This is a genomic window from Vibrio sp. 1978, assembly GCF_033344345.1.
In genome coordinates this window covers 1-176,179 of sequence record NZ_JAWPOP010000011.1, presented here as the reverse complement: position 1 = coordinate 176,179, position 176,179 = coordinate 1, and the positions used below count along the sequence as shown (strand labels likewise).

General features: G+C 44.2%; 155 protein-coding genes, 1 tRNA gene and 2 pseudogenes. 88 read left to right on the top strand and 70 right to left on the bottom strand.

Features of this window, described 5'->3' with window-relative positions; translation table 11 throughout:
• The first annotated feature begins 211 nt into the window (after positions 1-211).
• The 5 genes and pseudogenes from bcsQ (at position 212) to R8N49_RS13110 (ending at position 10,771) form a co-directional block, all read left to right on the top strand.
• Positions 212-991: a cellulose biosynthesis protein BcsQ gene (gene bcsQ, locus R8N49_RS13130; protein WP_005382068.1), complete on the top strand. Its 780-nt coding sequence runs from the start codon at positions 212-214 to the stop codon at positions 989-991.
• Between the two features lie 3 nt (positions 992-994).
• Positions 995-3,634, top strand: coding sequence for a UDP-forming cellulose synthase catalytic subunit (gene bcsA / locus R8N49_RS13125; protein WP_258489520.1), 2,640 nt, complete (start codon positions 995-997; stop codon positions 3,632-3,634).
• Positions 3,624-5,910: pseudogene (gene bcsB / locus R8N49_RS13120) on the top strand (cellulose biosynthesis cyclic di-GMP-binding regulatory protein BcsB). Before bcsA ends, bcsB begins: the two are co-directional and overlap by 11 nt.
• Positions 5,910-7,016: a cellulose synthase complex periplasmic endoglucanase BcsZ gene (bcsZ, locus tag R8N49_RS13115; protein WP_054575226.1), complete on the top strand. Its 1,107-nt coding sequence runs from the start codon at positions 5,910-5,912 to the stop codon at positions 7,014-7,016. The pseudogene bcsB and the gene bcsZ overlap by 1 nt, the downstream one beginning before the upstream one ends.
• Entirely contained in the window at positions 7,007-10,771 is a 3,765-nt protein-coding gene (locus tag R8N49_RS13110; protein ID WP_258489519.1) for a cellulose synthase subunit BcsC-related outer membrane protein, read from the top strand. The genes bcsZ and R8N49_RS13110 overlap by 10 nt, the downstream gene beginning before the upstream one ends.
• 60 nt (positions 10,772-10,831) lie before the next feature.
• On the opposite strand, the gene R8N49_RS13105 is transcribed toward R8N49_RS13110, so the two are convergent.
• The 3 genes from R8N49_RS13105 to R8N49_RS13095 form a co-directional block, all read right to left on the bottom strand.
• Positions 10,832-11,686 carry a co-chaperone YbbN gene (locus tag R8N49_RS13105; protein WP_033906924.1) on the bottom strand — a complete coding sequence of 285 codons (855 nt, stop codon included), beginning with the start codon at positions 11,684-11,686 and terminating at the stop codon, positions 10,832-10,834.
• A gap of 472 nt (positions 11,687-12,158) precedes the next feature.
• Entirely contained in the window at positions 12,159-12,986 is an 828-nt protein-coding gene (locus tag R8N49_RS13100) for an SDR family oxidoreductase (protein WP_017634824.1), read from the bottom strand.
• A 44-nt stretch (positions 12,987-13,030) separates the two neighbouring features.
• Positions 13,031-13,945 (bottom strand): TIGR01777 family oxidoreductase, encoded by a 915-nt coding sequence (locus tag R8N49_RS13095; RefSeq protein WP_005382076.1) that lies wholly within the window; start codon positions 13,943-13,945, stop codon positions 13,031-13,033.
• Between the two features lie 254 nt (positions 13,946-14,199).
• Here R8N49_RS13095 and R8N49_RS13090 point away from each other — a divergent pair, with 254 nt between their 5' ends.
• From R8N49_RS13090 to yfcE, 6 genes are all read left to right on the top strand, one after another.
• Positions 14,200-14,934 (top strand): DUF1538 domain-containing protein, encoded by a 735-nt coding sequence (locus R8N49_RS13090; protein ID WP_005382077.1) that lies wholly within the window; start codon positions 14,200-14,202, stop codon positions 14,932-14,934.
• Positions 14,931-15,722 (top strand): DUF1538 domain-containing protein, encoded by a 792-nt coding sequence (locus R8N49_RS13085; RefSeq protein ID WP_186584426.1) that lies wholly within the window; start codon positions 14,931-14,933, stop codon positions 15,720-15,722. Before R8N49_RS13090 ends, R8N49_RS13085 begins: the two co-directional genes overlap by 4 nt.
• Positions 15,712-16,062: a P-II family nitrogen regulator gene (locus R8N49_RS13080; RefSeq protein ID WP_005382084.1), complete on the top strand. Its 351-nt coding sequence runs from the start codon at positions 15,712-15,714 to the stop codon at positions 16,060-16,062. The genes R8N49_RS13085 and R8N49_RS13080 overlap by 11 nt, the downstream gene beginning before the upstream one ends.
• Positions 16,059-16,466 carry a CBS domain-containing protein gene (locus R8N49_RS13075; protein ID WP_005382085.1) on the top strand — a complete coding sequence of 136 codons (408 nt, stop codon included), beginning with the start codon at positions 16,059-16,061 and terminating at the stop codon, positions 16,464-16,466. The genes R8N49_RS13080 and R8N49_RS13075 overlap by 4 nt, the downstream gene beginning before the upstream one ends.
• 149 nt (positions 16,467-16,615) lie before the next feature.
• A complete protein-coding gene (locus R8N49_RS13070) occupies positions 16,616-16,825 on the top strand; it encodes a hypothetical protein (protein WP_005382086.1) in 210 nt (69 codons plus the stop codon).
• A gap of 75 nt (positions 16,826-16,900) precedes the next feature.
• A complete protein-coding gene (yfcE, locus tag R8N49_RS13065) occupies positions 16,901-17,446 on the top strand; it encodes a phosphodiesterase (RefSeq protein WP_047102892.1) in 546 nt (181 codons plus the stop codon).
• A gap of 38 nt (positions 17,447-17,484) precedes the next feature.
• Here the strand turns inward: yfcE and R8N49_RS13060 are convergent, their stop codons facing one another.
• Genes R8N49_RS13060 through R8N49_RS13045 form a run of 4 tightly spaced genes read right to left on the bottom strand, consistent with a single transcriptional unit; the run spans position 17,485 to position 19,992 of the window.
• Positions 17,485-17,763 (bottom strand): SelT/SelW/SelH family protein, encoded by a 279-nt coding sequence (locus R8N49_RS13060; protein WP_186584425.1) that lies wholly within the window; start codon positions 17,761-17,763, stop codon positions 17,485-17,487.
• A 21-nt stretch (positions 17,764-17,784) separates the two neighbouring features.
• Positions 17,785-18,540 carry a sulfite exporter TauE/SafE family protein gene (locus tag R8N49_RS13055; RefSeq protein ID WP_047102891.1) on the bottom strand — a complete coding sequence of 252 codons (756 nt, stop codon included), beginning with the start codon at positions 18,538-18,540 and terminating at the stop codon, positions 17,785-17,787.
• A 46-nt stretch (positions 18,541-18,586) separates the two neighbouring features.
• The gene (gene toxS, locus R8N49_RS13050) at positions 18,587-19,102 is read right to left on the bottom strand and encodes a transmembrane regulator ToxS (protein ID WP_005382091.1); all 516 of its coding nucleotides are present in this window, start codon (positions 19,100-19,102) and stop codon (positions 18,587-18,589) included.
• 11 nt (positions 19,103-19,113) lie between these two features.
• Entirely contained in the window at positions 19,114-19,992 is an 879-nt protein-coding gene (locus R8N49_RS13045) for a transcriptional regulator (RefSeq protein WP_005382092.1), read from the bottom strand.
• A gap of 271 nt (positions 19,993-20,263) precedes the next feature.
• Here R8N49_RS13045 and htpG point away from each other — a divergent pair, with 271 nt between their 5' ends.
• The 3 genes from htpG (at position 20,264) to hemH (ending at position 24,263) form a co-directional block, all read left to right on the top strand.
• Complete coding sequence (htpG, locus tag R8N49_RS13040) at positions 20,264-22,168, top strand: molecular chaperone HtpG (RefSeq protein WP_017819957.1); 1,905 nt, start codon at positions 20,264-20,266, stop codon at positions 22,166-22,168.
• Between the two features lie 320 nt (positions 22,169-22,488).
• A complete protein-coding gene (adk, locus tag R8N49_RS13035; RefSeq protein WP_005382094.1) occupies positions 22,489-23,133 on the top strand; it encodes an adenylate kinase in 645 nt (214 codons plus the stop codon).
• 167 nt (positions 23,134-23,300) lie between these two features.
• The gene (hemH, locus tag R8N49_RS13030; RefSeq protein WP_064353706.1) at positions 23,301-24,263 is read left to right on the top strand and encodes a ferrochelatase; all 963 of its coding nucleotides are present in this window, start codon (positions 23,301-23,303) and stop codon (positions 24,261-24,263) included.
• Positions 24,264-24,312: 49 nt separating this feature from the next.
• Here the strand turns inward: hemH and R8N49_RS13025 are convergent, their stop codons facing one another.
• Positions 24,313-25,701, bottom strand: a complete 1,389-nt coding sequence (locus R8N49_RS13025; protein WP_005382097.1) for a peptide MFS transporter — start codon at positions 25,699-25,701, stop codon at positions 24,313-24,315.
• 333 nt (positions 25,702-26,034) lie between these two features.
• Between R8N49_RS13025 and rfaH the strand changes: the two genes are divergently transcribed.
• On the top strand, positions 26,035-26,535 hold the full coding sequence (rfaH, locus tag R8N49_RS13020; RefSeq protein WP_005382098.1) for a transcription/translation regulatory transformer protein RfaH: 501 nt from the start codon (positions 26,035-26,037) through the stop codon (positions 26,533-26,535).
• Between the two features lie 115 nt (positions 26,536-26,650).
• Here the strand turns inward: rfaH and asnB are convergent, their stop codons facing one another.
• The 4 genes from asnB to nagA all read right to left on the bottom strand — a co-directional run bounded on the left by asnB (position 26,651) and on the right by nagA (position 32,570).
• Entirely contained in the window at positions 26,651-28,315 is a 1,665-nt protein-coding gene (gene asnB, locus R8N49_RS13015; RefSeq protein ID WP_005384979.1) for an asparagine synthase B, read from the bottom strand.
• Between the two features lie 230 nt (positions 28,316-28,545).
• A complete protein-coding gene (locus R8N49_RS13010; RefSeq protein ID WP_005384981.1) occupies positions 28,546-30,135 on the bottom strand; it encodes a cation:proton antiporter family protein in 1,590 nt (529 codons plus the stop codon).
• An 81-nt stretch (positions 30,136-30,216) separates the two neighbouring features.
• Complete coding sequence (nagC, locus tag R8N49_RS13005; protein ID WP_025766988.1) at positions 30,217-31,431, bottom strand: DNA-binding transcriptional regulator NagC; 1,215 nt, start codon at positions 31,429-31,431, stop codon at positions 30,217-30,219.
• A gap of 2 nt (positions 31,432-31,433) precedes the next feature.
• Complete coding sequence (gene nagA, locus R8N49_RS13000) at positions 31,434-32,570, bottom strand: N-acetylglucosamine-6-phosphate deacetylase (protein WP_025766987.1); 1,137 nt, start codon at positions 32,568-32,570, stop codon at positions 31,434-31,436.
• Between the two features lie 489 nt (positions 32,571-33,059).
• On the opposite strand from nagA, the gene nagE reads away from it, so the two are divergent.
• Positions 33,060-34,553, top strand: coding sequence for an N-acetylglucosamine-specific PTS transporter subunit IIBC (gene nagE / locus R8N49_RS12995; protein WP_005384985.1), 1,494 nt, complete (start codon positions 33,060-33,062; stop codon positions 34,551-34,553).
• Between the two features lie 276 nt (positions 34,554-34,829).
• Positions 34,830-36,500: a glutamine--tRNA ligase gene (gene glnS, locus R8N49_RS12990; RefSeq protein WP_005382124.1), complete on the top strand. Its 1,671-nt coding sequence runs from the start codon at positions 34,830-34,832 to the stop codon at positions 36,498-36,500.
• Positions 36,501-36,722: 222 nt separating this feature from the next.
• Here the strand turns inward: glnS and fcrX are convergent, their stop codons facing one another.
• On the bottom strand, positions 36,723-37,172 hold the full coding sequence (fcrX, locus tag R8N49_RS12985; RefSeq protein ID WP_005382141.1) for a ferric iron uptake transcriptional regulator FcrX: 450 nt from the start codon (positions 37,170-37,172) through the stop codon (positions 36,723-36,725).
• A 200-nt stretch (positions 37,173-37,372) separates the two neighbouring features.
• Between fcrX and R8N49_RS12980 the strand changes: the two genes are divergently transcribed.
• Positions 37,373-37,876, top strand: a complete 504-nt coding sequence (locus R8N49_RS12980) for a DUF4442 domain-containing protein (protein WP_005382144.1) — start codon at positions 37,373-37,375, stop codon at positions 37,874-37,876.
• Between the two features lie 52 nt (positions 37,877-37,928).
• Here the strand turns inward: R8N49_RS12980 and fldA are convergent, their stop codons facing one another.
• The 3 genes from fldA to R8N49_RS12965 form a co-directional block, all read right to left on the bottom strand.
• Positions 37,929-38,462, bottom strand: coding sequence for a flavodoxin FldA (gene fldA / locus R8N49_RS12975; protein ID WP_005382146.1), 534 nt, complete (start codon positions 38,460-38,462; stop codon positions 37,929-37,931).
• A gap of 48 nt (positions 38,463-38,510) precedes the next feature.
• Positions 38,511-38,732: a DUF2788 domain-containing protein gene (locus tag R8N49_RS12970; protein WP_005393038.1), complete on the bottom strand. Its 222-nt coding sequence runs from the start codon at positions 38,730-38,732 to the stop codon at positions 38,511-38,513.
• A 112-nt stretch (positions 38,733-38,844) separates the two neighbouring features.
• Positions 38,845-39,612, bottom strand: a complete 768-nt coding sequence (locus R8N49_RS12965) for an alpha/beta fold hydrolase (protein WP_017819953.1) — start codon at positions 39,610-39,612, stop codon at positions 38,845-38,847.
• A gap of 92 nt (positions 39,613-39,704) precedes the next feature.
• Here R8N49_RS12965 and seqA point away from each other — a divergent pair, with 92 nt between their 5' ends.
• Together seqA and pgm are read left to right on the top strand one after the other, a co-directional pair.
• A complete protein-coding gene (gene seqA, locus R8N49_RS12960; RefSeq protein WP_005382149.1) occupies positions 39,705-40,247 on the top strand; it encodes a replication initiation negative regulator SeqA in 543 nt (180 codons plus the stop codon).
• A 92-nt stretch (positions 40,248-40,339) separates the two neighbouring features.
• Positions 40,340-41,986, top strand: coding sequence for a phosphoglucomutase (alpha-D-glucose-1,6-bisphosphate-dependent) (pgm, locus tag R8N49_RS12955; RefSeq protein WP_025766986.1), 1,647 nt, complete (start codon positions 40,340-40,342; stop codon positions 41,984-41,986).
• A gap of 61 nt (positions 41,987-42,047) precedes the next feature.
• Here pgm and R8N49_RS12950 read toward each other — a convergent pair whose 3' ends face one another.
• A complete protein-coding gene (locus tag R8N49_RS12950) occupies positions 42,048-42,821 on the bottom strand; it encodes a DUF1853 family protein (RefSeq protein WP_186584424.1) in 774 nt (257 codons plus the stop codon).
• A gap of 232 nt (positions 42,822-43,053) precedes the next feature.
• On the opposite strand from R8N49_RS12950, the gene R8N49_RS12945 reads away from it, so the two are divergent.
• Positions 43,054-43,812, top strand: a complete 759-nt coding sequence (locus R8N49_RS12945) for a Nif3-like dinuclear metal center hexameric protein (RefSeq protein ID WP_005382162.1) — start codon at positions 43,054-43,056, stop codon at positions 43,810-43,812.
• 92 nt (positions 43,813-43,904) lie between these two features.
• On the opposite strand, the gene R8N49_RS12940 is transcribed toward R8N49_RS12945, so the two are convergent.
• The gene (locus tag R8N49_RS12940; protein ID WP_005382163.1) at positions 43,905-45,194 is read right to left on the bottom strand and encodes a citrate synthase; all 1,290 of its coding nucleotides are present in this window, start codon (positions 45,192-45,194) and stop codon (positions 43,905-43,907) included.
• Positions 45,195-45,590: 396 nt separating this feature from the next.
• Here R8N49_RS12940 and sdhC point away from each other — a divergent pair, with 396 nt between their 5' ends.
• The 8 genes from sdhC to sucD all read left to right on the top strand — a co-directional run bounded on the left by sdhC (position 45,591) and on the right by sucD (position 55,300).
• A complete protein-coding gene (gene sdhC / locus R8N49_RS12935) occupies positions 45,591-45,983 on the top strand; it encodes a succinate dehydrogenase cytochrome b556 subunit (RefSeq protein WP_017634811.1) in 393 nt (130 codons plus the stop codon).
• Positions 45,977-46,321 (top strand): succinate dehydrogenase, hydrophobic membrane anchor protein, encoded by a 345-nt coding sequence (gene sdhD / locus R8N49_RS12930; RefSeq protein WP_005382169.1) that lies wholly within the window; start codon positions 45,977-45,979, stop codon positions 46,319-46,321. The genes sdhC and sdhD overlap by 7 nt, the downstream gene beginning before the upstream one ends.
• Positions 46,322-48,088, top strand: coding sequence for a succinate dehydrogenase flavoprotein subunit (gene sdhA / locus R8N49_RS12925; RefSeq protein ID WP_005382172.1), 1,767 nt, complete (start codon positions 46,322-46,324; stop codon positions 48,086-48,088). It begins immediately after the preceding gene.
• Between the two features lie 15 nt (positions 48,089-48,103).
• Positions 48,104-48,814 carry a succinate dehydrogenase iron-sulfur subunit gene (locus R8N49_RS12920; RefSeq protein ID WP_005382174.1) on the top strand — a complete coding sequence of 237 codons (711 nt, stop codon included), beginning with the start codon at positions 48,104-48,106 and terminating at the stop codon, positions 48,812-48,814.
• Positions 48,815-48,985: 171 nt separating this feature from the next.
• Positions 48,986-51,811 (top strand): 2-oxoglutarate dehydrogenase E1 component, encoded by a 2,826-nt coding sequence (gene sucA, locus R8N49_RS12915; protein ID WP_005382176.1) that lies wholly within the window; start codon positions 48,986-48,988, stop codon positions 51,809-51,811.
• 28 nt (positions 51,812-51,839) lie between these two features.
• Positions 51,840-53,048, top strand: coding sequence for a 2-oxoglutarate dehydrogenase complex dihydrolipoyllysine-residue succinyltransferase (gene odhB / locus R8N49_RS12910; RefSeq protein WP_186584422.1), 1,209 nt, complete (start codon positions 51,840-51,842; stop codon positions 53,046-53,048).
• A gap of 213 nt (positions 53,049-53,261) precedes the next feature.
• The gene (sucC, locus tag R8N49_RS12905) at positions 53,262-54,428 is read left to right on the top strand and encodes an ADP-forming succinate--CoA ligase subunit beta (RefSeq protein ID WP_005382179.1); all 1,167 of its coding nucleotides are present in this window, start codon (positions 53,262-53,264) and stop codon (positions 54,426-54,428) included.
• Positions 54,428-55,300, top strand: coding sequence for a succinate--CoA ligase subunit alpha (gene sucD / locus R8N49_RS12900; RefSeq protein WP_005382181.1), 873 nt, complete (start codon positions 54,428-54,430; stop codon positions 55,298-55,300). The genes sucC and sucD overlap by 1 nt, the downstream gene beginning before the upstream one ends.
• A 119-nt stretch (positions 55,301-55,419) precedes the next feature.
• Here sucD and znuB read toward each other — a convergent pair whose 3' ends face one another.
• Together znuB and znuC are read right to left on the bottom strand one after the other, a co-directional pair.
• Positions 55,420-56,205, bottom strand: a complete 786-nt coding sequence (gene znuB / locus R8N49_RS12895; protein WP_005382183.1) for a zinc ABC transporter permease subunit ZnuB — start codon at positions 56,203-56,205, stop codon at positions 55,420-55,422.
• Complete coding sequence (gene znuC, locus R8N49_RS12890) at positions 56,198-56,986, bottom strand: zinc ABC transporter ATP-binding protein ZnuC (protein ID WP_017634809.1); 789 nt, start codon at positions 56,984-56,986, stop codon at positions 56,198-56,200. Before znuC ends, znuB begins: the two co-directional genes overlap by 8 nt.
• A gap of 78 nt (positions 56,987-57,064) precedes the next feature.
• Here znuC and znuA point away from each other — a divergent pair, with 78 nt between their 5' ends.
• From znuA to R8N49_RS12865, 5 genes are all read left to right on the top strand, one after another.
• Positions 57,065-57,952 (top strand): zinc ABC transporter substrate-binding protein ZnuA, encoded by an 888-nt coding sequence (gene znuA / locus R8N49_RS12885; protein ID WP_176310841.1) that lies wholly within the window; start codon positions 57,065-57,067, stop codon positions 57,950-57,952.
• Positions 57,953-58,154: 202 nt separating this feature from the next.
• Positions 58,155-61,532 (top strand): AraC family transcriptional regulator, encoded by a 3,378-nt coding sequence (locus R8N49_RS12880; RefSeq protein WP_213893643.1) that lies wholly within the window; start codon positions 58,155-58,157, stop codon positions 61,530-61,532.
• An 832-nt stretch (positions 61,533-62,364) separates the two neighbouring features.
• Complete coding sequence (locus R8N49_RS12875) at positions 62,365-62,592, top strand: FeoA family protein (RefSeq protein ID WP_005382190.1); 228 nt, start codon at positions 62,365-62,367, stop codon at positions 62,590-62,592.
• Positions 62,592-64,868 (top strand): Fe(2+) transporter permease subunit FeoB, encoded by a 2,277-nt coding sequence (gene feoB, locus R8N49_RS12870; protein ID WP_206953973.1) that lies wholly within the window; start codon positions 62,592-62,594, stop codon positions 64,866-64,868. The genes R8N49_RS12875 and feoB overlap by 1 nt, the downstream gene beginning before the upstream one ends.
• Positions 64,865-65,095 (top strand): FeoC-like transcriptional regulator, encoded by a 231-nt coding sequence (locus tag R8N49_RS12865; RefSeq protein ID WP_005382192.1) that lies wholly within the window; start codon positions 64,865-64,867, stop codon positions 65,093-65,095. The genes feoB and R8N49_RS12865 overlap by 4 nt, the downstream gene beginning before the upstream one ends.
• Before the next feature lie 109 nt (positions 65,096-65,204).
• On the opposite strand, the gene R8N49_RS12860 is transcribed toward R8N49_RS12865, so the two are convergent.
• The 3 genes from R8N49_RS12860 to argS all read right to left on the bottom strand — a co-directional run bounded on the left by R8N49_RS12860 (position 65,205) and on the right by argS (position 68,163).
• A complete protein-coding gene (locus tag R8N49_RS12860) occupies positions 65,205-65,726 on the bottom strand; it encodes a YqhA family protein (RefSeq protein ID WP_258489518.1) in 522 nt (173 codons plus the stop codon).
• A gap of 150 nt (positions 65,727-65,876) precedes the next feature.
• Positions 65,877-66,305, bottom strand: coding sequence for an HIT family protein (locus R8N49_RS12855; RefSeq protein WP_005382194.1), 429 nt, complete (start codon positions 66,303-66,305; stop codon positions 65,877-65,879).
• 124 nt (positions 66,306-66,429) lie between these two features.
• A complete protein-coding gene (gene argS / locus R8N49_RS12850; protein WP_005388349.1) occupies positions 66,430-68,163 on the bottom strand; it encodes an arginine--tRNA ligase in 1,734 nt (577 codons plus the stop codon).
• 220 nt (positions 68,164-68,383) lie between these two features.
• On the opposite strand from argS, the gene R8N49_RS12845 reads away from it, so the two are divergent.
• Positions 68,384-68,980, top strand: coding sequence for a VOC family protein (locus R8N49_RS12845; protein WP_017819945.1), 597 nt, complete (start codon positions 68,384-68,386; stop codon positions 68,978-68,980).
• Between the two features lie 72 nt (positions 68,981-69,052).
• Here the strand turns inward: R8N49_RS12845 and R8N49_RS12840 are convergent, their stop codons facing one another.
• From R8N49_RS12840 to purU, 3 genes are all read right to left on the bottom strand, one after another.
• On the bottom strand, positions 69,053-69,421 hold the full coding sequence (locus tag R8N49_RS12840; RefSeq protein WP_017819944.1) for a hypothetical protein: 369 nt from the start codon (positions 69,419-69,421) through the stop codon (positions 69,053-69,055).
• Between the two features lie 4 nt (positions 69,422-69,425).
• On the bottom strand, positions 69,426-71,045 hold the full coding sequence (locus R8N49_RS12835) for a S1 family peptidase (protein ID WP_186584418.1): 1,620 nt from the start codon (positions 71,043-71,045) through the stop codon (positions 69,426-69,428).
• 206 nt (positions 71,046-71,251) lie between these two features.
• Positions 71,252-72,085 carry a formyltetrahydrofolate deformylase gene (gene purU, locus R8N49_RS12830; RefSeq protein WP_005382206.1) on the bottom strand — a complete coding sequence of 278 codons (834 nt, stop codon included), beginning with the start codon at positions 72,083-72,085 and terminating at the stop codon, positions 71,252-71,254.
• Positions 72,086-72,303: 218 nt separating this feature from the next.
• On the opposite strand from purU, the gene R8N49_RS12825 reads away from it, so the two are divergent.
• From R8N49_RS12825 to rnd, 7 genes are all read left to right on the top strand, one after another.
• The gene (locus R8N49_RS12825; RefSeq protein WP_005382210.1) at positions 72,304-74,244 is read left to right on the top strand and encodes an ATP-dependent DNA helicase; all 1,941 of its coding nucleotides are present in this window, start codon (positions 72,304-72,306) and stop codon (positions 74,242-74,244) included.
• Positions 74,245-74,273: 29 nt separating this feature from the next.
• A complete protein-coding gene (gene tsaB, locus R8N49_RS12820) occupies positions 74,274-74,975 on the top strand; it encodes a tRNA (adenosine(37)-N6)-threonylcarbamoyltransferase complex dimerization subunit type 1 TsaB (RefSeq protein ID WP_017819943.1) in 702 nt (233 codons plus the stop codon).
• A gap of 60 nt (positions 74,976-75,035) precedes the next feature.
• Positions 75,036-75,341 carry a hypothetical protein gene (locus R8N49_RS12815; RefSeq protein WP_017819942.1) on the top strand — a complete coding sequence of 102 codons (306 nt, stop codon included), beginning with the start codon at positions 75,036-75,038 and terminating at the stop codon, positions 75,339-75,341.
• Positions 75,342-75,382: 41 nt separating this feature from the next.
• On the top strand, positions 75,383-75,940 hold the full coding sequence (locus R8N49_RS12810; protein WP_005382214.1) for a Slp family lipoprotein: 558 nt from the start codon (positions 75,383-75,385) through the stop codon (positions 75,938-75,940).
• A 6-nt stretch (positions 75,941-75,946) separates the two neighbouring features.
• Entirely contained in the window at positions 75,947-76,801 is an 855-nt protein-coding gene (locus R8N49_RS12805) for an alpha/beta fold hydrolase (RefSeq protein ID WP_005382215.1), read from the top strand.
• Between the two features lie 106 nt (positions 76,802-76,907).
• On the top strand, positions 76,908-78,599 hold the full coding sequence (gene fadD, locus R8N49_RS12800; protein WP_005382216.1) for a long-chain-fatty-acid--CoA ligase FadD: 1,692 nt from the start codon (positions 76,908-76,910) through the stop codon (positions 78,597-78,599).
• Positions 78,600-78,678: 79 nt separating this feature from the next.
• Positions 78,679-79,797 carry a ribonuclease D gene (rnd, locus tag R8N49_RS12795; RefSeq protein WP_031777213.1) on the top strand — a complete coding sequence of 373 codons (1,119 nt, stop codon included), beginning with the start codon at positions 78,679-78,681 and terminating at the stop codon, positions 79,795-79,797.
• A 77-nt stretch (positions 79,798-79,874) separates the two neighbouring features.
• On the opposite strand, the gene minE is transcribed toward rnd, so the two are convergent.
• From minE to minC, 3 genes are read right to left on the bottom strand one after another with little or no spacing between them, the layout of a single operon-like run.
• Positions 79,875-80,138, bottom strand: coding sequence for a cell division topological specificity factor MinE (minE, locus tag R8N49_RS12790; protein ID WP_005388332.1), 264 nt, complete (start codon positions 80,136-80,138; stop codon positions 79,875-79,877).
• A 2-nt stretch (positions 80,139-80,140) separates the two neighbouring features.
• On the bottom strand, positions 80,141-80,953 hold the full coding sequence (gene minD, locus R8N49_RS12785; RefSeq protein WP_005388331.1) for a septum site-determining protein MinD: 813 nt from the start codon (positions 80,951-80,953) through the stop codon (positions 80,141-80,143).
• Between the two features lie 17 nt (positions 80,954-80,970).
• On the bottom strand, positions 80,971-81,633 hold the full coding sequence (gene minC / locus R8N49_RS12780) for a septum site-determining protein MinC (protein WP_005382304.1): 663 nt from the start codon (positions 81,631-81,633) through the stop codon (positions 80,971-80,973).
• A 197-nt stretch (positions 81,634-81,830) separates the two neighbouring features.
• On the opposite strand from minC, the gene R8N49_RS12775 reads away from it, so the two are divergent.
• The 4 genes from R8N49_RS12775 (at position 81,831) to R8N49_RS12760 (ending at position 85,621) form a co-directional block, all read left to right on the top strand.
• Positions 81,831-82,112: a YcgL domain-containing protein gene (locus R8N49_RS12775; protein WP_005382303.1), complete on the top strand. Its 282-nt coding sequence runs from the start codon at positions 81,831-81,833 to the stop codon at positions 82,110-82,112.
• 48 nt (positions 82,113-82,160) lie between these two features.
• Positions 82,161-83,132 (top strand): lytic transglycosylase domain-containing protein, encoded by a 972-nt coding sequence (locus R8N49_RS12770; RefSeq protein ID WP_005388330.1) that lies wholly within the window; start codon positions 82,161-82,163, stop codon positions 83,130-83,132.
• An 87-nt stretch (positions 83,133-83,219) separates the two neighbouring features.
• The gene (locus R8N49_RS12765) at positions 83,220-84,164 is read left to right on the top strand and encodes a LysR family transcriptional regulator (protein WP_025766976.1); all 945 of its coding nucleotides are present in this window, start codon (positions 83,220-83,222) and stop codon (positions 84,162-84,164) included.
• 257 nt (positions 84,165-84,421) lie between these two features.
• Positions 84,422-85,621 (top strand): NupC/NupG family nucleoside CNT transporter, encoded by a 1,200-nt coding sequence (locus R8N49_RS12760; RefSeq protein WP_005382298.1) that lies wholly within the window; start codon positions 84,422-84,424, stop codon positions 85,619-85,621.
• 68 nt (positions 85,622-85,689) lie between these two features.
• Here R8N49_RS12760 and folD read toward each other — a convergent pair whose 3' ends face one another.
• Positions 85,690-86,550 (bottom strand): bifunctional methylenetetrahydrofolate dehydrogenase/methenyltetrahydrofolate cyclohydrolase FolD, encoded by an 861-nt coding sequence (gene folD, locus R8N49_RS12755; RefSeq protein WP_186584417.1) that lies wholly within the window; start codon positions 86,548-86,550, stop codon positions 85,690-85,692.
• 203 nt (positions 86,551-86,753) lie between these two features.
• On the opposite strand from folD, the gene R8N49_RS12750 reads away from it, so the two are divergent.
• The 3 genes from R8N49_RS12750 to R8N49_RS12740 all read left to right on the top strand — a co-directional run bounded on the left by R8N49_RS12750 (position 86,754) and on the right by R8N49_RS12740 (position 88,413).
• A tRNA-Arg gene (locus tag R8N49_RS12750) sits at positions 86,754-86,830 on the top strand.
• A 395-nt stretch (positions 86,831-87,225) separates the two neighbouring features.
• On the top strand, positions 87,226-87,417 hold the full coding sequence (locus tag R8N49_RS12745; protein WP_047462752.1) for a hypothetical protein: 192 nt from the start codon (positions 87,226-87,228) through the stop codon (positions 87,415-87,417).
• A 48-nt stretch (positions 87,418-87,465) separates the two neighbouring features.
• On the top strand, positions 87,466-88,413 hold the full coding sequence (locus R8N49_RS12740; RefSeq protein WP_153645966.1) for a hypothetical protein: 948 nt from the start codon (positions 87,466-87,468) through the stop codon (positions 88,411-88,413).
• A 111-nt stretch (positions 88,414-88,524) separates the two neighbouring features.
• Here R8N49_RS12740 and R8N49_RS12735 read toward each other — a convergent pair whose 3' ends face one another.
• From R8N49_RS12735 to R8N49_RS12715, 5 genes are read right to left on the bottom strand one after another with little or no spacing between them, the layout of a single operon-like run.
• A complete protein-coding gene (locus R8N49_RS12735; protein WP_318095522.1) occupies positions 88,525-88,956 on the bottom strand; it encodes a hypothetical protein in 432 nt (143 codons plus the stop codon).
• Between the two features lie 28 nt (positions 88,957-88,984).
• Complete coding sequence (locus R8N49_RS12730) at positions 88,985-89,212, bottom strand: hypothetical protein (protein WP_318095521.1); 228 nt, start codon at positions 89,210-89,212, stop codon at positions 88,985-88,987.
• Between the two features lie 11 nt (positions 89,213-89,223).
• The gene (locus R8N49_RS12725; RefSeq protein ID WP_318095520.1) at positions 89,224-90,225 is read right to left on the bottom strand and encodes a hypothetical protein; all 1,002 of its coding nucleotides are present in this window, start codon (positions 90,223-90,225) and stop codon (positions 89,224-89,226) included.
• A 2-nt stretch (positions 90,226-90,227) separates the two neighbouring features.
• Positions 90,228-91,994, bottom strand: coding sequence for a restriction endonuclease subunit S (locus R8N49_RS12720; protein WP_318189999.1), 1,767 nt, complete (start codon positions 91,992-91,994; stop codon positions 90,228-90,230).
• The gene (locus R8N49_RS12715) at positions 91,994-93,484 is read right to left on the bottom strand and encodes an N-6 DNA methylase (protein WP_318095518.1); all 1,491 of its coding nucleotides are present in this window, start codon (positions 93,482-93,484) and stop codon (positions 91,994-91,996) included. Before R8N49_RS12715 ends, R8N49_RS12720 begins: the two co-directional genes overlap by 1 nt.
• Positions 93,485-93,647: 163 nt before the next feature.
• Here R8N49_RS12715 and R8N49_RS12710 point away from each other — a divergent pair, with 163 nt between their 5' ends.
• A complete protein-coding gene (locus R8N49_RS12710; RefSeq protein WP_318095517.1) occupies positions 93,648-94,046 on the top strand; it encodes a hypothetical protein in 399 nt (132 codons plus the stop codon).
• Positions 94,047-94,213: 167 nt separating this feature from the next.
• Here R8N49_RS12710 and R8N49_RS12705 read toward each other — a convergent pair whose 3' ends face one another.
• Entirely contained in the window at positions 94,214-94,363 is a 150-nt protein-coding gene (locus tag R8N49_RS12705; protein ID WP_318095516.1) for a hypothetical protein, read from the bottom strand.
• A gap of 75 nt (positions 94,364-94,438) precedes the next feature.
• On the opposite strand from R8N49_RS12705, the gene R8N49_RS12700 reads away from it, so the two are divergent.
• Complete coding sequence (locus R8N49_RS12700) at positions 94,439-94,807, top strand: elongation factor Ts (protein WP_318095515.1); 369 nt, start codon at positions 94,439-94,441, stop codon at positions 94,805-94,807.
• An 81-nt stretch (positions 94,808-94,888) separates the two neighbouring features.
• Here the strand turns inward: R8N49_RS12700 and R8N49_RS12695 are convergent, their stop codons facing one another.
• The 4 genes from R8N49_RS12695 to R8N49_RS12680 form a co-directional block, all read right to left on the bottom strand.
• Positions 94,889-96,217: an MATE family Na+-driven efflux transporter gene (locus tag R8N49_RS12695; protein WP_318095514.1), complete on the bottom strand. Its 1,329-nt coding sequence runs from the start codon at positions 96,215-96,217 to the stop codon at positions 94,889-94,891.
• Between the two features lie 3 nt (positions 96,218-96,220).
• Positions 96,221-97,507 (bottom strand): nucleotidyltransferase domain-containing protein, encoded by a 1,287-nt coding sequence (locus tag R8N49_RS12690; RefSeq protein WP_318189998.1) that lies wholly within the window; start codon positions 97,505-97,507, stop codon positions 96,221-96,223.
• A 56-nt stretch (positions 97,508-97,563) separates the two neighbouring features.
• The gene (gene hsdR, locus R8N49_RS12685; protein WP_412034902.1) at positions 97,564-100,008 is read right to left on the bottom strand and encodes an EcoAI/FtnUII family type I restriction enzme subunit R; all 2,445 of its coding nucleotides are present in this window, start codon (positions 100,006-100,008) and stop codon (positions 97,564-97,566) included.
• A gap of 191 nt (positions 100,009-100,199) precedes the next feature.
• A complete protein-coding gene (locus R8N49_RS12680; protein WP_130546566.1) occupies positions 100,200-100,430 on the bottom strand; it encodes a helix-turn-helix domain-containing protein in 231 nt (76 codons plus the stop codon).
• Between the two features lie 141 nt (positions 100,431-100,571).
• Between R8N49_RS12680 and R8N49_RS12675 the strand changes: the two genes are divergently transcribed.
• Positions 100,572-101,096 (top strand): hypothetical protein, encoded by a 525-nt coding sequence (locus R8N49_RS12675; protein ID WP_011079931.1) that lies wholly within the window; start codon positions 100,572-100,574, stop codon positions 101,094-101,096.
• 536 nt (positions 101,097-101,632) lie between these two features.
• On the opposite strand, the gene R8N49_RS12670 is transcribed toward R8N49_RS12675, so the two are convergent.
• Positions 101,633-101,824: a helix-turn-helix transcriptional regulator gene (locus R8N49_RS12670; RefSeq protein WP_151514602.1), complete on the bottom strand. Its 192-nt coding sequence runs from the start codon at positions 101,822-101,824 to the stop codon at positions 101,633-101,635.
• 94 nt (positions 101,825-101,918) lie between these two features.
• Between R8N49_RS12670 and R8N49_RS12665 the strand changes: the two genes are divergently transcribed.
• Positions 101,919-103,091: a hypothetical protein gene (locus R8N49_RS12665; RefSeq protein ID WP_212755480.1), complete on the top strand. Its 1,173-nt coding sequence runs from the start codon at positions 101,919-101,921 to the stop codon at positions 103,089-103,091.
• 933 nt (positions 103,092-104,024) lie between these two features.
• Here the strand turns inward: R8N49_RS12665 and R8N49_RS12660 are convergent.
• Positions 104,025-106,058 (bottom strand): ATP-dependent nuclease, encoded by a 2,034-nt coding sequence (locus R8N49_RS12660; RefSeq protein WP_170890731.1) that lies wholly within the window; start codon positions 106,056-106,058, stop codon positions 104,025-104,027.
• A 500-nt stretch (positions 106,059-106,558) separates the two neighbouring features.
• On the opposite strand from R8N49_RS12660, the gene R8N49_RS12655 reads away from it, so the two are divergent.
• The 4 genes from R8N49_RS12655 to R8N49_RS12640 all read left to right on the top strand — a co-directional run bounded on the left by R8N49_RS12655 (position 106,559) and on the right by R8N49_RS12640 (position 110,029).
• Positions 106,559-107,686, top strand: a complete 1,128-nt coding sequence (locus R8N49_RS12655; RefSeq protein WP_170890732.1) for an ImmA/IrrE family metallo-endopeptidase — start codon at positions 106,559-106,561, stop codon at positions 107,684-107,686.
• 5 nt (positions 107,687-107,691) lie between these two features.
• The gene (locus R8N49_RS12650; RefSeq protein WP_170890733.1) at positions 107,692-108,045 is read left to right on the top strand and encodes a hypothetical protein; all 354 of its coding nucleotides are present in this window, start codon (positions 107,692-107,694) and stop codon (positions 108,043-108,045) included.
• A gap of 422 nt (positions 108,046-108,467) precedes the next feature.
• On the top strand, positions 108,468-108,707 hold the full coding sequence (locus R8N49_RS12645; protein WP_170890734.1) for a helix-turn-helix domain-containing protein: 240 nt from the start codon (positions 108,468-108,470) through the stop codon (positions 108,705-108,707).
• Complete coding sequence (locus tag R8N49_RS12640) at positions 108,701-110,029, top strand: type II toxin-antitoxin system HipA family toxin (RefSeq protein ID WP_170890735.1); 1,329 nt, start codon at positions 108,701-108,703, stop codon at positions 110,027-110,029. The genes R8N49_RS12645 and R8N49_RS12640 overlap by 7 nt, the downstream gene beginning before the upstream one ends.
• Before the next feature lie 191 nt (positions 110,030-110,220).
• Here R8N49_RS12640 and R8N49_RS12635 read toward each other — a convergent pair whose 3' ends face one another.
• Complete coding sequence (locus R8N49_RS12635; RefSeq protein WP_140087470.1) at positions 110,221-111,543, bottom strand: tyrosine-type recombinase/integrase; 1,323 nt, start codon at positions 111,541-111,543, stop codon at positions 110,221-110,223.
• 397 nt (positions 111,544-111,940) lie between these two features.
• Between R8N49_RS12635 and R8N49_RS12630 the strand changes: the two genes are divergently transcribed.
• Complete coding sequence (locus tag R8N49_RS12630) at positions 111,941-113,632, top strand: class I SAM-dependent methyltransferase (protein WP_132936501.1); 1,692 nt, start codon at positions 111,941-111,943, stop codon at positions 113,630-113,632.
• A 94-nt stretch (positions 113,633-113,726) separates the two neighbouring features.
• Here R8N49_RS12630 and R8N49_RS12625 read toward each other — a convergent pair whose 3' ends face one another.
• Genes R8N49_RS12625 through R8N49_RS12545 form a run of 17 tightly spaced genes read right to left on the bottom strand, consistent with a single transcriptional unit; the run spans position 113,727 to position 128,941 of the window.
• On the bottom strand, positions 113,727-114,950 hold the full coding sequence (locus tag R8N49_RS12625) for a beta-ketoacyl-ACP synthase (protein WP_042523982.1): 1,224 nt from the start codon (positions 114,948-114,950) through the stop codon (positions 113,727-113,729).
• A complete protein-coding gene (fabG, locus tag R8N49_RS12620; RefSeq protein ID WP_005388326.1) occupies positions 114,947-115,672 on the bottom strand; it encodes a 3-oxoacyl-ACP reductase FabG in 726 nt (241 codons plus the stop codon). Before fabG ends, R8N49_RS12625 begins: the two co-directional genes overlap by 4 nt.
• A complete protein-coding gene (locus R8N49_RS12615; protein WP_017634799.1) occupies positions 115,669-116,133 on the bottom strand; it encodes a hotdog family protein in 465 nt (154 codons plus the stop codon). The genes fabG and R8N49_RS12615 overlap by 4 nt, the downstream gene beginning before the upstream one ends.
• Positions 116,126-117,313 carry a beta-ketoacyl-[acyl-carrier-protein] synthase family protein gene (locus R8N49_RS12610; RefSeq protein ID WP_054578011.1) on the bottom strand — a complete coding sequence of 396 codons (1,188 nt, stop codon included), beginning with the start codon at positions 117,311-117,313 and terminating at the stop codon, positions 116,126-116,128. The genes R8N49_RS12615 and R8N49_RS12610 overlap by 8 nt, the downstream gene beginning before the upstream one ends.
• A gap of 20 nt (positions 117,314-117,333) precedes the next feature.
• On the bottom strand, positions 117,334-117,945 hold the full coding sequence (locus R8N49_RS12605; RefSeq protein WP_054578010.1) for a DUF3261 domain-containing protein: 612 nt from the start codon (positions 117,943-117,945) through the stop codon (positions 117,334-117,336).
• Positions 117,942-120,284, bottom strand: coding sequence for an MMPL family transporter (locus tag R8N49_RS12600; RefSeq protein ID WP_064376296.1), 2,343 nt, complete (start codon positions 120,282-120,284; stop codon positions 117,942-117,944). The genes R8N49_RS12605 and R8N49_RS12600 overlap by 4 nt, the downstream gene beginning before the upstream one ends.
• Positions 120,256-120,876 (bottom strand): LolA family protein, encoded by a 621-nt coding sequence (locus R8N49_RS12595; protein ID WP_064376295.1) that lies wholly within the window; start codon positions 120,874-120,876, stop codon positions 120,256-120,258. Before R8N49_RS12595 ends, R8N49_RS12600 begins: the two co-directional genes overlap by 29 nt.
• Entirely contained in the window at positions 120,876-121,322 is a 447-nt protein-coding gene (locus tag R8N49_RS12590) for an acyl-CoA thioesterase (protein WP_064376294.1), read from the bottom strand. Before R8N49_RS12590 ends, R8N49_RS12595 begins: the two co-directional genes overlap by 1 nt.
• Complete coding sequence (locus R8N49_RS12585) at positions 121,322-122,875, bottom strand: HAL/PAL/TAL family ammonia-lyase (protein WP_064376293.1); 1,554 nt, start codon at positions 122,873-122,875, stop codon at positions 121,322-121,324. The genes R8N49_RS12590 and R8N49_RS12585 overlap by 1 nt, the downstream gene beginning before the upstream one ends.
• Complete coding sequence (locus tag R8N49_RS12580; RefSeq protein WP_165935336.1) at positions 122,859-124,565, bottom strand: glycosyltransferase family 2 protein; 1,707 nt, start codon at positions 124,563-124,565, stop codon at positions 122,859-122,861. Before R8N49_RS12580 ends, R8N49_RS12585 begins: the two co-directional genes overlap by 17 nt.
• The gene (locus tag R8N49_RS12575) at positions 124,558-124,926 is read right to left on the bottom strand and encodes a 3-hydroxyacyl-ACP dehydratase (RefSeq protein ID WP_132936503.1); all 369 of its coding nucleotides are present in this window, start codon (positions 124,924-124,926) and stop codon (positions 124,558-124,560) included. The genes R8N49_RS12580 and R8N49_RS12575 overlap by 8 nt, the downstream gene beginning before the upstream one ends.
• Before the next feature lie 10 nt (positions 124,927-124,936).
• Positions 124,937-126,337: an AMP-binding protein gene (locus R8N49_RS12570; protein WP_186584415.1), complete on the bottom strand. Its 1,401-nt coding sequence runs from the start codon at positions 126,335-126,337 to the stop codon at positions 124,937-124,939.
• Positions 126,338-126,341: 4 nt separating this feature from the next.
• Positions 126,342-126,902, bottom strand: coding sequence for a hypothetical protein (locus tag R8N49_RS12565; protein ID WP_132936505.1), 561 nt, complete (start codon positions 126,900-126,902; stop codon positions 126,342-126,344).
• On the bottom strand, positions 126,902-127,159 hold the full coding sequence (locus R8N49_RS12560; protein ID WP_025766966.1) for an acyl carrier protein: 258 nt from the start codon (positions 127,157-127,159) through the stop codon (positions 126,902-126,904). The genes R8N49_RS12565 and R8N49_RS12560 overlap by 1 nt, the downstream gene beginning before the upstream one ends.
• 15 nt (positions 127,160-127,174) lie before the next feature.
• Complete coding sequence (locus tag R8N49_RS12555) at positions 127,175-127,435, bottom strand: phosphopantetheine-binding protein (protein WP_005382278.1); 261 nt, start codon at positions 127,433-127,435, stop codon at positions 127,175-127,177.
• Between the two features lie 13 nt (positions 127,436-127,448).
• Positions 127,449-128,216 carry a lysophospholipid acyltransferase family protein gene (locus R8N49_RS12550; RefSeq protein WP_005388305.1) on the bottom strand — a complete coding sequence of 256 codons (768 nt, stop codon included), beginning with the start codon at positions 128,214-128,216 and terminating at the stop codon, positions 127,449-127,451.
• Entirely contained in the window at positions 128,213-128,941 is a 729-nt protein-coding gene (locus tag R8N49_RS12545) for a beta-ketoacyl synthase chain length factor (RefSeq protein WP_054865733.1), read from the bottom strand. Before R8N49_RS12545 ends, R8N49_RS12550 begins: the two co-directional genes overlap by 4 nt.
• 76 nt (positions 128,942-129,017) lie before the next feature.
• On the opposite strand from R8N49_RS12545, the gene R8N49_RS12540 reads away from it, so the two are divergent.
• The 13 genes from R8N49_RS12540 (at position 129,018) to R8N49_RS12480 (ending at position 145,597) form a co-directional block, all read left to right on the top strand.
• Positions 129,018-129,416: a hypothetical protein gene (locus R8N49_RS12540; protein WP_005382272.1), complete on the top strand. Its 399-nt coding sequence runs from the start codon at positions 129,018-129,020 to the stop codon at positions 129,414-129,416.
• A 27-nt stretch (positions 129,417-129,443) separates the two neighbouring features.
• The gene (locus R8N49_RS12535; protein ID WP_053307501.1) at positions 129,444-130,511 is read left to right on the top strand and encodes a class I SAM-dependent methyltransferase; all 1,068 of its coding nucleotides are present in this window, start codon (positions 129,444-129,446) and stop codon (positions 130,509-130,511) included.
• Between the two features lie 7 nt (positions 130,512-130,518).
• Entirely contained in the window at positions 130,519-131,763 is a 1,245-nt protein-coding gene (locus tag R8N49_RS12530; protein ID WP_025766964.1) for an NAD(P)/FAD-dependent oxidoreductase, read from the top strand.
• Positions 131,764-131,974: 211 nt separating this feature from the next.
• Positions 131,975-132,715: a transglycosylase SLT domain-containing protein gene (locus R8N49_RS12525; RefSeq protein ID WP_318189996.1), complete on the top strand. Its 741-nt coding sequence runs from the start codon at positions 131,975-131,977 to the stop codon at positions 132,713-132,715.
• 99 nt (positions 132,716-132,814) lie between these two features.
• The gene (locus tag R8N49_RS12520; protein WP_005382264.1) at positions 132,815-134,023 is read left to right on the top strand and encodes a DEAD/DEAH box helicase; all 1,209 of its coding nucleotides are present in this window, start codon (positions 132,815-132,817) and stop codon (positions 134,021-134,023) included.
• 250 nt (positions 134,024-134,273) lie between these two features.
• The gene (locus R8N49_RS12515; RefSeq protein ID WP_005388291.1) at positions 134,274-134,936 is read left to right on the top strand and encodes a potassium channel family protein; all 663 of its coding nucleotides are present in this window, start codon (positions 134,274-134,276) and stop codon (positions 134,934-134,936) included.
• The gene (locus R8N49_RS12510) at positions 134,933-136,300 is read left to right on the top strand and encodes a TrkH family potassium uptake protein (protein WP_064353721.1); all 1,368 of its coding nucleotides are present in this window, start codon (positions 134,933-134,935) and stop codon (positions 136,298-136,300) included. The genes R8N49_RS12515 and R8N49_RS12510 overlap by 4 nt, the downstream gene beginning before the upstream one ends.
• A 360-nt stretch (positions 136,301-136,660) precedes the next feature.
• Positions 136,661-139,645 (top strand): M6 family metalloprotease domain-containing protein, encoded by a 2,985-nt coding sequence (locus R8N49_RS12505; RefSeq protein WP_186584413.1) that lies wholly within the window; start codon positions 136,661-136,663, stop codon positions 139,643-139,645.
• Between the two features lie 172 nt (positions 139,646-139,817).
• Entirely contained in the window at positions 139,818-140,630 is an 813-nt protein-coding gene (locus tag R8N49_RS12500) for a sugar transporter (RefSeq protein WP_318189995.1), read from the top strand.
• Positions 140,631-140,806: 176 nt separating this feature from the next.
• A complete protein-coding gene (locus tag R8N49_RS12495) occupies positions 140,807-142,276 on the top strand; it encodes a protein adenylyltransferase SelO (RefSeq protein ID WP_053303268.1) in 1,470 nt (489 codons plus the stop codon).
• 212 nt (positions 142,277-142,488) lie between these two features.
• Positions 142,489-143,487, top strand: coding sequence for a TRAP transporter substrate-binding protein (locus R8N49_RS12490; protein WP_130546585.1), 999 nt, complete (start codon positions 142,489-142,491; stop codon positions 143,485-143,487).
• A gap of 70 nt (positions 143,488-143,557) precedes the next feature.
• On the top strand, positions 143,558-144,232 hold the full coding sequence (locus R8N49_RS12485; RefSeq protein WP_005384308.1) for a TRAP transporter small permease: 675 nt from the start codon (positions 143,558-143,560) through the stop codon (positions 144,230-144,232).
• Between the two features lie 3 nt (positions 144,233-144,235).
• Entirely contained in the window at positions 144,236-145,597 is a 1,362-nt protein-coding gene (locus R8N49_RS12480) for a TRAP transporter large permease (RefSeq protein WP_171346064.1), read from the top strand.
• 33 nt (positions 145,598-145,630) lie between these two features.
• Here the strand turns inward: R8N49_RS12480 and R8N49_RS12475 are convergent, their stop codons facing one another.
• The 3 genes from R8N49_RS12475 to R8N49_RS12465 all read right to left on the bottom strand — a co-directional run bounded on the left by R8N49_RS12475 (position 145,631) and on the right by R8N49_RS12465 (position 149,039).
• Positions 145,631-145,813 (bottom strand): hypothetical protein, encoded by a 183-nt coding sequence (locus tag R8N49_RS12475; protein WP_021034161.1) that lies wholly within the window; start codon positions 145,811-145,813, stop codon positions 145,631-145,633.
• A 78-nt stretch (positions 145,814-145,891) separates the two neighbouring features.
• Positions 145,892-147,229 (bottom strand): sigma-54-dependent transcriptional regulator, encoded by a 1,338-nt coding sequence (locus R8N49_RS12470; protein ID WP_005382254.1) that lies wholly within the window; start codon positions 147,227-147,229, stop codon positions 145,892-145,894.
• A 4-nt stretch (positions 147,230-147,233) separates the two neighbouring features.
• Entirely contained in the window at positions 147,234-149,039 is a 1,806-nt protein-coding gene (locus R8N49_RS12465) for a sensor histidine kinase (protein WP_171346065.1), read from the bottom strand.
• A 39-nt stretch (positions 149,040-149,078) separates the two neighbouring features.
• On the opposite strand from R8N49_RS12465, the pseudogene R8N49_RS12460 reads away from it, so the two are divergent.
• The 8 genes and pseudogenes from R8N49_RS12460 to R8N49_RS12425 all read left to right on the top strand — a co-directional run bounded on the left by R8N49_RS12460 (position 149,079) and on the right by R8N49_RS12425 (position 158,503).
• A pseudogene (locus tag R8N49_RS12460) lies at positions 149,079-149,291 on the top strand (hypothetical protein).
• 274 nt (positions 149,292-149,565) lie between these two features.
• Positions 149,566-150,873 (top strand): trigger factor, encoded by a 1,308-nt coding sequence (gene tig, locus R8N49_RS12455; RefSeq protein ID WP_005382251.1) that lies wholly within the window; start codon positions 149,566-149,568, stop codon positions 150,871-150,873.
• Positions 150,874-150,978: 105 nt separating this feature from the next.
• Entirely contained in the window at positions 150,979-151,605 is a 627-nt protein-coding gene (gene clpP, locus R8N49_RS12450; protein WP_005382347.1) for an ATP-dependent Clp endopeptidase proteolytic subunit ClpP, read from the top strand.
• 70 nt (positions 151,606-151,675) lie between these two features.
• Entirely contained in the window at positions 151,676-152,956 is a 1,281-nt protein-coding gene (gene clpX / locus R8N49_RS12445; protein ID WP_005382345.1) for an ATP-dependent protease ATP-binding subunit ClpX, read from the top strand.
• Positions 152,957-153,086: 130 nt separating this feature from the next.
• Positions 153,087-155,438, top strand: coding sequence for an endopeptidase La (gene lon / locus R8N49_RS12440; protein WP_005382343.1), 2,352 nt, complete (start codon positions 153,087-153,089; stop codon positions 155,436-155,438).
• A 191-nt stretch (positions 155,439-155,629) separates the two neighbouring features.
• On the top strand, positions 155,630-155,902 hold the full coding sequence (locus R8N49_RS12435) for an HU family DNA-binding protein (RefSeq protein WP_005382341.1): 273 nt from the start codon (positions 155,630-155,632) through the stop codon (positions 155,900-155,902).
• Positions 155,903-156,103: 201 nt separating this feature from the next.
• On the top strand, positions 156,104-157,963 hold the full coding sequence (gene ppiD / locus R8N49_RS12430; RefSeq protein ID WP_005382334.1) for a peptidylprolyl isomerase: 1,860 nt from the start codon (positions 156,104-156,106) through the stop codon (positions 157,961-157,963).
• A 255-nt stretch (positions 157,964-158,218) separates the two neighbouring features.
• The gene (locus tag R8N49_RS12425) at positions 158,219-158,503 is read left to right on the top strand and encodes a ComEA family DNA-binding protein (RefSeq protein ID WP_031777211.1); all 285 of its coding nucleotides are present in this window, start codon (positions 158,219-158,221) and stop codon (positions 158,501-158,503) included.
• 98 nt (positions 158,504-158,601) lie between these two features.
• On the opposite strand, the gene rrtA is transcribed toward R8N49_RS12425, so the two are convergent.
• Positions 158,602-159,153 carry a rhombosortase gene (gene rrtA / locus R8N49_RS12420; protein WP_005382331.1) on the bottom strand — a complete coding sequence of 184 codons (552 nt, stop codon included), beginning with the start codon at positions 159,151-159,153 and terminating at the stop codon, positions 158,602-158,604.
• A gap of 3 nt (positions 159,154-159,156) precedes the next feature.
• On the opposite strand from rrtA, the gene R8N49_RS12415 reads away from it, so the two are divergent.
• A complete protein-coding gene (locus R8N49_RS12415) occupies positions 159,157-159,771 on the top strand; it encodes a tRNA-uridine aminocarboxypropyltransferase (RefSeq protein ID WP_318189994.1) in 615 nt (204 codons plus the stop codon).
• A 6-nt stretch (positions 159,772-159,777) separates the two neighbouring features.
• Here R8N49_RS12415 and R8N49_RS12410 read toward each other — a convergent pair whose 3' ends face one another.
• The 3 genes from R8N49_RS12410 to R8N49_RS12400 all read right to left on the bottom strand — a co-directional run bounded on the left by R8N49_RS12410 (position 159,778) and on the right by R8N49_RS12400 (position 163,005).
• Positions 159,778-161,100, bottom strand: a complete 1,323-nt coding sequence (locus R8N49_RS12410) for an anti-phage deoxyguanosine triphosphatase (protein ID WP_115385831.1) — start codon at positions 161,098-161,100, stop codon at positions 159,778-159,780.
• A 15-nt stretch (positions 161,101-161,115) separates the two neighbouring features.
• Positions 161,116-161,700 carry a 5'-deoxynucleotidase gene (gene yfbR / locus R8N49_RS12405; protein ID WP_186584410.1) on the bottom strand — a complete coding sequence of 195 codons (585 nt, stop codon included), beginning with the start codon at positions 161,698-161,700 and terminating at the stop codon, positions 161,116-161,118.
• Positions 161,701-161,790: 90 nt separating this feature from the next.
• A complete protein-coding gene (locus tag R8N49_RS12400) occupies positions 161,791-163,005 on the bottom strand; it encodes a pyridoxal phosphate-dependent aminotransferase (RefSeq protein WP_053303263.1) in 1,215 nt (404 codons plus the stop codon).
• 217 nt (positions 163,006-163,222) lie between these two features.
• Between R8N49_RS12400 and R8N49_RS12395 the strand changes: the two genes are divergently transcribed.
• The 7 genes from R8N49_RS12395 to R8N49_RS12365 all read left to right on the top strand — a co-directional run bounded on the left by R8N49_RS12395 (position 163,223) and on the right by R8N49_RS12365 (position 170,734).
• Complete coding sequence (locus tag R8N49_RS12395) at positions 163,223-164,530, top strand: isochorismate synthase MenF (RefSeq protein WP_053303262.1); 1,308 nt, start codon at positions 163,223-163,225, stop codon at positions 164,528-164,530.
• Complete coding sequence (menD, locus tag R8N49_RS12390) at positions 164,527-166,245, top strand: 2-succinyl-5-enolpyruvyl-6-hydroxy-3-cyclohexene-1-carboxylic-acid synthase (protein ID WP_186584409.1); 1,719 nt, start codon at positions 164,527-164,529, stop codon at positions 166,243-166,245. Before R8N49_RS12395 ends, menD begins: the two co-directional genes overlap by 4 nt.
• A complete protein-coding gene (menH, locus tag R8N49_RS12385; RefSeq protein WP_149191943.1) occupies positions 166,232-167,059 on the top strand; it encodes a 2-succinyl-6-hydroxy-2,4-cyclohexadiene-1-carboxylate synthase in 828 nt (275 codons plus the stop codon). Before menD ends, menH begins: the two co-directional genes overlap by 14 nt.
• Complete coding sequence (gene menB / locus R8N49_RS12380) at positions 167,052-167,918, top strand: 1,4-dihydroxy-2-naphthoyl-CoA synthase (RefSeq protein WP_005382318.1); 867 nt, start codon at positions 167,052-167,054, stop codon at positions 167,916-167,918. The genes menH and menB overlap by 8 nt, the downstream gene beginning before the upstream one ends.
• A 125-nt stretch (positions 167,919-168,043) precedes the next feature.
• Positions 168,044-169,033, top strand: coding sequence for an o-succinylbenzoate synthase (gene menC / locus R8N49_RS12375; RefSeq protein WP_186584408.1), 990 nt, complete (start codon positions 168,044-168,046; stop codon positions 169,031-169,033).
• Complete coding sequence (gene menE / locus R8N49_RS12370; protein ID WP_065274282.1) at positions 169,018-170,445, top strand: o-succinylbenzoate--CoA ligase; 1,428 nt, start codon at positions 169,018-169,020, stop codon at positions 170,443-170,445. Before menC ends, menE begins: the two co-directional genes overlap by 16 nt.
• A gap of 100 nt (positions 170,446-170,545) precedes the next feature.
• A complete protein-coding gene (locus R8N49_RS12365) occupies positions 170,546-170,734 on the top strand; it encodes a hypothetical protein (protein ID WP_005382314.1) in 189 nt (62 codons plus the stop codon).
• On the opposite strand, the gene R8N49_RS12360 is transcribed toward R8N49_RS12365, so the two are convergent.
• From R8N49_RS12360 to R8N49_RS12350, 3 genes are all read right to left on the bottom strand, one after another.
• Complete coding sequence (locus R8N49_RS12360) at positions 170,731-171,660, bottom strand: YeiH family protein (RefSeq protein ID WP_114139466.1); 930 nt, start codon at positions 171,658-171,660, stop codon at positions 170,731-170,733. The two genes, R8N49_RS12365 and R8N49_RS12360, sit on opposite strands and share 4 nt — an antisense overlap.
• A gap of 114 nt (positions 171,661-171,774) precedes the next feature.
• On the bottom strand, positions 171,775-173,649 hold the full coding sequence (locus tag R8N49_RS12355) for an MFS transporter (protein WP_186584406.1): 1,875 nt from the start codon (positions 173,647-173,649) through the stop codon (positions 171,775-171,777).
• Positions 173,650-173,662: 13 nt separating this feature from the next.
• On the bottom strand, positions 173,663-174,253 hold the full coding sequence (locus R8N49_RS12350) for a TetR/AcrR family transcriptional regulator (protein WP_005382308.1): 591 nt from the start codon (positions 174,251-174,253) through the stop codon (positions 173,663-173,665).
• 391 nt (positions 174,254-174,644) lie between these two features.
• Here R8N49_RS12350 and R8N49_RS12345 point away from each other — a divergent pair, with 391 nt between their 5' ends.
• Entirely contained in the window at positions 174,645-175,517 is an 873-nt protein-coding gene (locus R8N49_RS12345) for a Tim44 domain-containing protein (RefSeq protein WP_005384268.1), read from the top strand.
• Positions 175,518-176,179 lie beyond the last annotated feature (662 nt).

Sequence of the window (176,179 nt, the reverse complement as noted above, 5' to 3'; positions counted from 1 at the left end):
GAGCGTACCACTTTCAGTAGTTGACTTCCTCTTCTACACCTATCCATGAATGTCGCACTTATTATCTGAAATCGGGCACGTATATTGAAACAACAGAAAACGAGTCTTACGTACAAGTTAAAAATAAGTGGCAAGTCTTCAAAGCCAACGGTGCTCGTAATGTTCTATCTTTGGTACGTAATACGCAGAAAAATTCAGAAACGGAAGCGATATGAAGCGCCTTCTATTTGTTAGTTTAAAAGGCGGCTGTGGCTCAACGACCGTCGCTGCGAATTTGGCACAAGCGTTAGTTAAGATAAATAAACAGGTACTGGCCATTGAGGTGGTGCCTAATAGTTTACTGCAAGCTCATCTTGGCTTGCCGAGAGAAGAGCAAGGAGGCTGGGCGAAACAACTTCTTTTAGATAAGCCTTGGACCCAGGCTGGTTATGAAAGCCCACAAGGTGCACTTTTTTTACCGTTTGGCCATCTGAATTCTGAGCAGTTAAAAGCGTTTTTTAATGAGCGTTCTCACTATCTATCAATGCTAGGTGAAATGACGTTGCAAGTGAGCGAAAACCGTGGTGAGCAGTGGCTGCTTTTTCACGCCGACTTAGCAGAGCTTACTGATCCTGAAGTGCGATCTTTTGTCGACTCAATGGATATGATTGTGGTGGTGGTAACGGCAGACGCCCTGAGTTATCTCACTCTTCAATCTTGGCTACAACATGAAGAGCTATCGAGATTGCTTCGCTCTGATAAATTACGTTTTTTGGTGAATAAATATCAGCCAGAAACCGAAATTGGTCGTGATTTCATGTTGGTGCTGAAAAAGGAACTTAGCGAATCCTTGATTCCTGTTTCGATTCATCGAGATACGGCATTGCTTGAATGTGTGGCAAACCTGACGACCGTTCAACACTATTCGCCATCGAGCCAAGCCGCAAAAGATTTTCAGTCTTTTGCTTTTTGGTGTGTATCAGCGTTATCAAGCGCTCAGGACCAAAGCTAATTTATGCGAAGTCTTAATCTGATTTTCCAACGTTGGGTAGTGGACCAATTCAGACTGCAGAAGAACGCTTACGAGCAAGCCTGGAATTGTAAAACAAACTGGGTTGGTGAGTGTGCTTTGTCTTTTTGGTTTTCATTGAGTTTTGTATTTTTAAAGCCGGTTATTTCGGGTGTTCCCTCATGGAAACTGCCTTTGGTTTACTATCCAAACGTTAATTTTGCTGCGCCAAGATGGTTTGATCCTGTACGTTTTATTATCCAAAGCGTGTGGTTGCTTTGCTTCAGGCAAAACGTAAATGTAAATACAGCATGGTCCAAAAAAACCAGCAGCTTAGCGATGACTTTAGCCGAGCAAATTCGCAATGCGTTCTACTTGCCATTTGAATTGGTTGCAAAAGGCGTCCGCTGGTTAGAACAGACAGCGAACAACATCAAAGATCCACAAGTTCGAGAGCGTATTAAAGCAAGTAAGTCAGCGATGGCGTTGAACTACACCTTGTTGTTTTTCGTGGTGTTAATCGCTTTGCTTTGTTTTACGGTGCCATTTGGTTATCAGGCTCAGACTGTCTTTGTGCTGTTACTCTGGGCATTAGCGATGATGGTCCGTCGCATGCCGGGTCGTTTTCCTACCATGCTTTTGATCATCTTGTCGGTTACGGCCTCATGTCGATACTTGTGGTGGCGTTATTCGTCTACCCTGAACTGGGACGATCCTGTTGCTTTGTTTCTAGGGGGCGTTTTACTTCTAGCTGAGACGTATTCTTGGATTGTGCTGATGCTTGGCTATTTCCAAAATATCTGGCCATTGAATCGCAAACCAGTATCGATGCCACCGGATCAGTCAACTTGGCCAACCATTGACTTGATGATCCCTACTTACAACGAAGATCTCGATGTTGTGAAAGCGACGGTTTATGCCTCGTTAGGTGTCGATTGGCCGAAAGACAAACTTAACATCCACATTCTGGATGACGGCAAGCGTGATAGCTTCCGAGATTTCGCCAAAAGTGTAGGGGTGAACTACATCCGCCGCCCAACGAATGAACATGCGAAAGCCGGTAACATTAACTATGCGTTGAAGCAGACCAGCGGTGAGTTTGTTGCGATTTTTGACTGTGACCATATTCCTACACGAGCATTTTTTCAGCTCACAATGGGGATGTTCCTGAAAGATCCAAAGTTGGCGCTTATTCAGACGCCGCACCATTTTTTCTCACCGGATCCTTTTGAGCGTAACTTATCGAACTTTCGTAACGTGCCAAACGAAGGCAACTTGTTTTACGGCCTGATTCAAGATGGTAACGACTTATGGGATGCGACTTTCTTCTGTGGCTCGTGCGCTATTTTACGTCGAGAGCCTTTAGAGGAAGTCGGTGGTATTGCAGTCGAAACCGTGACGGAAGATGCGCACACGTCTCTGCGCATGCACCGTTTAGGCTATCGTTCTGCATATCTTAAGCAGCCGATTTCTGCTGGTTTGGCGACAGAAACATTGTCTGCACACGTTGGGCAACGCATTCGTTGGGCTCGCGGGATGGCGCAGATATTTAGGGTCGATAATCCATTGACTGGAAAGGGGCTTAAGCTCTCTCAACGGCTTTGTTACGTCAATGCCATGCTGCACTTTCTATCTGGTATCCCGAGGATTGTATTCCTGATCGCACCCTTGGCTTATTTGTTGCTGCATTCCTACGTGATTTATGCGCCAGCGCTGGCGATCATTTTGTACGTATTACCCCACATGATTCACGCCAGCATGACCAACTCTCGTATGCAGGGTGACTACCGTTATTCGTTTTGGGGTGAGGTATACGAAACCGTGCTTGCTTGGTATATCGCAAGGCCAACAACGGTGGCTTTGTTTGCGCCCCATAAAGGGACATTCAACGTAACGGCAAAAGGCGGTTTGGTTGAAAAGTCTCACTACGATTGGGTGATCTCTCGACCATATTTGGTTTTGGTTGCACTCAACATTTTGGGCTTCGCTGTAGGGATTTACCGAATGGGGTGGGGGCCTCAAAATGAAATCGGTACAGTTATCGTGAATCTCGTATGGACGATGTACAACCTGTTGATTTTAGGTGCTGCCGTTGCGGTTGCAGTAGAAGCTAAACAAGTGCGAAAAGATCACCGAGTAGAGATGGCGATTCCTGTCGCGGTTAGGCTTAATTCTGGGCATTTAATACAAGCGCAGATGAAGGATTTCTCTTTGGGGGGCGTGCGCATAGAAATTGACGGGGTCGATGAACCAACCTGTGCTTACTTACTCGGTCAAACCTTAGAAGTGATCCTCAATCGAGGTGGCCAAGAATTCGTGTTCCCTATGACGGTTGCCTATGCTCATAAGGGGATATTTGGTTTACAACTCAACGAATTGTCTCATCAACAACAAATCCAATACGTCCAATGTACATTTGCACGTGCAGATACATGGGCGAAATGGCAACAAGGTTATCAATCAGATAAACCTCTATCGAGTATGCAGGCTGTACTGCAAGTCGGCTTTAATGGATACAAACGCTTGCTGCAACATTGTCCTAAGTTTGTTCAGGTCAGTGTGGATGCACTTTTATTTTGTATCGAATTTATTTGGTCACTAAGACCTCGTTATGTCCCAATCAGGACCTCAAGTCATGCTAAATAATAAAAAACTAACAGCGTTGACAACGGCTATCACTCTCATGTGTATGTCGTGCAGTCTCGCGGCACAAGAAGTAAGTCAGCAACAAGCAACGCCTTTGGCACAGCAAGATGCTGAAGATTCGACCGTGTTTAAGCGCGTCATCCCATTTAGTCAATTAGGTTACAGTGGTTCAATTGCTATCCAAGGTAGTGAGGCCAGTGCTTATATTGGTTTCGGTTCGCGACTCGATGAGGTGGTATCTAAAGCAACGTTGCACTTTGATATCACACCTTCGCCAGCGTTGCTCTCTTTGGTTTCTCACGTCAAAGTGTATTTGAACAACGAACTTATGGGAGTAGCGTCAATCGTCGATGGCCAGCAAGGCAAAAAGTTGAGCTTATCGATGCCGCTGGACACTCGTTACTTTAGTAATTACAACCAAATTCGCTTTGAGTTGATTGGGAATACTCAGAAAGAGTGTGCCAATCCAAATGACTCGAGCATTTGGGCTGAGATTAGCCAAAGTAGTCGAATTGAGATGCTTGCTCAAAAGACAGTGCTGGAAAGTGACTTGAGTTTGTTACCGGCTCCTTTTTTTGATGTCCGTGATTTCAGCCAGTTAAATCTGCCTGTCGTGATGGGTAGCAAATACGATTTAGATGATGTCAAGGCTGCCGGTGTCTTGAGCTCTTACTTTGGTGCTCTTGCGGGTTGGCGTGGTGCTCAATTCCCTTTTAGTGTCGACACGTTACCTAAGCGCAACGCCATTGTCTTTGTTACCAATGACAACAAACCTGAGTTTCTGAGAGATTTTCCAGACACGGATGGCCCTCGTCTTCAAGTCATCACTCATCCAACAGACCCGTACGTGAAGCTTCTTCTAGTGATAGGCCGTGACAGTAAGGATCTTAACATTGCGGTGCAAGGTTTGGCGTTGGGAAACCAACTTCTTACTGGACCAATCGCGAAGATTAATGAAGTCAAACAAATCAAACCACGAGTCCCGTACGATGCGCCAAACTGGGTGAGTACGGCTCGTCCTGTTGCATTGTCTGAGTTAGTCGAACAAAAAAAGCATGCTGCAAGTGGAAGGCCGAACGCCTCCACCAATCAACGTAAGTTTGCGTTTACCACCCGATCTCTTTACTTGGCAAAGCCGTGGTATACCGATGGATCTTAACTATCGTTATTCACCGCCTGCTGCGGATCATTCCGGCTCTCGTCTGACTTTGAGTATTAATGACCAATTCATTGAGGCGTTCAACCTAACCACAAAAGGTCAAGGTGGAGAATCTAACCGTATACGTGTTCCTTTGTTAGATGATGGCATTCTAAGTGGTGATACGTTTGTTCGCATTCCGGCTTTTAAGGTGGGTAGTCAAAACCGAATTGAGTTTGAGTTTGGTTTTGCGTCGGTGACCGATGGGCAGTGCCAGGTAACGCAGCCAAGTAAGCAATACGCGGTTATTGATGGTGATTCTACTATTGATTTTAGTGGTTTCCCCCACTACATCGAAATGCCGAACATGCGCGCTTTTGCTACATCCGGTTTTCCTTACACTCGCATGGCTGATTTGTCAGAAACTGCTATTGTTGTTCCAGAGAGTGCTCCAAAAGAAGTGTTGCAAACCTTCTTAAACGTCATGGGGTCATTGGGACGTGACTCTGGGTACCCAGGTATTCAGGTGCTTTTGACAGATAAATGGAATGCTGAGAAACTAAAAAATAAAGATATCCTGACGATTGGTGTTGTGGATGCATTAGAAGAAGCCGCTAATAATCCTGACCAAGTTAACTTAGTGGTTAAAGAGGGTCAGAGACAAATTCGCCTACCAAGCAAAAATGAAAAGCAGCTCGGAATGAACTGGATGAGTCCAAGTGATGCTCGTCAAGCCGCCGCAGATTATGTTTCTGTCGAGGCAGAAGGCTCTTTTGCTGCTATTTATGGTGCAGAATCGCCATTTACGAAAAAACGCAGCGTCATTTCTATTATGGCGGCTCACCCGTCAGATTTTTCGTCGGTTGATCGCGCGTTGGCTGACTCCGGTAAAGTGGAGCACATGTTTGGCTCGGTGGTGACGTTGAGAAATAACGAAGTAGCAAGCTACAACGTGGGTTCGCACTACTATGTCGGTAAGCTTCCTGTGTGGCAGCTCGTTTGGTATCACTTCTCTAATCACCCAGTCATCGTTGCGTGCTTTGCCGCCTTGCTAGTGGTGATCGTAACCATTGTGCTTTGGCGCGTATTACGTCAAGTCGCGTCTAGACGTTTAGAAAAAACTGAGGAAGAGGAATAATGAAAAAACTCATCTCGTTCCTTATGTTGTTCGTGTCTCCTTACTTGTGGGCTAACACCTGCGAGTGGCCACAATGGGAAACATTTAAGTCGGTATACATGGAGCAAGGCCGAGTCGTTGATGGCAGTGACGAGCGTATGATTACAACCTCGGAAGGCCAATCTTACGCATTGTTCTTTGCCTTGGTTGCCAATGACCCTAAAACCTTCGATCAGGTTTTAAAATGGACTCAATCACATTTGGCTGGTGGGGATTTGACGGCAAGGCTTCCTGCTTGGTTGTGGGGAAGAAAAGAAAATGGTCAGTTCGGAGTCTTGGATTCTAACCCAGCGTCAGATTCTGATTTGTGGATAGCTTACTCCCTTGTTGAGGCGGGGAGATTATGGAATAACTACTACTATCAGACCCTTGGACATCTGATCGCGAGTCGTATTTTACGTGAAGAAACCGTCAACATAGCGGGAGTTGGAACGGTATTGTTGCCAGCTCCAACGGGCTTTGATGCCGACGGCCAGTACCGTGTGAATCCGAGTTATGTTCCGTTACAACTGATTGCTCGTATGCAGTCGCTGTACCCGCAATACAACTGGGACTCAATGTATAAGGCAAGTGTTCACATGCTAGAGAAAACGATGCCAGCTGGCTTTAGCCCAGACTGGGCAGTATTGAGAAATGGTCGTTATAGCTCAGATGTGGTTACAGGGCCGATGGGCAGTTACAACGCGATCCGCACTTATCTTTGGGCGGGTATGCTAAATGACCAAGTTTCAGAAAAAGCAGTATTAGTACAAAAAATGCAGCCGTTTGTCGCGGCAACCAAAGCCCTTGGTGCGCCAGCGAGAGAAGTAAATACTGAAACGGGTAAATATACCCAAGCAGGAAGCGCAGGTTTTTCTGCTGCGGCTCTTCCGTTACTCGCGGCTTCTGGTGAATCTGCGCTGTTGGAGACGCAGTTTCGTCGTGCTCAAAATGAACTTGTGGTGGACAAAAACGATCATTATTACGACAACGTATTAAGTCTATTTGGGCTTGGTTGGCATGAAGAACGTTACCGTTTTGGTGTGCAAGGTGAATTGCTTCCTGTATGGAGCGAGAGATGTCAGTAACAGGATACGTGTTATGGTGGATTCCACTGGTTGCTTTGGCGGCTGGTGGCGTCGGCACTGTGCATGCAGAAAGCTTTAGCTCAAAACCTCTGACAAAGTCGCAGCTCGCACAGGTCTACAAGCCTATCGAGCTGGTTCAATTTTCCACATCATTAGCACGAGTTGACTCGGTTGAGTGGTTGGTTGAGCAGCTAAAACTGGCGGATGCGATTGGCCGAGATGATATTGTCGAGAGTACTCTGGAGAGGCTGTTCGCGATTGAAGAAAGCAATCCAACGGGGCTTTTCTATCAAGCGAATATGTATCTGAAACGTAAGCAGCCAGAATTAGCAAAACCGGTATTTGAGCGCTTAATCAGACAGGCGCCTCATTCGACTCAAGCGAAAAACTTGTCATCGATTATGGCTATTCAGGGAGAGAAAAGAGCGGATTATCAGCGCGCTCAGTTGCTTGCAAAATCTGGTCGTTACGATGAAGCGATTCAAGCTTACAAAGCCCTTTTCCCAAATGGAATGCCATCACCAGCGTTACAACTTGAACTCCTACAGTTGCAAAGTAATTTGCCTGGCAGTTGGATCTCGGTGAAACAGGGACTGGAACGTTTAAATGCAAATTATCCTAGTGTTCCGTCTTTTCAACTCGCGTTAGCCAACCATATTCGCAAAGAGAATCCTGCTGATCCATGGATTCTCGATACCTATAAAAAGTTAGCGCTTGCTCCTTCGGTTGGAACAAATGCGGCAACGTCGTGGTTGCGTGCATTGGATCAATTGCCTATTTCAGATCAAGTTGTTCAGCAATATGCCATCTTAGCTAGCTACTACCCGTCTGACATGGAGATACAAAGAGCGAATCAAAGCGCGAAAGAACGCTGGAAAAAGGAAAAGGAACTACGCAAAGACCCCACCTATCTCGCCAAGCTCAAAGGGTTAGCGTTGCTCGAGGAAGATAAAACCGACCAAGCAGAAGCTCAGCTGCGTTATGCGTTGACGACTCGTCCGCAAGATCCTGAATTGCTTGGTGCTATGGGTAAGGTTTATCTACGTAGAGGGCAGCAACAAAAAGCGCTCGGATACTTTAAACAGGCTCAGCACTTAGATCATAATCCTGACTCGGCCTCAAAATGGGCAGCGCTAATCGAGACTTCTCAATATTGGGCGTATCTTGATCAAGGTGATGCCTTGGTCGAAAAAGGCCAGTTTAAGCAAGCAGAAAGCGCTTATCAAAAAGCGATTCAAGTAGATAAATCCCAACCTTATGCTTATTCATCATTAGGCTCTTTGTATCTGGTACAAGAAAATTATGCCGCGGCAGAGAAGGTTTTCAAACAAGCTTTGCAACTGGATAGCAGCAATAGCTCTGCATTGCGTGGTCGCTTAGATGTTCGTATTCAGCAGCAAGATTGGTCTGGCGCGGAAGCACTCGCGCGCAGTTACTCAGCCCCACAGCAGAAAGTGGTCGCTGAAAAAATAGCGAGCATCAAGTCGGAAGTTATTTTGACTCGTCTGCGGATCGCAATCGCTCAAAATGATCAGGCAACGATGAAAGCGTCCGTAGAGGAATTGATTGCGCTACAGCCAACCTCCCCATGGTTAAGGCTTGATATTGCTGACGTGGTTCATTCAATGGGCGACAAAGTACGCGCGGATACGCTGATGTCCGATTGGGCTACATCTAGTAATGACCCTGAAATGAAATTTGCTTACGCGCTTTATCTCGCGCAGGACTTCAACGTGAATGAGGCCATCGCTGAGCTAGAGAGTATCGCACAACATGACATGACAGACGCAATGCAGCGCAATTTAACCCGCTTGAAGCTTGATGCTCAGTTGAGAGACATTCAAACGCGTTACTTAGCTTCTCCCGAATCAGTAATGGCGACATTACGTGCGCTAGAGTCGGATTATCAAGGTCAAATTCAACCGCTCGCTCGTCTAGTGAGTGCGTGGTTAGACATTGATGAAGTTAAGGAAGCTGAGAGGATTTTCCAAAACATTTCGCTTTCAGAAGATTGGTCAACCGATGACAAACTGGCTTACGGCAGCATGATGGTAAGCTTGAATCACTTTGAAGATTTTGATCGTTGGTACGTGGACTTAGCATTAAATTCCGCAACACAAGATTTAAGTGCTTCGGAAGCATTACAGCTTGATGAACTCAAAACCCGTCGACTGTTGAGTCAAGCGGATCTGATGCTGGTTAATCAACAGCCTAAGCTTGCGTTGGATTTGTATGAACAAGTTTCTTTAAAGCCTGAGCCATTTAAAACTCAAGCAGAAATTGGCATGTTGCAAGCTAGTGCTTTGACTGGATATGAAGCGACGTATCACGACATGCACCTCATTTTGAATAAAAAGCGCGATAGCTTAACTGCGGCACAGTTGATGACAGTGGCCGCGGTGTTTAATCAACAAGGCTATCGAAATGACGCTAATGCGCTAAATCAGTTGTTGGATGCGATGCCTGATGCTGACGCATTAGCATTTCGCAATAGCATGTCTATAGCAATGGAAAATCAACAGTGGGCGTTAGCTGAAACACGCGCCTATCAAGCCTTAAATCGTGACCGAATGGATAAAAATCGTGAAACTGAAGAGGCGAAAAAAGAACCCCTAAGCTTACGCGAGCTATATGATACTGCTGACGACTACTGGTTGACTCGTAACGTCAAATCGGACATCGATAAACTGCATGATCGGAGTGATGGGCATGTCATGATTGGCTGGGATTACAGTGCACGAGATGGCCGTAATACTTCGAATCAAGTGCCCATAGAAGCCCGAATCCCGATAGAGAGCTGGGATGGGCACCTGTTGCTAAAAGCCGATTATGTTTCTATCGATTCAGGTCAGTTGGACTATTATGAAAAAACCACCGATTCTGACAGCACTTCGTTCCAAAATGACGCATCAGGTATGGCATTTGGAGTGGGCTGGCAGGCTGAAGATTGGTTGGTCGATATCGGCACGACACCAATTGGTTTCGACCATACCACATGGGTTGGTGGTGTGCGCATCAATGGGGACCTGGGTGAGTTCGGTTGGACGGCAGAAGCTTCGCGTCGCCCAGAGACCAGTAGCGCGCTTTCTTATGCTGGAATGTCTGTCCCTAGCGGCACGACTGACCCTCAAGGGACTAAATGGGGCGGAGTTGCTCGTACTGGTGTGAAGTTGAGCTCAAGTTGGGACATTGGTGGCCCTTACGGTTTTTGGAGTAGCTTGCAGTATCATGTTTTGACTGGTGAAAAGGTTGAAGACAACACTCGTTTAGGCGTGTTAGGTGGGGCGTACTACAAGTTAATTGCAACGGATGACCAGCGTTTAAGTATAGGTACGAACTTAATGTACCTTGATTACGACAAAAACCTGGGTGAGTACACGCTAGGTCACGGTGGCTACTACAGCCCGCAAAGTTACTTCTCGGTGTCTTTACCTATCAACTTTTATGGCCGGTACAACAGTTCTTGGTCATATCAATTGAGTGCATCCGTCTCTAACTCTTGGACTAAGGAAGACGCGCCATACTTATCGACAGTAGCGGAGTCAGACAAAGGTGGTGGTTTTGGTACGTCGTTGCAAGCGGCGGTGGAAAAGCGAGTCAGCAAACGTTGGTACCTTGGGGCGTTAGTCGATGTACAACGTTCTGAGTTTTATACACCAAACCATTTCATGCTTTATGCCAAGTACACCTTTAATGATCGTTGGCAACCAATAGAGTATCCGCCAGCAGCACCAACGCTGTATAGCGACTTCTAACAAAAAACAAAGGCCGGAAGTCCCGGCCTTTGTTGTCTTATTCCTAGAAGAATGCGACGCTTAGTACAAAATTGAGTAAAGCTGGCGACGATATTTGCTTGCTAATGCGTTACCTTGACCTAGTGCACTGAGAATATCCATAAAAGTCTTCTTCACTTCACCGTCTTGGGCGCCCAAGTCTTTTTTAAGAATATTCCACAGCAGTTCCAACGCTTCTTCATCCCGACCAACTTGGTTGTATTGTACCGCCAATTCACAAGCGAGTTCGAAGTTTGCCATGTCTGCTGCGTATGCTTGTTCTAGTCGCTGTAATTCAGGGCTATCTGCAGCCTGCAAATGCAGCTCGAGCTTGGCTATTAGGCTCTTATAGTAGTTATCTTGATACTCGAGAGGGATAGCGTTCAGTAGTTCTTGGGCAATATCAAATTGTTTGGTTTCTAGCAAACAATCAGCCATCGCGAGTTTCACATCACCACGCTCTTGCAGCTCTGGCGGCAAAGTGTGGATGATGCTCAAAGCCTGAGCATGCTCACTTTGCTGAAGAAGTTCACTGACTTGTTTTAATAGTTGTTCATCTGGGCTTGGCAAATGCTTTTGTAGCATGGTGGCAATGGCATCAATTGGCTGGGGGCCTCCCAGACCATCGACGGCTTGACCATTTATAAACAGCGCGATAGTTGGCAATACTTGCACGCCAAATTGAGACGCTAAAGCGGGCTGAACTTCACAATTTAGTAGAGCAAGCGTAAATGCACCGTTGTACTGTTGAGCAAGAGATTGCAACTCAGGGAGTATCTGTGCGCTTTCTGGCTGAGCGTTGGCCCAAAAGTGGATCAAAACGGGCGTGTTCATTGAACCTTCAAGCGTTTCGCGAAAGTTCTGTTCTGTTATCTCAACGATAAATGGGGATTGCATCAGAGTATCCTTGCCTTGTGTCTTGTCGTTGATATTAGATATGGAGTTGATTTAGGTGAAATTCAAGCGACATTCACCATCAATAATGAATCATTCTATTTTGAGAAAACGTGAGGTAACAGAGTGAGGTTATTGCTGCTCAGGTGTTAGATAAAAAGAAAACGCTGCCGAAGCAGCGCAATTCTAATGCTATTTGTTAGTGCGGTATCAAAATAGGATGAACATGGTCAACACTACACCCACACTAAGCCAGTTAAGCTGATTTAATGTCATTGTTGCCTCACAGTAGTATAAACATTGCTACAAAACGTAATGGGTGGCGATACCAAATCTAAGCAACTCAATCACTTTGGGCGAAAGAATCCCCGCTGAATTGCGTAGAAATTGATTCGTTTAGTTGAGGTTTTTTTAACCTACATGTTCATAATGACATCACATTGTTACGATGAAATTACATTTCGACAAAACTTTTTTATGCAGCCTGTCGCAAAATTTTATCAAGTGCACGGGTTGGTAATAGTCTTTTCAAGACTGCGAATAATTTAGTCGGTGTAGTAATTCGATAACGAATTTTCGGTGAAACGCTAGTTAATGCATGAAGAACTGGTGCGATGCAAGACTCTGCAGGTAAAACAAATCGATTATTAGACTTGTCGTTGTTGAGTCGCTCTCTTTGTCCTTCATAAGCATGACGATGGGGGCTAGATTCAATATCAACCCACTTCTCAAAGGCTCGTAATGCATTGTTTCTAAATTGAGTTTCGATCGGTCCTGGTTCTATCAATGCCACTTTGATATTCGTATCCGCAAGCTCTAGCCTGAGCGTATCTGTCCAGCCTTCTAAGGCAAATTTTGATGCATTATAGGCACCACGGTATTTCATTGCGGCAAAACCAAGAACAGAGCTGTTTTGTATGATGCGTCCTTCGCCTTGCTGGCGCATATGAGGAAGCACCTCTCTGACCAACTGGTGCCAACCAAAAAAGTTGGTCTGAAATTGATCTTGAAGAGCCTCGGTGGGTAAGTCTTCCAGTGCTCCGGGCTGACCATAGGCACCATTATTGAACACTGCGTAAAGCTTACCTTCTGCTAACTCTAGCGCTTGCTTCACGCCCGAAGAAATGCTTTCTGGGCTATTTAGGTCTAGATTGATGCAGGTTAGCCCTTCATTAATTAGGCGCTGGACATCTTGTTCTTTCCTACAAGATGCAATGACATTAAATCCCTTGTTTTGTAGGGCGTGAGCGCACACGTAACCGATGCCGGTTGAACAACCCGTAATAAGAATCGACTTTTTCATAATTTAATTTAAGACTCAGAAACCTTGATTAGAGCCATCATTCATCAGCTCCGGTCATGAAGCAAGTGCTTGAGTGCTGGCTCTATTCTGGAGTAGCTAAATTTAAAGCCCAGTTCGGTGAGTTTTTTGGGTTTGGCTCTCATGCTATCAAACAATAAGCAGGAAGATTCTCCCATTAGGAGTTCCATCGCCCATTTAGGCGTGAACAAGATATGCGGACGTTTTAGCGTTTTAGCTAGTGTGCCGCTGAATATACGATTAGTCACAGGATGGGGGGCGCACATATTGAATGCACCGTGGGCATGTGGTGTTTCAAGCAAGTACATGATGGCGCGGACCATATCTAGGATGTGAATCCAAGGCATGTACTGATTACCGTTCCCGAGTGGGCCGCCTACGCCAAGCTTGTAAGGTAATAGCATTTTTGCCAACGCACCACCATTAAGGCCGAGTACCACGCCAGTTCTCAGTAGACAAACCCGTGTTTGTTCCGACTCTGCGCGCTTGGCTATTTGCTCCCACTTTGCACAAACCTCGTGAGGAAAGTCGTCGCTATTAACATGTAAGCACTCATCAAACGGATGGTCTTGTTGATCACCATAGTAGCCAACTGCCGAGCCACTAATAAAAACAGAGGGAGGTTCGGTACTTGCGTGGATCAGCTCAACAATTTGCTCGGTAATTTTCCAACGACTTTTGCAGATTTTTTCTTTTTGCTCGCTGGTCCACCTTTTATCCGCAATTGGCTCACCTGCAAGATTAATGACGGCATCAACGTGATTGAGATCGGCGAACGACTCGAGCGAGTCAAGGTATTCGATATTACCCAGATCAGCATGCTGTAGGCGTTGTTTTGCTCGCTCTGGAGAGCGTGTAAGTAGCATAACCTGGTGAGTTGATAGCAGCTTGAGCAACTCCGAGCCAATAAACCCAGTGCCACCTGTGAGTAATATCTTCATGTTATCTCTTTGAATGTACACGTATTAGAACATTATAGTCGTTTTGTGCTTAGCTTGATCATCTCAACACCATTATTTCTGGGATAGTGACAAGCTGGCAGAGATACTATTAACTTCACATATTAGAAAATATGTAACTAAATGTTATAGATGGCGCTAGTGCATTCACGGTAGAAGAGTGAAATCTATGCCAGACTAGAAGTTATCGCTCATTGGAATGGCGTAATCAGTTTGCATAATCAAGGAGGATAGGCATGGAAGCATTTGTTGCGCTTTTTCGAGCGCTCCTCAATAGTGCTCGTGACTTATTACCCATCATCATTGTTATCACTTTTTTCCAATTAGTCGTTTTGCAAGAGCCGCTGCCCAACCTGGTCTCCATTCTTTTTGGCTTGTTGCTTGTCGTTTTAGGATTAACCTTTTTTATCTTTGGCCTAGAACTTGGTCTTTTTCCTATCGGAGAGAGTATGGCTCAAGCCTTTGCAAAAAAAGGCAGCGTGTTTTGGTTATTAGTCTTTGCGTTTTGTTTGGGGTTTGGCACCACGATAGCTGAACCTGCATTAACCGCGGTAGCGGAAGAAGCCTCAGAAGTTGCGGCAGAGGGCGGAATGATCGCTAACTCAGAGCAGTCCATGCAGGATTACGGAGAAGGACTTCGAGTAACAGTAGCTCTCTCTGTGGGGATAGCCATCGTTATCGGCGTTTTGCGTATCTTAAAAGGGTGGCCGATTCATTACATGATCATTGGTGGCTACGTCGGCGTTGTAATACTGACGTGGTTTGCACCTGAAGCCATTATTGGCGTTGCTTACGATTCCGGAGGTGTAACCACGTCCACCATAACAGTACCTTTGGTCACTGCACTGGGTGTCGGTTTAGCGTCTTCTATTAAAGGGCGTAACCCTATGGTGGATGGCTTTGGTTTAATCGCTTTTGCCTCGCTGTTACCGATGATGTTTGTGATGGTTTACGGAATGGTCGTAACATGATTTCAATTGATCATTTCCTAGACACTTTATTATCGACCGTTAGAGACGTCGTTCCCATCGCCAGCATTATTTTTGGTTTTCAGTTAGCGGTGTTAAGGCGTCCTGTTAGCAACCTTAAGAAAGTTTTGCTTGGGTTCGTTTATGTGATTTTCGGGCTAGCTCTTTTTTTACTTGGATTAGAAATGGCGTTGTTTCCACTTGGGGAGACGATGGCTGTGCAATTAACGGCGCCGGAGTTTTTACAAGAGTTCAAAGTATCTGTAGGGAAAGCCTTAATGTGGGTCGACTATTATTGGGTTTACACCTTCGCCTTTTTTATAGGCTTTAGTACCACGATTGCAGAGCCTTCTTTAATCGCTGTAGCGATAAAAGCAAACCAAGTCTCTGGAGGCAGTATCAGTATTAACGGCTTGCGCGTAGCCGTTGCGTTTGGGGTAGCAATTGGTATTGCATTAGGGAGTTACCGGATTGTCGTGGGCGATCCCATTCATTATTACATCATCGCGGGTTACATCGTCGTTGTGATTCAAACGTTTTACGCTCCTAAGCTTGTTGTTCCACTCGCCTACGATTCTGGAGGCGTAACAACTTCTACCGTCACTGTCCCACTTGTAACTGCATTAGGGTTAGGGCTTGCTTCGACCGTCCCTGGAAGAAACCCAATGATTGATGGCTTTGGCTTGATCGCGTTTGCCAGTCTATTTCCTATGATCTCTGTGATGGGCTATGCGCAAATAACCCAGTGGCTGAATAAAAACGTCTCGGAGGAAGAAGAAAATGCGCTTTAAATTGATACTTGCGTTTGTTGAAGACAGCAAAACAGACAAGGTGCTGGACGCTGCACGCGATGCTGGTGCGACCGGTGCAACAGTGATTAACAATGCTCGCGGGCAAGGTTTAAATCAAAAGCGAACGTTTTTTGGTTTAACGCTAGAAGTGCAAAAAGATGTGCTGCTGTTTGTGGTCGAGGAACATCTCTCTCGACACATATTAGAAACCATTAATGAGGTTGGTGAATTTGACAGAGAGTCGGGACAGGGGATTGCTATTCAGATCGATATTGAAGATGCAGTCGGTGTCGCGCATCAAGTCGAGACATTGACCAAAGTGGTCGAGGATGAATTATGAGTGATCAAACGATAATTAGAGTTCGAGATGTTATGGCGGCAACGTATGTGATGGTTGATGGACTGATGACCGTATACGAAGGCATAACGCTAGCGAAAAAATACCAAGTCAAAGCGCTGGTGGTGAAAAAGCGAGATGATAATGATGAATATGGCATCGTGTTGATGAATGATATCGCCAAAAAGGTGCTGGCGAATAATCGTTCTCCTCAGCGCACAAATATTTATGAAATCATGACCAAGCCCGCTTTGTGTGTCGAACCAGATATGAACGTAAAATATTGTGCCCGTTTGTTTGAGCGATTTGGCATAAGCAGAGCGCCGGTCATTGAAAGTGGCGAGGTCATTGGGATGGTGAGTTATAACAATATTGTCATCAATGGTATGGTGCGAGAAGAAGTGTAATCGGTTGATATAAATGAAAAATCAACGAATTTTTTCTCAAGTCAGCGACTGTTACAAAGAACTAAAATATTTAATATATGTTAGGTTGCATATGTGTTAATTCACCATTATTCTTTGCGCCCTAAGCCTAATGTCGAGGAATCTGTATCATGCCTTTAGTCTCTTGCCCCGTGTGTGAGAAACAAATCTCAAAACGCGCTCATGCATGTCCAGGATGCGGAGAGCCCGATCCGCTGCACCATCTAGCCAAATCAAAATTTATGTCGATGGTGTTTTGGATACTGGTGTTGGTTGGAACAGCGTATGCAGCATGGTTCTATGTTTTGCCTATGGTCATTGAATCATTGCGCTATCAGTAGTATTCAAACCGTCGTAGGTTGAGCTGCTAAAAAAATGCCGTAGAATGACCTCATACTTTTTGAGGAGACGATGTCGTGAAACTATTTTTTGCCTCAGACCTGCATGGCTCTTTGCCAGCAACTAAAGAAACCATTGATCTATTTTTGGCTTCTGGTGCGCACCACCTGATTTTGCTAGGAGATACGCTAAACCATGGGCCGCGAAACCCTATTCCGGAAGGCTACAACCCTCCACAGGTAGCAGACTTATTGAACCAATACAGTGATCAAATTATTTCTGTACGTGGCAACTGTGATAGTGAAGTAGACCAAATGCTATTGAAGTTTCCAATGATGATGGATTACTCATGGGTGCTACTTGAATCTGGCAAGAGAATCTTTTTGACTCATGGTCACTTGTACAACTCTGAAAAACGGCCGCCACTGCGCGAAGGTGATATCATCGCCCACGGTCATACACATGTTCCCGTCGCAGAGATGCAAGATGGAGCCATTATATTCAACCCAGGCTCGATGACATTCCCACGTAATGGCTTACCGAGAAGCTTTGGTACTCTAGAAGGCAATAAGCTAACGGTAAAAACGCCAGAAGGCGAAGTATTAGCACAAACCATGATTTAACGGTTTTACTAAGTAAAAAATAGGGAGCGAATTGCTCCCTATTTTGTGTCTGAATGTCCTAAATCGCGTTCTGGGTCGATAATGTCTCTTACGCGCTGTTTTAGCACCTTGGCTTCAGGAAAGCCGTTGTCTTTTTTCCGTTCCCAAATTTGCTGGCCATTACAGAAAATTTCGAAGCGACCACCTGTGTCTGGGTGTAAGCTGATTGTTTCTATTTCTTCACTAAAAGTATGCAGTAATTCTTGCGATAGCCAAGTTGAACGTAACATCCAGTTGCACTGGCGGCAGTAATAAATATCAATGATTGCTTTATCCATGAAACTTTCCTTTTAATCTTTTTAAACCAGCAACTTGATGCCCACCGCAAACGTGAGAATTTCGAATGCAACTTTAATCACTCTGTTGCTGTATCGAGTCGCGGCCCATGCGCCTAAACTGCCGCCTAGAAAAGAGCTTAACAATAAAACAGGTAACCAAGCCCAGTGAATAGGCGCCCCTGCCTGTACGACGGCAATGCCTCCAATGCCATTCCAAAACAGGCCGACACAAATCATGGTGTAAGCAACGGCTTGTTTGTAGTCGTAACCAAACCAGCGCACCAAAAATAGTGTCACGAGCAAACCAGAACCTGCGGTAAGAGATCCGTTAATGATGCCGATAAACAGTAAGCCAATTCCACCGATAACCCAACCGATAGGATGACGGTTACGTATTACTTCAGCTTGGCCTAGCGATGTCTTAAATCGCGAGTAGATACCTAGCGCTAGGATCATCGTGCCGAGCATCTTTTCCGCGATACCATCAGGGATCTGTACAATTAAGTTAGCCCCTAAAATCACGCCAATACTACCGGACAAGATAAGGTAGAGCGCGATTTTCCATTTAATAGTGCCTGATCTTAAATGCGTGCTTGCTGCGCCTAAGCCTAAAGCGACCGAAGCCACCTTATGTGTGCCTAGCGCAACGGAGAACGGTAAGCCGAGAAAGATGAGTAAAGGGAATTGAAGCAAGCCTGCTCCGCCACCGGAAAGTGAAGCCAGCGTGTTGGCGATTAGTGAACCGAAAAAGAGAGTAGTGGTATCTAGCCAATCCATAAGCAAAACAAAGGGGGCGTCTTGCCCCCTTATCATCCAATCAAAATTAGTTTTTAAACAGTACCGAAGAACCGTGGTTCAAGCTAGTGAGCAAGAGTGTTTTTTCGTTCACGACGTCAATACGACGACTTTGCTCCGCATCTAGCTTAAAAATTTGAGTAATCAAACGTAGCTGTGCTTCGGAAAAGTCTTTTGATTGAGAAGATGAAATATCTTTAAACTCCGAAGGCGAGACCAACAAATAGTTGTCACTTACTTCCCAGCGGCCTTTTTCCGAGATATTTATCGTTGATTCTGCGGTTGAACCTTGAGCGAATAGTTTTATATTTGCTACGCGAATATAGTCACCATTAGGGAGATATTTCACGTTTGATTCAACATTAACTCGGCGTAGTGGGCCGACAGTATCGTCAGGCAAGCTGTCTGTAATGACTGTCACCATGGTCGACTGCCATTCGTTTGCTGTGAGGAGCTGCTCCACTTTTAGGTCACTTCCCCAATACAACCAACTACTGAAAAGAACGGATACGGCCAAAACCGCAGATGCTAATTTAATCTTCATATTGGCCTCCTTTATTTGCAGATGTCTGTTGGATCGTTTTGACCTGCGAAAATACGCAGTGTTACGTTCTCGTAAGAGTGGTTACTGTCATGAATGTAGTTCAGAATCAGCTGGTTATTTTGTCCACCAGTGGCAATCACTTCCACTGGCAACGAGTCTTCTGCATGGTGCTTCACGTAGCGCTCAATGCATTGCTCTATTGAAGGCAACCAGTTGTTGATTTGAGGGTGATTTACAGGTGTCATCACCGGTACACTTTGATACTCACCAATCTGACGGAATTGGGATTCCGCAGGGTTCGTGAATAACAATACGCAAACAGGAAGCAGCAGAGACAAAAAGATAATGACACGCGGTAGCCAGTTAATCGTGTTAGATGCTGGCTTCGGCTGAGTTTTAGTCGGCTCTACTTGAGGCTCAAGATCAGCAGTAGTATCGGTCACTATCTCTGTTGGTGGTGTATCGCTCGCTTCTAACTCCACTGCTGGCGCTTCTTGTTCAGAAGCGGTTTCTTCAACGTCAGTGTTAGAGTCAGTAGAAAATGGGCTCAAGCGTTCCACTGAACAAATGAGTTGGTAGCCACGTTTAGGTACCGTTTTAACAAACTCTGGAGATTTTGTTGAATCCTTCAACATCTTACGCAGAGTAGAAATCGCTTGAGTCAGGCTTGAGTCATCCACCTCAAAACCTTGCTCACGCCAAACAAACTCGTGAAGCTCGTTACGGGTTAAAACTTCGTTTGGTCTCTCTGCCAACATCAGAAGTATACGGCTTTCGTTGCTTCCTAATCGTACAACGTCGTTGCCGTTTTGTTGGTCAGCGAGCGAATTACTATTTGGATCAAAGGTGAACCTTTGAGCAAGTAGAAATTTGGTGCCAATGTTAGTCATTTAGTTCTTCTTAGATGGATGATGTTGTAATTATGGTGATTTATGTCACAAAATTACCGGGGCGCTTGGAGTGCGCACGACATTTTAGATGCTTTTAGACGGGTAGGATAATTAAAATTTTCTAAAAAAACACCGTTTTTAGCAATATTGACCTTGAATTTACATTTGTCAGCCACATGTTAAATGACACCTCGGTAAGGTGATTTCAAGGGGAAAGTCACAAACTTGTCCCTATGAAAAAGCCAATTAGTTTAGATGTTATGGAGCACACATGAGCGAAACCGTATCTCAAAATAAAGAAACTCGTGGTTTTCAATCAGAAGTAAAACAACTACTGCATTTAATGATCCATTCTCTTTATTCAAATAAAGAGATCTTTTTGCGCGAGCTGATCTCTAACGCATCAGATGCATCAGACAAACTGCGCTTTCAGGCGTTATCTAACCCAGATCTATACGAAGGTAATGCAGACCTTTGCGTGAAACTGTCGTTTGATGAAAGCGCAAATACCTTAACCATTTCTGATAACGGTATCGGTATGAGCCGTGATGATGTGATTGAGCACTTAGGAACAATCGCAAAATCTGGTACAGCTGAGTTTTTCTCAAAGCTATCTGAAGAGCAGAGCAAAGACTCTCAGCTTATTGGTCAGTTTGGTGTTGGTTTCTACTCGGCATTTATCGTTGCTGACGCCGTTACCGTGCGCACTCGCGCTGCGGGTCTAGCCGCTGATGAAGCGGTACAATGGCACTCAGCGGGTGAAGGTGAGTACACCATCGAAAACATTACCAAAGAGTCACGTGGTACCGACATCATTCTTCATATGCGTGAAGAGGGTAAAGAGTTTTTGAATGAGTGGCGTCTACGTGACGTTATCAGTAAGTACTCTGATCACATCGGCATTCCTGTTTCAATCCAAACTGTCGTTCGTGATGACGAAGGCAAGGAAACAGACGAGAAGAAGTGGGAGCAAATCAACAAAGCCCAAGCACTGTGGACGCGTAACAAATCTGATATTTCAGAAGAAGAGTATCAAGAGTTCTACAAACACGTATCACATGACTTTGCCGATCCCTTGGTCTGGAGTCATAACCGTGTAGAAGGTAAAAACGACTACACGAGCTTACTATACATCCCATCGAAAGCACCTTGGGATATGATGAACCGCGACCACAAATCAGGCTTGAAACTATACGTACAGCGCGTATTCATTATGGACGATGCAGAGCAATTTATGCCGTCATACTTACGCTTCGTACGTGGTTTAATAGACTCAAACGATTTACCGCTAAACGTATCACGTGAGATCTTACAAGACAATAAAGTGACTCAGTCTCTACGTAATGCTTGTACTAAGCGCGTGCTAACGATGCTCGAGCGTATGGCCAAGAATGACGAAGAGAAATACCAATCATTCTGGAAAGAGTTTGGTCTTGTGATGAAAGAGGGCCCTGCGGAGGACTTTGCAAACAAAGAGAAAGTTGCAGGTTTATTGCGCTTTGCTTCAACTGAAGTGGACTCTTCTGAGCAAACTGTGGGCTTGGCGTCTTACGTTGAGCGCATGAAAGAAGGTCAAGATAAGATCTACTACTTGACGGCAGACAGCTATGCAGCTGCGAAAAACAGCCCTCACTTAGAACAGTTCAAAGCGAAAGGCATTGAAGTTATCTTGATGTACGACCGCATTGATGAGTGGCTGATGAACTACTTAACTGAGTTTGATGGTAAACAGTTCCAGTCAATCACTAAAGCTGGGCTTGATCTAAGTCAGTTTGAAGATGAAGCAGAAAAAGAGAAGCAAAAAGAAACCGAAGAAGAGTTTAAGTCGGTTGTAGAGCGCACGAAGTCTTACCTAGGCGATCGTGTGAAAGAAGTTCGTACGACCTTCAAACTCGCATCTACGCCTGCTGTTGTGGTAACGGACGATTACGAAATGGGCACTCAAATGGCGAAGCTTCTTGCGGCAGCTGGTCAAGCTGTGCCGGAAGTGAAATACATCTTTGAGCTAAACCCTGAGCACGAATTGGTTAAGCGTATGGCTGACGAAGCCGATGAAGAAGCGTTTGGTCGCTGGGTTGAAGTTCTGCTTGGTCAAGCAATGCTAGCGGAGCGAGGCTCTATTGAGGATCCAACAGAGTTCTTAGGAGCCGTTAATCAACTTTTGACTAAGGTGTAATAACCTCTGCAAATCAAAAAGCTCGCATTTCGCGAGCTTTTTGTTTGTTGTCGCAAAATTTTGCATCTCAAGTGCTGAGTTAATAATCAATAGGGCGTGAAAGAGGGTACTGTTAACATTCTTTAGTCTTAATACACTCTTTGCTCAGAGAACCTGTGATAGAATCTGCGACTTGAATGTGAGTAATAAGGCGTGTATTTTTGCTCGCCTATATACGTTATACCGAAACTTATCGTTGCAGGTGCTTCTCAGGTTTGATGTCTAAGAGGTCAGCTATTGTGAGCTTCGGTATAAATCTTAAATATTAAAGAGGATAAATCATGCGCATCATTCTTCTAGGTGCTCCAGGTGCAGGTAAAGGCACACAAGCAAACTTCATCATGGAAAAATACGGTATTCCACAAATCTCTACTGGTGATATGCTTCGTGCTGCTATCAAAGCAGGTACAGAGCTTGGTAAACAAGCTAAAGCTGTTATTGACGCTGGTCAGCTAGTTTCTGATGAAATCATCCTTGGTCTTATCAAAGAGCGCATCGCTCAAGAAGACTGTGCAAACGGTTTCCTACTAGATGGTTTCCCACGTACTATCCCTCAAGCTGACGGCCTAAAAGAAATGGGCGTAGACGTAGACTACGTTATCGAATTTGACGTTGCAGACGATGTGATTGTTGAGCGTATGGCTGGTCGTCGTGCTCACCTTCCTTCTGGTCGTACTTACCACGTGGTTTACAACCCGCCTAAAGTGGAAGGTAAAGATGATGTAACTGGTGAAGATCTTGTTGTTCGTGATGACGACAAAGAAGAAACAGTACGTGCTCGTCTAGGTGTTTACCACGAGCAAACTGCACCGCTAATCAACTACTACGGCAAAGAAGCTGAAGCAGGAAAGACTAAGTACCTTAAGTTTGATGGTACTAAGCAAGTAGCTGAAGTTAGTGCGGATATCGAGAAAGCACTATCTTAATTTGCTGAAGTCAAAAATTTAATATTTTGATATATTGAAAGCGGCCCAAGTGGTCGCTTTTTTTAGTTTACTCGTAAACATATATCTAATTAACTTCAGCTCGGCTATTCGTTACTTCGAGGTTACTTAAATATATGAACCAAGCCGTTTACCATGAATAGGATGTTATGAAAGAGAATAATAAACAGGGTGTACTCCTAGTTAACCTGGGAACTCCTGACGCACCAACCGCTCCTGCCGTAAAGCGCTTTTTAAGTCAGTTTCTTCATGATCACCGAGTGGTAGACATGACTCGATGGCTTTGGTGTCCACTATTGCACGGCGTTATCCTTCCTATCCGAGCTCCTAAAGTTGCCAAACTCTATCAATCAGTATGGATGGAAGAGGGCTCGCCGTTGATGGTGTACTCTAAACGCCAAACGGAAAAGTTGGCACAAAAGCTTGATATACCTGTAGAGCTTGGTATGACGTATGGTAACCCAAGTTTGCAATCAGGCTTTGAAGCCCTATTGGCGCAAGGCGTTGATGAAGTCATTGTTTTACCGTTGTATCCGCAATACTCGGGCACAACAACGGCAGCGGTTTCTGACGGAATCACTAAAGCATTTAAGAACCTGCCTGTGATGCCAGGCTTTAGCTTTATTCGTGATTATTACAATCACCCGAAATATATTGAAGCGTTAGCGCATTCAGTTCGTGAACATTGGCAAAAGAATGGTCAGGGAGATTACCTGCTGTGTTCTTATCATGGTATTCCAAAACGTTATGCTGACAATGGTGATGTTTACCCACAGCATTGTGAAGAGACGACTCGCTTGCTTGGGAAAGCGTTAGGTTTAAGCGAACAACAAATTGGCATGACGTATCAGTCCCGATTTGGGAGAGAAGAGTGGCTTCAACCTTATACCGATAAGACCCTAGAGGCACTTCCTGCAAAGGGTGTGAAAAATATTAATGTTGTGACCCCTGCATTTTCTTCAGATTGTTTAGAGACGTTGGAAGAGATCTCGGAAGAGTGTAAAGAGATTTTCCTTGAAGCAGGTGGTGAAAACTTTACCTACATCCCTTGTTTGAACGATAGTGAACTTCATATCGAGATGATGGTTGAGTTAGTTCAATCTAAACTTTAGATACAAAAAAGGGTCGCAATAGCGACCCTTTCTACGTTTAGTTGAGCGATCAAGCAACTTGTACTTGCTGCTCTTCTACTTGCTCTGCCGTGCTGTGCGTATTTTCAGCGCCATGCATCCAGCGAACGAGTGTATTAGAGAATAGGAGCAAAATTACGCCACTTACGGTTGCGCTGACCGCAATACCACTAAAGATAGCCATAGCGCCTAACTCGCCTACGTGAGAACCCACATAGCCCGCAACATAGTTAGCAATCGCATTACAGCCAAACCATGCACCCATCATAAGTGAAGCTAAGCGAAGCGGTGCTAATTTAGTCACCAATGAAAGACCAATTGGAGATAAACACAGCTCGCCTAATGTGTGGAAGAAGAAAGCGCCGACCAACCATAACATCGATGTTTTTACTGTTGTATCTCCACCTTGTTCTAGCACTGCGCCAACCATACAAAGGAAACCAATCGCTAAGAAAAATAGTGCCATTGCAAATTTCACTGGCGAAGTGGGTTCACGTTTACCCAATTTTACCCAAAGGACAGCCAGAACTGGCGCTAGAGTAATAATGAAAAATGGGTTTAGTGATTGGAACCACGCAGCAGGAACTTCAAAACCACCAATCATGCGATCAGTATATTGTTGAGTGTAGATGTTCATCAGGCCACCTGCTTGTTCAAAGCCTGCCCAGAAGACAATAGTGAATAAGCTCATGACCAGAATTACTTTTAGTCGATTCACTTCTTCTTTGGTGAGTGGCTGCTTCGTGGTGGCGTTTTTGTTATTTAGATCTCGTTTCGCCGCTGGTTCGCGGCCAATATCACCAAGCCATGATTGAGCCAGTACCATTTGCATCACTAGGCTAACCAGCATACCCACACCAGCGGCAACAAAGCCAGCTTTCCAACCGTAAGAGGTTGTCACAGAGCCAGAAACGACGCCGGCAAGTAATGCACCTAAGTTGATACCCATATAAAAGATAGTGAATGCGCCGTCACGACGGTTGTCACCTTCTTGATAAAGGTCGCCAACCATGGTTGAGATATTTGGCTTAAAGAGACCGTTACCAGTGATAAGTAGGCCAAGACCTAAATAGAAACTGTGTAGCGAACCAATACCTAAAGCATCAGCAGGAAGTGCAAGAGTAAACTGGCCGATGGCCATTAACGCGCCACCAAGCAAAATTGAGCGACGTTGACCTAAATAGTTATCTGCTAGGTAACCACCGATAAGAGGCGTGATATACACAAGCCCTGTGTATATGCCGTATAGGTCTAATGCGTCTTTGGTTGACCAGCCAAGGCCGCCATTCATTGTTGTATCAGTAAGGTAAAGCACGAGAATGGCACGCATTGCGTAGTAAGAAAAGCGTTCCCACAGTTCTGTACCGAACAATAAGAACAGGCCACGTGGATGACCAAAATATTGATGTTGGTTTGACATAAGCTCTTCTAATAATAGTTATTACATTTTTTAACGACTTCTACGTATACAATGCAATTCAACGAGTGACAAATAATAAAATTTTGCCATTCAACTATTTTTGTTTGTTAAGTGGCTGTTTTTGATTAGATTTGCAGATTATATGATGGTGTATTGGTTGTGTTACAAACTTAATTTCCATTTTTGCCTATGGACTTCTTTATCGTAAGTTGCTGAAAAATGTCGTTAATGCGAGCGATGTATAATCATACTTTTATAGATAAACTGAATATCAATGACTCAACTTTGGCTTAATGCTAGGATAAAAACAAAATAGAATTGGCTAGTAAAAAGATGAAACGTTGGTATCTACTTTATTGTAAACGTGGGGAGCAGGTTAGGGCGAAACAACACCTTGAAAATCAAGGTGTAGAGTGCTTTTATCCAACTGTAGAAGTTGAGAAGATTTTGCGCGGTAAAAGACAAAAAGTCGAGGAACCGCTGTTTCCTTGTTACGTATTCGCTTACTTTGATTATGAGCAAGGGCCAAACTTCACCTCAGTCCGCTCTACTCGAGGTGTTGTTGACTTTGTGCGTTTTGGTGCTCAACCGAAAGAAGTTCAAGGTGACTTGGTCTTCGAATTGATGCAGCTAGAAAAGTGTTGTAATGACAATACCGTTTCTGAATGTATGCCAAAACCAGGCGATCAAATTAGAGTTAAAAGCGGTCAATTTGCGGGCATAGATGCCATCTTCCAAGAACAAGATGGTGAGAAACGCTCAATTATGCTAGTTCAGATGATTACCAAGCGTGTGCCTGTCAGCATAGACAATAGTGATTTAGATTTAAAATAGCCTAATTCCATCAAACATAAAAAGAGGTGCAAAAGCACCTCTTTTTGATCGTATCTAATTTTTTGTCTGTTTTAAAAGGGTTGGACGAACCAACCCTTATCTTTATCGTAGAGAATTAGTATGAGTCGTTGTGAACGGTCTGTACTGCACGACCTGATGGGTCAACACAGTTTTGGAACGATTCATCCCATTCAATCGCCTTCGCTGAAGAACACGCTACTGAAGGGCCTCCTGGTACACACTCTGCTGCTGATGGAAGTGGGAATAACTCTTCAAAGATTTCACGGTACACGTAGCCTTCTTTTGTCGTTGGCGTGTTGTATGGGAATCGATATTGAGCTGTTTCCATCTGCTGGTCTGTCACTTTCTGTTCTGCTACTTCTTTCAGCGTATCGATCCAGCTGTAGCCAACGCCATCAGAGAACTGCTCTTTTTGACGCCATGCGATCGATTCTGGCAGGTAGTGCTCGAAGCACTCACGAAGGATGTGTTTCTCCATTTTACCGTTGCCACACATCTTGTCTGCTGGGTTCAAGCGCATTGCTACATCAATGAACTCTTTATCTAGGAAAGGTACGCGTCCTTCAACTCCCCATGCTGCCAGCGACTTGTTAGCACGAGCACAGTCGAACATGTTCAGAGCAAGCAGTTTACGCACAGTCTCCTCGTGGAACTCTTTCGCGTTTGGCGCTTTGTGGAAGTAAAGGTAGCCACCAAAGATTTCGTCAGCGCCCTCACCAGACAATACCATCTTGATACCCATCGCTTTGATCTTACGACCCATTAAGAACATAGGTGTTGATGCGCGGATAGTCGTCACGTCATACGTTTCAATGTGGTAAATCACGTCACGAATCGCGTCCAAACCTTCTTGAATCGTGTACGTCATTTCGTGGTGAACGGTACCAATTTGGTCGGCAACTTCGCGAGCGGCTTTCAGGTCAGGCGCGCCTTCTAGGCCAACAGCAAAAGAGTGCAGTTGAGGCCACCAAGCTTCAGACTTTTCATCATCTTCAATACGCATCGCTGCAAAGCGTTTTGCTACCGCAGATGTAATAGAAGAATCTAGACCGCCCGAAAGAAGTACACCGTAAGGCACGTCAGTCATTAGTTGGCGTTTAACAGCCGCTTCTAGCGCTTCAGTCAATTCTTCTTTGCTAGTGCTGTTACCTTGTACTGCTGCGTACTCGTTCCAGTCACGAACATAGTAACGTGTTGGCTCAGTATCTTTAGAGCTGTAATAGCTACCAGGAGGGAATTCACTTACTGTTTTACATACTGGAACAAGAGCCTTCATCTCTGATGCCACATAGTAGTTACCATGCTCATCGTGACCTTGATAAAGAGGGATAATACCAATATGGTCACGTCCGACTAAATACTCATCTTTTTCTTCGTCGTAGAGCACAAAAGCGAAAATACCGTTTAGTTCTTCAAGGAGATCTGCACCCATATCTTGGTAAAGTGCAAGAATGACTTCACAGTCTGAATCGGTTTGAAATTCGTACTTTCCTTCGTAACGAGCACGAATTTCTTTATGGTTGTAGATTTCACCATTGACGGCAAGGATGAGCTTCTTATCAGGGCTGTATAGCGGCTGTGCACCACTATTTAGACCAACAATCGCCAAGCGCTCGTGCGCTAAAATAGCACGCTCTGAAGAGTAAATCCCAGACCAGTCTGGGCCACGGTGACGAAGTTTTTTCGACATCTCTAATGCGATAGGGCGCAATGCGGCTGCATCGCTTTTAATGTCTAAAATGCCAAATACTGAACACATACTACATCCTTACTAAACTAAACAATTTCTAATCGGTATGGTTTAAATTTGCCATTACTAATAAAAAAAGCAACGTTTTGTGATTAAAAAAATGATAAAAGGCCTTGTTGTATGGAAAATATTTAACTCAACCGTTGTTTTGGTGAATGAGATCAAGGTTTGGTATAAAAACTATACAAAAAAGGCTTTCTATCAATAGAAAGCCTTCCGAAAAATATCAGTGCTGTTGCTTATTTAATTGGTGTGAATTTAGGTTGAAGTTGTTTACAGACGTGTCGAGCAAAACCGCTACCAGCTTCACTATAAATATTGAATGCTGCGTCAACGCCATTTTCAAGTAAGCCTTCCAATTGATCTGGGTATTCGGCGATAGCGGCAATTTGCCCCTTATATTTTCTGCGTTTAAGCTGCTCAAGTGCTGTTTGGTTTCCTTGGTGATGTGGCATTGCAAGCAGAACCAGTTTTACATGACCTGTATCTAAAATTCGCTCCCAGAAATCCGGGTCGGTGGCATCACCAGAAATCACATTTCTTCCTTCTGAACGATGATGATGTGCAGCGTCTTCACGAATTTCTATACCCAATGAAATTTTGCCATAGCGTGAACGTAGCTCATCATAAGCGCCCGTTCCAATACGCCCCATACCTAAGATCAATACTTGGGCATGACCTGGGTTGATGAGTTGGTCGCGTTGATTGAGCTTTTCTACCGCTGTCTCTTGCAGCCACTTACCTGAATGTTGATAAATTTTATGGCTAAGGCGGTTAAGTGGCGCGGAAATTACAAAGGATACCGACACCGCAACCGCAATCGCAGCAAGCATATCACTTGGCATCCAGCCCATTTTATAGGCCAACCCAGCAACAATAAGACCAAACTCACTGTAGTTAAATAGTGATAAAGAGGCGAGCAAAGAGGTACGTACTCGAAACTTAAAATGATTAATAGTGACGAAGTACAAGAGTCCTTTGATTGGTAGCAGTAAGATAAATAGCAGGGCGAGAACGACGCCATTCACGCTCAATGAGGCGGATAAACCAATGTTCAAAAAGAAGCAGACTAAAAAGAGCTCCTTCATATTGAATAATGACTTGGATAGTTCTGAGGCTTTTGGGTGACCTGCGAGTAGCATGCCTAAAATTAGCGCGCCCAAGTCTGGTTTCATCCCGACCAACTCGAATAGCCCAGCACCGACAACAAGCGCGAAGAAAATACCGAATAGCACCAGCATTTCGCCGTGGCCAACTTTATCGAGCAGCTTATAGAATAGGGGACGAAGGAAAGGCAGTGCGAACAAACCGATGGCATACCATTCTGGGACTTTTCCGGTTGAAGCAGTCAGGAATACTACGGCAAAAATATCTTGCATAACCAAGATACCGATCGCGAGTGTGCCGTAGGTCGCGTTCATTTCGCCTTTTTCTTGCAATGCTTTTACGGCAAAAACGGTACTAGAGAACGATAGTGCAAAAGCTAAAAGCAGGATTTGGCTGCCGTCCATACTGGCTAGCGAAGTCAAGCCCAGTAGTTTTAAGCCGGATAACGCTAGGGCAAAAAAAGCGGTAGAGAGTATGTTGTGGGCGGTTGCCCCTCCCCATATTTCTTTGGACAGCAGGGTTTTTACATCGAGTTTGAGTCCAATAGTAAACAGAAGAAGAGTAACACCAAGATCTGCGAGAGTGACAATAACGTCATTGCTTTGGTAACCAAATGCATGCAAGCCAAATCCAGCTAGTAGAAAACCAACGAGGGGAGGGAGGCTGCATTTAAGCGCAATAAAACCAGCTAAAAAAGCGGCTGTAATTAGAATAATTTCCATACTGTTGAGCTGTATTCCTGATATACAAAAACGGGCTGTGAAAACACAGCCCGAGATTGTAACTCAATTGGTTGTATAAACTTAGTCTTCCAGTAACTTTTGTAACAAAACTCCGTTTAGCATAGCGCGTTTAATCATCGCAAATGCGCCCATCGTTGGCTGCTTATCAATGTGAGAAGCCACGATAGGGAGGTCGTTATGGAAAGTTTTAAGAGATTGATTCTCTACGTTGCGTTGAATTGCAGGGAAAACAATATCTTGTGCTGCAGTAATATCGCCAGCAATTACAATTTTCTGTGGATTAAATAAGTTAACCGTAATCGCAATCGCTTTACCTAGCTGGTTGCCCACTCGCACTAAACTCTGTTTCGCAAGTTCATCACCATTCATTGCGTGCTGACATACCGCTTCAATTGTGATGTTTTCAAGGTCGGTTAAGCTTGATTCGTATCCTTGAGTAATCAGTTGCTTCACTCGTTGAATAATCGCTGGGTTTGCAGCTACGGTTTCTAAACAGCCAAAGTTTCCACATTGGCATTGCTCACCAAGCGGGTCAATTTGGATATGACCAATTTCACCGACGTTGCGGTTAAAACCAAGAAAAACCTGGCCGTTAACGATAATACCTGCGCCAGTACCGCGGTGGACGCTAACCAAAATAGAATCCTGGCAGTCTTGGCTTGCTCCAAAGTAGTGCTCAGCCAACGCCATGCCACGTACGTCGTTGCCAACAAAGCATGCTGTATTAAACTTCTCTCCAACAATTTCACCGAGAGCAAGATTATCGATATCGGTATTAGGCATGTATTCGACCACGCCAGTTGTTGGGTTAACAAGGCCCGGTAAAGTGATGCCGATAGCGATGAGTTGATCAATTTTGTCTTCGCAACGGTTTACGAAATCTTTTAATAAATCGATAAGTCCTGCGATTAAGTCTGCTTGGTTAGTGTAGTGCAGTTCATGCTGATCTTCTGCCAGCGCGGTACCACCTAAATCGTATAAACTGAACTGTACGTAATCTCGACCTAAGCGAACGGCAATCGAATGAAAAGGTTTGACTTCAGTAGTCAAAGAGATCGCACGACGACCACCAGTTGAAGCTTGTTGGGCGACCTCCTTAATAAGGCCGCGCTCTAAAAGTTGGCGGGTTATTTTGGTAACACTAGCAGGCGCGAGCTGACTCACGTCCGCGACTTGAATACGGGAGATAGGACCTTGCTGATCAATCAGCCTATATACCGCAGCGCTGTTAAGCTGTTTTACTAAATCTACATTACCAATCTGTCCGCCATTCATGCTTAATTTTGCTCGTATTGTCCGTTAACAACCGTCGCTTTTACTTTAAAGTCACGATCGAAAATAGTCAGGTTTGCAACCATCCCTTTTCGAACTCGGCCAAGGCGATCCTCAACACCAATTGCTGTTGCTGGGTATAACGTGGCCATTCGTAGAGCTTCGTCTAAAGCGATCCCCGCGTGCTCAACTGAATTCTGAACTGCTTCAATCATTGTCAAAGCTGAGCCGCCTAGCGTGCCATTTTCATCAACACACTTACCATCTCGGTAATATACTTTCTTACCGACAAAAATAAAGTGATCAATGTTAGCACCTGCTGGAGCTGTGGCATCCGTCACCAAAACAAGCTTTTCACCTTTGATTTTATGAGCAATTCGGATGTTTGCGTAGTCGACGTGAAAACCATCAGCAATAATGCCAGCATATACGTCAGGAGTATCGTAAATTGCACCAACAACTCCTGGTTCACGACCAACCATTGGTGTCATTGCATTAAAGAGGTGTGTAGCAAAAGTAATGCCTGCTTCAAAGCTTTTACGTGCTTCGGCGTAGGTTGCATTTGTGTGGCCAATTGAAACTACGATGCCAGCAGCCTTTAATCGCGCAATATGCTCTGGGTCGTTATGCTCAGGTGCTAGTGTTACTTTCGCTACGATATCGGCGTTTGTGCAGATAAGGTCGATCATGCTTTCGTCTGATGGGCGAATAAAATCTACGTTATGGATGCCTTTTTTCGCGACGTTAAGGTAAGGACCTTCGAGGTGTAAACCAAGCGATTGATTTTGATACTTGTTGTGGTACTCACGAGCTGCGGCAATTGCAGTTCGCATATCTTCATCAGATGACGTAATGAGTGTTGGCAGGAAGCTAGTACAGCCAGATTTGAGGTTTGCCTGGTGCATGATTTGCATGGTTTCAGGGGTAATTGCATCGTTTAGCATTACACCGCCACAACCGTTCAACTGCAGATCGATAAAGCCTGGACTTAGATTAGCGCCTGCAAGGTCTTTTAGTTCGATGCTTTGAGGTAGCTCAGAAACCGGCACAATAGATTGAATAAGATCGTTTTCGATGATGACCGCATGATCGGTAAGAACATCACTACCGGTATAAATTTTACAGTTACTTAGCGCGTACATAGTCAGCTAGTCCTTATAGATGAGAATTCAATTTCTATATCGTTATCTAAGTAGAGACTGCTTCAGTCATATGGGTACTTAGTTTGTATCACTGAATTAGATAACGAGTCACATACAGCAAGTCGCGTTTTATCGATGTTATTGTCATAGTAACTAACTGAAAAGTAATAATTGTATGGTTTTTTATGATTCTTTTTCAGAGCAAAGTTACAGTGATTTACCCGCCTAGATACCAAAATAACACTGATTCTGCCTTGCATAAAGTGCGAGAATATTATCTTTAAAACGCCATTTTTTCGTATAATAAAATAAGTTTTATGATCTCGCTAGCAAAAACCTTCCGAAAGGGCAAATTGTGGTGATTATGATCACAAACGGTGAGCTTTTAATTTGCGGAGCAAAATTAATATCATAAACTTAGGATGACTAAATTGGACGGCTGAAATAAGTCATTCAACATAACATCTAATCCTATAGGGGGAACTTAAGGTGAACATTCTCGGATACTTCCAGAAGGTGGGTAAGGCGCTTATGGTGCCGGTTGCCACACTTCCTGCAGCAGCAATACTCATGGGTATTGGCTACTGGATCGACCCAAATGGCTGGGGCGCAAACAGTGCACTTGCTGCATTTCTTATTAAAGCTGGTGCAGCGATCATTGACAACATGTCAGTATTGTTCGCTGTTGGTGTTGCTTACGGAATGTCTAAAGACAAAGATGGCGCCGCTGCACTTTCAGGCTTCGTGGGCTTCTTAGTTGTCACAACGCTTTTGGCCCCTGGTGCAGTATCACAAATTCAAGGCATTGACCCAAGTGAAGTACCTGCTGCATTTGGTAAAATCAATAACCAGTTCGTAGGTATCTTGGTTGGTATTGTTTCTGCTGAGTTGTACAACCGTTTTTCTCACGTAGAGCTGCACAAAGCACTGGCGTTTTTCTCTGGTAAGCGTCTTGTACCTATCCTAACGTCTTTTGCTGGTATCGTTATTGCGTTCATCCTGATGTACGTTTGGCCATCAGTTTACGGCGGTCTGGTCAGTTTTGGAGAAAGCATTCAAGGTATGGGTGAAGCAGGTGCAGGTGTTTATGCATTCTTCAACCGTCTTCTAATTCCTGTTGGTCTGCACCATGCACTAAACTCAGTGTTCTGGTTTGATGTTGCTGGTATTAATGACATTCCAAACTTCCTTGGCGGTGCGAAATCATTAGCTGAAGGCACGGCAACGGTAGGTGTTACAGGGATGTACCAAGCGGGCTTCTTCCCAATCATGATGTTTGGTTTACCAGGCGCTGCTCTAGCGATGTACCATACTGCGAAATCAAAGAATAAAGAGAAAGTGGCATCTATCATGATTGCGGCTGCGTTTGCTTCATTCTTTACAGGTGTAACAGAACCACTTGAATTTGCATTCATGTTCCTTGCTCCAGGACTGTACGTTCTTCACGCAGCGCTGACTGGTCTATCAGTTTATATCGCGGCATCAATGCAGTGGATTGCAGGTTTCGGTTTCTCTGCTGGTTTAGTCGACTTAGTATTGTCGACTCGTAACCCGCTAGCGGTAAACTGGTACATGCTCATTGTACAAGGTCTTGGTTTCTTTGCGGTTTACTACTTCGTGTTCCGTACCGTGATTGTTAAGTTTGGCCTTAAAACACCGGGACGTGAAGATGATGAAGAAGCTTCATCTAACGTGGCTGGATCAAGCAATTCTTCAGAGCTTGCTCGTCAGTACTTGAAAGCACTTGGCGGTCATGACAACCTAAGTTCTATCGATGCCTGTATTACTCGTTTGCGCCTTTCTGTGAAAGATATGAGCGTTATCAATGAGAAAACTCTGAAAGATCTTGGAGCTATGGGAGTTGTGAAGCTAGGTACAAACAACCTACAAGTTATCCTTGGTCCACTAGCAGAGATTGTTGCTGGTGAGATGAAGAATGTATCTAAAGATGAAGACTTAAGTGGTGTTCAGCTACCAGCTTAACTGTTTAATAGTGGTGTGATTGTTTGTTATTGGTATTGCAAACAATTGATACTACAACATCGCAAAAGGCCTCCGCAGGAGGCCTTTTTTAGTTTAGGCCCTTTGAATCTGCTTTGCTTTCACGCTAACTCGATAAATATTGTCGTTTTAGAGCGAGTTCTTGTTGTCTAATTGCTTAGAATTGTGGATCATTAGGAACAATGTACTCTGTGAAACCATACTTGGATACAGGGTTCCGTTTTCTCTGACAATACTAATATTTTTGAGGTGCTATAGATGAGTGAAGCTGATGCTCGTCCATCAAACTTTATTCGCCAGATCATTGATAAAGATCTAGCGGATGGTAAACACACTAGCGTGCATACTCGATTCCCGCCGGAGCCAAATGGCTACCTGCATATCGGTCATGCTAAGTCTATCTGTTTGAACTTCGGTATTGCTCAGGACTACCAGGGTCAATGTAATCTGCGTTTCGACGATACAAACCCTGAAAAAGAAGACATCGAATACGTTGAGTCTATCAAGAAAGATGTAAACTGGTTGGGCTTTGAGTGGAGTGGTGAAGTATGTTACTCATCAAACTACTTCGATAAGCTTTACGAATATGCAATTGAATTGATTAACAAAGGCTTAGCGTACGTAGATGAGCTAAGTCCAGAGCAAATTCGTGAATACCGCGGCACACTAAAGGCGCCAGGTAAACCAAGTCCATACCGTGACCGTTCTGTTGAAGAGAACTTGGCGTTGTTTGAAAAAATGCGCGCTGGTGAATTTGAAGAAGGTAAAGCGTGTCTTCGTGCTAAAATCGACATGGGTTCTTCATTCATGGTCATGCGCGATCCAGTTTTATACCGAGTGCGTTTTGCTACGCACCACCAAACTGGTGATAAGTGGTGCATTTACCCAATGTACGACTTTACGCACTGTATTTCTGATGCATTAGAAGGCATTACGCACTCTATTTGTACGCTTGAATTCATGGATAACCGTCGTCTGTACGATTGGGTTCTAGACAACATCACGATCGAAAGCCGTCCACATCAATACGAGTTCAGTCGTTTAAACCTTGAATACACAGTGATGTCTAAGCGTAAGCTTAACCAGCTAGTTACTGAAAAACTGGTTAATGGTTGGGATGATCCACGTATGCCGACTGTCTCAGGTCTGCGTCGTCGTGGCTTCACACCTGCATCTATTCGTGAGTTTTGTAAGCGTATTGGTGTAACGAAGCAAGAAAATATGATCGAGTTTAGTTCATTAGAATCTTGTATTCGTGATGACCTAAACGAGAACGCTCCGCGTGCAATGGCTGTACTGGATCCTGTTAAAGTTGTTATCGAAAACTTTGAAGCAGGCGCAGTAGAAAACTTGACAGTTGCCAACCACCCAAATAAACCTGAAATGGGCGTGCGTGAAGTGCCATTCACGCGTGAATTGTGGATTGAGCGTGAAGACTTCCGTGAAGAAGCGAACAAAAAGTACAAGCGTTTAGTGCTAGGTAAAGAAGTTCGTTTACGTGGTGCTTACGTGATCAAAGCTGAGCGCGTTGAAAAAGATGCCGAAGGCAACATCACAACGATCTTCTGTTCTTACGATGCAGATACGCTAGGTAAAAACCCAGCAGATGGTCGTAAAGTGAAAGGCGTTATTCATTGGGTGTCAGCTGATAAAGCTCTTCCTGCGGAAATTCGTCTGTACGATCGTTTATTTACGGTGCCAAACCCAGGCGCAGCGGAAGATTTTGCTTCTACTATCAACCCTGAATCATTAGTTGTGATCAATGGCTTCGTCGAGCCTAGCCTAGCTTCTGCAGAAGCAGAAAAAGGTTACCAGTTTGAACGTATGGGTTACTTCTGTGCAGACTCGAAAGACTCTTCAGCAGATAATCTAGTATTCAACCGCACGGTTGGTCTACGTGATACCTGGGCAAAAATTGAGAATCAATAATCTCAATTAATGCTGAGAACGATGAAAAAATGCCAGCAAACGCTGGCATTTTTTATACCTAATCCCACAGAGTGCTATATAGATGTGCAAAACTGTGGAGAAAAAAGATGGGTGTTTAGTAGCTTTTGTTCTGTAACCAAAGTACTGACGTCTAAGGTTCTGACTTCTAGAAACAAAAAACGCCAGCATGTGCTGACGTTTACTTTTTAAATTAACAAACCCTTATTTTTTCGGTTTGTGTGCATCTGGATTGTCTTTACAACCACCATCGCTACACTTGCCGTACAAGTATAAGCTGTGGTTTGTTAGTGTGACATTGTACTTAGCTGCAATCTCTTTTTGACGTTCTTCAATAAGATCGTCAGAAAATTCAATTACCTCACCACAGTCTAGGCACACTAGGTGGTCGTGGTGATGTTGAGTCGATAATTCGAAGACTGACTTTCCACCTTCAAAGTGGTGGCGAGTTACAATACCAGCATCGTCGAACTGGTTTAGAACTCGGTAAACAGTTGCTAGGCCAATTTCTTCACCTAGATCAATCAACTTTTTGTACAAATCTTCAGCACTGATGTGCTGGCAGTCTGGCTGCTGAAGTACTTCTAGAATTTTTAGCCTCGGAAGGGTTACTTTTAAACCCGCATCCTTCAGCGCCTGATTATTATCTGACATATACTTTCCCGTTGGATCATCTGCAGCGATTTAACAGAATTCAATCTTCCTACCATTATAGGATAAGCGTTCGGAACATTAAACCACGAACTTCAAAGGGTTAATAGAATCTTTTTGTAAATTAGAAACAGGTCCATTATATTACAGCTCTGACCAGTTACAATTGTGTAACATTAAGCTTGGAGAGGGCAGGGATAGCGATGAATAGGCGACTAGCGAAGATATACAAACCAGGAATTGTAAAGTTCGCACTCAATATTTGGCCTCCTTTTTGGGGGGCGGGTATTAAAATCTTACATATTTCTCAAGACTTCCGTACTGTAAAGGTACGTTTAAAGCTTCGCTGGTGGAATAAAAATGCCAATCGCACCCAATATGGCGGCAGTATTTTCTCTTTAACTGATCCTATTTACTCGTTGATGCTGATGGGGATTCTACGAGAGGAATATTATGTGTGGGATAAAGAGGCAAGCATTAACTTTATTAAGCCGGGGCAAAGTGATTTGTTTGCAGAATTTGAGGTCACTGAAGGGATGCTGGAAAACATTTATCAAATGACACGGAATGGAGAAAAGTGTTTTCCTGAGTTTATTACTCATGTAAAAGATAAACAGGGGAATGTGGTTTCAGAGGTTCAACGCAAGCTTTATGTAAGAAAGAAACCTCAGTATCGCGAAGAGGAAGTACTTACCGATGCTGTGTGACAATACATACAAAAAGACCTCCAAGTGGAGGTCTTTGCATCATTCAATTTGATTAGCCTTCTAGCTCAGCTAAACACATCTCTTCATAGATCTGTTTAACCCAGCTTTCAACACGCTCGTCAGTCAATTCTGGTTGGCGGTCTTCATCAATACATAGACCTACGAATTGGCTTTCGTCACCTTCAACAAGTGCTTTAGACGCTTCAAATTCGTAGCCTTCTGTCGAGGTATGGCCAAGAATTGTGCCGCCTTTAGACTCAACGATATCACGGACTGTGCCCATCGCGTCACAGAAGTATTCTGCGTAGTCTTCTTGGTCGCCACAGCCAAAGATAGCCACTAGCTTAGTAGAGAAGTCGATTTGCTCAAGTTCAGGGAAGAAGTCATCCCAATCACATTGTGCTTCGCCGTAGTACCAAGTTGGGATACCTAGAAGAAGAAGATCGAAGTTATCAATGTCTTCTTTGCTGCTTTTCGCGATGTCTTGAACGTGAACTAGATGTTTACCTAGTTGCTTTTGAATCATCTTTGCAACGGCTTCAGTATTACCTGTGTCGCTACCGAAGAAGATACCTACACTTGCCATAGAGTCTATACCTTTACATTGTTTGTTATTGGCGATGCTACTAAGGGTTTAACCTAACCCTGAGCCTTCCCAAGTTAGCTGAATTACACCTTTTGCAATAAAGCCAGCACAGCCTAGGAAAAGGACTAACCACACAATACGACGACCAAAAACAGGTACATTGCCTTGCTTTAGCACATCTTTTATCGCCATCCCGATGAAAAAAAAGATAGCAGCAAAAAGAAGATCGAGCCCAATAGACTCGAGCATATCCATATAGTCGTAAAGCATTTTAGCCCTTCATGCCGAAAAATCTTGGGCGCACTATACCACTGTTAAACGGTAAAGTTAATGCACTACAAGAAGGGTTATTTCAATAATCTAGTGTTGCTTTTCGAATTTGTTAACTCGAAATGTATTTTCGAATGACTCTCATTACTTCTGTCGGTTTCTCGGCGTGTAACCAGTGACCAGTGCCAGCGATAATGTGTGCTTTAGCATGGTTAAATTGTCGCTTCACTGCCGGCTGATGTTCTGGCATTAAGTAGTCAGAGTCGCCGCCTTTGATAAATAAAGTTGGGATATCTGTTGGTGTGATTTCTTGCCAGCCAATAATTTGGTCATAATTCTCAAAAAGGCTCGGTACGTTAAACCGCCAATCCATCTTATCGCCATTTTTGTACAGTGATTTAGAGAGAAATTGTCTTACACCATCGAGTTCAATATGTTGAGCTAGGATATCCATGGCTTGCTGTCGATTTGCTGGTTTTTCATTAATAACAGCATGTAAGCCGTTAAAAACATTATCGTGACGGTTCGTAGTGTAGGCTACAGGCGCCATGTCGAGAACGACTAACTGCTTGACTACATTTGGAGCAATGTCCACAAGAGCCATCGCGACTTTTCCGCCCATGGAGTGACCAATAACAATAGATGGCTCAACGTTTAAGTGCTGAAGGAGCTGAGCCACATCTTTTGCCATATCGGTATAGTTATGGACTTCGGAGTGGAAAGAGAGGCCGTGATTTCTCAGATCAATACTGATCACCGTGTGATCTTTAATAAGATCGCGGGCGAGTAGACCCAGATTACTTAAACTACCAAACAATCCGTGAATCAAAACAACTGTTTGGCCTTGGCCTTCCTGCTTATAGTTGAGTAATGCTGACATTTTATCTTATTCGTGATGGGTTTAACGTGGAGTATCCGCGTGGATCTCGTTATAATCCCCCAGAGTTTAAACATTGAGAATGTGAAAAGCGAATGAAAACAATTGAGGTTGATGAGGATCTATACCGTTATATAGCTAGTCAAACTAAGCATATCGGTGAAAGCGCCTCGGATATTTTGCGACGCCTTTTAAACCTTGATGGTCAGTTGCAGGAAGCTAAAGCCGCGCCTGTAGTAGAGAAGCCACAAGGGATTGTAGTAAGTAAAGATGCGGGTAAAACGGAATCTGTTGATGTAGTGAAAGAAATGCGTTCGCTGCTTATTTCTGATGAGTTTGCCGGTCTAAAAAAAGCGATTGATCGCTTTATGTTGGTATTATCGACCTTACATAAATTGAATCCAGAAGGTTTCGCCCAGGCTACGAATGTAAAAGGACGCAAACGCGTGTACTTTGCAGATAATGAAGAAACCTTGCTAGCAAACGGTAATACGACCAAGCCAAAAGCCATTCCTGGCACACCGTTTTGGGTTATCACGAATAACAATACAAGTCGTAAAAGACAGATGGTTGAACAAGTGATGGCACACATGGGGTTCCAACCTGACTTAATAGAAAAAGTAACAGGTTCAATCTAAGAAACCTGATAGAAGCCTCATAATGCGTCGCAGTGAGCGGATATTATGAGGCTTTTTTAATTTTATTTGTATTTAAAGAAAGGATGTCAAACATGGCTATGCACCCTCGTGCTGGGCAAAAAGCGCAGCAGGAAGATCTTCACAATATCCCAGCACTCGTTGCTAACTACTTCTTACTTCAACCAGACGCGGCAAACGCAGAACACAAAGTTCAATTTGGTACTTCTGGCCACCGCGGTACTGCAGACAAGCACACTTTTAACGAAAACCACATTTTAGCGATCGCTCAAGCGGTAGCAGAAGTTCGTGCTGAGCAAGGCACAACTGGCCCGTTGTTTGTGGGTAAAGACACGCATGCGCTATCTGAGCCTGCTTTTTCAAGTGTGATTGAAGTATTGATTGCAAATGGTGTGAAAGTGATTGTCCAGCAAGACAACGGTTACACGCCAACACCGGGTATTTCACACGCGATTCTGACTTACAACATCAAACACGATGAAAAAGCAGACGGTATCGTTATTACCCCATCACATAACCCACCACAAGACGGCGGTATCAAATACAATCCGACACATGGTGGTCCTGCAGAAGCTGAGTTGACTCAAGCTATCGAAGATCGTGCGAACGAATTGATTGCTGAAGGTTTACAAGGTGTGAAACGCCTACCACTAGCAGAAGCAAAAGCATCGGATCTGTTTGTAGAGATGGACTTGGTGAAGCCATACATTGATGACCTGGTGAACGTTATCGATATGGAAGCAATCCAAAAAGCGAACCTGAAGATTGGTGTAGATCCATTGGGTGGCAGCGGTATCGATTACTGGCGTCAAATTGGTCAGGCATACAACCTAGACCTAACGCTAGTAAGTGAATCGATCGATCCTTCTTTCCAATTCATGTCGCTAGATAAAGACGGCGTTGTGCGTATGGACTGTTCTTCTCCTTACGCAATGGCGGGTCTATTGGCACTGAAAGACGAATACGATTTAGCATTTGGTAACGATCCTGACTACGACCGTCACGGTATCGTTACGCCAAAAGGTTTGATGAACCCGAACCACTTCTTAGCCGTTTGTATTGACTACTTGTACCGTCATCGTGACGCGTGGGGTAAAGACGTCGCTGTTGGTAAAACACTAGTTTCAAGTGCGCTGATTGACCGTGTTGTTGCGGATCTAGGTCGTGAGCTATGTGAAGTGCCTGTTGGTTTCAAATGGTTTGTAGACGGTCTGTACACTGGTAAGTTTGGTTTCGGCGGCGAAGAAAGTGCTGGTGCGTCTTTCCTTCGTAAAGATGGCACGCCTTGGTCAACAGACAAAGATGGCATCTTGCTATGCCTTCTAGCAGCAGAGATCACTGCGGTAACGGGTAAGAACCCTCAAGATTACTATGAAGAGCTAGCGGCGAAGCACGGTGAGTCGAAGTACAACCGTATTCAAGCTGTAGCAAATGGCCCACAAAAAGACGTATTGAAGAAGTTGTCACCAGAAATGGTTGCGGCTGAAACTCTAGCAGGTGATGCGATCACTGCTCGTCTAACGCATGCACCAGGCAATGGTGCTGCGATTGGTGGCCTTAAAGTAACGACAGCTAACGGTTGGTTCGCTGCTCGTCCATCAGGTACAGAAGATATCTACAAGATTTACTGTGAAAGCTTCAAAGGTGAAGAACATCTGAAACAAATCGAAGCTGAAGCACAAGAGATCGTTAATCAAGTGTTTGCAGCCGCTGGTTTGTAAAACATCCAATGGTCAATGTATCTAGCAAAGGGTTGATGTGAAAACATCAACCCTTTCATGTTTAAGTGCCCCGAACCGCTTTATCTCCGGGCCATGAATCTGGTACCACAAACCAGAATTGACCGTCTTCCGTTTGTGCGTGTATGAATCGATCTAAAGGCTTTTCAATAGGTTGAGAGAAATCATCTGTACCGGTCGCCCAGCATGGTTTATGTAAATGATAAAGGGGTTTACCAATTAAATCCCATTGACGTTGATAGCACCAGTAACCACTAATCTGACTTGGATTTAATTCATAACCCAAGCACTCCTTAGGAGTTGGCTCTGGAGTAAACGGATTAATATAGAGTCGTCCTTGCATCATTAGGCGCTCTTCTGGAGAGTCGTTTAAAGGAATTATTTTTTGAAATTCCGGGCGATCGCTCATTTTCAGCTGATGCGTGAGCATTCTATCCAATTTTGCATGTAACTGGTCGTGAGCATTCGGGCCATACCAAATGCCGTTGTAAAGAAGATAAAACTTAATCGCCACTTCCCAATGTTCTATCTGATTTGATTCTGTATTCCTCAATACCAAATCGACAGCACCAATGGTCTTACCTTCCGCGTCGTTTAACTGAATTTCTTCGGCAATAATCTGATATCGTCCTGAATTAGAAAGAGCCGCAGTGCATAGGTGCTGATATAAAAAACCCAGTCTCGGATTACCATTGTATTGTTCTGAGCTATTCAAAGGTTTGACCGAGACATCTTCTAAGGTTGCAAACGGAGGGCGTAACTTGAAAAGCGGAGGTGAAGTGGCGATCCATTGGTAAAAGCGTTGCAGTTGGTTCATCCGTATCCCTAAATCTATGGTGAGGCGACAAGCTTTGTTATTGTAACTAAATTTGCTTTTGAGGGTAGGGTGGCTAGCATCGATATTAGGGTTCGAGATACACTTTAAAGACCTAAATGATATCAAGGTGCCAGATGTCAAAAACGTTGCTGTATCAACTAGGTTGCACTCTTTCGTCTGATTCCATCGAGAGGTTATTTAGGTTTACATGCGCTAGAAATTGGAAGTAATAATGAATAACTTAAAGCTAGAACAGATTCTTAATGACAAACTGTCACCGCAGTTAATTAAAGATTACGCACCAAATGGGTTACAGGTAGAAGGGAAATCAGCGGTAAAGCGTGTTATCACTGGCGTAACCGCCTCTCAAGCCTTAATCGATAAAGCGATTGAGCTTAATGCAGACGCATTGCTTGTTCATCATGGCTATTTTTGGAAAGGTGAGCCTGAGCCAATTCGTGGCATGAAAGGTAAACGAATTCGTAGCCTGATCAAAAATGATATCAACTTATATGGTTATCACCTTCCTCTAGATATTCATCCAGAGCTAGGCAACAACGCTGAATTAGCTCGCTTACTTGAAATCGAAGTAGAAGGTGGGCTTGAAGGGCACCCTCAGTCAGTTGCTATGTTTGGGCGCTTGAAAAAGCCGATGTCTGGTGTTGAATTTGCGAGTAAGATCAACCAAGTTCTTGAAAGAGAGCCTCTGCATATCGCTCCAGAGAATACTGATAAGATGATTGAGACAGTCGGCTGGTGTACTGGTGGAGGGCAGGATTTCATTGAACTTGCTGTACAGCACGGGCTGGATGCATTTATCTCTGGAGAAATTTCAGAGCGCACCACTTATACTGCTCGTGAAATGGACATTCATTACTTTGCTGCAGGTCATCATGCTACTGAGCGTTATGGTGTTCAGGCCTTAGGCAAATGGCTAGCGGATGAATATGGCCTACATGTGGAGTTTATCGATATTGATAATCCGGTTTAGCGTTCTCCATTAATAACGTTAAACGCAAAAAAGAAAAAAGGGTTGAGACGAAAATCTCAACCCTTTTGTTTGTCTATCTTCGTACTAAAAGATCATTCACGTTCGTGAAGTGGAGAAAACTCACGTTGTGTTTCGCCAGTGTATAGCTGACGAGGACGACCGATGCGGTTCAGTGGATCGCTGTGCATTTCGTTCCAGTGAGCAATCCAGCCGATGGTACGAGAAATCGCGAAGATAACCGTAAACATAGAAACTGGAATACCAATCGCTTTAAGAATGATACCTGAGTAGAAGTCTACGTTCGGGTACAGCTTCTTAGACACGAAGTACTCATCAGAAAGTGCAATGCGCTCAAGTTCCATTGCAACGTCTAGCAGAGGGTCTTGAATGTTTAGCTCTTTGAGAACTTCATGACACGTTTCGCGCATTACTGTCGCACGTGGGTCGTAGTTCTTGTAAACGCGGTGACCAAAGCCCATTAAGCGGAATGGGTCATCTTTGTCTTTCGCGCGGTCTACATATTCAGGGATGTTATCGACGCTGCCAATCTCTTCTAGCATTCTCAAGCAGGCTTCGTTTGCACCACCGTGAGCAGGCCCCCAAAGGGATGCAATACCAGCGGCAATACATGCAAATGGGTTCGCACCAGAAGAGCCAGCTAGGCGTACAGTTGATGTCGACGCATTCTGTTCGTGATCCGCGTGTAGAGTGAAAATCTTATCCATCGCACGGGCAACCACAGGATTTACTTCATATTCTTCGCAAGGGTTTGCGAACATCATATGCAAGAAGTTCTCAGCGTAGCTAAGGTCGTTACGAGGGTAAATAAATGGCTGACCGATAGAGTATTTGTAACACATCGCCGCCAGTGTTGGCATTTTTGACAGCAGACGGTACGCTGCAATTTCGCGGTGTTCGTCGTTGTTAATGTCAAGAGAGTCGTGATAGAAGGCTGCAAGTGCTCCAACTACACCACACATTACCGCCATTGGATGAGCATCGCGTCGGAAGCCATGGAAAAAGCTTGCGATTTGCTCGTGTACCATTGTGTGACGAGTAACGGTCGTTTTGAATTGCTCGTATTGTTCTCGGGTAGGGGCTTCACCATAAAGAAGGATGTAACATACTTCTAAGTAATCTGCGTTATTGGCTAATTGATCAATCGGGAAACCGCGGTGCAAAAGAATACCTTTGCCGCCATCGATGTACGTGATTGATGATTCACAAGATGCAGTGGCAAGAAAACCTGGGTCAAAAGTAAAGTAACCATTGGCTCCCAGCTTACGAACGTCAATTACAGGTGTACCTAGCGTACCGTCCATAATTGGCAGTTCGATTGGCGCTTGACCTTCAACATGAAGGGTCGCTTTCTTATCCGCCATAACAATCTCCTTTGTTTATTATTTAATCCGTCCAGGATGTTTATGTGCCATTTTTGTACTGTTGTTAAAGCTTAAAGTCAATTTTTCTCCATCTTTGTGTGCACTTGTTATGATTTTTCTCATGAAAATCGTTAAAAATCTGTTCTATGTAGCATAATTTGTTACACCAATTGTATTAGAATGTTGCTCGCCGTATATTGGCAAAGAAAATTTTAGTTAAATCCTTATAAATTCGGGGCTAGAAACAAAGAGTGAGGTTTGTTGCTGGATTCCGTATGTTAACAAATTGTTTACAATTATCTGGGTGGTTACTCGCGATATTTGTTAAATAGATGTTAACTTTTGTACGTTTGGAAGCTGAAATTGGTTATAACAATAAATGCTCAATGGAGCTGAGTGAGCAAGCCCGTGAAAGAAAGAAAGTCAAGACCTGTTAATTTAGATTTACAGACCATCCACTTTCCTATCACAGCAATCGCATCCATCCTACACCGTGTGTCTGGGGTAATTACGTTTGTTGCGGTGGGTATATTACTGTGGTTACTATCCATTTCTCTGTCATCCCCAATGGGTTTTATGGAAGCCGCTGACATCGTCGATAGCTTCTTCGTAAAATTCATCCTGTGGGGAATTCTTACTGCACTTGCCTACCACATCGCAGGTGGTATCCGTCACTTATTGATGGATCTAGGTCACTTTGAAGAACTAGATTCAGGCACGATGAGCGCTAAAGTCGCGTTTGGTGCAACAGCAGTATTATCATTATTGGCGGGGATCTTGGTATGGTAAAACACGTATCTTCATTTGGTCGTAATGGTGTACACGATTTCCTACTAATTCGTGCAACTGCAATCATTATGACGCTATACACGATTTATCTGATTAGCTTCTGTGCATTTTCAGATATCTCTTACGCATCTTGGACCCAATTCTTTGGTGGTACCTTCACTAAAGTATTCACCATGTTGGCACTTGTCTCGATCCTGATTCACGCTTGGGTTGGTTTGTGGCAAGTATTAACTGATTACATTAAGTGCGCGAAACTACGTGGCGCACTACAACTTGGTGTTATTGCCGTGCTATTCGGCTATGTCTTCTCTGGTCTATTTATTCTGTGGGGTGCGTAAGTGTCTATTCCAGTTCGTGAGTTTGATGCCGTAGTAATCGGCGCTGGTGGTGCAGGTATGCGCGCTGCACTACAAATTTCAGAGCAAGGCCTATCATGTGCTTTGTTGTCAAAAGTATTTCCAACACGTTCTCATACTGTGTCTGCACAGGGCGGCATTACCGTTGCTCTGGGTAACTCGCACAAAGACGATTGGCAATGGCACATGTACGATACCGTTAAAGGTTCCGACTACATCGGTGACCAGAACGCGATTGAATACATGTGTAAAAATGGTCCTGAGTCAGTTATCGAGCTTGAAAAAATGGGTCTTCCATTCTCTCGTTTCGATAACGGTACCATCTACCAACGTCCATTCGGTGGTCAATCTAAAGAGTTTGGTGGTGAGCAGGCTGCTCGTACAGCCGCTGCTGCAGACCGTACTGGTCACGCACTTCTTCACACGCTTTACCAGCAAAACGTAAAACACAAAACAACCATCTTCTCGGAGTGGTACGCTTTGGATCTTGTGAAAAACCAAGACGGCGCAATCATGGGTTGTACTGCGATTTGTATGGAAACGGGTGAAATCTGTTACTTCAAATCAAAAGCAACCATTCTAGCTACAGGTGGTGCAGGTCGTATTTACGCATCGACCACTAACGCGCACATCAACACGGGTGATGGCGTTGGTATGGCACTTCGCGCAGGCGTTCCAATGCAAGACATGGAAATGTGGCAGTTCCACCCAACAGGTATTGCTGGCGCGGGTGTTCTAGTGACGGAAGGTTGTCGTGGTGAAGGTGGTTACCTTCTAAATAAAGATGGTGAACGCTTCATGGAGCGCTACGCACCAAACGCGAAAGACCTTGCTGGTCGTGACGTGGTTGCTCGTTCAATGATGATTGAAATTCGTGAAGGCCGCGGCTGTGATGGTCCTTGGGGGCCACATATCAAGTTGAAACTTGATCACCTTGGTAAAGAAGTACTTGAATCACGTCTACCAGGTATCTGTGAACTGTCTCGTACATTTGCACACGTTGACCCAGTGAAAGAGCCAATTCCAGTAATTCCAACTTGTCACTACATGATGGGTGGTGTACCTACTCAAGTCTCTGGCCAAGCAATTAAGCAGAAGGCCGACGGTAGCGAGATGGAAGTACAAGGCCTTTACGCATGTGGTGAGATTGCTTCTGTATCGGTACACGGTGCTAACCGTCTGGGCGGCAACTCATTACTAGACTTGGTCGTCTTTGGTCGTGCTACTGGCTTGCACCTTGGCGAAACGCTAGCAGCGCAAGCGGAAGCTCGTCCTGCAACAGAATCTGATATTGAAGCGTCTCTAGCGCGTACTATGCGTTGGGAAAACAGCACTGGTGGTGAAGATCCAGTTCAGATTCGTAAAGACCTACAAGCATGCATGCAAAACAGCTTCTCGGTATTCCGTGAAGGCGATGCGATGGCAACCGGTCTAGAAGAGTTGAAAGTGATTCGCGAACGTTTGAAAGACGCGCATCTAGCGGACAAGTCTTCAGAGTTCAACACGCAGCGTATCGAGTGTCTAGAACTTGATAACCTGATGGAAACCGCGTTTTCAACTGCCGTTGCAGCGAACTACCGTACAGAGAGTCGTGGCGCACATGCTCGTTTCGATTTCCCTGAGCGTGATGATGAGAACTGGCTATGCCACTCTATCTACAATCCGGAAACAGAAGCGATGACTAAGCGTGATGTGAACATGACGCCAACGCATCGTGAAGCTTTCCCGCCGAAAGTACGTACATACTAAAGGGAGGATACGACTATGAAATTAAACTTCTCTTTATACCGTTACAATCCGGATGTGGATACTAAGCCTTACATGAAAGAGTATACCCTTGAGGTAGACGAAGGCTCAGACATGATGGTGCTTGATGCATTGATTCTGCTAAAAGAGCAAGATCCAAGCATCGCGTTCCGTCGCTCATGCCGTGAAGGGGTATGTGGTTCTGATGGTTTGAATATGAATGGTAAAAACGGCCTAGCGTGTATCACACCGTTATCTGCTCTACAAGGCGATAAGATAGTTATTCGTCCACTACCAGGGTTACCTGTCGTGCGCGATCTTATCGTTGACATGACGCAGTTCTATGATAACTATGCGAAAGTTAAACCATTCTTGATTGATGATGGTGCATTACCACCATCACGTGAGAATCTACAATCGCCTGATGACCGTGCGCATTTAGATGGATTGTACGAATGTATCATGTGTGCATGTTGTACAACGTCTTGCCCATCATTCTGGTGGAACCCTGATAAATTCATCGGCCCAGCTGGTCTTCTCGCAGCGTACCGTTGGCTAATTGATAGCCGCGATACGGCAACAGATGAACGTTTGTCTGATCTTGATGATGCATTTAGCGTTTTTCGTTGCCATGGCATCATGAATTGTGTAAGTGTTTGTCCTAAGGGATTAAATCCGACGAAAGCCATCGGTCACATTAAGTCGATGTTGGTTAATCGTTCGGTTTAATTTACTCGCTCTTAGGAATGTCGCAGTGTTGCGGATCACCCGATATGACCGCTTCACTGCTTCAGTAATATTCGAGTAAAGAATACAAAAATTGCCGACCGTATTTTTAGTCGGCTCTTATAGCTCGGCAAAGACCGAAGCAAACGTGAAAACTACTGGTTAAGGGAAAATATGCACAACGGCGTGATGAAGGCATGGCTCGAGTCTTCACACTTGGCTGGCGCCAATGCAACGTATGTAGAGGACCTCTACGAACTGTATCTAAGTGATCCCGATCTGGTAAGTGAGGAGTGGAAACGTGTTTTTGAAGGCTTGCCTAAGCCATCAGAAGAAGTGGCAGAACAACCACATTCACGTGTCCGTGACTACTTCCGACGACTCGCTAGAGAAACAAAGCATTACAATGTCCAAGTTAGTGACCCAGATGTCGATGCAAAACAAGTAAAAGTTCTACAGCTAATCAACGCATACCGTTTCCGCGGGCATGAAGCTGCAGAATTAGACCCACTAGGTCTATGGCAACGCCCAACCGTGGCGGAGTTAGACCCTGCTTTTCATAATCTTACCGAAGATGACTTCGAAGAAACTTTCAACGTAGGTTCTTTTGCTGTTGGGCAAGAAACCATGAAGTTGAAAGATATCTATGAAGCCCTCAACAAAACTTATTGCGGTTCCATCGGTGCTGAATACATGCACATGACTGACACAGAGCAAAAGCGTTGGATTCAGCAACGCCTTGAGTCTGTCGTAGGCCAGCCATCATTCAACAAAGATGAGAAGCGCACATTCCTAGAAGAGCTAACAGCCGCTGAAGGTTTGGAGCGTTACCTCGGGGCGAAATTCCCAGGTGCAAAACGTTTCTCTTTAGAAGGTGGTGATGCGCTGATTCCGATGACGAAAGAGTTGATCCGTCATGCGGGTACAAGTGGAATGCGTGAAGTGGTTATCGGTATGGCTCACCGCGGTCGTTTGAACATGCTGGTGAACGTACTTGGTAAGAAACCTCAAGACCTGTTTGATGAGTTCGCAGGTAAACACGACGAAACTTGGGGTACGGGTGATGTGAAATATCACCAAGGTTTCTCTGCTGATTTTGCGACTCCAGGCGGTGATGTTCACTTAGCACTTGCATTTAACCCGTCGCACCTAGAAATCGTAAACCCGGTAGTCATGGGCTCAGTTCGAGCACGTCAAGACCGCTTGGGTGATAATCAAGGTAGCAAAGTGCTTCCTATCACCATCCATGGTGATTCAGCAATCGCTGGTCAGGGTGTGGTTGCCGAAACGTTCAATATGTCTCTTGCTCGTGGGTTCCAAGTTGGTGGTACGGTACGCATCGTCATCAACAACCAAGTAGGCTTTACGACGTCTAATCCTCGTGACACGCGTTCTACGATGTACTGTACCGATATCGCGAAGATGGTGCAGGCGCCAATTTTCCATGTAAATGCAGATGACCCAGAAGCAGTTGCTTTTGTTACTCGCATTGCATTGGATTACCGTAACGAGTTCAAGCGTGATGTCGTGATCGATCTTGTATGTTACCGTCGCCACGGTCACAATGAGGCGGATGAGCCAAATGCGACTCAGCCTTTGATGTACCAGAAAATCAAAAAGCATCCTACACCACGCAAATTGTATGCAGATGTTCTGATCGATAAAAATGAATCAGATATCGAGACAGCGACTCAGTTAGTCAATGAGTATCGCGATGCATTAGATCGCGGTGAAGTGGTTGTTAAAGAATGGCGTCCAATGGCGTTGCACTCTGTAGACTGGTCCCCTTACTTAGGGCACGAATGGGATATGGAGTGGGATTCAAAATACGACAAGACACGCCTTATTGAGCTAGGCAATCGTCTGTGTCAGTACCCAGAAAGCCATAAACTGCAAAGCCGTGTTAATAAGCTATACAACGATCGTCTAGCAATGATGACCGGTGAAAAAGCTATTGACTGGGGTATGGCTGAAACATTGGCGTATGCTACATTGGTTGACGATGGCAAGCGTATTCGTCTTTCTGGTCAGGACTCGGGTCGTGGTACTTTCTTCCACCGTCACTCGGTTCTTCATAACCAAACCGATGCAAGCACTTACATTCCATTAGCGAATATTCATGACAACCAAGGGCCATTCCAAGTCTTTGACTCAGTATTGTCAGAAGAAGCTGTGTTGGCGTTTGAATACGGTTACGCAACAGCCGAACCAGGTGGTTTAACTATCTGGGAAGCACAGTTTGGTGATTTTGCCAACGGTGCACAAGTTGTTATCGACCAGTTTATCTCGTCAGGCGAGCAAAAGTGGGCGCGTTTGTGCGGTCTTACTATGCTTCTACCTCATGGTTATGAAGGTCAAGGTCCTGAGCACTCATCTGCACGTTTAGAGCGTTACCTTCAGCTTTGTGCTGAGCAAAATATGCAGGTTGTGGTTCCTTCAACACCGGCTCAGGTGTACCACATGATTCGTCGTCAGGTTGTACGCCCAATGCGTCGACCTCTCATTGTTATGTCACCGAAATCTTTGCTGCGCCACCCTCTATGTACTTCAACGATTGAAGACTTGGCGGATGGTACATTCCAATCTGCAATTCCAGAAGTAGATGATTTAGAACCAAGCAAAGTGAAACGTGTCGTGTTCTGTGCTGGTAAGGTTTACTTTGACCTACTAGAGCAGCGCCGTAACAACGAGCAAGACGATGTTGCTATCGTGCGTATTGAACAGCTTTACCCATTCCCAATGGAAGAAGTACAAGCAGCAATTGCTCAATACACTAACGTTGAAGACTTCGTGTGGTGTCAGGAAGAACCTCAGAACCAAGGTGCTTGGTACTGTAGCCAACATAACTTCCGTGCCGCTATTCCTGCAGGTGCAAATCTTAAATACGCAGGTCGCCCAGCTTCTGCTTCGCCAGCAGTTGGCTACATGTCGGTGCACTTGAAACAACAAAAAGCGTTGGTTGAAGACGCTCTGAACGTGAACTCAAAAACTTCGAATTAAGAATTAGAAGTTAAAGGAAGAAACAGATATGACAATTGAAATTCTGGTTCCAGATTTACCTGAATCAGTTGCTGATGCAACCGTAGCGACATGGCACAAACAACCAGGCGACGCAGTAGAGCGTGACGAGGTTTTGGTTGACATCGAAACAGACAAAGTTGTGCTAGAAGTTCCAGCTCCGGAAGCTGGCGTTTTAGAAGCTATTGTTGAAGCAGAAGGTGCGACAGTACTTTCTAAACAAATCATTGCTAAATTGAAGCCAGGCGCAGTTGCAGGTGAACCAACTGCAGACAAAACAGAAGGTACTGAAGCATCTCCTGATAAGCGTCACAAAGCTGCGCTTAGCGAAGAAAGTAATGACGCATTAAGCCCAGCAGTGCGCCGTTTGTTGGCTGAACATGGCTTAGAAGCAAGCCAAGTGAAAGGCACTGGTGTTGGTGGTCGTATTACGCGTGAAGATATTGAAGCGCATCTTGCGAACGCTAAATCTGCGTCAAAAGAAGACTCGCCAGCAGTGGTTGACGTGCCGACAGCGGCTCGCAGTCAGAAGCGTGTTCCAATGACTCGCCTTCGTAAGACAGTCGCTAACCGTCTGCTAGAAGCGAAGAACAACACGGCAATGCTAACGACGTTTAACGAAGTGAACATGAAACCAATCATGGACCTTCGTAAGCAGTACAAAGATCAGTTCGAAGAGCGTCACGGTATTCGTTTGGGCTTCATGTCTTTCTACGTGAAAGCAGTAACAGAAGCGCTTAAGCGTTACCCAGAAGTAAATGCTTCGATTGATGGCGATGACATTGTTTACCACAACTACTTCGACATTAGCATGGCGGTATCAACTCCACGTGGTCTAGTTACACCTGTCCTAAAAGACTGTGACAAGCTTGGTTTCGCTGATGTTGAAAAAGGCATCAAAGAGCTGGCTATTAAAGGTCGTGATGGCAAGCTAACGGTAGACGAGCTAATGGGCGGTAACTTCACTATCACAAACGGTGGTGTGTTCGGTTCACTAATGTCTACACCAATCATCAACCCACCTCAATCAGCGATTCTTGGTATGCATAAGATCCAAGAGCGTCCGATGGCAGTGGATGGCAAAGTTGAAATCTTGCCGATGATGTACCTAGCGTTATCTTACGATCACCGCCTAATTGATGGTCGTGAATCAGTTGGCTTCCTAGTAACGATTAAAGAGTTACTAGAGGACCCAGCACGTCTCCTATTAGACGTTTAATATCGCTAAAACGTCTAGTTATCGTAGGTAGCTAGACGTTAAAAATTTCAATGGCTAGACTAGCTCAACGTTTGGCCTTCATTTGAATCCTTCAGTATGAGAACTCATGATGAAGGATTGATTTGAGAAGACCCTACAGACGTACAAGCAGCCAAGACTGCAGCGTTATGGAAATAATAAATCCCTTAAGGGAAAAACAAACGGAATATCGAAATGAATTTGCATGAATACCAAGCCAAACAGCTGTTTGCAGAATTCGGTTTGCCTGTGCCAGAAGGCTACGCGTGTGATACACCACAAGAAGCTTTTGAAGCCGCAGGCCGTATTAGTACAGCCAAGAAAGTAGTTAAATGTCAGGTTCACGCTGGTGGCCGTGGTAAAGCGGGTGGCGTAGAGCTACACGATACAAAAGAAGGCGTTAAAGAGTTTGCACAGAAGTGGTTAGGTAAAAACCTAGTGACTTACCAAACTGACGCTAACGGTCAGCCAGTAACAAAAATCCTTGTTGAAGAAGCTTCAAATATTGCGAACGAACTATACCTAGGTGCGGTAGTTGACCGTGCTAGCCGTAAGATCGTTTTCATGGCTTCTACCGAAGGTGGTGTGGAAATTGAAAAAGTTGCGGAAGAAACGCCGGAACTCATCCACAAAGCAGCAATTGACCCACTAGTAGGTCCACAAGCTTACCAAGGTCGTGAGCTAGCGTTCAAACTTGGTCTTGAAGGCGACCAAATCAAACAATTCGTTAAGATCTTTATGGGTCTTGGCACTATGTTTTCTCAGTACGATCTTGCTCTGCTAGAGATCAACCCACTTGTGATTACTGGTGAAGGCAACTTGCTATGTCTTGACGGTAAGATCAACATCGACTCAAACGCACTGTATCGTCAGCCTAAGCTTCGTGAAATGCACGATCCTTCACAAGAAGATGAGCGTGAAGCACACGCAGCTCAGTGGGAGCTGAACTACGTAGCACTAGACGGTAACGTTGGCTGTATGGTTAACGGTGCAGGCCTAGCAATGGGTACGATGGATATCGTAAACCTACACGGCGGCAAACCAGCTAACTTCTTAGATGTAGGTGGCGGCGCGACGAAAGAGCGTGTTGCTGAAGCATTCAAGATCATCCTATCTGATGACAATGTGAAAGCGGTACTTGTTAACATCTTCGGTGGTATTGTACGTTGTGACATGATCGCAGAAGGTATTATCGGTGCGGTTAAAGAGGTAGGCGTAAGCGTACCTGTTGTTGTTCGTCTTGAAGGCACTAACGCTGACCTAGGTCGCGAAGTTCTTGCTAATTCTGATGTTGATATCATTGCTGCTGAGTCGCTAACTGATGCTGCTCAGAAAGTTGTTGCTGCTGCGGAGGCTAAATAATGTCTGTATTAATTAACAAAGACACTAAAGTAATCTGTCAGGGGTTCACTGGTGGTCAAGGTACTTTCCACTCAGAGCAAGCTATCGCATACGGTACGCAAATGGTTGGCGGTGTGTCTCCAGGTAAAGGTGGCCAAACTCACCTAGGTCTTCCTGTATTCAACACAGTTCGTGAAGCAGTAGAAGCGACTGGCGCAACAGCGACAGTCATCTACGTACCAGCACCTTTCTGTAAAGATGCAATCCTAGAAGCGATTGACGCGGGTATCGAGCTAATCGTAACGATTACTGAAGGTATCCCTACTACAGATATGATCGACGTAAAAGTGAAGCTAGAAGAAACTGGCGTTCGCATGATTGGTCCTAACTGTCCGGGCGTTATCACTCCTGATGAGTGTAAGATCGGTATCATGCCTGGTCACATCCACAAGAAAGGCAAAGTAGGTATTGTATCTCGTAGCGGTACTCTAACTTACGAAGCAGTTAAACAAACCACTGACGAAGGTTTCGGCCAGTCTACTTGTGTTGGTATCGGTGGTGACCCAATCCCGGGTTCAAACTTCATTGATATCCTAAAACTGTTCCAAGAAGACCCTGAGACAGAAGCGATCGTTATGATCGGTGAGATCGGTGGTACTGCAGAAGAAGAAGCAGCAGCATACATTAAAGAAAATGTAACGAAGCCAGTGGTTTCTTACATTGCTGGTGTAACTGCACCTCCTGGTAAGCGTATGGGCCATGCTGGTGCGATTATCTCTGGTGGTAAAGGTACTGCTGAAGACAAATTTGCTGCACTAGAAGCGGCTGGCGTTAAAACTGTGAAATCTCTAGCAGAGATTGGCCAAGGTCTACGTGAAGTGACGGGTTGGTAATCGACCACACTACTTAATAAGTATTAAAAAGCCTGCGATTTCGCAGGCTTTTCTTTTTCCGTTTCCGTGGATTTATGTTTGTTGTTAGCAAGGTCTTTCGCGTTTAATACTCAATGCGATTATGCTTTGCTTTTAATCAGCTGGCTCAGCATAAATAAGGATGTTGCGCTGATCACTACGGAAGGGCCGGCCGGTGTATCGAAGTGCCATGATAGGCTAAGCCCCATCAGTACTGCCACAGAGCCAATAATGGATGCGAACAATGCCATTTGCTCTGGTGATGAAGAGACTTTACGTGCTGTTGCGGCTGGGATAATTAGGAGCGAAGTCATGATCAACGCGCCAACGAACTTCATACCTACTGCGATTACTACACCCACCATTAGCATTAACACCAATCTAACTAAGTCTGTATTCACGCCCTCAACAGCGGCAAGTTCTTCACTGACAGTGCTAGAAAGCAGTGGGCGCCAGAAGACGTACAAACACGCGCTTACCGCAACAACACCTGCGTAAATAAACATCAGATCTTGTGGAGAGACGGCAAGTAAGTCCCCAAATAGGTAGCTCATTAAATCGACGCGCACGTTTTCCAAAAAGCTAACCGATACTAAACCGATAGAGAGTGCACTGTGTGCCAAGATACCTAACAACGTGTCTGTAGCCACAAGTTGTTGCTTTTGCAGAGTGACAAGCAAAACGGCCAGAGCTAAACAGCAGACGAGTAGCGCAAGGTAGAGATTTACGTTGAGCAAGAAGCCCAGCGCTAGGCCCATTAACGATGCATGAGCTAGGGTATCTCCGAAGTAAGCCATTTTACGCCAAACGACAAATGACCCAAGTGGACCGGCAATGATCGCGATACCAATACCAGCAAGAATAGAAGGTAGGAGAAACTCAATCATGATGGTGATGTCCGTGTTTATGGTGGGAGCATGATATCGCATCACCGCTTACTGGCGTTCCGGATAAATCGTGATGATGGTGCTCATGGTCGTGATGATAAAACGCGAGAGACTCTCTCGCTGCATTGCCAAATAGTGCGATGTAAGAAGGGTGCTGAGTAATAGTGGCAGGTGAACCTGAGCAGCAAACATGGTGATGCAGACAAATAACATCGTCCGTTTTCGCCATCACTAAATGTAAGTCATGCGATACCATAAATACGCCACAATCAAAGCGGTGACGAATGCTCTCAATTAAGTCATAGAGATCGATTTGACCTTGGATATCCACCCCCTGAGCTGGTTCGTCTAATACCAATAGCTGAGGACGTTGAAGCAGAGCGCGAGCCAGTAACACTCGTTGGTTTTCACCACCGGATAAGCGATGCATATTACTATTAAGTAAATGTTCAGCGCCAACAAGCCGTAATGCATCAATGCACTCCTGCTTACTGTATTTTCCTGCTAAATTTAGAAAGCGGGTTACATTCAGTGGAAGGGAGTCATTGAGCTTCAACTTTTGAGGAACGTAACCAATTTTCAGTTTTCTTTGTCGGTTCAACTTGCCGCTAGTTGGCTTTTGAAGACCTAAGATAACTTTGACTAACGTTGATTTTCCCGCTCCATTGGGACCAATTAGGGTAGTTATTTTGCCCTTTTCTAATTCCATACTAATGTTATCGAGAACTCTGCGGCCATCGAACTCGACGCATAACTGCTCAAGATGGACTAAGGAAGACATGAATGAAACTCATTTGCAAATCAATAATGTTATAATGTAACATTATCTCACTTTCCACGCCATATCCCAAGTAAAACTATGAAAAGAGCATTAATTCTTGCTGCCTCAGCAATGTTAACACTGCCAGCACAGGCGGTAACGGTACTGACGAGTATCAAACCTATTCAGTTGTTAGTAACAGAGCTTACTCAAGGAGTAACTTCACCAGACGTGCTATTGCAGTCTAACACATCACCCCATGACTATGCTTTGCGTCCATCGGATGTTAAAAAGGTCGCTTCGGCTGATTTGGTTATCTGGTACGGACATGATCTTGAACCGTTTCTAGAGAAAGTTGTTTCGGATAGATCGAATACTTTGACTATTAGTCAAATTCCAAATCTAGAATTGCGTGAATTTGATAGTGAGCACAACCATGACCATGATGGGCACGATCATGGCTCACATGATCCGCACTTTTGGCTAGGTGTAAGCCAAGCACAACAAGTGGCCAAGGCTGTTGTGAATCAACTTGTATCACTTGATCCGGAAAATGCAGCTCAATATCAAGCGAACCTCAAAAAGTTTGAACTCGAGCTAAAAGACACTGACCAACAGATAAAGCAGAAGCTGGCACCAGTAAAAAGCAAAGGTTACTTTGTATTCCATGATGCTTACGGTTATTTCGAAGATCGTTATGAACTAAATCAAATGGGGCATTTTACTGTGAGCCCAGAACGCAAGCCAGGAGCGAAGACCTTAATTCAAATTCGTCAAAAGCTAAGTGGTGGAGATGTGGCTTGTGTATTTTCTGAACCTCAGTTTACCCCGGCTGTCGTTCAGAGCGTAATGAGAGGCAGTGATGTCGCTAAAGGCGAGCTTGACCCGTTAGGGAGTACAATTGAAGCAAAACCTGGCAGTTACTTTACTTTTCTCAACAATATGGCGAATAGTTTTGAGCAATGCTTGAACAAAAAGTCAGATTAAGTGCTGTCGTAATGTAGGAGTAGTCTTTTTAACGTGATCCAGTAGTAAGAATTACAACCTTTGGTAAGGCGAGCCTTTTCTCAGAAAGTAATTGAGATATCATTACCAATAATTATCAGCTCAAAATAACCGTATAAATCCATGTTTTACAAACGATGAACGGTCACTTTCAGAGCACAAATTGATACAAAAGGTTTTCGTCTTGCTACGCCAATTAGCCCTTGCTCTGTTGGGCTTTATCTTATCCTACCAAGCATTTGCGCTTCATAATGCAAATGCAATCTTTTACCCTTTGCCAACTCAGGCAAAGGGTACTTTTATCGCGGCTAAAAAGTTGTTCTTGGGTGAAAAGGGCGGTTTGTGGATTCATGACGTACACGGGAGAGTCCTGTTTTACGATGGTCAAACTATATTGCCTAAATCAGGTAGCTTCCTACAAACGTCGGCCAAGCAGTTGGCTTATCATAAAGGTGCTTTTTGGACCTTTATTGAAAATGAGGTCTATCGAACTTATCCAAATCAGGAGCGACGTTTAGTCTTTAGTTTAAATCCAGGCTCACAAATAAGAAAAATAGGGTCTTCAAAGAACTATATTTGGGTGAGTGATGGCGCGCATTTCTATACCTACAATATCGACACTAGCGAGTTAAACTCTTTCTCTCTATTGCAGCTCTATCAACATAGTAATAATAGCTACGTTTACATTAATGATGCGGTGCTAGTTGAAACGAAGTGGGCACTAGCAACGACTTCCGGCTTCTATCTTTCTGAAGGTGATAAGTTTGACCATGTCGCTGCCTCAGGTCAAAACTACATTGAGAAAGTCTATTATTCACACACGCGAAGAGAAATTTTGATAGGTACATTGCGTGGCGCTTTAATTTTCAACATTTACCAGCCTGATAAAGAAGTGATTAGAATTGGCGGCTCACATGTTTTGACATTCGCAGAGACAAATCAAGAGTATTGGGTGGGGACAGAGCATGGCCTTTATTTGTACTCATTTTTTTCAGGTGAGGTCACCGAAGTCGCGCCTGCAAGCTTTCTTGAGTTAGAGTTAGATAACACGAAGATTTATTCGTTGTTGAGCGACAATATGGGAGGGATGTGGATTGCGACTAACCAAGGTATTCGTTATTACTCGCTATTTAGTAAAAAATTTGAACGAGTGACCTTTAGTAGTTATGACTCACACACCCTATCAGGACGAATTCGGCAAACTATTGAAGGTCCTGATGGTGCGCTTTGGTTTGCTGATGACCGAAAGATTTATCGTTCAGGAAAGAGTGGGATTAACCAAGTCTTAGAGTTGGAGTCGCAGATCAATGAATTTGCGTTTCAAAACGGCATGCTTTGGCTTGCAACCTCAAAAGGGCTGGAAATATTTGAGCTAAATGGTCTCAACAAGATTACATTTCCTTATTTACAGGTTATGGCTGGACATGCCGTAGAGCATGTGACCGTTGATGGTGATGACCGTCTTTGGGTATCAAGCGGATACCATCTTTACAATGTTGATACTGCTGCACAAAGCGTACGAAACTTTGGAAGTGAGTGGCTAGTAAGTCAGTATTTGCCTGCTAAGGTTACGCGCCTATATGATACTGAAGACGCCCTATTAATAGGCACCGATCATGGCGTATACCAATACAGTAATGACAACATCCAGTTTATCCGTTTTTCAGAAAAGTTTGGTGAATCATTAGACATGACCACGGCGGTTGATGGCAGCCAGTGGTTTGCTTCATCTTATGGTGTGTTTAAAACTGATACACGAAGCGATGAAAAACGTGTTGTTGAAATGAGTGAGCCCAACGCCAGACCTGCTTGCTTGATCAGAGACAGGCAAGGTGTATGGTTAGCTTCCTCTGTCGGTTTAAGCTATTACCACCTTTCGGGTGAGTTAGTGAAACATTACTCATCGTCATCAGGCTTAATGAACAATGAGTTCCTCCCTGGTATTTGTAGCGTTATACAGCAGACAGAAATTGGTGAGCGAGAGCTTGTTCTGGGGTCGAAGTACGGACTCGTAAAAGCAGAAGCATCCAAGCTGCTTGTATCTAATCCCCCAGAGTCTAAGTTTATTGTTAGCCAAGTAGTGCTTGAAAATGAAGTTCTGCAAGTTGGTAGTGCCGATCTGAATGGGCTCACACTGCCATATGGATCTTCGCTGAGTTTTTTATTCGGTGTGATGCCAAAACCAGACAGTCAAAATTTGTACTATCGATTGAACAACGATGACCCATGGCAAACGTTAGAGGGGGGCCAACTGACACTCGAGCACCTTAGTTCCGGTGAATATCACTTGCAGGTCAGTAATGAGTCTCAAGTTGCCACTGGAGTCGTTGGTTTAGAATCTCACTTTATCGTCCTTCATCCTTGGTATCTATCGCGATTTGCTATTTTAGGCTTTGTCGTAGCTAGTATTGCGGTCGTCGCATTACTTGTTTTCTGGCGCTCTCGCTACGTTGTACAGGCTAACCGTGATCTAGCAGCTCAAGTGACTCTCAAAACGAATCAGTTAAGACATCAAAGTAGAGTGTTGCTTACGAGCAACCAGCAATTACGTAAACAGATTCAAGTTAGAAACCTACTCGTAGACCATGTAGCTCTATCCATAAAATCAAGCGTCGACTTTATTGTGGCGAAACTACCTATGCCTCTGGATACTGCGACAGAGGATCATTTGGCTAAAACGAATTGGCAGTTAAATGAACTCAAAAGTGTTCCAAGTGATGTAAGTGGTGGGAGTCAGAACTACAACTTGAGTCAGATAACTCAGTCAGTGGTTGATGTATGGCAAGATGACTTTGCAAAAGCGGGTATTTTGGTAGAGCTAGAAGATGAGAGCAAGCAGAGCCGGGTTGCTCTGGAAAGTTTTAATCTTGATGTTATTTTCAATAGCATTTTTGCCAATATCATCAAGCGCTCTTTCCGAGGTCAAACGGTTAGAATTATGCTAGAAGAGGGACATGATATTGTGTCATTGAGCTTTCTTGATTACGGGACGCAATTACCTAATAAAGTCGCGACTGGGCTTCCATCTAACTTAAATCACTCTGAGTTGAGTATTGACCACCTTGCCCAACTAGTGACAACGAGTGGTGGTTATTTGGCTGTCTTCTCTTCTGATGCTCAAAACAAAGTCGAGATTACATGGCCATCTGCGAAGGAAAGGAGTTATCTGGATGAACCGCAGCAAGAACTCAATCCTGTAACTATTGCAGAAGATCAAGTCACACCAGAGAAAGAGTGGTTGCAAAAAGTCTATCAATTAGTGGCAGAGCATTACCATGATCCTGAATTTGGCACTGCGTCAGCCGCTAAAATGCTGTATATGTCTGAACGCTCTTTACAGAGACGTTTTAAATCTGCCTCGTCAAGAACGTTAAAAGACTATGTCACAGAGGTTCGTTTGGAAACGGCGTGTGAAAAGTTATTGGCGGGTGAGAAAATCAGTGAAGTCGCCTTTAACTGTGGCTTTAATGATCCATCTTACTTTAGCCAAAAGTTTAAGCTGCATTTTGGTTTGCCCCCTTCCAAGTTTGCTCTGACTCAAGAAAGCCAAGAAATTAACTAGAAAACCTTCATTATACGCTCCCTAATTAATAGTTAAGATGCTGGGGAGCTGCATACAGTGCTCTATTATTGCTGCAGTTGCTAACGCAGTAAGTTTCATTGTTTCTTCATCACATCTAGCCTACAAATCCATTCTCAACACGTAAGCACGATCACGTTCTATCTGTTAGTCGCGATGTTCATAGCAATAAGCATAAATGGCTTCAAGAGAATGATTTACTGATAGTTGCAACAAATAAATGACAGTTGTATTGCTGTATCAAAAGAGCGTTGTTCATTTGGGGGAGTGATGGCATGCGACATTCGTGAAAACGAAAACTGTGTTGAAAAGATGGATAAGGTAAAGAAGTTTTGAAAGAGGTGAAAAAAATATCGTGGTATAGCCGGGGGGACTATACCACGGGTGTCAAGGACACCTTCGCTTGCTGCCGGAGTGACATGTTGCCATGCCACCTCTGGAATTTATTAGAGAGGTTGCCCTCTCGATGGAGTAACTATACGAGAGGTTACTTATTTTTCTTATAAAAATAACGCCATGTTTATATGAGAAAAGCGACAACGTTTTGTTTTTTAATTAACCCACTGTTTTAATTTGCATTTTTTGTTTTCTATCTTGGTTTGTGACATTTTTGTTTCGTTAGGTGTCATTTTTAATTGTTAATTTTGACGTAAATAACGAGAGGAAATTTACGAAGTTAACGTTTGAAAGCGTGAAAACATTTACGGAATCTTTGATTTCACACAAGGATTGAAGGGGTATAGGGGAGTAATATTGGCAACCTAAACTTATTAAATAATAATATTTCTCATTAGCAATACTCTTAAGGGCCACTATGAAGTTATCAGAGATTAATCCTGGCGATACGGTGACGATTCGGTTGTTAGATGGTCTTTCATCAGATATCAGAAAGAAACTCATGGTAATGGGGCTGCTTCCCAATACAGAAGTCAAAGTGATTCGACGTGCGCCAATGGGCGATCCTTTACAAGTCGAAGTCCGTGGTGTGTCTGTCGCATTGCGAGAAACAATTGCTCAGAAAATTGAAGTGGAGCGAGTGTAATGCAATATCAAGTGCTAACCGTAGGTAACCCTAATAGTGGTAAAACGACGCTATTTAATGGTTTAACTGGCGCAAAACAGCAAGTTGGTAACTGGGCAGGCGTCACGGTTGAAAAGAAAACGGGACAATTCAAGCATGCTGGGGATGAGTTTTTGCTCACTGACCTTCCGGGTATTTACTCATTAGACAGTGGTAATGATAGTAATAGTATTGATGAATCCATCGCATCGCGTGCGGTTCTAACTCATCCTGCTGATCTCATTATTAACGTGGTGGATGCTACAAGTTTAGAGCGCAGCTTATATATGACGCTGCAACTTCGCGAACTTGGTCGCCCTATGATTGTTGTCCTCAACAAGATGGATGCGCTAAAGCGTGAACGTCAGATGATTAACGTTGCAGAGCTTGAGAAAACGTTAGGTTGTCCGGTTGTCAGTTTATCTGCAACCAATAAAACTCAAGTGGCAGAGTTTAGAGAAAAGCTCCATAAATCCATCGTTCAAGGAGTGCCACTTAAAGAATTGTCTTTGCATTACGGTGAGAAGATGGAGTCGGCAATTCAAACGGTTTCCGCACTTTTTAACGACCAAAACGTCGCTCATCGTGCACTAGCGATTCGTGCGCTTGAAAAAGACACAATGGTGCTCAATAGTCTTTCTGATATTGATAGAAGCAAAGTCTTGGAAGTCATTACGACGTTAGATTTGGATATCGATTTGCATGTCGCGGATACTAAGTACACGCATCTGCATGAACAGTGTAAAAAAGTTCGCCGAAGCGAAGGCAAGTTAAGTCGTAGTGTGACTGAAAGACTCGACCAGTTTATTTTGAACAAGTGGATTGGAATTCCTTTCTTCTTTGTTGTTATGTACCTGATGTTTATGTTCTCGATTAACATCGGTAGTGCATTTATCGACTTTTTTGACATTGGTGTGGGCGCATTGTTGGTTGATGGTGGGCATCACTTGTTAGACGGTCATTTGCCTGTGTGGTTAGTGACGGTTCTTGCTGATGGTATCGGTGGTGGTATCCAGACGGTTGCAACCTTCATTCCGGTTATCGCGTGTTTGTACCTGTTCCTAGCGGTACTTGAGAGCTCAGGTTACATGGCTCGTGCAGCATTCGTACTAGATAAAGTGATGCAGAAGATCGGCCTACCGGGCAAAGCATTTGTACCGTTGGTTCTTGGTTTTGGCTGTAACGTACCGTCAATCATGGCAACTCGTACTCTAGACCAAGAACGTGAGCGTAAACTGGCTGCATCTATGGCGCCATTTATGTCATGCGGTGCTCGTCTGCCTGTATACGCGCTATTTGCTGCGGCATTCTTCCCAGGTTCTGGCCAGAACATTGTATTCGCACTTTACCTACTTGGTATTGTGGCAGCGATCTTCACAGGTCTTTTCCTTAAGCACACGCTTTACCCAGGTAGCAGTGATAGCCTAGTAATGGAAATGCCAGACTATGAGCTTCCGACGCTACAAAACGTGGTGATCAAAACTTGGCAAAAGCTAAAGCGCTTTGTACTTGGTGCAGGTAAAACCATCGTTATCGTTGTTGCTATTCTGAGTTTCTTCAACTCATTGGGTACTGATGGCAGTTTTGGTAATGAAGACAGCGAAAACTCGGTGCTTTCTAAAGCTGCGCAAGTTGTAACTCCAGTATTCGCGCCAATCGGTGTTCAAGAAGATAACTGGCCAGCGACGGTTGGTATCATTACCGGTATCTTCGCAAAAGAGGCGGTAGTTGGTACGCTTAACAGTCTATACACCACGCCAAGTGACGGTGAAGACGCAGAATTTGATCTAATGGGCAGCCTAGAAGAGGCAGTAATGAGTATCCCTGAAAACTTAGCCGGTTTGAGCTACTCAGATCCACTAGGCATTGAAGTGGGTGACTTAACTGACTCAAATGCCGTTGCCGAAGAACAAGAAGTCGATGCTTCTATCTTCGGTAACATTAAATCGCAGTTTGCTTCTGGCAATGCCGCATTTGCTTACCTAATCTTTATCCTACTGTACACTCCTTGTGTGGCGGCGATGGGTGCTTACGTACGTGAGTTTGGTCATAAGTTCGCACGCTTTATCGCGGTTTGGACAATGGGCTTGGCTTACCTATGTGCGACGTTCTACAACCAATTGACGCATTTCGCAGATAGCCCAGTGACAAGTGGTATTTGGATGGCTGTGATCGTTGCTATCTTCTTCGGTACCTACCGCGTGTTCAAACAAGTTGGTAAGAAACAAAACGGTGCATTAGAGGCGCAAGTAGCATGATTTTAAAAGAGCTTTATCAATACATTGCAGACAAAGGAACCGTCTCCCAGTCAGATCTGGCTAAACAGTTTGGGATGAGTGAAGATGGCGCCGACGCGATGTTAAACGTGTGGATTAAGAAGGGCAAAATTAGCCGCCTAGTCGACACTAATAAAGCTCATGACGTGACTCGTGTTCGCTACTCAGTGACTAAACAAGATGGTTTGTCTTTGACAGTCACCATGTAGCGATTGTCAAAATTAGTCACCTAAAAAGTTATTACGTAAAAACGACAAAGCCGCATCAGCAATGATGCGGCTTTTCTTTTGCTGGTTATTGTTTGTGAATACAGCGAAATTAATGCTCTTCAGAGTGTTTAGTCGCGCCTAACCCTAGGAACTTCAAACCAAGACTTAAAACTAAAATCGAAATAGGTAATGTTAAGATCGTCCAATCTAAGCTGTCGAAGTTAATCAGCACGAGCTCTAAGAACTTCACAAACAAGATCACGATGATGACTTCAGCCAAAATGTTTTTTAGGTGGCCGATGTTTGGGGTTCTGATCCAATGCAAAACCGACGGTTCTTGTGTTTTCGCTTTAGCTTTGTTGGAAATAAACAGTGTGTAGATGCCGTGAGCAAAGATGAACAAAACTAGTGCGACAAGAAACGTATCCAGTGACTTGATCAAATATGCGATCGCGATGTCTGCTTTATCTAAATGTGCGAGTGCTTCTGGAGGTGTTTGATTAAGAATGAAGACCGCAAATGCCGAATAGGTTTTTGCTGCGCCCATAAGAAAAAGCAAGAATGAAGCAGCCATAGAACAGATAATGGCGATCCAGCTGACGTATCGGAATGTGTTGAAGATTTGTTTCATGATGACCCTCTCTAACTGAGCTGGTAGTCTAAACAAGTTTTATTTTAGTGATAATCCCAGAAAAATGAGAAAGATTGTTACAAATACGTATTAATCTTTCTCTGTCTATTTCAGCCGTATTCAAAGGCGAATTATTTTCGCTAGCAGTGCTTATGCTTTTTGGAAAATAGAGCTCAGTGACAGCACATTTTTAATGCGACCAAGCAATTCGTTTTGCTCTTCTTCTGTACGGAATTCACCTTTGGTGTTCCCCCAAACCGGTCCCGGCCATGCTACGTCATCTTTGAAGCGAGCAATATGGTGAATGTGCAGCTGTGGCACCATATTACCTAGCGCACCAAGGTTTAGCTTGTCTGGACGGAATGTTGCTTCCAGTGCTTGGCTTACCGCTTGAGACTCTAGCAAAAACTGTTGCTGTTCTTGCATTGGCAAGTGGTGAAGCTCTTTTAGGTTTGCACGTTTAGGGACCAAGATAACCCATGGCACGGCGTTATCTTTATGCAGAAGCGCCACACACAGTGGGAAGTGGCCGATAACGGTGGTGTCTTTTGCCAGTTGAGGGTGCAGTTCAAAACTCATTATGTTGTCCGATTTGAATTGAATGACATCAGTATACGCCAGATAAAACAAAAGGTTGACGCTTTCACGTCAACCTTTGTCATCATTTAGCTTGTGCTACTTAAGCTACCTACGTAAAAGCGGATTACATACGCTCTAGAGTATCAATACCTAGTAGAGACAGACCTTGCTTGATGGTCTTCGCTGTTAGCGCTGCTAGTTTCAGGCGGCTTTGTTTCACTGCTTCGTCTTCAGCAACTAGGATAGGGCATGCTTCGTAGAAGCTAGAGAACTGACCTGCTAGTTCGAATAGGTAGCTACACATGATGTGTGGTTGGCCTTCGCGAGCGACAGATTGAACCGCTTCTTCGAACTGCATAAGCTTAGCAATAAGTGCTTTCTCTTTCTCATCAGTGATTTTGATGTCACCTTGGAGAGCGTCCATAGCAACACCAGCTTTAGCGAAAATAGAAGCTACGCGAGTGTATGCATATTGCATGTATGGTGCTGTGTTACCTTCAAACGCTAACATGTTGTCCCAATCGAACACGTAGTCAGTCGTACGGTGTTTAGATAAGTCAGAGTATTTAACCGCTGCCATTGCAACTGTTTTAGAGATCTTCTCTTTTTCTTCCGCATCTAGTTCAGGGTTTTTAGATTCGATCAGCTGTGCTGCACGAACTTCTGCTTCATCTAGAAGGTCGGCAAGACGAACCGTACCGCCCGCACGAGTCTTGAATGGCTTACCATCTTTACCAAGCATCATGCCGAACGCGTGGTGCTCAAGAGATACTGACTCAGGTACGTAGCCTGCTTTACGAACAATTGTCCAAGCTTGCATTAGGTGCTGGTGTTGACGTGAGTCGATGAAGTAAAGCACACGGTCTGCGCTTAGCTCTTCATAACGATATTTTGCACATGCGATGTCTGTTGTTGTGTATAGGAAACCGCCATCGCGTTTTTGAACGATAACGCCCATTGGTTCGCCATCTTTGTTCTTGTATTCATCTAGGAATACAACTTGCGCGCCATCATCTTCAACGGCAAGACCTTGTTCTTTTAGGTCTGCAACGATCTTAGGAAGCATGTCGTTGTACATGCTCTCGCCCATCACGTCGTCACGAGTCAGTGACACGTTTAGACGGTCGTAGTTGCGCTGGTTTTGGATCATGGTTACATCAACGAGTTTTTTCCACATTTCTGCACAGTACTCGTCACCGCTTTGCAGTTTCACAACGTAGTTTCGCGCCTTTACTGCGAAGTCTTCATCTTCGTCGTACAGTTTTTTCGATTCGCGGTAGAAGCCTTCAAGGTCCGCAAGTTCCATAGAAACTTCGCCAGACTCTTGTTGTACACGCTCAAGGTTTGCGATAAGCATACCGAACTGAGTACCCCAGTCGCCGATGTGGTTCGCACGGATCACTTTGTGACCTAGGAACTCAAGAGTACGTACTACCGCATCACCGATGATGGTTGAACGTAGGTGACCAACGTGCATTTCTTTAGCAACGTTTGGTGCAGAGTAGTCAGCAACGATAGTTTGAGCTTCGTCTGCTGCAACGCCAAGACGTGAGTCAGCCAGTGCTGCTTCCGCTTGTTTTGCTAGGAACTCTTCGCTTAGGAAAATGTTGATGAAACCAGGACCAGCGATTTCTGTCTTGCTTGCAATACCATCTAGGTCTAGAACATCCAGTACTTTCTGTGCAAATTCTCGTGGGTTAGTACCCAGTTTTTTAGCAACGCCCATTACGCCGTTTGCTTGGTAGTCACCAAATTGTGGCTTTGCTGATTGGCGTACTGCCGCAGGACTGCCTGCAGGTGCGCCAGCGGCTTCTAGAGCCTGAGATACTTTGTCATTAATAAGTGCTTGGATATTCACACGCGTTTCCTTCAATTCAAGGACGAAGAACTCGGCGAAGTAAGTGCCGAGTTCTGTTGGAGTTCACAAAAATGGGGCTAATGATAACAACTTTATTGCTTTTCATACAGAGAGGAATTGGGGAAATTTATACTTTTTCGATTGAATGGAAATGTGGTTTGGTTTGCGTTTACTATTGCGCTCAGAGTAATGAGATAAATCGCCCCATAAGAGAGCCACAATGACGACTCAACTAGTTGAAAAACGCCTAGCGCCTAAATTGATGATCCAAGATCTGGATGCATTTATGGCGAAGATTGAAGAGCTTGCATCCCTGTTAAAACTGGATCTGAGCTTTGCTCAAGCTGACCATATTGCGCTGCGAATTAATGATACTGAAACAGCAAAAGCCGCGCATGAAGCATGGAATCAATACGGTAAGGTGATTTCACAAGCGAAAATCAACGGTCGCCCAATCATCGTTATCGAATTCGATAAAGCGTTGGAAAGCCGTGGTTGGAAGATTGAGTGTCTGGAACTGCCATACCCTGCGGAAGGCAAAATCTACCCAAATGAAAGCTGGGAACATGTGGAGTTTGTGATTCCGTCTCATGCCGAAACTGCAGACGAGTTTCTTGCTGATTTGAAACACACTTACCCAGCGTTTGGCGCGCGTTTTAATGAGTTGGAAGAGCTGGGTGTGAAGATCAAACTGTCGAGCCCGAAAGGGGATGGCGAACGCTTGAATAACCCAACAGTGGCGTTTAAGTACCAAGGCATTTGTATCAAACTGCACCCGCATTCACTTAAGCGTATTGTGGAGTCTGAGCAGGCGTAAAACGCTAGGGTGAGAATTGCTGAGTTGCGATAGGCAAAAAGGGAGCCGAGGCTCCCTTTCGTAAGCGAATCACTATTTAGCCAGTGACTTGCTTTTTGGGTTGGTAATGGAAAGTTTTTTGCCTTTCAACTCTTCATCTAAAGGCAGTGTAAAAGTTTTGGCAAACGGCATTCGTTTACAATGATCCGCCTTGTCTCTAACGATAGTAATAAGAGCTTCTGTCTGTGAGCTTTGCTCTATTTTTAGGCTAAAGTCCTCGTTTTCACTGCAGCCGTTAGACTCTGTGATAAATGAAATTTGACTCTCACTTGTCCTATAAGTCTCTACCATCATTGCTTGGTGCTCAGACGTCTGGTTTGTTTGCAGTCCTGCGTTTGCTGAACATGCAGTTAAACTGATAGTGCCCAAACCAAGTAGGAATATCTTGAGTCTATGTTTCATCTCGTTACCTTTTTTTGCGTCGTACGAATGAACCTGCAGCCATTAACACCAGTAGGCCAATAGATAAACTGCCGCCTGAACTAGACTTTTTATTAACGTCGTTACCAGCATCGCCCGTATTATCTGTGCTGACTGACATATTTATGTTGCGAACAAATGCTTGCGCGCTGTAAATGCCACTTGAAAACGGGTGTTGGACGTATTCAAACGTTATCGTATTAGATGCTTTGTAAAGATCGATCTGGATCTCTTTATAATCGAGGAGTTGGTTGGTGCTATCGTAAATTTCACCATTAACTAAGATGAACAAGTAATCAAAACCATCGGACATTACTTTGAGATCCATGGTAAGTTTGCCCTTCGGAAGATCGGTCAAAACCAGCTCAGATACACCAGGATAAGCTCCCATATCCGCTGATTGCAGTTCACCATTTTCAGCCGTCCAAGCGTTTTGACCGGTATAAACATTTGCGTCTGCTAGCGGAATGGCATTACGCACTGATCTGCTTGCTTTATCTACACCTGAATACTCGAAAGTTGTTGTGAGTCTGGACAGTTTCGGATGATCGGTAAAGAGCTCTATCGTTGTTTCTGATCCCGAATAGCTAGGTTGGTAGCCGACGGTAATTTGACAGCTTTGCGAAGGCTTTAAGGTACCAGTACAAGTGCTTTTCTCGATGGTACTTCCGTATGATATTGTGCTTTGGTAGATGTTGAATGGGATAGTATCGTCATTACGAATAGTAAAGGTCTCTTGCTGCGCTTTTCGCTCAACGAAACGAAGATCTCGGTACTTAGTGAAGCTGATAGTATTGCGATGGCTATCTATCCATCCATTGTGTTGAAAATGAGCGACGTTGGCGTAAACACCATAAGCGTTTGGTTGAGCACATCCATCCCCCCAGCTGACCACGCCTAGCAATTTGTTGATACCGTTATCATCAACGATGAGTGGACCGCCGCTATCTCCTTGGCAGCTATCTTTTCCTCCCCAATAGTATCCCGCACAGATGCCATCATCTGATACATTAGAGTAGTTTCCTTTTAGGTTTTGGCAGGTCTCTCGATCCACATACTCTAAATCAACTTGTTGTAAAACAGCCGGAAATTCCCTTCCTGTCGTAGAGGTGTTTCCCCATCCTGCGACATGTACTTTATCTCCTGCGCGTACGTTAGCTAGAACTTCTGGCGTTGCAAGAGCAATAGTCGCGCTGTCGACACTGCGTTCCAACTCAATAAGAGCAATGTCATTGTTCGTTGTTATGTTGTTATATTCATCATGTGAATAGATATTTTTAATGGCGATGCGCTGTGCTTGAGACTCTCTGTTTTTGTCATAAAGACCAAGAACGATATCCAGATCGTCCGCATTAAGACCTTCCACACAGTGCGCAGCAGTTAATACGTATTTTCCACCTAGGAAACTGCCACCACAAAAGTGACCAATAGATGTAGGTTGTCCTTTACGTACCAGTGAAGCAATAAATTTCCAGTCGGAAGTGTTGGCAGGTTCGCCGCCGATAATGCGAGTGGATACATCATTCTGAACAGGCTCAAGAGTATCTGCGATTGTGGTTGCTGGTAAAGTCAGCCCAATCAGAAAAGCCACTAACGTTTTTTTCATTTTAATTCCGTAATATTAACGTGGTTTATTATAAGGAGGGCAAATGATAAACGGAATCATTCTCTCAGTAAATAGTTGTGGAGAAATGAAAAATTATAACGTATCGGTTTAACTTTGATGGTTAGAATTGGAGGGGGGATCTTCTGAAAAGATGAAACCCGCCAAGTTGGACGGGTTTCACTATCGTTGTAACTAGTACGGAGGGATTACAGGATCACTGTCTTATTCCCATAAACAAAGACGTGGTCATTGATCACTTTATTCAAAGCCTTACTCAATACGTTCTTCTCTACATCGCGTCCCGCTTGCGCCATATCTTGGGCATTGAATGTATGGTCGACAGGAATTACGTCTTGCTTGATGATCGGCCCTTCATCTAAATCATTAGTCACGAAGTGTGCTGTTGCACCGATGATTTTCACACCGCGATCGTAAGCTTGTTGATATGGCTTCGCGCCAATAAAAGCAGGTAAGAAGCTGTGATGAATATTAATGATTTTGTGGTGATATTTCTCAACAAACGTCGGCGTTAATACGCGCATGTATTTAGCTAGCACCAAAAAGTCAGCATCGTATTGATCGATCACTTCTAGCATCTTCTGCTCGTGTTCTTCACGGCTAAGGTTTTCATGGGTCACATGGTGGTAAGGAATGTCGAAGCGCTCAGTGAGAGTTTGCAGTTTGTCGTAATTCCCCACCACAGCGGCGATCTCAACATCTAGGCTTCCATCGTAGGTTTTCATCAGAATATCGCCTAAACAATGCGCTTCTTTTGTGACGAGAATGACGATGCGCTTACGGCGAGAGCCAACCAATTTACGCTTAGCACCTTGCGGGAGAGCTTGGTCCAAGTCGGCAAGAAACGTTTGATCGTTGAAGTATCCCTCTAGCTCCGTTCTCATGAAAAAGTGACCACTGGTATTATCAACAAATTCGTTATTGTGAACGATGTTGAGTTGGTGCTTGTAACAGATATTAGTAATTTTCGAGATGAGACCCGGGGCGTCAGAACAGTGGGTCAACAGTGTTTTCTTTTCCATAAATCAGGTACTTCCATGCATTAATATTTTAGCGTACGAATTTGTTATTATTCCCTGGCGGGTGTAACTGTACTGCCATGTTTCACCATAAATAATCTATTCTTACGTTGGTTTCAACAAAATATCCGCGTGTCGCCGCAAGCTGGTCAGATTGTGGGCTGATGTCACTCCTATTCCTCTGATATACTCTCGATAATTTTTCAAACTCAATACCAAGCATGATCGCAAAAACTTTTTCCTCTGATGGCGCGTTAGGTAAGGCCATTCCTGGCTTTCAAGCTCGTCAGCCACAAATCGATATGGCGGAAGCCGTCAGCAGTGCGATCAAAGATCAAACCCAGTTGGTGGTGGAGGCAGGAACCGGAACCGGTAAGACCTTCGCCTACCTAGTCCCTGCGCTGTTGAGCGGTAAAAAAGTGATTATCAGTACAGGCTCGAAAAACTTGCAAGAGCAGTTGTACCATCGGGACTTACCGCTCATGGTCAATGCGCTTGGTTTTTATGGTCAAGTGGCGTTATTAAAAGGGCGTTCTAATTATCTGTGTTTGGATCGTTTGAGCCGCCAAATGGTCGAAAGCCACACCAATGAATCTGACCCGACGTTATTAACTCAACTGGTTAAAGTGCGTGCTTGGTCATCAGAAACCAAAACAGGTGACCTTGGGGATTGTGATGATCTGCCAGAAGACAGCATGATCATTCCGACCATCACCTCAACCAATGATAACTGTTTAGGTAAAGAATGTCCGAGCTACACTGATTGCTTTGTATTGAAAGCGCGTAAGCGAGCCATGGATTCCGACATTGTTGTAGTGAACCATCACTTGTTTCTTGCTGATTTAGCGATTAAAGAAACAGGATTTGGTGAACTGATTCCAGAAGCCGATGTGTTTATTTTTGATGAAGCTCATCAGTTGCCAGATATTGCGAGCGAATATTTCGGCCAGTCAGTTTCAAGCCGCCAAATTCACGATCTTGCCAAAGACATTGAAATAGCCTATCGCACCGAAGCCAAAGATATGCGTCAATTGCAAAAAGTGGGCGACAAACTCATGCAAAGCGCAATGGACATGCGGATTGTATTGGGTGAGCCAGGCTTTCGTGGCAACTGGCGTGAGGCGTTGCAATCAGGTTCTATTAAGCGAGAATTATTGCGCTTAACTGACAGCCTCGAATTGGCGATTGATGTACTCAAAATAGCCTTAGGGCGCAGTCAATTACTGGATACCGCCTTTGAACGAGCCAATTTGATCAAAGGCCGTATCGACCGGGTATGTGATGTCGATATTACCGGTTACTCATACTGGTACGATACCTCGCCTCGTCATTTCGCTCTGCACATTACGCCTCTTTCTGTCGCGGACAAGTTCCATGAGCAAATAGAGATTAAACAAGGCGCGTGGATTTTCACGTCAGCAACCCTAGCCGTATCGGGCGACTTCAAGCACTTTACTGAGCGCCTTGGCCTCAAGCCTACAAAGCAATTTTCTCTGCCGTCCCCCTTTGATTATCAAAAACAAGCGCGCCTTTGTGTGCCAAGGTATTTGCCAGAGCCAAACAGTAACGGCTTAGCGGATAAGTTAGTCCGAATGCTTGCTCCGGTGATTGAAGAAAATGATGGTCGCTGCTTCTTTTTATGTACCTCGCACAGCATGATGCGTGAACTAGGTGAGAAGTTCCGAGAAGTACTTGAGCTGCCTGTGTTAATGCAAGGGGAGATGAGTAAGCAGAAAACCTTGGCGGAGTTTATGGAACTGGGTAACGCTTTACTCGTGGCGACGGGCGCTTTCTGGGAAGGGATTGATGTTAGAGGTGATGCGCTGAGCTGTGTTATTATCGACAAATTACCGTTTACCGCCCCTGACGATCCGTTACTCAAAGCCCGTATCGAGGATTGTCGATTACGTGGCGGTGAACCATTTGCTGAAGTACAAATCCCGGATGCAGTGATTACGTTAAAGCAGGGAGTCGGGCGATTAATTCGAGATCAGAAGGATCACGGTGCGTTGATCATTTGTGATAATCGCCTCGTCACGCGAGACTATGGTGGTATTTTCCTCGGAAGTCTACCACCTATCCCAAGGACGCGAGACTTAGATGGAATCAAAGCATTCCTGAAAGCAGAACAATCTGTCACAGACGCAAGTGCTGAGGCATAACCCAATAAATGAGAGTTGTAGAGAGTTAAATGAGCGCAAAAATTCTTGCTATCGATACAGCGACTGAAAACTGTTCAGTTGCGTTGTTGGCTAATGATCAAGTGATTTCACGTAGCGCGGTTGCACCACGCGATCACACCAAAAAAGTACTGCCAATGGTTGATGAAGTACTCAAAGAAGCTGGCCTGACTCTACAAGAGCTGGATGCGTTAGCGTTTGGACGTGGTCCAGGTAGCTTTACTGGCGTTCGTATCGGTATTGGTATCGCACAAGGTTTGGCGTTCGGTGCTGACTTACCTATGATCGGCGTTTCAACGCTGGCTGCAATGGCTCAAGGTAGCTATCGCTTACATGGTGTGACCGATGTCGCTGTGGCTATTGACGCACGTATGGGTGAAGTTTACTGGGCACGTTACACTCGCCAAGCAAACGGTGAGTGGGCAGAGATGGATGCAGAGTGCGTAATTCCACCAGCACGTCTCGTTGAAGAAGCACAAGCAGACGACAAAACGTGGACGACAGCAGGTACTGGTTGGGATGCTTACCAAGAAGTATTAGCAGACCTACCGTTTAATTTGACGCATAGTGACGTTCTGTACCCTGATTCACAAGACATCGTGATTCTTGCTGAACAAGAATTTAAAAAGGGTAATACCGTGCCGGTCGAAGATTCGAGCCCTGTTTATTTACGTGATAATGTGACATGGAAAAAACTTCCTGGTCGCGAATAGTCCGTTTTTCATTAACCTGACAAAAAGCAGGGCGTTTGCCCTGTATTTTTATGGAGTGCTATGGCGTCGATTAATGGCTTGCCTCCTTCTTTGATTCCCGGTGCAAATCGCACTCATAAAGCCAGTCAAAAGAAGCAGGTAAATAAATCACAAACAAAGCAGCCTGTAGGTCAGCCTTCAAAGGTTGCTAACGCCGTGGCGCACTCCATAAAACACGTGGATGAGTCCCAAATTCACCGAGCTCAAGTGCAATATGACCTTCCTGAAGGGGGCGCACGTAAAGCAATGGAGCAGTACATGGATGTCATGAATCGAGCTAAAAAAGAGGAACTGGCTCAATTACTTGGTGTCGATATTTACGTGTGAGATCTCCCCAGCTTGGGGTTACTAATATTGAAAGGTGGTTTATGAAGGTTTTTGGACGGTTTTTTCTCGCATTATTTGCTACGGTTGGTTTGTCTGCGTGTAGCTCTTTGCCAGAGGAGCTAAATGCAAGCACAGAATTGGTCGTTACAGACTATAAAGCGTTTGCTGAGTCTCAGGGGCAAGTGAGTGAAGATGTTCGCCTTGGTGGAATCATCGCTAAAGTGGATAACTTTAAAGATAAAACGCGTCTAGAGATTGTAAACCTTCCTATCAGTAAGTCTGGTAAACCTGATATTGATGAAGAGCCTACGGGGCGTTTTGTCGCCTATTTTGATGGCTATTTAGAGCCTGTCGCCTTTAGTGAAGGCCGTTTGGTGACGGTTGTAGGCAAAGGAGCAGGGGAAGAAGAAGGAAAGATCGGTGAGCACGGTTACATCTTCCCAGTAATTAAGGGGGAAGGGTACCGTTTATGGAAAATTGAAGAACGTGTACGCATGTATGACTCGCCAACCTACTTTTACCCATGTTACTCGATTAACTGCCGCATGTGGCGTAATGATTTCCCGCAAGACGGTAAAGTGATAAAACAGGTCAAATAATCTGCGATGCATGAGCGTCAATTCGAGCTTCCTGCCGGCAAAATGGCAGCCCTTGAGATAGGGAACGAGAAAACGGCTGACTTGTCAGTCGTTTTTCTTCATGGGTGGTTAGATAATGCGGGCAGCTTTAAAGCGCTCATGGAGCAGTTGAATCAACTTAATCCTCACTTACACCTCCTCGCCATCGATCATTTTGGTCACGGTTTATCGAGTCATAAATCTCACGATAATTATTACCCCTTTCACGACTATATTGCCGATTTGTATCAGTTTTTGGACGAATTATCACCAAACAGACTGATATTAGTAGGGCATTCACTTGGTGCTTTAATCGCAAGTTGCTATAGTGCAGCGTTTCCAGAGCAGGTCGAAGCTCTTGTGCAAATTGAGGGAGCAGGACCTCTTCATGAGGATCCTACTAACAGTTTGCCTCGTCTTCGCGATGGCGTTTTAAGTCGAATAAGACAGCAAAACAAGCCAGAGCGAGCCATTGCCTCCTTCGATCTGGCGTTAAAATTACGCATGCAAGCCAACCAATTAACCGCTGAGCAACTTCTACCGATAGTCGAGCGTGGAACAGAGCAGCGAGGAGATAAATGGTATTGGCGGCATGACGCCAAGTTAAAATGTGCGTCGCTTTACCGAATGGCGCAAGCGCATGCTAACTCGATTACCAGCCAAATACGTTGTCCTCATTTGATTGTATTAGGCGATCAAGGATTTCAGAATTTACCATCTAACCAAGCTGATTGGGGAGAGAACCCACCGCAAGTGGTTTCTGTCAAGGGTGGTCATCACTGCCATTTAGAGCAAATACTCGAGGTCGCAACGCGAATTCTTGGTGTAGTTAACAAAATTTAAACAAGTGTTTGAGAGTTGCGTGCTCAAGCACGTTCGCTGTGCTGTAATAGCTTTCAAAATAAAAAGGACGCTATTTTTTAGCCAGTTATAAACGAGGAGTAACATCGTGGATAAACCATGGCTTTCACGTTATCCAAGTGACGTACCTGAAACCATTAATCCAGAGCAATATGAGTCTTTGGTAGAAATGTTTGAACAGTCTGTACAAAAATATGCAGACCAACCAGCATTCATGAACATGGGCTCGGTTATGACCTTCCGTAAATTGGAAGAGCGTAGTCGCGCATTCGCAGCGTATCTGCAAAACGAGTTAAAACTGCAAAAGGGTGACCGTGTTGCTCTGATGATGCCAAACCTACTGCAATACCCAGTGGCGTTGTTTGGTATTTTGCGTGCAGGTTGTATCGCCGTAAACGTTAACCCACTTTACACTCCTCGTGAACTTGAACACCAATTGAATGACTCAGGTGCGACGACGATTGTGATTGTGTCTAACTTTGCGAATACGTTAGAACAAATTGTCGATAAAACACCAGTCAAACACGTAGTGTTAACCAGTCTTGGTCAAATGCTGCCACGAGCGAAAGGTACGATTGTCGATTTTGTCGTGAAGTACGTTAAGGGCATGGTGCCTAAGTACGATTTACCTGGTGCAATCTCAATGCGTCAGGCTCTACGTAAAGGTCGTCGTCTACAATACGTTAAACCGTTTATGTCTGGGGATGACATTGCATTCCTGCAATATACGGGGGGGACGACAGGTGTCGCGAAAGGCGCGATTCTGACTCACCGCAACATGATTGCGAACGTTCTACAGGCAAAAGGCGCGTACGGACCGGTTTTATCTCCGGGGCGTGAATTAGTCGTGACAGCATTACCGCTGTATCACGTATTTGCTCTTACCGTAAACTGTCTGCTGTTTGTTGAAATGGGTGGTCGTAACTTACTTATTACGAACCCTAGAGATATTCCAGGGTTCGTGAAAGAGCTACAAAAGCATCCGTTTACTGCGATTACGGGCGTGAATACCTTATTTAATGCATTGGTCAATAATGAAGATTTCCACGAGTTGGATTTCAGTAATCTACGTTTAGCCGTTGGCGGCGGCATGGCAGTGCAGCGCTCAGTGGCAGAAAGATGGCAAAAGACCACGGGTTGCTATTTGCTCGAAGGTTACGGTCTAACAGAGTGTTCTCCGTTGGTGGCGGCATATCCGCATGATCTTGTTGAATACAATGGCTCTATTGGTCTGCCGGTACCATCAACAGAAGTTCGTATCGTGGACGAAGAAGGTAACGCTCTTGCGAATACTGAAACTGGCGAACTTCAAGTTCGTGGTCCTCAGGTTATGCAAGGTTACTGGCAACGACCTGAAGCAACGAAAGATACGATTAACGAAGACGGCTGGCTATCAACCGGCGACATCGTTAAGTTCGATGACGAAGGCTTCCTGCATATCGTTGACCGTAAGAAAGACATGATCTTAGTATCAGGCTTTAATGTTTACCCGAACGAAATCGAAGACGTTGTAGCACTACACGGCAAAGTACTTGAAGTTGCTGCTATTGGCCAGCCGCATGAAGTGTCTGGTGAATTAGTGAAGATTTATGTCGTGAAACGCGATCCGAGCTTGACCAAAGACGAAGTGATCGCGCATTGTCGAGAACACCTAACTGGCTACAAAGTTCCGAAGTTGGTTGAGTTCCGCGAAGACTTACCTAAAACCAATGTCGGTAAGATCTTGCGTCGTGTTTTACGCGAAGAGAATGACGCTGAACTTGCGAAGAAAAGCGCATAAGCCGATTTCGTCGAGTCGAGAGATTTAAAAAATGATAGAATGCCAGCGTTTTGCTGGCATTTTTTATAGCGAGAAGTATGTGAACTATCAAATTATTACTAAAAACAAAGACCTAGAAGAGGTTTGCACTCATGCCCGAGAGGCAGACGTAGTGATGCTGGATACCGAATTCGTTCGTATTCGCACTTTCTACCCGCAGTTAGGTCTGATTCAGCTTTTCGATGGTAATCGCCTCTCGCTGATTGATCCGACTGAATTAACGGATATGACGCCGTTTGTAGCGCTATTAAAAGATACTTCTGTGCTAAAAGTGCTGCACGCATGTGGTGAAGATTTAGAAGTTTTCCAAAACGCTTTTGGTTGTACACCATTCCCTATGGTGGATACGCAGCTGATGGCCGCTTTTCTCGGTCACGGCCTATCGACAGGCTTCGCATCGCTGGTGGAAGAATATTTAGGCGTAGAGCTCGACAAAAGTGAATCACGTACCGACTGGATGGCTCGTCCACTGACACAAAAGCAATTAGATTATGCTGCCGCAGATGTTCATTACTTGTTACCGTTATACGAAAAGCTGTTCGATAAGGTGACGCAAGCAGGTTGGTGGGAAGCTGTACAGCAAGAAAGTGATTTACTCGTTTCGAAACGTATTCGCGTAACCAATGAAGAGAATGCCTACCTTGATATTAAGGGCGCTTGGCAATTAAAACCTTCTGAGCTGGCGATTTTAAAGCCATTGGCGACGTGGCGTTATCGTGAAGCAATCAAACGAGATTTAGCGCTGAACTTTATCTTCAAAGAAGGTGATCTATTAACGGTCGCTCGTCTTGGTTTAACGAACTTTAAGAAGATGGAAGCAGAAGATATTGATATCCGAGCGATTAACCGCCATGGCGCGAAGATTGCCGCGATTGTTAAACAAGCGAAGCAAACACCTTCTGAAGAGTATCCTGCGAAAATTGAGCGTTTAATGGACTATCCGGGTTACAAGCAGGTCTTCAAAAATATGAAAGACTTGGTGAAATCGGCTTCGCAGAAGTCAGGTTTAGCCACGGAGTTCCTTGCCTCTAAAAAGCAGATCAACCAGTTGATCAGTTGGGTTTGGAAAAAAGATCGTGACCCAGAAGTATTGCCTGATTTGATGCAAGGGTGGCGCTTGGATTTACTCGGCGACAAGATGAACAAAGCATTAAAGTAATGAAAGATGAAAAAGGTTGGCCTCGATGCCAACCTTTTTCGTTCTAATTAGAGCATTCGTCTTGCGAGAGAAACTGATTACTTTTCTTCGTCTGGTAGCTTCACATTCAGCTCAAGAACTGAGATATCGTCGTCTTTGTGCTCAAATGTTAAGTCAACCATATTTGGATCAATTGCCACGTACTTGCTGATCACCTTCAAGATGTCTTCTTTTAATTGAGGCAAGTAAGACGGCGCAGGATCATTTTGGCTGCGGCGCTCTGCGACAATGATTTGCAAACGCTCTTTAGCTAGATTCGCAGAAGTTTTCTTCTGTGGACGGAAAAATTCTAATAATGACATGTCTAGCCTCCAAAGAGTCGTTTAAAGAGTCCTTTCTTCTCCTCAGTAAGGAAACGAAATTCAACCTGATTGCCTAATAAGCGATCAACGGTGTCAGAATAAGCCATACCCGCATCGGTGTTATCGTCAAAAGTGACTGGCACACCTTTGTTTGACGCGTTAAGCACGGCTTGGCTTTCTGGAATCACGCCCAGTAGTGGAATATGTAAGATCTCCTCAACGTCTTCAACGCTTAGCATTTCGCCTTGAGTGACGCGAGATGGGTTGTAGCGAGTCAGTAACAGATGCTGTTTTACTGGCTCTAGCCCTTGTTCTGCACGCAGTGACTTAGAATCTAAAATACCGAGAATGCGGTCAGAGTCACGTACAGAAGAGACTTCTGGGTTCGTTGTGACAATGGCTTCATCGGCATAGTACAAGGCCATTAACGCGCCTTGCTCGATACCTGCTGGTGAATCACAAATAATAAAATCAAAGCCCATTTCATCAAGTTCACCGAATACGCGCTGAACACCATCTTTTGTCAGTGCGTCTTTATCACGAGTTTGAGAAGCAGGAAGAATAAATAGGTTGTCCGTGCGCTTATCTTTGATCAGCGCTTGGTTTAATGTCGCTTCGCCGTTAATGACGTTTACAAAGTCATACACGACGCGGCGCTCACAGCCCATGATTAGATCGAGGTTACGCAAACCGATGTCAAAATCGATCACCGCGGTCTTTTTTCCCTTAAGAGCTAGACCAGAGGCGATGGCTGCGCTTGAAGTGGTTTTACCAACGCCACCTTTACCAGACGTTACTACAATAATGCGTGCCATTTTTTTTCCTTTTTAGATTAAATCGCGAGAACTTCTAAATGTAATGATTCATCGGCTTTACTGATCATTACTTTCTTTTGCCAGTACTCGCTTTCAATTTGATCGCTTAACCAGTAGTCACCCGCAATGGATACCAGTTCTGCTTGTAAATCGTGGCAAATAATACGCGCTTCCTGCTGACCACTTGCTCCTGCAATCGCACGACCTCGAAGTGTGCCATGGATATGAATAGAGCCGTCAGCAATGACTTCAGCACCTGCACTTACGTGCGCTAGCACCACCAAATCACCATCTTTTGCGTAGATCTGTTGTCCTGAGCGGACAGGCGTACGAACTACTTTCGTTGGTGCCATTTTGGCAGGTGCTTGGCTTGGCGATTTGCTCGCCGACATAATGGCGAAGCCAGCTTCGGAAGCAAGGTTTTGTACACGCTTGTCTTTACAGCCCGTTACACCGACCGGAATAAAACCGGCATCTGAGATGCCTTGTTTAAGCTTAGGGAAATCAATGTCGCCTTGTACTTTTGCTATATTGATTACCAAAGGCGCGGATGCAAAAAAAGAAGGTGCTTGAGAAACTTTTTCTTGCAAAAATTCGACAGTCTTTGCGATCTCATTGTCAGAAAGGTGTAAAACTGACAATGTAAAACTGCTACCTTTAAGGTCTGGTGAATGGGTCATCGTGGACTTCTTGCCTTTATTGAAAGAGCGTTGCCTTAAACTAGGTATGTCATGTTATATTTCATCCTTTGACGCAGCAAGTTCTCTCGTGGGCAAATAGGTGAATTAATCTCAAATTTGCTATTAAGTTTGCGAGAATTTGACGTTTACAACCTAATCCGCACTCAACGCGGCTAAATCAGCATAAAAGGCGTGTCATGCTTTGTTCTATTTATAAAAGCTCGAAAAAAGAAGGTACTTATCTCTATATTCCGAAAAAGGATGATTTTTCACAGGTTCCTGACACCTTAATGCAGATGTTCGGTAAGCCTATCGCTGTCATGACGATTAAACTTGATGGCCGTAAATTGGCACAAGTTGATATCGAAAAAGTGAAGGCTTCATTACAAAATGATGGCTTCTTTCTTCAGGTTCCACCGCCGCCGGAGAACCTATTAGAAAAGTACAAAGAACAAAAAGCCCAGCAGAAAGGCGAATAACGTCATCGTTTTTCATCTGGGATTTCTGCCTTGCTCAAGGAGGGCAATATGAAAAAGATACTGGCTACCATGCTTAGCGTTGGTATGTGTACCTCGGCTTTTGCAAGTAGCGAGGGTTTTGATGAATACTTGAATAAGCTGCGTGCTGAAGCTCGTGATAAAGGTATCTCAGAGCAGGTCATTAGTGCTGCTTTTGCTAATGTTGAGTACAAGCCCCGAGCAGTAAAAGCGGACCGAAACCAACCAGAAAAGAAACTGACATTGGATGAGTACATTCCTCGCGCGGTGCCTGAGTGGAAGGTGAAGCAAGCCAGACAACTCTACAAAGAGCATTACACTGAGCTAAAGCGTATAGGCGATGAGTACGGTGTCCACCCGCGCTTTATTGTGGCACTTTGGGGAGTTGAAAGTAACTTTGGTAAGTTTACCGGCAACTTTAAAGTGATTGATGCACTATCCACAATGGCATTTGAAGGCCGTCGTGAAGAGTTTTTCCGTAAAGAGACCATGTCGGCACTGCAGATCCTCGATCAAGGCCATATTGAGCTAGAGAACTTTAAAGGCTCATGGGCTGGTGCGATGGGTCAATGCCAGTTTATGCCAAGCTCTTTCCTTCGTTTTGCTGCTGACGGCAACGGTGATGGTAAAAAAGACATATGGCAATCTGAAGCGGACGTGTTTGCATCAACCGCTAACTATTTGAGCAAGTCTGGTTGGGATGATAAATATACTTGGGGTCGCCAAGTTAAGGTTCCTAAAAATATTGATCGCAGCCTGGAAGGGCGCACGGCTGAAAAAGGCAAATACCTTCAAGAGTGGAGCCAATTAGGTATCACAAAATATGACGGTAGCCCGTTGCCAAAACTGGATGAAGACATCAAAGCATGGTTGATCATGCCGGACGACGAGAATGGTCGTACGTATCTGGTTTACAATAACTACAACGTATTGATGAAGTGGAACCGCTCTTACTACTTCGCACTTGCTGTGAGCCACTTGGCTGACCGCATTAAATACTGATCTGCCACAAACAATTCGGCATCCAGTCTTCAATACAAGGGCTCTTCGGAGCCCTTTGTTTTTTCTATAACCAAATCGAGGTAAAGCGTGTTATCTGAACGTGCCGCACAAATGGTGATTTTCTCCGCTCTTCTTAAACACAAAAGCTTCACAGCTGCTGCAAAGAGCTTAGGCGTGTCGGTGTCTCATGTGAGTAAACAGTTGAGTCAGTTAGAAGCGTCTCTTGGTATCAAGCTTGTTCAACGCACTACGCGAAGCTTTACGCCGACAGAGGCAGGGAAAACCTTTTTTCATCACTGTGAGCAAGTGGTACAAGCGGTGAGCAGCGCCACATTAGAGATGGAAACCCAGCGGGATGAAGTGGCAGGTTTGGTACGTCTTGGGTTGTCGCAATCATTTGGTACCTTACACATTATTCCAGCGATTCAAGAGTTACGCGAACTGTATCCTCAACTTCAAGTGGAAGTACATCTGTTTGACTATAAGGTCGATATGTTAGCCGAAGGGCTCGATTTATGGGTAACCAACAACGAGCATTTGCCTGAAGGTTACATTGCGCAGCGTTTGACGGATTGCCAGTTTGTTGTTGCGGCATCGCCAGATTACTTATTGAAACATGACTCGCCAACAGAACCGGATGACCTATCTGCTCACAACTGCCTCATATACAGAAGCTGGGAGCGTGACTATACGGGGTGGGCGTTTACCAAAGATCAGCAAGAATTGAACGTAAAAGTCTCGGGTAACTATTCAGTGGATCTGGCAGAAGCCGTCCGGGACGCGGCTATTGCAGGTTGGGGTATTGCCTACCTTGCCACTTACTTGCTGGGTGATGAGTTCAGAACGGGTAAGTTAATACAGCTGTTACCTGACTGGAAAGCCAGCCAGTCGATGCCGTTTTATGCGGTATACCCAAGCCGCCAACATATGCCAAAAAAAATATCCGCAGTGATTAACTTTATCAAACAGAAGATCGGCAACCCTTGTCATTGGGACCAACGTTTAGCACCTTACATCTCTATTCCTAAATAACAGGATCAATGACGTTGTAGAACGACACATAAAGTGATTCACTTCACAAAAATTTTTCCTGAACCAGAAACATATTTTCCATATGGAAACAATTAAAATAAGCAAACGTTTATCTTCAATAAATTCAAGTGGTTATTTTATTGGTCAGTTATTGGTCTCTTAAACTTTTCACACTGTTAACATCCTCAACTTGCAGCATTTTGAGTCCGCTATACAATCCGGTGCCTTCCATATCCCCCTTCTGTCGGATTCATTTTATGAACTCAATTATTGGTATCGTAGCCATACTATTCCTAGCATGGCTACTTTCTACAAATAGAAAAAATATAAAGCTGAGAACGGTGTCGTTTGCGTTTGCTTTGCAGGTACTGTTTGCGTTGTTGGTTTTATATGTACCAGCAGGAAGAGATGCGCTGAATTCAGTGAGCAGTGTTGTGTCGAATTTGATCAACTATGGTCAAGAGGGCATTGCGTTTTTATTCGGTAATTTGGCGACAGGGGGCTTCACCTTTGCGATCAATGTTCTGGGTATCATCGTTTTCTTCTCCTCTCTTATCTCAGGTCTTTATCACATTGGTGTGATGCCAAAAATCATTAACTTTATCGGTGGTGGTATTCAAAAGCTGCTGGGTATCGGTCGTGCGGAGTCTTTGTCTGCAACAGCAAACATTTTTGTCGGTACCATTGAAGCACCATTGATGGTAAAGCCTTACCTAAAACACATGACTGACTCGCAGTTCTTTGCAGTTATGACAGGTGGTTTAGCGTCAGTTGCTGGCGGAACGTTGGTCGGTTACGCATCACTGGGTGTCGACCTCAACTATCTTATTGCAGCTGCATTTATGTCGGCACCTGCCGGCTTGTTGATGGCAAAAATTTTAATGCCAGAAGATACGGATAAAGCAGCAGATATCGACATTAGCCAAGTTGAAATTCCACGTGCAACCAACGTAGTAGAAGCATTAGCCGATGGTGCCATGGCGGGTGTACGCATTGCTGTATCGGTCGGTGGTACGTTACTGGCGTTTATTAGTGTCATTGCAATGCTAAACGGTATGTTAGGTTGGATAGGTGATCTGATTGGGACACCATTAAGTTTTGAGCTCATCCTAGGTTTTGTGTTTGCGCCGGTCGCTTGGTTGTTGGGTATACCATGGCAAGAAGCAACCACAGCAGGCTCGTTGATTGGTAACAAGATTGTTGTGAATGAGTTCGTCGCTTTCATCCAGCTTGCAGAAGTGAAGTCTCAACTTAGTGAACACTCACAAGCAATCGTGACGTTTGCTTTGTGTGGCTTTGCAAACATCTCAAGCATGGCGATGCTGATTGGTGGGTTGGGCTCTTTGGTACCAGAAAAGCGTGCATTTGTTTCTAAGCATGGTTTCCGTGCGATTATCGCTGGTGTCATGGCGAACTTAATGAGCGCTTCGATTGCGGGCGTGATTTTAAGTCTGTAATTGAAATAGATATCAACAATTAGCAAAAAGGCTCCTTGCGGAGCCTTTTTCGTATCTGAAGTTTTACGTTATTTGTCTGTGTGGAACTGTTCGCAAGCGAGCATCGTGTTCTCAATTAAACTTGCGACGGTCATTGGGCCAACGCCACCAGGAACAGGAGTAATAAAGCTCGCACTTTCACGTGCTTTGTCGTACTCCACGTCGCCAACTAGTTTGCCTGAGTCAAGACGGTTAATACCGACATCGACCACCACTGCGCCTTTTTTAATCCACTCACCAGGGATGAAGTTAGGCTTACCAACCGCAACCACGACAATGTCAGCTTGACGCACATGACTCTCTAGGTCTTTGGTAAAACGGTGACATGTTGTTGTTGTGCAGCCCGCAAGCAGCAGCTCAAGTGTCATTGGACGACCAACAATGTTTGATGCACCAACCACAACCGCATGTTTACCACGTAGCTCAATGTTGTAACGGTCGAGTAGGGTAATTATGCCCTTTGGTGTGCAAGAGCGAAGCTTTGGAATACGCTGCGCAAGACGACCAACGTTGTAAGGATGGAAGCCATCCACGTCCTTCTCTGGGTGAATGCGCTCTAAAACATGTGTTGTGTCTATGCCCGCAGGAAGGGGTAATTGCACTAGAATGCCGTCAATTTCATCATCGTTGTTTAATTCATCAATCAGAGCTAGTAACTCTTCTTCTGAGCTAGACGCAGGAAGGTCAAAAGACTTAGAAACAAACCCAACTTCTTCACATGCGCGGCGTTTGCTACCGACATAAACCTGAGAAGCAGGATCTTCACCAACTAGAACCACTGCTAAACCAGGAGCACGTAGCCCAGCTTCAACACGTGCTTTAACACGTGCAGCCACTTCGGATCGAACAGTTTGGGAAATGAGAGTTCCGTCTATACTTTGAGCAGTCATGACTTTCCTTATAAATTAAGAAGGCAGATTATCTGCAGCGCATTGTCGCAGAATTTCTTATTAACATCCATACGCAAACGTTTGCTTTGTGGTGTTTTTGAACATTAAGCGTTTTAATGGACTTTTTTTAGGCATTCAGATCAGAATGTTATGAAAACCCGTTGATTTACCCGTTTGAACTCGTATAATCCTGTCCCTGTAGCGCGCCCTTAGCTCAGCTGGATAGAGCACGTCCCTTCTAAGGATGTGGTCATAGGTTCGAATCCTATAGGGCGTGCCATATTCTATAAGGCCTGACAGCTTATTAAGTTGTCAGGCCTTTGTCGTTTTGGGTGTTTATAGTCGGCTAAGTAGTCGGTTAAGCTTGTAGCTTAATGTAATCATCTGTAATGAATACATAAGTTCGCTTGCTTCTCGCGGCTAGGTATTTGAAACTCAACATGCAAATCATCCCCTTTTCAAACATACACTTCATAAAGAAGCCTAATAGGACTTGTGTTTGGGTATAGAGTCTTGGGTTCCTTCGAGTCTGGTTACTACAGAAGAAGCAATGTCTCGAATTGACACAATGAGAAACACTGTTTTCAAGAAAATGTCGACATTGTCGGATAAATGTACAATTATTAACTTACTTGTATCGTGCTAGCCTTTTGATTTTGATGCACTGGAGAAATTATGGCCAAGACTAAACAAGATGTTCTTAGAGAACGTTATGAAGAGTTTCAAGCGCGTAAAAGGACAACTAAAGGTATTAAGTATGAGCTGGTTGATGGTGATGTGCTTCGTCTAGATACAGCTTCTGTCAAGCGCAATCAAGTTGTTAAGGCACAGATTGCTGCATCCAAAAATGTACCTTTAGAGGCTTGAGTTAAATGCCATACCATTAGGTGTGGCATTTCTAATTAGAGAGTAGGGATGATTAAGCCAACTGTATTGTTTTTATTGATACTCGGAATATCAGGATATTTCTTTCTTAATGGCCTATCTAAGTACCATTTCAAATTAAAACGAACTATTGGTTATCATACTTTTTTCGAGTCAACAGCCTTTGGTTTGCTCTTATTTGTATTCGCTTCTGTTATCCATATTATCATCCAGTATTGCGGTCGTATTCTGGGAGTTGAGCATGATTTAGGCTATTGGGCCTTATCAAAGGCTTTGCTTATTACCCCTAAGAGTGCAGACGTAGCGCTGTTCAATATTAGTTTGATCACCTTAATCCTTGGTTTCTCTTTACCGAAGGTACATATCCTCCTCGCAAGTTTCGGATGTTACAATAGTTTTAAAAATAAACTAATCGCTTTCAAGTGGGCAAGTTCATTAAATCACCGCTTATCAGAACTCAAGAGCAAAATTAAGATTCAAAAAGATGATGAGCTGAGAAAAGAGTTCCTGTCCGATGTAGAAAGCCCAGAGTTTTCAAGGCTAATAGATAAAGCTAGTGAATTATCACTTCCTATACTTTTTACCATGTCCGATAGTAAAGTTTACATCGGCTATCCGTATGAGATAACGGGAGGAGCAACAATTAACGATTTATTGGTCATTCCTTTAGTAAGCGGCTATAGGAGCAAAGATAAAAATAAACTTGAAGTAGTGACTCGATACATAGATGTTGTACAAGAGTTAAGAGTAAAGGAGAACATTGAATTTAAAAATATGCTTCTTCACGAGGGGAAGTATACTGAAGCTGAGATAGACGAACTCTTTCAACAATATCCAAGCCTCAGCTTAGATTCATCAGAAGTAGATGACTTGGATGAATTTGTCCCATACTTGGTCTCGCTACCGTACCGCGAAATAGTACATGCACACATTCACAACTTAGACCAGTATGAGCTATTCAAGTCAAAGGAAGATTGAGTGGCCTGCTATAAAGCCAATTACTTACCGTCTGTTTCCTTCATGTAATGAACGGATAGTTTGCATCAGGTGGGACATTTTTACATCGACGTTGACACTACTAGTGGAAGTTTAAAATCTGCCGACGAAAGAAACTCCCAGTTTATCAATTTTTTCTAGAGGGTGATAAAGTTGCGCATAATAGTTTTTCTCAGGATCTATTGTTAAATATCTATCATTGCCCACGATTTTAACTTTGTTGATACCTGGGGTACTTAGAGCTGAGATATAGCCTATAGGGTAGTCTGGCTCAATACTATAAGCATACCCAGCGTTATCAGTGCAAGATAGGCTTACTATATCAAAAGTGGCTACCATTTTATCTTTCTCGAGATTCGATGCTCTGACACCTAGGCGGCAATCTCCTCCATCAAAAACGTGTTCACTTGATGTGGAAGATATTGGAGAAACGGTTGTCACGATCGCAAATGTATAGTCGTGCTCAGTATTAGCAATGTGCGACTGGGGACTGTTCAGCCATGGCAATGAAAGAAACTCAATCACAGCGGCGGAACTACTTGGAATACTGTAGTTAGATGCCTTCCAACTTGGCTAATTTTAAGCGCTTTTCCACAGCACCATCACCTTGTACCGTTACGAGGATCGGCTGCTCATACCCAATAATCTGTTTTATATCTTGCACAAACCGCATCCCCGTATCTTTTGCTTCATAAACATAAGAGGTGGCAGTTAATAGCGCAGCGATAGAGATTACTATTTTGTTTTTGCTAATGATTTCCTTGAGTCTGGTAAAGTCCATTGGTCTCTCCATCAGATATTACTAACTTTCTCTACAACCATGCCACTTTGCTCTGCAAAGTGAATCAATCGAGTGATATTGCTGAGGCTCCACTGGTTGGTGATGGCTATCACCTCGTCGTTAGGCAGCGTAATCAGCGCGTCTTCATCGCTGTGAAAACGACGAATTCTACCTTGAGGGATATCATTCGCTAGGATGGCAATGCGTCGTCTTACAGGTTCGTTAAATGCGTTGAGTACATCATTCAAGCTTTGTGGTTGATGCTTCTCGATCCAGTCAGTGACTAACGCTAGCGCGAGGTGGCGCTTTTTGTAGGTATAGCCGTTATAGCGATACTCTGAGTAATCTTTTTCGCCTTTTTGAACGCTTGTGCGCTGCTCAGCACGCTTCTCTCGGAACTTCACCTGGTACTCTTCCACCTCGGGTACAGGGATGATCTGTTCGGCATTGATCAGTACATCTTCTTTGTAACGGTAGGGCGTGAGGCGCACGCAACTGATATCGATTCCTTTATCACGCAACCACAAGACAGAGGTGGTGAGTTCTTTACCGAAGTCCGCTGAGGTTAGAACGATTCGAACATCGTTACCAAAGTCATCTAAGCTGTTTTCATCAAGATCGACAAACTCCAGAATGGCTTTGCGGGCCTCAACCTCTTGACCTTCTTTTTTTAAGTACTGGGCATAGTAGTCACACGCTTTATCGAATGTCATGGTAGAGATCATTGCGGCATAGCGTAGCGCTTGCAGTTCCATATGCGCACCGATTTCATCCCGTTTAAGCTCGATGACCACTAAGTTGGCATTTTTATCGATGGCTAGAAGGTCTATTCGGCGACGGCTGTCTTCCCAGTCTGAAAACTCTTCTGATATCACCAAACAATCAGGAGCGATGGCATCAATACAGCCTTTCAGCGCTTCTTGTAAATCGTGCCGCTCTTGCAGCCCTTCGGCTGCAAAGGTGGTTGGTGTAAGTGCGGTGAGGTTTTTGTTGGCGATATTGTAGAGACTCATAGTTATACTGCTCGCTCAACAATTGCATCGGTGAGGTGTAATTGGGTGATTTGAGACTCTCGAAGTCTGACTTTTAAGCGCTCACATATACTGAGCAAGTCACTAACTTTTTCTGTGATACGGACTTGTTCATTTAGAGGAGGAAGCGGTAAGTGCATTTCACCAACATCACTCAACCTAAAGCTATTTTTAATACCTCGTTGTGGAGCATCAAACTGATATTTAGCTAGTGGAGACCTCATAAAATCAGGGAAGTATTTTCCTTGGCATTCTGGCATAAATCGTAATAAGCACGTATGTTGGTTTATGTATGCTTCACCAAACTCTTCAGGAATTAATCCCAAGTTACCGACATCACCTGTTATGGAAATTAATAGATCTCGCGCCTCCAATTTAGTTCGAGAGCCTTCGCCCCCTTTAGGTGGGCGTACAAACCTTAAATTGTCTACACGCAGCTCGTAGCTGCCTCGGGATAAATTGCCCATGGTGACAAATAGAGCACCAGAGTCAGAGTAATATTTAGCCCAATCTCGAGAACCCGATGTAGTAAATAGAGCTACATCTTGAATTCGACACCACTCCCATCCATTCGGTAGTTCAAACGGCTTTTCATCTTCAGCAATCGGTGGAAGAACTTTTTGCTTCTTGATTTTCTTCTCTTTGACTAACTGTGCTTTTTCTTCCGCTATTCTTTTCAGTAACTCAGCAGCAGGTTCATCGCTTGGATCTTGCGGAACCAACTTACCCATCACTGCCAGTTGCAAGATGGTTTGTTTAAGCTGGTCGATACTCTCTTCAGTGGTGAACAAGGTATCGAAATGCTCGCTGATTCGCGCCCAGTTTTGCATTAACTCGTCAGCATCGGCGGAGGTGGTGAGTGTGTCCAACAGAGTTGTTACTAGCACTTGATGCGCCTCGATACTGGCTTCGGTTTGTTGCTCAAGCTGATCGCAGAGTGCCATTAACTCATCGACTTTGGCGACGATGCGGTGTTGTTCTTTTAATGGTGGTGTTGGTAGCAAAATAGATCGACTTTTCGTCACAGATATATTGTCTTGCCCTGCTGTCCCGATTAAGTCAATTGCTTTAAGGAACGTACCAGCTCTTAAGTAGGTATAAATATATGTGTTTAGAGCAGTCTCTATCGGCCTAAAAAAAGTAATAGCCTGATTGCAGTTCCACTCAGGGTAATCATTTGAGATGATCGCAACTTTACCTAACGGTGGCCCCACGATATTCATAATGACATCGCCAGGGTAAAGGCAAGATCGTTTTAACTTAGTTAAGTGGCACTCAATATCCACAAACTGTGGTTTATAGTCAAAATCTACTTTCTGATCTCTAATGTTATAAACCTTCAGATACGGAATACCTTCACTTTCATTGAAACTACTTTTTGGCGGGGTTGAACCTGACGTGATTCCAAAACAGATATCATCTAGACGACACCACTCCCAATTTTCTGGTATCAAATATGGCAGTTCGTCATCAGAGATAGCTGGCAGATCTTTCTGCTTCTTAATCTTTTTTTCTTTGACCAACTTAGCTTTTTCAACCGATATTCGCTCAAGCAAAACAGAAGCAGGCTCGTCATTAGGATCTTGAGGAACCAGCTTTCCTTGCACAGCCAACTCCAGAATTAGCTCACGCAGCTTTTTAACGCCATACAGTTCTAACTTCTTACTGCTGCCTCTACCAGAGGTCGATTTAGTCTTTACTGCTGACGTCCAAATATCAATATGCTCGGTGATCAAGTTCTCTATAGCCATTATTGTTCTCCACCTTGCTTTTTATCTTGAATGGTAGAGCTAAGCGCATCGCCGAGAATGCCTTTCAGTTGGTCACGCAGTGCTTTGATGTCTTGTTGTTGCTGCTGATAGTTCGCCAGTAACTCTTCAGGATCATGGCTGATTACTTCGTCCTGATACGGGTTTTTAATATCAAGGTTAAAGTTGCGCTCGATTATATCTTCAATCGACACTTTCCAAGCTTGCTTGGTCTCGATGCGGCTAGTGAATCCATCGGCCTCGTTACCCCACCAATCGATCTCTGGCTGGAACTCCTCAAACTTCATCGGTTTGGTTTTGCTGTAGTTCTTCACGCCTTCTGGGTAAGGGTGCTCATAGAACCACACTTCTTTGGTCGGTTGGCCTTTGGTAAAGAACAGAATGTTGGTCTTAATACCTGTGTATGGGTTGAACACGCCATTAGGTAAGCGAACAATCGTGTGAAGGTTACACTCTTCCGTCAGCATCTTTTTGATTTTGGTTTTTACGCCTTCACCAAACAAGGTGCCATCAGGCAATACCACACCAGCGCGACCATCTTTATCCAATACTTCGACAATAAGCTGCAAGAATAGGTCAGCCGTTTCACGAGTTTGCATTTCGGCAGGGAAGTTCTTTTCAATCCCGTCCTCTTCTGTGCCGCCAAACGGTGGGTTAGTCGCAATCACATTGATATTGCTGTCCCAGCTTGAAAGCGGCTTGTTAAGCGTGTTGCCATGCTTAATCTGCACAGGGACTTCGATGCCGTGGAGCATCATATTGGTGATACACAGCAAATGTGGCAGTTGTTTCTTCTCTACACCATGGATTTGCTTTTGCAGCGTTTGGTGGTCGGCTGCGCTTGTTACGTAGTTCTCTTTGACGTGATCGAACGAGCAAGCCAGGAATCCGCCAGTACCGCAGGCGGGATCCATAATCTGCTCACCTAGTTTAGGGTCAAGACGATTAACGATAAAGCGAGTCACCGCGCGAGGGGTATAGAACTCACCCGCATTACCTGCACTTTGTAGATCGCGTAGGATTTGCTCGTAGATGTCACCAAACAAGTGACGTTCTTTAGAGTCAGTAAAGTCGATTTCGTTGAGCTTGTTAATCACCTGACGCAGCAGTGTGCCATTTTTCATGTAGTTGAAGGCGTCACTAAAGGCTTCTTTCACCACAAAACCACGTGGGTTGGTGTCTTTCGGTGCGGTTAGGTTTTTTAACGTAGGGAATAGGTCATCATTGATGAATTCCAGCAGCTCATCACCTGTAATGCCTTGGTTATCTGCCGCCCAGTTGCGCCATAGGTACTTGGCTGGGATGGGTTCGCGGTAATCATCTAACTCGAACTCTAGCTCTTCCTCTTGAGCATCAAACACTTTAAGGAATAAAAGCCACGACATTTGGCCTAGACGCTGCGCGTCACCATCCACACCCGCATCTTTACGCATGATGTCTTGAATAGACTTGATAACTGAACTGATTGACATGGAGTTCTACTACTAACTGACTGAAAAAATTGGGGCAGATTATAGCAGAAATGGGTCGAAGAAAATGAACTTATCGCTATGAAACTATGTTTGTAATTGTGGTTTAATAATGAATCAGTGATATAAATGAAATAATAAAAAATATAACCAGGTTGTCTAGAAAATGAAGGTTGAGTGTCCCCATTGTCACACTGACAATGTTATTGAATATGCAGAGAATATCTCGTGTGAGAAGTGTGAAAAAAGCTTCAAAGGCTTTAAATTTAGTAAACGGAAACTGGTATCTGCCAGTACTGCATTGGTCGTGGGCGTGGTTGGTGGTTATAAGGTGAATGGTGCTTTTGATGAAGAGCGTTACCCATTAGAAGTAGAGTATGCCATCGTTGATACCTGCATAAACTCGTCAAAAAATATGGTGTCGGTGAGTTGGTATGAGAGTAAGCGAGAAACGTGTTTATGCGCTCTTTCACAAACGGAAAAGTCTGTGCCGTATACCGATTACAAATCTGATCAAAACTTGTTTTTGAGTAATTTCAAGCTGAATGCAAGAAGTTGTTCATAATAGAAAAATGAGGCAGCTAGACTGCCTCATTTATATCTAATGTGCTTAGCGTTTAGGTGTGTTGCCACGACCTTTGCCTGAAGGCTTGCCAGTTGTGCTTGGGTAGTTTGGATTACCTTTCGGCGCAGTCTTTGGTGCAGAACTTGGTTTTGCCATGATGGTGACTCCTATTTACCTTGTTTTTGGTTGTTGGCAGCAGCGCGTTGAGCGCGAGCCGCGAATGAATCTTTAGAGACTTGTCCGCCATTTTGTTGTGCTTGATTCGCTTGAATACGAGCAGCGGCTCCTGGGGTCATTGGTGCTTTGTTTTTAGACATAGTATTTTCCTTTTCATTAATTGAATGCTTGTCTCCGCTGAGACCATTGCATAGTAACTAGTAGGGTAGGGACAAATGGGGACAGCCCAAAAACAAAAGCAGATTCGAACCATGTTGGATGCCTTAGGCTGGAGCCATAAGCAACTGGCCGATGTTCTTTACGAAGAACTTCAGTGTTCTGAACATGAAGATATAGAAGATGTTTCCCCGCAGGAAATTCGTAAGTTTAGAGAGACTCTCAAGAAGCAGTTACAAAGGGAATCGACGCCAGAGAGTAGGCTTGAGCAGTATGTAAAAGTGATTTCGGAACATCCAGATTTTATTGCATTAGGGCTAGATGTCGTGGTTCCAAAATACGTTAACCATAGCTGCTTGAGTGACTATTCACTTGCAGAGTTAGCAGAGGTATCCAGTTGGTTGGATGATAGGGAGCAGGTAGATTAAAAACGGCTAAATAGCCGTTTTGTTCTAATTTCTTGAGTTTGTTGGTTGGCCTAGTGAAGTCGAAAGTTAGACAAATTGCTGTCACGATTGGATTTCAGCGGCTTGTATATCATCCGCTTTGCTACGTAGAGCTAGGTACAACACCCAAGTGATTAGCGCATCAGCAGTAATGCCCAAGCCGAACATTATGGCGATTCGTTCAAGAGTCGGTACAAAGATACCGATTTGATAAAGCACAAAAGCACAACCGTAAAACAAGGTGTTTACGATAAGTGATTGATACAGCATTAAATCCGTGCGTCCAATACCATAAAAGTAACTGTCTATGACATTGTTTAAACTGAAAATGACATAGAACCCAACCATCAGCCAAACTAGACTGGTGATTGATTCTGGGTTCTCTATTCCCATGACATTGGCTATAAAGCTGTTCCAAAGCGGTGCGGTGAGTATCCAAACAGCAATGATTCCTAACGTTATCCAAAGGTAGCCATTGACTCGCTCAGATGTTAACCCATTGTTTGTCGCAGCATCTTGCTTAACCAGTTGTCCTAATGTCAAAACGGGAAGTAGTAGCCAGCCCCAAATAAATTGATTAGCAACCCAGAACGTTCCCGCTTGTTGTACTTGGTTAATAAGTTGAAGAATCATGACAATAAAGGCAGTATTTCGCACGAGTGACTCAAGCCCTGACTTCCATCCAATTTTTGCCCATTCTTTGAGCCATTGCGATTGATCTCCTTTAGAAAACTTGAAGCTCAGAGTGATCCCTGATTTCGATAAATAAATCAGGGCAAACAGCGCGAGAAGACTATTGACTACGATATTACTCAGAGCAATACCATTCACTCCTAACTGAAGGGAGTAAGGTAGTTGACTGACGAAGACGCTGTCACAAAGGACAGTCATGAGCATTTGTACTATTAGGAGACCATACAGCGCCTTTCGTTCATTTCTTAGGACTAGAACCAAAGACAAAAAAGCATAGAAGCTAGAGAGCAAAATAGCGGCAGATTCCAATCGAATGTATTGGATTGTTTGGGTCAATAATTCAGCCTGTTGCTGCATAGCATCTACAAAGTTCGGGGCTAGCCACAATACCATTAAGGTCACCACAAAGTAGCAAATCAAGGTAACCAAAAGAGATAGACTGGCTCTTTCGCGAAAAGCTTCATTACTATGAATAACTCTGCCTAGAATAAATGCTAGAGGGATAAGTAATGCTTCGCTGAGGACTTCATATCCTACATTTAGCCATGCAACTTGTGCTGCAATACTAAAAGTCCTTGGGCTAGGGATGCTGCCCAAGAAATGGATTCGTGTAGTTGAGTAGATTAATGGTATTAAGCTTGTCAGAATCAGCACTAGCCACAGTTGGTAGTTGATTGTTTTTATTTGATGATTTTTCAATTTTTAAGCCTTGTTATCTTCACTAGGGATCTCGTGGAGAAAGCGACTCTCCACAGAGAAATAGCCATTACTTTTAATCAGTTGTTTCTTTCTAAGCCGTTCGAACAGTGTGATGAGGTACTGATAAAGTTCAGTATATTGCACTGTACTGATATGAGTTGCTGAGCCTTTAAATACTTGCCATGGGAAGTCAATCAATGTTGTAGCAGCGTGTTTGGGAAGGTAGTTGTGTTTAAACTCACTTAGCAATAAATGTTCTAGCTGAACACAATAGTGCTGGATGATAGAGCAGTGAAAGTGGTACTTGTAACTGTCGTTGTTAGCGATAAGGTTCGGTAAGGAGCAAAATAAAAAGTAAACCTGAGCGGCCAACTCTTTGGCTTGCTTTCGCTCGCTTGTATGTGTTTTGGTAACGGCGTCTAATTGTTCTGCAAGACCAAGTTCACCCTTTAAAATAGTGAAGTGAACGTTGTAGATTTGTGACTCACGATAATAAAGAGAAATGTCAGACAGCGATTGGCCTACAACGATTTCTATAAGCAAACGGTCTTGTGTTCTAAGAGTGATTTTCGACCCCAAAATATCGGTATGAGCCAATTGTTCACCGAACAATCTGAGGAGCCTTTCATGCCAACCCTGAACCGAAATCGATGACTGAATAAATAAATCGATATCAGAGCGCTTTGTTAACTGATTAGCGCCCAAACTTCCGTAAAGTAGAGCTGTAGATACGCTTGTATCTGTGCTCAATACTTTATTAAGTTTACTGACCCAAGTGTGTTGAGATAATGGGAAGTCCGCCCAGAAGGCATCAAAGTTCTCAGAGAAATCAAAGCAGTAAGACTGCCAAATTTGTCTTTGCCAGTGAGTTTCTAGTTCCGTCGGTATGATTTTATCTTTCAAAAATCTAATAGTTTCATCAACAGCTTGCAGTTTTTTGTAGGACGATGGGTAAGGGATTTCTGAGTATCTCTCGTCATCAATTGCATTGATACTCTGCTCAATATCTCTAGTACAACAGATTAATATGCCTGTTTTCCTATCTAATTGACTGGTAAGAAGGCTAGCTGTTTGACCGTATCCTGTGAATTCAACAATCGCATTTTCCTGTTGTTTAACCGCAGCAAGGAAATGCTCACAAGCAAGTTGCTCACCTTGCTCGGTTCCATCGCCAAAGCGAATTCGATACTCATCTAATGATAAATAAATGAACTCAGGCAAACGTCCTTGTATTTGTTTGCTTAACGTTGTTTTGCCTGAATTTAGGTTACCAAAAATATAGATATGCATGATGACTTGAGGTCATTAACCAAGCTAAAGAAGCTCTAGCTTGGTTTAAATGGTGATTAGGCTGATTGATAAATCTCAGCTTCCAACTCAGAAATCGCTTCTAAGTATTGCTCTTTTCCGCCAAAGCACTTTTTGACGATTTCAGCAGGGCGTCCCATCTCGTCAAAAGGCTTAACTTTGAGTACATGAATATTCTCAATCTCTTGAACGCCTTCGTCTGCGTACTTGTCCAGTAAGTTGTTCAACACCTGCTGAGCCGTTTCACCGTACTTAGTGAAGTAGTTGCGCTTTTTGACGTTGTCAGCGCGTTCTTTTCTAGTGAGTGCTGGTTGGTCATACACGACATGACAAATCATGTCGAATGGGTCGAGATCTTTGCCGACTTCCAGCTCTAATGCTTCCCAGATGATGCCTTCCTCTGCCAGTTCATCAATGATTGCTTGCTTTTTATCGGCATCTTGCCAGCGCTTAACAAAGTCATCCATTGAGGTGAACTGTTTTGCCATCGTCTTGCGGGTATAGTCTTTGAACGATTCGGTTACGAGTTTACCGTCGGAATCGTAGTATTGAACACGTTCGGCAATGGCTTTCACCGTTACACCGTTGACATGGAACTTTCTAACTCGGTTTTCATCCTGCCAATCATCATCGGAATTGCTACCGTCAGAAGGAGATAAACCTGAGTCGTATGGAGCTTCTGGTTCTTGGATGCTTTCAGGGTCGATATCTTCCCCTTCAAATGGATCATCTTGTTCAAGTTCATCCTCACCATCGATGATCTCATCGAGTCCTTCATCGGTATCAAAGTCTTCTGGTTTTGTCTCTTTAACTCGCTCAGGGACACCATCAAAGCGCTCATCAGCGAACAGTTCAGTCGCTTTTTTAAAGTCGAGAATGGTAAACCATAGCTTTCCGTAACGATCATCAATACGAGTACCACGACCGATGATCTGCTTAAACTTGGTCATCGACTGAATGCCCTGGTCAAGAACAACCAGTTTGCAAGTTTTTGCATCGACACCTGTTGTCATGAGTTCTGAGGTGGTCGCGATAACAGGGTAAGCCTTTTTGGGGTTAATGAAGTTATCAAGCTGAGCTTTGCCGATTTCATCATCACCTGTAATTTTCATTACGTATTTTTCATTCTTAGCAACTTGCTCAGGGTTGCAGTTGATTAGTGCTCGACGCATACGCTCTGCGTGGTCAATGTCATTACAGAACACAATGGTCTTCGCCATCGGGTCGGTGCGCTTGAGGTAGCTGGTGATGGTCTGTGCAACAAGTTCTGTTCGCTCATCAATGACCATAGTTCTGTCGAAGTCTTTCTGGTTATAGATCCTGTCTTCGATAACTTCACCATGTTTATCGACTTGTCCTTTGGTTGGTCGCCAACCTTGTAAATCTACATCGATATCCACACGCACAACTTTGTAAGGGGCTAAGAAACCGTCTTCAATACCTTGCTTTAGAGAGTAGGTATAAATGGCGTCGCCAAAGTACTCGGTGTTAGACACGATATCGGTTTCTTTCGGTGTCGCGGTTAGCCCTATTTGAGTCGCAGAACCGAAATACTCAAGAATCTCGCGCCATGCGCTGTCTTCAGCGGCACTGCCACGATGGCACTCGTCAACGACAATAAGATCAAAGAAATCAGGATCGACCTGTTTGTATGCTTTTTGGTGCTCTTCTGGGCCAGTCAGAGCTTGATACAGAGCTAGGTGGATTTCGTAAGCGGGATCGACTGTTCGACCAGTGACTTTGGTCATAGCGGTGCCAAACGGCTGGAAGTCGTTGGTCTTAGTTTGATCGACCAGAATGTTTCTGTCCGCCAAAAACAGGATGCGTTTTTTGGCTCGGGACTTCCACAGTCGCCAAATAATCTGGAATGCAGTGTAAGTTTTGCCCGTACCCGTTGCCATAACCAAGAGTACACGGTTTTGTCCTGCTGCGACCGCTTCCACGGTTTTGTTTATCGCTTGTAGCTGATAGTAGCGCGGGGACTTGCCGCTACCATCATCATGGTAATCTTGAGTAATGACTGGAAGGTGCTCGGTTTTGTAGCCTTTCCAAACGCAATACTTGTCCCATAGTTGCTGAGGTGTTGGGAAGTCTTCAAGTCGAATTTCAGTTTCGAGTTGAGCTGGGTTGGTTTTGTCGTGGAAGATAAAACCGTCGCCATTTGAGGCAAAGACAAAAGGGACTTCAAGTAGGCTGGCGTAATCTAGACCTTGTTGCATACCTTTGCCGACTTCATGTTTGTTAGCTTTTGCTTCGACAACTGCTAGAGGCATGCTCGGTTTATGGTAAAGGACGATGTCCGCAGATTTTACCTTTTTCCTCGCTGCTGCCTGACCACGAACGATGACCTTACCGTCACGTAGTTTTACCTCTTGACGGATTTGAGACATATCATCCCATCCAGCATCTTTGATAGCAGGAAGAATGAATTTCGTGATGATGTCGGTTTCAGATAGCTTTGATTTATTGATTGTCGATTCCATGCGATTAGCCAGCTCAGTACAAATGCATTTCATGACTATACCAAAGGATGCATAAAAGCAGAAAAGATACTGACTTATCAGTGAAGTGGATGGTGTTTTTCTAAAATAGGCAAAGGAACTACACAGGTAGAAATCTACACTGCGAGAGCAGTGTAGTTGTTCGTGAAAAAGCTTAAGGGCTTAAGCCTCATCTATTCTAACAAGTCTGGACGGTCTACTGGTAAAAGATCAGTTACCTCACAATCGAGAACTCGAGCTAGCTGGTAAAGCTTTTCAACTGTGATTCGAACGCCATCTCTTTCTACCTTACCTAAGTAACCACGACTAAAGCCCGCCTTGATACTCGCATCGGAGCTTGATAGTCCGATTTTTGTTCGTTTATCAATGATATTTTGAGCTATTTCTTTCGCTAAATTATTCATATCGTTACATGACGAAGTTTTTTTTCAGTTTACATCAGTCATTGAATTGACTCCATGATAATCACTTGACTTAAATACGAGTGGGTAATATATTATCCACTGTGGATTGGATAATATATTACCCATTTGATAAGGAAGTATATGAGAGTAGGTACTAAAGAGTTGTACAAAATCGGTTTGGAAACTCTTCAGCATTATGAGCAAGAAGAGTATTTCAGCTTGTTTAGTTACCGAAAGCTATTGAGGCCTTTTCTCGAGACGCATTACTGCATTGATGAACATATTGAGCGGTTTAATAATCAGTCTTATCGAATTTTGAAAATACTAGAACAGGAAGGGAAGGTTGTGCGATTAAGTCCCCCTCGAATAAATAACGCTCAATTTGTTGCAGTCGGAGGCACAAAAGTCACACAAGAAAAGCATAGAGTAGGCCAAGGGTATTTAGAGTCTGAGCTAGTTAGCGAAGAGCGACAATACCAAGATCAGTTGAACACTAAACTTGTTGAAATTAATGACCAAATAGTTGCGCATAAAGAACTGCTAGATCTGTTTCCAGTTCATGGTGAACATTTGAACAACGAAATAGAAAAGCTAGAGCGTGAAGCATTACTTACTGAATATAAGAAAGAAATTATGGGGAAGATTATTAATCAAGAGAAACGCTAATCGTACATAAGGGTGGTTCTCGACCTGCGGTCCGCACTATAGGAACCAGTTCGTAGTTGGACTCTCTTTGTAGTCATTCCCATGCGTGGGAATGAGTCAGCGGTTCGATAGTGATTTGTGAGGTGCTATGGGATCTTGCTTTAATTTGTGGGGGAATTTTCTCTGCTTTCAATGACTAAGCTTTGTTCGGCTGCAAACGCTTCGAGAATTGAGTCTACGATGTCGACGTAGTAGGTATAGCGACAGAAAAATCTAATATGAGTCTTATTGCTGTTAATGATAGCGCGAACATTATTCATTCCATTGTCTATACAAAATTGATCTTTGCTAGACTCACTCTGAACAGCGCGTTGCCCATTAAATTTCGTTTTAGACAGGTTGTTTAACACCTCCCTAATGTTCATTTGTTGAGTAATTACCAACGCATTACTACATTGTTGCATCACTGTCTCCTAAAGTTTCGACTATAGGTAATATAGTATATCCATTCCCATGCGCGGGAATGGATCATCGTGATGTAGAGTTACTTACTCCTATTAGTACGGTAGCTCTGTTGTTTGTTCTTCGAGCCATAATTCAATCGTGTCTCGTTTCCAGCCCACAACTCTTGGACTGATTGAACAAGCCGCAGGGAGACGGCCTTCTTTCCGCCATCGCCAAACAGTAACTTTGCTTATATTTAGGTATGTAGCTAACTCATTTATTCTTATAAATTTTTTATTATTCATTTTATTAAGCTCTTATTTTTGTTATTGCTTGATGTAATCATACGAAAGAGTCTGTACTCTTCGTAGAGTAAGTAAAAGACACAATAGGGTTGACATGGTGGATGAGTTAGCTGCGCCTATGTTACGCAAGCAGTTGTTGAAGAATTTAGAATCATTAGAAGAGCAAGCTAAGATTGAAGGGAAACGACTAACTCAAAAAAAGAACGTAAACGGTATCTCGATATTAACTGCATTAGAAGTTGAGCTTGATCAAGGCGTAGCCGCAATTTTGGCTCAAAACATATCATTTTTAACTTCTTTCGTGGGAAAACCACCCGCGACAGTAAAAGAGTTTGTTCGGTTTGCTGGGGGGCTTAGTAATACGATTGAAAAGCTCATGGACTATAGGACTGGTGATAAGCCCTTGTTGCAACATCAGGAGTCAGCAGTAATAGACTATGTTGATGCCATTGAGCAAATGCTTGTCAAAGCAAAGGGGTTTACTCCCCAAAAGCCATCGTCTGACAAATCCAAGAAAGATTATACTGAACAGGCTTTACCGTTCTGTGCATTATGCTTTAAGCGAGTGAATCAGTCACCTTATTACTGTAAGGATCATCACTCTTCTAGGAGTGCTTTAGCATATAAGAAAGCCACAAGAAGATTGATTTCTGCCGTCTATCGCCATAGTGATGATGAAGATGCGCAAAGTAAGCTAGAAGACTATAAACAAGGTAAAGAACGCTTGGATGCAAGAACTCTTTATTCTTGGCTTAACTTATTCTCAGTAGAGCCGCGATTGGTGATGTCTGAGCTACTCAAACTGGATCGAGATAATGCAGGCTGGCAAAGCTATGCTGAAGCTGTACTTACATTTACACGGGAGCATTACCCCCATGCTTACGAGCAAATTAATGATATCGACAACATTACTTCTTGCTACGACGATTGGATTGTAAACGTTGCAAGGGTGCTAGGAGGGGACGTTGAGGCAAACTTGTGGAAAATTAAGGATGCTCTGATCTGGTTAAAGAGTGCGAATAACATTCAAAAATCGTTGACACTCCTAAACTGTATACGCAGATATGAAGCGTTTATGATAGTTAATAATTTCCCCGTTTTAAGCGGAGCGAAACAAGGCACCAATCCTAACATAGCGAAGCGTGAACAGTTGAAACAGCTATTAAAAGAAAGAGATGATGACCCATCTCTTACGATGAATGAGATTGCGAGAATATTAGGTGTGTCACGAACTGCTGTATACAAATTGAAGAATAAAGTTATTTAGCACTAGAGGGTCAACTATAATAATTTGATTGCCAAATAGGTAAATAACTAAATGTATTCATGCTGGCAAGCAGCATGATTTTTCGTGGAATAGTGTCTCTATTAAATGCCTTGAGTTTTCTTGTTTGAATAATAATTGTTTTTATATTGTCGTTTTTATTCAATGGTTATTAATCCTTGGACCTAAATAAGGCTACATTCCCTCAAAAAAATATGTTATAAATATTATGACTGTTATAACTATTATAACGGTTATAGCTTTTAATATAAGGAGCAAGACCGAAAAATTAAAAACAAATGAGCAAAGTTTGCTCTTGTTGATTTTTTTTCGTTGTCGCAGAGAGCAATTGCTGTGTCGCAAAAGACAGTTTTAGTGCTTCGTGTGACATTTTCTATTGCTTCGCACGTAAAGTGAACTTTCGTGCATCGAAAAAATCCGCTTTGCTCTTCATCGGATTTTTAGGGATAACTAAAGTAGTTTATGTTTCCATAAAGCCTTTATCCATAAGGGTGACTAGTATTACTTTAGGGATGTAAATAGGTAAGTTCAGGACTGAAAATGTTCAGAACAGTGTTCAAACATAACTTGTTTTTTCATATTAAAAAACAAAAAACAAAAAACAAAAAACTAATGTAGTTATGAACTTACGAGAACAGTGTTCTTGATAATACCGATAACGATTTAATTTGGTATTGTTCTCACTAGAAGCCCTGTAGTGCCTATTTCCCCACCTGTTCAGAGTTACCAATCTATCTATTGGCGCAGAGTTAGCTAGGCTACAGAGCTTAGCTCTGTAGCTTTTCTATTAAGAATGACCAGTGCTCTACTTAGTCAGTTAATCCTAGCCTAGATTCAAACTCGTGTTTGGACAAAGGCATGTTAGTGTAATAACACCAACATGCTCATAGTAGACTTAGAAAAGTATCTTGAAACCTAAGAGGTTGGCTCGAAGATTGTTTCTTCGGTGGCCGCTTCTTCCGCGCTAATATCACCGCTTGAGATACCAAGCATTAAATTTATCATTTGTACTAGAGAGCATGCCTTTTGCCCATCCTCCCAAGCCAATTCTAACGCATGTGATACTGCCAGAGGGTTTTTCAATAGGCCTTTAGCTTGACCATATTTAGATATCGCTGAATCTCTATGTCCTTTCCACTTTTCCCCTAATTCTTCTTCGAGCAAGTCTGTTATATTTGTTTTCCAAATGGTTATATTATCGAGAAAAACATGCTCTTCTGTAGGCCACTTGAACCCTTCAGGTTGCCCACAAAGTTTCAATATTGAACCATTATCTTTTTTGTGTTTAGTAATCTCCCCGTTTAGGAAGTTAGCCTTATCGGCTTTTTCTGGGTCATCCTTGATAGCATCATATGATGCTTGTTTGTTTGTATCGCCATCAATTAGAACAAATGTCGGAATGTCCAGCAACCGTGCAATGCAAAGAGGTCTTAAAATCTCGCTTTTCCCATGTACTGGTACAATATGACCACCTTGACGCCTAAATTCTCCGTACACACCCATTAAATGCATATAGGTCGTCAATATAGAAACGTCTTCTACGCCTTCAACAAATATTACCTTTTGTGAAAAAAACATTTCATTCAGCTCAGGGCTTAATGTTGGTGATACCTTGGCGACTAAAGCTGAAGGGTTAGTTGGCTTCGATTCTACCGTATTTAATTTGTCAGCGATTTCCTGATAAGTAACTCGCGAAATTATTGATTCACTTGGATTTCCAGTTTCACGAACCATTCGAATACTTGAAACATTATTCGATGGTACAAAGTATGGGCTATGGGAACATAGTAAAACCTGAGCTGTGTCCTCAGACAGTTTGAACAGGGTTTCAGCTAAATACCTAACTTGAGGGGGGTGTTGGTACAGCTCTGGTTCTTCAATAGCCATTAATAGCTTCGGGCTTTCCGAACTATCTATGTTTACAAGCTCTTGTAGCAAAGCAAAAATGTATGAGCGCTGCATTCCATGTCCGAAGCGTGCCAGTTCCCCTTCATATCCATTGTCACCGATCACTACTTGTGCGATAGGTTCTTCGACCTTAATTGTTTTTTGCTCTTCATAGTTCCATTTGACATGAGCCTGTATATCGGGTTTTGACCATACTTTGAGTCGTTTTTCTATGGAAGCGGAGACAGACTTAAGTACACTTTGCTGCGCTGCTAACATCTGATTATACGCACTTCTAGCATCGCTATAAATTTTAGATAACTCACCATCAAATGTAATTTGAGAGCGTACCGTCCTGTCTAATAGTATTCCTAAGGCAGAGTTTTTAGACTCTTCTGCTTCCTTTGAAATATCTTTAGTGGCAGGGATAAATACCCACTGTATATGAGGAGCAAGACGGTTACTGCCCTTGGAAGCACCATAGAACTGATCTTCACTAGGAATATATGTACAAAGATCAGAGTTTGCCTCTTCAAATTCTCGAAGTGCGCTTTCCATATCCGCCTTTGTTTTAACGTTCGCTAGAGTGCTGAACTGTGATTGTGCTTTGATTCCGTCATAAATAGTTTTTAAATCAACTACTTTTACTCCAGACTTTTGAGCTGAAAACCAAGAGGCAAACTCAGCAATTACTTTTCTTTGCCCGTACTGTTTTACCACTGCATTGCCGCTATCAGCATCATAAGTAGCTTCAGCAGTAATCGTGAGTTCGTCTTGACGAACATAAGCCGCAAGATCTTCCCTAGCTTGCTCCGTAAGTTCTCCAAACGTAACAGTAATCTTGATTGGGTCATTTGTATTTTTGTGGTGAAAATCATCTTCTGACAATTTAATTAAATCTGTTTGCGAGTTTTTGTTTTCTCTAAAGAAAAGATTTAGAGCATTAATCACTGTTGATTTACCAGAGCTATTAGCCCCAATGAAGCAACTATAGTCAGATATATCTACTTCTTGTTCTTTAAATGACCTGAAGTTTTCGATTTTTAATTTTGTGATTTTCATGATAGCCCCTAACCAAACATGCTGATTTTATGGCAACGCCTGACGCTCTTGCCTTATGTCCATGGTGAAGATATTGATTATGAAACTCAATGATTACCTATCTATAGTGTGAGTCTAGAGCAGATCAAAGGATGAAATTACGGAACAGTACTTGGATTAGATTAATGTGATCAAGCAGTAAGCTGTAAAACTACTGTGGGTAACTGCTCTAGCTAACTATAGGGCAGATCTGAACTAGGTGGCACTTTTTGATAAAAGTGCCACGAGTAAAATTTCAAGCCTATGAAGCCTCTGGACAGAAGTCGTTTAGAGTTCGGACTTAAATTAGTGTTTAAGCTGGAGATACACACGTCATAGTCTATTCTCAATAAATACTCATTAGGCTGAGTATGCTCAAACGTTGCTAAATTTAACGATATTTCATTTATTTAAACTATGTGGCACCAAATATTTTAATTTAGCAAAAGTGTAATAGTATTGATGAGTTATGTGGTGACGAGATGATTAATTTTTTTGCTGGATTATTAATTGATGACGAAGGTAGCTTTAATCGTTACCAGACAGAATTAATTAAGAGCATTGCGGGAAATGGTTCTGAAGAAGTAATTAAAGCTCGAGAATATTTTGATGACCCAAACCTTAACCCCGATGTTAAGAATAGGATTACTTTATGTTACATTCAACTACGATCATCGATTATTAAAACGGTAAATCTCGACATAAATGAAGTACGTGCTGTCGGAGCATTATGTTTCAAACTAGCCGTGGATAGTGTAAAGTTGGAGCTAAAATTTCAGCAAAAACCTAGTATTCCAATTTGGTTGAAGACCGCAAAAAAGGACTTTAATAAGACCATAAACAAAAAAGAAAAAGCACTGCGTGGTGTTGAAATAAACTTCATAAATGAACCGACTTTTAAGTTGATAGCGAGAAATAACACAATAAATGTATATGGTTTTACGAGAGAATTTCTAGTGGCATTTAACGCTGCAGCGATTTTTTGCATTTCATGTAATTCTGACATGGAAATGTATTCAACAGGGGAAATACTTTCCGAAACATCCGATTTATTTGTAAAGTTAGTTTTACCTTATTTCATGTTCCTAAATGACGAAATCCCAATGAGTAAACTACCTGATATAGCTTATAAAAATTTAGACGATGCTTTGTTAGTCATTGAACTGACTAAGATACAAATGTTCTTTTTGATATCACATGAGCTAGGACACAACTACTACAGGCATGAAGAGTCTCCTTTTATGAATCGTGAAGAATATCTAAAAAAAGAATTAGAAGCAGATGATTTTGCACTGAATAAATTAAAAGCGAGATTCGAAAAAATTAACAGTGACATTATAAAAACTTCATTAATTCTATTGTTCAAGTTTATTGAACTAGAAAACTTAGTATCAAATAGAAATAGAAAAAATAATGTTAAAGAGTTAGTCGAGAGGAAGCTAAATGTGTTTGGAAAACTAGATTTTACAGGTTCAGAATCAATAATCTATAACGATGTAAGTTCAATTATTGATAAGTCAGAATATAAAATTAGTAAAATTAGCCCCGAAAAAATAAATGATATGTATGACAACCTCGCTTATCATTCGGTTTTGCATTCTTGGAGATGAATAAAATGAATCAAAAATTAAATTTACAGGTAAACGTTTCAAAGTTGGAAAATTTTAAATCTATTTTTGGTGGGAATTTTGAACCTGGAAAGAGAATATCTTTAGGTGAAATAGATTTAAAAATAAAAGATATAGAGGTTGGTTCAGGATTCATTGAGAATATCAATGTCGAATTCATATTAACATATAGCTCTGAAATTGGTTCAACAGTTTTATCTACCGCGATAATTGAATTGCTTAAAAATGGTGTTAAAAAGGTTAAGATAAATGGGTCACCCACTAGAATAAAAGAAAAAGAAATCATAAAAAAAATAGAGTTAGAGCACAAGAAGAATAGAGAAAGTGATGATGTACAGTAACTCGTTCTAGCCAGAGGTTGGTTTATAGTACTTTTGGGCAAAAACCACAAATGATTATGAATGTCTTTGTTGCCAGCACGGAATGGGGCAAAGGTGATTTAGGCAACCGAGAAGGATTTCTTCCGAGTTGCGAACCATAGTGCGCTCTTGAGCTTTAGCATTACACCAGATATCGCAAACAATGTAGTTGGGCTATTTACTACTAGTCTATTTCACTAAGTCGTTTTACATAAAACCCTTGGAGGATATGTGCTCTGGACAGATTTCTGACTAACTTCTGCTCATATACTGTTTGGAGTATAAAAATTAAATATACTCTGTGAAGTATATTGCTTTAATATACCCTGTGGAGTATATTTTCGCCATATACTTTATGGGGTATATAATGCATACTATCTTCATATCTAACTAAGGGTATCATAATGCTAGTCAACACACCGACAGCCCTCGGCACTGCGTTACGCGAAGCCCGAAAGGAAAGCGGCCTAAAGCAAACAGATCTTGGTCTGCGACAAGCAACAGTATCTAATTTTGAAAGCAACCCTGAAAAATCCACGATAGAAACATTGTTCAAGCTCCTGTCTATCAATGGACTAGAAATGCATATTGTGCCGAAAGGCAAGCACATTACTGAAACTAAAGGGGCTGTTGACGAATGGTGAATCGACTTCATGCTTACATGAATGGCGTAAAGGTTGGGGTACTTGAAAAGCGCACAAACGGCGCACATGTTTTCACTTACGATTCGGGTTGGGTTTTAGCACCAAATGGTCGTCCTATCTCGCTTTCTATGCCTCTCAGGAAGGATGCGTATACTGGCAGTGAGGTTATTAACTTCTTTGATAACTTACTGCCAGATAATCAGCAGATACGAGATAGAATAGCTGCTCGCTATAAAGCAGATACTAAACAGCCATTCGATCTATTAGCTAAGGTTGGTCGAGATGCTGTAGGTGCTATCACGCTAGTTCCAGAGGGCTTTGATGTAGATGATCATCGAACCATAACCGCAAAGGCGTTATCCAAAAAGGAATTGGTTAGAATCCTAAAGGGATATATGGAGGACGCTCCTTTGGGGATGCTGAAAGAGGAAGATGATTTTAGGATCTCGATAGCGGGAGCGCAGGAAAAGACAGCCTTACTGTTCCACGATGGAAGATGGATGCTACCACAGGGAATGACTCCAACTACGCATATTATCAAGCTGCCAATAGGTGAAATTGTTTCTCAGAACAATGTTATTGATTTGTCTGCTAGTGTAGATAATGAGTTGATTTGTATGAGGCTAGCAAAGGCGTTCGGCATTCAAACGGCAAACTGTGACATTATTCGTGCTGGTGATGTTCGTGCCTTGTCTGTTGAGCGATTTGACCGAAAATTATCTTCTGATAACAGCTATTACTTGCGCTTGCCCCATGAGGATTTTTGCCAGGCAAAAGGGATTCCCTCAGCTAGAAAATATGAAATTGACGGTGGTATCGGCATAGAAGAATCTATTGATATTTTGCGATACTCATACGAAATCAAAGATACCGTTACTTTTGCACGTTCTCAGATATTGTTTTGGCTACTAGCTGCCATTGACGGGCATGGAAAGAATTTCTCTGTAAGTATAGCCGCATCTGGTCGATATCAGCTTGCACCACTGTATGACATTATTTCGGCACATCCACTGACAGGTGGGCGTGGTTTGAGTGAGCGTAAGATCAAGATGGCAATGAGCTTACGTGGCACCAGTGGTCGAAAATGGAAGTGGCACCAACTTCAACCGCGCCATTTCGAAGATACCTTTCACACTATGAACGTCCCGAACATAAGGCGAGAAAAGGTTCGCTTATTGCTCGATGAGTTTGAATCGACGGCAATGGAGGTGATTGATTCTGTCGGAAACTCGCTACCAACTGATATCAATGAAAGCGTAAGAGATAAGATATTTAACGGTGTCTTAAAGACCGTCAAGAAAATTCAATTGACAAAAAAATAAATCAGTATTTAAAGAAAAGCCTCACAGTCGTGCAAGTTATTGCACGACTGTTTTGATATTTTTGGGGATGGTCAAGCTACCGCTCGCTTTGTTAGTTGTCAGCCACGCCTGTAACTCGAAAGGGCAATGGCTTGGTTGTGATTGAGCTATCGAGTCTTTCTTGGCAGTTATCGTAGATAAAATTAGTTGTATTAGGAGGTAAGGCTCTTTTTCTTCCAAGGAAGCTCTCTCTCAAAAAATACTAGCTTATAATCTTCAAGGCGTGAATTGAGCGCCTTTTCCCATAGTTCAAGTCCCAATCGTTTTTCATCAATGTACTCATACATATCATAGTGCCTACCAGATACATCATTGATAGCATGCCCCTGTATACGATCACGGTACTCTTTGGGAATCTTGATTTCCCCTCCCAATGTTTTTACTGTTCTCCGAAAGTCCCTAGCGACAAAAGGCCTAATTTTTGTAACTTTTTTGTAAGTTAGCAGTGCTTGAGCAATAGTGTTGGTAGGCATATGTTCATTTGAATTTGTTTTCTTAAAGAAAACAAATGGGCTACCAATAGTAGCCGTTTGTTCTCTGATTTCTTCTAGTATTTGGATTGCAGAGTTAGTCAGAGGAAGCATGTGATTTTTCTTTGTTTTTTGGAAAGCTTCGCTGACAAGAACAGTTTTTTGATCAAAATTTATGTGCGACCATTTGATCGTTACCACTTCGTGAGGTCGTTGCCCTCCCAGGTAAAAACAAAGCCTTAGCACTTGTCTGGTTTGGTATGCAAGGTTTAAATCATCAAATCTATGTTCCATGTCATAAAGTAATTGGGTTACTTCATTCCAAGATAGGAAGTGTGAACCAATTTTTTCAGGTTGTTTTGGTATTTTCGATATCGGATTGTGGTCAAGAGCGAATTTGGTTTCTCTTTTTCTGAATTTAGGGTTATTTTCGTACCCTAAAGCGAAGTTGAATGCCGCATGCAGAATGGAGCGAATTTTATTACTCTTGTCCACAAATCCTTCTTCAATTGGGATTGCTAATATGTCCAAAAAATCTTCAGTTTCAAAATCTTTCGCTTTTCGATGTATGTCGAGATGAGGGAACACATTTTTCACTATGAGCTGATATTCGTCTTCGTGACTACGATTTCCATTATCTTGTTTGTTCTGCTTATGGAACTCAATAAGTTGCTCAAAGGTGCCTAATTGATCTTTTTCACGTTCTGCTGTTTTCTTCTCTTCAGACTGCCTTTCTAGCTCATTTTTTGGATCTAATCCTTTAGAGAGCATTTCACTGTACTCGTTAGCTAGATCACGTGCTTTAGATAAAGTTAGAGCAGGGAACTTACCCAAAGCGATGAAAACTTCTTTCTTCTCTTTATGGTATTTGAACTTGAAGATCTTAGAACCTGCGGGAGTTACTTGAACAGTTAAGCGCCCAGTTCCTCTTTCGCCTGTACTATCTGGTTTATAGTAAGCAGTTTTTTTTGCAGGAAATGCTTCTATCTCTTTTACAGTTAACATATTAGTTACCTTGAATGAACTGCTATTAGCTAAACTTCGTAGTCGGCTATGTAGTCGGGTTACTGTTTAATCTAGTGTAGCCAAATGTAACTATAAGTGATACTGTTATCTTATTGATTGTCATTAAATCGTTGATTTTAAATGGTAATGTAACTTTAGGTAATTGTGTGTAATCCTGTGGCTACATCACTTCTAAGGATGTGGTCATAGGTTCGAATCCAATAGGGCGTGCCATTTATTCAAAAGCCTCGATAACTCTTTGAGTTGTCGGGGCTTTGTCGTTTTTAGGTTTTTGGCTGTAATTGCCACTCTATCTACAACTTTTGAATGGCATTCTAGCCATTGCAATTTCTAGCAATTAATATGGACGCATATTAATTACCTTTCGTTAACCTTTATGCCTGCCACTTCTAACTTTTATGACCGACACGCCGACTCTTTCGCGAAGCAATACACATCGATCCAGTTTGAGGATGTCCACGCGAGTTGGAGAGTCTTCTGGCCCCAGGCTGGAGATCGTGTGTTAGATGTTGGCGCGGGCTCTGGTCGAGACGCGAAATGGATGGCTGAGCATGGGTGTGAAGTTGTTGCGATCGAGCCTGCTCAAGCACTTCTAAGGCTTGGTAAGTCTTACTGTGGCGATTCCGTTACTTGGCTTGAAGATGCATTACCTAAGCTTGAGAAAACCATTAATCTTGGCTTTCGCTTCGATTTAATTCTTGTCAGTGCGGTATGGATGCATCTTGCGCCTACGCACCGTGAACGTGCATTTCGCAAACTTGCAAATTTGTTAGCGCCTAATGGTCGATTGGTGATTAGCCTTCGTCACGGTGACTTTTCTGACGGTCGTAAAGCTTATCCCGTATCGGTTGAAGAGCTCGAAAAGTTTGCAAAGAATAGCGCTTTAATGGTGAGAAACGTATCTCTCGATGACGATCAGTTAAAGCGAACGGGTGTATCTTGGCAAACTGTAGTGATGTCTTTGCCTGATGATGGTTCCGGTGATCTGAATAAGGTTCGCCACATTATCGTCAATGATTCCAAATCGGCTACCTATAAGCTCGCACTACTACGTACTTTACTACGTATTGCAGACGCTCATTCTGGTGCAGTGGTTGATCGCAGCGAAGGTAAAGTTGCAATCCCATTAGGATTAGTTGGCTTATATTGGATTCGTCAATTTAAGCGTTTAATCGATAAAGAGAACATCCAGCAAGGCTCGAACTCGTCTAAAGGGCTAGGTTTTATAAAGCCCGATGGCTGGGGCAGACTTTCCCATTTAAGTCCTGATGATCTTGCTATAGGCACGACATTTTTTGGTGAAGATGCAGTGGCGCTTGATAAAGCGATAAAAGACAGCTTAAAAACCATAAAAGATGGTCCCGTCACTTTTACCTATCAAGGTGATAAATCAAACCCTTACTTTGAAATGATTCGTTCAGCTAAGAAGCCAAAACGTTCAATTGTTGTGGATAGCGAGTTCCTCGAAGGTTATGGGCTGTTTGTGTTGGATGAAAGCCTTTGGGATTGTTTTCGATTGTATAACTCTTGGATTGAGCCGCTGGTGGTCAACCAATGGATTATGGAAATGCAACGATTTCGGTCTAATCAAGAGCGGGGTATTCCACTGCAAACGTATCATGATTGTTTGGTCTGGATTGATAAAGACCATGATACGCGAGTCGTGCGAAAGAGAATTGAACAGTTGAAGCTCAGCCATTGCGACATTGTCAGTGTATGGAGTGGAAGCAAATTACGAAATGAGTATCACGTTGATCACTGTTTGCCATTTGCTTATTGGCCCAACAATGATAAGTGGAACTTACTACCAACATCTAAGGTTGAAAACCTAAACAAGCGTGATCGTATTCCTGCTAGCTATCGATTAAACGCATCCAAGCCGCGAATTTTGGATTGGTGGCAGTTAGCTTGGGGAGAGACGGATAATTTGAGTCGGACGTTTTTTACCGAGGCTTCATTGTCGCTACCTAATGTGCCTGCATCTTGTCAAGATTTTGAGCATGTCTTTGAAGCGATGGGATTACAAATTCGTGGTGTTAAAAGTCGCCTTTGTATCGCGGAATGGTAATGTCTTGTTTGCCGTTACAGCGTGATATATGAACCTGATAGGCAACCAACAAAAAAGCGCTGGTTAACCAGCGCTTTTGCATTTACTAAGGGCATTACATCTTTTTAAAGATGATGGAGGTGTTGATGCCGCCAAAGGCGAAGTTGTTACTCATCAAATATTTCACGTCCAGCTCTCGGCCTTGTCCGGCGATGTAGTCTAAATCACCACATTGCTCGTCGAGGTTTTTTAGGTTGAGCGTTGGGTTGAACCAGCCTGTGTGCATCATTTCTAAACCTAGCCACGCTTCAATCGCGCCACAGGCGCCTAGTGTGTGGCCAAAGTAGCTCTTGAGTGAACTGATTGGCACTTTGCCCAGAGCATTCGCTGTTGCGTTGCTTTCCGCAATATCGCCGCGGTCGGTGGCAGTGCCGTGAGCAGATACATAGTCGATCTTCTCAGCAGGAATGCCCGCATTTTGCAAAGCCATTTCCATACAGATTTGCATGGTTTCCATCTGTGGTTGAGTGACGTGTGCGGCATCACAGTTGCTGGCAAAACCGATGATTTCTGCATAGATTTTCGCGCCACGAGCGACGGCGTGTTCGTACTCTTCCAGAACTAGCGTTCCCGCACCTTCACCAATCACCAAACCATCGCGATCGGAGTCATAAGGTCTTGGTGTGCTTTTCGGGTCTTCATTCTTCAGACTGGTGGCAAAAAGGGTATCGAAGACAGCGGATTCCGTTGGGCACAATTCTTCAGCGCCACCAGCAACCATTACCGTTTGGTAGCCATGTTTGATCGCTTCGTAGGCGTAGCCGATTGCTTGGCTGCCAGAGGTACATGCACTGCTGGTTGGGATCACTCGGCCTTTCAAACCGAAAAATAGACCAACGTTCACTGCTGTGGTATGCGGCATCATCTGCACGTAAGTCGTTGCGGTGATCGCTTTGGTGGTTTTCTCATTCAGCATGACACCAAATGCACCGATTGCATCAGTACTGCCTGTTGATGAGCCGTATGCGATACCCGTTTGACCATTGGTGAGTACGTCGTTACCAATCAAACCTGCTTGGCTCAGTGCGTTTTCTGTTGCGACGGTCGCCAATTTGGAAACACGCCCCATGCCGCGTACTTGCTTGCGCTTGTAGTGCTTTGGCAGTTCAAAATCTAAAATTGGTGCCGCGAGCTTGGTGTTCAAACCATCATACTGTTCGTAAGAAGGCATGTATTGCGTCGCGTTCTGGCAGTCACGCAGTTTTGGTTCGACAGATTGCCAATCGTTACCAAACGCAGTCACGCCTGACATTCCGGTTACAACAACTCGATGGCTCATACTAGGCCTCCGTTTACCGAAATGACTTGGCGAGTTACATAGCCTGCGATGTCAGACATAAGGTAACTGACTAAACCAGCAACTTCTTCTGGCTCTCCCATGCGGCGCAAAGGAATTTGCGGCATCGCATGTTCTTTCACGTGTTCGTCTACCATGCCTGTGTCGATAAGCCCTGGAGCAACGCAGTTGACGGTGATTTTGCGTTTTGCCAGTTCAAGCGCGAGTGATTTTGTTGCACCAATTACGCCCGCTTTCGCTGCGCTGTAGTTAGTTTGACCACGATTCCCCATTAGGCCAGAGACTGATGCAAGCGTAACAATTCGGCCGCCTTTGCGCTTTTGCACCATTGGCATAACACAAGGGTGAAGAACGTTGTAGAAGCTGTCTAAGTTGGTATGAATCACACCATCCCATTCTTCTTCGGTCATCGCAGGGAAAGCGGTATCTTTTGTGATGCCAGCGTTGTTTACTACGCCATAGTAAGCGCCGTGTTCGGCGATATCGGCTTCTAGCTTCTCACGACAATCTGCACGGTCACTGATGTCGAATTGGATAAGACGACCGCTACCACCATGCTGTTCGATGGTGTTTAGGGTGTCTTGCGCGCCTTGTTGATCGCCCATGTAATGGACAATGACTTGGAAACCATCTTTGGCTAATTGAACGGCAATGGCTTTACCGATGCCTTTGCTGGCACCTGTAACGAGGACTTGTCGGGTCATTGTTGACTCCTGATTTTCATTTCTTGTAATTTTTCTTCTGATGGAACGTAAACGTTCAATTGGCAAGTCGCTACAACAGTTCCTTGTAGCTCAATACGGGCTGAAAAAACCGCCATACCGTTATCTTCCATAACTTTTTCAGCATACACATCGAGCACCTGTCCGCGAGAAAACGTATCGCATTCAGACGTGTATCGACGGCTACCAAGCAAAAAGCCAATCGGTGGCGCTTGTTCTTTCATTAATGCGTGGTAACCAGACCACGCCGCGACAGATTGCGCCATAAACTCAATGCCAACGTAAGCTGGCACAGTTTGAGAGGCCGAGTCGAAGAACGGGTTGTGTTCTGCGATATCAACCTGGCAGTGAATCGTATCTTGTTGAACATCCAAAGCACGATCGACCAAGATCATTGGTTTGTCGTGTGGCAAAAGTTGTTCGATGGGAGGAAGTTTAGTCATGAGCGTAACCAAAAATAAGACTAATATTATTGCCACCAAAAGCAAAAGAGTTGCTGAGAATCGCTTTGTTACCCAGTTTGGTTGGCGTCTCAACTAACGATATATGGATATCGTCTGCTTTGGTTTCGCAGTGTTGTATTGGCAAATCAAGGTTGTACTTGAGAATATGCCAAGCGATCGCGGCTTCCGTTGCACTTGCTGCGCCTAATGTGTGTCCGGTAAGTGGCTTTGTCGAGCTTACGGGAACGGAGTCACCAAAGCAGCGATGAATGGCTTTGCTTTCCATCGCATCGTTTAACGGCGTTGCTGTGCCATGCGCGTTGATGTAACCAATGTCTTGCGCTGTAAGTCCTGCATTGGCCAACGCTTTTTTCATCGCTTCTTCTGCGCCTAACCCTTCTGGATGTGGTGCGGAAATATGGTGTGCGTCTGAGCTGTCGCCAGCTCCGAGAAGAGCAACGGGCGCAGGTGTTTTGCTTAGCAACATTAATGCTGCGGTTTCACCGATATTGATGCCGTTGCGATGTTGGTCAAACGGCTTACAAAGGGTATCGGATAGAGCTTCTAAACCGTTAAAGCCGTTTAGTGTGAGGCGACAAATGGTATCCACACCACCCACAATAACTGCATCAACAATGCCAGAGCGAATCAGGCGTTGCGCGGTTAAAAAGACACGGCCACTAGAAGAACAGGCGGTTGAAACTGAGTAATGTGGGCCGCTCAAATCAAAGTAGGCGGCAATAAAATCGCTGCAGTTGCCAAGCTCTTGTTTGGTGTAATGGTAGTCGGCAGGAAAATTACCCTTTGCCAGCTTTTCACCAAATGCGATTTCGCCATCTGAAATGCCAGATGTGCTGGTGCCGATCACGACTGCGATACGGTCACGACCATATTTAGCAATGGCGTCACGCACGTCGCCTTCGATTTGCTGCAAAGCCGAAAGTGCGAGGCGGTTGTTTCTCGTATCAAACTGGCTGAGTGCGGGTGGTAATTGCGGTAACGTCTGTGCGATTCGACCGATTACTGTTTGGCGGCCTGAATTTAAAATATCTCGGTCAACCACCATGTTGGATGGCTTCGCTCCCGATAAACACTGGTGGATGAGCGCATCATCTTGTCCCATGGCAGAGTGAAAGCCACAGGCCTGAATATACAAAGGTTGAGAAGAGCGAATAGGCATATTGTTATTCTAAATTGTTCTTAATTAATCTGATGTTGCAGTGTTTGAATAGAAATTGAAAACTGATGTTTGAGGTGATGAAAATCAATCTTACCCTCTAACTTGTTAGAAGAGCTGTATTGAATCTCAATGATCTTTTCACCGTCGCTATCAAAGATGGCGCGAGAATTATTTTTATCAATAATTCGCCACCTTACCTCATTTAACGATCCTTCCCAAGCGGAACTCGGCCAGAGCGTGATCATCAGGTTAAATAATACCTGTTCTGGCTGCGGTAGCGAACCTTGTAAACCGTTGAGCACTTCGGTTTGAATTTGTTCTCCATCGTAAGACAGTGAGAGTACTCTTGTCCCCCAGGATGAAAAGCCTGCCAACACCACTTCGTTGTTGGTCACTTGCAGTTGTACCGGAAGTTGCTCAGATGTGGTTTTACCATCTATTGCCCAAGAAGCCGTAATTAACTGACTGGCAGACAACTGATAGCCCAAGCTTGCGGGAGTGGGCAAGCTAACTTGGGTGTGCTCGGCAATGTCGACCAGAGGCGTCGATTGGTGAGGGACCAAGCTGCATGCACTTAAAAACAGACTCAGTACGATTAACGTCGCGCAGCGAAAAGCATGGTTAAAAATCATGACGTCGTTTCCTCTGTTTTAATCGCAATCGGAGAGAGCAGCCAAGCAACAAAAATACCACTTAACACCGTAATGCCGAAACTGTGAATCGCGTGAGTTTGGCTGAGTGATAGCAACCCAAATGACAGCACAGTGGTTATTGCCGAAAGGGTGATCGCCAATAGTGTGCTCACGCTGCGGGCTTTCTCGGCAAAGAACAGAGTGTAATCGATCCCGATACCAAGAATGAGCACCAAGCCAAGCAAGTTGAATAGGTTTAATGTTGTTCCCATCGCGACTGCCGTTGCCAGACCGCAGGCGCAAGCAATCAATGATGGCAGTAAAACTCGCCAACTGTGTTGCAGACCGTACCGCTTGATTAATACCAGAAAGATCACAGCACTGGCGGCTGCCAATAGTTCCATGATTTTGATTCGGTATTCACCAAATAGGGCGGATATTTCCTCAGCTTTGTTTAGATAAACAACATCAGACTGCGATTTGGCAAATGCCTTAACAACGGCGGAGTCTTGCAATTGGTTTAACACCACTACCGTTGCAGATTTTCCTTTGATCTTACCCAAATGGAGAAAACGCACAGGCGCTGATACTGGGTTTTGCAAGTACTGATCAACCGTGACAGGGATAAAGTCGGCGTCCATTTTAGGCTTTTTACTTAAGCTCAGTCCGGAAGCTAGTGGGCTGGATTGTGTCGCGTAAAGATCGCGAATCAATTGATAGTCTTGTTGCTGACGCTCCACCGAGCTCAAGTAGCGGCTCAGACTTTGGTAGCTTTCGATGGTGCTGTCCGCTTTCCACGCTTCTAATGTTGGCGTCAAAGACTCCAGCTTTTTCATTAGGTTTTCGTCATCGTCGGCGGTAACGACCAACATTTGCTGCGAAGATTGCATGCCACTAAGCGTCGTAATCAAGGTTTCTTGCTGCTTGAGATCGTTCGGCATCGTTTGCAGTAGACGAATGTCGTCATCGTAGTTCAATTGCAGCAAGAAAAAGCCACTCGCAACCACACATAACATCGGCAATCCGACTTTAATTCGAGGTTGATTCCAAAGCGTTAACCATTTCGCCAACAGTGATTGTCCCGGTAATGTCGAAATGGATCGCGATGGGTTACGAGCCAGTATCGGATACCAAGCCACCACGGTGACGTAAGCGGCAATCAGACCAATGGATGAAAACAGAGCAAGCTGCTGCAAACCAGGAAACGGTGCCACTAACATGCCCAAATAGCCGATCAAGCTGGTGATTAAGCCAAGTGTGATAGCTATGAAAATATGCTTTAATCCTTGCTCGCTATCCCATTCATTTCCCGCCGCAAGACGTTCGGTTAGGTAGTGGAATGCGTAGTCGATAGACACGCCGATTAAACTTGCGCCAAACACTAAACTGAACAGATGGACTTTTCCAAAAATCCACGTTGTCACTGACAACGCAACGAGCAAACCAATGGTGATGGAAAGCAGTGCCAGAGACAGCGGCATCACACTCCGAAAGACCAGCAAGAACAATGCAATGATACCGAGTAGAGAGAATACACCGATGGTGCTGATCTCCGATTTTGCACTTTGCGTACCAAAGTCGGCGTAAAATAGAACGCCAGTATGTGCGACTTCAGCGCCATATTTCTGCGCGACGCTTTGTTCTAGCGCTTGAATATCAGGGACTGCAAGCTGCCCAGTTAGGCTATAAGGCGAGTCTTTTAGTTCGGCAGTAATAAGCAAGTATTGAGCATCGCCTTTTTCGACGGACAGATAGCCGTTATCCAATCGGAAAGAGGACGATTGCTGGGTAACTTGGCTTAAATAATCACGAAATAGCAAGAAAGGGTCATTTTGTAACTCTTGCCCAGTCACCCCAGAAAACGGGTTGTACAGCGACTGAATCACATGCTGCACTTGCTGTTCTGGATTTTGGCTTAAACGCTCTCGTTGTTCAGGCGTCAGCAATTGGAAGCGGTGCTTAAAGTAGTAACTCGCCCAAGCTTGCTGTTCTTGAGGTGAGATTTTTCCTACCACATCGCGAAAATGATTACTTTGGCGTAACCCCTTATCAAATTCAGCGGCCGCTGCAAAAAGGGCATTTTTGTCCGGCGCTGTGATCACGAAAATGACTTTGTCGCTCATACTTGCCGAGACCGACTCAAAGGCTTGCTCAGCCACCGGGTTTTGTTGGTTCTTCGGCAGCAGTTTTAAAATGTTGGTCTCAATCGGAGATTCTGCACTCCAAACCCATTGTTTGAGTAGCAACGCGCCCGCTAAAACAACGAGATTGAGCCAAACCAGAGCAAAGGTGTGAGTGCCAAGACTGAGTTTAGAAACGGAATTGAGCGTCTTCGGCATCCGTGAGTTCCTGAGGTAGAGAGGTCTGGTTCGTAAACGTGATTTCGGTTTTATCGCCGCGCAGCTCTTGTAGGGTTAGGCGATCAATGTGCGTTTTACCGGAAAGAGTGATGGATTGAAACACCGCATTTAATGGCGACTGTTTGGGCACTAAAACGAGCTGCCAATGATTGTTCTCAACTGAAAAATCGAGTGTGAATTGTTCTTGCAGTGCAGAAGTATCCCCGTGGAACACGGATAAAAACACATGGCTAAAGTAGAACGCCATTGGGTTTTCTTCTGCAGAGATCGTTTTCGGAGCTTGGTCGGCAAAAGTCTGACGAAGTTTGTTTTCCGTCAATACCAAATTGACTGCGAAAGGTTCTGTTTGTTGCCACAACAAGCCATGTGTTTTGCTCAGTGTGAACTGACCTTTAGAGGTTAAAGGTTGACTAAACATTTCCAGATGACGCTGCTGCGTAAAATCTCCGCGTACGATTTCATGCTGAGACAACTGCTGTTGAAGCGACGCCAAATCCGTTACGTTTGCTGTCGGTGTGGCCAGTGCTGGAACAGAAAATATCAACAAAAAAGAGAGTAACCACTTTTGCATTAGTTCCGGCTCCCATGGTTGTGCCATTGCTCTACTTTATCTAAAAAGACTGCTGGAGACACAAAGCACATCTCTTGCTTTTCAATGGATACGGCGACTTGCGTTGTATGCGCTTTGCACATACGTTGATTCGTTTCGGCGTCGTAAATCACGTAATCCACACGTAAGCGGTTTTCCCACTCCGTGAGTTGCGCGGTAATACGAATGGTGTGATTAAACGGAATCGCCTTCACGTATTTAACGCGCGTATCGATGATCGGCCACATGTACCCAGAGTCTTGCATATCGCGATAGCTGTATTGGAGCTTCTCCATCAGCACACGACGCGCTTCTTCAAAATATCGAAAGAAGTTGCCGTGATAAATCACGCCCATCGGGTCAGCATCTTGGAATGAGGTGACCATAGTCACCTCCGCTTCTAATGGGTAGAGAACCTGCTCTTGCATTATACCTCCACGTAGAGTGGCCAATGACGTTGCTGAATGCGTTCAATGAAATGACGCAAATCTTGTTCTAACGGGCGATCTTCAATCACAAACTCAAACTCGCTCAGTACGGCGTCACGAATTACTCGCAAACTCTGACTCATGTGGTGTTCGTCCAATTCGTTATGACGGCGACGAATCTCAACCGCTTGAACGCTTGCTAGGAGTGAAGCCGCAGCAACTTGCTCTGTTAACTCAAGTACGCGTAAGCAATCACGAGCCGCGATGGTGCCCATGCTCACTTTGTCTTGGTTGTGACATTCGGTTGAGCGAGAAAAAACGCTTGCTGGCATGGTGTTTTTCAACGCTTCTGCCGTCCAAGCTGAGATACCAATCTGAACCGCTTTAAAGCCGTGGTTGATCGGTTTACGCTCGCCTTCTGCACCGGTTAAGTTAAACGGCAGGCCGTTATTGAACTTGTAATCCATCAATTGCGCCATCTGACGATCCAGCAAATCAGCTAAGTTGGCAATGTTCACTTTCAACGTATCCATCGCCATTGCGATATGACCACCGTAGAAGTGACCGCCGTGCAGAACGCGCTCATTGTCGCCATCGATGATTGGATTGTCGTTGGCACTATTTAGTTCATTCTCAATCAATTGACGTAGCCAAGGCAGTGAGTCTTGCACCATGCCAATGACGTGTGGCGCACAACGTAGCGAGTAACGATCTTGCAGTCGGTCGCTATTGCGTGGCGGACGCTCAGCATTGAGATCATCACGCAGCCAAGCCGCAACTTGCTGTTGACCAGGATGAGGTTTTACCGCAAACAACGCTTCATCAAAGTGGAAGTCATTACCTTGCATACCCACAGAGACCATCGCGGTAATCTTGGTGCACAGCTGCGTTAGGTATTCTGCGCGTTTGTAGGCAAGACAGGCGAGGGCAGTCATCACGGATGTACCGTTCATTAACGCCAAACCTTCTTTTGGTTTTAGGCGAATTGGCTCAATGCCCAGCTCTGCAAACACTTCTTGTGTTGGTCGCACATCGCCTTTGTAAAGCACTTCACGCTCGCCAATTAAGGTCGCTGCTAGGTAAGACAGAGGCGTTAAATCGCCACTTGCGCCCACAGAGCCTTCTTGTGGAATACGCGGCGCAATATCGTGATTGATAAGCGTAACGATTTGGTTCAACAGACCGTGAGACACGCCAGATACGCCTTGCGACAATGAACATAAACGTGTCGCCAACACCGCACGAGCTTGCTCATGAGAAAGGATTTGACCTAAGCCACAGCCATGGAAGCGCGTAAGGTGCAACGGAAGTTCATCCACAAGAGCAGGTGGAATCGCCACAGTGCATGAATCGCCGTAACCCGTGGTCACGCCGTAAATAACGCCTTCTTCCTTCAGTAATCGTTCCAGAAACGCCACGCCACGATCAATTTTCGCGGTAAATTCTGGCGAGGTGTTCATGTGTGCCTTTGCACCTTGAGCAATGGCAACGACATCTTCGATGGTTAAAGATTGGGCACCAAAAGTGATGTTGTGATTATTGTTGTTTGTCATGTGGCTGATTACTTAAAGTCCAGAAGTTAAAAAAGTTGTACCACTGTAACGGCGCTTGCAGTGTGTGGTGTTCTAATCTTTGTGCGTACTGTTGAACAACGTGTTCTAGTGCCTGCTGACGTTCCTTGCGCGGTAGCGTGATTTGGTCACTAAAGTGTTCAAAGTACACATTAAAATGCGGAGTGTTTGCTTCATCGTCGCGTAGGCCGAAGAGTAGATAAACCGGCGCTTTTAATACCGAGGCCAGCATGAATGGGCCTTGCGGAAATGGCGCTGGTTTACCAAGAAAATCTGCCCAAACGACACGATTTTCTTTGCTGGTAGAAGTGCGATCGCCAACGATCACCACCCATTCGCCTTGCTCGATTTTTTGTTGAAGCAGAATCGCGGTGTCTGGTCCCATTGAGCTGACTTGAATCAAATTCAGTTCCGAGTTTGGGTTTACCGCCTTCATTACCGCATTAAATTGTTCAGCGTGTTGGGTAAATACCAAGGCGTTGATTTTGACATGAGAGTGTCGACGACCAAGCGCGCGGCAGAGTTCGATATTGCCAAGGTGCGAGCCTAAAATGAGCACGCCTTGTTTTTTCTGCGCCATCTCTTCGAAATGATGCTGGCCGTGAATGGTTAGGTTATCGACGTTAAAGTCACCTTGCCAGGCAGCCAGTTTGTCGAGCATGGTTCGCCCAAAGGAAAGCAGATGATGATAGCTGTCCAACTGCTTTGGCAGTGCGATGTTCTGCTGCGCTGCGTAGTGCTGTAAGTTGTTCAGGTAAACCTCAGACGCTTCACGGGCAGATTTACCCGTGAAGTGGTAGTAGCGCATGACTAGCTTTAAAATCAGGTCGAACGCTTTTCTACCGAACAAGCGGTAAACCGCGAGCAAGGTTTTGATGCCTAAAATCGTGCCTTGTTCTTTTCGTTTCGACCAGTGGGCATTGCTGTCGTCTGTGTGACGGCGCTTTCTGGCGAGTAGCGAGGGTATACGCGGCAACATGCCAAAAAATAGGCGAGTGTGCATCCAGCTTATCTTGACGTTATCCCACAATGCGTCGAAGTGGGAAATGCCACCTTCAGGGTAGATCACGCGCGTTGGAACAAAATCAATATCGACGCCTTCCCAGTACATTCGCACCAGAATCTCGATATCAAAATCCATGCGTTTGCCGATGTTGTACTTGTTCAACACGGCGACCGTTTTCGCCACTGGGTAGGCGCGAAAACCGCACATGCTGTCTTTGATAGACAGTGACAAGGTTTCTATCCACACCCAAATGTGCGTAGCGTAGCGACCATACAGACGGGCTTTAGGTACGCTCGCGTCGTATATCGGTTGGCCAGAAATCAGGTTATCTGGTTTTGTTTCGCTGGCGCTGAGCAATTTTGGTAGTGCTTCTAGGTCGTGTTGACCATCTGCGTCGATTTGAATGGCGTGCGTAAAACCAAGTTGGTGAGCTTGATGTAGGCCAGCCATCACCGCGCCACCTTTACCTTGGTTTTCGCTCAAACTAATCAGTTTTATCAGCCCTTGCTCACTCAACGCTGAAAGCGCTTGTTTGGTGTCTTCATTGCTGCCGTCGTCCACGACAAGCACTGGCAAATCGAAAGAGGATAACGACGCAACCACGTCTGCAATTGTGCTGCCGTGGTTGTAGCAAGGAATTAAAAAGCAGGGACGGTAATCACTCACGTGACTCACCCAGTTTCATTTTGCCTGAAGAGTGAGTCACCAAGGTTTCACCGTTTTTCGATGTGTACTTAAAGGTCAATTTCTCGCGCTCATTGTCCCAAGAGAGTGAGAGACAAACGTCGGCGTTTGGCAGAATCGGCTCTTGAAATTTGATGACTTCCATTCCTTTAAATACCTTGGGAGTGTTCAAATATTGAACGGCGCAGAACAACGCCCAGTCAATTTGAGTGACGCCGGGTAAAAGAGGAAAGTGACTGAAATGACCTTGGAAATCTAAGATGTCAGCATCCACACGCAGCGAAAGCTCCGCGGTGTGGTCACTCACTTCAATATTCTGAATGGTTGGTTTTCTTTTATCCATGTTACTAGCTTTATTGGAATAGTTTTTCAATTTCAGCAACTTGGCGTTTGCCTTGGCTGTTCAATGGAATTTCGTCGACCACTCGGAATTTTCTCGGGATAGCGATCGGTTCTAGCCAATTGCGCAGTGCCTTGCGAAGCTCAAGCCAAAATTTGCCTTTACCAAGTTCATTAAGCACATCGCTGCCTTTATCGTTAAGTACGATGATCGAGACTAACGTGAGGCGACCAGATTCTTCCATTGGGATCACCACGCTTTCTTGAACCCACGGCAATTGCTCTAAACGTTTTTCCACTTCGACAAGGGAAATACGCTTTTCTTCGACTTTGACGATTCGGTCAGTGCGTCCACGCAATTCAAAAGAAATACTATCATGGAAATAGCATTCATCCGCAGTTTGGTACCAAGTGTTTTCATCAATGTGTGGCGAGCGGAGCTTTAAACAATTCTCATGGTTAAGCTCGGCTTCAACACCAGGGAATAACGTCCAAGGAGTGCTGGCTACGTGCTGCTGACGGTAAGCGATGCCGCCGGTTTCTGTGCTGCCAAAAACTTCAATAGGAAGTGACCCAAACAACTGCTGGCTGTGCTGCGCCGCTTGGTTTGGCAAGGGGCCACCAGAAGAAAATACACACCGAATCGCAACCGGATTGTGCTCTTCACTGAGTCGTTTTAGTAACGCAGGGCTGCTTACTAGCGTGGTGTCAGCATCAGCGTGATGGACAATTTGCTCTGGGAACTCAAGGTTGTGTGCTGAAAATGGACGTGCAGAGCACAAAGGCCACAATACGCGGAACAGCAAGCCGTAAATGTGTTGATGAGAAACGGTGCTTTCAACGCGTGTGCTGGCAACCGTGTCGCCCCATAGGTTATCTAGAATAGAAACTTCGATGTCGAGCTGTTTCAGCGTTTTTGCAATGGCTTTTGGTGTGCCGCTTGAACCCGAAGTGAATAGCGTTACCGGTATTTCCGCCAGGTTTAATTCACGCCAAAAATAAGGTTGTTTGGCCTCTGACTCGTTAATCACGGTGGTTTCTAGCAATGATTGAGCTTCGATCAAAAGCGAGCTCACCAGTTCTGGAACCGAGACATCGGCATCATGCAGCAACAAATCGTAGTGCTCACTGAGCTCTTTGAGTGCTTCTGGTTGGTAATTACCAGGTAATACAATGGATTTTCCTGCATAACTACAAGCAAAAAAGCCAACGGCAAACAGGTAGCTGTTGCCAAAACACAACGCAATGTTTTGCGTTGGTTGGGTTTCTAACTGCTGAGCAAGTGTTGCGACGTGCTGCTGGAAATCACCCCACGTGATAACCGTGTCGCGCTCGTAAGAGACTGGGGATTGCTCAGACCTCTCTGCGATGAACAAGGTCGCTAGGGAGGTAAAGCTCGAATACGTTGTATTCATACGATTAGTGTTCCTTTCGAACAAATTGACGCACGATCCATTCTCCAGCGAACAAGCCACCAGCAAGTAAGTAGCTGATGAGGCCGTTATAAAGCGTCCATATTTTTACTGGTAGGAAACAGGTATAGAGTGCAACAGCAGCGTTGAGCGTAAAAAAGGCGCACCAAACCATCGTCACTTTGCGAGTGTAAGTCACGCCACTAGCCGGAAGGTCGGGTTCTTGCAAGCGAGCAAGCCTCTCTATGATCGATTGCGGCTGTTTTAAGCTCAGTCCAAATACACACAGCATACATACATTGACAACGACAGGGTAAAACTGAAGCCACCCATGTTGTTTAAACACCATGCCAAGCGTAATTAGGACAATGCCAACAGCGCCCGTAACGAGCGCCAAGAACTTAAACTCTTTTAGTGGGGTCTTATTTGCGACGAAAACACGCAAAAGTAACGCAGCAATTAACAAGCCCCCAACTAAGTTCAAGCCAAATTTATCTATACCGAAATAGACGGCGAAGGGGTAGGCAAACAGTACAATTGCAGACAGACCAGTCAGCAATTGGCGCATTAACTTTCCTTCAATAACTCAGTAACAGCGTTAACCACATCGTCGACGGTTCTTACTGTACTAAACTCTGCCGGCTTGATTTTTTTGCCAGTGACATTCTGTAGGTGTACGACCAAATCAACGGCGTCAATGCTATCAAGATCGAGATCTTGGTATAAGTGCGCATCTGATTGAATGTCGGCTGCATCAATTTCGAACAGCTCAACAAGCGCATCTTTAACTTGTTCAAATACTTGATCTTTATTTACATCAGTCATGAATATACCTACAACTTATTCATTAGTTTGAGAAGAAACGTATTTCGCTAGATTTGCTACAGACGCAAAGTGTTCGCGCGTATTTGAGTCGTCGGCATCAATAACGATGTTGTATTGTTTTTTTATTGCGAGTCCAAGCTCAAGCGCGTCGATAGAATCTAAGCCAAGTCCATCACCAAAAAGTGGTGCATCCGTTTCAATATCATCTACGGTTAAATCTTCAAGGTTTAAAGCATCAATAATAAGTTGCTTAATGTCGTTGTGTAACTGTTCCACTGGGACCTGCTTATTAATAAAAGTTTTCTGGAAAAATGTTTTCAGCTAGGTGCTGTTGTAAGCGTCGCGCCGCTATTGTCGGCGACGTAGTTTGCTTTATAAAGGGGGTAATCTCAACTTTATCCTTAACTTCAACCCTGAAAAAGGGCTTTGTTGCCGGTACTTGATACCATTTTTTCTCTTTTGTGAGGAAACTTGGCGTTACCGTAATATGGACAACTCTTAAATCTCGTTCTGTTCTTACCGCAATTTGTGCTGCACCGCGTTGTAATTTCGGCTCTACACCTGGTGTTGTTCTTGTTCCTTCAGGAAATATAAGCAACACGTTGCCTTTGTTAAATCGTTCATCACAAAGTGCTAATAAATCATCCGGTGCTTCATTGGGAATATATCCGGCTGCTTTTACGATGTGCTTCATAAAAGGATTCGACCATATTGCCGATTTTACTAAACAGTCGCAGCGATTTAATTGTGAAGCAATGAGAACGTAATCGATTAAACTAGGGTGGTTGGCAACAATTAAACAATTACGATCTTGTTGAAGAATATCGGCACCAATAATTTGATAATCGATTGCGCCACTTAGCTTCATCAATTTACAAAATGTGTTGAATGAATATCGAATCGCACCCTGAACTTTATATTCGCGTTCCGTTTGGTCTGAAACAAAAATACGAATGGTCGGAATAACAATGAAACTCAGTACTAAACCACCTAACCCAAATACTGAAAAACAAAAGCCTGTTGCTAGCACACGCCAATACTGATTTAAGCGAGTCATTTTTTGTGCCATTCCCAAGCTTGATGCGGAGCGAAAATAGTCCACTGGCTTTTATCTAACAAGTATTGTTGCAAAAATACTAAACCTTGAGGAAGAGGATGACCGGAACGTTCTGCGTTTATGGAGCTTTGTATCGCGAAATTGTCTCCATGAGAAAGTATTAAGCCAAGTCCAAACCCTTGGTATTGTTGGTTTTCATATTCTAAATAAGAGTCAGGCATAGGCTCATCAAAATCAACAAGCAGTACTTTTTTGTCAGGATTGTCGGACAAAAACAGCCATGCTTCTAATATTGCGCTTTGGAATGTGTTTTCTGCCGCAGCGATAGAAGTTAGGGGAATGGGTTGTTTAGTTGCGATAGTGGCAAGCCCTGCGGCGGTATTGTGCACCGATTGAGAAAAAGCCATCGGAGACGCCTCTTCTCCATTAATTATATCTTCAACTAGTGCGACGCTGCGATGCAGTTCACCATGACGGCTTGAAAATACAAGGTAATCAACTTGATGTTGATTAAGCATTTCGATTGCAGTTTGTACCGCCAGTTTACTGAGTGGGCTCATTCTTCTGCGCATCATCGCAGGAATATTTGCAACATTGATTTTGCCATCTTCTGGCCATTTTATCTCTGTTGCCCATTGTTTCCATTCATTGGATTCGGATAAACCGAATGAATTCGCTGTCCACGCATCAATATTGAACGAAATGTTGATCTTCGAGTTTGGCATATTGGGTTAAATTGTTTATTTTACAGCTCGATACAAATTGGGGTTGACCCAAATTCACAATAAAAAGGAAATTATCATGTCGCGTTTTAAGCTGTATGTCTCGTTATTATTAACTTTGCTTCTTGTTGGTTGTGGACGAGTACAACCTGTAATGAATGTGGAGGATACTCCAGTTGCTTATGATCTTCAAAATAAACAAGTAAAAATGGCCATAGTGCAATCAGCAACTAACCGAGGCTGGACGATCGAAGAAGTAAGCCCTGGTGTTCTTATTGCAAAAATCCACGTTCGTAAACACTCTGCAGAAGTAAAAATCCCATACAATAATAAATATTACTCAATTATTTATCTCAACTCAGTAAATCTCAAAGCAAGTGATGGCAAAATCCACCGCAATTACAATCGTTGGGTAAACAACTTGAATGTTGATATTCAGCGAGCTATTGCATTGTTGGGCAATCAATCTCAACAATAAAACTATTAATTGCAGTTAGGTTTTTCCGTGTTAAATCAAAATAATGACCCTTTTAATGCTTTTGAAGCGAAGACAGAAGCTCAGAAGTTATCTTTTGCACCAATCGTGTTCCAGACCGCCAAAACGCTTCGAGATTTAGGTATTTTAGCCGCTTTAGACAGCGCTGGCGCACAAGGCATGAGTGCCACAGATATTGCCGAGAAAACGGGAGTATCAGAATATGGTGTTAAAGTACTGTTGGATATGGCGATTAGTGCGCATATTGTTTTATGGGAACGACCTAACTATTCGCTTGCAAACCTTGGTTTTTACCTTCTTCATGATGGTATGACGAATGCAAACATGGATTTTACGGCAGATGTTTGTTACGCCGCGATGATGCATTTGACGGAAGCAATTCAAGAAGGTAAACCGTCTGGTTTGAAAGAGTTGGGCAATTGGGAGACCATCTATCAAGGTCTATCGACGTTACCAGAACAAGCCAAACAGAGCTGGTTTAAGTTCGATCATTTCTATTCGGATCGCTCGTTCCCACTTCTGCTTAAAGAGGTATTTGCAAGCAAGCCAAAGCATCTTGTGGATATTGGCGGAAATACGGGAAAATGGGCGATTCAGTGTTGTAAACATGACCCTGACGTTCAAGTGACGATTGTTGATTTACCGCAACAATTAGAAGTAGCGATGAAGAATGTTTCAGAAAACCAGTTCGTCGAGCGTGTACGTCCATACCCTGCAAACATGCTTGATAAAGCACAAACATTGCCTGAGCATGCTGACGTATGGTGGATGAGCCAGTTCTTGGATTGCTTTTCCCCAATTGAGATCCTCAATATCCTTAAAAAAGTTAAAGCCCAGTTAACGAAGGGAGATACTATTTACGTATTGGAGCTGTTTTGGGATGCTCAAAAATACGCGGGAGCTTCCTATAGCCTTAATGCCACTTCTCTTTATTTTACCTGTTTAGCTAACGGTAATAGTCGCTTTTATCGCAGTGATGATTTCTTAGAAATTGTCGAAGCGGCAGGTTTATCTGTCGTTGAAAGAACCGACAATATTGGCCTTGGTCATACCTTATTAAAACTACAAGCAAACTAAATTCAGAATGAAAACAGAGCTCAAGCAAGTTGTTGTCGTAGGAGCGGGGCCATCAGGTTCAACCGTTTCTGCCTTATTAAAATCGCGTGGCATAGATGTTGTTGTCTTAGAAAAAGCGACTTTTCCACGTTTTTCCATAGGAGAAAGCCTACTCCCTGCATGTATGGAAGTTGTTGAACAAGCAGGAATGACCAATGCAGTAAAGCAGTTTGGCTTCCAGTATAAAGATGGTGCTGCATTTCGTCGTAATGGCGTATACACCCAGTTCGACTTTACAAACAAATACACGCCAGGACCGGGCACGACGTTTCAGGTTCAACGTGCCAGCTTTGATAAAGTATTGGCAGATAGCGCTGAAGAGCAAGGCGTAGAGATTCGCTATCAGCATGAACTGCTCAATCTAGTGTTTGAAGGGAAAAAGTCTCGATTAGAAGTGCTCGACTCAAATAAGAAGGCTTATCAAATCGAAGCAGATTTTGTGTTGGATGCAAGTGGCTTTGGGCGTGTTTTGCCACGCTTGTTGGAGCTAGAAGAACCTTCTTGTCTTCCGCCTAGAAAAGCGATCTTTACCCATATCGAAGATCATATCTCTCCCCAAGAGCCGGAATACGACCGCAACAAAATTTTAATTTCAGTTCATCCTGAAAATCACGACGTATGGTACTGGCTAATCCCATTCTCTAATGGTACTTGTTCGTTTGGTGTGGTGGGTGAGCCAGAATTTTTCGAACAATACCCAGAAGATAAGATTGCAGCGTTGCAGCAGTTAGCCAATGAAGAGCCGGGTTTGGCTTCTTTGTTGCGAAATGCGAATTACCCGAATCCAGCAGGCGAGTTGGGTGGCTATTCTGCTAACGTCAAACGTTTAGCGACAGAGCACTACGCGTTGCTTGGTAATGCAGGTGAGTTTCTTGATCCTGTATTTTCATCGGGTGTCACTATCGCCATGAAATCGGCAGAGTTTGCAGCGGACTGCGTGGTTCGTCAGCTGAATGGTGAAAAGGTTGGTTGGCAAGAAGAGTACTCGCAACGCTTAATGGTGGGAGTGAACACATTCCGCACTTATGTGGAAGGCTGGTACAACGGCACGTTGCAAGATGTGATTTTCTATCAAAACCCGAACCCACGTATTAAACAGATGATTAGTGCGATTTTGGCTGGATATGCTTGGGATACGAATAATCCTTACGTAAAACAAAGTGAGCAGCGTTTGTCGACGCTTGCAGAACTGGTTCGGGAAGCTGAACTGTAAGAATATACATTCGCTTATCCGAGAATCAGTAAACCTAGGTCTTACCAAAAAAATTGGTAAGACCTTTTTAATGCCTCTTTACTTTTACTTCTAGCGTGTTGGAGACACATTGACCACTTACATCGGTGTGTATCGAATTTGAGAATTTTTATGGTGACATTGATCACATCTAGAATTCCTGTTGCTGATATTTATATTAAATTTGTAGGAAATGGATTACATTCTGGGAGTGTTCCCTACATCTGGCTTCGTTGTGAAAACGGTTTATAAGCAACTGTATAAGTTAGTAAAGTTCCAAAAACTACACCAAAAAAAAGACAAGTTTCTTACCAAATCAATTCGCTTGGTGAGTTCGAGCCATCGACTACGCCAAACGCTTCCTCTACTTTCTAAAATTGTCGAAGAACATGACGCATCAACGGTCTCTTCGATTGCAGATCCCGAGAACGCGGTAGCGTGGGGAGGTAAAGTTTCTCCAGAGTTCAAATCTAAAGTCATCCGTATTAGTAAAGAGCTAAAGATCAATCATAATCATCTTATGGCGTGCATGGCATTTGAAACTGCTGAAACTTTCAGTCCAAGCATCAAAAATGGTTCCGGAAGCGGGGCTACAGGGTTAATTCAATTTATGCCCTCTACCGCAGAGTCATTAGGAGTGAACACAAAGACTCTTGCGAGAATGAGCGCGCTTGAACAACTTGACTATGTGAAAGCGTACTATTGGCCCTATCGAAATAAAATTAATAGCTTAGAAGATGCTTACATGGCCATTCTCTACCCTGCTGCGATTGGTAAACCGCCGTCTTTCGTTTTGTTCAGACAAGGCTCAATTGCCTATCGACAGAGTGCAGGTATCGACCGCCACAAAACGGGGAAAATCACGCTTAATGATGTTTCCTACAAAGTGAGGAAAAAATTAGAAAAAGGTTTGCAGCCCAATTTCATGGGCTAAGATTGTGTCATGTTCCTAGTTTTTCGCGCATGAATCCTTCTGTTACTTCACGGGGATTCTGATACACTACGCGCCCATTTCCTCTGTTGAGACCTTTCTATGCCATTTTCTAAGCTTGGTTTAAGCGCATCGATTGCTGATGCAGTAAAAGCGCTAGGTTATGAAAAACCCACATCTATCCAACAAAAAGCCATTCCAATCGTATTGCGTGGCCGCAATTTAATTGCAGCAGCGCAAACGGGCACAGGTAAAACGGCCAGTTTTGTTCTGCCAATCTTAGAAAAGCTTAGTCGAGGCGAAACGCAACGTAAAAAACGCGCTCGTGCGATTATCCTAACGCCAACACGCGAACTTGCGCTTCAGGTTCATCAAAGTATTGAAGCTTATGGTAAAAACTTACCATTACGCTCAATGGCGATGTTTGGTGGTGTGGATTATGCACCACAAAAACAAGCCTTGATCGAGGGTGTCGATATTGTGGTAAGCACGCCTGGGCGCTTGATTGATCTGTACGGTCAACGCGCGATTCACTTTGATGAAGTGGAAATGCTAGTGCTTGATGAAGCCGACAAAATGTTGGATATGGGATTCATCGATGCGATCGACAAAATCGTCGACTGTATGCCAGAACATGTGCAAAGTTTGCTGTTCTCAGCGACGTTATCTAACCCTGTTCGTGACTTGGCGAAAAATGCGATTATTGATCCTGAAGAGATCACGATTGCAAAGCACAGTGCCTCAAAATCAAATATTAAACAGTGGATCACGACCGTCGATAAAGACATGAAGTCGTCGCTGTTAAGTCACTTGCTTAAAGAAAATGACTGGTCGCAAGTACTGGTATTTATTGAAACTAAACACGGCGCAGCCAAACTGGTAAGCCAACTTGAGAAACGTGGCATTGTGGCAGAAGCATTCCACAGTGGCCGTAATCAGCGTGTTCGCCAGGAATTAATAGAAAAGTTTAAAGCGGGTGAAATCCAGTACTTAGTCGCAACCGGCGTTGCTGCGCGCGGTATTGATATTGATAATCTGCCAGTTGTCATCAACTACGATTTACCTTACCCGGCGGATGAGTATGTACATCGTATTGGTCGTACAGGTCGTGCTGGCGCGAAAGGTGAGGCGATATCACTGGTTTCAAAAGACGACTTTAAGAACCTCTGCATGATTGAAAGTCGTTTAGGGCACTTGCTAGAGCGAGTGGAAATTGAAGGTTTTGCGCCAAGAAAGCCAGTACCAATTTCAATTTTAAATTACGTGCCTAAGAATAAACGTAAACCGCACGATAAGCGCGAATCAAAATAGCCAGTTTATCCCATGATCTAAAAGCCGCATTCTTGCGGCTTTTTGCGTTTTAAGGCATCCAATTATGTAGCCATCGCGACGGTTTCTATTCGGTAATGAGGAAAAAAGTTAATCAGTGTCATACGCTTAACACGTAAAGTGAATCAAGGTGCGTTAAGCTTTTGTCAATTATCTGTCCGCAGGTTTGCACAAGGTAAGGAATGGGCGCAAACTTTTTTGCTTGCTAATGAATGCATAAGATGGGGCACAAATGAAAACAGGTGATAAGCAATTCGCCGTTATTGGTCTTGGCCGATTTGGTTTGGCAGTGTGTAAAGAGTTACAAGATTCAGGCGCTCAAGTTTTAGCCGTTGACATCAACGAAGACAGAGTTAAAGAAGCCGCCAGTTTTGTTAGTCAGGCGGTTGTGGCTAACTGTACTCACGAAGAGACGGTTGCTGAGCTCAAACTTGATGATTACGACATGGTGATGATTGCCATCGGAGCGGATGTCAATGCCAGTATTCTTGCGACATTGATTGCTAAAGAGGCGGGAGTAAAGTCAGTATGGGTTAAAGCCAACGACCGTTTCCAAGCTCGTGTTCTGCAAAAAATTGGCGCAGACCACATTATCATGCCTGAGCGTGACATGGGGATACGTGTCGCGCGTAAAATGCTCGATAAACGGGTTCTTGAGTTCCACCCATTAGGCAGTGGCTTAGCTATGACGGAGTTTGTGATTGGCTCTCGTTGGATGGGTAAGACACTAAGTGATTTGGCTCTGTGCAAAGTCGATGGCGTGCAAGTGCTAGGGTTTAAACGGGGCCCAGAAATTACCAAGGCACCTGACCTTAATACCACACTAGAAATTGGTGACCTAATTATTGTGGTCGGCCCTCAAGATGCGCTCGCAAATAAATTAAAATCGCTATGACGTATTTTCATCAGAAAGGTGTTTTTTACGCACCAGATGGTAAACAAGAGAAAGCGAAAGGCAACGAACCGCGAATTATATTGCTCAGTTTTCTCGGTGTTTTACTGCCTTCTGCGGTATTGCTAACCTTGCCAGTTTTTTCTGTTACGGGACTGTCGATAACGGATGCTTTGTTTACCGCAACGTCCGCTATTAGTGTGACAGGGCTTGGTGTTGTCGATACTGGGCAACACTTTACGCTTGCGGGCAAAATCTTGCTGATGTTTTTAATGCAAATCGGTGGGTTGGGGCAGATGACTTTGTCGGCGGTCTTACTCTATATGTTCGGCGTGCGTTTGAGTTTGCGTCAACAAGCGCTGGCGAAAGAAGCATTAGGGCAAGATCGGCAAGTCAATCTAAACCGACTAGTAAAGCGGATTGTTGTTTTCGCGCTTGTTGCAGAAACGATCGGGTTTATTTTTCTCTCTATCCGCTGGGTCCCTGAAATGGGCTGGAAGACTGGTATGTTTTACGCCTTGTTTCATGCAATTTCTGCATTTAACAACGCTGGGTTCGCGCTGTTTTCTGACAGTATGATGAGCTTTGTGAATGATCCGTTGGTTATCTTTACACTGGCGGGGCTATTCATTTTTGGCGGGCTTGGTTTTACTGTTGTGGGTGACATCTGGCTAAACTGGCGCAAAGGTTTCCACTTTTTGCATCTTCACACCAAAATCATGCTGATTGCGACACCGATATTGCTCTTAGTCGGAACGATGATGTTTTGGTTACTTGAGCGAAGCAACCCAAACACAATGGCGTCTTTACCTGCAACAGGGCAATGGTTGGCGGCATTCTTTCAATCTGCGAGTGCGCGAACGGCAGGGTTTAATAGTGTTGACTTGGCGTTGTTTACCCAGCCGGCCTTACTGGTCATGATTGTTCTGATGTTAATTGGAGCGGGTTCCACCTCAACGGGGGGCGGTATTAAAGTTTCCACATTTGCTGTTGCGTTTATGGCTACGTGGACCTTTTTACGCCAAAAGAAACATGTGGTTATGTTTAAGCGAACCATAAATTGGCAAACTGTGACTAAGTCATTGGCAATTATCGTTGTGAGCGGAGCCATCCTGACAAGCGCAATGTTTTTATTGATGCTTACCGAGAAGGCCAGCTTTGATAAAGTTATGTTTGAAACCATTTCCGCATTTGCCACAGTGGGGCTCACCGCCGGTTTGACTGCGGAACTTTCTGAACCTGGTAAATACATTATGATCGTGGTGATGATCATTGGTCGTATTGGGCCGCTCACGCTTGCCTATATGTTGGCACGTCCTGAACCTACCTTGGTCAAATACCCAGAAGACGCCGTTCTTACAGGTTAATATAGCGTTAAACAATGGCCGCGCGACCATTACGAGCATTGATTAATAGCAGTGCTCGTACATTTATAGAATATGTGGAATGTTGCCCAGTTTTACCTACAAATTCGTAGAAGTTCATTTCTTCTTCCTTTCGTTTCGATACTATTCATTCACTCAATTTATATTCTCAGAAGCTACGCTCATAACAGCGTTTTGGAATCCGACGCTTTTGTAGTGTGACACCAAACTACGTCGTGTTATCTGAGCGAATTGATACCAGCCTTCGTCAATAGTCACTCAGTCTTACTCTATGCCCATAGGGTTACTTTGTGTTTGTTGTGCTTGGTATTAATTAACGAATCGAAAAGATGGAGTCGTACTTTGAAATTCAACACACTCGCCATGGCTATGCTAACTGCGCTTCTTGCAGGGAAGAGCATGGCAACTACTCCGCCATCACCGGTTTGGCATACTATTGCGTTGAGCGATGGTAGTTCCAGTGAGGCAATTCTACGTGGAACGGCAGATTTCCACTGGTTTGAAGATAAGCAGGGCAATGCCTTACTTCAGGAAGACGGCGTTTGGTTTTTCGCGCGGATTCAGCGCGAGTCAGACACGCCAATATTGATCTCGACAGGTGTGGTGAAAACGCAGTCGAGTGAGCCACCTGAGTCGGCGAGGTTTCGCCCGGATTTACAAGTTAAACCGCAATTATCTTCTCTAAAAACCATTGAACCGATGGCACGAAAAAACCTACTGCGTTCGGCGCAAGGTTACCAGGCGATGAGCAGTTCAACGGTGAAGCAGCAGCCCCTATTGGTTGTGCAAGTTTCGTTTGATGACCAAGCAATGGTGCACGATTTTGAGCAACGCGTATTTAATACCAATGGTCAAAGCGTTGTGGATTACTTTGATAAAAACTCTCAAGGTAAATTCAAAGTTGTTCCTGCACTTGAGAGTTACGGCACCGCCAATGACGGTGTGATAGATGTGACTGTGGCACAAAGCCACCCTAACTGTCACTCTAGTTCTACTGATAAGACATGCACCGCCAAGTTGAATGCGGTTTTCACCGAGGCTTATCAAAAACTGGATCCATACTTTAATCTTTCGGCCTACGACAGCAATCAAAATGGTACCGTAGAACCGTCAGAACTCTCTGTCATGTTTATTTTTGCGGGGGGCGATCGTTCAACAGGGGTTCTCAACCGTCCTGCTATTTGGCCGCACAAATTCTCTCACGATGATGTCACACTAGATGGTAAAAAGATCACAGACTATTGTGTGTTCGCTGACTATCAAGTTGATCATCAAGCGACCTTGGGCGTGATCGTACACGAGCTTGGCCACTTAATGCTTGGCTTACCGGATTTGTACGCAAGGAACAGTGATGCCTCGATCGGCTCTTGGGGCGTGATGGGTGGCGGTTCATGGGCGCAGAAACCGGGAGATTCATACGCTGGTGACACTCCGGTGAACATGAGTGCATGGAGCAAACACGCTGCTGGTTTTGTTGTACCAACGGTAACTCATGAAAGTCCAGCGCCTATTTCTGTGAACAACGACGATGTCAAGCTGGTGTATCTCGACCCGTACTTGAAAGAGTTTGGCCCACGTGTTTACTTGGAAAATCGCACCTTTAGCGGTTACGACCGAGCATTGGCGGCTGAAGGTATCCTGGCGACGTCGGTCAATGTCCAGAACCGCTTTAATGATGTTGGCGCGATGCAGGTTCAAATCATGCAGGCTGATGGTCTGAATGAGTTAGAAAATGGTGGTAGGAGTGACGCTGACGATTTGTACCCTAATGGTGGCAATGTCATTTCAGATACATCGACCCCGGGTCTGAGAACGATCACAGGGTTTGATACTGGGGTTCGTATTTCCAACATTGCCAGCAACACCAACGGTGGTAGTTTTTCTCTTGAACATACAAACGAACCAAATAAGTCAGCATGGCTGAACTCTCTTCACCAAGGTTATGTGTACGCGAGTGGGAGTAACACTCTGGCGGTGCCACTGGACTTGAATCGTGATACAGAGCTTGATGGCCTTCAACTTTACGCGCAAAGAGATAGCGCTCAAAGTGACATGACTTATCGAGTTTGGCGATTCCCATTTTCTGGAAACATTGGCTATCGATTAATATTGAATCAAAACAACGCTGAGCTTTTACAGCAAGGTAACTTCCAAAAGTCATCTCGAATTTTATTCCCTCAATCAAGCCAATTGAGTGCGGGTCAGCATTTATTGGTCGTTGAATTGGAAGGCGGTCAATTTGATGCAAACTTTGATTTCGGTCGCTTGCTAAAAACTGAAAAAGCCTCTCTACCTGTAATGTGGACTGGTGATTACAGTGAGATTGGCACGTTTGGTCTAGAAAAAGCCGGGTTCTCTTATATTCCGTTTGCAGCATTATTAAATGTGGATGCGAGCAACTTGGTTGAAGCGAAATCTGATTCGTTACAAACCAATAAAAATACGCCAATCAAACTGAACCTGATGGACAATGATTTCATGGCGGTAGGGTATCAGTTCAATGTGGACATTGTGCAGAAGCCTGAGCACGGCACCATCTCTGGCAACCAGTACCAACCTGAAGCTAACTTCGTTGGTCTGGACACTTTCCAATATCGTTTGTTGTCGGTTGATGGTGCGTACTCATCTTCAATCGTGAATGTGCAAGTGGAAGTGCTTGGCAGCAACGAAGCGCCAGTGGCTGTGATTGATGTTGATAATAAAGACATGACGGTTGGGCAGCGAGTCACGTTGTCTGCGTTAAATAGTACGGATGCTGATGGTGATGTGTTGAGTTATAAATGGGAGCAGTTGGCTGGCACTTCAGTTTCTCCTGGCAATGCAACCAGTGTTAGCACAAGCTTTACGGTGCCTCAAGGTGCAAAAGCGGGTGAGGTTCTGACATTCCGTTTAACCGTGACTGACCCTAGTAATGAAACGTCCAGTGCTACCGTCGATTTAACCATGAAAAACGCAGCGCCAGTTACGCTTGCAGATACGGCGACCGTTGCCGTTGGTGAAAGTATTCTGATTGATGCAGCGAGCAATGATTCGGATGTGAACGGCGATAAACTGGTTGTAGAAAGTGTACAGAACGTAACGGGTGTGGGAAGTGCGAGTGTAGAGAATGGCAAAATCCGTTTTCAAGCACCGGATAGCCCTACTGACGGCATCAAGCTGCAATATACGGTTTCAGACGGTCATGGTGCCACTGCTACGGGTGAAGTTATCGTGACGGTTGTTGCTTCTTTGAAGACAACGACATTCAAGAACTCAGAAGGTAGCGGCAGTGTTTCTTATTGGGCTTTGATGTTACTTGCAACATTAGGCTGGCGACGTCGCGTCTAAAACGGTATTGAATTGCGGTATAAGCCACTCACATTGGGTGGCTTATTTTTTATCTGATTTATTTTGGTTTCGTTCTCATTATCTTATGAGATGTGTTTCTCATTATTTTTAAAGCGATTTTTCTACTCTGCGGTTACCCTAGGGGCCGATTTTTATGAACTAAGGATGTTATATGTCTACCGAGGGCTTTTCTGTTTCGGAAATATGCCGAGAAGCGGCAGTGATGGTCAGAAGGAATCTACTCGCAATTGTTATTGCTTGTATTCCGTTGATTATCGTGCACTCAATTTTTGCTTTTATGTATCCTGAAATGACGGGGCAAGATCAAGCTAACGTTCAAGAAGGCAATGTCTCAGGATTTTATTTCGTCACAATTATTTTGTACCCACTTGTTGCCGCTATGGCGGCTGTGCGTGTGCATCGAATTTATTTAGTCGGTGATTACATGCACTCGGCGTTGGATGTATTTCGTTTGTCAGTTCGAGAATTCCGTTTCATAGGCTGGTGGATACTGTTTGGACTGATGATGATGCTCGTTATTGGTATCCCGATCTTTGTGTTGTCGTTTATCTACATTGCAGAAAGTGGTGAAGCCGACTTTGTTGCTATGGCTATTATCACAACGATTGCAAGCGTTCCTGGCTATTGGGTAATGGCGCGATGGTCATTTGTGTTGCCAGCGACTGCAATGGATCATCAACCGCGCAGTTTGCGTCGTTCGTGGAACCAGAGCAGAGCATACAACAAACAAGTATTCATTTTGATGGGACTAATTCCATTGGGTGCGGGCTTGCTCAGTCCGCTGATCTTTAGCCACTTTACGAATCTCTTTATGTTGAGCCTCGTCGGTGTGGCCTATGGTATTTTTGGCGCGTACCAGCTGGCATTGTTATCGTTGAGCTATAAAACGGTAGTGGATATCGAACGCGCTCGTTTTGATACGACATCACAGCCACCAAAAACGGGTGAAGAATTTTCCGCTTAACCCTTTGATCGTTTTTACATGCTACCTCTGTTTAGGAGACGGTCTGCGGCAGGTTGATACCTTCCTGCCGCCTTCGCGTTATTCACGCAAAATACCCATGCCCATTTCATGGCTGAATGACAGGGACATTCACACGTATACTCACAACAGTACTTCTTTTTATTAAGGAACCCTACATGTCCATTTGGCAACGGGTCAATTTCACCCATCGCTTTAGTCAATTACCGTCAGCGTTCTATACGTTGGTCGAGCCACAACCCTTGGACAACACTCGCTGGGTCGCTTGGAATGGTGAGTTTGCACAGCAGTTTGGTTTACCAGAAGAGCAAAACGATGAGTTATTGGCGGTTTTTTCTGGGCTAAGTGAATTCGAACAATTTCGTCCTCTTGCGATGAAATATGCAGGCCATCAGTTTGGCGTTTACAACCCAGATTTGGGCGATGGACGTGGATTACTGTTGGCAGAAATTGAGCATCAGGATGGTACTTGGTTTGATCTTCACCTCAAAGGTGCAGGGCTAACGCCTTACTCGCGAATGGGGGATGGGCGAGCGGTATTACGCTCGACTATCCGTGAGTACCTGTGCAGTGAAGCCATGGCAGGCCTTGGGGTTCCCACGACACGTGCTCTCGGTATGATGGTCAGTGATACACCTGTTTATCGAGAAAAAACGGAATCGGGCGCTTTGTTACTTCGAATGGCTGAAACCCATGTTCGATTCGGTCACTTTGAGCATTTCTTTTACACCAACCAGTTAGCAGAGCAGAAGCTGTTGGCGGATAAGGTGATTGAGTGGCACTTTGCTGATTGTGCATCGGCGGAGAAACCATATGCCGCGATGTTTGACGCCATCGTGACTAAAACAGCCGAGATGATCGCATATTGGCAAGCTTTTGGTTTTGCGCATGGTGTGATGAATACCGATAACATGTCAATTCTTGGGCAAACTTTTGATTATGGTCCGTTTGGCTTTCTTGATGATTATGAGCCGGGATACATTTGTAATCATTCAGACTACCAGGGTCGTTACGCATTTGATCAACAGCCTAGAATTGCGCTTTGGAACCTGTCAGCACTGGCGCATGCGCTATCGCCACTCGTTGAACGAGAAGATTTAGAATCGTCGTTGAGTCAATTTGAAGTTCATTTAAGCCAGCAGTTCAGCCGCCTCATGCGTGAGAAGTTGGGCTTAAAAACCAAGATAGCGGAAGACGGGCGTTTGTTTGAAGCTATGTTTGAGCTTCTTCACCAGAACAAAACGGACTACACTCGCTTCTTCAGAACACTTTCAAACCTTGATAATGCGCCTTCCCAAGCCGTAATCGATTTATTTCTCGACCGAGAAGCTGCGCGAGCTTGGCTTGATCTGTACTTAGCTCGGTGTGAGCTAGAGGTTGATGAACTAGGGGGCCTGATTTCAACCGAACAGCGTTGCAAACAGATGCGTCAAGCCAATCCCAAATACATCTTGCGTAACTACTTGGCTCAGTTGGCGATTGATAAAGCGGAAGAAGGGGACTTTAGCGAATTACACCGATTGGCCGAACTGTTAAAACGCCCATTTGATGAGCAACCCGAGTTTGATGATTACGCGAAATTGCCGCCGGAATGGGGGAAGAAAATGGAGATAAGCTGTTCTTCATAAATGGGTCATTTCCCACCCATTTGTATCTTTTTCTTGGGTGGAATTCACTCGTTACACTTCTGATTCATGTTAATGGGCTATGTTAATTTATTGAAATACATATAAATTTTAACATGGTCCATTAATTGCTCTTTGTTGAACATCCGTACCCATCGCCTAACACCTAGTTACTCATGGACGGGATGGGATGTGATTCAACAAGGAGAATAATAATGTTTAAGCCTCTAACTCTACTATCTGTCTCTGCACTTGCCGTTACCAGTTTTAATGCTGCCGCAAATTGTGACCCGGGTGAAACGGTCATCAAGTTTAGCCATGTAACGAATGCGGACAAACACCCTAAAGGCATCGCGGCTTCGTTACTTGAAAAGCGCGTCAACGAAGAGATGAACGGTAAAGTCTGTATGCAGGTGTTTCCTAACTCAACACTTTATGATGATGACAAAGTGTTGGAAGCGCTACTGAACGGTGATGTTCAACTCGCTGCTCCTTCTCTTTCTAAGTTTGAGAAATTCACCAAGAAGTACCGCCTTTTCGATCTCCCTTTCTTGTTCGATGATGTCGACGCGGTTGACCGTTTCCAAAACTCGGAAGCGGGTGAAAAGCTGAAAAATTCAATGAAACGTCGTGGCCTACAAGGCATTGCGTTTTGGCATAACGGCATGAAGCAAATGTCAGCCAACAAGCCGCTCATTTCTCCAACTGATGCTGAAGGACTTAAGTTCCGTGTTCAAGCGTCTGATGTACTCGTTGCTCAGTTTGAGCAGCTAGGTGCTAACCCACAAAAAATGTCGTTCAAAGAAGTTTACGGCGGCTTGCAAACTAAGGTTATTGATGGTCAAGAAAATACTTGGTCAAACATTTACGGCAAAAAATTCTTCGAAGTTCAAGATGGCATTACGGAAACGAACCACGGAATTTTGGATTACTTAGTTGTGACGTCAAACGACTTCTGGGAAAACCTACCAGATGATCAGCGCGAGCAGTTAAATACCATTATTCAAGAGGTAACTGCGCAGCGTAATGCTGAGTCAACCAAAGTAAACCTTGCGAATAAGAACAATATCATCGAAGCCGGTGGTGTGGTTCGTACTCTAACGCCAGAACAGCGCCAAGAGTGGGTCACTGCACTTCAACCAGTATGGAAGAAGTTCGAAAAAGACATTGGTTCTGACCTAATCGAAGCCGCTTTGGCGTCTAACCAAAAATAATAACACCTAGCACATTTAGCCCTCTCAAACTAAGGGGGCTCTTTCCCTCTACAGACGACGTGATGTAATTATGGAACAGACTTTTTTTGCCAAGGCTGGACGAATCACCGATGCCATTGAAGAGACTTTGATTGCTTTCTTCTTGGGTGCCATGACCTTGCTGACCTTTGCCAATGTCATCTTTCGTTATGTTTTTAACGACAATATTCTTTGGGCGCTTGAGCTCACCGTTTTCATGTTCGCATGGATGGTGTTGGTTGGCGCATCTTATGGTGTGAAAAAACACTTTCATATTGGTGTCGATGTCATTATTAACATCGTTCCGGAAGGTAAACGAAAAGCCCTTGCGCTTTTTGCAGCAATGTGTTGCTTAGCCTTCTCTATTTTGCTGTTAATTGGCGCTTGGAACTACTGGTATCCGTTCGCTACTGACCGAGCGTGGTATGAAACGGACGATATTCCGATGCCTGAAATACTCCAGTTCATGGCCGACTGGTTAAATGAGGGAGAGCGTTATGAAAAGCTGCCACGTTTTATTCCTTACTTCGCTTTGCCGCTTGGAATGGCGCTACTAACGTTTAGATTTGTTCAAGTCACGTGGCAAATCGCTACTGGTAAGCTCGATCGCTTGATTGCAGGACATGAAGCGGAGGAAGAGCTCGAATCTCTTAAAGCTGAGATGAGTGACGCTGAAGACGTAATGGCTCCAAAGGCCTCGCAAGACGCTAAAAACAAGGAGCAATAAGCCATGGATATCTTATTTCTATTTTTGATGGTAATTGGCTTTATGCTGGTTGGCGTGCCAATTGCTATTTCGCTGGGCCTTTCCAGTGTTCTTTTCCTTTTAATGCATTCGGATGCCTCTTTAGCGTCAGTTGCTCAAACGCTGTTTAATGCATTCGCGGGCCACTACACGCTATTGGCTATTCCATTCTTTATATTGGCTTCAAGCTTTATGTCGACGGGTGGCGTAGCAAAGCGGATCATTCGTTTCGCCATTGCCATTGTAGGCTGGTTCCGCGGCGGTTTGGCGATGGCTTCGGTTGTCGCGTGTATGATGTTTGCCGCGTTGTCAGGTTCCTCACCTGCAACGGTTGTTGCCATAGGTAGTATTGTTATCGCAGGTATGATCAAAAACGGTTACTCAAAAGAGTTTGCCTCTGGGGTAATTTGTAACGCAGGTACGCTAGGGATTTTGATCCCACCTTCGATTGTGATGGTGGTGTATGCAGCCGCAACGGATGTGTCAGTTGGACGTATGTTCCTTGGTGGTGTGATTCCCGGTTTGCTGGCGGGAATCATGTTGATGATCGCGATTTACATTGCCGCGAGAATCAAGAACCTTCCAAAGCAACCTTTTGTCGGTTGGAAAGAAACTTTTGATGCCGCCAAGGATGCAAGCTGGGGCTTGTTGTTGGTCGTCATCATTCTTGGTGGTATCTATGGCGGTATCTTTACGCCGACAGAAGCCGCTGCGGTTGCTGCTGTGTACTCATTCTTTATTGCTAACTTTGTATACAAAGACATGGGGCCATTTGCAGACAAGAAAAACACTAAACCTGCGCTCGTTAAAATCTTCCAAACCTTTGTTCATAAAGACACCAAACACACCCTGTATGAAGCGGGCAAACTCACCATCATGCTGCTGTTCATCATTGCTAATGCCTTAATTTTGAAGCATGTTTTAACGGAAGAACGCATCCCGCAAATGATCACCGAGTCGATGCTCTCGGCTGGTCTCGGACCCATCACTTTCTTGATTGTGGTGAACGTCTTGTTGTTGATTGGTGGTCAGTTTATGGAGCCATCAGGCTTGTTGATCATTGTTGCGCCGCTCGTGTTCCCAATTGCGATTGCATTAGGCATAGACCCAATTCACTTGGGCATAATGATGGTGGTGAATATGGAGATAGGAATGATAACGCCGCCCGTGGGTCTTAACTTATTTGTGACCGCTGGTGTTGCCAAAATGTCGATGATGAACGTAGTGAAGGCAGCATTACCCTGGGTTGGAGTGATGTTCTTATTCCTAATTATCGTCACATATGTACCATGGGTTTCGACTTGGTTGCCTACTACTTTGATGGGGCCGGAGATCATTACCAAGTAATGGAAGCCAGAAAGTAGAAAGAGGTGTGAGAATTCACACCTCTTCGTCTATTGACTTGTAGCAAGTTTTGCGCGGGTCTGAATTAATTCGACGTTCATAGTGTCGCCACCTCTTTTTATTTTTACGACGCTCTTCACCGAATCTTCTCTCTTCTTGATAGCAACCGTCTACGAGCACGGTATCTGTAACAATCGGTATTCTCACTTTTTCGTTCATATCTGTAACAACCATGATAAACCTGTTGTTAAAAATTATGATTCAAGTTGAATATAATGCCAGTTATCTGAACGTGTTTTATTTGTAAAGGTCTTTATTTATTTGGTAGCGCTGCATCTTGTCGTAAAGGGTTTTTCTTGGCACATTCAATTGGCACATTGTCTGTTTAATACTACCGTTGTTTTCTAATAAAGCGCCTTCAATGGCTGCTCTCTCAAACTCCGCTACTTGCTCTGCAAGGCTTGAGGAAGACTTAGCGACTGGGTTCGATTCTCCCAACTGAATTAACTTACCCAATAGCACAAAACGCTCTGCAGCATTTCTGAGTTCTCGAACATTGCCAGGCCAGTCATGGCTCATCAGTTGCGCTAGATCTTGGGGTGACAAGCTAGGTGAGCTTTTACCATAACGTGAAGCTGCTACCAACAGAAAGTGGTGAAAGAGGGCGGGAATATCTTCTTTTCGTTCGCGTAGTGGCGGGAGATCCAAGGTCACGACATTGAGCCGATAATAGAGATCCTGACGGAAAGTACCTTCTTCAGCTGCGTGTTTTAAATCGACCTTTGTTGCGGCAATCACTCGAATATCTAAAGGCAATAATTCATTGGAACCGACACGCTCAATCACGCGCTCTTGTAATACCCTCAATAAACGAATTTGGGCTTGGATAGGCATCGACTCGATCTCATCCAAGAAAAGTGTGCCGCCTTGTGCAAACTCAAATTTACCGATACGACGGCTTTCGGCGCCAGTGAATGCGCCTTTTTCATGGCCGTAGAGTTCACTCTCAATTAAGTTCTCTGGAACCGCTCCACAATTTACGGCGACAAAGTTTTGGTTCCGGCGAGAGCTTTGCTCATGTAAAGAGCGAGCGATTAACTCTTTCCCTGTACCGGTCTCACCAAACAATAAAATATCGGCGTCGGTATCGGCGATTTGGGTGATGGTCTCTCGTAATATTTGGATGCTAGAGGTTTCACCAATAACTCGTGGACCAAGGGTTTTACTGGCTTTAAGTGACAGGCGCAGTTTTTCATTTTCATTGGTTAGTTTGCGCTTCTCAATCGCCCGCTTAACCGTTTCAACCAAATGTTCTGGCGCAAAAGGTTTCTCAATGAAGTCGTAAGCGCCTTGATGAAGGGCTTGCACAGCCATGGAAATATCACCGTGTCCCGTGATCATGATGACGGGTAAGTTTGCATCGCGTTGAGTCAAAGTTGTCAGCATATCCATACCAGAAATGCCCGGCAAACAGATATCAGTGACCACGACGCCAGCTTCTTCTCCTTGCTGCATCGCTATTAAAGCCGATTCTGCATCCACAAAAAACTTGGCGTCGATATCCGCCAGTTCAAAGGTCTGTTCTATAGCGATTCTGAGATCGGCCTCATCATCAATAAAAAACACCTGACACATGATCTTATCCTTTTGATGGTTCAGTGTTGTAAGAAGTGATAGGTAAACACAATGAGAATCGAGCGCCGCCTTGTTCTCGATTATGGGCACATAATTTTCCATTCATACTGGCTAAGATTTGTTGCGAGATAGAGAGACCCAAACCTAAACCGTTCAGTTTAGTGGTTAGAAACGGCTCACATAAATCAGAAAGTGAGAAAGAGCCAAGCCCTGGGCCATTATCATCAACATGAATCCAAACCAAATCAGTGTGCTCATCGTGTTCTACAGATAATTCTACCTGTTTGTCTTGTTGTTCTTTGAGTGCTTCTATCGCATTAGTCAGTAAATTGACCAACACTTGCTCCAGTTGAATAGTATTGATCTGCACTTCAACATCATGCTCTGGCAAATTTGTTTCTAACGTAACGCGCCCTGATTTAAATGCGGGCTTCATCAGTTCTTTTACAGAGGCAATCACAGGGAACAATCGAGATTGAGCCAACTCGTCACCACTGGTTTTTTTGGCGAAAGAGCGAAGTTGCTGACTGATATTTGCCATACGGTCAGTGAGAGCAGAAATGCGAGTGAGATTATCTTCCACTCGCTCATATTTTTCTTTTTTTAGAAACAGCTTGCCGTTCTCCGCAAAGCTACGAATTGCCGCAAGTGGATTATTCAGTTCGTGGCTGATACTGGCCGACATTTGTCCTAACACCGCGAGTTTCGCTGCTTGCACCAATTCGTCTTGAGTAACGCGTAAAGTTTGCTCGGTATCGATACGCTGTGCGATCTCCGCTTGCAACTCGGCAGTCCGTGCCATGACTTGATATTCCAACTTTTGATTGGCTTCTTGTTGAATTCGTTCAAGTTGCAAGTGACGCTGTTGACGGTGATAGATAAGCTGACCAATTAAAAACAAAACCATGAATGCTAGAGTGAGTACAAAGATGTAACCCATGGTGAACCAAACGATCGACTGTTTAGGAGACAGCACACGAATAGTCAGTTTGAGTTCGGGAAGGGGCAGCGAAGAGACCACCAAGGTTCCTTTATTGTATGGGTAACCCTGTTTAAGCTCAGAATGCACCTCGTCCAAACTACCCACTAATCCAAGCGTTTCAATTGGCGCATCAAGATATTGTTGGCTTGCCCAAACTTGCTTTTTCTCTTTTTTTGTCAGTGGTTGTAAGCTTTTGAGTAGCCATTCACTTCGGCTACTCATGAAAACAATTCCGTATGGGTCGCTGGCGACAAAAACACTGTTAGGTTGCTGCCAGTTGTCCTCTATCTTACTTAGGTCCATCTTCACCACGACGACACCAAGTACACCGCCAGCGTATACGATGGGATAAGAATAGTAGTAGCCACGTTTACCAGATGTTGAGCCCAGTGCGTAGTATTGGCTTCTTTTGCCTACAATGGCTTGTTTGAAATAAGGGCGAAATGCAAAATTTCGCCCGATAAAGGAGCGCTCTTTACGCCAGTTGCTGGCTGCGATCGTTGTACCCCATTGATCGATTAAGTACGTATCCGCTGCTTCAATCACGCCATTAACGGATTCTAAATACCGATTAGTGATTTCCAGTTGCGCACTGTTGTTGGGGTGCTGAAGCGCTTGATAAAGAGGATCATCTTTAGCTAGAAGATTTGGGATATGGGCGTACTTATCGAGTTTATTTTTTATATGGCCAGAAAACTGCTCCAGCTGTGATTGGTGTTTATCAAGTAGAGATTGATAACTGGTCTGCCAAACCCAATGGCCACCGATAATTGCGCACAGGAAATAGAAAGCAAAAAATGTCAGCAGAATCCGTTTTTTTTGCGACATCCTTACACTCCTTACAACTTCCTTTGGTCACGTAAGAAAATGTTAATAGTTTGTAGGAAGGATTAGGGATTTAGTTTTCAACTCTGTGGAGTAAAACAAGAGCAAGATCTCTTTTTAGGCTTTTCGATAAAAAAACCGGTCGATTCTCTTGAAAAAGTCGCTATTGTCCCCATTCTAGATATGCTGGCGATGCTTAGACGGTGTCTGAATCGCATTTTTGAAGAAAAAATGGGTCAGCATTCGAGAATTTAGCGCAGACAATGTCCACATAGTGGCTATTGGCTCGACAGGGTTGCGACAGATCGCTAGAATGTCGCGTCTAAAAATTCTGTCCTGAGGCTAATAGGAGATACCTTTGGTTATTTTATCGAAGATATCACTGATTAGTCCGGTACTGACAACCAGTATCGATACTCGATTTTAAATTAGGTGTTCGGACAGAACACTACACAAGGATGAAGCGTAAGCTCCTCTGAGTTTCGCTCATACGCTCGGAAAACCGAGCCACTTTAGAGGTTTATATATAATGCAAGTTACTGTTGAAACGCTAGAGGGCCTAGAGCGCCGTCTAAACATTACTGTTCCAGCTGCAAACATCGAAGACGCTGTAACAGCTGAACTACGCAACATCGCTAAAAACCGTCGTTTCGATGGTTTCCGTAAGGGTAAAGTGCCTCTAAAAATGGTTGCTAAGATGTACGGCAAAGCAGTACGTCAAGACGTTCTTGGTGAAGTAATGCAACGCCACTTCATCGAAGCTATCGTTAAAGAGAAAATCAACCCAGCTGGCGCTCCAACTTTCGCTCCTGTAGAGAACAAAGAAGGTTCAGACCTAGTTTTCACTGCAACTTTTGAAGTTTACCCAGAAGTTGAGCTTAAAGGCCTAGAGAGCATCACTGTTGAAAAACCACTAACAGAAGTTAAAGATGCAGACGTAGAAGAGATGATCGATACTCTACGTAAGCAACAAGCAACTTGGGTTGAAGTTGAAGAAGCAGCAGAAGATGGCAAACGCGTAAGCATCGACTTCGTTGGTTCTATCGACGGTGAAGAGTTCGAAGGCGGTAAAGCTGAGAACTTCCCTCTAGAAATGGGTGCTGGTCGCATGATCCCTGGTTTCGAAGACGGTATCGCAGGTAAAACTGCTGGTATGGAATTCGACATCGACGTGACTTTCCCAGAAGATTACCACGCTGAAAACCTAAAAGGTAAAGCAGCTAAGTTCGCAATCAAAGTGAACAAAGTTGAAGCTCGTGAACTTCCAGAACTAAACGACGAGTTCGTTGCTAAGTTCGGTGTTGTTGAAGGTGGTGTTGAAGCACTTAAAGCTGAAGTTCGTAAGAACATGGAACGCGAACTTAAGCAAGCTGTTAAGAACCGCATCAAAGAGCAAGCGATTGACGGTCTAGTTGAGCAAAACGACATCAACGTACCATCAGCGCTTATCGAGCAAGAAATCCAAGTTCTACGTCAACAAGCTGCACAACGCTTCGGTGGTAACCCAGAAGCTGCTGCTCAGCTTCCACGTGAACTGTTCGAAGAACAAGCTAAACGTCGCGTAGTTGTTGGTCTTCTACTAGGTGAAGTAATCAAATCTGAAGAGCTAAAAGCGGACGACGAGAAAGTTAAAGCTCTAATCGAAGAAATGGCTACTGCATACGAAGATCCATCAGAAGTTATTGCTTACTACGAGCAAAACGAAGAAATGATGAACAACATGCGCAACGTAGCTCTAGAAGAGCAAGCAATCGACGCGATCATCGCTAAAGCACAGGTTTCTGAGAAAGAAGTAGGCTTCAACGAGCTACTTAACCAACAACAACCTGCTGCTTAATAAGCAATATCTTGCGTAGAAGGTTGACTTAACGTTAACTATTCTGCTAACAATGGTCCGTATGATAGTCATCATCCGGGCCATTTATTTTAGGGACATAAGAATATGAGCTACCAAGAAAAAAATGCAATGTCGCCAATTATGGACGCGCTAGTACCAATGGTGGTTGAACAAACTTCCCGAGGCGAACGCTCTTACGACATCTACTCACGTCTGCTTAAAGAGCGCGTGATTTTTTTAACGGGTCAAGTGGAAGACCACATGGCAAACCTTGTCGTGGCTCAGCTACTTTTCCTAGAATCTGAAAATCCAGATAAAGATATTTTCTTATACATCAACTCTCCAGGCGGCAGCGTAACAGCAGGTATGTCTATTTACGATACCATGCAGTTCATTAAGCCAAATGTGAGCACAGTATGTATGGGTCAAGCATGTTCAATGGGTGCCTTCCTGCTTGCAGGTGGTGCGCCAGGTAAGCGTTATGTACTGCCTAACTCACGTGTAATGATCCACCAACCATTGGGTGGTTTCCAGGGTCAAGCTTCTGATATCCAAATCCATGCTCAGGAAATCCTGACGATTAAACAGAAGCTAAACAAGTTGTTAGCAGAACATACAGGCCAACCTCTTGAAGTCATTGAGCGCGATACTGATCGTGATAACTTCATGTCATCAGAGCAGGCTGTGGAATACGGTATCGTGGATGCAGTGTTAAGCCACCGTGGCGAGTAATTAGCCAGCGCATTTTGGCAAAAATTGATATACACTCATTCATGAAGAGTAAAGGCTAAGAGGTTAGCGAATGACAGATAAAAGCAAAGAAAGTGGCAGCGGTAAATTGCTGTACTGTTCTTTCTGCGGCAAAAGTCAGCACGAAGTTCGCAAGCTAATCGCAGGTCCGTCAGTGTACATTTGCGACGAGTGTGTCGACTTATGTAACGATATTATTCGCGAAGAAATCAAGGATGTTCTCCCTAAGAAAGAATCTGAAGCGTTACCAACGCCAAAACAGATCCGTGAACACCTTGATGACTATGTGATCGGGCAAGATTACGCGAAAAAAGTGCTCGCAGTTGCGGTATATAACCACTACAAGCGTTTACGCAATGGTGATACAACGAGCGAAGGTGTGGAGCTTGGTAAGAGTAACATCCTTCTAATTGGTCCTACAGGTAGCGGTAAAACACTACTTGCGGAGACATTAGCTCGATTCTTGGATGTGCCATTTACAATGGCAGACGCGACGACACTAACCGAAGCCGGTTACGTAGGTGAAGACGTTGAAAACATCATCCAAAAGCTTCTGCAAAAATGTGATTACGATGTAGCTAAAGCAGAACGCGGCATCGTTTACATTGATGAAATTGATAAGATTTCACGCAAAGCTGAAAACCCATCTATTACGCGTGACGTATCTGGTGAAGGTGTTCAGCAGGCGCTACTAAAACTTATCGAAGGTACGGTTGCATCGGTTCCACCTCAAGGTGGTCGTAAGCATCCTCAGCAAGAATTCCTACAAGTGGACACATCTAAGATCCTGTTCATCTGTGGTGGTGCTTTTGCTGGCTTAGACAAAGTGATTGAGCAGCGTGTTGCAACAGGTACAGGTATTGGCTTTGGTGCTGAAGTTCGTTCGAAGAATGAATCGAAGACGGTAGGTGAGCTATTTACTCAAGTTGAACCTGAAGACTTAGTGAAGTACGGCCTCATTCCAGAATTCATTGGTCGTCTACCTGTAACAACAACACTGACTGAGCTTGATGAAGAAGCGTTGATTCAGATCCTATGTGAACCGAAGAACGCACTGACCAAGCAATATGCAGCATTGTTTGAGCTAGAAAACGCTGAACTTGAATTCCGTGAAGATGCGCTGCGCGCTATCGCGAAAAAAGCAATGGAGCGTAAAACAGGTGCTCGTGGCTTACGCTCGATTCTTGAAGGCGTGCTACTTGAAACCATGTACGAATTACCATCTGCAACAGACGTTAGTAAAGTCGTGATTGATGAGTCCGTCATTAATGGCGAGTCAGAGCCACTGCTTATTTACAGTAACGCAGACAATCAGGCAGCTGGAGCAGAGTAAATTCAGCCATAATGAAAAAGGAGGTAAGTAATTACCTCCTTTTTTTATTTCTCTTATTGAATCCAAACAATTAGCCCCCATATACTGCCTTAAGTAATACGTTAAACGTGAAAGCGGAAGAGAGAATTATATGAACTTGGAACGTTCCGAGCGTATCGAGATCCCGGTACTACCTCTACGTGACGTAGTGGTCTACCCACACATGGTTATTCCATTGTTTGTTGGTCGTGAGAAATCGATTAGCTGTCTAGAAACGGCGATGGAAACCAACAAACAAGTTCTTCTTGTGGCACAAAAGCAAGCGGATACTGACGAGCCTACGGTTGACGACCTATTTGACGTAGGTACGGTAGCCACCATTCTCCAGCTCTTGAAGCTTCCGGATGGCACAGTAAAAGTATTGGTCGAAGGCCAGCAGCGAGCAAAAATCAATCACTTTAAAGAGAGTGACTTCTTCCTAGCGGAAGCTGAATTTGTTGTTACGCCAGAATTGGATGAGCGTGAGCAAGAAGTGATTGTTCGCAGCGCGATTAATCAGTTTGAAGGGTTCATTAAGCTAAACAAGAAGATTCCACCAGAAGTGCTAACGTCACTTAATGGTATCGACGAAGCCGCACGCTTAGCGGATACCATTGCGGCTCATATGCCGTTGAAGTTGGTGGATAAGCAGCAAGTGCTTGAAATTGTTGACGTCACTGAGCGTCTGGAATTCCTGATGGGCCAGATGGAATCAGAGATCGACTTGCTGCAAGTTGAAAAACGAATTCGTGGTCGCGTTAAAAAGCAAATGGAAAAATCTCAGCGTGAGTACTATCTGAATGAGCAAATGAAAGCGATTCAGAAAGAACTTGGTGAGATGGAAGACGCACCAGACGAGTTCGAAACGCTACAGAAGAAGATTGACGAATCAAAAATGCCTCAAGAGGCACGTGAAAAGACAGAGCAAGAGCTGCAAAAGCTTAAGATGATGTCTCCAATGTCTGCTGAAGCAACAGTGGTTCGTAGCTACATCGATTGGATGGTCAGCGTTCCTTGGGCTAAGCGCTCAAAAGTTAAGAAAAACTTAGCGAAAGCAGAAGAGGTTCTTAATGAAGATCACTACGGTCTAGAACGCGTCAAAGAACGTATCCTTGAATACCTGGCGGTTCAAAACCGTATCAACAAGCTAAAAGGTCCTATCCTTTGTCTTGTTGGTCCTCCTGGTGTCGGTAAAACATCTCTTGGTCGTTCAATTGCTTCAGCTACAGGCCGTAAGTATGTTCGTATGGCGTTGGGTGGTGTGCGTGATGAAGCGGAAATTCGTGGTCACCGTCGTACTTATATCGGCTCATTACCAGGCAAATTGATCCAGAAGATGTCGAAGGTTGGTGTGAAGAACCCGCTGTTCTTATTGGACGAAATCGACAAAATGTCTTCAGATATGCGTGGTGATCCGGCATCGGCTCTACTCGAAGTCCTTGATCCTGAACAGAATAACTCGTTCAACGATCACTACCTAGAAGTGGATTACGATCTCTCTGACGTTATGTTTGTTGCGACATCGAACTCGATGAACATCCCGGGTCCATTATTAGACCGTATGGAAGTTATTCGTTTATCTGGTTACACCGAAGACGAGAAGCTGAACATTGCAAAACGTCACCTTGTTGATAAACAAGTGAAGCGCAATGGCTTGAAAGCGGATGAGATCGTCATTGAAGATTCTGCAATTATTGGCATCATTCGTTACTATACGCGTGAAGCGGGTGTCCGTAACTTAGAGCGTGAGATTTCTAAGATCTGCCGTAAAGCAGTGAAGAACATCTTGTTGGATAAGGACATCAAGTCAGTAACGGTAACGATGGACAACCTAAAAGAGTACTTAGGTGTTCAACGTTTCGATTACGGTAAAGCGGATGAAAGTAACCGAATTGGTCAAGTAACTGGCCTAGCTTGGACAGAAGTGGGTGGCGATCTATTAACGATTGAAACTCAATCAATGCCAGGTAAAGGTAAGCTGACACAAACGGGTTCTCTTGGTGATGTGATGCAAGAGTCTATCCAAGCAGCAATGACAGTGGTTCGCTCTCGTGCAGAAAAGCTAGGTATCAATACTGACTTCTACGAGAAGAAAGATATTCACGTACACGTACCGGAAGGCGCGACACCAAAAGATGGCCCAAGTGCGGGTACAGCAATGTGTACGGCATTGGTTTCTTCTCTGACAGGCAACCCTGTGAAAGCAGAAGTAGCGATGACGGGTGAAATCACACTGCGTGGTGAGGTTCTACCTATCGGCGGCCTAAAAGAGAAGTTACTTGCGGCACACCGTGGTGGCATTAAGACAGTGCTAATTCCAAAAGATAACGAGCGTGATTTGGAAGAGATTCCTGATAATGTTATCGCTGATCTGGAAGTTATCCCTGTACAGTGGATTGATGAAGTACTGAAAGTCGCACTAGAGCGAGACCCGACGGGCGTTGAGTTTGAGTCTCAAAAATAGTGATGTGTAGCAAAAATAAGTAAAAGTTTACGCTGATAAGCCCAAAAAGGCTTGTCAGCGTTTTTTTTGGGCGCTAAGTTAGTTTCGATAGCTGCCAGCCCTTGATGAATAAGGGGTGGAGCATATTTTCTTAACAATGGAACGAAAGTCATCACAAAAATAATCACAGATGACACAAAGGGGAAATTACAGTGAATAAAACTCAGTTAGTAGAACAAATCGCAGAAAATGCAGATATTTCTAAAGCGTCAGCGGGTCGAGCTCTAGATGCATTCATCGAAGCAGTAAGCGGAACTCTTCAATCTGGTGATCAAGTCGCTCTAGTTGGCTTTGGTACATTCAGCGTTCGTACTCGTGCTGCACGTACTGGTCGTAACCCAAAAACTGGTGAAGAAATCCAAATCGCAGAAGCAAAAGTACCAGCTTTCAAAGCTGGTAAAGCACTGAAAGACGCTTGTAATTAATCACGGCGTTATTTCTGTAACCGGCCATTTGCTTAACTTTTGCTCAAACAATAAGTTTCGAACAAAAATTTACAAACTTCGAGCCGAACTTTCTTAAATTATGCGCATCATACTGATGCGCATTTCTTTTTCTGATATTATTGCGCCATTATTTCTATTAGATAGAAGCAGTAGGCTTCAATTGTGGAGAGCAGTTAAATTATGATGGATCGACTACGCGAAGGCGTGAATAGCATCGCGGTCAAAATTATCCTTGGACTTATCATCCTGTCTTTCGTATTTGCAGGTGTAGGTAGCTACATCGTTGGTGGTAGCAACAACTCTGCAGCGAAAGTCGGTAACACTGAGATTCCTCGTGGTGAGTTCGAGATGGCATACCAAAATGAGCGTAACCGTATGCAAGCTCAGTTGGGTGACTACTTCTCTCAAATGCTGGCTGACCCTGCATATGTTGAATCTTTCCGCAAATCCGTTTTAGATCGAATGATCAATGACGTGTTGCTTGACCAACAAGCTGAAGCTTTGGGTCTGCGAATCAGCGACACTCAAGTGCGTAGCATGATTCTAGACATGCCTCAGTTCCAATCTAATGGTCAGTTTGATCAAGAGATCTATCAAGCTTCTTTGCGTCGTGCAGGCTTTTCGCCAGACTCTTTTGCTGAGTACATGCGTCGTGAATTGGTTCGTGAGCAACTGCTGAATGCGCTACAAAACAGTGAATTTATTCTGCCGGGTGAAGTACAAGCAGAAGGCAAGCTGTTCACTCAAACTCGTGATATTCGCACGATTCAGATCGACTTAGCGGAGTTTGCGAAAAATATTGAATTGACCGACGAAGAAATTCAAGAGTACTACAAAGCAAACCCAGACAACTTTACACGTCCAGAGCAGGTTAAAGTCTCTTACATCGAACTGTCAGCTGAAGCGCTAAAGGAACAAGTTAATGTTTCTGATGCTGAGGTGAAAAAGTACTACGACGAGCACTTAAACAAATACTCTTCAGAAGAGCAACGCCGTGTCGCTCACATTCTTGTAGAAGGGGACGATGAAGCAAAAGCGCAAGCTATCCTAGATGAGCTAAACGCGGGTGCAGACTTTGCGACGCTTGCTCAAGAGAAATCTGACGATTTTGGCAGCGCTGAAAACGGTGGTGACCTAGGTTGGATTGAGCGTGATGTGATGGACCCTGCTTTTGAAGAAGCGGCATTCGCACTGAAGAATCCTGGCGATACGTCGGGTCTAGTAAAGTCGGACTTTGGCTATCACATTATCAAGCTTGAAGAGCTAAAAGATTCTGTGGCGAAGCCATTTGAAGAAGTCGCTGCTGAAATCAAACAAGAGATGGTGGACCAACAAGCGATCGATCAATTCTACGAGTTGCAAAATGAGCTTGAGCGTGTAGCGTTTGAATACCCAGACTCATTGTATGATGCTTCTCAAGCGGTTAACCAAGAAGTGAAGACAACAGACTTTATTTCTCAGGTTGATGCACCTGAAGTGCTTCGTAGCCCTGCGGTAATGCAAGCTATCCTTAGTCCTGAAGTTAAAGAAGATGGCCTAAACTCTGAAGCTATCGAAGTTGCGCCTGAGCATATTATCGTTGTTCGTGTTGAAGATGCGCGTGACGAGACAGTTCTTCCACTAGAAGAAGTGAAAGATCAGGTTGTTGCAGAGCTATCTCGTGTTAAAGGTGAGCAAGAAGCGATGGAACTTGGAACACAAGTCGTTGCGGCATTGAAAGAAGGTAAGACGAACGTGCTTGCTGAAAACAATCTTGCCTTTGGTGAACAAGAGACAGTAGACCGTCGTTCTCCGTTAGCAACAACGGTATTCGCGATGGCAAAACCAGTCGATGGTAAACCAGTATACGGTCAGTCTAAAGATCTTGAAGGTAACATCATTATCATCGAGCTTGATGCTGTAAATGCAGAGCTAGATAGTGAGTTAGAAGATCAAGTTGCGATGCAAATGCAGCGTGCATCTTCTCAGCAAGATTTATCATCTGTACTAGCCGTACTGCGTGCAAATACTGACATTGAGTACTTTGTTGTGAGCAACTAAGCACAATTAGTGTAATTTGTATGTTGAATAAAACGGACCGCATAAGCGGTCCGTTTTATTTTTGTCTTTATGAACTTCAATCATCAATAGGCATTACTTAAATTAGTGCGCGTTTAAGTGATAGCGGCCGTTGTGAATTCCGGGTCATCTCAGTTTGTTAAATGCATAACCATATTGCTTTCCATTGCAAACTTGATAGTGACTCGCTCTCGACGACTGTTTTTAGCCTACTATTTTGGAGATTGTATGTTCAATATGAAATGGATTTTGACATTGTGCTTATTTGTTTTTGCACCTTTTAGCATGGCTGCGGATTCAGCCACTGACAAATATGAAGGAATTGAAATTACTGTAAATATCAACACGGCCACTGCTGAAGAAATTGCGACCATGTTGAAAGGTATAGGTGAGAAGAAAGCGCAGAGTATAGTGGACTACCGCGAGGAACATGGCCCTTTTAAAACGGCAGCAGATTTGAAGAGCGTAAAAGGCATAGGTGAAGCGACAGTTAAGAAAAACGAAGACCGCATTTTACTGTAGCTTGATGTATTGCAGATATTGAGTCTGAATTCAGAACAATATCTGTTTCCCTATTACTGCTTTCCCGAACCAGCCCCTCTTTCGTGGTTCGGGATTTTTTATCCGAATAAACGACGGCGAAGGCCTTTTTCCAGTAAAGCCATTACTAACCCACCGAGTGCGCCAAACATATGAGCATCAATAGCAACGTTTGCACCGATAAGCTCAGCAGTACTGCTGGATGGGCCATAGACCTGCTCCCATGCTACTTTGGCGATTAGCCCTCCGACTAACAACACACTGCTTCTTCTGCTTTCAAAGACTTCTCTGAGCGCCCAAAATCCAAACAATCCGTGTAATACGCCGGATAAACCCACGTACACCGACATGTTGGTAAACAAATTCAGCGCACCAACACATGCACATAAGATTGAAAAAACGATAAGGAAGTTACGAGTGCTTGGGCGAAAAATAAAAGTAATGATCCACAATCCGGCGAGGTTCATTCCTAAGTGCGCAAAGTTGGTATGTGTGAGATTTCCTGTTACGATTCGCCACCATTCACCATGGCGTATATTGTAGCTGTGCCACTCGGTTAGGCTTGCCATTGGTTCAAATTGAAGTATCAAACAGATCACGCTGATAATACTCAGCAAGGTATAAAGGTTCACTCTATGTCTCGTTATTGTTCTCGTTGTGGAAAATCGCAAAAAGCGTGTATTTGCCAATGGATTGTACCGCTGGCAAGCGAGGTAGAACTTATCATTCTTCAGCACACGAGTGAAGAACATCGTCCGCTTGGTACGGCACGGATTCTCAATTTGAGTTTAGATAACTGTATTTGTTTGATAGGAGAGGACTTTTCTTGTGATGATGCCTTAAGTCACTTATTAGCGGATGAGTCATATCAACATTTTGTTCTTTACCCATCAGAAGAGTCACGATGCATTTCTGAAATCACTCAAGCGAGTCATAGTGTATCTAAGAAAATACGTTTGATTTTGCTCGATGGTACGTGGAAAAAAGCGTACAAAATGTGGCAACTCTCAAGCAACTTACATCCACTCCCAACCGTGCAGTTGCCTAAGCAACTACAAGGGCACTACACCATTCGTAAGGCGCCCTCTGAGAATAGCTTATCGACAGTCGAGGCTGGTTATCATTCGCTTCGCTTGCTTGAACCCGAGCGCGACTTTACACCGCTTATGCATGCCTTTGAAAATATGATCGAATTCCAAATCGCCCAGATGCCTCCGGGCGTTTTTGAAAAGAATTACTTGAAAGGTTGAGTGTTACTAAAGAACGATGGAAGAGAAAAGTTGGCGGTGTAGCTTTTGCGCGTGACCATCGGTCATTGCAGAAATATAATCGGCGATGACCCTCATCTTATTGCTCTCGCTCTTCGCCTGACACCACAGATCTTTTGTATGAACGGGTAGTAATCGCTCTGGGTCTGCTGTTAACGCTTCAAAAATATCCATAATAATTTGCTGACCCTTATACTCAACGATCTGGACCTGCGGGACTTGGATAACGAAGGTGCTGACAAAGTGCTTGAGTACGTCAAGTGCACGTGCCATCTGTGGTTCTAAACACGCATTCCAAGACAGTAACGGGTTATTAAACGGCTCATCCACCGTTTTGATTGAAATGCTGGTCAGTAGCGCGTTAACCATACCACCGATAGCATCTTTCCGCTCATGGTGCTTACCGCTAAATAGCATCTGTCCGATGGAATCGATATGAGCTTCAAACCACGGGTCGCCACAGTCCGCTAATTGACTTGCTGCGCCTTCTTGCCATTGCTGACGTGTCACCATACCAAGTACGATTGCATCTTCTAAATCATGAACACCGTAGGCGATATCATCTGCTAGCTCCATGATTGAGCAATCGAGTGATTTAAAACGCGTTTTACTGTGCTCAAACTCCGATTCTGGCGTTGAACGCATCAGACTAAGCAATGCCTTGTCGTTGTCAGAAAGGGGTGCAATTACCCAATCAAATAAGTCTTTATCACAATCATAAATGCCTTTAGCTGGGCTCCAATCTTTTGCTTTTAGTTTACGTTGATGCTCGGCTGGTTGAGGCAACTTGACGGAGCGTGTTTGACTAATGAGGGCAGGGTACTTAATCAAACCAAGCAGTGTGCGGCGTGATAAATTCATTCCGAAATGCTCAGTATAAGGCTCTAACTTAGTGACGATACGAAAGGTTTGGGCATTCCCCTCGAAGCCGCCATGTTCGCGCATTACGTAGTTTAGAGCGACTTCTCCCCCATGACCGTATGGAGGATGCCCGATGTCGTGAGCCAAACATAATGAATCAATTAAGCTGTCTGATGGTAATAGATCACGGAACTCTGGCTGTTTTTTCTTTAACTGGGCGACGATACCGGTCCCTAGTTGCGACGCTTCTAAGGAGTGTGTTAACCGACTGCGGTGAAAGTCTTCCAAGCTATTGCCGTGTACTTGGGTTTTTGCTTGTAGGCGTCGAAATGCAGCCGAGTGAAGAATGCGCGCTCGGTCTCGTTGGTACGGGCTCCGATGGTCGTCTCGACGGATTTTATGCTCATCATCATGGCGCTCTTGCCATTGCGGGTGTAATTCAAACGACACGATTATCTCCGTAAGCTAACTGATTTCATCTAACGATAATTCGAAACTTGGGGCAAAGGTATTGAGAAAGTAAGCCATTTCAGGCGTTCTGCGTTCTTGCAAAGTGACGTCTAAGCGTTTTTTTGCCAGAGCGAACTCATGGTTGCCGGCGCTTAGTTCTTCAAGACATTTTAAATAGGCACAGATGGAATCGGCTTGCTTAACGATTTTTGCGTCCTCTTCGTGTGCAGAGTGAGAAAGAAGATAGGGGGCAAAATCATCGTGGAACTCTTCCGGTAACATTGAGAGTAATTTTTGTTCCGCTGCCGATTCTATCTTCTTATATTCTTTGGCAATTTCAGGGTTGTAATACTTCACTGGAGTTGGAAGATCACCCGTTAATACTTCACTGGAATCATGGTACATGGCAAGAATAGCGATGCGTTCTGGATTAAGGTTGCCGCCGAACTTTTTGTTTTTAATTAGGGCAAGGGCATGAGCGACAAAAGCAACTTGTAAGCTATGCTCTGAAACGTTTTCTGGTGAGACGGACCGCATTAAAGGCCAGCGTTGGATCAGCTTCATTCGAGCCAGGTGGGCGAAAAAATGGCTTTCTTTCATGGCTTTCTCCGTTTCTGGTGTAAAAAAGGAACTCACTAGGAGTTCCTCTAAGCATATGAGAGATCAGCACTAATTACTACCAGTGATTCATTACTGGCTGTAGGTTGATAGGAATCTTTCAAAACGTCCAATAGCGATTTCTAGATCTTCAACGTGCGGTAGTGTCACGATGCGGAAGTGGTCTGGTTTTGGCCAGTTAAAACCGGAACCTTGCACCAGTAAGACCTTCTCTTGTTTTAAGAAATCTAAAACCATCTGCTGATCGTTCTTGATGTTGTACATTTTAGTGTCGATTTTCGGGAAGAGGTACATCGCACCCTTAGGTTTGACACAAGAAACACCAGGAATCTGATTGATCAGTTCATACGCTCGGTTGCGCTGCTCTAATAAGCGTCCGCCTGGTAAAATCAGTTCATTGATACTCTGGTATCCACCTAACGCGGTTTGAATGGCATGTTGCATTGGTACGTTTGCACATAAACGCATCGATGAAAGCAGCTCCAAGCCATTCACGTACCCTTGAGCCAGATGTTTAGGCCCCGTTAGGAACATCCAGCCACCACGGAAACCACAAACACGGTAGGCTTTTGAAAGGCCATTGAATGTCATGACTAGCACGTCTTCAGTGAGTGTGGCGACTGAGGTATGTGTTGCACCGTCGTACAACACTTTGTCGTAGATCTCATCTGCGAAAATGATCAGTTTGTGCTTGCGTGCTATCTCAATCACTTCAAGTAGGAAGTCACGGCTGTATACCGCACCTGTCGGGTTGTTCGGGTTGATCAGAACAATGCCACGTGTCTTTGGTGTGATTTTCTTTTTGATGTCTTCAAGGTCTGGGTACCAGTCAGCTTCTTCATCACATAGATAATGAACCGGCTTACCACCAGATAGTGCAACTGAAGCTGTCCATAACGGATAGTCTGGTGCTGGGATCAGCATTTCGTCGCCATTGTTTAATAGCGCTTGCATGGCCATTACGATCAACTCAGACACGCCGTTACCTACATACACATCTTCGACATCTAGCGAGCGTATACCTTTACGCTGATAGTGTTGGACCACAGCTTTACGAGCAGAGTAAATGCCTTTGGAATCACAATAGCCTTGAGAAGTCGGCAGATTACGAATCACGTCGACTAAAATCTCATCAGGGGCGTCAAAACCAAATGGGGCAGGGTTACCAATGTTTAGCTTTAGGATTTTATGCCCTTCTTCCTCCATGCGCTTAGCATGTTTGAGTACAGGGCCCCTAATGTCGTAGCAGACATTGTCGAGTTTTGACGACATCCCGATATTTTGCATTGTTTAATTCCTAAAAATTCGTTAATTTCTTTATTAAAGTACAATAATTTGTTTTTTATTAGAATATATATCTGTAAATAATCTGTCTGCTGGTTAAGTTTTGCTCGCTTGCTATCACAGGATTTCGCAAAAGATCGCATACGACCTTGATTTGCTTTGGGTCTAAACTTAGAGTAGCCGTCAGTTACCATTTATCCTCACATACAACGAGGTTGATTTGTCACAGTTCCATCAAGCCGTAAAGAGAATTATCGAGCGAGTTCAGCAATCGGAAGGCAATCAAACACGTCTGGTCGAGCCCCTTAGCGAGAAACCTAATTTCTCATTTATTGATTGGCTTGATGCACAACCACTTTTCCCTAAGTTTTATTGGCAGTCCCGCGATACACGTGAAGAGGTCGTTGCACTAGGGCAATTGCACGCTTTTGTTGAGCCAGGTCCTGCTTATACCATTCTAGGTGAAGGGCAAAGAGTCTGGGGCGGGCGCTCTTTTGATGGACAGCATGAGAAGAATCGTCGCTGTATGCCTTCTTTTTTCTTTTTGCCTCAAATTGAGTTAATTCGTTTTGACCAACAGTGGTCTCTCGCAGTTAATATTTCAGAAGACAAAGCGCGAACTCTAGCTGGGTTGAATAAACTGGTTTGTGAGGTCGCGGCCTTAGCTCCAATTTCGTCTCACATCCGCTCTATTGTTCACACGCCAAGTCAGCCTCAATGGAATGAGTTAGTTCATAAGGTTCTGACTGGTATAGAGAATGATGATTTTAAGAAAGTGGTTTTAGCGCGTCGCTCTACCGTGCAGCTTGATAACACATTAAGTGCTGCACAGCTACTTAAAGCAAGTTACTTAAATAACCATCATAGCTTCCATTTCATGCTGAGCTTAGACAGTAAGCACAGTTTTATGGGGTCTACGCCAGAACGTTTGTATTCTCGCGTAGGGCATGAGCTACATACCGAAGCGTTAGCAGGTACGATTGGTCGGGGAGACAATGCCACTCAAGATATGGAGTTGGCGAATTGGTTATCCCAAGACCAAAAGAACCTCAACGAAAACCAGTATGTGGTGGACGACATCATTGATCGTCTATTACCGCATTCTGAAATGGTTGAAGTGGAAGCTGAACCGAGTTTGGTCAGACTACGAAAAGTGCAGCACCTTAAGCGAAATATTCACGCTAGTCTAAGAGCGGGGATAAATGGTGTTCAGTTGTTATCGGCGCTTCAGCCAACAGCGGCGGTTGCTGGCTTACCCCGACAAGAGTCCATGCAGTTTATTCTTGATAATGAGCCCTTTGCACGCGGCTGGTATGCAGGCTCTATGGGTTACATTAGCCATGAACGAGCAGAGTTTTGTGTCGCAATCAGAAGCGCGCTTGTGCTCGGTGATCAAGTACAACTGTTTGCGGGCGCAGGGATTGTGCCTGGTTCTGTGGCAGAACATGAGTGGGCAGAACTTGATAAGAAAATGTCGACGTTACTTACGCTGATTTCTGATCATCCGCCATTGGGAGTCGCATCATGAGTCATGACCAAGCGGTGCTCAATCGAGTTTGGTCAGAAACCATATTGATTGAGCTTCAGCGATTTGGCGTTAAGCATGTTTGTATCGCTCCCGGATCTCGTTCTACTCCTTTAACTTTAGAAGCGGCAGAACAGTCCGACTTTTCCATTCATACTCATTTTGATGAGCGTGGACTGGGCTTTATGGCTCTTGGTTTAGCGAAAGCTACTCAGGAGCCAGTGGCAATTATCGTTACCTCTGGTACGGCAGTGGCGAACCTATTACCGTCGGTTGCCGAAGCCAAACTTACTGGTGAAAAACTGGTGCTGCTGACAGCAGATCGTCCAGTAGAACTTGTCGGCTGTGGTGCAAACCAAGCGATAAATCAATTGGGTATTTTTTCACATCATGTTTCGGCCAGTTTGAATTTACCAAGCCCAAATTTAGCAACGTCGCTTAACTGGTTGCTGACCTCTGTTGACGAAGTGATGTTTACTCAGCAATTGCAGGGTAGTGCTGTTCATATTAATTGTGCATTTCCAGAGCCTTTGTATTCCAACGGCGCAAAAGCGGATTATCAAACCTACTTAGATTCGGTCGCCGGATGGCGAAAAGGAAGCGGCACTTATACTCAGCGTTTTAGCCATTTGTCACAGGCGAACATCCCGCCTTTTTCGGACAAAAAAGGCTTGGTTGTGATTGGCAGCTTACCGCTTGAACAAGCGCGTTCGGCGCAGGCATTTGCACAAAAGATGGGATGGCCAGTACTTGCAGACCCGCAAAGTGGCCTCAGTTCGGATTGGGCGTATTACGATGTATGGCTTCAACTTCCCGAGTTTGCAAACGAGCTTGAATCTTGTGAACTTATTATCCAATTTGGTAGCCGAATCATCTCCAAACGTTTGAACCAATGGATTGATAAACAAGTATCGAAAAATCAACAAAGTAAAGACGTTCAATACTGGTATATCTCGCCGCGTATGGACCGTAATAACCAAAATCATCTGGCGCAAATGCACTGGGTTGAGCTTCCTCAAACTTGGGTTTCTCGCATTAGCTTTGAGAAGCCAATATTTGCTGGGTGGGCTGATAGGTTAGCGAATGGAGTTAAGCGAGTTCATCAACGTATCGAAGAAGCTTTCCTATCTGGTTCAGCGTCTGCCATTGACGAAATTGCGTTGGCAGCAGACATCAACGAGCGCACTAAAAACGCTGATGTCTTTTTGGGTAACAGTTTGTTTGTTCGACTTGTCGATATGTACGGCAAACTTGATGATGTAGAAGTGTTCACTAACCGAGGCGCGTCAGGGATTGACGGTTTGTTTGCTGCAGCATCAGGCGTGCAACGGGCAAGAGGTAATCCGTTACTGATGTATATCGGTGACACAGCAGCACTTTATGATCTCAATTCTCTGGCGCTATTTTCTCACAATAAACTGCCGGCGGTACTTGTTGTTACCAATAATGACGGCGGTGCGATTTTTGATATGTTGCCAGTACCACCAGAGCGCAGGACGACATATTATCAAATGCCTCATGGTTATCAGTTTGAACACGCGGCAAAGCAGTTTGGTTTGGCGTATTTGCATGTTTCTACACTGGAGCAATTCCAATCATCTGTAAAAGAGCATTTATGTCACGGCCAAGGAACGTTGCTGGTCGAGGTTCAAACCCCATCTAACCAAGCTGCTGAGACACTCAAGGCATTTAATAAGAGTCTGAATGCTTTACTTTGAACGTTTCCCTGTATTAGAAAAGCACCAAAGTATTACTTTGCCTACTCTGGTGTTTTTGCATGGTTTGCTTGGTAGCGGTGAAGATTGGCAATCGTGTATCAACGCGTTACCCGAGTATGAACGTGTTACGGTTGACCTCCCTGGTCATGGGCATAGCCAATCTATTTCTTGCAGCGATCTGAATGATTGCTGCAAACTTCTTGGTTCCACACTATCTTTATTATTTCCCTCACAACAACCACTTATTTTGATTGGTTACTCTATGGGCGGCCGCATTGCGATGCATGGTATTGCCCATCAATGCTTTCCAGATCTCAATATTGCGGGCGCGATTGTTGAAGGGGGAAACTTCGGGCTTCAAACTGAGTCAGAGAAACAGGTGAGATTAGAGAATGATGCTCGCTGGGCAATGCGTTTCAAAACTGAACCACTTGAACGTGTTTTGAACGATTGGTACCAACAAGCGGTGTTTTCTTCACTAAACCATGAGCAAAGACAAACATTCATTGCGAAGCGAAGTGATAATCTTGGCTCAGCGGTGGCGAATATGTTGATGGCGACATCGTTAGCCAAACAGGCATATTTGTTGCCCTCACTGCAAAAGCAGAATATACCAGTGTATTACTTGTGTGGTGAGAAAGACCAAAAATTTAGCCAACTGGCACAACGTAGCGGGTTGGCGTATCGACAAGTTGAAGGCGCTGGTCATAACGTCCATCAAGAGCAGCCCAAACAGTTTGCGATACATACCAAGCAAATAATTCAGTCTCACTTTGGTGAGAGTAACGAGAACAATGGGAATCACCATGGCTAAAACAGTAGGCATTTCTGAAGAAGAACTTTACGCTCCGGTTCAATGGAAAGATTGCGGCGAGAAATACGAGGACATTCATTACCATAAGTCTGAAGATGGTATCGCGAAAATCACTATTGCACGTCCTCAAGTGCGTAACGCGTTTCGTCCTCAAACGGTAAAAGAGATGATTGATGCGTTGGCAGATGCGCGTTACGACTCTGGTGTTGGCGTGATCATTCTAACAGGTCTAGGTGAAGACGCATTCTGTTCTGGCGGCGACCAGAAGATCCGCGGCGACTACGGCGGCTACAAAGACGACCAAGGTACGCACCACCTAAACGTATTGGACTTCCAACGTGATATTCGTACTTGTCCAAAACCAGTGATCGCATCTGTAGCGGGTTGGGCTGTGGGCGGTGGTCATGTTCTGCACATGATGTGTGACCTAACGATTGCAGCTGACAACGCTCAATTTGGTCAAACAGGCCCTAAAGTGGGTTCATTTGATGGTGGTTGGGGGGCATCTTACATGGCTCGCATCGTAGGCCAAAAGAAAGCTCGCGAAATTTGGTTCCTATGTCGTTTCTACAATGCTCAAGAAGCGGTAGACATGGGCCTAGTAAACACAGTTGTACCACTAGCGGATCTAGAGAAAGAAACCGTTCGTTGGTGTCGTGAAGTACTACAGCACAGCCCAATGGCATTGCGCTGCCTGAAAGCTGCATTAAACGCAGATTGTGATGGTCAAGCGGGTCTGCAAGAGTTAGCGGGTAACGCAACGATGATGTTCTACATGACAGATGAAGGCCAAGAAGGTCGTAATGCCTTTAACGAGAAGCGTCGCCCAGACTTCGATAAATTCCCTCGCAACCCATAATCCGTCTAAATGAGGAGCGTGTTAGCTCCTCTGTTCCTTTTTTCCTGAGCGCCTCGCCCTCTGGGAGGCTGGTGGGATTGCTCGTCAGAACGCTCAAATATACGGCATTACATAGGACTTGAATTATGCGTGAAGCGAAAATTTATCGTTATAGCTTGCCCATGGATAGTGGTGTCATCCTACGTGACAACAAGCTAACCGAACGTGTTGGTTATGTTGTTGCGCTTTCCGAAGATGGTAAAACAGGGCTCGGAGAAGTCGCTCCTCTTCCTGGTTTTAGCTTAGAGAGCGCCGAAGATGCGGGTGTTCAGCTACAAGAACAGGCGGAGCGTTGGGTTGCAGAGTTGGATGTGGATTATGCCAATATGTACCCGTCGGTTGCGTTTGGTTTATCGATGGCACAGCTTGAATTAGCTGGTGGCTTACCACAACAAGGTAAATACCAAACAGCGCCACTATGCACTGGCGACCCAGATGAGCTCATTCCAAAGCTGAACGAAATGGAAGGTGAGAAAGTCGCTAAGGTGAAAGTTGGACTTTATGAGCCAATTCGCGATGGCATGCTTGTGAACCTTTTTCTTGAATCAATCCCTCAATTAACGCTTCGACTTGATGCAAACCGCGCTTGGACACCAGAAAAAGCGCAGCAGTTTGCTAAATACATTACTCCGTCTTTGCGTCAGCGCATTACCTTTTTGGAAGAGCCGTGCCGCTCTCCTGGCGATAGTCTCTCTTTTGCGATTAATACTGGTATTGCTATCGCTTGGGATGAAACATTGCAAGATGCGGTTCGTCGTGAAGATTTCCGTCTTGAAGATCTAACTGGTGTGAAAACGATCATCATCAAACCCACACTCATTGGTTCAGTGGATTTTTGTATTACACTGATAAAGAAAGCGAAGTCACTAGGGATGAAAGCAGTGATTAGCTCGAGCATTGAATCCAGTCTCGGTTTAACTCAATTAGCGCGCTTTGCCCAATGGCAGCTGCCTGATGAAGTTCCAGGTTTGGATACGATTGGCTTATTCAAAGCTCAGCTAGAGCAGGGCTGGCCTAAGTGTGAACTTCCCGTTCTTCCTCTAAAAGACCAGGAGATTGTGTGGCATTCTGCGTAGACAATATTGCGAAGGCGCCATGGAAATATTGGGCTCAAACGAGCCCTTTTTCTATTGCACTCAAGACATCAACAGAAGTATTAAACTGGCAACAACTCTCGAAGCGTATTGACCAATACACTCACTATTTGAATGACTTGGGTGTAACTCGGGGGGATGTGCTGACTTTGGTTGGCAAGAACCAAGTAGAAACACTGTTGTTTTATCTTGCCTCCAAACAGTTAGGCGCGCTCGCTGCGCTGACCATGGAACAACCACTAGATAAGTTGCAGGGTAAGCTTGCTACACTTTACAGGCCTGATCAAACTCGGTTTATCTGGTTTTCTCAGGAGTGCGCTTCGACCTTTTCTGAACATGATATACAAAAACTCAAGGCAACATTGCTTTCACCGCCTGTAGTATCACAGCAAGAGAGTGATTCGTTGACTGAAGATAGCTATCATCATGACCGGCTCGCTTCAGTAGTATTTACTTCTGGCTCTACAGGGGAGCCTAAAGCTGTGGTTCATACACATCGACAGCATCTTGCGTCTGCAGAGGGCTTGTTGCAGGAGTTCATTTTCACTCAGCAAGATGCTTGGCTATTATCGCTTCCGCTGTATCACGTCTCTGGATTGGCGATTGTCTATCGTTGGCTATATGTCGGAGCAACACTAAAAGTCGGTTCAGGGAAACTTGTTGATGATGTTCAGGGCGTATCACACGCTTCTTTGGTTGCGACTCAGCTCAAACGGTTATTGGATGATGATGCACATTTGTCATTGACACATGTGCTACTGGGCGGCAGCCACGTTGATCACGAGTTGGCACTACGAGCAACAGGGCAAGGCATTGAGACATGGTTAGGTTATGGGATGACGGAGGCGGCCTCTACCGTTACCGCAAAGAGAATTGACAGTACCAGTAATGCTGGGCATGTATTGGAGCACCGTAAGATAAAATTAGTTGACCAACGCATTTTTGTTGGCGGTAAGACATTAGCGGCAGGGTATTTCCATCAAGGACATGTTACCCCATTTCTGGATGAGAAAGGCTGGTTTGACAGCAAGGATCTTGGCGAGTGGCAAGGTGATGAATTAAAGATAATCGGCCGTGCCGACAATCAGTTTATCTCTGGTGGTGAGAATATCCATTGTGAAGAGATTGAAGCCGCTTTGAACCAAATTGATGGTGTAGTGCAGAGTATAGTGGTTCCAGTCGAAGACGCGGAGTTTGGTCATAGACCAGTAGCTGTGATTCAGACCAATGGATTGCGCAGCAAGTCGGAGTATGACCAGCACTTGCAATCAAAGTTAGAGAAGTTTAAATGGCCAGTGGGATACCATGTAATGCCAGAAACTCTACTAGAAGGTGGGATCAAAATTTCACGTAAGGCCGTGAAAGAGTGGCTGTTGTCATCACTTCAGCATTAGTCAATTTTGCTATGTATTAGTCATAAAGAGAATTTCGTATCCTTATAACTCTGAATCATAATTATGCTTCTTCGTGGAGAGAAAATGCATAAGGTTCAGGATGGCAAAGCTAGTTTTAATTGCGGCAGTAGCACTACAAATTGGTATCGCGATAAGTAGTGAAGGGCTAGCCCGCTCTCTTGCAGAGCTAACGGCATTTTTGATCGCTATTGCGTTGGTCGTTATATACAAAAATAGCAAACGGGAAATGCCGTCCCCTCAACGCGATAAGCAGACCACCAATATCTAAAACAGTAACCAACTTAGAGAAGTGGTCGAAATTAACACCCACAGAGTCACACCAAACAACAGTGGCTTAGCTCCAGCAGACTTTAGTTTTGAAATTGAAATGCTACAACCTATCAAGAACAGACATACAACCAACGCTTGCTTTGCTCCAATGAAAATGCCGTGATAGACCATTTCAAATTGAGGAAATAAGTCGCTAAACGCGATAGCTGCACAGTACCAAAAAATGAAATAAGGGATAGCTAGTTTTTTCTTTCCATTCTCTTTTTGGCCTCTTGAAAAGATGACGGCACTGATCAAAGCAACAGGAATGATCCATAAAGCGCGCGCGAGTTTCAATGTTGTTGCCGTCGTTAGTGCTTCTTCCCCATAGGCCGAGGCAGCCCCGACAACAGAAGATGTGTCATGAATGGAAATCGCAGCCCATGTGCCAAACGTGTGTTGATCTAGCCCTAAAGCATGTCCAATCACAGGAAACACAAAGAGTGCAATGGAGTTCAGGACAAATACCGTTGCCAGTGCTAATCCAATCTGCTCGTCTTTCGCTTTAATGGCCGGTGCCACAGCAGCAATTGCGCTACCACCACAAATTGCAGTACCTGATGAGATTAAGTAAGCGGTTACTCGCTCCAATTTAATTACCCTGGCAATGAGAGTGCCCATGATCAGTGTGCCTGTAATAGTGGCGATGATCAGGCCGATACCATCCGATGTGACTGCAAGTGCTTGCTCAAAGTTGATGCCAAAGCCTAAGCCAATAATCGAGTAAGACAGCAGCTTTTTAGTAAAAGAAGCGATGGGCAGCTCGGAAGGCACAAAACCAAAACTTGCGAGTAGAAAACCGATAACTAGAGCAATGGGAGAGGAGGCAAGAGGGGTTAGACAAAAAAGTAACGCCAATCCAAACAGGAGGTAGTTTCTATTCAAGGTTTTTATTCGCTGTTGTGAATGAAAGGGAGAGTATATCGCACTGGGTGTGGTCAGTTTGTCTTAATGATTTGAACACATGTTCAGTTATCCTAAACATGTGTTCAAGTGTATTTATCGCCAGTCGCCTCTAAGTTGATGCACTTTATCGAACATTGTTTTTGCCGTTGCTTCATTTGGTGGCACCGGTTGTCCTGCCTCAATTTCTAGCTTTGACCAAAATCGAGTCGGTAAGCCACAGCATGCGCGACCTTTTGCGCGGCTGAAATAGCTTCCCCATAAGCCTTTAAGTGCAACAGGTATGACGGGTACTGGGCTACGACGTAGAATGATATCAATACCGCGCATGAATTCATTCATTTCACCATCTGAAGTTAATCTTCCTTCAGGGAAAATACAGACGATATGACCTTCGCTTAGCGCAGCTTCCACATCGTTAAATGCACGTCTGATAGAGCTTCTGTTACTCGCTGAAATTGGAATTACCCCAGTTCGACGTAAAAAGCGCCTTAATGGAGGTAGGTTGGCGTAATCTTCCTCCATCACAAAACGAATCAACCTTGGGCATACGGCACTAAGTAGCAATGCATCCATGTAGCTTACATGATTACATACAATCAATGCCCCACCATGCTCGGGTAGGTTGTGTAGATTCTTATGCTTAACTCGATAGATGGTGTGCGTAAGCATCCACATGACAAAGCGAACTACAAAAATAGGAATTTGCAAAAAGATGTAAGCGGCGACTAAGAAATTTAAAACGGCTAACAATGCAAACAGCTGAGGAATTGTCATCTTGATTACACTTAGGCACACAATACCTAAGACAGCGCTGCCGACCATAAACAGAGAGTTAAAAATGTTGAGCCCTGCGATGACTTGAGCACGTTCGGTTTCCTTTGCTCGATGCTGCATTAATGCGTAAAGAGGCACGATAAACAAACCGCCCGAAGCGCCAATCATCAATAGGTAGAAAAATAATGGCCAAAAAGGCTCATATCTAAAGAAGTCTACAAAGTTATGGAAAGTAGGTAGATCATTGGGAATGGAAGTGGCCATTAGGTACCCAAATACCGTAATGCCAAAGGCACCAATTGGCACAATACCGACTTCGATACGATGGTTTGAGATCCAATTGCAAAGTAGCGACCCTAGCGCGATACCAATGGAAAATAGAGCGAGCAAGAAAGACACCGCACTCTCGGTGCCATTTAGGTAAATCTTAGTGAAATTCGGAAATTGTGTTAGATATGCGGCGCCTAAAAACCAAAACCAGCTTATTGCCATTATGCATTGAAAAACAACTCGATCGGATTTGGCGATAGAGAGCGTGTGTTTGGTTTGCTTGTATGGTTGCCAACGAAAAGAGAGATTGGGCGCGCTGGCTGCAGCAAAGGGGATTGAGCGGCTCGACAAGTAGCCTAACAATGCGAAGATCACGACACAAAATGCGGCAAGGTATTTTGCGTTGTCTGTAGAGGCTATAATCCCAGCGCCTAAGGTGCCAATAAGGATGGCGATAAAGGTACCAGCTTCAACAAGAGCGTTGCCGGGCACTAACTCTTTAGCATTTAACTTTTGAGGCAAAAGGGCATATTTAACTGGGCCAAAAAATGCTGACTGTGTGCCCATTAAAAACAGTAGCAATAAAAGCACACCATAACTTTCGGTTATGAATCCGATGGCACCTAACAGCATGATGGCTATTTCAAATAGTTTGACCTTACGAATAAACCATGACTTTTCATATTTGTCGGCTAATACGCCAGCGGAAGCAGAGAACAGAAAGAACGGTAGAATGAACAAGCCTGCCGCAAGGTTGATGAACAAATTGCTCGAAATAGGCAGTGCACTGGAGCCAGCGAATGCGACAAACAACAGCAAAACGTTTTTAAAAATATTGTCGTTGAAAGCGCCAAAAAATTGAGTAATGAAATAGGGCAGGAATTTTCTCTGCGTAAGTAAGGACGGCTGTCTGTCGGATGACATGGATAATCCTTTGTTACCAGTTCGTGAGGTAGTTAGAAAGAAGATTACTGATCAATTCTTTGCCATCAATCGGTTCACTAGAGAAAAACTTATCATCAACACTGAGTAAAGTAATGCCATGTACGCCAGACCAAAGGACTCGACTCGCTTGAATCACTTCGGATTCAGTACGATGTGGTGCGATTTGAGCCAATAGTGACTCTAGCATTCCCGTCATACCATCGATACGTTTGGCATGCCATTCCGGAAGTTCTGCTCCATTCATGTTGTGTTCGAACACTAACTGCCAACGGTATGGGTGTTTTTGAGCAAAATCGTGGTAGCAATAAGCGAGTTCAAAAAGCGCTTGATGGGAGTCTTTGCTGTCATTAGTCGCTTTGCGTGCTTCTTGAGATAACTCATCTAAAGTTTGAGCGACAACATGAAGCAACAACAAATTATAATTACCAAAAACATTTACCAATGTGCTTGGCACGTAACCAATCATGTTAGCGATTTTACGAAGACTGAGTTCGTGGTAAGAATTCTCATCTAAAAAGTTTTTGACCGTTGTTAACGTCAAATTCACTAACTCTTCTCGGGTGTGATCGTTTCTGCGCGCCATACTCTCAAACTACTTTATTGAACATCGTTCAATATGATAGTCAGCTACCTATTAACCGTCAACAAGGCAATGTGTCCAAGTGCCCTCAAGGTGTAGGATTCTGAGCTGTGTCACTGATTCTAATTCAAGTAAAACAATCTGGAGTATTAGTGAACTTATTCCATACTTTTTTACATTGATCAAGCGCCTTCAGCTGAATTGCAAGCAGTGTGAGCAGTCTGCATTTTTGGCAATATTCTGATACATGTCAGCTTCTATAAGCTATTTTCATCAATCGGTATACAGAGTATGATGACTTAAAAATCATCTTTGGCGTGCTACTGTTTGAAACAACGATTGTTTCGTCTTGAAAATGGGGCACTATCTTAGATAGCTAACTTTAAGGATAACGATGAAACGTTTATTTTCTATTGTTGCTTTATTGATGTTTACTGTTGCTGTAACGCCTATCGCGGAAGCGAAGAAGTTTGGTGGCAGTAAGTCTTTCGGTAAGAGCTACAAAACCGCACCAGCACCGAAACAACAGCAACAAAACACCAATACGGTCGGCAAAGATCAGACGACAAAGTCTTCAAGTAAGAAAGGCCTTATGGGTGGTCTGCTAGGCGGACTTCTGGCTGGTGGTCTACTTGCTGCATTCTTTGGCGGTGCTTTTGAAGGTATCCAGTTTATGGATATCCTAATTATTGGTTTGATTGCCTTTGTCATCTTTAAACTAATGCGCGGTATGCTAGGTGCGAAGCAGGGCAGTATGAACCAGCATCGTCAACAGCCTGCATTTGGTGGCAACGCATCTAAGTTTGAGCAACCAAACATGCAAAACTTTGAGCAACAACCAAACACAAATAATGGTGGCTTTGGTGGTTTTGGCGCTCAAACAGACGTACCACATAACTACCCACCGGGTTTTGACCAAGCAGCGTTCATTAATGGTTCTCGTGAACACTATCGAATCCTGCAAGGTGCGTGGAATCACAACCAGCTAGAAACTATTGAAGAATATGTTTCTCCAAGCTTGTTTGAAGACCTAAAAGCAGAGCGCGCGAAGCTCGACGGTGAGCAGCATACTGACGTAATGTACGTTGATGCGGAGATCGTCCGTGCTGATTACGATGCAAATAAAGCACAGCTTAGTCTGCAGTTTAGCGGTCGTTACCGTGACACAGTAGAAGGTGTTGAAGAAGAAATCGAAGATATCTGGCACCTAGAGCGTGACTTGACTGCGCCTAATGCGCCATGGTTAATCGTTGGTATTCAAGGCTAGTCACCTTTAAACCAATTTAGTCACTAGTAAAAATCCCGCATCCCCTGCGGGATTTTTTGTATCTATCATTTATATTTATTGTACGTGTTTTTATACAAACATCACTAATTGAGTCCGTTTGGTAATTTTGCGAACCCACTTTTTCTAGTAAGTCCTCAAGTGTTTTCCTAGTTATATTGAACATTCATATTAAGGCCATACGAACTAACAAAATCAAAATAGCTAGTACATTGTTTGTAGGGTAAAGATCTGCTCCTCAGCCTTTTGTTTGTGGAGCTTCACATGGGGTTGGTTGCTTTAGTGAGATTGAGTATAGGTTATACCAATCGTAGTAAATAACTGGTCATTCTAGCTTGTTAAAATACTCGATAACTGCGTTGCAATTTTTGATTGCAGAATAACTACTTATCGAAAAATTGCGCCTTGTTCTCAAGCATTTTCCCTACGCTATTTCTGATCACTTATTTACTGTGATAGGTATTAAATCGAGCAGAGTTTCGGTGAGGAGTGAAAGGTTCGTGGTAGTAGGACTATGCTATCAAGATCCTGAAACGAAAAAAGCCAGCTCAATGAGCTGGCTTCTTCAATATGGTGGAGGGGGACGGATTCGAACCATCGAAGGCAGTGCCGGCAGATTTACAGTCTGCTCCCTTTGGCCACTC

Coding starts and splice junctions, on each gene's coding strand:
- R8N49_RS12575 (WP_132936503.1), bottom strand. CDS start 124,926: ATGGATAAAAGAAAACCAACCATTCAGAATATTGAAGTGAGTGACCAC.
- hemH (WP_064353706.1), top strand. CDS start 23,301: ATGAAAGAGAATAATAAACAGGGTGTACTCCTAGTTAACCTGGGAACT.
- R8N49_RS13070 (WP_005382086.1), top strand. CDS start 16,616: ATGCCTTTAGTCTCTTGCCCCGTGTGTGAGAAACAAATCTCAAAACGC.
- bcsZ (WP_054575226.1), top strand. CDS start 5,910: ATGAAAAAACTCATCTCGTTCCTTATGTTGTTCGTGTCTCCTTACTTG.
- R8N49_RS12815 (WP_017819942.1), top strand. CDS start 75,036: ATGGCGTCGATTAATGGCTTGCCTCCTTCTTTGATTCCCGGTGCAAAT.
- pgm (WP_025766986.1), top strand. CDS start 40,340: ATGGCTATGCACCCTCGTGCTGGGCAAAAAGCGCAGCAGGAAGATCTT.
- seqA (WP_005382149.1), top strand. CDS start 39,705: ATGAAAACAATTGAGGTTGATGAGGATCTATACCGTTATATAGCTAGT.
- R8N49_RS12650 (WP_170890733.1), top strand. CDS start 107,692: ATGAATCAAAAATTAAATTTACAGGTAAACGTTTCAAAGTTGGAAAAT.
- R8N49_RS12495 (WP_053303268.1), top strand. CDS start 140,807: ATGTCCATTTGGCAACGGGTCAATTTCACCCATCGCTTTAGTCAATTA.
- R8N49_RS12355 (WP_186584406.1), bottom strand. CDS start 173,649: ATGTCATCCGACAGACAGCCGTCCTTACTTACGCAGAGAAAATTCCTG.
- yfbR (WP_186584410.1), bottom strand. CDS start 161,700: ATGAAAGAAAGCCATTTTTTCGCCCACCTGGCTCGAATGAAGCTGATC.
- R8N49_RS12605 (WP_054578010.1), bottom strand. CDS start 117,945: ATGATTTTTAACCATGCTTTTCGCTGCGCGACGTTAATCGTACTGAGT.
- R8N49_RS12610 (WP_054578011.1), bottom strand. CDS start 117,313: ATGCCTATTCGCTCTTCTCAACCTTTGTATATTCAGGCCTGTGGCTTT.
- R8N49_RS12595 (WP_064376295.1), bottom strand. CDS start 120,876: ATGCAAAAGTGGTTACTCTCTTTTTTGTTGATATTTTCTGTTCCAGCA.
- minD (WP_005388331.1), bottom strand. CDS start 80,953: ATGGCACGCATTATTGTAGTAACGTCTGGTAAAGGTGGCGTTGGTAAA.
- R8N49_RS13095 (WP_005382076.1), bottom strand. CDS start 13,945: ATGAAGATATTACTCACAGGTGGCACTGGGTTTATTGGCTCGGAGTTG.
- R8N49_RS12490 (WP_130546585.1), top strand. CDS start 142,489: ATGTTTAAGCCTCTAACTCTACTATCTGTCTCTGCACTTGCCGTTACC.
- R8N49_RS12565 (WP_132936505.1), bottom strand. CDS start 126,902: ATGCGCCAATTGCTGACTGGTCTGTCTGCAATTGTACTGTTTGCCTAC.
- R8N49_RS12635 (WP_140087470.1), bottom strand. CDS start 111,543: ATGTTAACTGTAAAAGAGATAGAAGCATTTCCTGCAAAAAAAACTGCT.
- adk (WP_005382094.1), top strand. CDS start 22,489: ATGCGCATCATTCTTCTAGGTGCTCCAGGTGCAGGTAAAGGCACACAA.
- nagA (WP_025766987.1), bottom strand. CDS start 32,570: ATGTACGCGCTAAGTAACTGTAAAATTTATACCGGTAGTGATGTTCTT.
- R8N49_RS12715 (WP_318095518.1), bottom strand. CDS start 93,484: ATGTCAATCAGTTCAGTTATCAAGTCTATTCAAGACATCATGCGTAAA.
- minC (WP_005382304.1), bottom strand. CDS start 81,633: ATGACCCATTCACCAGACCTTAAAGGTAGCAGTTTTACATTGTCAGTT.
- glnS (WP_005382124.1), top strand. CDS start 34,830: ATGAGTGAAGCTGATGCTCGTCCATCAAACTTTATTCGCCAGATCATT.
- R8N49_RS12500 (WP_318189995.1), top strand. CDS start 139,818: ATGTCTACCGAGGGCTTTTCTGTTTCGGAAATATGCCGAGAAGCGGCA.
- R8N49_RS12950 (WP_186584424.1), bottom strand. CDS start 42,821: ATGAACCAACTGCAACGCTTTTACCAATGGATCGCCACTTCACCTCCG.
- R8N49_RS12730 (WP_318095521.1), bottom strand. CDS start 89,212: ATGGACTTTACCAGACTCAAGGAAATCATTAGCAAAAACAAAATAGTA.
- R8N49_RS12965 (WP_017819953.1), bottom strand. CDS start 39,612: ATGTCAGCATTACTCAACTATAAGCAGGAAGGCCAAGGCCAAACAGTT.
- R8N49_RS12825 (WP_005382210.1), top strand. CDS start 72,304: ATGATCGCAAAAACTTTTTCCTCTGATGGCGCGTTAGGTAAGGCCATT.
- menD (WP_186584409.1), top strand. CDS start 164,527: ATGAGTCATGACCAAGCGGTGCTCAATCGAGTTTGGTCAGAAACCATA.
- R8N49_RS12645 (WP_170890734.1), top strand. CDS start 108,468: ATGCTAGTCAACACACCGACAGCCCTCGGCACTGCGTTACGCGAAGCC.
- menH (WP_149191943.1), top strand. CDS start 166,232: ATGCTTTACTTTGAACGTTTCCCTGTATTAGAAAAGCACCAAAGTATT.
- asnB (WP_005384979.1), bottom strand. CDS start 28,315: ATGTGTTCAGTATTTGGCATTTTAGACATTAAAAGCGATGCAGCCGCA.
- purU (WP_005382206.1), bottom strand. CDS start 72,085: ATGGAAAAGAAAACACTGTTGACCCACTGTTCTGACGCCCCGGGTCTC.
- R8N49_RS12675 (WP_011079931.1), top strand. CDS start 100,572: ATGAGAGTAGGTACTAAAGAGTTGTACAAAATCGGTTTGGAAACTCTT.
- R8N49_RS12510 (WP_064353721.1), top strand. CDS start 134,933: ATGACGTATTTTCATCAGAAAGGTGTTTTTTACGCACCAGATGGTAAA.
- R8N49_RS13080 (WP_005382084.1), top strand. CDS start 15,712: ATGCGCTTTAAATTGATACTTGCGTTTGTTGAAGACAGCAAAACAGAC.
- bcsA (WP_258489520.1), top strand. CDS start 995: ATGCGAAGTCTTAATCTGATTTTCCAACGTTGGGTAGTGGACCAATTC.
- bcsQ (WP_005382068.1), top strand. CDS start 212: ATGAAGCGCCTTCTATTTGTTAGTTTAAAAGGCGGCTGTGGCTCAACG.
- R8N49_RS12690 (WP_318189998.1), bottom strand. CDS start 97,507: ATGCATATCTATATTTTTGGTAACCTAAATTCAGGCAAAACAACGTTA.
- fabG (WP_005388326.1), bottom strand. CDS start 115,672: ATGACCCGACAAGTCCTCGTTACAGGTGCCAGCAAAGGCATCGGTAAA.
- R8N49_RS12710 (WP_318095517.1), top strand. CDS start 93,648: ATGAAGGTTGAGTGTCCCCATTGTCACACTGACAATGTTATTGAATAT.
- fldA (WP_005382146.1), bottom strand. CDS start 38,462: ATGGCAAGTGTAGGTATCTTCTTCGGTAGCGACACAGGTAATACTGAA.
- R8N49_RS12770 (WP_005388330.1), top strand. CDS start 82,161: ATGAAAAAGATACTGGCTACCATGCTTAGCGTTGGTATGTGTACCTCG.
- R8N49_RS12415 (WP_318189994.1), top strand. CDS start 159,157: ATGTCTCGTTATTGTTCTCGTTGTGGAAAATCGCAAAAAGCGTGTATT.
- R8N49_RS12545 (WP_054865733.1), bottom strand. CDS start 128,941: ATGCCAAACTCGAAGATCAACATTTCGTTCAATATTGATGCGTGGACA.
- R8N49_RS12350 (WP_005382308.1), bottom strand. CDS start 174,253: ATGGCGCGCAGAAACGATCACACCCGAGAAGAGTTAGTGAATTTGACG.
- R8N49_RS12570 (WP_186584415.1), bottom strand. CDS start 126,337: ATGAATACAACGTATTCGAGCTTTACCTCCCTAGCGACCTTGTTCATC.
- R8N49_RS12470 (WP_005382254.1), bottom strand. CDS start 147,229: ATGTGTCAGGTGTTTTTTATTGATGATGAGGCCGATCTCAGAATCGCT.
- R8N49_RS13075 (WP_005382085.1), top strand. CDS start 16,059: ATGAGTGATCAAACGATAATTAGAGTTCGAGATGTTATGGCGGCAACG.
- R8N49_RS12700 (WP_318095515.1), top strand. CDS start 94,439: ATGGGGACAGCCCAAAAACAAAAGCAGATTCGAACCATGTTGGATGCC.
- R8N49_RS12640 (WP_170890735.1), top strand. CDS start 108,701: ATGGTGAATCGACTTCATGCTTACATGAATGGCGTAAAGGTTGGGGTA.
- R8N49_RS12475 (WP_021034161.1), bottom strand. CDS start 145,813: ATGAACGAAAAAGTGAGAATACCGATTGTTACAGATACCGTGCTCGTA.
- R8N49_RS12980 (WP_005382144.1), top strand. CDS start 37,373: ATGAATAGGCGACTAGCGAAGATATACAAACCAGGAATTGTAAAGTTC.
- R8N49_RS12590 (WP_064376294.1), bottom strand. CDS start 121,322: ATGCAAGAGCAGGTTCTCTACCCATTAGAAGCGGAGGTGACTATGGTC.
- R8N49_RS12865 (WP_005382192.1), top strand. CDS start 64,865: ATGATTTTAAAAGAGCTTTATCAATACATTGCAGACAAAGGAACCGTC.
- R8N49_RS12835 (WP_186584418.1), bottom strand. CDS start 71,045: ATGAAAAAAACGTTAGTGGCTTTTCTGATTGGGCTGACTTTACCAGCA.
- R8N49_RS12515 (WP_005388291.1), top strand. CDS start 134,274: ATGAAAACAGGTGATAAGCAATTCGCCGTTATTGGTCTTGGCCGATTT.
- R8N49_RS12680 (WP_130546566.1), bottom strand. CDS start 100,430: ATGAATAATTTAGCGAAAGAAATAGCTCAAAATATCATTGATAAACGA.
- nagC (WP_025766988.1), bottom strand. CDS start 31,431: ATGAATGGCGGACAGATTGGTAATGTAGATTTAGTAAAACAGCTTAAC.
- tig (WP_005382251.1), top strand. CDS start 149,566: ATGCAAGTTACTGTTGAAACGCTAGAGGGCCTAGAGCGCCGTCTAAAC.
- R8N49_RS12745 (WP_047462752.1), top strand. CDS start 87,226: ATGGCCAAGACTAAACAAGATGTTCTTAGAGAACGTTATGAAGAGTTT.
- znuC (WP_017634809.1), bottom strand. CDS start 56,986: ATGTCTTCCTTAGTCCATCTTGAGCAGTTATGCGTCGAGTTCGATGGC.
- R8N49_RS12705 (WP_318095516.1), bottom strand. CDS start 94,363: ATGTCTAAAAACAAAGCACCAATGACCCCAGGAGCCGCTGCTCGTATT.
- R8N49_RS13090 (WP_005382077.1), top strand. CDS start 14,200: ATGGAAGCATTTGTTGCGCTTTTTCGAGCGCTCCTCAATAGTGCTCGT.
- folD (WP_186584417.1), bottom strand. CDS start 86,550: ATGACTGCTCAAAGTATAGACGGAACTCTCATTTCCCAAACTGTTCGA.
- R8N49_RS12810 (WP_005382214.1), top strand. CDS start 75,383: ATGAAGGTTTTTGGACGGTTTTTTCTCGCATTATTTGCTACGGTTGGT.
- R8N49_RS12920 (WP_005382174.1), top strand. CDS start 48,104: ATGAAATTAAACTTCTCTTTATACCGTTACAATCCGGATGTGGATACT.
- R8N49_RS12585 (WP_064376293.1), bottom strand. CDS start 122,875: ATGACAAACAACAATAATCACAACATCACTTTTGGTGCCCAATCTTTA.
- R8N49_RS13100 (WP_017634824.1), bottom strand. CDS start 12,986: ATGAAAAAGTCGATTCTTATTACGGGTTGTTCAACCGGCATCGGTTAC.
- sucC (WP_005382179.1), top strand. CDS start 53,262: ATGAATTTGCATGAATACCAAGCCAAACAGCTGTTTGCAGAATTCGGT.
- R8N49_RS12425 (WP_031777211.1), top strand. CDS start 158,219: ATGAAATGGATTTTGACATTGTGCTTATTTGTTTTTGCACCTTTTAGC.
- R8N49_RS12970 (WP_005393038.1), bottom strand. CDS start 38,732: ATGCTTTACGACTATATGGATATGCTCGAGTCTATTGGGCTCGATCTT.
- sucA (WP_005382176.1), top strand. CDS start 48,986: ATGCACAACGGCGTGATGAAGGCATGGCTCGAGTCTTCACACTTGGCT.
- R8N49_RS13110 (WP_258489519.1), top strand. CDS start 7,007: ATGTCAGTAACAGGATACGTGTTATGGTGGATTCCACTGGTTGCTTTG.
- R8N49_RS12655 (WP_170890732.1), top strand. CDS start 106,559: ATGATTAATTTTTTTGCTGGATTATTAATTGATGACGAAGGTAGCTTT.
- R8N49_RS12855 (WP_005382194.1), bottom strand. CDS start 66,305: ATGAGTTTTGAACTGCACCCTCAACTGGCAAAAGACACCACCGTTATC.
- R8N49_RS12725 (WP_318095520.1), bottom strand. CDS start 90,225: ATGAGTCTCTACAATATCGCCAACAAAAACCTCACCGCACTTACACCA.
- R8N49_RS12560 (WP_025766966.1), bottom strand. CDS start 127,159: ATGACTGATGTAAATAAAGATCAAGTATTTGAACAAGTTAAAGATGCG.
- R8N49_RS12600 (WP_064376296.1), bottom strand. CDS start 120,284: ATGCCGAAGACGCTCAATTCCGTTTCTAAACTCAGTCTTGGCACTCAC.
- R8N49_RS12400 (WP_053303263.1), bottom strand. CDS start 163,005: ATGCAAAATATCGGGATGTCGTCAAAACTCGACAATGTCTGCTACGAC.
- R8N49_RS12365 (WP_005382314.1), top strand. CDS start 170,546: ATGGCAAAGCTAGTTTTAATTGCGGCAGTAGCACTACAAATTGGTATC.
- R8N49_RS12625 (WP_042523982.1), bottom strand. CDS start 114,950: ATGAGCCATCGAGTTGTTGTAACCGGAATGTCAGGCGTGACTGCGTTT.
- R8N49_RS13010 (WP_005384981.1), bottom strand. CDS start 30,135: ATGGAAATTATTCTAATTACAGCCGCTTTTTTAGCTGGTTTTATTGCG.
- htpG (WP_017819957.1), top strand. CDS start 20,264: ATGAGCGAAACCGTATCTCAAAATAAAGAAACTCGTGGTTTTCAATCA.
- sdhD (WP_005382169.1), top strand. CDS start 45,977: ATGGTAAAACACGTATCTTCATTTGGTCGTAATGGTGTACACGATTTC.
- R8N49_RS13105 (WP_033906924.1), bottom strand. CDS start 11,686: ATGCAATCCCCATTTATCGTTGAGATAACAGAACAGAACTTTCGCGAA.
- R8N49_RS12530 (WP_025766964.1), top strand. CDS start 130,519: ATGAAAACAGAGCTCAAGCAAGTTGTTGTCGTAGGAGCGGGGCCATCA.
- menB (WP_005382318.1), top strand. CDS start 167,052: ATGGCTAAAACAGTAGGCATTTCTGAAGAAGAACTTTACGCTCCGGTT.
- R8N49_RS12805 (WP_005382215.1), top strand. CDS start 75,947: ATGCATGAGCGTCAATTCGAGCTTCCTGCCGGCAAAATGGCAGCCCTT.
- ppiD (WP_005382334.1), top strand. CDS start 156,104: ATGATGGATCGACTACGCGAAGGCGTGAATAGCATCGCGGTCAAAATT.
- R8N49_RS13060 (WP_186584425.1), bottom strand. CDS start 17,763: ATGGATAAAGCAATCATTGATATTTATTACTGCCGCCAGTGCAACTGG.
- R8N49_RS12940 (WP_005382163.1), bottom strand. CDS start 45,194: ATGGCGGATAAGAAAGCGACCCTTCATGTTGAAGGTCAAGCGCCAATC.
- feoB (WP_206953973.1), top strand. CDS start 62,592: ATGCAATATCAAGTGCTAACCGTAGGTAACCCTAATAGTGGTAAAACG.
- R8N49_RS12945 (WP_005382162.1), top strand. CDS start 43,054: ATGAATAACTTAAAGCTAGAACAGATTCTTAATGACAAACTGTCACCG.
- R8N49_RS12720 (WP_318189999.1), bottom strand. CDS start 91,994: ATGGCTATAGAGAACTTGATCACCGAGCATATTGATATTTGGACGTCA.
- minE (WP_005388332.1), bottom strand. CDS start 80,138: ATGTCATTATTAGAATTTTTCCGTCCACAGAAGAAAACTTCTGCGAAT.
- sucD (WP_005382181.1), top strand. CDS start 54,428: ATGTCTGTATTAATTAACAAAGACACTAAAGTAATCTGTCAGGGGTTC.
- R8N49_RS12525 (WP_318189996.1), top strand. CDS start 131,975: ATGGATTACATTCTGGGAGTGTTCCCTACATCTGGCTTCGTTGTGAAA.
- fcrX (WP_005382141.1), bottom strand. CDS start 37,172: ATGTCAGATAATAATCAGGCGCTGAAGGATGCGGGTTTAAAAGTAACC.
- R8N49_RS12480 (WP_171346064.1), top strand. CDS start 144,236: ATGGATATCTTATTTCTATTTTTGATGGTAATTGGCTTTATGCTGGTT.
- R8N49_RS12630 (WP_132936501.1), top strand. CDS start 111,941: ATGCCTGCCACTTCTAACTTTTATGACCGACACGCCGACTCTTTCGCG.
- R8N49_RS13045 (WP_005382092.1), bottom strand. CDS start 19,992: ATGACTAACATTGGCACCAAATTTCTACTTGCTCAAAGGTTCACCTTT.
- znuB (WP_005382183.1), bottom strand. CDS start 56,205: ATGATTGAGTTTCTCCTACCTTCTATTCTTGCTGGTATTGGTATCGCG.
- R8N49_RS12740 (WP_153645966.1), top strand. CDS start 87,466: ATGATTAAGCCAACTGTATTGTTTTTATTGATACTCGGAATATCAGGA.
- R8N49_RS12485 (WP_005384308.1), top strand. CDS start 143,558: ATGGAACAGACTTTTTTTGCCAAGGCTGGACGAATCACCGATGCCATT.
- R8N49_RS13085 (WP_186584426.1), top strand. CDS start 14,931: ATGATTTCAATTGATCATTTCCTAGACACTTTATTATCGACCGTTAGA.
- R8N49_RS12550 (WP_005388305.1), bottom strand. CDS start 128,216: ATGACTCGCTTAAATCAGTATTGGCGTGTGCTAGCAACAGGCTTTTGT.
- R8N49_RS12345 (WP_005384268.1), top strand. CDS start 174,645: ATGAAACGTTTATTTTCTATTGTTGCTTTATTGATGTTTACTGTTGCT.
- znuA (WP_176310841.1), top strand. CDS start 57,065: ATGAAAAGAGCATTAATTCTTGCTGCCTCAGCAATGTTAACACTGCCA.
- lon (WP_005382343.1), top strand. CDS start 153,087: ATGAACTTGGAACGTTCCGAGCGTATCGAGATCCCGGTACTACCTCTA.
- R8N49_RS12845 (WP_017819945.1), top strand. CDS start 68,384: ATGACGACTCAACTAGTTGAAAAACGCCTAGCGCCTAAATTGATGATC.
- R8N49_RS13055 (WP_047102891.1), bottom strand. CDS start 18,540: ATGGATTGGCTAGATACCACTACTCTCTTTTTCGGTTCACTAATCGCC.
- toxS (WP_005382091.1), bottom strand. CDS start 19,102: ATGAAGATTAAATTAGCATCTGCGGTTTTGGCCGTATCCGTTCTTTTC.
- R8N49_RS12465 (WP_171346065.1), bottom strand. CDS start 149,039: ATGTCGCAAAAAAAACGGATTCTGCTGACATTTTTTGCTTTCTATTTC.
- R8N49_RS12665 (WP_212755480.1), top strand. CDS start 101,919: ATGGTGGATGAGTTAGCTGCGCCTATGTTACGCAAGCAGTTGTTGAAG.
- R8N49_RS12860 (WP_258489518.1), bottom strand. CDS start 65,726: ATGAAACAAATCTTCAACACATTCCGATACGTCAGCTGGATCGCCATT.
- menC (WP_186584408.1), top strand. CDS start 168,044: ATGCGTGAAGCGAAAATTTATCGTTATAGCTTGCCCATGGATAGTGGT.
- rfaH (WP_005382098.1), top strand. CDS start 26,035: ATGAAACGTTGGTATCTACTTTATTGTAAACGTGGGGAGCAGGTTAGG.
- odhB (WP_186584422.1), top strand. CDS start 51,840: ATGACAATTGAAATTCTGGTTCCAGATTTACCTGAATCAGTTGCTGAT.
- R8N49_RS12840 (WP_017819944.1), bottom strand. CDS start 69,421: ATGAAACATAGACTCAAGATATTCCTACTTGGTTTGGGCACTATCAGT.
- R8N49_RS12875 (WP_005382190.1), top strand. CDS start 62,365: ATGAAGTTATCAGAGATTAATCCTGGCGATACGGTGACGATTCGGTTG.
- R8N49_RS12660 (WP_170890731.1), bottom strand. CDS start 106,058: ATGAAAATCACAAAATTAAAAATCGAAAACTTCAGGTCATTTAAAGAA.
- R8N49_RS13025 (WP_005382097.1), bottom strand. CDS start 25,701: ATGTCAAACCAACATCAATATTTTGGTCATCCACGTGGCCTGTTCTTA.
- R8N49_RS12615 (WP_017634799.1), bottom strand. CDS start 116,133: ATGACTAAACTTCCTCCCATCGAACAACTTTTGCCACACGACAAACCA.
- R8N49_RS12775 (WP_005382303.1), top strand. CDS start 81,831: ATGCTTTGTTCTATTTATAAAAGCTCGAAAAAAGAAGGTACTTATCTC.
- tsaB (WP_017819943.1), top strand. CDS start 74,274: ATGAGCGCAAAAATTCTTGCTATCGATACAGCGACTGAAAACTGTTCA.
- R8N49_RS12540 (WP_005382272.1), top strand. CDS start 129,018: ATGTCGCGTTTTAAGCTGTATGTCTCGTTATTATTAACTTTGCTTCTT.
- R8N49_RS12670 (WP_151514602.1), bottom strand. CDS start 101,824: ATGAATAATAAAAAATTTATAAGAATAAATGAGTTAGCTACATACCTA.
- R8N49_RS12520 (WP_005382264.1), top strand. CDS start 132,815: ATGCCATTTTCTAAGCTTGGTTTAAGCGCATCGATTGCTGATGCAGTA.
- clpP (WP_005382347.1), top strand. CDS start 150,979: ATGAGCTACCAAGAAAAAAATGCAATGTCGCCAATTATGGACGCGCTA.
- R8N49_RS12760 (WP_005382298.1), top strand. CDS start 84,422: ATGAACTCAATTATTGGTATCGTAGCCATACTATTCCTAGCATGGCTA.
- hsdR (WP_412034902.1), bottom strand. CDS start 100,008: ATGGAATCGACAATCAATAAATCAAAGCTATCTGAAACCGACATCATC.
- clpX (WP_005382345.1), top strand. CDS start 151,676: ATGACAGATAAAAGCAAAGAAAGTGGCAGCGGTAAATTGCTGTACTGT.